Here is a 225,529-nt window from a genome sequence, read left to right on the forward strand (position 1 = left end):
AACCGCATTGTTTTTCCCCTTAGAAGAGCTGTCATTGTCCCGTATTTTGTCGAGATCCTTTAGGTCTAATGCCTAGGATTATCCCCGAGAAGCTCTAAAGAGCTGCAGAATGAGAAAAAAAGCTATGAAGCCTTAAATACTCGCCTTACGCGTTCTAGGTCATCTGGCGTATCAACCCCGGCAGGAGGGGTCTTAGCTGCGGTATGAACCGCAATTCGATAGCCATTCCACAGGGCGCGAAGTTGCTCTAGTGCTTCAGCCTGCTCCGGCGGTGCAGGGTCAAGACGGGTATAGGCCTGTAAAAATTCAGCCCGATAAGCATAGATACCTAAATGCCGTAAATGCTCGGTTTTGTCTTCGGCGCCAGCATCTCGAACAAAAGGAATGGATGCTCTTGAAAAATAGAGTGCCTCGCCAGAACGATTCAAAACCACTTTGACTACATTTGGGTTTTGAATCTCAGCAGCGTCATGGATTGGTACTGCCACTGTAGAAATTGCACACTCCACATGATCAGCCAAGGTTTGAGCAACTTGATTAATGAGTTCCGGTGGAATGAGGGGCTCATCTCCTTGCACATTGACTACCAAGGCATTGTCAGGGAGCTTAAGTAACTGCGCCACTTCCGCAAGACGATCGGTGCCTGTTGGGTGATTCTCGCGAGTTAGTAAACATTCGATACGATGCTCATCACATGCCGCTTGAATTTCTACTGAGTCTGTTGCCACCACCACGCTATGCGCTAAAGATTTTTTGGCTTGCTCAGCAACACGAACTACCATCGGTTTACCGCCAATATCTGCCAGCGGTTTTCGTGGCAAGCGAGTAGAGCCCAGTCTGGCTGGTATGACAACTAAAAAATCAGGAGCTTTAGATGCACTCATTTTGAATGACTTAAACTTCTTCAGCACTCAAGCTACGTGCTTCTTCAACGAGCATTACCGGCACATCATCGCGAATTGGGTAAGCTAGACGATCGGCTTTGCAAATAAGCTCATGTTTATCTGTATCTAAATGCAATTGGCTTTTGCACAAAGGGCAAACCAAGATATCGAGTAGGCGTTTGTCCATAATAATTTCAATAAAGGGTATGAGAAAATAGTGTAGCGCTTAAGTGCCTCAAATGCATCTATATGTCTTATAAGGTATAGCGCCGCGGATCTGGTCTTTGCAAAATCGATTGCAACCATTCCATGAGGTTGTCCGGCAGATGGAGTGACATCGGCACAACCCAAATGCGCTCATCTGAAATACCTGTGCACTTCACTGCATCTTTTTCCGTAATCAGGATGCATTGTGCTTTGATGGAAGCAAAAAATTCGGAGGTGTAAGCAACGTGGTCTGGTAGTGGGATCTGTTTTCCGGTAACAGCATGCCTTGCTAAATCATCAAAAAAGCGTTTTGGATTTCCAAGACCTGCAATCGCGGCAATGTTCTTTGGCAAGTATTGCTCAGTAATCTGCTCAAAAGATTGGGTATTTGAGGGATTGATTAGTTGGTATGGGGTGCCTAAGCAACTAGCCAAATTAAAAGATCTTCGTCCTAAAAAGTATTCATCTAAGATCCCACTTTTTTGATTCTTCGGGGTACCAGTGAATAGCGTGGCATCCCGCTCTGGTGTAGCTGGTTCACGAAGTGGTCCTGCAGGCAGTAAGAATCGATTTCCCTCGCCTCGATCATCGCGCACTACAAATTCCACATCGCGACCGCCTTCACGTGCAGGCCAGCGAATTAATCCGTGGTGTTGTAGACCATCATCACTAATGATGACGTTGACCTCAGGAAAATGTTTCAGCAAGGCCTTGATACTCTGCTGACGTTTTGGAAATACCCAGATCGGAAATTGATCGCTAGTGCGTTTTGCAATCAATACGGGCTCATCACCAACGATTGAAGGATCGGAGCTGCACTTTACTTGTACTGGAGCTATCTGCGACGATGCGCCATAACCTCTGCTAATAATCCCAGGCTTCCAGCCCAGTTGCGATAGTTGCTCTGCAAGGGCAATCACAATGGGTGTTTTACCGGTTCCGCCAACCCGAATATTGCCAATGATGATGATCGGTACTGGGGCTGGCTTTATTTTAGAAAGATCTAAATCATGAATCAGTCTGCGAATACGTAAGGCGATGCCATAGAGCCAAGACAGCGGCCACAGCACAAGACTAGTGGGGCCGCGTCTCTCCCAAAATTTTGGGGCTTTGCGAAAAATAGATAGCGCCATCGTTCTGATTACTTTTTCGTCTGACTGCTAAAAACAATATTGCTCAAATTGGCGTCACGCGCTGCTTCTAGGGCTGTCATGACAGATTGATGTGGCGCTCTAGCATCAGCATCAATATTGACTTGCAGATTGCTATCTTTGACGCCAAGTTGAGTTAATGAGTTGCTGAGTTGGGATGGATCGGTCACTTTGCCGTTGATTGCAAAGCGGCCATCGCGACTTACTGCAATATGGATTTGTTTGCTCTCTACTTGAGTTTCAGTTCCGCTTGCTGTCGGCAAAGTAATGGCCAATTCTTGATAGCGAGTGAAAGTAGTGGAGATCATCAAAAAGATCAACACTACTAACAACACATCAATAAAGGGAATGAGATTAATTTCTGGTTCCGCAGAAACCGATGTTGACCCTAAGGAAAATTGCTTTCCTGATTTTGAATGGGTGTCTAGCCAACTCATTATGCGGATTCGGTAGGGTATAGCTTTTTAAATAATTGGCGTGTGAATTCTTCGCACTCACGCTGACGTTGATTTGCAATGGCCCTTAGAGCACGCCACGCAGCGAGGGCTGGAATGGCAATTAATAATCCAAACGCAGTGTTGTATAGCGCTACAGAAATGCCATGCGCCAGTTGTTGAGGGCTGCCGGCACCATTAATCGCACCTTGACTACCAAAGATCTCAATCATGCCCACGACAGTGCCAAACAAACCCAGTAATGGAGCTACGGTAGCGATTGTTGCTAATGCGCCAAGATAGCGATCAAACTTGAGCCAAGTTGCTTGCGCAATCGCTTGAAGCTCTTCTAGTGCGGATTGAGCATTGTTGCCTGAGGATTTCTCACGCAGAACACAGGCAAGCAATGGGCTGGCTGGTGACAATTGAGTTAATTGTGTAATGTGCTCATTCGCCAGCGGTTTTTGACTAACTAACTGATTAGCATAGGTAAATGCGGTTTCCAGGCTGCCTTTAGGAAAAACGTGAATCTGGCGTAGATACCAGCTACGCTCGATAACAATGGCTAGGCCAATAATGGAAATGATCAAAAGAGGCCAAATGGGCCAGCCAGCGGATAGTAAGATGGAGTACATAAGCTCAGTACTTTAGCTGAATTATTGAGCCCCTTTCGGAAAGCTTGCCTGTGGATAACTCTGTGCAAAACTTTTTTGTGGGGATGCTCTAAGTCCTTGATTGATGGTCAGCAGGGTGAAATATGCCTAAAAAGGTCATTTGAGAAGAGGATAAATTCAGTATATAAATCATAGGCTTACGATATATGTGTAGTATTTATGAGACGTTTTGGGTCAGTAATCACTTACTTATGAGCATTAAACCAAGAGCCAATAGGCTTCTGTGGATATTTATTACCGTCTAAGCCTGAAGGTTTTGAGAGCAAAGAGAAAAAATGTCGGAAATATCAAGGGAAATTCTATCGGTCAGCGATCTTAACCGCGCCATTGCAGCCTCTTTGGAGGATCGTTTCGATACTGTTTGGGTTAGCGGGGAGATTTCTAACTTCAAAGCATATGACAGCGGGCACTGGTACTTCTCATTAAAAGATGAGGAGGGTCAAATTCGTTGTGTGATGTTCCGGGGTCGAAATGGTCAAGTTGGCTTTATGCCCCAGTCAGGTGATTTAGTTGAAGTCAGTGCCAATCTAGGAATGTATGTTCCCAGGGGTGATATTCAGCTCACGATTAAAACCTTACGCCGTGCTGGTATGGGTGGTTTATATGAAGCATTTTTAAAACTCAAAGCCAAGCTCGCAAAAGAAGGTTTGTTTGATGAAGAGCGCAAGCGTGAGATACCAACGCATCCACGTTCAATTGGTATTGTCACTTCACCACAAGCTGCAGCATTAAAGGATGTGCTCAGTACATTAGCTAGGCGAGCACCACACATTCCAATTGTGATTTATCCAACATTGGTGCAGGGGTCTGATGCTCCATCAGGAATTATTGCTGCACTCAAGGCTGCGGAAAAGGAGCAGGTAGTTGATGTGATATTGCTAGTTCGTGGCGGTGGCAGCATCGAAGATTTATGGGCATTTAATGATGAGCAATTAGCGTATGTAATTGCAAGCTCGCCAATTCCAGTAGTTAGTGGAGTTGGTCATGAAACAGATTTCACGATCGCAGACTTTGTTGCTGATCTAAGGGCGCCAACACCGACGGGCGCAGCAGAACTGGCGGCACCACGCAGAGATCAGATGCTGCAGGAGCTTGATGCCATCATGCAGGCACTGCTTCAACGGATTAACCAACGTGTTGAGCGCGAGGCGCAAACCTTGGACCAATTAGCCTTGAGATTAAGTCATGCATTACCTAACCCCGATCGTATGCGCGAACAAATTACCAACTGGCAGCAGCGCCTCAATCAAGCCTGGGCTGTGCGCATGGATAACTGGAAGCGAAATCAAGTGCACTATCAATCTCAGCTAGAGATGCTTAATCCCCAGAGAACTTTGGAGCGCGGTTATTCAGTGATTTTAAGTAGAGAAGACAATCAGTTGCGCGCAGTAAGGGGGCCAGGAGAACTGTCTACTGAAACAGTATTTCAGATTCAAATGGCTGATGGTGGGGCAGAAGTTCGATTAGCCGATATCAAAATAAGCCCTTAGCTCTGAATAGACATCATTTGACAAGACGTACGTTTTTACGTACTATTAATCAAAAGGAGCTAAATGATGACTACATTAACTGCGAGCGAAGCTAGGGCGGGTCTTTACCGTTTAATTGATCAGACGGCCGAGTCACATAAGCCCGTGGTCATTTCGGGGAAGCGTGCCAATGCTGTCTTAATCTCTGAAGAAGATTGGAGTGCTATTCAAGAGACTCTATATCTTATGTCAATACCAGGAATGCGCGAATCAATTAAAGATGCAATGGCTGAGCCATTAGCTAAAAGTAAAAAGGTATTGAAGTGGTAGTTTGGAATTTAGCTTATTCCAAATACTCCCTAAAGGATGCAAAAAAAATATCAGCCGCTGGATTGAGAGATAAAACTCAAGCTTTGCTTGATATTCTTCAGGCTGATCCTTTTCAAAATCCGCCGCCGTATGAGAAATTAGTGGGTGATTTCAAGGGAGCATATTCGCGGAGAATTAATATTCAACATCGGCTTGTATATGAGGTATTTCGTAAAGAGAAAACGGTTCGCATTCTGAGAATGTGGACGCATTACGAATAGAACTTCAGAGAATATTGGGTTCAATCTCCAAGCTCACACCAAATTCTTTTTTGACTTTATCTTGAATGCATTTAGCTAGACCCAAAATATCTTGGGCTGTACCGTTGCCATGGTTCACTAAGACAAGCGCTTGATTGTCATAAACGCCAACATTGCCCATGCGCTGACCCTTAAAGCCGCATTGATCAATTAACCAGCCAGCAGCAAGCTTGCGCTTACCTACAGCATCTGGGTATGAAACCAATTCTGGGTATTTATGAAGTAGGGTCTCGTACTGTTCATTTGGAACAATTGGGTTTTGAAAGAAGCTACCTGCATTACCAATCACCTTGGGGTCAGGCAACTTGTGTGTACGAATCTTACAAACTGCCAAAAAGATGTCTTCTGGGCTTGGGGACGAGTTTTCTGAAAACTGTTTTGCTAAATCTGCGTAATGAATACGCGCTTGCCATTGTTTGGGGATTTTAAAAACGACCTTTATCACAATATAGCGATGGGGATTTTTCTTGAAGTAGCTATCGCGATACGCAAACTGGCAGGCATCTTTTGTAAGCGTGACAAAGGCATGACTTTTAGAATCAAAAGCTTCAACAGAATCAATGTACTCGCCTATCTCAACACCATAAGCACCAATGTTCTGAATGGGTGCAGCGCCAACTGTGCCTGGAATGAGAGCCAAGTTTTCTAGTCCTGGAAAATGGTTGTCCAAAGTCCATGCAACAAATTCATGCCAGTTGACCCCACCGCCAACGGCTACCAAGGTTGCGTTGGGGTCAGAAGAAAGAATCTTCTGGCCGGTGATATTCATCAGCAGGGTTGCACCCGGCAAAACCTTGGGTAGGATGACATTGCTGCCACCGCCCAATACACGCCAGGGCAAACACTTCCCGGCAATTTCTGTGATCACTGCTGGAATTTGCTCTGCAGCAGATATTTCATAGGCAAGTTCTGCACTGGCATCAAACCCAAATGTATTGCGATCCCGAAGGTCGAGATTTAGGCTCGATTTTGCTTGGGAAGCTGCATTATGGCTGGAGTTCATGCCACAATCTTATTCGAATGTCTGACAAGAGCGCAGATAATTGCAATATTAGTATTTAGAAAATTAAAAATATTACGTAATTCAATAAATAAGGAGTAAAAAATGCCTTCATTTGACGTGGTTTGCGAGCCGGACATGGTTGAGCTTAAAAATGCGATTGAGCAATCGAATAAAGAGATTAGCAATCGCTTTGACTTTAAGGGTTCTGATAGTCGCGTAGAGCAAAAAGATGAAACTCTCATCTTATTTGGTGATGATGACTTTAAATTGGGTCAAGTACGGGATGTGCTCTTTGGCAAGATGGCTAAGCGTAACGTAGATGTACGTTATCTGAAAGATGATAAAAAAGAGACTATTGGTAGCGATAAGCGCAAGCAAACCATGAAGATTCAAAAAGGCATCACTTCAGAGCTTGCTAAAAAAGTAGTCCGTATTATTAAAGATAGCAAAATCAAAGTGCAAGCGAGTATTCAGGGTGATGCGGTTCGTGTCACTGGTGCAAAGCGAGATGATCTGCAAGCAACGATGGCTCTACTTAAAAAAGACGTGACCGAAGCGCCATTGGGCTTTAATAATTTCCGTGACTAACGCTAGGCTAGCGAGCCTCTAAAGACCATTTGCTTGTTAAGTGAATGTATATTATGATAATATACATTCAATGATAGATCTTCATCAAATAGCAGGGTTTCAGTGGGATGCAGGAAATGCTTATAAGAGCCAAGATAAGCATGGAGTTACTCAGGTTGAGGCTGAAGAAATATTTTTTAATCAGCCTTTATTAATTTCGGGTGATGAAAAGCATAGCGAGGAAGAGCGGCGATATCTTGCACTTGGAGTCACTAGCGCAAAAGTGCCGTTGTCTGTAGTGTTTACTTTGCGCAAAAAGGGAACCTTAATTAGAGTGGTTTCTGCAAGACCAATGAGCAAAAAAGAAAGGGCGTTTTATGAAAAAGCCTAATAAGATTATTCCTAAATTCAAGAACGAAAAAGAAGAGCGTGCTTTTTGGGAAAAAAATGATGCCTCAGATTATTTTGATCTGTCCAAGGCAACAAAAGTGACGATGCCAAATCTTAAGCCTTCAACAGCCTCAATTTCTTTGCGCCTATCCCAGAGCGTTCTAGAGAATATTAAATTACAGGCAAATAAGTTGGATGTGCCTTATCAGTCCCTGATGAAAGTTTGGCTAGCTGAAAAGTTGGAAGAGGCTGCTAAGTAATCGGGAGATGGCCCTTTGCATTTTGCCAAAAAATCTCATCTACTATGACCTCTAAAGGTCAAATGCACCCAGCAAGCGAAGAGGCGATCGAGCGTTTTTGTGATGCTTGCTGGCTAGAGGACGGTCTGGCAAAGAACAGTCTGTCTGCTTATCGAAGGGATTTGTTGTTACTGGCGCAATGGCTATATCGGCAATCTGGCGCTGATTTATATTCAGTTCAAGAAAAAGATCTCACTGCCTACATAGCGCATCGCAGAGCAGATAAGGCAACTACCGCCAATCGACGACTTACCGTATTCAAACGTTTTTATCGTCACGCTTTACGTATCAACTTAGTCAAGAGCGATCCGTGTATTGGATTGCGTGCTGCAAAGCAGGCTTTGCGTTTTCCTAAAACATTGAGCGAAGATCAGGTCACTGCTTTGCTCAATGCACCCGATATAGAAACTCCGCTGGGTTTGCGTGATCGTACGATGCTTGAACTCATGTATGCCTCTGGCTTACGTGTCTCAGAAATTGTTTCTCTTAAGACGGTTGCTTTGGGTTTGAATGAGGGCGTCGTACGTGTCGTCAATGGTAAAGGCGGTAAAGAACGTTTAGTGCCTTTTGGTGGCGAAGCGGGGCAGTGGTTAAGAAGATATCTTGCAGAAGCTCGTACACCACTTCTTGAGGGTAAAACGACTGATGCGGTGTTTGTGGGGCGCCATACTGGTACAGGCCTAACAAGACAAGCTTTTTGGGCTCTGATTAAGCGTTATGCAACTGTTGCCAATATCCCTGTTGCACTATCGCCGCACACTCTTCGGCATGCTTTTGCAACGCACCTACTCAATCATGGTGCTGACTTGAGGGTGGTGCAATTATTGCTGGGGCATGCAGACATTTCGACTACGCAGATTTATACCCACGTAGCTAGAGAGCGCCTTAAATCGATTCATCAGCAGCATCACCCACGTGGTTCATGATTGGAATGCTAAAAGTGTTTAAGATGGCGTTATGACTTTAACCCTAGACCTATTGTTGATTCCGCTTGCCTATCTGATCGGCTCTATTTCATTTGCCGTAGTAGTCAGTAAGTGCATGAACCTACCTGATCCACATTCTTATGGTTCTGGCAATCCGGGGGCTACTAATGTGCTACGAACAGGCAATAAGTTGGCGGCTGGTCTCACTTTTCTTGGTGATGCCCTTAAGGGTTATTTTGCGGTGATGTTGGCTCGACTTTTGTTGGGCGATCAATCACTCACTTCTTCCTTGGGTTCATGGGTGCTGTGTGGTGTAGTGCTTGCCGTTTTCTTGGGACATTTGTTTCCAATCTTTCATGGCTTTAAAGGTGGCAAAGGCGTTGCTACCGCATGCGGTATTTTGTTCGGCGTCAATGTGATTCTTGGTATCGCCACCCTTGGCACCTGGATCATCGTGGCTGTATTCATGCGCTACTCTTCTTTAGCCGCTTTGGCTGCTGCCGTATTTGGCCCTATTTATTTTGTATTTTTGTTTGGCTTCCAGCCAATGGGTATATCACTCTTAGTGGTGTGTCTACTTTTAATCTGGCGTCATCGAAGTAATATCCAAAATTTACTCAACGGCACAGAAAGCCGTATTGGTTCAAAAAAGAACAAAACCTAAAGAGCCCAACAGTAGATAAGGAGAAAAAATGACTATTGCATATGCTTGTGTCTTATTCATGGGTTTATTTCCCTATGTTGCTGCGGGCATTGCCAAAAAAGGGTTTGATCAATACGACAACAGCATGCCAAGGCAATGGCTCGCTAAGCAAACTGGTTTTAGGGCAAGAGCCAACGCAGCTCAAGCCAACCTTTTTGAATCTCTCCCCCTCTTTTTTGCGGCGGTGATCATCGCATCTATAAACAATGCGCCGCAAGCAAGAATCGATTTACTTGCGATTGGCTTTGTAATTGCTCGTATTGCATATTTAATTTGTTATATCGCCAATTGGCCCTCCACAAGATCAATCGTTTGGCTGTTGGGGTTAGTTTGTGTCGTCGCAATATTTTTCCAGATCTAAATAAGATAATCCTCAAGATGGCAACCAAAAAAACATCCAATTCAGTATCGGCTAAGAAGGTCACAAAGAAATCTGTGACTGCTAAATCGACAGATAAAAAATCTACTAGCAAGAAAGACGAGTCCGGTCTTCCGCTCTCAGTTGTGATCCGTCGCCGTATTGAGGCACAGAAAGCACGCTTTCATGCAAATGACAATATTGCAGCTTTTATTAAACCAGGCGAGCTAGAGCGTTTAGTTGATGAAGTTTCTGAAAAGATGCAGGCTGTGTTAGAGAGTCTGGTTATTGATACTAAAAATGATCACAACACCAGAAATACCAGCCAGCGCGTAGCCAAGATGTATGTGCAAGAAGTATTCAATGGCCGTTACGTTGAGCAACCCACCTTAACGAAATTTCCGAACGTGAGTCGCTTAAACGAGCTCATGATTATTGGTCCCATTACCGTACGAAGTGCATGCTCTCATCATCTGTGCCCCATCATGGGCCGCATTTGGATTGGTGTTCTACCTAGTAAGGAGTCTGCGTTAATTGGCTTATCCAAATACTCGCGATTAACTGAGTGGGTTATGTGTAGACCCCAGATTCAAGAAGAGGCTGTAGTGGAGTTGGCTGACATGCTCGAGAAAAAGATTAAACCAATCGGTGTTGCTGTGGTGATGGATGCTGATCACTTTTGCATGCAATGGCGTGGTGTCAAAGATCGTGACTCCAAGATGATTAATAGCGTGATGCGTGGGGCTTTCTTAAAAGACTCTAATCTACGCCGTGAATTTTTAGCATTAATTGATCGTAAGTAATCTAGCGTGCGCCTTATAAGCTTTTACATTGCTCTTATATTGTCGGCGGGTATGCTTGTAGCGTGTGCTTCTATCCCCGATAAAAATGTAGACCCCAGTAAAAATAATGTTGTTAATTTTCGTAAAGATCTTAAAGAATGCAGAGAGGATTATCCTGAGGTGGGCTCCGGGGCACATATCCGCCAATGGGAGGGCTGCATGAATTTAAAAGGTTGGCGCTAATCTGCGGGACAACTTATTTGGTGAGAATAATTCTCATCTATATTTGTATATAAATCAAGGAGTTATGTGCGCCCTAGCAAGTCCAAATCATCTCCACTATGATCGGTTCAGTTTTAGAGATTCTTACTGCTGATCGTTTTAATTTTTGGAGAACCCATGAAAAATAGTCGTCGCCAATTTATGATTTTGTCTGCTGCTGGTGCTTGCACTTTGGCATTGAACGGCAAAGTTCAAGCTCAAGCAATGGTTGCTGAATCTGATCCACAAGCCAAGGCTTTGAAGTATGTTGCAGTCTCTGACGTTGCTGGCAAGAATTGCGCTAATTGCGCTCTCTACCAAGGCAAACCAGATTCCGCCGCAGGTGGCTGTGCTTTGTTTGCTGGTAAGCAAGTGGCTGCTAAAGCCCATTGCAGTGCTTGGGCCAAGAAAGCTTAAGCTTGCTTAATAAATATATGAGGTGAATATTTACCTCATTTAAAAAGACTGCTGCGGCAGTCTTTTTTATTGCATTCAGAAAATCCCTGTATTTGCAGTAACGCTTTATGATGAGTTGTAATCGGTAATGCTAAAGACTTTAAGACAATTAAAAATGAACCGCACCATCAAGCATCTAATACAACGCTGCGCTTTTTATTTTGGGGGTGACCAGCCTTATGTGAGCTGGACCGAGCGTCTTCGATCAAGCGTAGGGGCGCTTCTGGGTTTGTTTTTGGTCTTCGCTGTTGCCAAATTACTGGGTGAGCTGACTGGCATTGATGAGTGGTTGATGGCTTCATTGGGGGCAAGTGCTTTGTTGGTTTTTTCCTTGCCTGGGAGTCCAATGGCTCAGCCATGGGCCGTGATTGCTGGCAATACTTTATCTGCTCTGATTGGCATTACTGCCGCTATTGTGATTCCGGATTCTGTATTGGCCATGCCGCTTGCAGCCAGCCTATCCATCTTGGGAATGTTTATCTTATGATGCCTGCATCCACCTGCAGCAGCCGTTGCTTTAATTGCAGTATTGGGGCACGTTACGCATTACCGTTATGCCTTCTTTCCAGTCATGGTTGATTCAGTGCTTTTAGTCATCGCCGCAGGAATGTATAGCAACCTGACTGGCAAAAAGTACCCAAATAGACCTTATTAATCTCTAAATAGGCCTATTTTTTATCTAAAAGCCACCCAATGAATTTATTTAACTCTAGTGGCGGCAATTGATGCGATGCAATCTTTAATACCGTAATTTTGGTATTTGCCCACATTTTCTTTTTTCAGTGACTGGGCACACTCATTTACAGAGTTACGAACGTTGATTTTTGGGATATTGCTACCGGTCATTTTGGCTCCTATTGGCTAATTGTTAATAACGTTTTTATTGCCCTTGCGCTATCTTGCGCTTTTACTGGGTTTAGCGCCTATTTTATAAAAGGTTTTGGCGCCCGATAAAGCGATAAAATCTACAGCTAATAGTTTAAATATCAGTTAATTGCAGAATATATTCAAAAGGTTAGCTATTTGCCCATGACGCAAGTTTTACCCGTAATTCTCTGTGGAGGGTCTGGAACTCGTCTCTGGCCGCTTTCTCGCTCAGGTTTTCCTAAGCAGTTTTTGGTTCTGTCTGGCAATGATGCTCAGCAAAGTCTTTTTCAAGAGGCTATTGGGCGTATTCATGCGGTAGAAGGCAAAAATATTTCCTTGGGTCAAACAGTCATTGTGACCAATGAAGAACATCGCTTTCTGGCGCTGGATCAATTGCGTGAGCTAAAGAATGTTTCTGCATCCTTATTACTTGAACCATCTGGCCGTAATACTGCCCCTGCATTAACGCTTGCCGCTTTGTATGCTGCAGAGCAGGGTAATGATCCTATTTTGGTGGTAACACCTGCAGATCAAACCGTCACTAACCCCACTGCATTTTCTGCGACATTAGCAAAAGCAATCGAGATTGCACAGAAGAGTGCCATCGCCATTCTGGGTATCACTCCTAAAACACCAGAGACTGGTTATGGCTACATTAAAGTTCAAGGCAACAAAAGTCATGATCAATCTACCGGATATACCGTTGAGCGCTTTGTCGAAAAGCCAGATGCGCAAACTGCTAAAAAGTATTTAGAAGAGGGCGGCTTCTTTTGGAATGGTGGCATGTTTGTTTTAAAGGCGAGTGTTTGGTTGGCTGCTTTAGAGGCTTATCGACCTGATATATTGGAAGCCACTCAAAAATCTTGGAGTACCAAAACAATAGATAGCTCTGGCGATACTGTCTTTATTCGCCCCGAAAAAGACCTGTTCAATGCGATCCCCAGCGAGTCTATTGACTATGCTGTAATTGAAAAATGTCCCAGCTCACATTTTCCTATTCAGATGGTTGAGCTAGATGCTGGCTGGAATGACTTAGGTGCATGGGATGCCGTATGGCAAGTTGGCAAGCAGGATTCAGATGGAAACGTCACTAGTGGCGATACGCTTCTTACGAATTCAAAAAACTCTTTAGTGCATGCAAGCAGTCGCCTAGTCAGTGTTGTCGGCATCGAAAATTTAATCATTGTTGAAACCGCCGATGCGGTTTTAGTGGCTGATCGCAAAAATAGTCAAGATGTTAAAAATATTGTTGGGCAACTAGAGGCTCAAAAGCGGGAAGAGAAAAACCTCCATCGCAAAGTGTCCCGCCCTTGGGGCTGGTATGACAGCGTTGATGAGGGCGATAGATTCAAGGTAAAAAGAATCCAGGTAAAGCCAGGAGCTAGCCTTTCTCTGCAAATGCATCACCACCGAGCTGAGCATTGGATTGTGGTTAAAGGGATTGCTGAAATCACGAACGGTGATCAAGTTCTCACGCTTACAGAAAATCAAAGTACCTATATTCCGCAGGGGCAGACCCATAGACTTGCCAATCCTGGTTCTGAGCCGCTAGAAATTATTGAAGTGCAGTCGGGTGGTTATTTGGGGGAGGACGATATAGTCCGCTTTGAAGATACCTATGGAAGAAGTTAATTTAAAAAATTAAAAAAGAGTAAATGTAATGAGTAAACAAAAAGTCGCATTAATTACAGGAATAACTGGCCAAGATGGCTCCTATCTTGCCGAGTTTCTTTTGGAAAAGGGCTATATTGTTCACGGAATCAAGCGGCGCGCTTCTTCTTTCAATACTGAGCGTATTGATCATATTTACCAAGATCCACATATCAATCACCCAGATTTGATCCTGCATTACGGTGATTTAACTGATACCAGCAATTTAGTACGCATTATTAAAGAATGTCAGCCAGACGAGATCTATAACTTAGGTGCCCAATCTCATGTGGCAGTTTCCTTTGAGTCTCCTGAATACACTGCCGATGTGGATGCAATAGGCCCATTGCGAATGTTGGAAGCAATTCGTATTTTAGGGCTTGAGCAAAAAACCCGTTTCTATCAAGCGTCAACTTCAGAGCTTTATGGATTGGTTCAAGAGATTCCGCAGAAAGAAACAACCCCTTTTTACCCAAGAAGTCCCTATGCAGTGGCAAAAATGTATGCCTATTGGATCACCGTAAATTATCGCGAAGCTTATGGCATTTATGCATGTAACGGAATTTTGTTTAATCATGAGTCTAAACGTCGTGGCGAAACTTTTGTAACGCGCAAGGTGACTCGTGGTTTAGCTAATATTGCCCAAGGCCTTGAAAAGTGTTTGTACATGGGCAATATCGATGCACTGCGGGATTGGGGCCATGCAAAAGATTATGTACGCATGCAGTGGTTGATGCTTCAACAAGATAAGCCAGAGGACTTTGTAATTGCTACTGGTGTGCAGTTTACCGTACGGGAATTTATTGCTCGTAGCGCCAAGCAGTTAGGTATCACTCTTCGCTTTGAGGGCTCTGCAGAGAATGAAAAAGCAATTGTTGCAGCCATTGATGGTGATAAAGCCCCTGCATTAAAAGTGGGTGATGTCATTGTTCAGATTGATCCACGCTACTACCGTCCTACTGAAGTGGAGACTCTTTTGGGCGATCCAACTAAGGCAAAAGAAAAATTGGGCTGGGTTCCAGAAATTACCTTAGATCAAATGATTGTCGAGATGGTGGCAAATGACTTAGAACAAGCCAAGCGGCACGCCCTCCTGCAAAAACATGGCTACTCAGTTGCTATTGGTAAGGAAAATTAAATGCGTAGAACTGCAGTTGGAGTGCTTCAATAATGACTACAGATCTCAATCAAAAGGTATATGTAGCTGGACATCGCGGCATGGTGGGCTCCGCCATTGTGCGCAATCTTCAGGAGAAGGGCTATGCCAATATTGTTACTCGCGCCCATAAAGAACTAGATCTTACTAATCAAGCAGCAGTGCAATCTTTTTTTGAACAAGAAAAGCCAGACCAAGTTTATTTAGCCGCTGCCAAGGTTGGCGGTATTCATGCGAATAACTCCTATCCTGCAGAATTTATTTATGACAACTTAATGGTGCAAAACAATGTTATCCATCAGGCATTTTTGAGTGGTGTTAAAAAATTACTCTTTTTGGGGTCAAGCTGTATTTATCCAAGACTAGCTCCCCAGCCAATGAGTGAGGATGCGCTATTAACGGGTGAGCTCGAGCCTACAAATGAGCCTTATGCGATTGCCAAAATTGCGGGCATCAAAATGTGTGAGAGTTATAACCGTCAGTATGGAAAATCCCACGGTGTCGATTACCGCTCGGTGATGCCAACCAATTTATATGGCCCGGGTGATAATTACCATCCTGAGAACAGCCACGTAATCCCAGCATTGATTAGAAGATTTCATGAGGCGAAGATGGTCAATGCACCCGAAGTAGTGATTTGGGGTACGGGTATGCCCAAGCGCGAATTTTTGTATGTGGATGATATGGCGGCCGCATCGGTATTTGTGATGGAATTAGACAAAGCAGCTTATGATGCACAAACACAGCCAATGCAAAGTCATCTCAATGTTGGCTTTGGTTCAGATGTCACAATTGCGGAATTAGCTAGCGCTATAGCCGCAGCAGTGAACTACCAAGGAAAAATTAGTTTTGATCCAAGTAAGCCTGATGGTACTCCACGTAAGTGGATGGATTCTGGTCGATTAAATAATCTAGGCTGGAATCCAAGCATTGATCTAGATCAGGGTCTTGTTCTAGCGTATACCGCTTTTTGCAATTCTAATAACTAAGTCATTTTTTTGAAGGAAGAAATAATTTGAATCACAATCCCAAAACCTTAACACCTATACATGAGGCGACTGTATTATTAGCTGGTACAGCAAGGGATGTGGCTCCATATATTGCCTCTGAGATGAAGCATCTTTTGGGCGCACTAAAAATATTTAAAAAAGTCTTTGTGCTGATTATTGAGAGTGATTCTTCGGACGATACTATCGAGGCGCTAGAAAAACTCAAAGGTAGCATATCCAATTTTGACTACATTTCAATGGGTAAATTGGTGGGGAAAATTCCAATTCGTACAGAGCGTTTAGCCTATTGTCGAAATCAGATCATTCAGGCTGTTTCCGAGAATTCAAAATATTCAGAGGTAGACTTTGTGATTCTCTCTGATTTAGATGGTCTGAATACACACCTTAATGGAAAATCGATAGCTGACTGTTGGGATACTAGTGTGCCTTGGGATGTCGTTACCGCTAATCAATTAGATTTTTATTACGATGTTTGGACTCTGCGTCACAAGTTCTGGTCTCCTGGCGACTGCATACTTCAACAGATCAATCTAGAGCCTATCCTCGGGTATGATCAATCAGTAAATTTGGCGGTATGGGCTAGGCAAGTTCGATTACCAATTACTGCGGGGTATATTGAGGTTGACGCCGCCTTCGGAGGTTTTGCTATCTACAAGAAGCAGGCATATATTGCTGGTAAATATGTTGGCAGCGCTGTTACTGATGGTGTTTGGCATGAGGCTTGCGAGCATGTTGCCCATTGTGGCGATATGCGTAAGAGAGGATATCGGATTTTTATCAATAGCGCTTTGATCAACTGTAAAAAACCAGCCGATCAAAATCCAAAAAAACCTAAGATATTTTCTCTTGCTGTCATTAAATCTATCCGCTCTATAGGCATAAGTATCTTTGGTAAAAAACGTTTTAAAAAATACCTTGATTTGCTGGCTGAATAATTAGTGCATCTATTAGACTTCTGTTGGATCTGAATAAAAAAATCAAAATGACTCTGCTATCTAATGAATTAAGTATTTTAGCTCCCGTGATTACAAAAGATCTAGAGCGAATTGGAAATAAAGGGGATGGCGGTTATGTCCTCCCATTATCTTCAGTAAAAGACGCTGATTTTTTAATATCGATGGGGGTCAATACAGATTGGTCTTTTGATGAACATTTTTTGGAGATCAATCCAAATATTTTCATTCATGCTTATGACCATACGATCTCTGAAAGGCAGTTTAGAAAAAATATTAAAAAACCACTCTTTAGGCTTCTTTACGGAAAGTCGAGCATCAAAGAAGTGCTTTCATACTACAGCCTGTATCGGAGTTATAAAAACTTTTTCAGAGACAAGGTGACCCATTTTCAGGAAAGAATTCATAATCGAATTGATCATCCGTACGATGCCACGCTTGACTTAGTGATGGAGCGTGCAAAAGCTTCTTCTATTGTTCTGAAGGTTGATATTGAGGGTAGTGAATACCGGGTTATAGATGAAATTTTGCGCTATTCAGCAATAATTAGCGCTCTTGTCATTGAGTTTCATCATACTGAGCCGTATAGAAATCTTTTTTTAGACTCAATAAGTAAGCTAAAAAAAGAATACGACATTGTTCATATACATGGCAATAATTATGATTTCGTTGCCACCGATGGATTGCCTGAGGTGCTTGAGATTACTTTTGTAAAAAGTGCTAAAAATAGTGGCTTTGAAAAAAGAAAAAATTTCCCAATTGATGGATTAGATTATCCCAATAATCCTGAGAAAGATGATTTTAAGTTTTCTTTTTCATAAAATTATCCCAAACTAATCACTGATAAACCTGACATTGCTTGTAGGCTTTTTGCTTAACCTGAGCATCATCGTTGGGGATCCAGACGGATAGATTGTAACTTTGAAAGGTGTGTGGAAAGGATATCGGAATTACAGATTCTTTCCGATATCCATAATTTTGGAGCTCACTTTCTTTAAATGCAATTGAAGCCCCATACATGAGTATCAAATCAAACTGATGCGTATAGAGTTGGTTAAGAATTTCGTTACAGTATTTTTCATTTGCATTTTGAATAACTTCATTCTTGTTTTGAAATAATTGTTCAAATCCGCTTGGTTTGTAAATCGAGGCCCAAGAACCTAGGGATAAGCCTGTGTCGTAAACTTTTTTGTTACCCTGAGCAAGAATGCCACTTACCGCTGCCGATCCATAGATATTTTGGGGCGTTTTAATTAGTTCCTGTACCCGTTCCCATCCCTTATTTTGAATGATAGCGCTTTGGGTGTTGAAATAAATGGCAAAAAAGAGGGTTGCGTTTAAAAGAAAAACTACTGCTCCAATTTGCCTGTAATTTCTATTGAATAGCAATGCAATTCTTATGAGTAAAAATGGACTAAGTAATTGATAGAAGTAGCACATCCAGCCGCCATCGTTTCTCCCCCAAATAAGGCAGAGCAGCCCAAAAGTAATTAATGAAGCAAAGCTAAGGTAGGAGAGTTGGAAATAAACCAGCGGTTTGTCTAGTGTTCTTAAATTCAGCAGTATAGTGGGGCTGAGTGAATATCTTTTTTCAAAAATTTTTCTCTTGTTTTTCGAAATTCTAATCGTAAGCATTAGCGCTAGAATGAAAACTAACAAATGGGACACAAAATAAAAATTTAATTGCAGTCTTAGTACTGCATTAGATAGGCTGGTTGCCTTTGCCATTGACCCTATTACCTGGTTTATATATACATCCGTGAAAAAGTAGCTGATGCTCAGCCATGTTGCAAAAACTACTGAAAATAAGAGTCCATATATCAAAGACTTTTTCTTTGAGATAAAAATGAATAAGTACAATAAGACTATAAAAAAAGCGGTTACAAAGTAGAGTTTAGTAAAGAATATTAAAAAAAGTATTCCACATGAAGCCAATAAACTTGGGTAGTTGAATTTTTTTAGGTATGGAATAAATACCGCACCTAAAAACAATAGCTCCCCCAGCGCATCCGGCCTAGCTAGTGGAGTTGATCCAAATAAGAGAGAGACATATATTAAGCTGATAGTCGTAAGTGATAGGGGAAGCCAGACTTCATTTTTGATTAATACCGTCAGAGCTATTAAAAGTGAGGCAATTAAAAAGACGCTGCTAAGTGCTCGATGAACTAAAAATGTTGATCCAAATGCCTTGACTGGATAGTAGCTGACGAGTTGGTAGAAGATGCCGTAGGGGTTTGTGTCCAATGGGACGCTGGCAAAGGAGTAAGGATAAATTCCTTGAGAAAAATCTTTAGATAGAATTAGCTGGGCGCCCTCACGATACTCTTGTTGAATTGGCGAGATAATTAGATTTAGATGGTAGCTAATAATCCACAAAAATACACCAGTGGTCACAAGATATATGACTTTATCTGAGCCCCTACTACTAAAAATTTCTAATTTCATTCTCAAGATTAATTGTTTCCTGGACTATGTAATGAGGTCTATTTTTGCTCTGTAAGAAAATTTTACTTACATATAGACCAATCATTCCCAGAAAGAAAGTGATAAGGCCGGTCTGAAAAAATAGTAGAACGGCAATGCTAGTCCAGCCTTCAATACTAACGCCGTACTCGTAATATCTGTAGATAAAAATTAGTCCAGTAACAACTGAAATGACTGATATACACAATCCAAAACCGATCATAATTTTGATTGGTTTTGTTGAGTGAGAAATAAAGTAGTTTAAGGCGAGTGCAAGTCTCTTCGAGAATGTATAGCTACTGTTACCGGACTCACGAAAGTTTTGTTCGATGTCAATATATTTTTTTGAGAAACCCACCATTTTTGCATAGTAGGCAAAGGATGGGTCATCTTCCTTAAACTGATTGATTGCGCGAATAACTTTTTGGGAATAAATGCCAAAGTTTCCTGTAGCGCCATCATATTTGATATCATCAATCAGAAAGTTATAAACACGATAATAGAGTGCAGACGTTAGTTTCGTAAATATTGAATCTTTTCTATTAATCCTTCTTCTGACCACAATATCTTTGGCATCATTAATCGCTGTCTCATAGAGGATCGTAATGTCTTCTGGTTGATCTTGAAGATCGCCATCCATCACAATGACCCACATCCCTTTGACCGAGGACAATCCTGCCAAAATAGCTGATTGTTGACCGTAATTTTGGCTAAAATTGATACCTTTTACTCGACAATCACTTGTGGCTAGCTCTTGAATTTTTAGCCAGGAATTATCTGGGCTACCATCGCATACATAAATAATCTCAAAATGGGGATTAATTTTGAGGAGAGTCTTGACCAACCTTTTATTAAGGGGGGTTAAGTGATCTGCATTCCTGTAAATGGGAATTACTATGGAAAGGTGGGGGTCAGTCAATTCTTAAGTACTCCTAATTGAGACTGTATACAATAGAGTCTTAATACAATACCTAGGTTTAATTATGACAGAACATTTAAAAAATACTTTAAATATTAAAGAGAAATTAAAGCAAAAAACTGTCCAAGACTACATTAAAGGTGTTGATTGGACCACTACCAGCGATGCCCCCTTCATTGTCGAATTTGACCCTACTTCAAACTGCAATTTAGCTTGCCCAGACTGTATCAGTGGGACTTTGCTTAACCAAGGGCAAATTGAGCGCAATCGCATTAAAGATTTAACCAATGAGATGGTGGAGGCGGGGGTTAGGGGGGTCATACTGATTGGTGGTGGTGAGCCTATGATGCATTTGGATATTGGATGGGTAATCCAAACGCTTGGTGATGCAGGCATTAAAATTGGTATCACAACCAACGGATTATATTTAAAGAAGCATTTAGACGTTACAGCAAAATTTGCTGATTGGGTTCGCGTATCTATGGACGCTGCTACTGATGAAACGTTTAATCGCATTCGACCATCTAAGACTGGGAAATCTCTTTTTGAATCTGCCATTAGCAATATGGAGGCATATGCCAAAGTAAAAAAGGGTAAGCTGGGTTATTCCTTTATGGTCTTCTCCGAGGGAAATTATGGTTTTAAGGGCATTGCGATTAATACCGATAAGGTGAAATCCCTTTCTCATATAAAGACAAATGCGCATGAGATTTATGCTGGCGCAAAATTGGCAAGGGATATTGGGTGTGATTATTTCGAAGTCAAGCCAATGTATGACGTCAATCACTTCTCGGTGATGCAAAAGCAAGCTGTTGCAGATATTGTTGAGGAACAGATTGACTATGCCAAAACTTTAGAGACTGATACATTCAAGGTCATTGAGGCTTTGAAGTTGCGCGCTACATTACGTGGCGAATCCAATCTTGAGCCAAAAGCATACAAGCGTTGCGCTGTTGCCCATATGCGCACCCTAGTGACTTCATCTGGCGTTTATGTTTGCCCCTATTTTAGAGGTGTAGAAAAAAAGAATATTGGTGATGTTAATGCGATGACATTTAGTGAGATGTGGCATGGACCACAGCGAGCTGAAGTTATGAAAAATCTTGACCCATCGCGCGACTGTCCAATGCACTGTATACGCAATGAATCTAATATTGCAATTGAGGATGCCTTAGCTAATGGTTTTGGTGCCCCGATTAATGATTACGACCTATTCATATAGGCTTTAGGTTATGGTTAAACCTGACTTGGCTAGTATCGAGGTGCGAAGTTTTGTGGGCGGCGTCTACCAAGAGGGTACTGGCGGGTTAATAGAAAAGGTCTCGCCAATTGATGGCGCTCAGCTACCTGGAATTAAGGCTTGTTCGATTGCGGATGTAAATTCAGCCGTGGTCTGTGCTCAGGAGAGTTTTCGGTCTGGCCTCTGGAGAACCCAATCAACTGAAGAGAGAAAAAAATGCCTCTTAAAGCTTGCCGATTTAATGGAGCAAGACAAAGAATATTTGGCATTTTTAGACACCATCGAGACTGGTCGTGCGTATAGTAATTTTTTAAATGATTCTATTCCCAAAGCAATTAAGACTCTTCGCTGGTTCTCGGAGTGTATCGATAAGTTGCAAGGCACATGTATTACGCCTGCGCAAGATCGGATTTGCCTAATTAATTCTGAACCTTTGGGCGTGGTTGCAGCCATCATTCCCTGGAACGATCCTTTGGTGGTTGCAGTTTGGAAACTAGCTCCGGCGCTTCTAATGGGGAATTCTTTAATTATGAAGCCAGCAGAGCAATCTTCATATTCGTTAATTCGACTGGGTCAACTGGCGATTAATGCTGGAATACCAAGAGGGGTATTAAATATACTTCCGGGTTATGGAGAGATTGCTGGAAAAGCTTTAGTCACGCATCCAGACATTCGAGGTGTTTTTTTTACTGGATCATCCTCTGTTGGAAAGCAGATATTGAGTGATGCGGGAATGTCCAATATGAAAAGAGTTGGACTGGAGTGTGGTGGTAAGAGTGCTTTTATCGTCACTGCTAATTGCTCTGATTTGTCATCGGCTGTTAAAACATTGGCCAAAAATATGTTTTATAACCAAGGTCAAATTTGTTCAGCACCGTCTAGATTGCTTATTGACAAGCAATTAGAAAGTGAATTTTTAGTAAGTCTTTTAGAGGAAATTAAACTTTATGAGCCATGCGATCCATGGGCGCCAGAAACTAGAGTTGGAGCGGTGTGCAGTGAGACTCAGTTCAAATCAATTCAAGGCTTCATTCGCAGAGCAGAGCAGGCTGGTATTAAAAAAATTACTCAAGATGCGCCAAAAATGCCCCATGAAAATGGTTTTTACATTTCTCCAACCATATTTGTGGATGTGCCTCTAGATGCTGAAATTGCTCAAAATGAAGTTTTTGGCCCAGTTTTAGTCGTACATTCTTTTAAAGCTGTCAAAGAGGCTATTGAAATAGCCAATAACACTAAATACGGATTAGCAGCAGCAATCTGGTCGGATGATCTAAATGAAGCTATGTTGTGTGCACGGGCTCTCGAGGCGGGAACTGTGCATGTAAATAGTTATGGTGAGGATGATGAATCAGCCCCATTTGGGGGTGTAAAGGAGTCTGGAATTGGAAAAGATAAATCACTCTTGGTGTTTGAGGAGTATGCAAATTTGAAGACCACTTGGATCCAACTCAAAAATACACATTGATAAGCTTTTGAAAAAAATATTAATCGCTGGTGGTTCACACAGTGATATTCCTCTAATAAAGGCAGCTCAAGAGTTGGGCTACTTTGTTACTACAACGGGAAACAAGCCTGAAGATCTTGGCCATCAATACTCCAATCAGTATGTTATGGCAGACTTTTCGGATAGGGATGCGATGTTGTCCTTGGCTAATGATTTAAAAATTGATGCTATTTGTTCTAGTAGCAATGATTTCTCAATCATTTCCTCTGCCTATGTTGCTGAGGTCTTATCACTTCCAGGCTTTGACGATTATTTAACTACTCTACGCTTGCATCATAAGGATCTGTTTAGGGGCTTGGCATTGGCGATTGGGCTTAAACGAACAAAATCACTTAGTTTTGATTTTGCGAAGGGCGATCTGATTAAGATAAAAGGTATGCAATTTCCCTTAATTGTGAAGCCTGTGGATCTCACCGGTGGAAAGGGGATTAGTAAGGTTAATGATCCTCATCAACTTGCTAAGGCAATAGATGATGCCTTAGCAATATCGAGATTGGGACGTATAGTCGTCGAAGAATTTTTTGAGGGCACCCTTCATAGTTACTCAACTTTTATTCAGCATGGAAAAGTAGTTTTTGAATATGCTGACAATGAATTCTCATTTTTAAATCCTTATTTGGTATCCACCTCTACTTCGCCCGCATTTGTTTCTGATGCTGTGCTTAAAAATATGCGGACCGAAACTGAAAAGTTAGCAAATGCACTAAGTTTGGTCAATGGAATTTTACATGCACAATTTTTGACTAATGGTGATGAATACAGAATTATTGAATATACAAGGAGAATGCCGGGTGACTTTTATAGTATTCCCGTAAAAATGAGCACTGGCTTTGACCAGGCTAATGCGGTGATAAACCAGTGTATCAACAAGCCATTAAATTTATTGGGGGACTGGCGCCAGAAGAGATTTGTCAGTCGCCATTGCTCCATGGCCAGTATGAATGGAACGTTTTCAGACATGATTATTTCTGGTGACATTGATAAAAAAATTGTCGATCGTTTTGAGTTGAAAAAAATTGGAGATAAAATCAACAACTATCTAATTGATAAGACTGCAATTTATTTCTTGGAGTATGAATCAGCTGACGAAATGCAAAGATTTAATAAGGGAATCAATCAATTGATTGAGGTTAAGATAAACTAGTTTGGCTGGAGAATATATGAGCGTGCACATTCCCTTCAATAAGCCTTATATGAGTGGTAAGGAGCTGTTTTACATAGCACAAGCTCATGCCAATGCAAAGTTGGCTGGCGATGGACCTTTTACGGAGAAATGCAAGAAGCAGATTGAGCTAATAACTGGGGTAAATTCTGCTTTGCTAACACATTCTTGTACAGCCGCACTTGAGATTGCAGCATTGCTTTTGGATATTGAGCCAGGCGATGAGATTATTATGCCTTCTTACACTTTTGTATCTACAGCAAACGCATTTGTATTAAGAGGCGGCGTGCCAGTATTTGTCGATATTCGTCCTGACACACTCAATATTAACGAGGCGCTGATAGAGGCGGTAATTACACCAAGGACTCGCGCAATTGCAGTGGTTCACTATGCAGGTGTTCCATGTGAAATGAATGAAATTTTGCGAATTGCGCAAAAATATCAATTGAAGGTTGTAGAAGATGCCGCTCAAGGCTTCATGTCTACCTATCATGGAGCCCCGCTAGGAGGTATCGGAGATTTAGGTGCCTTTAGTTTTCATGAAACCAAAAATATAATTTCTGGTGAAGGTGGTGCATTGTTAGTAAATGATTTCAGTCTAATTGAGCGTGCCGAAATTATTCGGGAGAAGGGTACAAATAGAAAGCAATTTTTCCGAGGCATTGTGGATAAATATACTTGGCAGGAAGTTGGTTCCTCTTATTTGCCGGGCGAGATTATCGCTGCTTTCTTATGGGCGCAGCTTGAAGAAGCCCGATCGATAACAGATAAGAGGTTGGCAATTTGGAATGTCTACCATCAATTGCTTGCTTCGTCTGAAGAAAGGGGGCTGCTTAGACGCCCTATCATTCTAGATGGATGTCAGCATAATGGACATATGTATTACGTGTTATTGCCCAAATCAGTCGATCGTCAAAGAGTAATAGATGCCCTTGCGCGAGTAATGATCAATACCGTCTTTCACTATGCACCACTGCATTCAGCTCCCGCAGGCCTCCAGTTAGGAAAAACATCTGGCCCAATGGATGTTACTAATGATGTTGCGGAGAGAATCTTAAGGTTGCCACTTTGGGTAGACATTACTCATGAAGAGCAAGAAAAGGTTTGCGGATCTTTGCTCCGAATTATTGAGAATATGACTTAAGTTTGTCACATAGCTTAATTTTATAAGCCAGGCAAAAATAATGGCGTCAAAAGATATTTTTTATCTTTTGACGTACCTGCTCTTAAGGTGATTCCGCAAAAGAGAGCAGTCATAAAATAACAGCTCTGTAAAATGACTGCCAGCAACCTCTATAGTTAGATATACAAATAATATAATCGGGATTGTCCAAGCGGTATTGTTACTCAGCTTTGCGCTCCAGCGCCTAACACTACGTTAGTGAATGCGATTTCCAGTGCTATATCCACTCCCGCAAGCTCTTCGGTACCAGTAAAGTCTGATCCTTTGTCTTGGGAGCCAGTGCTTAATCGATTGCTATCATTTTTCTCAAAAGCCTGTAATCGTTAGTGCGCTCTTTTGCTTTACTTCTGACTTCTTTAAGGGACTAAGCTCAAGAATAAGTATTCAAAAAAGATAATGAGGTGAACTACACCTTGGAGTAGGGTAGTTCTGCCAATAGCTAGTGTTAAGGCACCAATAAAAAAGGTGAGATACATCAGCGTCATATTCAGACTGCTGATACCTAAGCTAAGCGGTAGGTTAAAGTAAATTGCAATAGCGGCAATAGTAGGGATCGATAGCCCAATACTTGCCAGTGCTGAACCTAGGGCTAAGTTCAAACTGCTTTGTAAGCGATTGGCTTTAGCTGCTCTAACAGCTGCAAATCCCTCTGGCAAAAGGACTAACATTGCAATAGCGATACCCACAATTGTTTTGGGTGCTCCAGCTGCTTTAACGCCCGCTTCAATAGCAGGGCTTAATAGCTCAGCAAGGCCGACGACCACAATTAGCGAGAGAATGAGCAATACAACACTTACTGTAGTCTTCAGATTGCTAGGCTTAGGCGCATGAAAATTAATATCCGTTTTTTTCTCTTCTGTTTTGGGTAAGTAGTAGTCACGATGACTCACTGTTTGGAAAAATAAAAAAGCCCCATACAGAGCAAAACAGGCAATACCAGCAAAAGCTAGTTGACTCTTAGTAAAGTCCGGACCTGGTGTACTGGTAGTGACTATGGGCATTACTAAAATGAAAGTAGCCAGCGCAGTTAATACGGCCAACGCTGAGTTCATCCCCTCGTTACGAAACGACATTTCATGATGATGCAGGCCGCCAATAAAGATACACAAACCTATGACACCATTGATCACAATCATGACCGTGGCAAATACAGCATCGCGTGCAATATATTCTGAGCCATCGTGTCCTGAGAGCATCATCGAGATGATTAAGGAGACCTCGATAATAGTGACACTAATGGCTAGCACTAAAGCGCCGTAGGGCTCACCAGTTTTATGGGCTACTACCTCGGCATGATGCACAGCGGAGAGTACACCACCAATTAGGGCGACTGCCATCAGACCAATAAACCAAGTCTGGTTAGCTAGGGAGTGAAGCGTTTCCATGAAGAGATCTTATCTAATGGATGCAAACACACTTTTGTGAATTTGCGGTTAAGCTTATCGTTCAAGAGATGTTAATTTTGACAGCTTATGATGAGAGTTTATAGGTATTTATGAAGGCAATCATTCTTTTTGGGCATGGTGCTCGAGACGCTCGTTGGCGTGAGCCGTTTGATCGACTGGCAGAGCTCTGGAGAGCGCAGCATGCGGACGTACCTGTAGAGCTTGCATTTCTGGAGATGATGCAACCTTCTTTAGAAGAAGCAGTCGCTACCTTAGGTGCTAAAGGCGCCAAGGATATCACTGTCGTGCCAGTATTTTTTGGTCAAGGCGGTCATTTGCGCAATGACTTTCCGGTATTGCTAGATGCTTGCCGAGAAAAGTTTTCTCAGATCACTTTAAGCACGACGCCGGCTGTTGGCGAAAATGTGGCTGTCTTGCAAGCCATTATTGATTTTGGCGCTAGTGCTCTGTAATGGATCTCTTAAGGCTTCGCCAACCATAATCAGTGCGGGTGAGCTGCTGTCAAACCAAGTATCCGCTTTGCCGTCAGCTAATTCTTGCAGAGTGCTACTCCAAAAACGCTCGCGTGGTGTGCTGACTGCTTCCAAAATTTGCACGGGTGTATCTTGCTGGTGAGTACCGCCATATTGTCCTTGCTCAATTAAGCGCTGAGCAATCTTTGCCGCATCTTTGCGACCCATGTAATACACCAAGGTATCTGCACTAGGATTGGCAATCGGTTGTCCAGTAGTTAAGTTTTCAGTACCTTGAGCTAAGGTCACAAAAGCAACGCTTCTACTAACTCCTCGTAGAGTCAACGATTGCTGAATACTGGCTGCGCCAGCCAATGCTGCTGTAATTCCGGGCACCACTTTCACTACAATGCCCGCAGCCTTCAGCGTTTGAATTTCTTCATCGGCACGCCCAAACAGCATAGGGTCACCACCTTTAAGACGCACTACAGTCTGGTATTTCTGAGCAGCATCTACTAAGCGTTTATTAATAAACTGCTGCGCAGAAGAGAGCTTGCCACAGCGCTTGCCTACTGCTACTTGAACTGCTTGTGGGCAAAGATGGAGCATTTCTGGATCAACAAGTGCGTCATAAAAAACAATATCAGCTTGTTCTAGTAGTTTTGCGCCGCGCACCGTAATGAGATCGACTGCACCTGGACCAGCGCCAACTAAATATACTTTCCCCAATTGGCCAGAGAGGCTTGGGTATGGAGTGTTAATAGAGGTTGTACACATATTGAAATTAAGAATTTAGGCGATCAGAGTAGCGCGCTTACCACGCCAGCTATTCTGAGTAGTCACAGAGAACAAATCAAATTGCTTTAAAGCCACATCCGTTTTTTGATCAGGGCGTAATGCAAAGCTATCAAAGCCAACACGAGCACCTTGCAAGAGTTGATCGATGAGCACGTCACCAATAGCGCGGATTTCACCGGCCCAATTAAAGCGATCGCGTAGTAGCGCGGCAGTACTAAAGCTCCTGCCATCCCTAAAGATAGGGAAGTGGGCAGCAACAAGCGGCCATACTGCTTTGCCTTGTTTAATTAGGTCAGCATGCTTAAGGATATCTTCATCAGCCGCAAACCAAACACCAATCTGACCATTTTTGGCTTTAGCTTGAATGTCAGATTCATTGTGATGGGTGATCCACCAACCAAATGGTACGAGCACTTTCTTTTTGCCGTGGTCTAAATCCGGGAGTCTTGAATTCGTACCTGCATCTTCGTTTTTACTATTATTGCCGCGCCAAATAAGCCATTCATTGGGAGCTAGGCTCGGTTTTTGCCCTTTTGGAAAGTGCAAAATTTGCTCGTGAGCTGGGATCGTATTGATATTGCTCATGATGCATCCCCAACAGTCTCTAGCTTTTCTTTTTTCTTGGCATTTTTGTATGCTGCCTCTTTAAATGGAGCTACACCAAGACGACGGTAGGTTTCAATGAAAGGCTCGTCACCATTACGCTGAGCAACATAAGTATTGATGATGTTCGTTATTACATCTGGAATTTCATCGGCATAGAAAGATGGTCCGATCACTTTACCAATCGAGGCATCATTCCCTTGCTCGCCACCCAAGGTAATTTGATACCACTCTTCACCATCTTTATCGACACCTAAAACACCAATATTGCCCACATGGTGGTGGCCGCAAGAGTTAATACAACCAGAAATGTTTAGACTGATATCGCCTAAATCAAATAAGTAATCTAAATCATCAAAGCGTTCCTGAATGGCTTTAGCAATCGGGAGGGATTTAGCATTTGCTAAAGAGCAGAAATCCCCACCGGGGCAAGCAATGATGTCGGTCAGTAGGCCAATGTTAGGTAACGCTACTTTTTGTCTCTTGGCTTCTTGCCAAAGTTCATACAACTTGGCTTGCTCAACATCAGCAAGAACTAAGTTTTGTTCATGCGTTGCACGCAATTCACCAAAGCTGTATCGGTCTGATAAATCGGCAATAGCTAGCATCTGTACAGTTGTTGCATCACCAGGCGCAACAGAGCCGTGAGGCTTGAGTGACAAAATGACGCTGGCATAGCCAGGCACTTGATGTGGCTTTACATTACGCTCTAGCCATCTAGCAAAAGTAGTTTTTTCTGTTTCACTTGCCGCATTGATAATTTGCTCATCAGGTAGTTTTGGCAAGTTCTTGTAAGCAGGCTTAGTAAAGTGTTTTGCAACACGATCCCACTCAGCTTGCGTGAAATTGTCATCGCCATTTTTGATGTGTAGCCATTCACCTTCAACTTGACGTGCGAATTCTTCTGAACCTAAGGCTTTAACCAAAATCTTGATGCGAGCCTTGTAAAGATTGTCTCTTCTACCAAAACGGTTATACACACGCAGCAAAGCAGTGAGATAGCTTGGCAATAGCTGCCACGGTAATCCAGTCTTAATGGGTGAACCTAAGATTGGGGTACGACCCATGCCACCACCAGCGTAGATATCAGCTATCAGTTCATCATGTTCATTTTTCTTAAGCTCAATCCCCACATCGTGGCAAAGGAGAATCGTACGGTCTTCTTTGGCACCATTGATTGCAAATTTAAATTTACGGGGCAAGTGTGCAAACTCAGGATGTAATGTTGACCATTGACGGAGTAATTCACAGACGGGGCGTGGATCAACACATTCATCACCAGCAACACCAGCAAAGGCATCGCTCGTAATATTGCGAATGCAGTTGCCAGAAGTTTGAATGGCATGCATCTCCACCTTGGCAAGCTCAGCTAAGATATCCGGTGTGTCTTCTAAAGTGACCCAGTTGTACTGAATGTTTTGACGGGTTGTGAAGTGACCATAACCGCGGTCATATTTCTCAGCAATGAGCGCCATCGTGCGCAATTGTTTGGAATTAAATAATCCGTATGGAATCGCCACGCGCAACATGTAGGCATGGCGCTGGTGATAGAGCCCGTTTTGTAAGCGCAATGGACGGAATTCTTCTTCAGCAAGGCTGCCATCAAGGCGCCTGGCTACCTGGTCTTTAAATTGTGCAACCCGTTGATCTACAAGGGTTTGGTCAATATGGTCATATTTGTACATAGCCAACGATTGTCATGGATTTTCAATATTCCTCCAAATACTCAAAAATCCATCCTATATAACTTGAAGATATATAGGATGAAAAAGAAGTCTTCCTTTAAAAGTCTGCTTCAATAGCCTTGTGCGGTAATAACAGAGGGTTAAAAAAAGACCCAAAAACAAAACATGGAGACAAAATGAACAAATTACGGGCTTTTAGCCTAACCCTTGCCTTGAGTGGTGGATTGTTGGGCGGAACAACTTTGTATGCTGCCGATGCCCCCAAAGCACCATTACCAATGAGTAGCACCTCTGGCCAAGGATTTAGTCCAGAGGGTCTCAAGCAAATCGATGCCTTTTTTGCTGATCAGATTGCTAATAATCAATTGCCCGGGGCAGTGCTAGCAGTAGCAAAAAATGGCAAGTTAGTCATTTTTAAGCCATATGGTTATGCAGATAAGGCGAATAGCAAGCCCATGACTACAGATGCCATATTCAACTTGGCATCGATGACCAAAGTGATGGCATCCGTTGGTGCACTGACTTTTTATGAAGAGGGTAAGTTGCCACTCAATGCCCCAATCTCTAATTGGCTTCCGCAATTTAAAGATATGAAAGTCGGCAAGGTTGATTCCGATGGAAATCTCACAACTGTGCCTGCAAAAAATCCCATTACCGTTCAAGACCTGATGCGCCACACTAATGGCCTTACTTATGGTGGACGTGGCACAACTCCTGTCCATAAATTATTTCCTGCTGGTTCGGCACCAGCAGCAGTGCAATACACATCATCAGAATTTATTGATAAGTTGGCCAGTAATCCATTGCTTTACGAGCCTGGTACTACTTGGGATTACGGTTTTGGTATTGATGTGCTGGGCATCATTGAAGAAAAAATTGCTGGCAAGCCCTTAGGCGGTATATTGCAAGAGCGCGTGTGGAGCAAAGTTGGTATGCCTAATACCACTTTTCAGGTAGCAGAAAAGGATCGTGCTCGCTTGGCTCAACCACTACCAATTGATCCGCTCACGGGTAAGCCGCAGAAGGTTGACATTCTGAATCAAGCAGTAAAGTTTGACTGTGGTGGTTCGTGCGCATTCTCAACCGCGGGTGACTATGTGCGTTTTGGTCAGATGCTACTTAATGGTGGCAGCTTGGATGGCAAGAGGGTTCTTGGCCCGCAAACGGTAGCATTCATGACGTCAAATCATTTAAATAAAGACATCAAGAACAATGTTGGCGGTACCGAGCCAGGGCGCGTAGGTTATGGATTTGGTTTGGGTGTTGCAGTTCGTATGGAGCGTGGTCTTTCAGCCATCAACGGCAATGTTGGCGATTTCACTTGGAATGGCGCTAACGGCACTATCTTTTGGGTAGACCCCAAAGAGCAAATGGTTGTTGTCATGATGGCTGTAGCACCAGGAGAGATTCGTAAGGTGCACCGTGAGCAGCTCAACGCAGTCATTTATGGAGCGCTCGAAAAGTAATTTATTTGGCGAGTGGAGTAAGTCTTGTAATTAAAAGCCCCAATTAGTGATGAACTAAGCGGGGCTTTTTTTGGATTGAGCTTAAGCCGTCTTACAGGCCATATTCTCGATAATGCCTATATAGATTTGCAATCGATGCAAATCCTAAAGTCACAATCAACACTGCAAATAGGTATTCGGTGGTGAGGTAGTTAAAGACTTTGAGTTGTATGAGGATGGCTGTAGAAATAAAGAGGCCAATCGATCCAAAAGCCACCAGTTTGAAGTTGGGAATGAATGCGCCCAAGGTAATTGCAATAAATACCAAATAAAGATCAGAAACTAACTGATCTGCAGTAACGAAAATTGAATTGGTTAATTCAGGGTTCGTAAATCTACCTAGTACTGCAATGACTATGATGCTGGCTAGGATGACAAAGTTCAACTTTGCTTTTGTCAAAATGGCTCTCAGTTGATCGTTCATATTGCTTAAGCTAGTGCGGCGCCATTGCCATTGAAGACTAGGCTAATGCCAACCCATAATAAAATGAAGGCAACGAGTGCGGTAAAGCCGATTTTCTTTAGGAAGTATTCCAGACTATCCATGTAGGCTTGATCGTTGCGACCAAACCACTTGTCAAAGCGCTTCCAAACGAGACGCCCTACCACCAATGGAAGCAACATCGCAACAATGCCTAAGATAATAGTGAGGGTAGTATCCATTTAAAGTTCTTTCAACTGTATTTATTAATTCGGTGTCGGGAAGTCGTACAGAATACAGGGGTTATCAACCAGGATAGATTTTCTTAAGCCTGAGTCTGTAATCCATTCACCAAAGAGGTCGCATAGATCAGCATCATGAGGCATCTGCTTTTTAACCATCACATGGGGCCAATCACTTCCCCAAACCAGTCTTTCTGAATTAGCCTTAATAACCGCATCATTCAATGCTCGCATATCGGCATAAGGAAGATCGCTATCACAAATGCGATAGGGTCCCGTCATCTTGACCCAAGCTCGTTGGTTTTTGAGTAACTCTAATAGCCCCTGAAAACCTGCATCACTGATCCCATATTTTGCATGGCTATAGCCAAAATGCCCAAATACCAAATCTACCGGAAAGTTTTCAAACACTTTGGCTAAGTTGGGATATTCATTGACATGCATGAGGAGTTCGAGATGCCAGCCAAAAGGTTTGATACGTTCTGCTAAAGCTTTGAGATTTTGAATTGGCAGTCCAGCAGACTTATCTGTAACATCGACAATATTGCAACGAATGCCTCGTACTCCAGAATTATGGAGTTGTTCTAATTCTTTTTCGTTAATTTGATTGACATCATTAGAGATGACTGCAACACCGCGAAACTTTTCTGGTCGCGCTTTGAGTGCTGCCAACATCGCTTGATTATCGGTGCCGTACACACTAGGTTGTACTAATACTGCACGATCAACGCCAAGCATAGCGAGTAAAGACTCATAATTCTCTAGGGTAGCGTCAGGTGGTGTATAGATTCGCTCATGTGCATAGGGAAATTGAGTTGCTGGCCCGCAAATGTGTGCGTGACAATCTATAGCCCCAGCTGGAAATGCAATCTTTGGTGACCGAATTTCTGGATCTGGGGCTTGGCACAGTGGCGCTTGAGGATGAGGCATTAGGACTGCAGATTACTGCGGTTCAATGTTGGCTTCTTTAGCAATCTTTTGATACTTCGCCATTTCCTCGCGTACAAATTTGCTAAATTCTGATGGGCTCATCGGTGTCGCTTTGATGCCTTTAGTTTCATAAGCATTTTTCACTTCAGGATCTTGCATCGATTGATTGATATCAGTGTTAATTTTTTTCACCACTGCAGCAGGTGTTCCTGCGGGCGCCCAAACACCAAACCAAAGCCCAATTTCAAAATTCGGATAGCCTTGTTCAGCGACGCTAGCAATTTCAGGGACTGCCGCGTTTCGAGTCTTGCTAGTGACACCTAATGCACGTACCTTGCCACCTCTAAGTTGTCCAATAGCAGTATCAAGTGGCGCCATATAAAAAGCAGTGCGGCCAGACATGGTGTCTTGAATCGCTTCTGGTGAACCTTTGTAGGGAACGTGGATTAACTTAATGCCCATCATCTGGTTAAAGTACTCAGCAGCTAAGTGTGTAGAACTGCCAACACCCGCTGAAGCGAAGGTAATTTCACCGGGTTTGGATTTTGCGGCAATCACTAAATCACGAATCGTTTGATAGGGACCATCGGCGGCGGTAATCATCACATAAGGGGTTTGCCCAAGAATCGCAACATCAATCAAACTCTTGAGAGGGTCATAAGGCAATTTTTTATAGATAGCAGGATTGGCTGCATAAGATGCTGATTGCACAAGCAAGGTGTAACCATCTGGATCCGAGTTCACCACAACACCTGTCCCAATCAGTCCGCCAGCACCCGGACGGTTTTCAATAATGACGGGTTGCTTCCAGGTTTCGGTAAGGCTCTTGGCAACAACGCGACCGGCGATATCAGCTCCTGAACCAGTCGTTAAGGGTACGATCATTTTGACGGTGCGATTGGGGTAGCTTTGGGCAATTGCCAGGCTTGTCCCAAATACGAGGCTGAAGATGAGCATGAGTCTGCCCTGAATCTTTGATGTAAACATCACGTCTCCTATGCTTTTAATAAGCGTTTTTTATGGTTTTGTATGAATGCGTTATGCAGCGTTTCAATGGATAATCTAACACGGTCTTAAAAATAGATAAATAGAGGCCACTAGGTACATATAAGAAACAAGGCGGAGACAAATGACTCAATTACAAGATGCAAAAACTGTCAATGTGAATGGCGTTGATATTGCCCATCGATTTGATGGTCCCGAGGATGGTCCAGTACTTTTGGTAGCCAATAGTTTGATGGCGAATGGCAGTATGTGGGATTGGAATATACCTGCTTTTACTGACCGTTACCGCGTGCTCCGTTACGACAAGAGAGGACATGGTAAGTCGGGCGTTGCTCCAGGCCTCTATAGCATTGCTCAATTAGCAGACGATGCAGCTAGTTTATTAGATGCTCTCAAGATTAAGAAAGCCCATTTCATGGGGCTATCCATCGGTGGCATGATTGGTCAGCAATTAGGCGCTCGCTATCCGGAACGTATTCTGTCCCTCTCCCTTTGTAATACCGCTAGCGAAATGCCGCCACGGAGTTTGTGGGAAGATCGTTTTCAAACTGCCCGTACTAAAGGCCTTGTAGGATTAGTTGATGGCACGATTGCGCGTTGGTTTACTACACCATTTATTGAGCGAGCTCCACAAGATATTGAAAAAGTGCGTCAAATGATTCTGGCTACCAATGTTGATGGTTATATTGGATGCGGTAGTGCAGTGCGCGATATGGCGCAAAGTACGATGCTACTCAAGATTAAGGCGCCAACCTTAGTGTTATCTGGTCGCCATGATCCTGCATGCACCGTAGATCAGGGGATTGTGCTCAATCGCCTGATTGATGGCTCACAGATGGTTATTATTGAAGATGCTGCTCATTTATCCAATATTGAGCAGCCCGCACGATTTAATCAGGCGGTGCGAGAGTTTATTGATTCAGTAGATGATCGTTTGTAATGCAGTAGCAACGAAGTGGTTCCCATTTTTATAACTAGAGGGGTTTTATATGGCCGATTTATCTGTAGATCAAATTAAAGCAATTCGCGCTAATGTATTAGGTGCTGCTGCAAAAGTCCCGGGAGCTCTTATTGGCCTTGGCATCTTGTTCATCATTCTTGGAATGATTGGCGTTGCTGGTCAGGTTCTTTTCTCGCTAGTGTCAGTAAACGTTCTTGGTATCTTCTTGTTTGCGGGTGGCGTGCTTCAAGGTGCTCATGCTTTCAAATCAACCGGCTGGAAAAGCGTTACTGTTCAGCTCATCTTTGCGGTTTTATATATCGGTGCTGCCATCTACGTTTGGGCATTTCCGATTCCAGCGTTAGAGGCTATCACTTTATGGCTTGCGGCAATCTTCTTTATTACGGGTTTCTTGCGCTTGGTATCCGCATTTCAGCATCGCCATTTTGCTGAGTGGTTCTGGCTTGCCTTATCTGCTGCAATTTCTATCTTGATGGGCGTGCTCATCATGAATAACTTCCCATCATCAAGCTTATGGTTGCCAGGCTTATTGATCGCTATTGAATTGTTATTGCAGGGCTGGTCTTTATTGTTCTTAGGCTTTGCTGCCAAATCACTAACTAAATAAAAACCATACAAATAAAGAGCAATAGTCATGGCAATGAAAAAAACAGATCTCTATAAGAATTTGGCCTTGACTACTGCTCAGCGTATGAAGAATGCTGCCAAGACGCCTAAACCCGGTGTCGCTGAAGCGCATGCCAAAACCAAAAAAGAGCTTGCAGAGGCAAACCCGATGCTCGCTTCTTTGATGGGCAAAAGCAGACCTAAGAAAAAGTAAGCAATCAGAAGTAATGCAGGCAGTGCACCCTCAATAATGGTCATGTGTAAGAACCTGCGCAATGAGTGGCTACAACGGTTCGCTCATGCCTTAATCCCCTTATTTCTTCTGCTAACAGGCCACGCTTGGGCGCAAATTGCGCCGCCTCCGAATTACGATCAAAAACTAAACGATATGGTGGTGAATGCCACCCGCTCGGGAACGCCTCTAGATGAAATGTCACTCAATACGACAATTTTGACAAAAGAGGTATTGGAGTCCTCCCCTGATCAGACAATTGATCAGGTGCTCAAAAACGTACCAGGCGTATTTTTGAATGACGTACCTTACTATCAAAAAGATCCTACAGGTCAGAGTATTAACGTGCGTGGTTTGGGTTATGGCCGCACTTTAGTGCTGATTGATGGCTTGCCTGCCAACGATGCTTTTTACGGAACGGTGCAATGGAATTTGGTTCCCATGTCATCGATTGAATCAGTGGAGTTTGTGCGTGGTGGTGTTTCTAGCTTGTATGGCAACTATGGCATGGGCGGTGTGATTAATATCAATACCAAGACTCCTAAAAATAGTTCTCAAGATGTCTCTGCCAGCATAGGCTCATTTGGCACTGGTAATGTGGCAGCATCAAAAGACTTAATCGTTTCTGATGTAATGCAAATGCGACTTTCTGCTGACTACTTTTCAAGTGAAGGCTTTCAGAACTACGCCACGATTTATCCCGCATCACCAAGTAATACCAAGGGTATGACTACAGATGTTACGAAAAACTCTAATATTCGCCTACAAAACTATTTCAAGCCCACTCAAGATACCAATGCATTCTTGAGAATGGGTTACAGCACTATGGCTGACTTGAGTAATAACTTTGCTATTGCGCCTAATTTAATTCAAACAGCAGATGTGGCGGGCGGATCGACTACCAACTTGGATATAGATAAAAAAGTGCAGATCAATGCTTACTATCAGGCAACCAATTTTTATAAGCAAACGGCAAATAGTGCTGGCACTTATATCAATGCCAATTACACCGACCCTTATTCAACCATAGGAGCTTCTGCTCAATATACGCAAGATCTCAAGGCCGCTGGGATTGATCAATATATTGTGGGAGTTGATGCTAGAAATATCTCAGCTTCTAATACAACCAATAATTTATTGTCTAGTGGTGCAGTCAACTCTGTGAATTATGCACAGGGACAGCAAAACTTTTATGGGTTGTTGGGACAGATCAAATCCAATGCCAGTGCTATTCCTTTGGAGACAACTTTAGGTGCAAGAGTGGATGTGTGGAATAGTCAGACGCCAACCTTATATAACGCTGGGTCCAATGGCGCAAATCCGCTTTATCAGTCAATCCCAAATAAGAGTAAGACTCAGCTCAGCCCATCACTAGGCTTGGTTTATAAAGCAACGGATGATCTCAATTTGCGTACTGCGGCTTATCAAGCATTTCACGCGCCTAGCATGAACAATACTTTGCGTAGCTATGGAAACAATACTACTGGTTACTCTATTTCAAACCCAAATTTAACGCCGGAGACTATGACGGGTTATGAAATAGGGACAGATTATCGCTGGAAGAGTGGCTTTGCACAGCTAACGGCATTTAATAATTACATCCAGAACGCAATTACTAGCTACAAAATCACAAGTGCTAATTCTGCATTTGCATATGGTCTTTGTAGCGCCAGCGGTATTCCTATTTCTGCGCAGGGATGCTCCACTTCTGGCGGATTTACCAACGTCAGTTATTACACTAACCAACAAAACTTATTAAGCCGTGGTATTGAGTTGCAGTATCACCAAGATGTCAACGCTAATTGGGCTTTAGATGGCGGTTATGCATACACTCGTACCGTATTGACCTGGAGTGCAACTACAGATCCAACCAATACTCAGGTTGGTGGCGTTCCGATGAATATGGCTAATGCCGCAATTACTTATTACCCTGTGCCACAGGCAAGTCTGACCACTACAGTTCGCTATGTGGGGAATTCTTGGATGGCAACCGGATCTTTGCCGGTTCCCGCATATGCAGTGGTTGGCTTAAAGGCGAATTACCAAGTAACTCCGCAAGCTTCCGTCTTTGCTTCGGTGGTGAACTTATTTAATCGCCAATATGTCACATTTAATATTGCCTCTCAGGCAACCGCTTATCAAGCTGGCATGCCTCAGGCAATTACCGTGGGCGCGCGAGTGACTTTCTAGGATTTGGTGCAGTGCAGTAGTTCGGGTTTGGTGTGAATGTATTAAAAATGCTTTAGGATTTAACAAAATGCAGTTCATAGCAAATAAGAAGAAGCTATTAATAGCGCAATAAAAACAACACTGGGAGACGTATCCATGAAATTAAAAACAATTCATTCTTTAATGTTCGCTGCAGGTATGGCCGTTGCTACTTTGGCAAGCGCTCAAGCCCCTGCTCCGGCACCAGCTGCAGCGCCGGCAATTCCGCCAACCTGGGCGCAGGGTAGAACACCGGATGGTATGAATCCATCCTTGGCACCAAATCCTCCTGGTATTTCTGCGATGCCTGCAGATGAAATTCCTGTCAGCAAGTTAAAAGTGCCAGCTGGCTTCAAGATTGAGTTGTGGGCATCGGGTATGCCAAACGGTCGCTCTATGACTGAATCTCCAAACGGTACTGTGTTTGTCGGTACTCGTTTTACAGGTAATGTGTATGCGGTCATTACTAAAGACGGTAAGCGCGAAGTGAAAACGATTGCTAAAGGTTTGCATCGCCCAAATGGCGTTGCGTTCACCAATGGCTCGCTTTATGTTGCTGAACTCTCTCGCATCATTCGTTACGACAATATTGAGCAGAACTTAGATAACCCACCTGCACCGGTAGTAGTCTTTGATGCACTCCCTAAAGATGAGCCACATGGTTGGAAGTTTATGAAGCTCAGTCCTGATGGGCAGTATTTGTATTTTCAGATTGGTACACCAGCGAACATTGTTGTGCCACCATCAACTCATGCGACGATTGTTCGCTTGAACCTCAAAACCAATATTTTGGAAACTGTGGCAACCGGTGTTCGTAACAGTGTTGGCATGGACTTCCAGCCTGGCACAAAAGAACTGTGGTTCACCAATAATGGCCGTGACTGGGTTGCAGAAGATAAGCCAAGTGATACCTTGAATCGCTTGGTGCGTCCAAAAGGTATGAATTTTGGTTACCCTCATTGCCATCAAGGCGACTTCTTGGATCCTGAGTTTGGAAAAGGCCGTTCATGCGATGAGTTTGACAAGCCTGTTTACAACTTGGGCGCTCACGTTGCTGCATTGGGTATGCGCTTTTATAACGGCAAGCAATTCCCGGCTGAATACAAAGGCAACATCTTTATTGCTGAGCACGGTTCTTGGAATAAAACAAAACGTGTTGGCTATCAAGTGGTGCGCGTAGTGCTCGATTCCAATAACAAAGTCGTGAAAGCCGAGCCATTTGTTACTGGTTGGTTAGATGGCGAGAATTTCTGGGGTCGTCCAGTTGATGTACAAATGCTCAAAGATGGTTCTATGTTGGTTTCAGATGATGAGACTGGCGCTATCTTCCGCGTTTCTTACGGCAAATGAAATTGATCTCTAGCACTAAGGCCATCCTCAGGGTGGCCTTTTTTACTTCTCTCTTTCTGTCATGCAATAGTAATGCTGCTCCACCTGATGCAGTCGCAGGCAAAGCAAAAGCACAAACGTGTTTTACCTGTCATGGTGAAAACGGTATTGGCATTGCACCGGAGATCCCGAATCTTGCGGCGCAGCCAGCTTTGTCGATTACTTATCAATTGATTCAGTTCAGAGGACAACAGCGTAAGGGCGGTGCAATGGAAGCATTGGCAATGCCTCTGAGCGATCAGGACATGCGCGATATTGCTGCTTACTACGCTTTTCTGCCCCCGCCACCAGCAAAATCTGGTAATGCAGAAAAGATTGCAAAAGGTCAACAGATCTCAAGTGCCCAGTACTGCAATTCTTGTCATGGGGCACAGTTACAGGGCCAGAAGCACATTGCCCGCTTGGCTGGTCAGTCGTCTGAGTACATCGTGACGCAACTTAAAAATATTCGATCTGGTAGTCGCGTGGATATGGATGGCACAATGGGTAGCGCGGCGCGTGGTTTAAGTGACGAGGACATCGAGGCAATTGCTGCTTACGCCGCTTCATTAAACTAGCACTTAGTCATCCTTTGAACCCTTCAGTAAGTTGCCTCTTTGCAGTCAAAAAACCATTTCCTTCTCGTTGATTTTTTAAAGACTTTTGCCGCTTTAACAATCATTCTTCATCATTTTTCGAGCTACGGTCAGATTGCTGAAGATGCTCGAAATCTGTTGCCGGGGATCATGACCTGGCTGTTTGAGTATGGGCGTTATGCAGTACAGATCTTTTTGGTGATGGGTGGTTACTTAGCGGCTCAGTCTCTGACGCGCACTAGTGACTTAAAAAATCCCCAAACTGCTCTGAAAACGATTTTTAATCGCTACCTGCGATTGTTTGCCCCCTATGTTGTGGCTTTGCTAGTGACTATCGTTTGCGCTTGGGTGGCGCGCTTTTGGGTGCAAGATGAATTCATAGGTGAATCAGAAACCCTGAGTCAATTTTTAGCGCACTTGTTTTTCTTGCAAGGGATCTTAGGCCTAGATTCCATATCGGCTGGTGTGTGGTATGTGGCAATTGATTGGCAGCTCTATGCGATTCTGACAATCATGTTGAGCATGTTCCCAGGCCTTCGATCTCTCATCTGGATGATGCTAGTCCTCTGTGTTACATCCTTGCTGTATTTCAATCGAGATGGATCGTATGAGAACTATTTCATTTACTTTATCGGTGCTTATGGCTTGGGTATATTGGCTCAGCTCTGTAAAAACTATCCAGATCCTTCGGTTAACCGTTTTGCCAAAATATTGATGGTTATGATTGGTCTTGTGATAGTTGTATCAAGCTTCCATCAATTTTGGTTGCGAAACATCCTGGCTTATAGCGTTGCCATAGCTCTGATTTTTTTCGGAGATTGGGCTTATAAAGATCAGAAGCATCACAAGGCACATAAGTTAGTCAATGCAATCCTTTGGGGCAGTAGAAGATCGTATTGCGCTTTTTTAATTCACTTCTCGTTTATCTTGCTAGCCAACACTGTATATATTGCTTGGGGCATGAATCATCTTCACAATGGTGTGTTGGCAATTGCTTTGATGTTGGTGGCGATCGCGACTAGCTGGGTTGCAGCGACTTTGCTCTATCGCTGGGTTGAAGTACCTTCACGTAACTTGAAACTTTAAAGACCCATATCCTTTAAGACGCGAAAGATTTCTCGATAAGCCTTAGGCGGTTTGTTTTGCTCTTTTTCTTTACGCGCATTACGAATCAGTGTTCGCATATTCTGAATATCCATATCGGGATATTGCTCAATCATTTTGGTAAAGGCTTCATCATTAGCGATAAGCCGATCGCGATAACTCTCCAAGAAATGCAGCTTTGCAGTCTCCGCCTTGCTCACTCCTTGAATCGCATCCAAGCGTTTTTGGATTGCTTCGAGTTCTTCTTCGTCCAGAAAGCGCATCAGTTTTCCTAAGTACTGCTTATGGCGACGAATTGCTTCAAAACTCTTAATCTTATTGGTTTCTGAAATAGCAGTCTTGATAGCTTCATCAAGAGGAATAGTTTTGAGGGCGTCGCTACTCAAGGCCGCCAATACTTCCGCTAATTTCTGGCGTTCGGTCATTTGGCGCTTTAACTCAGACTTGCTTGGGCCTTCATCTTCTTCAGCAAGCTTGGGAGTGCGATTTTTCTCATTAATATGCATTGCACTATTTTAGACGGGTATTGAGCTTGAATTACCGAGATGATCAATTGTGGAGTTTGGTGAATAATAGAGCGATTGATGAATAAGACAGAAAACATTCCAAGGCAGCTCTTTTTATCTGATGCATAGACCATGAATCAAGCAAATACCTACGATTACATCATCATTGGTGCCGGTAGCGCCGGCTGTATGTTGGCTAAGCGTTTGACTGAAAATCCTCAAAAGAAGGTTTTGCTGATTGAGGCAGGCAAGAGCGATAACTACATTTGGATTCACATTCCGGTGGGGTATCTTTATTGCATTGATAACCCAAGGGCGGATTGGCGTTTTAAGACTGTTGCGGAAAAAGGCCTTAATGGCCGTTCACTGTTATATCCCCGTGGTCGTGTGCTTGGCGGATGCTCCTCTATTAACGGCATGATCTATATGCGTGGTCAAGCGGGCGACTATGAATCTTGGGTACAAGCCACTGGAGATGAAGCCTGGTCTTGGGAAAATGCACTCAAGCGTTACAAGTCTTTTGAGGACTATCACGGTGATGCCAACCAATGGCATGGCAAAGGTGGCGAGTGGACCGTATCGAAGCAACGCTTGCGTTGGCCCATCATGGATAAATTTAGGGATGCCGCAGTAGAGGCGGGCATTCCATCATCTGATGACTTTAATCGTGGTGACAATTTTGGCGTAGGTTACTTTGATGTGAGTCAGCGCAAGGGCTGGAGATTAAATACTTCAAAAGCATTCTTAAAAGATGCTGTTAAGCGAAGTAATTTGACCGTGCTCACAGAAGCAATGGTGACAAAACTCAAAATCGATCCAGTCACAAAAAATTGTTCTGGCGTTGTATACCGCCAGAATGGAATAAGTACTGAGGCGGTAATCGATTCAACGGGCGAGGTAATTCTGAGTGCTGGCGCAATTGGTAGTGTGCAAATTCTGGAGCGTTCTGGTATTGGTGCTGCAGCACATTTAAACAAGTTGGGCATTCCAGTGATCGCTGATTTACCAGGCGTTGGTGAGAACCTGCAAGATCATTTGCAATTGCGCATGATCTATAAAGTGAACGGCATTAAGACACTCAATACCAAAGCTAATTCTTTGTTTGGCAAGATGATGATTGGCTTGGAGTATCTATTAAAACGCTCTGGCCCGATGTCGATGGCACCTTCACAGCTAGGTGCATTTGCTTATAGCTCTCCCGATCAACAGAGTGCTAACGTGGAGTATCACGTACAGCCTCTGTCGCTAGAAAAATTTGGTGAAGATTTACATTCATTCAACGCATTTACTGCAAGCGTTTGTAACTTGCGTCCAACATCGCGTGGCAACGTACATATCACTTCAACTCATCCTGAGGCACCTCCTGCAATTAACCCAAATTATTTATCTACCGATGAAGATCGCAAAGTAGCGGCAGAGTCCTTACGCTTAACGCGCAATATTGTGAAGCAGTCCGCGCTTGCTCCATACATGCCTGAAGAATATAAACCCGGCATGCAATATCAAACTGATGAAGAGTTGGCTAAGGCAGCGGGAGATATTGGCACAACCATTTTTCATCCTGTAGGGACTTGCAAGATGGGACGCGATGATGATCCGATGGCGGTTCTTGATTCTCAATTGCGCGTGAGAGGCATTCATCACTTGCGCGTAGTCGATGCATCTGCCATGCCTACGATTACCTCGGGTAATACTGCAGCCCCCACCATGATGATCGCAGAGCGCGTAGCGGAATTGCTCACGCGTGAATAGTTCACTCAATCAAGAAAGTGGCTCAGCAAATAAGCAACTGAGTAAGCCGCTGAGTTACCAGCTACCAATCAGCCATTTGCTACTAGCACTGGCAATTGTGGCAGTGTGGGGTACTAATTTTGTTGTGATCAAAATCTCTTTAGATAGCTTTCCACCATTTTTGTTTGCTGGTTTACGTTACTTGTTCGCTTTTTTGCCTGCTGCATTGTTTTTATCAAGACCCAAAGTTTCATGGATCAATCTCTGTGTTTATGGTCTGGCCGTTGGGGTGGGGCAGTTCGGAGTGTTGTATTACGCAATTAATGGGAATATTTCTCCTGGCTTGGCTTCTCTAGTAATTCAGACCCAGGTGTTTTTCACGATCGGCTTTGCCATGCTCTTTGCTAAGGAAAGACTCAAGCTTTATCAAGCGATTGCAGTAATTATTGCCATGACTGGTCTTGGAATTATTGCAGTGCACACAGATACGACAACGACTTTTCTAGGTTTGGCCTTAGTGGTGTTTGCGGGCTTTTCTTGGGGAATAGCCAATACGACCAGTCGCCGTGCTGGTGCGATTAATATGCTCTCTTATGTGGTTTGGGCCAGCGTTTTTGCCATCCCCCCACTATTTGTAATCTCCTGGGTTTTTGAGGGCGGCTGGGGATCGATGGAGGCTTCCTTAACCTCTGCACCAATAGGGGCTTGGTTTGGGGTGCTTTGGCAGTCTTGGGGAAATACCATCTTTGGGTATGGTGCCTGGGCATGGTTACTTTCTAAGCATCCTGCAGCGGTAGTGGCTCCCGCACCCTTGTTGGTGCCTATTTTTGGCATGGCAGCCGCTGCTTATTTCCTTGGCGAACCACTGCCTCTATGGAAGATTTTGGCTGCAGGGTTAGTGATTACTGGCTTGGTAGTCAATTTATTTTGGCCAAGCATTGCTAAGCAGCTCAAACACCGTTTTTCTTGAGAAATTTCTGGTCCCCTAGAGCTAATGTAAAACCCTAATAGATGCCCCTTTTTTTGCCCCTGCATTAACAGTAAGATAGCTATTCGTTATCCGTAGTACCTATAAAAATATTTATTCAATAGCACTTTTAGTCATGGAGACTTTATGAAGATTCGTCATCACATTTTTGCAGTAGCTGCTGCTGCATTGCTCGCAACAGGCGCTAACGCTGCCGATATCAAAGTAGGTGTTGCAGGTCCGTTTACTGGCGGTTCATCCTCAATGGGTGTCAGTATGCGTGACGGTGTTCGCCTTGCTACAAAAGAAATCAATGCTGCTGGTGGTATCAACGGTAATAAGATTGTATTGATCGAGCGTGACGATGAAGCAAAAAATGAGCGTGGCGTGCAAATTGCACAAGAGTTGATCAACAATGAAAAAGTCGTTGCAACCCTCGGCTATATCAACACTGGTGTTGCATTGGCTTCACAACGTTTCTATCAAGATGCCAAGATTCCAGTATTGAATAACGTTGCAACCGGTTCCATCATTACCAAGCAATTTCCTAATGCACCAGAAAACTATGTTTTCCGTAATGCTGCGGCTGACAACATTCAAGCGCCAATGGTTGCTAAAGAAGCAGTTGAAAAGCGTGGCTTGAAGAAAGTAGCAATTTTGGCCGACTCTACAAACTACGGCCAATTGGGTCGTGAGGACTTAGAGAAGGCATTGAAGACCTATGGCGTAACCCCAGTGGCAACTGAAAAGTTCAACATTGGTGACGTTGATATGACTTCACAATTGCTCAAAGCAAAAAATGCTGGCGCTGATGTTGTATTGACTTATGCAATCGGACCTGAGTTGGCACAAATTGCCAACGGCATGGCTAAGTTGGGCTGGAAGAAGCCAATCATTGGTAGCTGGACATTGTCCATGGCTAGCTTTATTGATACTGCTGGTAAGAATGGTGACGGCGCAACAATGCCACAAACTTACATTCAGTCTCCCTCTACAACTTCTAAGCGTAAGGCCTTCCAAGATGCTTACGTAAAAGAGTTCAAGCCAAAAAATAACAATATTGCTTCACCAGTTTCTGCTGCTCAAGGTTACGATTCTGTATACCTCTTGGCTGCAGCGATCAAGCAAGCTAACAGCACTGAAGGACCAAAGATCTTGGCGGCATTGCAAGACCTTAAGGCTCCAGTTGATGGTGTTGTGATTACTTACAACAAGCCATTCTCAGCAACTGATCACGAAGCTATCAAAGCTAAAGATGTGGTGATGGGTGTAGTTGAGAACGGCCGTGTTGAGTTCTTGAACGCTGAGGACGCAACCCCTAAGAAGAAGTAATTCATTCTCAATCTGCAGGCAATAAATTATTTTGCACTGCAACAATTGATAAAGCAAAGCGCCGCCCAAAAAGCGGCGTTTTGCTTACAATGTCGGATTCGTTAATAAAACAGTTTTAAGTATATTTAGGCCAACAAAATGGACATGCTTGCACAAATCCTCTCAAGCGGTATCGCGGTGGGGATGATCTATGCGGTAATCGCTTTCGGTTTCCAACTCACTTTTGCTACCTCGGGCACACTGAACTTCGGACAGGGTGAGGCCCTCATGTTGGGTGCTCTAGTCGGTTTGACATGCGTGGATACCTTTGGAATGAACTACTGGGTCATGATTCCCGTGGTGTGTTTATTCGGCATGTTGCAGGGTAGCTTTGTTGAGTTGATTGGTGTGCGTCCTGCAATCAAAATTAAATCAGAGTTCGGTTGGATTATGTCCACCATCGCACTCGGCATTATTTTCAAGAACGCTGCTGAAAATATTTGGGGTCGTGATGCATTGCCATTTCCATCACCATTGCCAATGGAGCCAATGAGTTTCTTAGGTGCGAATATTCTCCCGATGGAAATCTTGGTGGTTGTAGGTGCATTGGTCATGATGTTGTTAGTTGAGTTCTTTAACCGCAAAACTATTTACGGTAAAGCGGTGGTAGCTACAGCAAACGATCGTGATGCTGCTGGCTTGATGGGTATCAATACCAGCGTTGTCATTACTTTCTCTTACGCATTGTCTTCATTAACAGCGGCATTTGCTGGTGTATTGATTGCACCATTGACACTGACTGGTGCAACCATGGGCGGCGCTCTAGGTTTGAAGGCTTTCGCTGTTGCGATTATTGGTGGCCTCTCTAGTGGTCTCGGAATTATTGTGGGTGGTTTGATTTTGGGTATTGTCGAAACAGCTACCGGTTTTTATATTTCTACTGGTTACAAAGATGTTCCAGGTTTGATCTTGTTATTGCTCGTGTTGGCATACAAACCATCTGGTCTCTTCGGCAAATCTGCAATTAAGAAAGTTTAATGATGAAATTGAAGTCTCTATTACCGATATTAATTGCGATTGCGGCGCTCTTTGCCCTGCCGTTGTTTATTCATAATCCGTATTACATTCACTTAGTTGAAACGATTCTGATCTACACCATCTTGTTATATGGTTTGGATATCGTGGTGGGTTATGTAGGTCAGGTCTCTTTGGGTCACGCAGCCCTTTTCGGGATTGGTTCATACACTGCTGGTGTCTTGTACTTCCATTTTGGCTGGACCATCTGGGGAACTATTCCTGCATCAATTGTCGTGACCTCGATCTTCGGCGGCATATTGGCCTTGCCTGCGCTCAAGGTCATCGGACCGTATTTGGCGATGGTGACATTAGCCTTCGGAACGATTGCTCAGATTCTCATTAATGAGATGACTTGGATGACTGAAGGTCCATTGGGTATCAAGATTCCAAAGCCAGAACTGATGGGCGTGCCAATGACCAAGGCGGAGTACTTCTGGATGGTGTCTGCCATCTTGATCCTGTCTTTGATCGTCGTTGATCGTTTCGTGAAGTCACAGATTGGCCGTGCATTCGAAGCCTTGCGTGATAGCCCGATTGCTTGTGACTGTATGGGTGTGTCGGTATATCGCTTTAAGGTGATCGCATTTGTGATCAGCGCAGCTTTTGCTGGTTTGGCTGGCTGCTTGTACGCATACTCAGAGCAATATATCTCCCCAAATACCTATAACAATGAGCTCGCAGTTTTATTCTTGCTCGGCATCATTATGGGCGGACGTAAGTCACGTTTAGGCGCAGTGATTGGTGCAGCCATTATTGTGTTGCTGCCAAAATTGTTGGACGACATTCATCTCTTCCGTATCGTTGCCTCAATCATTGCGATCGTCGTAGTGGTAGGTGCTGGTATGGCGCTATCCAAGAAAGTCACTACTCCAAGACGTGTAGCTATTCCGATTGCCGGTGTAGTGGGCTTGGCAGCATTCTCATTCTGGCTCAATAGCATCTCTGACTGGCGCTTAAGTATTTTCGGTTTTATGATTTTGTTGGTGGTGTACTACCTGCAAAACGGTATCGTTGGTTTTGCGAAGAGTTTCTATCAGTCAATTTTTGGTAAAGTAAAAACCACACGCGGTGGTGATGCTGAAGTGGTCGATGATTCAATTAGCTTCATTAGTGCTGTTGGAAATCAAAATGCTGGTTCAGAGCTCCTCAAAGTGGATTCCATCTTGATGCAATTCGGTGGTTTGAAAGCATTGAACAATGTAGATCTCAGCATTAAGCGCGGCACTATTCATGGTCTGATCGGTCCTAATGGTTCTGGTAAAAGCACCATGATGAACGTGTTGACAGGCATTTACACGCCGACCGCTGGTAACGTTCTCTATGCAGGCGAAAGTGTTGTTGGGAAGACTTCTTCTGACATTGCTCTATCTGGCATTGCGCGTACCTTCCAAAACGTACAGCTCTTCGGTGAAATGACGGCGATCCAAAACATTTTGGTTGGCCTGCACCACACCTTCAAATCCAATATGTTGGAGATTGCTCTGCATTTGCCACGCTACAAGAAAGAAGAAGCTGATGCATATGCTCGTGCAATGGCGTTGCTCAAGTTCGTAGGCTTAGATGATTTAGCTAACGAAGAGGCGCGTAACTTGCCATATGGTAAGCAACGTCTGTTGGAAATTGCTCGTGCCTTGGCGCTTGATCCAGAGTTGCTCCTCTTGGATGAGCCAGCTGCAGGTTTGACTGCTCCAGATATCAAAGAACTCTTGCGCATTATTCGTAAGATTCGCGATAACGGCATTACATTCATCCTGATTGAGCACCATATGGACGTGGTGATGTCAGTTTGCGATACCGTTTCTGTCTTGGACTTCGGTCAGAAGATTGCAGAAGGCAAGCCAGCTGAAGTTCAGGCAGACGAGAAGGTGATTCATGCCTACTTGGGTACTTAATCACTAGAACAATATTGAATCGGTAAATACCATGTTATCTATTAAGAATCTTGAAGCAGGCTACGGCAAAGTCAAAGTCCTCCACGGCATCAATATTGATGTTCCTAAGGGACAAGTAATTACGTTGATTGGCTCTAACGGCGCTGGCAAAACGACTACTATGCGTGCTATCACCGGCATGATCAAGCCAACCGCTGGTGAAGTGATCTTGGGTGGCGAAAAAATTGATGGTTACGACTCTCATAAGATCGCACGCTTGGGTTTGGCACACAGCCCTGAAGGACGCCGCGTGTTCACAACCATGTCGGTCACTGACAATCTATTGCTTGGCGCATTTCCACGTTTTACCGGAAGTCGTCCTAAGGGTGATATTAAGAATGACTTAGAAAAGTCTCTCGAAATGTTCCCGCGCTTAAAAGAGCGTCGCAATCAGTTGGCAGGTACCTTGTCCGGTGGTGAGCAACAGATGTTAGCAATGGCTCGTGCCGTAATGCTCAACCCCGAAATCATTCTTTTGGATGAGCCATCAATGGGTCTTGCACCAATTTTGGTTGAGGAAGTATTTAAGATTATTTCTAATCTCAAATCACAAGGCGTGACCATGTTGTTGGTGGAGCAGTTCGCTGCTGCAGCCTTGAACGTTGCTGACTATGGCTATGTTCTAGAGAATGGCAAGATCGCTACTCATGGCCCAGCTACAAAACTCAAAGATGATCCAGCTGTTAAGGCGGCATACTTGGGCGGTGCTGGCGGTCACTAAGCAATTACCGTTGGTGAATGAAAAAAGCCCTTTTTAAGGGCTTTTTCTTTTCTAGCAATGCATCCCTACTAGGATTCTGAAATCAGTTTGATCGCTTCTCGAATGAGTAGGGCGCGATAGCCCATATAAATACCTACTAAGGTAAATCCAAATAAGAACAGCTTCGGAATCAAAGCACCCTCGATGACGAGTTGGCTAATGAGCAAGCCTATCGCAACTGCAAAAAAGAAGATTGCGCCGAGAATCAGCACAATCCAATTCTCATGCTTGCTTACTTGTTGGGTTTGATTAGTGTATGCCAGCACCTGAAAAACATTGTCTTTTGGATAACCAGAAACAATAACGCTATCGCCATCAGCAATAATCATAGGCGTAGAAAATTTGGCCTCAATTGTTTTATCTCCTAAGTTAAATTGAGAAACAAAGAAGCGTTTGTAATACACCGAAGAATGATCGTGTGTTGGCTTCTCGGGGTTAACGTATTCCAAGAGTGACTTATTCAGATTGCTCACGGTGCCAGATACGGCACTGATTGAGGTGGATAAAAAAGTGCTTGGTTTAGTAACTGACATCAGCAGAACTCCCATAAGGCTTAATATAAGAATATAAAGAAGTGAGAGTAGCGGGCTTTTCATAGACCATTGAGACCTTTAATGGTGAGGCTGACTGCTACACCAAGCACCATGATTGCAAATACTTGTTGTAAGCGAGGCCCACTTAGCTTTTTGCTAATTGCTAGGCCTACGAGTAGCCCTGCCAATGCACCAAGAGAAAATGGTGCGGCTACTAAGAAATTAAATCCACCTGTTGCCGCAGAAAAGATTACGCTTCCTCCGGAGATCAGGGCCTGCACACCTAAGGAGGTCACAATGATCGACTGCGCAGTTAAATTGGTATAGCGTTTTAATGCAGGAATGATAATGAAGCCACCACCAACCCCTAGAAGTCCTGATAAGAAGCCAGCCAATCCGCCAGTAAGGGCAAGCGCTCTGGCACAGGGCACATTCCAATATAGCTTTCCAATTGAGGGATCTATTAAACAAGGGGGTGGTTTTCTTGGTGAATCAACAATTCCGAAAGATGTTTTTCGAGCCTGTCTATATTGATTGAATGCAGAGTAAAAGAGAGCTGCGCTAAAAATGAGTAGAAGAGGACCATTGGGAATCTGATTTGCCAACCAAAAACCAGCAGGAGCAAAAATCACTCCAAAGATTGCCATGAAGAAGGCAGCCTTGTATCGCAAAAGTTTATTTTTGAGTCCTATTAATGCACCAACACTGGCAGCAAGAGCAATTGCCGATAGAGAAATGGGGCTAGCATCCACCATTTTCATGTGAAGAGCAAAAACCAGAAGCGGAACAGACAAAATTCCGCCGCCTGCGCCAGTCAAACCCATCAGAATTCCGACGCAAATGCCTAAAGCGGGGCTGAGGAGTATTGAGCTATCCATTTCGAGTCATTTTATCTTGAGAGAGTATGCTCAAGATATAGTCATTTTTAGATCTATTTGGAGCTTTATATGAATATGACCCATTACATGCAGTTATTGGCCGATAACCAGCCCTGGAATCTCATGATCTTTATGGCTATTCCAATAGTGCTGGCTGAAACATTAGCCATCACTGAGCTTTACATACTATTTACTCGAAAATTTCAGGGGCCGATCTGGAACTTAAATCGCTTCTCTGGAACGGCAGTTGGGCTTTACTTCATCGGCATCATCGTCTACCTCATGACGACTGCGGTAATTCCGATTACCAAATCTGGTGAGTGGAGAACATTGATTGATGTCGTGGCAGTCGCTTCTTATTTAATTGGCGGGCTACCTCTGATTTGGATTGCCTTGCAAGAGTTTGGCTTGGTGAATAAGCAGCTCAATCCAGAAGGTAAATTAAAAATTCATGCGATTTGTGTTGCTCTATTTTTGGTATTCGGCCATATTGCAATGATTAGTGGCATGCTAGATCCAAGCTTGCTAGGCTATCAAAGCTCTCCTCATCAAATGACTACGCCTGCAGTTATGCCTGCTGATCACGGACATTGAATACATGTAGTAAAAAGATAGCAAAAAAGAGTAGGCCAACCATCCAGTGAATAGTGATTACGCTTTCTCTTATCGTTTCGGGGCCGTAATACAGTAACGCTCCGGTAATAATCAGAGCGCCCAAAAAACTCAACTGTCCTATGCCGCTAAGCCTTTTCCGTTTGGACTTTAGGCCGGCTTTGAGGTGAAAGGGCAGTACAGACCCTAGGGCAAGTATGGCTAGCATTGCTGCAACTCCATGTATGGCCAAAATATCGTGAGATCCCAAGAGGGATCGCTTAACCTGAAATTCATGGCCTACTAGGTAAATGCTTCCGCTTAGAGAGCAACTTAAAACACTAAACATCACAAACCATTTTTGCCAGTTGGGCATTTTTCCTAAGCGACTCATGCGGCAATCCGAATCGCTTGCGCTGAAAATTTTGCAAAGCAAGGGTGGTTTGCTTGTTTAGATAAAGCCAGTACCTTAGTAAGCGCATCAGCATACACACACTCCTTCGCTATGATGGAATAAGAATCCGAGGATTGAATATAGATATCTGACTCATCTTGACCAAAAGGATTAATGAGATGACTTTCTTGTTCATCTCTTTTTGAAAAATAAAGGCTACTAGTTGCTAGGGCCGCATTTTGAAGGCTGCCAATTTCAATTAACTCCGAATAGTTATTTGGGTTACGAATATGAATAGGGTAGACCTGATCACCAAAGACCCTTAAGTCGCCTCCTGCATTGACAACGCCAGAACTCACGCCTTCTGAGATCAGAATCTTCACTGCCATATCTACTGCAAATCCTTTCGCAATTCCTCCAAGATCCAAACAGAGTGGGCGCGAAGAGGTAATCAGTTCAGGCGTAAGAAAGCAAATATCCTCGATACCGCCAAGATTGTGATTGGTGAAGTCAATATGACGCGGTAGTAGCCCGGCAGCAACCAGGCGATGACCAATGCCACAGTTAAAGAGACCCCTAGAGTAACGGTTCACCTGTTTTGCAGTGCGAAGTACCTGCGCTGTCCAGGGATGAATATCTACTGCTTTGTGATGCGCATAGCGATTGATGTAATTGAGTTCGCTAGACGGATTATGAAAACCCATTAAGCCTTGAATTTGTTCAATCGCTTTAAAGGCGTAACCTATGGCAGTCTGTTGAGCTTCCTGATCAACAGAGATCTCAACAAAGGTTCCAAGCAAGGGCTTACAGCGGGTGATCATGCAGCGCTCATTTTGATTTGATGGGGGTGTTCTTGAGTGCCAAGTCATATAGAACAGTGACCCGCTTTACGCCATCGGTGAGATGCTTACAGGAAAGTGTTGCGCCACCAATATTTTGAATATCTTGATTCAGTTTGATAGGATCATTCACCGTCTTTCCAACAAACTGTTTGCGCCACTGCGGCTCACCCACTTCATAGCCATAAGATTCGACATACTCCAGAATCTCAATTCCCAAAATACTACCTTTAGCGTTCAAGGCAACGGCGTAGGTAATCATTTCGTGCTTACCTACGACCTCATCAATGACGAGCCAACCACCATCCGCCGATCTCCAAATGCGATCACCCTGGAAAGGATGGCGGATGCTAGATGCTGCCCGCATCCTTTCTTGTAAATCATCGCTAATGATGATGGGTGATTTACTCATTGCTTTGTTAGGAAAAAGAATTTGCTGCGCTTGTTCACTCGAGATATAAATTTTTGCTTGAGCAAAGATGGGCGCTGCGAGCATTGCGAGTCCTGCTACAGCATATGGATTTGGTTTCCAGTCGATCATCTTCTTTTCTTATCTCTTTAATTCAATGGAAAGCCAACTTTGAGAATGTATTCATTGACTGAGTGGCTATCCCATACACGGGCGTTTGAGCATTCAGCTTCCCCGCCACCCATGCAGGTTCCACCTGCAAGCTGATAGCGCCAAGCACCCGTCACCCACCAATCTTTAGCGGCATAGTGCAAATTTGGGCCAACAAAGGTTGCGCGTTGTACTTGATTGCGTAAATTGAGTTCTGAGTAGTCGTTGTGAAAGCGTGCTTCAACGCCAGCTGACCATTTAGGCGCAAATCGATAGCTTGCCCCAACCAAAATATCTAGCATGGATTCAGGGACGTTACCGTTCTCAATAAATTTGAGACGCTCATTTGCAACTACTACGTTACCTGCAAGTATGAGGCGATCGTCAATAAAGTTCGATTGCAGCAATAAACGGGCTTCAAGCTCATCTTTATTTCGACCCCAAGTCGGCTCTAGGTAAAGACCAACACCTACAGGTGAAGTCACTGGGTTGGTAATGCGGTAAATCGCTTCTAAGGAACCACCTTCAATACCACTCTTTCTGTAGGCGGTGGAGGGATCATGTGATGAGGGAACGCCGTAGCCTCCCGTGCAAGTTGGCGCGTCTCCGCAGGCTTCTGGGTTGGTGTAGTTTTGATTGGCATTCGTATAGTAAGAATTGATATAGCCGGCTACTTGTAAGTCATTGGTGAGGCCGTACTCGATTTCCGTTCTGGCAGTCCAAGCATCGTATGTACCGGCTGCTTGGGTTTGGTTTAGCTGAACGCGTTGCTCAAACTCCCACTTTCCTTTGGGTTGTAGGTCTAAGGTATAGATCCAGCCAAAGGCTCCTTCGCCCGCATGGGCTAGTGAGAGGTGCAATGTTGCGGCAAGGACAAGGCTAAAGGCAATCAGTTTTTGAATGGTCAATTTCATGGTTTTCTGAGAGAGGGTTGAGAAAGTTAAATGAGAATGGTTCTCAATATATCATCAAATGAGAATGATTCTCAAATAGGAAAAAGACCATATTTCAGTAAATGATTCAATTTGTAGGGTGATTTGAATTCCCTTGTAAGATTTCTCTTCAATGGATTCGCAAGCACTCGAAAAACTCGTTCTTATGAAGATGCCCTTTGGTAAACATGCTGGGCGAGCTTTAGCGGATCTGCCGGGAAATTATTTGGCGTGGTTTGCGCGCGAGGGATTTCCCAAAGGTGAGTTGGGCGAGTTGTTGGAGTTGATGCACACGCTAGATCACAATGGCTTGCGTGGACTATTGGCCCCTATTCAAAGAGCCCATGGCTTACAAGCCAAATCAAAACTACTTTGAGCGAACGATTACGGTTACGCGGTTGCGCTCATAAGTGACCCCAGGTGATTCTGGCGGACTACTTTGAGTTGGACTTACAAATAGCGGGGTTTGTGATTCAATCTGCTTCGCAATTCTTTTGGCAAGTTCACTATTGCGATCATATTGAATCTGAACACTGGATACCTTACCTTCTTGAATGCGTGCAATCAGAGCGTTGAGCTTGTCGGCTGAGTATTCATCAAAAAATAGGGGGTACCAGCCACCCATCAATCCCTGATTTGGTATGGCTTTAGTGGCAATAGTGGGTTTAAGCAGAGAGTGCTCAGTCTGAATGGGTAATTGAAAATCGATTCCTGTTTTAGCGAGCAATTCCGAATAAGAAATTGGTGGAGACATTTGCGCCTCATTGCTGTTTTCTACCCAATAAGCCCATGCATGATTCTTGTTGGGGTCATAAACCAATTTAAATAGATGACTGGGAATCGTGACACGACTTCTGCCAATGCTACCTTGATTTCCAATAGAGCCAGTAAAGACGTAAACATCTCCCGAAGCTCTTTTGGTATACAGCCGAGTAGGCTCTTCAACGTTTTTTGCCCAAATTCCCTGATTATTCTGCCTGGCCTGCGGCATCATATTTGCTAGGGAGAAAGACTGCGCCATTGCTCTTTCATTACCCATATCCCCAGCTGGAGCGTTATGGCCACGATCGTATCCGCTCCCACGGTAGTCAGAAAGCAGGGCCCGCTCCGCAAAAGGCAGTCTTGCTTCTTCGTAAAACTGATTTGTTCTACGAGGATGTGGTCCAAGCAATTGTTCGCGATTGAGTTTTTCTACTGTGTAGATTGGCTTTTTATCTTGCGGTGAGTAATACACCGCAAAGCTATCAAAGCAAAGGTCGCGACCTGCTTGTGGGGTTACTGGCACCTGTTGCTTTGGGAAAAGACCCTTACAATCCTCGAAGAGGGCAAAGGCTGAGATTGGGCTTAATAGTAAAGCCAGCAAGAGTAGGGGCGTGATTATTGTGCGGCTAAATTTCATCTGCTGTAAGTGTAGGGGGTGGGTGAGTTTTATTAATGATTTCCTGCTTCAGTTGACTTTGCGCTTAGCTCTTAAGTTAGTAAGAAGTCAGTGGCAATACTGATTTGTCCTCAAATATCAGAGCTAAAAGCATTAAAAAATAATGCCTTGCAGCATTTATGGGTCAGCACTACCGGTAGAAAATTGGGGCGACTGAAATACTAGATGTATGGTTTTTGGCGACAATTATTCATTCCAAATAGTAAAAAAGTCGAAATTTAGAAAATTTTTTACAAAATGAAATTAGTGCCTCTTAACATCCATAAGTTACTGATTTATATAAATTTTATATGAAATATTTGAGGCTTATTCGGGAACTCCCGTATTTCAAGATCTAAAAGTTATCGAAATATATTTCTTTATTCTTGACTTGATATAAGAACCTTTTTAGGATGACCCATGTTTTTTATATATTGCGATGCAACATAAACCGGTATCACGGTTTTGGGGTGTCGCAAAAAATTGAATGAGTAAATGTTTATTGAACAATTTGAGTGAGATGCAGGATGCACAACCAGCGATGTTGGCTGCTAAACAACTGCTAGCCCACGCCATGGCTCCGGTGTATCGAGTCATCAATGGCTTACTCGTTGTCACTGTATTCATGGTGGTAGGTCTATGGCTATCAGGTAATGGAACCAATGCCGGTGCTTTTGATTTAGCCCGCATCCTAGTGCCGGATGAGGCTCGCCATATTGTTTGGAGCAATGGCTTTAGTATGCTTGATCAATATAAGAGTGCCAACGAGGGCTCTAGCTTATCTGCTTCCAATTCGGATATCGCTAGTGTGATTTATCACAAGTCCACTTCTGCCAGCGCTGGTTTGGCTAGTGCTAAAAAACAAACTGTAGCCTTATTAATGCCTTCAGTTGCTCAGGTTCAGGTGAAGTCAATCTCCCATTTGGCAGATCGCATTCCAACCTCCAAGATCGATCCCCAAGCATTGGATAGTAATTTGATGGGGTCAATTCAGAATCAACGTGCTGTTGCTGACTTCTATGAAAAGAAATACAGCCTCGATCGCGCCAAGATTGAGGAGTACGTTTCTAGTACGATTTTGATCGCCAAAGAAGTCAATATCGATCCAGTGTTGTTATTGGCAGTGATCTCAGTTGAATCCAACTTCAATCCGAACACAAAGAGTCATGCTGGCGCAGAAGGTCTCATGCAGGTGATGACTTCAGTTCACCGTGAGAAATATGCTATATACGGCGGCACACAAGAAGCAATCAAGCCAGAAGTTAACATTCGGGTTGGTGCTTATATCTTGAAGTACCTCATTGCCACAGCAGGTTCGTTGCGCAATGGCTTGAAGTTCTATGTCGGCGCTGCCAATGCTGAAGATGATGGTGGTTATGCAGACAAAGTAATGGCGGAGCGTAATCGTTTAATTGGTCTTTGCCAGACTCGATCTACCAATCGATTAACACTTAATGGCAAAGATCTGCGTTCTTAATTCCAGATCTAGGTATTGAAAAGCCACCCTTGGGTGGCTTTTTATTTGAGTGCTAGACTCTTCTTAGTTGATGCCGTGTAATTCCACGTCAAAAACGAGTGTTGCATTAGGAGGGATAACACCGCCTGCGCCTCGGGCGCCATAGCCCATCTCCGATGGGATGATTAAGGTGCGCTTCCCACCAATCTTCATGCCAGCAACGCCTTGGTCCCAGCCTTTAATGACATGTCCAGCACCCAGTGGGAAGCTAAAGAGCTGTCCGCGATCGAGTGAGCTATCAAATTTCTGGCCCTTATGATCAGGGGCGCTCTCATCGTATAGCCAGCCGGTGTAATGGACGTCAACGTGATTGCCAGCAGCAGCTTCTTTGCCATCGCCAACAACAGTATCGATTTTTTTGAGTTCAGTCATGATGTTTTCCTATTGGGTGCAAATTGACTGGCTAGTATATTCTGAGCTCTAGATTATTACTTTAGGCATATCGAAAGCTTCGTGACATGATGAATTACTGGTCCAATTCCCCATATCAAACACTGCTACCCAGCCCTGACGGACAGTTGCTAGTAACGAATGACTTTTTGCGTACCTATTTGCATAGACCAGAACTGAATCTGGTGCCAGAATCTTGCGCAGCCGAACAGATGCTTCATCAGCGCTTGCTTGAGAATCCCCTTACTGAGATCGCTGACTCAGATATCAAGGCGATGGCAGATGAAGATATTCAAGAAAACTATCGCGTCTGGTTGCGCTATCGAGATCGATTGGTCGCTGCAAGCTCATTAGAAAATTTTTATATGAGCTTATTTAAAGGCGATGGCGTTGATGTGCCCCCTTTATTCGTCATGCAGTTAGCGCAGATTTTTGTGCGCCATATCCTAGGAGAGAATGCACATCCGCTGGAAGTGCGTATGGGTGAACTATTCTTTCGAGCTCAAAAAATCAGTGTGCTTGAAGACAGTATTGTGATGGGTGCAGATGAGGAAGTGATTGCACGCAATGCCCAGGCGGGCGAATCTGGAAACATCATGGATCTTTTGAAAGGCAAATCCATGCTGACCCGATCTGCAGATCTTGATGTTTTATATGAAGACAATGCTGGTGAATATTGGGCGCGCAATGAAGACTTTGATTTTGCTGTTCAGCTCAACTTTGGTCACGAGCCCATTAATCATTTTTGTCGTGTACTTGAAAAGTGGATCAAGCACTTTTTAGGTGTCGCAGTACGTATTACGCCAATGCAGCAAATTAGTGATCCGAAGTGGTCTTGGCATGTTGGTTTAGATGCCGCAGCGACGGAGATACTCAATAAGCTCTATCACAAGGAAACCCTCGATACTGATGAGCTTGAGAAAGTTATTTGCTTATTTCGGCTAGATTTTATTGATGAGGCTGCAGTCACTAAAGCTCAACAAGGCAAACCAGTCTACTTAGCGATTGCCATGAACGATCAGCAGCAATTAAAGCTCAAACCTCAAAACCTATTATTTAATTTACCGCTGACTAAAGCTTCTTAGGCGACAGCTTGCTTTTTATTTTGAGCGGCAAGCCAAAGCAACGCCAAGGCTGTAATGACTACCGGGATGAGCGAGCCCATGTTTAAGATGCTCCAGCCCTGAGAAGTGACGAGGGCACCTGAGCCAAAAGAGGTGAAGGCCATTGTGCCAAATACAAAAAAATTGATGGCTGCTTGCGCTTTATCCCGCTCATTAGGTTTATAGGCAGTCATTGCTAAAGAGGTGGAGCCAGTAAATAAGAAATTCCATCCAACACCAAGTAGGAAGAGGGCGATCAAGAATTGCTGGAGATCTACTCCCGTTAATGCAATCAGAATACAGAGAAAATTAAGGCACACTCCTACCCCCATAATTTTGAGGGCGCCAAAACGTTGAATGAGGGCGCCTGTGAAAAATCCAGGAGCAAACATGCCGATCACATGCCACTCCAATACCAGCGCCGTATCTGAAAACGGTAAACCGCAAATTTGCATAGCAAGGGGTGTGGCTGCCATAAGGAGATTCATAACGCCGTAACCCAGAGATGCGCCAATTACCGCAACCATAAATACGGGCTGCTGGAGGATGATCTTGAGCGAACGTCCATCTGAAAGTGCATGCTGGGTTTTGAATTCTTCAGGAAAGTGAATGAACTGCATAACGATGATGCCAATCAGAGCGGCAATCGACAGCGTGAGATAAGCACCCAAGAAGGCGGTGCTGAAGAAATCTCGCGTCCATGAAGCTAAATTGGGCCCAATCACTGCCCCCAGAATTCCACCAGCCAAAACCCAGGACACCGCCTTATCGCGCTGACTCGCTTCAGTCAGTTCTGCTGCTGCAAACCGGTAGAGTTGTCCGTTGGCGCTGTAGTAGCCCGCAATAAAGGTGCCGGCAACTAATAGCCAGAAGTTTTTACTGAGTGCGGCATAGGCGCACAAAAGGGCAGACAGCACAGCTACCAACAGCCCTAGCTGGAATGAAATCTTGCGACCAAAGCGATTTTGGGATTTGGCAACAATTGAGGTGGAGAAGGCCGCCCCAACTACATAGCCCATGACAGGAAGGGTGGCCATCCAGTTGACTGGCGCTAAGCTGAAACCTACTAGACCATTAATGGCGATGAAGGTGACGTTATTGGTCAGGAATAGTCCCTGGCACAAAATCAGCAAGACAAGGTTTTTATTGAGTAATGGGTGCTTACTGGTCATGGCTTGCAGTTTACGGGGAATTTAGCGCTTTAGCTGACTCGGTGGATTCCCTTAAATTGGGGTTTATATGTCGGTTTCAGGTGCAAAACCCCCATTTTTACCAACCCCAATGATTTAAAATTGAAGACTCGCCTCATTGGCAAAAGCCAGCTAAAAGCGGCTTCCAAAATGCGGAATATGAGAGTGGCAGGGTAAAAACCTGACTCTGTAAATTTATCAATATCGAGGAAAAGTTAATGGCTTCAGAGAAATCAAAGATTATTTACACGCTGACAGATGAAGCGCCACTTTTGGCGACCTGCGCATTTTTGCCGATCATCCGTACTTTTACAGCGCCTGCTGGAGTAGAAATTGTAAAAAGCGACATTTCTGTTGCTGCTCGTATCTTGGCTGAATTTTCTGATTGCTTAACTGCTGAACAAAAAGTGCCTGATAACTTGGCTGAGCTCGGCAAAATGACTTTGCTCCCAGATACCAATATCATCAAGCTGCCAAATATCAGTGCATCAGTTCCTCAATTACTTGCGGCGATTAAAGAACTGCAAAATAAAGGCTACAAGATCCCGAATTTCCCAGACGATCCTAAAACGGATGAAGAAAAAGCCACCCGCGCTCGTTATTCCAAATGCTTGGGCAGTTCAGTAAACCCAGTATTGCGTGAAGGTAACTCTGACCGTCGAGCTCCTCCCGCTGTTAAACGTTATGCCCGTAAGAATCCTCACTCAATGGGTGAGTGGAGTCAGGCATCGCGTACACACGTCTCCCATATGCATGGCGGCGACTTCTACTCTAGCGAGAAGTCAATGACCATGACTAAGGCCTGTGATGTAAAGATGGACTTAGTGACCAAGAGTGGCAAAACCATTGTTTTGAAACCAAAGGTCTCCTTATTGGCTGGCGAGATTATCGACAGCATGTACATGAGCAAAAAAGCATTGTGCGAGTTCTACGAAAAAGAAATCGAAGATGCTTATAAGACAGGCATGATGCTGTCCTTGCACGTTAAGGCAACCATGATGAAGGTTTCACATCCGATCGTGTTCGGTCACGCTGTGAAGATCTTCTACAAAGACGCTTTTGAAAAACATGCTAAGTTGTTTGAAGAGCTGGGTGTGAATGCCAACAACGGTATGAGCAGCCTCTACGACAAGATCAAAACCTTGCCAGAGTCTAAGCGTGAAGAAATCATTCAAGATTTGCACGCTTGCCACGAGCATCGTCCCGCTTTGGCGATGGTCGACTCCGCTAAAGGCATTACCAACTTGCATTCTCCAAGTGACGTGATCGTGGATGCTTCTATGCCTGCCATGATTCGTGTTGGTGGCAAGATGTGGGGTGCAGATGGTCGTTTGCATGACACCAAGGCTGTGATTCCAGAAAGTACCTTTGCTCGTATCTATCAAGAAATGATCAATTTCTGTAAGACGCATGGCAACTTTGACCCAACTACTATGGGTACAGTGCCTAACGTGGGCTTGATGGCTCAACAGGCAGAAGAGTATGGTTCACACGATAAGACTTTTGAGATTCCAGAGGCTGGTATAGCACGTATCGTCGCTGATGATGGCACTGTATTGCTTGAGCAGAATGTGGAAGAGGGTGACATCTGGCGTATGTGCCAATGTAAAGATGCGCCGATTCGTGACTGGGTCAAATTGGCAGTCAATCGTGCGCGTCTCTCCAATACTCCAGCAGTATTCTGGTTAGATGAGTACCGTCCACATGAGGCGGAGTTAATTAAGAAGGTTAAAACTTACCTCAAGGACTACGACCTCGAAGGCGTTGATATCCAGATCATGTCTCAGACCCGTGCAATGCGTTACACACTAGAGCGTGTGATTCGCGGCAAAGACACGATCTCTGTAACCGGCAACATCTTGCGTGACTACCTCACCGATTTGTTCCCAATCATGGAATTGGGAACCAGCGCTAAGATGCTTTCCATCGTACCTTTGATGGCTGGTGGAGGTCTTTTTGAGACTGGTGCTGGCGGTTCTGCTCCTAAGCACGTTCAACAACTTGTTGAAGAAAATCATTTGCGCTGGGATTCGCTGGGCGAGTTCTTGGCCTTAGCAGTTTCTCTTGAAGACATCGGTGATAAGACCGGAAATCCAAAAGTGAAGATCTTGGCGCGTACCTTGGACGAAGCGACTGGCAAGTTGTTAGATAACAATAAGTCACCTTCACCACGTACTGGCGAGCTAGATAACCGCGGAAGCCAGTTTTACCTAGCGATGTACTGGGCTGAGGCTTTGGCAGCGCAAACTGAAGATAAGGAGTTGCAAGCTTACTTTGCACCTTTGGCTAAAACTTTGATTGAAAATGAGAAGAAAATTACCGATGAGCTCAAAGCGGTTCAGGGTAAGCCAGCTGATATCGGTGGTTACTATGTTGCTGATCCTGAAAAATGCAAGGCTGTGATGCGCCCAAGCGCTACCTTCAATGCCGCGCTGAAGGCAGCAAGAGTCTAGTAGGTATAAGCGATAAGACCTAATTGAATCAATTGGGTTTAAGATGAAAAAGCAAACTCTCGGGTTTGCTTTTTTGTCGTTAGAGACCCCTTAAAAGCAATCATGCCAAAACCAAAAGACCTCGTTGAATTAACCTATCTGAGCGAAGCAGTCTCGGATATGTCTTTTCTGGGTTTGATGCGCTTGTTGGAGTCAGCTCGCGCTTTTAATCAGCAGCATGGCATTACTGGCATTCTGTTTTATGACAACCAGTAGTTTGGTCAGGTCATTGAGGGTGAGCGCGCCAACATCATGAAAGTCTGGAAACGTATTCAGGAAGATAAGCGTCATCACCGTATTGAGTTATTAGAAATTCGGGAGATCGACGAGCGGAGTTACCCAGAATGGTTACTCCGGTTTTACGGCGGAGAAACTCTGGTTAAAGACTATCCTGTTCTAGCTGGCATGGTCGGGGGAATGGATAAACATAGCCTAGCATTGTTGAATAAAATGCGTGAAGCGCAGCATTAATCAATAGAACGCACGTAAATCAAAACAGTAGCAAAATAGCTCTATTACTTAGATGGAGCCTTCCATGGTGTTTATCGATAAAACAATTGTTCCCAGTGACATCACACCAAAAGCGGTTTTTGAAAATCGCCGTACATTAATTAAGGCTGCCGCTGCTGGTAGCTTTGGAGCAGCCTTAGCGCCTTGGTTTTCGAGAGAGGCGTTAGCAGCTACTCCAGAAAAGTTGAGCGCAACGCTCAATTCGACCTACAGCACTAAAGATGAAGCAACGCCATATAAATATGTGACGAGCTATAACAACTTCTATGAGTTTGGCACTGATAAATCGGATCCAGCAGCTAATGCTGGAAGTTTGCAAACGAGGCCTTGGACTATCTCTATCGAAGGTTTAGTAAAAAAACCAGTGATACTTGATATTGATGCTTTACTAAAGTTGGCGTCCATGGAGGAGCGTATTTATCGGATGCGCTGTGTCGAGGGTTGGTCAATGATCATTCCTTGGGACGGATATTCGCTTTCCAAGTTGATTGATAAAGTAGAGCCATTGGGCTCGGCCAAGTATGTAGAATTTATTTCACTGGCAGATCGTAAACAAATGCCAGGAATCAGCAGCAACATCATTAATTGGCCTTATCGCGAAGGTTTGCGTATGGATGAGGCTATGAATCCCTTGACGCTTCTCACTTTTGGCCTATATGGCGAGGTTCTCCCCAAGCAAAATGGTGCTCCAGTGCGCATCGTGGTGCCCTGGAAATATGGATTTAAGAGCGCAAAATCGATTGTCAAAATTCGGTTTACAGAAGAGATGCCTAAAACCAGCTGGAATCAATTCGATGCGCGAGAGTATGGCTTTTACTCCAATGTAAACCCACAGGTTGATCATCCGCGTTGGAGTCAAGCGACAGAGCGTCGTATTGGCGATCCAAAAGGTATGTTTGCTCCGAAGATCAAAACGCAAATGTTTAATGGATATGCCGATCAAGTCGCCAGCATGTATGCTGGTATGGATTTGAAAAAATACTATTAAACAAATGAGCAAATTTTACTCGGCGGTAGTTGTTGCATTCCTTGGCGGCTTTCTTCTATTAATCAGCTTACCTGGCCATAGCCAAACTGCTGACGCTCCAGTTAAAACGATTGCATCGTTGGATGTTCCTCGCTACTTAGGAACCTGGTATGAGATTGCCAAGTTCCCGAATTGGTTTCAAAAAAAATGTGTCAGCAATACACAGGCAGCCTATTCGCTTAGACCTGATGGCAATCTCAAAGTACTCAACAGTTGTAAGCAGGCGGATGGAGAGATATCTCAGGCTGAAGGCTTGGCTCGGCAAATTGGCGCCAAGGATTCTCCAAAGCTTGAAGTGCGCTTTGCACCAGCATGGTTAGGATTTTTGCCCATGGTTTGGGGCGACTATTGGGTCATTGATTTAGACCCTCAGTATCAAGTCGCTGCTGTGAGCGATCCTAAGCGCGAGTATCTGTGGATTCTTTCCAGAACGCCGCAAATGGACAAAAAGACTTATGAAGAATTACTTTCTCGTTTGCAGGCCCAGCAATTTGATATTCGTAAACTAGAGCTCACTTCGCAAGCAGTGCAAAGCCAGAAGAACTAAATTGAGCATACTAACTTTGCCTCCAGGGATTGAGGTATTCGAGCGAGGCTGGTTATCCGCAAATAATATTTTTCATTTCGGCGACGATGACGTTTCTTTAGTCGATAGCGGCTACCATACTCATCAAGCCATGACCATTAATCTAGTGCGCAATGCGCTAGAAAAACATGGACTCAAGACCTTGAATAAGGTTGTTAATACACATCTACATTCGGATCATTGCGGAGGAAATGCTGACCTTGTTAAGACTTTTGCTTGCGAAATTGGTATTCCTGCTGCAGAAGCATTAGCAGTACAAGATTGGAATGAAGAATTATTAAGCTATCAAAACTTGGGTCAAGAATGTCCTCGCTTCAAGCATGATTATTTGCTGGTCCCGGGAAATGACATCGTGTTAGGGCGTTATACGTGGAAGATACTGTCAGCACCAGGTCATGATCCCCATTCAGTCATGCTCTATCAAGAACGACACGGTATTCTGATTTCTGCGGATGCCCTGTGGGAAGAGGGGTTTGGCGTTATTTTTCCTGAGCTCTGGGGTGAACCTGGCTTTGAAGAGGTAGCGCAGACCTTAGATCTTATTGACGATCTTGCTATCTCGCTAGTGATACCAGGGCATGGAAAAGTATTTACCGATGTCGCTAAATCAATCGCAGCAGCTCGCTCAAGATTGGATTACCTAGCATCGGATCCTGACCGTAATGCCCGCCATGGGGCGAAAGTGTTATTAAAGTACAAGTTGATCGAGTGGCAATCCAAAGGCCTTAATGAAGTCATTGATTGGATTGGACGAACTCCAGCGCTAAAGAGTGCAGCAAATCAGCTTAATATGGATGCACAGGAATTTTCCCAATGGTTGCCACAAGCTTTAGTGAAGTCTGGGGCAGCCATATTGGATGGCAAAAATTTAATCGATAAAGTTTAAAAAAAGAGGACATATGGAACATACTGTTTTAGTGACTGGCGCTACTGCTGGTTTTGGTGAAGCAACTGCGCGTCGATTTTTAGCACATGGCCACAAAGTGATTGCGGTTGGCAGAAGAACCGATCGTCTAGAGGCTCTCAAAACATCTTTGCCAGCAGACCAACAGAAAAAATTATTAACTCTCGCTATAGATGTTTGTGATAGCGCCAAAGTAGATGCATTAGCAAGTAACTTGCCTGCTGAATTTGCCAAAGTCACCGTTCTTGTGAATAACGCTGGTCTCGCTTTAGGTCTCGAGCCTGCACACAAGGCTTTCTTGAGCGACTGGGACAAAATGATCGATACCAACATTAAAGGTTTGGTTCATATGAGCCGTGCATTCTTGCCTGGTATGGTCGAGCGAAAGTGCGGCCATGTGATTAATTTGGGGTCAGTAGCGGCGAACTATCCATATCCTGGTGGCAATGTTTACGGTGGCACGAAAGCATTTGTAAAGCAGTTCAGCTTGAACTTGCGTGCTGATTTAATCGGGACCCCAGTGCGTGTGACATGTATTGAACCTGGTATGTGTGCGGGCACAGAGTTTTCAAATGTGCGCTTTAAGGGCGACGATGATAAAGCGAGTAAGGTTTATGACGGTGTAAAAGCTTTAAGTGCTGACGATGTTGCTGAAGCAATTTATTGGTCAGCTACTTTGCCAAGCCACATGAATATTAATGTTTTAGAACTTATGCCAGTTCAACAAGCATTTAATCCATTCAATATTCACCGCGGAGAGCTTTAAGACTTGTTGTCTTGATCTTTCCAGCGGTAAAACTGCGGATAGATACGCATCACCACGGGGCCATTGAAGTCCCACGATTTGCAGGTGCCTAAATAGAGGGGTGGCTTGCTTTCGTCGGGATCAAATAGCGCCCCTGGAATTGCCTGAAAGGCTGCGGTTGCAAGGCTATTGAGTAGTTCACGTAAGTGAGTGCAGCCGGCAATTCCGCCTAAATGGGTTTGGATGGTTTTGCGCCATCCTTTACCTAAGCGCTCACCAATCAACCCATCCATAGATGGAATGACATGAGGGCATTCAGGGTGGGGGTGGCCATCCATGGCTACTTCGATATCTTGAATAACCAATTCAGTATTTAAAGTAAGGCGTACCCACATATCATGGAAAGCCTCGCCAGGTTGCCAGGTTTTCGTACCAGTAATAAATGGCTTTGTCTTGAAATCCCTGAGATGACCTTCAATATCCCATAGGCTATCTTCCCTTTCAAAACCTTGAAAGGTAATTTCTCGGGTGTGTAGTAGTGATCGGGGTTTAGGAGTCGAGAGCATGAGGGAAGGGTGATTGAAGGGCTTAGTGTTTTGGTATTTCTAATGATAATGAATTGAAAAGGCATCTTTCTGATCTGCTGAAATTGAGCCCCTGTAGTATTCTCTGCAGCATATGGCCAAACCAATTTCCCTTGAAAAAATCTTATTTAGCCAAGGCTTTGGCACCAGGCGCTATTGCAGTGATTTGGTTTATGCCGATCTGGTGAAGGTCAATGGGGTTGTGGCTGAAGATCCTGAAGAGCGTATTCCAACTGAAGGTCTCATACTCAATGTTGAGGGCAAAGATTGGGAGTATCACGAAAAAGCCTATATTGCTTTTAATAAGCCGCCTAACTATGAGTGCTCTCATAAAACGACACACCATCCTAGTATTTACAGCTTATTACCAGCCCCTTTTGTAGAGCGCGGTTTGCAATGCGTAGGACGCTTGGACTATGACACCACAGGATTGTTGTTGATTTCTGATGATGGTCAATTCATTCATAAAATGACCACCCCTAAAAAGAATATTGGTAAGGTGTATGAGATCACGACCCCCGACCCCATTACGCAATACCAAATCGATCACCTGATGAATGGCGTTATATTGGATGATGATCCACGGCCATGCTATGCAACAGCCTGTAAACAAGTTTCAGAAAATGTCTTGGCAATGACTATCGTTGAGGGTCGCTATCACCAGGTAAAGCGAATGATGGCCGCAGTGGGCAATCATGTGGCTAAATTACACCGTACAGAAATTGGTGCTTATGTCATGCCGGCTGATTTAGCGGAAGGTCAGTGGCGCTGGCTTTATGAAGATGATTTAAAGCAGTTATCACAAAGTGTGGATGCAAAATGAGTAGACAACCCTTACCAAAAGACTATGACTTTCAAGCCTCTATTCCTTTGTGGAGACTAGAGGGTATTCAAATTTCTCGCGAGTTTATTTTTAAAGACTTCAAAGAGGCTTTTGCTTTTATGACGCTCTGCGCGCAATACGCTGAAGAAATTGATCATCACCCTGATTGGAGTAATTCTTGGAATAAGGTGGTGGTGCACTTGAGTACCCATTCAGCAAAAGCGCTTACCGAGTTGGATATTCAGATGGCAAAAGCAATGGATGCAATTGCCTTACAAGTCCTAACTTAGGGCTTAATGCTCTTCACCCTCGTGATCTTCCTCATTGAGGCTCATCAAAATGGTTGCTAAGAGGCCATAAACCACTTCAGTAGAAATCATGCCATCTTCATCAAGCTCATCAATTAAGTCATTCAAGCAATCTTCAGTTGGCTCATTGAGCAGGGTCATGGCACATTCGCACCCATAGTCAAAATCTTCGTCGTTTTGGGGTTGATTTTCGTTTGTCATAAATATCCTTAATTGAGGGGTTCAGAATAGCAAATTACCTTCCTCTGGGATAGCAATAATTCTTCGTATAGGCCTTCTGGGTCGGATTTATCTCTATTGATGTGCACCCGCAAAAATCTAATAATGATTTATAGTGATTCAAAAATAAAACAGAGGAGGCAGCATGCAGCTAAATATCAATGGGCAGACCCAGAATATCGACGTAGAGCCTAATATGCCCTTGTTATGGGCTATTCGAGAAGTAGTTGGATTAACGGGCACAAAATATGGTTGTGGAGTCGCTCAATGCGGCGCCTGTACGGTCTATATGAATGGTGAACCTGTGCGCTCCTGTTCGATCCCGGTATCCGCAGTAGGTGCTGCCAAGATCACCACGATCGAATCGCTTTCCAAAGACAACTCACACCCAGTTCAGCAAGCTTGGATTGCTTTAGATGTGCCTCAATGTGGCTACTGTCAGTCTGGTCAAGTGATGGCTGCTGCAGCTTTATTAAAGAGAATCCCAAAACCAACCGATGCAGATATTGATAACGCGATGTCCAACATTTGTCGTTGCGGTACTTATCAAAAAATTCGGGATGGCATTCATGTTGCCTCTGGTCAGAAAAAACTAGCAGAAGTGTTGGCGCAATACCAAGCTTCTCCTGCAACACGTGGTTAAGGGGAAGAATATGACTATCGAAAATATTTCACGTCGCGACTTCATTATTAAGGGCACCTTAGTTGGTGGCGGCCTCATGCTGGGAGTGGGCGCATTACCTGAATTTGCCTTTGCACAAGCTGGTCAATATGACCCAAATTCGCCCACGAAGGCTGGGGAGGCAGAGGTTAATGCTTGGGTCAGCATCAAGCCTGATGACACTGTTTACGTCAGAATTGCACGCTCAGAAATGGGTCAGGGTACTCGCACAGGTTTAGCTCAGTTAGTTACTGAAGAATTGGAGTGCAACTGGAAAAAAGTGAAGACTCAGTCAGCCACTCCAGGTCAAAGTTTGGCACGCAAGCGTGTTTGGGGTGAGCATGGTACTGGTGGTAGCCGTGGCATTCGCATATCAGAAGATTATGTTCGACGTGGTGCAGCAGCAGCTCGCATTATGTTGGTTCAAGCTGCTGCTAATCAATGGAATGTACCGGTCAGCGAATTAACTGTTAACAAAGGTGTCATTACCCATACCCCAACGGGCCGTAAAACGACCTACGGAAAAGTTGCCGAGCTTGCATCGACACTCACGCCTCCTGATCCAAAATCGATCACCCTAAGAGATCCTCGTGACTGGAAAGTTGCTGGCCAGCCCTATGCACGTTTAGACACTGCCAATAAGGTGAACGGCACAAAAGTCTATGGCGCAGATTTACAGATGCCAGGCATGTTGTGCGCCTCAGTAAAAGCTTGCCCGGTATTTGGTGGAAAGCTTGTGAGCTATGACGAAGCCAAGATTAAAAACTTACGTGGTGTTAAGGGTGTAGTCAAGATTGATGATAGTACTGTGGCGGTAGTTGCCGATACTTGGTGGCGCGCAAACACTGCTTTGAATGCTTTGCCAATTGTGTGGGATGAGGGGAAAGGCGCAGGCGTTTCTCAGGGTGACATTGATAAGATGTTGCGCGCTGGCTTGGATGAGCAAGGTGATTTTTGGCAGCGTAAGGTGGGTGATGCCCCAGAAGTGATTAATAGCTCCTCTAAAAAAGTGGAAGCTATCTATTACACGCCATTTCGTGCTCACGTCACAATGGAGCCTATGAACGCCACCGTTAAGATTAGTGGTGATCGTGCAGAAGCATGGGTGCCAACGCAAAATGGTGAGGGATCACTCGCAGCATTATCAGAGGCAACTGGTATTCCATTAGCTAATTGTGAGGTTTACAAACTGGATTCTGGTTGTGGATTAGGCCGTCGTGGCTCCACCCAAGACTTCACCACTTTTGCAGCTAAGGTTGCCATGCAATATCCTGGCGTACCCGTGAAGGTGCTCTGGAGTCGTGAAGAAGATATGACCCATGACTATTACCACCCGATTGCGATGGCTAAGATGTCTGCAGGGCTTGATGCTAGTGGCAATGTCACCGGTATGCATATTAAGGTTGCAGGTCAATCCATCAACGCAACACTTGCTCCAGCTGCAATTAAAGATGGCAAGGATGAGCGTCAATTACAAGGCTTTTATGAGAAGGGGCCTGATGCTCAACTGGGCTATACATTCCCAACTCTGTTGACCGAATATGTCATGAAGAACACGCATGTCCCAGTAGGGCCATGGCGAGGTGTCAATACCAATCAAAACGGCATCTTCATGGAATGCTTTATGGATGAATGCGCTAAAGCAGCTGGTAAAGATCCAGTGAAGTTTAGGCAGGCGGTCATGCAAAGTCATCCCAAGCATTTGGGTGTGCTTAATGCTGCTGCTCAAAAAGCGAATTGGGATAAGCCGCTTCCTGCGGGAACTTTCCGTGGGGTAGCGCAATTTATGGGCTATGCCAGTTACTCCGCATGCGTTGCTGAGGTTTCGGTAGATGGCAACATCGTTCATGTGAAGCGCTTAGTGTTCGCATTGAACTCTGGCCATGTTGTGAACCCTTATTTAACTCGTGAACAGATTGAAGGTTCTGTAGCAATGGCTTTGGGTGCAATCTTTAATCCCGAGATCACGGTTGAAAATGGCCGCATCAAGCAACAGAACTTAGACTCTTATCCGATGCTTAAGTTAGCCTCTACACCAAGAATCGAGACAGTCTTAGTGCCGACCTATGATTTCTGGGGTGGAGTTGGTGAGCCAACGATTTGCGTTGTTGGGCCGGCGGTTGCAAACGCAGTATCTGCAGCGATTGGCAGACCCGTGCGCAACTTCCCTCTTTATAAAGAAGGTTTGAGTTTGGCATAGCTTATTGAACGCAGGCAACATAAAACGACCTCATCAGAGAGATTTGATGGGGTCGTTTAACATTGACGAATGAAGTTTCTGAAAAGCATCCTCTTTCTTGCCTCGCTCATACCATTGGGGCGCTTGTTATGGTTAGGATATTTAGATAACTTAGGCGCCAATCCGATTGAATTGATTACACGCTCCACTGGTACTTGGGCACTAGTATTTCTCTGCATCACATTAGCAATGACTCCACTGCGATTAATCACAGGCTCGGGTATGTGGATTAGGATGCGTCGTATGTTTGGCCTGTTCTGTTTTTTCTATGCCAGTATTCATTTTTCAATTTGGCTATTACTCGATCAAAGTCTTGACCTACAGGCAATGGTCCATGATGTGCTCAAAAGGCCATTTATTACTATGGGATTCTTGAGTCTAGTCTTACTTATGCCGCTAGCAGTCACATCAAATGCTTGGGCGGTCAAAAAACTAGGGCGCCGCTGGAGTTTGTTACATAAATTGATTTATGTAATTGCGCTTACGGTGATCGCACATTATTGGTGGCATAAAGCTGGCAAGAATGATTTAGAAACAGTCTCAATTTATGCAGGCGTGATCAGTCTTTTGTTATTAGTGCGACTTCCATTTATCAAAGATAGACTCCGAATCACGTCCTAGGGGCTCTTATTAGGAGGGTAGGCTGAATCCTCTTACAATCAATTAATGAAGAAAATCTACTTTGGTATTAGAGTTACCCTTGTGACGATAAGTTTTTCAGCTTTAGGTCAAACTAACTCAAGCCAAGAGATGAAAACTTTTTTACCATACACCCCTGAACAGCTAAAGTCATTTAATAATCAAAAGATCTCTCCAGCAGAGGGCCCATTTGGACCAGTTAACTTAACTCAGCAGCAGCTCAACTTACAGCAAAAGCCAAATCTTGATTCCAAGTTCTTTAATGTCCCTGACGGTGAGCAAGAGGCTGAAGCTCTAGAAACAGAGTCTGCCGATCCATATCAACCGATGACGCCAGCAATCTCTTTTTAGGATCGCGGTAGATTTATTCAGAAAAAACCAGTTCGGGAATGGATTCAAGATTCAGCAGTGCTTGCGCAGTTTCGGGTGTTGCATTTAGCCAGTCATGAAATAACTCAGGCCGTAAGGGCACAACAGTGCGTTTCTCATCTTCGGGTTTATGACAGCGATTCATGACGGGGTGCTTGTTTGCCTCTATTGTCAGCATTGAAAAAGACACAATTAACTCACCAGTTTCTGGTTCGGTCCAGGTATCCCAAATCGAGGCAATCGCCATAGGCTCACGATTAGCTTGCGTAATTTTGGTGCGTACGGCTTTACCGGTTTCATAACAAGGCTCATAAAAAGCATCAGCCAATGCCAAAGCATAGTGACGCTTAGACCATGCATGTCTATAGGAAGGTTTTTCAGTAACGGTTTCAGATCTAGCGTTATACGTTTTCCTGCCAAATTCCTCATCTTTTGCCCAAGACGGTATTAGGCCAAAGCGCGCAGGACCAATAACAGTTCGCTGGGTGTTATGACTTTTTAAAATAATCGTTCCGGGGTACGTCGGGAATACATCGTGCGCAGTTGAAGCTGGCAGATCAAGATCAAAATGGGTCTTAACCCAATCGACATTAACGGTGGTGAGGTACTGAACGCACATGAGACCATTTTACCGTTGGCCTATGGCATTACCTCTGCTGTTAGTATTAGGGATATATTTTAGAAAGACCCATCCTCATGAAGCCTTTTATGTCTCAACTCAAACCAGTATCAGTTCGCCTTATTTCAGCTAGCCTTTTGACACTTGCTTTATGCGGCACTGCGTATGCTCAACAAAGTGGATTGCCCATTAATGCTGCCGCTTCAGTCAATGGCACCATCATCACTAACGATATGGTTGAGCAGGGTATTAAAGTAGCTCTTGCGCAAGGTCAAAAAGACTCTCCTGAATTGCGTAAAGCAGTGATCGAAAAATACATTGAAGTTTTATTGTTATCTCAACAGGCTGAAAAAGATGGCTTGGCAAATTCAGAAAAAGCCAATTCTCAGTTAACGATGATTCGCCAAAATTATTTAGCTGATCTTGAGCTCTCTACATTCATGGCGCAAAATCCGATTTCTGATGCTGACGTTCAGGCGGAGTACAACAAGCAAGTATCTTCACTGGGGCCGCAAGGCCTGATCGTGGAATACAAAATTAGTGATATCGCAGTTGCTTCAGAAGCTGATGCGCAAGCTGCCTTGAACCGTATTAAAAAGGGTGAGGCATTTGATAAGGTTGCTAAAAGCATTTCCTTAGCCCCCAATAAGGCACAGGGCGGTGCTGCTGGTTGGGTTCAACCTGGTCAAGTGCCACCCCAAATATCAGCAGTCTTAGTCAATCTTGGAAAAGGTCAAACATCGGCGCCAATTCAATTGCAGCAAGGCTGGTACTTGGTCAAGCTGGAAGATAAGAAGTCTACTAAACCACCTACTTTTGAGCAGGCTAAGCCAGCGATTCGTGCGGGCATAGCGCAGAGAAAACAATTTGAATTTATTTCTGGGATTGCGAAGAATTCAAAAATTGTGGTTCAGTAATCAATAAACTGATCAAATAAAAAGGACTCCTAGGAGTCCTTTTTATTTGCGCTCAAGCGTTATAAAGTTAAAGTGAATGCCGTTTTCTGATCCAGGTGTGCGTTCGACCTCTTTCCAATCTGATGGATTAGGAACTTCAAAGAAGGTATCGCCACCCTCAACATCCATATCAATCTCGGTGATAAAGAGGCGATCCGCTTTGTGAAATGCTTGTTTAAAGAGTTGCTCTCCACCAATGACAAAGACTCTTGGTGCTTCACTTAATTGATTCAAGGCTTCATCCAGAGAGCTGGCTAATTCTCCACCAGCCAACTCATAATTTGCATTACGACTAACCACAATATTGCGACGTCCTGGTAGAGGTCGGCCAATCGACTCCCAAGTCTTGCGACCCATGATCACTGGGTGACCCATGGTGACGCGTTTAAAAAACTGTAAATCAGCCGAGATTTTCCAAGGCATTTGATTGTCGCGACCAATCACGTGATTCCGTGAGCGGGCAACAATCATTGAGATAGCGGGTTGTGTCATATCGAGCGCTTCTTAGACAGCCACGGGAGCTTTGATGTGGGGATGGGATTCATAACCCAAAATCTCAAAATCTTCGAACTCATAATCAAAGATCGAAGCGGGTTTGCGCAAGATATTGAGTTTAGGTAGCGGGAAGAAATCTCTTGATAGCTGGAGCTCTACTTGTTCAAGATGATTGCTATACAAGTGGCAATCACCGCCAGTCCAAATAAAATCACCCACTTCTAGGTTACATTGCTGAGCCATCATGTGAGTCAGTAATGCATAGCTGGCGATATTAAATGGAACGCCTAAGAAGATATCTGCGCTGCGCTGATAAAGTTGGCATGACAACTTGCCATCAGCCACATAAAACTGAAAGAAGGCGTGGCAAGGTGCCAATGCCATGCGTGGAATGTCTGCAACGTTCCACGCTGAAACAATGATGCGACGTGAGTCAGGATTCTTTTTAATAGTCTCCACAACCTCGCTAATTTGGTCGATGTGCTGTCCATTGGGCGCAGGCCAAGAACGCCATTGATAACCATAGATTGGACCGAGATCGCCATCAGGTGCAGCCCATTCATTCCAAATGGATACACCACGTTCTTTCAACCAATTGTTATCTGTACTGCCTTTGAGGAACCACAGTAATTCATAGATGATGGATTTGAGATGAAGCTTCTTGGTAGTCACCATTGGGAAGCCATCAGCTAAGTTAAAACGCATCTGGTGGCCAAATACCGAGATCGTGCCAGTGCCAGTCCTATCGGACTTTTGAACGCCCTTAGCAAGGACTTCTTTCATTAGATCGTGATATTGGCGCATATAAATCAACTAAAAATGGATTAACGGATACCCGTAAGGATAGCCTATTCGAATGTGGCTGGCTTTACCCCAAGTGCCTTATGGAGCTTGGGGGAGGTGGTCGTATATTGCAGCTGAATTTGCTTCTCAGGGTTCAGGTATGCGGCTGCCGCAAATGCTGCTAAAGCAGCTTCATGAAAGCCAGATAAAATCAGCTTCTTTTTGCCTGGGTAGAGGTTGATATCCCCCACGGCATAAATTCCAGGAATGCTCGTCTGAAATTTTTCCGTATCAACCATCAGCTGCTTGCGATCAATGTCGAGACCCCATTGGGCAATCGGACCCAGTTTAGGAGAGAGTCCAAAAAAGATCAGGAGATCATCAAGGCTCACGATCTTAGTATTGCCGTCAATATCAGTGACGGTGATTTCAGTGAGTTGATCTTCTTGAGTCTTGTAGTCAGTAATTTGACCAATGAGTAATTGGATTTTTCCAGCAGCACAAAGCTCGCGCATTTTGGCAATGGATTGCGGTGCTCCTTTGAAATCATCGCGACGATGAATCAAGGTAACGCTTGCTGCTCTATCTGCAAAGTACAAAACCCAATCTAGAGCAGAATCCCCGCCACCGCAAATCACAATTCGCTTACCAATAAATCGCTCTGGATATTTAACGCGATAGAAAACTTGTTTATCAACGAAAGCCTCAATCCCCTCTAAATTGAGTAAACGAGGTTGAAAGGCGCCGACCCCAGCGGCAATAAAGACGGTCTTCGCCAGGAAATGTAGGTTTTGTGAGGTGCCGATGAGTATGCGACCATCCGCTTGTTTTTCTAGTTGAGTGACTTCTTGTCCTAAATGAAATTGAGGACTAAAGGGCTCAATCTGCTTGAGTAGATTATTTGTCAGTTCGCGACCAGTGCACACTGGTATCGCGGGAATATCGTAGATTGGCTTATCGGGATAGAGCTCGATACATTGACCGCCAACCACTGGCAAAGAATCAATGACATGCGCTTTAATTTCTAGGAGTCCAAGCTCAAATACTTGGAAGAGACCCACAGGGCCGGCGCCAATGATGACTGCATCAGCTTCTGTGGGTGAGTACAAATCGATTCTCGGGAAGTGAAAGTATTACTTTACTAATTGATCGAGTTTGTTTTTGACATCTTTCCACTCTTCCGCATCTGGAAGGGCAGCTTTTGATTTAGTAATTGATGTCCATGAAGGTGAGAGCTCGGCATTGAGCTTAATAAACGCTTGCTGATCACCGGGCACGTCATCTTCAGCATAAATCGCATTAACTGGGCACTCTGGAACGCAAACTGCACAGTCGATACACTCATCTGGATCGATGACTAAGAAATTAGGCCCTTCGCGGAAGCAGTCAACTGGGCAAACGTCAACGCAGTCGGTATATTTGCAACGGATGCAGGATTCGGTAACAACGTAGGTCATGGTGTTTGATCTAAAGAGCCCTAAATTGAGGGCTGGTAAGTTATAAAACATCAATTTTAGCCGAAATACCTCAATTTACTTGAGGTAAAGTTCCCCATATGAATACACAGACAAATACCCAAACTACCCCTGGAAACGCCTCCAAGAAGCCAAAAATACTGGTTGCAAGGGCGATATTCCCAGAGGCTTTAGCCAAATTAGAGGAATCCTACGAGGTTCGATCGAACCAGGAGGACCGCATCTTTACGCCAGAAGAGTTGCAAAAAGAACTTTCTAGCATAGTAGGGGCTTTAGTTGCTGGTAGCGAGCGAATCGATGCCAGTGCATTGGCGAATGCGAAAGATTTAAAAATTGTGGCCAACATTTCTGTGGGCTATAACAATTTTGATGTGCCTGCGATTAGTGCTGCTGGAGTGATGGCTACCAATACACCAGATGTTCTAACCGATACCACTGCTGATTTTGGTTTTGCATTATTGATGGGTACCGCAAGACGTATTACTGAGTCTGAGCATTGGATACGAGCCGGCCATTGGGATAAGTGGTCGATTGTGAATAATCCTCTTGGTATGGATTTGCATCACAGCACTGTTGGCATTATCGGTATGGGTCGCATCGGCCAAGGTATTGCAAAGCGTGCACTAGGTTTTGGGATGAATGTGATTTATCACAACCGTAGTCGCTTATCTGAAGCTGATGAAAAAGCTTGTAGTGCACGCTATGTTTCTAAGGAAGAGTTGCTACGCACTGCAGATCACGTTGTATTAGTCTTGCCTTACTCGGCAGAGAGTCACCACACTATTGGCGCTAAAGAGATCGCCCTCATGAAACCCACGGCAACCCTAATCAATATCGCCCGCGGCGGCATCGTTGATGACTTAGCGTTAGCGCAGGCACTAAAGGAAAAGAAGATCTTTGCCGCTGGTTTAGATGTGTTTGAGGGTGAGCCGAAAGTCAATCCCGAGCTACTAAAACTGAGCAACGTTGTGCTCGCTCCGCATATTGCTAGTGCAACTGAAAAAACCCGCAGAGCAATGGTTGATTTGGCAATTGATAACCTAAGAGCAGCGCTTGATGGCAAGAGACCACCAAGTTTAATTAATGCTGAGGTGTTTAAGGGTTAGGATTGTAGATCTTCACACAAATAAAAAGCCGAGACATTCTCGGCTTTTTATTTGGTCGCGCTAAAGTAAATTATTCAGCATCAACTTCTTCTGGAAGTTCGCGCAAGGCTAATTCAATACCGCCGAATTTCCCGGCGACCCAGTTATACACTTTACAAGCAACCCAAAGTAAACCAAAGCCGAGCAATGCATTGAGTATCAATGCAGATAGAACGGTAAATCCTGGAATGGCGCCATCACGAATAAAGGCTACAAACAAAGCCAACAAAACGATGGGCACTGAGAAGCAGAGATAAACCAATACAAGGGTTTTAGCGGTGTGTGTTGGGTCGAGAAAGGCGAGTTCTTTTTTGGTAAGTTTCATGATGGAGCAATCTTAAAGCAGTCCATCAAAAAGCGCTATATCCACCCAGTCACCAGCGGCAATATTTCCTTGGTCATGCATAAGAATGACAAAGCAGTTTGCCTCACTCATCGAGCGCAAAATTCCTGCTCCTTGGCTACCAGTGAGTCTGACAGTGGGCTTGCCTTCGCTGTTACGCCCCAAAATGGCGCGTTGAAATTCGGTGCGGCCTGGCTTCTTGCGTATAGCGGTTTCAGAAATTGCTTGCACGAGTGGCGGCTCAGTTTGCTGGGCGCCATTGAGCTGTAAAAGTGCGCTGCGGACAAATTGATAGAAAGTGACCATCACCGCTACAGGGTTGCCGGGTAGGCCAAAGAAGAGGGTCTTGCGTGCTGGAGATTTTCCAGGAACTGGCTTCAGGATGCCAAAAGCCATTGGTCGCCCTGGGCGCATCGCAATTTTCCAGAAACCAACATCACCCAACTCTTGCATGATTTGCTTGGTGAAATCTGCCTCACCAACTGAAACGCCACCGGAAGAAATCAATACATCAGCTTTACTAGCTGCTTCAATAAATGCTTGTTTCAAAACATGAGGATCATCGCGCACAATTCCGCAATCAATAATCTCTAAATCGAGACGATTGAGCAAGCCAGTGAGGCTATATCGGTTGCTGTCATAGATACTGCCAGCATCTAATGCTTGACCAAGTGAGCGCAACTCATCACCTGATGACAGAATTGCCACCTTCAATTTACGGCGCACTTTTAAGGTGGCTATACCGAGTGATGCGGCTAATCCTAAATCAGAGGGTCTCAATAGACGACCCGCAGAAATTGCCGCTTTCCCTTTTTGGAGATCTTCCCCGCGCAAGCGACGATTGTCTCCAGCCTTCAGTAGATCTGACTTAAAGCTAATCAATTCATCACTACTACTGGCGGTAAATTCTTGTGGAATGACAGTGTCACAATCTGCTGGCATGAGGGCGCCAGTCATGATCTTGAGACACTCTCCAACCCCAATCTTGCCCTCGAAGGGCTTGCCCGCTAGGGCAGTGCCGACAATTTTAAGTGTGACGTCTGGGTTATTGGTGGCGAGGCATTTGCCATCGAACGCATAACCATCCATTGCTGAGTTATCTGCCGCAGGGACATCAATTGGCGAGAGTAAATCCTTAGCAAGAATGCGATTGATTGCATGATCAAGTGAGACTGTTTCAAAATCAGCGGGATCATTGATTGCTTGAGACTCTTGCATGAGTTCGCTTACTAAATTTGCAATTGCTTTACGAGCTTCATCAACATGGAGTGATGCGGTCAGCAATATAGAGCTATTTGGTGAATGCTTCATACAGACGCCGCTTCTAATGATTTCAATTCTTCAGGCGTGTTGACGTTTGCAAAAGCATTGGCATCATCAAAAATCACCGTGCTACTTTTTAATTCCTTAAACCAGCGATCAATTTTGAGATCACCTTTCTTTAGAAAATCCTCCAAGGAGTCTTGTAAGTTGGCGCGCATCAAACAAAAGACCGGTTGGGCCCAAACTTTGCCATCCGATTCTTTGCTGGAGGCGTAAACCAATTGAAAGTCACCTTCCTCAAGTTCTGCGGCCATTCTGATGCCTAAATTTTCCGGAAGCAAGGGAGAATCACAGGGAGCAGTAAGTAGATATGGGGTCTTGCAAGCCTTAAGACCTGCTGAGAATCCAGCTAATGGCCCAGAGAAGTCTGGTGTTTCATCCATGATGACGGGGTAACCATAGGCGGCGTACTTAGTAACGTTGCGATTGGCGTTAATGAGAATAGTTCCAACTTGAGGCTTTAAGCGCGTCATTGTGAATTCAATTAACGGCTTTTGATGAAAAGGAATTAATCCTTTATCGATACCACCCATACGCTGAGCACGACCGCCAGCAAGAATGAGTCCCGTAATTTGTGCGCCAGAGATCATTAGCCACCGATGTAAGACATTTCGACCTTACGATTTCCGGCCGATTGGTTGACGGTATGAGAGCCTCGGATTTCAGAGTAGTGGTCAGTGCGTTGTGCCCAAGTATTCATGACGGCATTAGCAATCTCTAAATCACTTTTTCCTGAGCGCAGCATGGTTTTGAAATCAAAACCTTCGTTTGCAAAAAGGCAAAGGTACATTTGACCATCGGTCGAGATCCGAGCGCGGGTACATTCGTGGCAGAAGGTTTGCGTCACGCTAGAGATCACACCAATCTCACCAGTACCATCCGCATAGCGCCACCGTTGCGCTACTTCGCCAGCATAGTTAGGCTCCATAGACTCTAGTGGGTAGATTTCGTTGATGCGGGCAATCACGTCTTTGGAAGGAAGGACCTCTTGCATATTCCAACCGTTAGAGCTGCCGACATCCATAAATTCAATAAAGCGCAAGATGATGCCACTGCCCTTAAAGTGTTTTGCCATGCTGACGATCTCATGATCGTTAGTGCCTTTTTTCACAACCATATTGACCTTGATATTCTCAAAGCCGGCTTCTTGTGCTGCTGCGATGCCATCCAATACATCCGCTACTGGAAAATCAACATCATTCATTTTCCGAAAGATCTCATCATTTAATCCATCAAGGCTGACAGTGAGTCTTTGTAGTCCAGCAGCTTTCAGCGCAGCGGCTTTTTTGCGCAAGATGCTGCCGTTAGTGGTTAAGGTGAGATCTAAAGGTTTTCCAGAAGAGGTTCGCACCGAAGCCAACATCTCAATCAGAAGTACTAAATTCTTACGCAGCAGAGGCTCACCACCAGTTAATCGAATCTTCTCAACGCCAAGAGTTGAGAAGATAGTGGTGAGGCGTGTTATTTCTTCAAAGCTCAATAATTCTTTGTGAGCAAGGTAAGGATAGTTTTGATCGAAGACTTCTTTGGGCATGCAATAAGTGCAGCGGAAGTTACAGCGATCTGTGACCGAGATGCGAAGATCACGCAAAGTGCGACCACGGGTGTCTTGGGTACGATCATGAGGTGCATGCAATTCCTCGCCAATGGGTGGCGTAAGGCCTTTGCCTTCATCAATGCGGATGGGAATTACTTTGGAAATTGCTTTTTCAACCATATTCTGAATTATGGCTGTGAAACGGTCTTTCTGCCAAACCGCCCAATATCCTTTTGGGATAAAAGGCGGTCTGGAGAAAAAGCTGTATAGCCTTAGACTGTTTTTTCTTGGCCGCCGGTTTCAACTAAAACCATTGGACCTTCTGGGCGCGCTGCCGCAGGTTTCGGCGTTCTGCCTAAGTTCATTGGTTCAGGCTGAATTTGGCTCTGTGCTTCTGCATGCTTAGAGGCATCAGTAGCGACCCAAATCATTCCAGCGGATTGCACCACGCTATGCAATGGAGTTTCTTCAAGCGCCTGGAAGGCAACCTTTGGAAGCTCTGGTGCAGGCTTAGTAATGACTTCAACTGTGGCCGCAGCAGCTGCTACAACAATTGGTGCTGACGTTGGAGTTGCTACTGGAGCTGAGTTAGAAGTTTGAACAGGGCGATTCGATTGACGTGGAGGGCGTGGCGCTCTCTCGCTGCGCTCTTGTTTCTCAGCAGCAGGTCGATTACCAAAACTATTCACGATGTTTTGGATGGGCATAGAAGCGGATGCGCCAGCCATACCTACTGGAGGGCCTGCAAAAGGACTTGCTGAAGCTGCTGCAGTAGCTGCATCACCGTTCTCAGTGCGTTCGCCACGATCATTTCTGTTGCGACCACGACCACGACGATTGCGACCACGACCACGACGCTCTTCACCATCTGCGCTTGGTGTGGCTTCGCTACCAGGAGCTGCTTCAGTTGCAGGGGTTACTGCAGCTGGGTTTGCTTGACGCTCAGGCTTCTGACCATTTGGATTGCCTTGATGGCGATTGCCGTTGCGGTTATTACGATTGCCGTTGCGGTTGTTGTTGCCTTCAGTGCTTGCGCCATCGGCAGCATTTGCTGCTGGGCGCTCGGCGCGATCACCATTGCGATCATTACGCTCGCCACGACGATTGCGACCACGATTGCGATCGCCACCGTTGCGGCCTTGATTACGACCACGGTTATTGCTTGACGCTGGTTTCTCTTCAACCGCTGGAGAGGAAGAGAAGAGCTTTTTGATAAAGCCAAAGAAACCACCAGAGCTTTCAGCAGTTGCTTTTTCGGTACGAGTTGGGCGTGGTTGACTGATTGGTGCAGGTTGGGTTGGCGTAATACCTTTCACTGCCGCTTCTGGACGAACCTTCACGTCCGCATCTTTTTTGCTTACGGTTGTGTCAGTTTCCAACTCGCGAGCAGCTTCTTCAGCCATCACATAGCTTGCTTTTTGATCATCCAAACGAGGATCGTCGTGACGCAAGCGCTCTAACTTGTAATGCGGAGTTTCTAGATGCTTGTTTGGAATCATCAAGACGTTCACTTTGAAGCGAGTCTCAATCTTGATCACTTCAGCACGTTTTTCATTCAAGAGGAACGCAGCTACTTCGACTGGTACCTGTGTATGAATCGCTGCTGTGTTTTCTTTCATTGCCTCTTCTTGAATAATGCGCAGAACTTGCAATGCAGAAGACTCGGTATCACGGATATGGCCTGTGCCGTTACAACGCGGGCAAGTAACGTGGCTACCCTCAGACAAAGCTGGGCGCAAACGTTGGCGCGACATTTCCATCAGGCCAAACTTGGAGATCTTGCCCATTTGAACGCGGGCGCGATCATGGCGCAGAGCGTCGCGCAAGCGATTCTCAACATCCTTCTGGGCCTTGCTCGATTCCATATCAATGAAGTCGATCACGATCAAACCACCCAAGTCACGTAAACGTGCTTGGCGAGCGATTTCATCGGCAGCTTCTAAGTTAGTTCGGGTTGCGGTCTCTTCAATATCAGAGCCACGGGTAGCACGTGCAGAGTTCACGTCCACAGAAACCAAAGCTTCAGTGTGGTCGATCACAATGGCGCCGCCAGATGGCAATGGCACTGTGCGTGAGTACGCAGTTTCAATTTGATGCTCAATTTGGAAACGAGAGAACAAAGGCACATCGTCTTGATAGCGCTTTACTCGCGGTAAATTGTCCGGCATCACCACGGACATAAATGCCGCAGCTTGCTCATAGATGTCATCGGTATCGATGAGGATCTCGCCGATATCTGGCTGGAAGTAGTCGCGGATTGCGCGGATCACCAAGCTAGATTCGAGGTAAATCAACAACGGCGCTGAATTGCCTTTAGCGGCTTCATCAATTGCTTTCCACAATTGCAGGAGGTAACTTAAGTCCCACTGCAATTCAGTCGCATCACGACCAATGCCGGCAGTACGAGCAATGATGCTCATGCCATCTGGCACCTCTAATTGAGACATTGCTTCACGCAACTCTTGGCGGTCTTCACCTTCAATACGACGAGAAACGCCGCCTCCACGTGGGTTATTTGGCATCAAGACCAAATAACGGCCTGCTAGGGAGATAAAGGAGGTAAGGGCGGCACCTTTTTGGCCACGCTCTTCTTTTTCTACCTGAACAATGATTTCTTGACCTTCGCGCAGCGCATCCTTGATGGAGGCATTGCGGACGTCGATACCTTCTTTGAAATAAGCTCTGGCAACTTCTTTGAATGGTAAGAAGCCATGACGCTCTTCACCGTAGTTAACAAAACAAGCTTCCAGGGAAGGCTCAATACGGGTAATAACACCTTTGTAGATATTGCCTTTACGTTGTTCACGACCGGCAGCTTCAATATCAATATCAATGAGTTTTTGACCATCAACGATGGCAACTCGCAACTCTTCTTGTTGAGTTGCATTAAACAACATGCGTTTCATAACACTCTCCTATGGGGGAGGATGAAGTAAGCGCGCTGCGTTAGGGGACAAGTTAGATGCCGCAAAGGACTAAGCCTAAGGCGGTATATGAGTGTGGTTCATGCAAATCTAGACACTTTTTGCCTAGTTCACCCAGTTAACTGTTGGTTAATTCGGTGCCACACTTGACGATCGCCGCAGAGACCTCCTTTAGGTCATCAATGCAGGCGCGCGCCTGAAAACTGTCTTCTAATCGCGGGTCGCGGCATACGGCACACCAACCCTGCGCCTCATTACAACGGGGGAGGGGCAACCCCGGGAGTCTTTTAAAGGGCGACTCCAAGCTCCACGATTCAAGCCTGACTTCAGGATGGGATCGGGCCAATAAATTGGCTAGAGCGTTGATTATACGGCACAAGTTGAATGACAATGGGGTATTGTTGAGTCCCTTGTCGTCCCAGACCGAGGCGATAAGAGAGATAAATCATGAAATCCGACCTAGTATCCAAGCCTCCAAAGGCAAAAACGTCCATGCCGCCCGCAGTCCACTTGCAGACCATTGGTCCGGAAGAGGCTGGCCAGCGTTTGGACAATTATTTGCTGCGCTGGGCCAAGGGAGTACCCAAAAGCCACGTTTATCGGATTATTCGCTCAGGCGAGGTTCGGGTGAATAAAAAGCGAGCTGAGCCAACCACCCGCTTAATTGAGGGCGACGTTGTGCGAGTTCCCCCCGTTCGCATTGCTGAGCCTGCTCAAATGGCTGCGGTCAATACTGCCCAGACTAAATCTCGGGCGCATGGTTATTCCGACAAAATGCCGATTTTGTTCGAGGATGAGGCACTCTTAATAGTCGATAAGCCTTCGGGATTGGCTGTGCATGGCGGATCCGGAATTGCGTTGGGTGTTATCGAGACATTGCGCATCACCCGGCCGGAGTTGAAATTTTTAGAATTAGTCCATCGTTTAGATCGCGATACCTCGGGAGTGTTGCTCTTGGCGAAGAAGCGGAGTGCTCTTGTTGAGTTGCATCGCCAGATCCGCGAAGGTCAAACCGATAAACGTTATTACTTACTGGCACATGGTGAAATCGAGCAAGGTACTCAAGTCATGCAACTGAAGTACCCGCTACATAAATATTTATTGGCTAATGGTGAGCGCCGCGTGCGCGTTGATCCTGAGGGTTTACCAAGCCATACTGCTTTGCGCGTGATAAAAACCATGAAGCGTGATGATGTTGCTATTACTCTAGCTGAGGCCCAGCTCAAGACAGGACGCACCCACCAGATCCGTGTTCATCTACAAAAGTTAGGGCATGCCATTTTGGGCGACGATAAATATGGTTTTGAGGACCTAGATAAGGTCATTAAATCTAAGAGACTCTATTTGCACGCTCATTTGGCGGGTTTTACCCATCCACGTACAGGAGAAAAGATGCGGATTGAATCGCCGTTGCCATCAGAGTTTGCTGCCATGATGAAAAGTTTTGAACAGCAATAATCAGCACAAGAAGATGCCACAAGAACAAAAGTCCGATCGTCGTTACGACCTCATTGTGTGGGATTGGGATGGAACCATCATGGACTCCACGCCTACGATAGTGCATTGCATTCAACAAGCTTGTCGTGATTTGGGTTTTAAAGAGCCGGATGACGCATTAGCAAGTTCGGTGATTGGTTTGGGTATTCAGGATTCATTGCGCCGTGCGGTACCTTGGATTGAGCCGGTGAACTTTCCAAAATTGACAGATCGTTTTCGTTTTCACTATTTAGCTAAAGATCATGAGCTCGATTTATTCGTGGGGATACGTGAACTGCTTGAGAATCTGCGAGCAGATAAGTATCTCTTGGGTGTTGCTACTGGTAAATCTCGTGTTGGCCTAGACCGCTCACTTAAGCATCACCAAATTGGACATCTTTTTCATGAGACCAGAACAGCTGATGAATCTTTCTCAAAGCCACATCCTGGCATGCTCTTGGAGCTGTCCGACGTCACTCAGGTTCCCACTCGTCGCATGTTGATGATTGGTGACACCACACATGATTTAGATATGGCATCGAATGCTGGAGTAGATGCGGTAGCGGTTACTTATGGTGCCCACCCATCAGATACCCTGAAAACATCGCAGTCTTTAGCGCATGTAGATGATGTACCGCAGCTAGCACAATGGCTCAAAGAGAATTTATAAACCTTATTTAAAATTTTATTAGTAACTTCATAAGCAACTTAGTAAGCAATACAGAGGAATCAAGATGGAAAGTAATCCAAACCCAAACTGGGAACGCCAAGCGCTTGAGCACTTACTCCTGGAGAATTTAAAAGAGACCCGCAAAGCACGTCGCTGGAAAGCAGTATTACGCGTTCTCACTTTATTAGTGATCGTTAGTGTGGTTTTGTCGGTATTTGATTTTCATCTGCCAGGGCGCGGTATGAGTACTGAAAAACATACTGCTATGGTGACATTAGATGGTGAAATCTCATCAAGCTCGATGGCCAATGCCATGGATATCAACTCATCATTAGTTTCTGCGTTTGAGAATGAGCATAGTGCTGGTGTCGTTTTGCGTATCAATAGTCCTGGAGGATCACCAGTTCAGGCTGGAATGATTAACGATGAAATTCATCGTTTGCGCAAGCTGTATCCAAGCAAACCTTTTTATGTGGTGGTAGAGGATATTTGCGCCTCTGGTGGTTACTACGTTGCAGTGGCAGCAGATCAAATCTTGGTAGATAAGGCCAGCTTAGTAGGCTCTATCGGTGTCATTATGGAAGGCTTTGGCTTTACTGGTTTGATGGATAAATTAGGTGTGACACGTCGCATGATTACTGCTGGCTCAAATAAAGGGATGCTCGATCCCTTTAGCAAGGAAGAGCCTAAGCAAGTTGAGATGGTCAAGAAGATGATTGATGAGATTCATCAACAATTTATTCAGGTAGTAAAAGAGGGTCGTGGAGACCGCTTAAAAGACACCCCAGATTTATTCTCTGGCCGTATTTGGAATGGCGAACAGGCTGTGAAGCTTGGTTTGGTGGATGGTTATGGCACAGTTGATTCAGTAGCGCGCGATATCTTCAAGGCGCCAGATGTCCTTGACTACACCATGAAAGAAAACTTTGCAGAGCGTGTTGCTAAACGCTTTGGTGCAGAAGCTGGCGCTGCCGCTGGTAAGGCTTTGGTGAAGGCGCCAGATCTAAAGTAAAAAAATTGCAAGCATGGCGCACTCAATTAAGAGTGAGCCCACTTAGGCCAATAATAGAAATATTGTTGGCCTATTTTGTAATGAGGCACATGCTGCTTCGTTAGGGTAGCGCTTGCGCCAATCCTCGATCGACAGCGTAGTGACCGTTTCAGATTTGAGGCTGAGATCCATGCCAAGGCATAGTAATGTCTGTGGTGCTAATGAGTGGATACATGCCATCAACATGGCGGTGTTGCGATAAGGAGTCTCAATCCAAATTTGGGTTTGTTGTAACTTTCGAGATTCTGCTTCTAATTGTTTGAGTTTGGCGCTCCGCTCATGCGTGTCATGCGGCAGGTAGCCCTGAAATGCAAAACGCTGACCGTTTAAGCCGCTAGCCATGAGGCCTAGCAAAATAGAACTAGGGCCAACCAAAGGCTTTACTTGAGCGCCGAGTTTGTGTGCTGCTAGAACGAGTTCAGCGCCGGGATCAGCAACACCTGGTACGCCTGCTTCAGACATCAGCCCCATGTCATTACCAGCGAGCAATGGTTTTAATAAGTCGGCAGGCTTTACTGAATCCCCATACTTTGCATTACGCGCAGCACCACGCCACTCACTCATTTGCATTTCTTGAATGGTGCAGGCCAGTTGTGACATGCTATCAACGGCTTTTAAGAATGCACGTGCTGTTTTGGCATCTTCCACAACCCAATGTTTTAGTTTGGCTGTGCAAGCAATGGTTTCGCTTGGTAAGACCCAGGGCAATTGCTCGGCGCGAGCATCATCGCCCAAAGTATTTGGAACTAAGTAAAGGGTGCCGAGCTTTGCCATGAAGGTATTGATTGTTTTCTTCGTTAGTTATTTTTTATTTCTTCGCTGGAATCACGAAACCAGCATCACGCAATAATCCCGTCAACGCAATGAGGGGCAAGCCGATGAGGGCGCTAGGGTCGTCGCTCTTGATTGCTTCTAGAAGGGCGATACCTAGGCCTTCAGACTTAGCGCTACCTGCGCAGTCATAAGGTTCTTCAGCAAGTAAATAGTTCTCCAAAACATCATCTGAGAGTTTGCGAAAAGTCACCTCAGTCGGAACACTCAAAGTAGTTTGCGTTTCACCCTTCATCAAACAAAGCGCTGTATGAAAGGTCACAGTTTGACCGCGCATGAGTTGGAGTTGAGCCATTGCTCTTTCAAAATTACCGGGCTTGCCAATCGCGGCACCACAAAGATCTGCAACTTGATCAGAGCCAATCACCCATGCATCAGGATGTTGTTTGGAAACTGCCGTCGCTTTTGCATGTGCAAGACGCAGTGCTAAGTCGAGTGTGCTTTCGCCAGTGAGAGGTGTTTCATCTACTTTGGGGGAAACTACTTCAAACGGAATACGTAGGCGCTCTAAAAGTTCACGGCGATACACTGATGTGGATGCCAAGATTAATGTTGGGTTTTGGGGCGAATTTTTTGAGTTGCTCATTGCTACCGACTTTCGAGAGTGCCTTGATTTAGACTGATGCCATGAATCGTAATCAAGTTTTACCTCAAGTCCAGTTATCCGTAGATCCCGGTGTTTTGAAGCGAGTGGATTTCTGTGCCCCGCAATCTTATAAGGGTGCCGGTTTTTTAAGCATCTCTGACCTTCCAAGGTTGGCAGAGGAAGCATCCTCCGTTATTTCAGGGGATGGCTTTCATTGGGAGGTGGAGACCCATTTTGAGGATTCTCCAGGTAGTGACCCTCGTCAAATACTGGAATTGGGCCTAAAAGGGCGCATACATCTTATTTGTCAGCGCTGTTTGCAGGATTGCGCTGTGGATTTAGATGAAAAGCGTCGATTTGTCCTGGTGAATTCAGAGGCTGAGGCCGATGACTACCCCTTGGAGGATGAGCAGCAGGAGCCTTTGGTGGCAAGTCAGCAATTTAACCTTCTGGAAACCATTGAGGATGAGGTTTTGCTCTCTATCCCCTTGATTCCAAAGCATCCAGAGGGATTTTGTGAGCCCCATGCCTCAGTTTTTGGGGATGAGGGGGGCGATGAGGCGTCAGACGAGCGAGAAAACCCCTTTAACATACTGAAAAATATGAAGAAAAACTGAAAATGGCGCCATCTGAAGACCTGTTGTTTTCAGTGTGTCCCATAGATAAATCAAGCGTTTAGACGCTTTTCCATGCTAGAATGTTGCCTTGCTTAGGAGTTCAATATGGCCGTTCAACAAAACAAAAAATCACCTTCCAAACGTGGCATGCACCGTGCGCACGACTTTTTGACCGCACCTGCTACGGCTGTTGAAGCCACAACTGGTGAGGCTCATTTGCGCCACCACATTTCACCAAACGGCTACTATCGTGGTCGTAAAGTTGTTAAAACTAAAAACGACTAATTTTTTAGTCTAAACAGATAGAAGCGGCTCAAGTTAAGGCCGCTTTTTTCTTGGATAAATCACTTGCAACACTCAATGTGTCTATGAGCGTTACTCTTGCTATTGATGCCATGGGCGGAGATCATGGGGTCGTCGTGACGGTTCCCGCTGCCTGCGATTTTCTAGAAAAACATGTTGATGTCAAGATTGCCTTAGTGGGTGATCCGGAATTGATCAAGCAAGTCTTGAGCAAATCTCCCAAAGCGCCAATGGAGCGCATTCATATTATTTCTGCAAGTGAAGTTGTTTTGATGGATGACCCCATTGAAGTTGCTTTGCGTCGCAAAAAAGATTCATCGATGCGCGTTGCGATCGAGCAAGTGAAAGAAGGCGCTGCTGATGCGGTGATTTCTTCTGGCAACACTGGTGCATTGATGGCAATCTCACGCTATATCTTAAAAACCCTTGAGGGCGTTGATCGTCCTGCCATTGCTACGGCTATTCCTAATGAATTAGGGCGCGGCACAACGATGTTGGATCTTGGCGCTAATGCTGACTGTGAGCCGATACACTTGGTTCAGTTTGCTCAGATGGCTAACGTGATGGTTCAGGTCGTTGATGGCAAACAAAACCCTTCTATCGGTCTTCTCAATATTGGCGAAGAAGTGATTAAGGGTAATGAAGTCGTGAAGCAAACTAGTGAGTTGCTGAGACAGACTAATTTAAACTTTTACGGCAACGTAGAAGGTAACGATATTTTTAAAGGCACTACTGATATCGTCGTATGCGATGGATTTGTGGGCAACGTAGTGCTGAAAGCTAGCGAAGGCTTGGCAAAAATGATGAGCGGTATGATCCGTGAAGAATTTAATCGCTCTTGGCTAACAAAGTTGATGGCGATTTGCGCTATGGTGCCGCTACTTCGTGTTCGTAAGCGCGTTGATCATCGTCGCTATAACGGTGCTGTATTGTTAGGTCTGCGGGGTTGTGTAATTAAGAGTCATGGTTCTGCGGATCGCTTTGCGTTTGGCTTTGCTTTGGATCGCGCCTATGAGGCAGCCAAAAATCGCATGGTCGAACGTATTGCCGCAGCCTTTGTGGCGGAGACAAAAGTATGAGTATTTTTGCAAGAGTCGCTGGTACCGGAAGCTATCTTCCTGCACAGCGTCTAACCAATCAAGATTTAGTGGAACTTTTGGCGAAGTCTGGTTTAGAAACCAGCGATGAGTGGATTACTACTCGTAGCGGTATTTCGGCACGTCATTTTGCCGCCGAGAATGAACTTACTAGCGATCTCGCAGTCAAAGCAGCCCAAGCAGCACTAGCTAGTGCGGGCATTACTTCAGAAGATTTAGACCTCATCATTTTGGCAACCTCTACTCCAGATCATTTGGGTGGATTTCCAAGTACTGCTTGTGTAGTGCAAGACAAATTGGTTGCGCATACCGATTGCGCTGCATTTGATGTGCAAGCTGTTTGTGCTGGTTTTATGTATGCAATGGCAACTGCAGATGCTTTTATCCGCTCGGGCTCTTATAAAAAGGTCCTAGTGATTGGCGCCGAAACCTTTTCTCGTATTTTGGATTTTCAAGACCGCGGGACTTGCGTTTTGTTTGGTGATGGTGCGGGCGCAGTAGTGCTTGAGGCTTCAAGTGAGCCGGGTATTCTATCTACAGCGCTACATGCTGATGGTAGCCAGCGCGATATTTTATGTGTGCCTGGACGCGCTGGTAATGGCTCTGTTCACGGTTCTCCATTTATGACCATGGATGGTCAAGCGGTATTTAAATTGGCAGTCAAAGTATTGGAGCAAGTGGCGCATGAGGTTTTAGAAAAAGGAAATCTCAAGCCAGAGCAAATTGATTGGTTGGTGCCTCACCAAGCAAACATCCGCATCATGGAAGGCACAGCCAAAAAGATGGGCATGTCCATGGATAAAGTGATTGTGACTGTGCATGAGCATGGCAATACATCTGCAGCATCAATTCCTTTGGCCTTGGATGCTGGTGTACGTTCTGGTCAAATTAAGCGCGGTCAACATCTCTTGTTAGAGGGTGTGGGTGGCGGTTTCGCTTGGGGCGCAGTTGCTCTGAAGTATTGATCCCGTTAATGCGCGTTAATCCGTATTCATTCTATTTTGATCATTCAGTAAATTAATCCCATGACATTTGCATTCGTATTCCCCGGACAAGGTTCTCAATCGGTTGGCATGCTCAATTCCATTTCTGAGCGTCCTGAAGTGCGCGCAACATTGCAAGAAGCTTCCGAAGCTTTAGGTGAAGACGTTGCAAAGCTGATTGCAGAAGGTCCTGCGGAAGCGCTGTCATTAACTACGAATACTCAACCGGTGATGTTGACCGCGGCGGTGGCTTTCTACCGCGCCTGGTTGGCCGCTGGTGGTCAGGCCCCTAAGGTAATGGCAGGCCATAGTCTTGGCGAGTACTCTGCTTTGGTTGCTGCTGGCGTGATCTCATTTAAGGACGCAGTGCCTTTGGTGCGTTTTCGTGCCGAAGCAATGCAAACCGCTGTACCAGTAGGTACCGGTGGTATGGCCGCTATTCTAGGTTTAGATGATGCAACTGTGATCAAAGTTTGTGCCGAAGCAAGTACTGCGTCTGGTGGCGTAGTTGAGGCAGTCAATTTCAATGCACCTGGCCAAGTAGTAATCGCTGGCGCAAGTGATGCGGTAACAAAAGCATGCGAATTATTAAAAGCAGCTGGTGCTAAACGTGCGTTGCCATTGCCGGTATCCGCACCATTCCATTCTTCTTTATTGCAACCAGCCTCAGAAAAGCTCAAAGGCTATTTAGCTGATATCGAATTTAAATCACCAACGATTGCCGTCATTAACAACGTTGATGTTGAAATTTTGAATGATCCAGCTGCCATTAAAGATGCACTAGTTCGTCAAGCTGCTAAACCAGTGCGTTGGCAAGAAACGATTCAAGTAATGGCTGCGCAAGGCATTACTCAAGTAGTAGAGTGCGGCCCTGGCAAGGTATTGGCTGGGCTTACTAAGCGCATTAATGATCAAGTGATGGGCGTGCCAGTATTTGATGAGGCTAGTCTGAATGAAGTCTTGGCAAGCTTGAAATAAACGGTAAAAGATTAAAAACAGCAATTAAAAGAAAAAGCGGAAGACAAATATGAATCTCGACTTAAACGGACAAATTGCCTTAGTAACTGGTGCCTCGCGTGGCATTGGCCAAGCAATTGCGGATGAGTTGGTCAAGTGTGGTGCGAAGGTGATTGGTACTGCTACTTCAGAGAGTGGTGCAAAAGCAATCGATGAGCGCTTAAAGGCTTCTGGTGGTGCTGGCTTGGTATTGAATGTCACTGCATCAAATGCGTGTGAAGAAATCATTGATCGCATTGTGAAAGATTTTGGCGGTATCAATATTTTGGTGAACAACGCTGGTATTACTCGCGATAACTTAGCAATGCGCATGAAGTCTGAAGAATGGACTGATGTGATTGATACCAACTTAAGTTCAGTCTTCCGTTTATCCCAAGCTGTTTTGCGCCCTATGATGAAAGCACGGGGTGGTCGCATTATCAATATCACCTCTATCGTGGGACATATGGGTAACGCTGGTCAGGCAAATTATGCTGCTGCAAAAGCAGGCGTTTCTGGCATGACTCGTGCCTTGGCTCGTGAAATTGGCAGTCGTAACATTACCGTCAATTGTGTAGCGCCTGGATTTATTGATACTGATATGACGCGCGCTTTGAGCGAAGAGCAGCAAAATGCCCTAAAAGTGAACATTCCACTGGCTCGTTTGGGTAGTCCAGAAGATGTTGCTCAGGCAGTGGCATTTTTAGCCTCTCCGGCAGCCGCTTATATCACGGGAAATACCCTCCACGTCAACGGCGGACTCTATTTAGCCTAACGGCAAAGCATGAATTTGGTCATTTTTGGGCGAATTTGCTAATCTAGCCCACCAAACTGATAAAATCCTTTTCATCGTTTTTTACAACCCCTGGGGAAATTAATGGACAACATCGAACAACGCGTTAAGAAAATCGTCGCTGAGCAATTAGGCGTCGCTGAAGGAGATATCAAAAATGAATCTTCTTTCGTGAACGACTTGGGCGCTGACTCTCTTGACACTGTTGAGCTAGTTATGGCTTTGGAAGATGAATTCGGCATCGAAATTCCTGATGAGGAAGCTGAAAAGATCACCACAGTTCAGCTCGCGATCGACTTCGCTAAATCAAAAGCTCAGGGTTAATTCCCGAGCCTAGGTATTACTGTGTCAGCATCAAATGGCCGACGCCGGGTAGTAGTCACCGGCCTTGGTCTCATTTCACCTGTTGGTAATTCAGTTGACGTAGCTTGGACTAATTTGCTGGAAGGCAAATCAGGTATTGCTACGATCACTAAATTTGACCACGCCCCACTTAGCGTTCACTTTGCAGGTGAGGTGAAAGATTTCAATGTCGAAGAATATGTTTCTGCCAAAGAGGCGCGCCACATGGATACCTTTATCCATTACGGCATCGCTGCTGGTACGCAAGCCATTCGCGACAGCGGTCTAGAGATCACAGAGCAAAATGCCGAGCGCGTAGGCGTGATGGTGGGTTCTGGCATCGGCGGCCTGCCCATGATTGAAGAGACTGGCGCTGAGCTTCTGGCTCGCGGTCCTCGTCGCATCTCACCATTCTTTGTTCCAGGCTCCATTATTAATATGATTTCTGGGCACCTCAGTATTTTGTTTGGCCTCAAGGGTCCAAACGTTGCTGCGGTAACAGCGTGCACAACTGGTTTGCACAGTATAGGTTTGGCTGCACGTTTAATTCAGTACGGTGATGCAGATGTAATGGTTGCTGGTGGTTCTGAGTCCACCATTTCTGCATTAGGTGTTGGCGGTTTTGCTTCTGCAAGAGCGCTCTCTACTCGTAATGATGATCCTGCCACTGCTTCACGACCTTGGGATAAAGACCGCGATGGTTTTGTTCTCGGCGAAGGTGCTGGTGTTGTTGTGCTTGAAGAGTATGAACACGCTAAAGCACGCGGCGCAAAAATTTATTGCGAACTACTTGGATTTGGTATGAGCGGTGACGCTTATCACATGACTGCGCCAAATATGGACGGCCCACGTCGCTGCATGGTGAACGCGATGCGCGACGCTGGTTTAAATCCAGATCAAATACAGTATTTGAACGCTCACGGTACCTCTACGCCTTTGGGTGATAAGAATGAAACCGAGGCAATCAAAGCGGCATTGGGCGACCATGCTAAGAAGGCTTTAATTAACTCTACTAAGTCGATGACTGGTCACCTTTTGGGTGGTGCGGGTGGTTTGGAGTCTGTTTTCACAATTTTGGCCCTTCATAACCAGAAATCTCCACCAACCATCAATATCTTCAACCAAGATCCTGAGTGTGATTTGGACTACTGCGCCAATACTGCCAGGGATGTGAAGATTGAGCATGCAGTCAAAAACAACTTTGGCTTTGGTGGTACTAACGGCACCTTGATTTTTGGTAAGCTGACCTAATATTCTCTTTATCTTCAATTTTTGGTTTTTACCAAGTAGGTCATAGCATTATGAAAAAGCACTTTATTGCGCTCTTGGCTATTTTGAGTCTGGGGCAGATGTCGTTTATTGCGCCTGCAATCGCTCAAAATCCTCGAGTCACTATTCCGGATTTTGCCGACTTGGTTGAGCGTGCAAGTCCTGCAGTTGTTAATATTCGTACGACTGAAAAAATTATGGTTCAACAGAATCAAGGTGGCATTCCAGGAATGCCTGAAGATCAAGCCGAGTTCTTCCGTCGTTTCTTTGGCGTTCCGATTCCAGGTATTCCGAATGGACCTAAACAAGCGCAGCCAAATCTAGGTAAGCCACAAGAAGCAGACCGTGGTGTTGGGTCTGGTTTCATTATTGAATCTAATGGTTTGATTCTGACAAACGCACACGTGGTTGAGGGCGCCACGACGATCTATGTGACGCTGACAGATAAACGTGAGTTCAAAGCAAAGCTATTGGGTATGGATAAGCGTACCGATGTAGCAGTCGTCAAAATTGAAGCGCGTGATTTACCGAAACTCCCTTTAGGTGACTCATCAAAGGTACGAGTTGGTGAGTGGGTCTTGGCAATTGGTTCACCGTTTGGACTCGAGAATACTGTGACTGCAGGCATTGTTTCTGCAAAGAGCCGTGATACAGGCGACTACCTGCCCTTTATCCAGACTGACGTTGCGGTCAACCCAGGTAACTCTGGTGGCCCATTGCTCAATACTGCAGGTCAAGTGATTGGTATCAACTCTCAGATCTTTAGTCGCTCTGGTGGCTATATGGGAATCTCTTTTGCCATTCCGATTGATGAAGCCATGCGGGTAGCCGATCAGTTGCGCACCAACGGAAAAATGACGCGCGGTCGCATTGGCGTTGCTTTGGGTGAAATGACAAAAGAGGTTGCAGAGAGTTTAGGTTTAGGTAAACCACGCGGCGCATATGTGCGTAACGTTGAGCCAGGTGGTCCTGCCGCTGCCGGCGGGATTGAAGCAGGCGATGTCATCTTGAGTTTTAATGGTCGTGAGATTGCAAAATCCACTGACTTACCAAGAGTAGTTGGTGATACCAAGCCAGGCACTTCTGTGCCCGTGCAAGTTTGGCGTAAAGGTGCAACACGCGAACTCAATGTCACCGTGACAGATACTGAATCTGCGCAAGTTGCCAAGAAGTCGGATGCACCTGCTGCAAATGGCAATAGTGCAAATACCTTGGGTGTGACAGTGACTGATTTGTCAGACGCTAAAAAGAAGGATCTGAATATCAAGGGTGGGGTAGAGGTGACCGGTTTGGGCGATGGCCCCCTAGCTAGAGCGGGGGTTCGTCCTGGTGATGTGATTATTCGGGTGGCTGATGCCGACATTTCAGGGGTAAAGCAGTTTGAGACCCTGGTTAAAGGCCTCGATGCTAATAAGGCTGTTCCGGTCTTTATACGCCGTGCTGACAGTACTTTAGTCATCCCTGTCAGGCCAAAATAAGCCCTTTTTAGACCAAAAAATGGGGTTCGGCGCCTTTTGGGCGCCACCCATTACAATCCCTTTAAGACGACTTTTTGCAGCGCATCATTGTGGTGCGTTCTGACAAGGCGTTTTTCGAATCACTAAATAAGACGCTATGGATTTAATCCGCAATTTTTCTATCATCGCCCATATTGATCACGGCAAATCTACGCTTGCGGATCGCATTATTCAACTGTGTGGCGGTCTCTCCGATCGCGAAATGGAAGCCCAGGTTCTCGATTCAATGGATATTGAGCGTGAGCGGGGTATCACCATTAAGGCTCAAACTGCAGCCCTCAATTACAAAGCTAAAGATGGCAAGATTTACAACCTCAATCTGATTGATACCCCAGGGCACGTCGACTTTTCTTATGAGGTAAGCCGTTCTTTATCTGCTTGTGAGGGTGCTTTATTGGTGGTTGATGCTAGTCAAGGCGTTGAGGCGCAAACCGTTGCCAACTGTTACATGGCTCTTGAGTTGGGTGTTGAGGTTGTTCCAGTTCTCAATAAGATTGACTTACCGCAAGCTGATCCTGATCGCGCTAAAAAAGAAATCGAAGACGTGATTGGTATTGATGCATCAGAAGCGGTTACTTGCTCGGCCAAAACAGGCATGGGGGTTGCAGACGTCATTGAAGAAATGATTGCAAAGGTCCCGCCACCAAAAGGCAATGCGGCGGATCCATTGCAGGCATTGATCATTGATTCTTGGTTTGACAACTATGTTGGTGTTGTCATGTTGATCCGTGTTGTGAACGGCACCTTAAAACCAAAAGAAAAAATTACCTTAATGGCTAATGGCTCCAGCCATTTAGTCGAGCATGTTGGCGTGTTTAGTCCAAAGTCTGTAGATCGCCCAGAGTTATCTGCAGGTCAAGTAGGTTTTGTGATTGCTGGCATTAAAGAATTGAAAGCAGCTAAAGTTGGCGACACGGTGACGCATTCTCCTGGGCAGCAAGGTAGAGTTCCTGCAGGCCAACCACTGCCTGGATTTAAAGAAGTCAAACCTCAAGTGTTTGCCGGTTTGTATCCAGTTGAAGCAAGCGAATACGATCAATTGCGTGAGTCACTTGAAAAGCTCAAGCTGAATGATGCCTCTCTCTTGTATGAGCCAGAAGTTTCTCAGGCTTTAGGTTTTGGATTCCGTTGCGGCTTCTTGGGTTTACTCCATATGGAGATCGTGCAAGAGCGCTTAGAGCGCCAGTATGGCATGAACTTGATTACAACCGCGCCAACCGTGGTGTATCAAGTGCAGCAATCGGATGGCACGATCTTGATGGTGGATAACCCATCAAAGATGCCTGAGACGAGTAAGGTTGACACCATCATGGAGCCGATAGTGACGGTTAATCTCTACATGCCACAAGAGTATGTGGGGTCGGTCATTACCTTGTGCGTCGGTAAGCGTGGTATTCAGACGGGTATGAACTATTTGGGTCGCCAAGTGCAGCTCACTTACGAGTTACCTATGGCTGAAATTGTCTTGGACTTTTTCGATCGCCTTAAGTCGATCTCTCGCGGTTATGCCTCGATGGATTATGAATTCAAAGAATATCGTCCAGCAGATGTGGTCAAGGTCGATATTCTGATTAATGGTGATCGTGTTGATGCGCTGTCGGTGATTGTGCATAGAAGCAATAGTCAGCACCGTGGCCGCGAAGTGGTTTCCAAAATGCGTGGCATTATTCCGCGTCAAATGTTTGATGTCGCGATTCAGGCTGCAATTGGTAGCAACATTGTTGCTCGTGAAAACGTCAAGGCTTTGCTTAAAAACGTTTTGGCCAAGTGTTACGGTGGTGACATCTCTCGTAAGCGTAAGTTATTAGAGAAGCAAAAAGAAGGTAAGAAACGCATGAAGCAAGTGGGCAACGTAGAGATTCCACAAGAAGCCTTCTTGGCTATTTTGCAGGTAGAAGATTAATGAACTTCGCTCTGATTCTCTTCATCTTAGTAATTGTGTCTGGCATCGCTTGGATTGCGGACAAGATGTACTTCGCACCTCAAAGAAAAGTTGCTGGTATAGATCGCATGCCATTGTGGTTGGAATACACAGCCGGTTTCTTTCCAGTCATTTGCGCTGTATTTGTATTGCGCTCTTTCATCGTTGAGCCCTTCAAGATCCCTTCGGGATCCATGATTCCAACATTGCAGATTGGTGACTTCATTTTGGTGAATAAATTTACTTATGGCATTCGTTTGCCGGTAATCAATCAGAAGGTCGTTGATCTGGGATCCCCTAAGCGTGGTGATGTGATTGTGTTCCGCTATCCACGCGATGAGTCTGTTGATTACATTAAACGCGTCGTTGCTTTGCCGGGTGATGTAATCACTTATGAAGATAAGCGTTTAACGATTAATGGCCAACCTTTGCAATATAGCGGTGGTGAGTCTTATCTCGACCCCGAAAATATGCGTTACGCCAAGCGTTTCACAGAAACGTTCCCAGCCGATTTGGGCGGGAATCGCCATGAGATTTTGAATGATCCTGATCGTCCAGCAACTGTGTTTCCAACTGAGCGCTTTCCAGGCGCAGAGTTTTGTCAGTACCAACCATCCGGTTTAACTTGTAAAGTACCTGCAGGTCATTACTTTGCAATGGGTGATAACCGAGATAACAGTGCAGACTCTCGTTACTGGGGTTTTGTTCCTGATAAGAATATCGTTGGTAGAGCATTCTTTGTATGGCTTAACCTAGGTAATCTAGGTCGTATCGGTGGTTTTGAGTAAGCAATCATGAACGCGCGCGCCGTCATCGAAACCGCACCGCTGCAAGAGCGCCTAGGTTATACCTTTAAAAAGCCTGAGCTTTTAAATCAAGCACTGACTCACCGCAGTCATAGCAAGAAAAACAATGAGCGCTTAGAGTTTTTAGGCGATTCGATTCTCAATTGCGTAGTTGCTGATTTACTTTACGAGCGTTACTCCGATTTAGATGAGGGTGATCTCTCTCGTGTACGCGCTAATTTAGTCAAGCAACAAGCTTTGTATGAGATTGCTCAAACATTATCTTTATCTGACTACCTGCGCTTAGGTGAGGGTGAGCTGAAGAGTGGTGGCTTTCGTCGCCCATCTATTTTGGCTGACACTTTAGAGGCAGTTACAGGCGCGATCTTTTTGGATGGCGGCTTTGATGCTGCCAAATCCTGTTTACGTAAGTTGTACTCTGTGATCCTGGCGCAGGTTGATCCAAAGACATTGGGGAAAGATGACAAGACCTTGTTGCAAGAATGTTTGCAAAGTTACCAATTGCCATTACCAACCTATAACGTGACCGGTACGACTGGTGCTGCACACAACCAACAATTTGAAGTGGAGTGCTTGATTCCAAGCTTGAAGGTGGCTGTAAAGGGTGAGGGCGCATCGCGCCGTGCTGCTGAGCAGTCTGCCGCTAAGACTGCATTGCTTGCTGTACTCAAAGCTCTGCCACAAGAATCTCGCAAACCTAAGAAAACTCGGTCTGCTAAGAAAAAAGCAGCAAAGAAGGAAGCGACCGAAGAGCAATTAAATCTTAAGCTGAAGGGCTAATCGTGTTTAGATGCGGTACTATCGCCATTGTTGGGCGTCCCAATATGGGCAAATCAACACTTCTCAATGCACTGGTTGGTCAAAAGATCAGCATTACTTCACGTAAAGCACAAACAACCCGTCATCGTATATTGGGTATTCAGAATCGCGAAGAAGCGCAGTTTATCTTTATTGATACGCCAGGTTTCCAGACGCGCTTGATGAATACACTCAATAAAGCCTTGAACCGTACTGTCACAACTGCTTTGCAAGATGTGAACGTGGCCTGCTTTGTGGTGGAGGCGGGTTACTTTGGTGAAGACGATAAAAAAGTATTGAAGCTATTGCCAGGTGATTTACCGGTAGTGCTCGTATTAAATAAACTGGATTTGTTTAATAGCCGTTTTCAGGCGCCATCTGAGCGCGACCAAGCTTTGCTCAACTTCATGAAAGAGATGTCGAAACCTTGGTCTGAATTAGGTGGTCATGAAGATCAAAAGTGTGAGTTCGCTGAAATCGTACCGATGAGTGCTAAGAGTCCCGGTGACATCGAACGCTTGTTAGATGTGCTTGAGGGATATTTACCTGAAGCGCCAGCAGTCTACGATGGTGACACCATTACCGATCGTAGTGAGCGCTTTCTGGCTGCTGAGATTTTGCGTGAAAAAGTTTTCCGCTTCACTGGAGAAGAGTTACCTTACACCTCTACGGTGGTGATTGATCAATTTAAAATGGATGGCAAGATGCGCCGCATCGCCGCAACCATCTTGGTAGACCGCGATAGCCATAAAGCCATGATCATTGGTCAGAAGGGTGAGCGTCTAAAGAAGATCTCTACTGATGCCCGTATCGATATGGAGAAGCTCTTTGATGGCAAAGTCTTTTTAGAGACTTGGGTCAAAGTGAAGCGTGGCTGGGCTGATGATCGCGCTGAATTACGGGCGCAGGGCCTGGAATAAGTATCCATGGCCTCGATTCGTGTTGCTGACGAGCCTGCTTTTGTATTGCACAGCATTCCCTATAAAGAGACCAGCTTAATTCTCGATGTTTTCACAAGACAGTATGGCCGTATGGCGCTCATTGCTAAAGGGGCTAAACGACCCCATTCAGTATTGCGTCCTGTATTGCAGCGCTTTCAGCCGCTTTTAGTTTCTTGGAGTGGTAAGTCTGAGTTGCGTACCTTAACAAAGTCAGAGTGGGTTGGTGGCATGCCTTCTTTGGTGGGTGATGCGCTTCTCTGTGGTTTCTATCTTAATGAATTGCTCGTCAAGTTTCTGGCGCGTGAAGATGAATATGAAAAACTCTATGATCGTTACGCAGAAACCATCAATGCCTTATCGAACCTCGAATTTCAATCCAAGGGATTAGAAGAGATACTGAGGCCATTTGAGCTATCCTTATTGCAAGAGACTGGTTATGCAGCAGCCTTAGATCGGTGTGTGGAAACTAATGATTTGCCCGATGCGCAGACGCAGTATGTTTATCAGCCAGAGCGGGGAGTGCGCCCAGCCCAAGGTGATGATCCTGGCCATTGGCCAGTCCTCAGGGGGCAATCATTGCTGGCGATTGCAGCAGGAGATTTTTCTGATCCAGAGACTCTATCTGAGAGTAAACAGCTGATGCGCTTCCTCTTGAGTTTACATTTGCAGGATCAGGTATTGACGACTCGTCAAATTTTGATTGATTTGAAGAAAATCTAGTAATCTACTGTGATGACAACTCTAGAACTCGGCATCAATATTGATCACGTTGCCACACTTCGCAATGCGCGTGGCACAGTGTATCCCGACCCTCTTAAGGCTGCGCAATTGGCTGAAGAAGCTGGTGCCGATTTAATCACTCTCCATCTGCGAGAAGATCGTCGTCATATTAAAGATGCGGATTTGCTAGCATTGCGTCCGCTGATTAAGACTCGCATGAATCTCGAGTGCGCTGTAACCCCAGAAATGCTCGACATCGCCTGCAGGGTAAACCCACATGATGTGTGTTTGGTGCCTGAGAAGCGGGAAGAGGTGACCACGGAAGGTGGTTTGGATATTTTAGGAAAGTTTGAGGCAGTCAAGTCGGCTACCAAACAACTAAAAGACGCTGGCATACGCGTTTCCTTATTTATTGATCCAGAAGAAAAACAAATTCAGGCGGCAAAAGATGTTGGTGCCACCGTAGTGGAGCTGCATACCGGTCGTTATGCCGATTTATCTGGCATCGAACAAGGCAAGGAATTAGAGCGTATTCGTAAAGCAGCTCAGTTTGCTAAGCGTATTGGACTCAGAGTGAATGCTGGTCATGGTTTGCATGAAGGTAATGTGATGCCTATAGCAGCTATTGAAGAATTATCTGAGCTCAACATTGGTCATGCGATTGTGGCTGAGGCTTTATTTAAAGGTTGGCAAAATGCCATTGAGGATATGAAAGCCTTGATGGTTCGCGGTCGACACAAAGATCACATTCACCCTCTTTAATTATTAAAAACGTAATGATCATTGGTATCGGCACAGATATTTTGCAGATTGAACGCTTGCAGGCTGCTTACGATCGTACTAATGGCCGCCTGGCTGAAAAAATTCTAGGGCCAGATGAGATGTTGGTCTTTAAGTATCGTTTAGCTAGAAATCATAAGCGTGGCATTGCATTCTTAGCGACACGTTTTGCTGCGAAGGAGGCCTTCTCAAAAGCAATTGGTTTGGGAATGAGAATGCCTATGACATGGCGTTCCCTACAAACCTTAAATGAGCCCAGTGGAAAGCCGGTAACGAGTTACCTAGGCGCACTTGCGCAGTTTATGCAAGAGAATAATTGGGAAGCTCACGTCACTGTGAGTGACGAACAAGATATGGCCATTGCGCACGTAATCGTCACCCAGAAATAAAGAAATTAAGAAGAGGAATCCATGAGTAAAGCGACAATGAATCCCGGCCCTATTACTTTGGACGTAGTGGGACAGGTATTAAATGCCGAGGATCGTCGTCGTATCTTGCATCCTCTGACCGGTGGCGTCATCTTGTTTGGCAGAAATTTTGCCAATCGCAAGCAGTTAACTAAACTTACCGCAGATATTAAGAAGCTTCGTCCTGATGTTTTGATTTCGATTGACCATGAAGGTGGTCGAGTACAGCGTGCCAAGACCGATGGCTTTACCCATCTTCCCGCAATGCGGAGGTTAGGTGAGCTTTGGGGTGCGAAAAGTAAATCGACTCACGCTGCTGAATCTGCCGCGTTAGCAATGGCAGCAGCAACTGCGTGTGGCTATATATTGGCTACTGAACTGCGTGCTTGTGGTGTGGACTTTAGTTTTACACCCGTTTTGGATTTAGATTTTGGTCGAAGTGGCGTGATTGGTGATCGTTCATTTAGTCGCGACCCACAAATTGTGTTCGCATTGGCCAAGAGTTTGAATGAAGGCTTGCGTCTCGGTGGCATGGCGAACTGTGGCAAACACTTTCCTGGTCATGGTTGGGCAGAAGCGGATTCGCATGTCGCGATTCCGGTAGATGAGCGCTCATTGGCTGAAATTCTCAATGATGATGCTAAGCCTTACGAGTGGTTAGATTTAAGTTTGGTAGCAGTTATGCCAGCTCATGTAATTTACCCAAAGGTGGATAAGAACCCGGCAGGCTTTTCCAAGATTTGGCTGCACTCCATCTTGCGCCAAGAGTTGGGATTTGAGGGCGTTATCTTTAGCGACGACCTCTCTATGGAAGGGGCGAGTGTTGCTGGCTCAGTAGTGAAGGGCGCTGAAATGGCCCTCGATGCAGGCTGTGATGCGGTATTGATCTGCAATCGCCCTGATTTAGCGGATCAGTTGCTCGGTCAATTGAAAGTATCAAAGACTAAGCAAGCTGAGTCTGCTACGCGTTTAAACCGCTTAATGCCACGTTCTATTTCTTTGGCTTGGGATGAGCTTCAAAAAGAAGCTGAGTACCAGCATGCTAAAGGTTTACTCAAGCAGTTCAATTTGATTGCTTAATCTTTTAATTCCATAACAAGTAAGCAATAAAAAAGCCCGGCACGCCGGGCTTTTTGCTTTTGTAGTCTGCTTGATTAGTTAGCGCGGCTACGATATTCACCAGTGCGGGTATCGATTTCGATCTTGTCGCCAGTATTGCAGAACAAAGGCACTTGCAATTCATAGCCAGTAGCCAATTTTGCAGTCTTCAATACTTTGCCTGAGCTGGTGTCACCCTTTACTGCGGGCTCGGTGTAAACGATTTCACGAACGAGTGAGTTAGGCATTGCAACTGAGAGCGCCTTACCTTCGTAGAACACGACTTCACAAGGCATGCTTTCTTCGAGGTAGTTCAATGCATCACCCATAAACTCAGCTTCAACTTCGTACTGGTTGTAATCACCATCCATAAACACATACATTGGATCTGCGAAATAAGAGTAGGTGCAATCTTTCTTTTCGAGAATCACAACATCAAACTTGTCATCCGCTTTGTAAACACCTTCGTTTGGCGCGCCGGTTAACAAGTTCTTAAATTTCATTTTCACAACTGAAGAGTTGCGGCCTGAGCGGCTGTATTCGGCCTTTAAAACGACCTGAGCATCGGAGCCAATCATGACTACGTTACCAACGCGGAGTTCTTGTGCTGTTTTCATCTTGCTATTCCTGGGTGCAGAGTGATTTTTCTGCGGTTTTTATCAAAAACAAGATTGTAACCGCCCGCAAGCCTTTATTGCTTGGTCTTAGGCTACAAACCTTAATAGACGGGCTGCCAAGCCACCATCTTCTTGGTTTTTGAGTAATTGCATGCGCCAGGCCTTGGAATGAGTGCTCCAAAGATCGAGGGCCTTGAACCACTGGCTAGGCATAGCCCAGGTCATTGCCGCGATGGTTGCCAGTCTTAATTCTTGATTAGCCTCTTCGAGGTAGAGGTCCAGAAAGGCGGCTAATTTCACTTCGTGAGCCCGATCTTCTTGCGGATAAATATGCCAAATAAATGGCTTACCAGCTAATTGCGCGCGTACAAAAGAATCTTCACCGCGCACGATGTTGAAATCGCATTGCGATAAGACCCAATCTAAATCATCTTGCGAAACGAAGGGTAGAGATAGTAATTGCAAATTGCTTGGCAGTTGAATGGGTTGCTCTCCATACAAATTGAGAAGTTCAGCGTGACCATGCGTTAGCAAAATATCAACATCTTCACCAAGGGCGCCTAGATCCTCTAGCCACTTTCGTAGAGGTGCACCTGGGTAGCAGAAGATGCTGATACGTTTTGCGCCGCTGCGCAGCTTAGCCCAAACTGCTTTCAAGTCATAAGGGATTTGCTTTGCCACCTTCTCCCCCTCTGGTGGAATGGGGTCAACCAAGATACCACCAACCTCTTTCTGAAATCCTGGGAAAAAGAAATACTTCGATATGCCATGAGATTGTGGAGATGCCTTTGCATGAAAGTCCACAATCCAAGGTTCTGCACTAAGGTACTCTAGATTAATGATGAGAGGCTTAATAGGGGCAATAAATAGGCCGGCAAGATAGCGCTCTGGCAATTCACATCCAAAAGCCTCGATCACCACATCTGGAGTTTGAACGGGATGCCTTGCATTGTTGTAGCATGCCTCCCAAGGTTGAATATCAATCTTGTCTTTAATTGCGGGGTCTACACCAGAAGCGAGTAAATTGAGGGTTGGCAGATCGTCGCAGAAAATGCGCACCTCTTGGCCATGAAGACTTGATAAGCTTCGGGCTAGACGCCAGCAAACACCGGCATCACCATAGTTATCTACGATTTGGCAGAAAATATCCCAACGCATGAGTAATTCGCTTTTTGAAACCCTTCAGCAGGACGTTAAACGGCTACCCGGATTGCCGGGGGTATATCGCTTCTTTGATGAGGCGGGGAACATTCTGTATGTTGGCAAAGCTCGTAACCTTAAAAAGCGTGTATCCAGTTATTTTCAAAGCAAGCAGCTATCACCACGAATAGCGCTGATGGTCGGCAAAATTGCTCGCTATGAAACAACAGTAACACGGACTGAAACGGAAGCCCTCATTCTAGAGAACAATCTCATTAAAGAGTTGGCCCCACCATTCAATATCTTGTTCCGTGACGATAAGTCTTACCCATATGTGATGTTAACGGGGCACCAGTTCCCACGTTTGGCTTCTTATCGTGGCAAAGTCGATAAACGCAATCATTACTTTGGACCGTTTCCTAATAGCTGGGCTGTGCGCAATAGTGTGCAGATTTTGCAAAAAGTATTTCGTCTTCGCACCTGTGAGGACTCAGTCTTTAAGAATCGCAGTCGTCCCTGCTTATTGCACCAAATTCATCGTTGTAGTGCTCCTTGCGTTGGCAGGTTAAGTGTGGAGCAATATCAGCAAGACGTGGCACAGGCAACGCGCTTCTTAGAGGGCGATCATAGTCGCGTGCTCTCAGAGCTCGAAAAGGAAATGCATGCACATAGCGATGCCATGGATTTTGAAATGGCTGCTGTGCTGCGCGATCGTATTGCAGATCTTTCCAGTGTTCTTCAGCAGCAAGCGATGGATACAGTTGCCGATGGTGAGGGTGATGTTGACATCATTGCAGTGGCACTGATGGAAGGCATGGTTTGTGTAAACCTGGCCATGGTACGAGGCGGTCGTCACTTAGGTGACAGGGCTTATTTCCCCAAGGGTTTGCGTACCGCATCTGGTGAGCTTCCACCGCCTGCAGAAATCCTAGAAGCTTTTATTGCGCAACACTATTTGCAGGATGCAAATGATCAAGAAGGATCAACAGCCAATTTAATTCCACCAGTGTTGGTTTTAAATCATTCATTACATTCTGTCGGTGATGATGTCAACGAATCTACTGAAGCGCCGCCAGAAGATCTACATGATTTATTAAACGCACAAGCCGGTAAAAAAATAACCTTCTTGCATCAACCTCAAGGTCAACGCCGTCATTGGCTTGCGATGGCGGAAGGTAATGCCAAGATTGCATTAACTAAGCGTTTGGTTGAAACCGGTGGGCAACTGGCCCGTGCCCGTGCCTTGGTCGATGTTTTGGGTTTAGATCTTGAGGGCTTGGAGCACTTGCGAATTGAGTGTTTTGATATTAGCCATACCTCTGGTGAAGCTACACAAGCATCCTGCGTGGTGTATGCCAAGAATGCAATGCAATCGGGTGAGTATCGTCGCTTTAATATCAACGACATCACACCTGGTGATGACTATGCAGCAATGCGCCAAGTACTGCAAAGACGTTATGCGAACTTCCAAGAGCTCCCACCAGAAAAGATGCCGCAAGTCATTTTGATTGATGGTGGTAAAGGCCAGGTGGAGATGGCAAGACAAGTACTTTCTGAATTTGGTATGGATATAGGTTTGATTGTTGGTGTTGCTAAAGGCGAAGGTCGTAAGGTTGGCTTAGAAACACTAATTTTTGCCGACGGTCGCGAACCTCTGGAGCTTGGTATTGATAGTGCGGCACTATTGCTGGTTGCGCAAATTCGGGATGAGGCGCATCGCTTTGCGATCACCGGTATGCGCGCTAAGCGCGCTAAGGCAAGAACGGTTTCTCGTCTGGAAGAGATTGAGGGCATTGGCGCCAAGCGTCGCCAGAAACTGTTGGCACGCTTTGGTGGGCTGAAGGGGGTGGCTAATGCCAGCATTGAAGAGATTGCCAGTGTAGAGGGGGTATCGCTTACTTTGGCAGAACAAATCTACCGTCAACTGCACTAATAGCGATCCATCATATTTAGGTTATGCTTATCTAATGCCATTCAATCTGCCAATCGCCTTAACTTGGTTGCGTGTTGCAGCAATTCCATTGCTGGTGGCGATCTTCTATCTACCAAATTCTTGGTTTAGTCCATTTGAGAAGAATTTAATTGCAGCTATTATTTTTATTTCTGCAGCTATCACCGATTGGCTCGATGGTTTTTTGGCGCGTCGCTTAAAACAAGAATCGGCTTTTGGTCAGTTCTTAGATCCGGTTGCTGATAAGTTGATTGTTGCCGCAGCATTGTTGGTGCTACTCAATATGGACCGCGTTCAGGTCTGGGTCGCCTTAGTCATTATTGGTCGAGAAATTACGATCTCTGCTTTAAGAGAGTGGATGGCATTACTTGGCGCAGGTAAAAGTGTCGCAGTGCACATGGTAGGTAAGTTAAAAACCACCGCTCAGTTAGCAGCCATTCCATTTCTGCTGCTAAATGAAACTTTGTTTGGCTGGTTAGATTGCGCCAAGATTGGTACTTGGCTAATTTGGGTGGCTGCATTCTTAACCCTGTGGTCGATGTTTTATTACCTGAAAAAAGCCCTGCCTCAGTTGGCTGGCAAAATCGACTAATTCCTTTTTCTCTATAGCCGGCAAGGCTTAAAAGGCTGCTTAAACTCAGAGAACTTTCCCTTTGCCCAGAAATAATGCTTTCTTTTCGATTGTTTGTTAAACTATCGCCCTGTTATGCGGGAATAGCTCAGCTGGTAGAGCGATACCTTGCCAAGGTATAGGTCGGGAGTTCGAACCTCCTTTCCCGCTCCAAGTTCGATGGGAAGCCCTAAAAAGCTTCCCATTTTTGATTCAGGGATATGGCGCGTTGGCCGAGTGGTTAGGCAGGAGCCTGCAAAGCTTCGTACGGGGGTTCGATTCCCTCACGCGCCTCCAGTAATTTCGCTTGACTGGAAAGGTCTAGCACCTAAAATACTTTCAGTATGTATTGAAAGTTGCATTAATTCATTAAAGCGAAAAATGATCAAGACCAAAACTTTAAAACTTAGCGCTCTTGCATTGTTCCTAACTGTATTTTTAGGCGCATGCGCAAGCTCTGGCGATTCACCAACGGGCACATCGCAAGAAGTGCAAGAGGTTCAGCAGCAACTCTTAGGTGATATGCCTTTGCCTGCTGCTTCAAAAATTATTGGTGCAGAATCATTAATCATCGGGCGTGGAGATAACTGGGTAGGTCGCGTTGTTCTATCTGGCGTGCAAACACCAACTGATATTTATGCTTTCTTTCAATCTGAGTATCCACGTGCAGGTTGGACAACTGTAAGCGCCGTGAAAACAAAAACCAGTATTTTAGTATTCACTAAAGGTGACCGTACAGCCACAGTGGAATTAAATGAAGGTCCATTAACGGGACCTAAAACATTAATCACCATTACGTCTTCGCCAAAGAATGCAAACGTAGTAGCACCAAGTAAGAAGTAATAGTAGAAACTCCATTGCCCTTCATGAGGGCAAATAAAAAAGCCTCCACTGGAGGCCTTTGTTTTGTTGGCTACCCGGCCTACAGACCTTCAGCCCTGATGAGGCCAACGGCTTGGCCTTCAATTGCAAAGTTAGGTTGACGTCCATCAACCACAATATTTTTGAAGTCTGGATTTTCAGCTTGTAATTCAATCACCATGCCGTTAGCGGTTTTCTTTTGCTGCCAACGTTTAACAGTGACTTCATCATCTAAGCGCGCAACAACGATATCGCCGTTATGTACTTCAGTAGTTTTTCTAACAGCCAAATAATCGCCATCCAAAATTCCGGCGTCACGCATACTCATGCCTTTTACTTTTAATAAGTAATCAGCGCCTTTGCTAAATAAGCTCGGATCAATCGGTACTTGTTTCTCAATATGCTCGACGGCCATAATTGGTGAGCCAGCAGCAACGCGACCGATTAATGGAAGTGTTAGTTGTTGTAGTGCACCTGATGGCAATGACAACTGACGATATTTATTGGGATGTTGTGTTTGATTGAATCGTTGTGGAATACGAATGCCGCGAGAAGTGCCCGGCGTTAATTCGATATAGCCTTTTTTCGCGAGTGCACGTAAATGTTCTTCAGCAGCATTTGCAGAAGCAAATCCGAGTTGCGTTGCAATCTCTGCGCGAGTGGGCGGTAAACCGCTCTCATCGATAGCTTTTGTAATGAGATCCAAAATCTCACTCTGGCGGGCAGTGAGTTTAGGGAGGGTAGTCAGCTCCTCTTGAAAATCGACTGTATTGATGTCCATACTGGGATTGTATACAGCACTTTTTGATAATTCAAGCAATTTAAAGGTGATAATGGGGTATGAGCTCAATTCAAACGAAAGCCGAAAATAATCCTCATATCTTGGTTTTGGGTATGGGTGGCACTATTGCTGGTATTGCTTCCAATCCTGAAGATAGCCCCCTTAAATATGAAGCTGGGCAGATAGCAGTCGGTTCTTTGCTTGCCCATATTCGGTCCGCAATTCCAGAGGGAATTGCTTTGGTTTCCCATCAAGTTGCCAATATCAACAGTCGCAATCTTTCTGAGCCCTTATTAAGTCTTTTGGGTGAGACCGTGAGGCAAGCCCTTGATAATCCAATGGTCAAAGGGGTAGTGCTCACTCACGGAACCGACACGATGGAGGAAACTGGCGTCTTCTTACAGTTGACCTGCGGTAGAAGTGCTCAAGATTTAGGCAAAAGAGTCATCATTACTGGAGCTATGTTGCCGTCAAATGCATCTAAGGCTGATGGCCCTTCAAATTTACTAGATGCTATTCGTTGGGCATCCACTCCGCTGGAGAATTGTCCAGGCGGTATTTATGCTGTTATGGATGGTAGGGGGTGCTTGGCTATGGATCTGGCAAAGCGGCATGCCACTGATTTAAATGCCCCAATTCAAGCATCACCGAGCAGCTCTGTAGGGCTGATTAATCCCTCATGGCTATCTGGCGTAAAGGCTGTAGAGGCGGCTTGGCTTGAGGATTTGCCTATTCCTGCGGGTAATGAGTGGCCTTGGGTTGAAATATTGACAAGCCATGCCGGCGCGAGGGCTGAAACGGTCAGCCATTGGCTCGATACACGGGTTCAGGGCTTGGTCATTGCTGGCTCAGGAATGGGTGGCTTTCATGATGAGTGGGCTAAGCCATTGGCAGGCGCTACCAAGCGCGGTATCGCCTTGGTCAGAACTACGAGAACGGGCGCGGGCACAACTAAGCAGGATATTCCCGAGATGGACTTAGCTGGTTGCATGGCTTCAGGTACTCTTTCAGCTCCTAGGGCCAGAATTGCTCTACAGCTGGCCCTGAATGCTGAAAAACAGGCCAAATTAGCTGGTAAATCCCTGACTTGGCAGGATTTTTTTGCTAGAATAGCGCTCTTGCCTGAGTTTAGGGTAAGGGTTTAAAAAGTGTTGTGAGCAGTACCTACAATTTGTTACTACCTTGTCACACTGGCGCTAATTTCAAAACCATCAGAAATTAGCAAGACGCCCAGGTGACTTCATCCTTAAGGAGTGTTTGATGCGTCATTATGAAATCGTCTTTATCGTCCACCCGGACCAAAGCGAGCAAGTGCCAGCGATGATCGATCGCTACAAAGCTACATTAGCAGCTGCGGGCGGCAAAATTCATCGTATTGAAGATTGGGGTCGTCGTCAGATGGCTTACATGATCGACAAGCTTGCTAAAGCCCACTACGTTTGCATGAACATTGAGTGCGACCAGAAAACTCTGGAAGAGCTTGAGCATGCGTTCAAATTTAACGATGCTGTTTTGCGTCACCTCATCATCAAGACTAAGAAAGCTGAAACAGAGCCTTCCATCATGATGAAGGAAGTGCAACGTGAAGAAGCGCGCAAATCAGCTCAATCCGAAGCTCCTGTAGCAGCGGAATAAGTTAGAAATTTGAAGAGGAATACACAGACTAGAAAACGTATCAGAGAAGCGGAGCGGCGTTGAATCATTTCACCCTCACTGCAATCTTGGTATCTAAAGACGCGATTCGATTTACACCTGCAGGAATACCAGTGATGCATTGCCAGCTAGAACATAGCGGCGAAGCAAACGAGGTAGGAGTAGCAAGGAAAATTCAGATGAGCGTTGAAGCCATGGCAATCGGTCCGATACAAAAGGATCTGGAGCGAATGGATTTAGGAGCCGAGGCGGTGTTCGAAGGATTCTTAGCACCGAAGACTCTACGTAATCAAAGACTTGTTTTCCATATTACCCATATTCAATTGAAAAATTAAAAAGAGGAAATCATCATGGCGTTTGGAAAGAAACCCGATTTCAAAAAGAAACCAGCTCAGAACCCATTGTTCAAGCGTAAGCGTTATTGCCGTTTCACTGTTGCTGGCGTAGAACAGATCGACTACAAAGATGTAGACACATTGAAGGACTTTATTGGCGAAAACGCCAAGATTACTCCTGCTCGTTTGACAGGCACAAAAGCAAAATATCAGCGTCAGTTAGACACTGCTATCAAGCGTGCTCGTTTCTTGGCTTTGTTGCCATTCTCCGATCAACATAGAAAATAATTGGGAGCCCTCAATGCAAATCATTCTTTTAGAAAAAGTAACAAACTTGGGCAACCTCGGTGACGTAGTTCGCGTTAAAGACGGTTTCGCTCGTAACTTCTTAATCCCACAACGTAAAGCTCGTCGTGCAACTGAAGCGGCTATCGCTGACTTTGCAACACGTCGTGCTGAGTTGGAGAAATTGGCTGCTGAGAAATTGGCTGCTGCTGAAGCGGTTGGCGCAAAGCTTAAAGACTTGGTTCTCGAAATCGGTCAAAAAGCTGGTGTTGACGGTCGCTTATTTGGTTCTGTAACCAACCACGACATCGCTGATGCTTTGAAAGCTAAAGGTTTCACGATTGAGAAAGCTTCAATCCGTATGCCTACTGGCCCATTGAAGATGGTTGGTGATCACCCTGTAGCGGTTGCTGTTCATACCGATGTAGTGGTTGATATCACTATCCGTGTAGTTGGCGAGCAAGCTTAAGTTTAAGAGCTGTAAACTAGCCTCATGGCTGAATCCCGTTCACGTTCCGTAACGCTGAATCCCGGCATGTCGGGACCTGGGGATGCAGTCGTGCAGGCTTTAAAAGTTCCCCCCCATTCTGTAGAAGCCGAGCAATCTTTGCTCGGCGGTCTACTGATCGACAACTCCTCTTGGGACAACCTTGGCGGAGTATTAAACGACAAAGATTTCTATCGCCCTGAACATGCTTTGATCTACAAGGTCATTGCGCGTTTAGTTGGTGACAACCATCCTGCAGACGTAATTACTGTTCATGATGCAATCAAGTCTGAGCAGGGCGGTGATTTGGTGAGTATTGATTACCTGAATTCATTAGCGCAAAACACGCCAAGTGCGGCCAACATTAAAGGCTATGCCGACATTGTTCGCGACCGCAGTATTTTGCGTCGCCTGATTGAAGTATCAGACAGCATTGTTAACTCAGCATTTGTGCCAGAAGGCCGGACTGTTCGCACTCTGCTGGATGAGGCTGAGTCACGCATCTTGCAGATTGGTGAAGAGGGTAGCCGCAAAGCTGATTACCTCGAGATTGAACCATTATTACGTTCAGTTGTTGCCAGAATTGATGAGCTCTATAACCGTCAAGGTGGTAGCGATATCACTGGTATCGCTACAGGCTTTATCGATTTAGATAAGCAAACTAGCGGTTTGCAAAAAGGTGACTTGGTGATTGTGGCTGGTCGTCCTTCTATGGGTAAAGCACAGCCATTAGATGCAAAAGTAAAGACTGTTAATGGTTGGAAGTTTATGGGAGATCTAAAGTTTGGTGATCGCCTCGCTTCTGTTGATGGCCAGTACTCAATGGTCACAGGCATTTACCCACAAGGTGCGAAGCAGATATACAAAGTCACGTTTTCTGATGGCCGTCAATCTGAATGTTGCGATGAACATCTCTGGAGGGTGATGTATCGCGATTGGTCTGAGCCGCGTGTTATCAACACCACTCGCTTGATGGAAATGCTGCAGTGTGTACGATATAAGAATAGGTTATGGATTGATCCTGTCACAGGTGATTTTGGCCACTCGAATACATTGCCAATTCACCCGTGGGTTTTAGGTGCGTTGCTAGGTGATGGCACTCTAGCTCTATCTCATAGATCAGTCATGTTTTCAACTAAGTCACCTGAGCTTGTAGAGCGCATGAATTTGCTTGCGAAGTATGAGATGGAGTTAGTGCATGCTAATGCATATGACTGGAGATTGGCTTCGAAAGAAAGAATTGCTGCTAATGGTCAAAGAGCGGCTATAAAGACAAATTATTTTAGAGCTGCTTTAGATGAATTAGGTGTTTTAGGTTGCAGGAGTTTTGATAAATATATTCCGGCTACTTATCTTGAGGCCAATAAGAATTCTCGTCTTGCATTGTTCCAAGGTTTGATGGATACCGATGGATGGATTGAGAAGTGGGGCTCTATTCGTTTTTGTACAGTAAGTAAGCAATTATCTGAAGATGTTACAACTTTAGCTAGGTCATTAGGAGGCTTTTGCTCAATAGGGCAAAAGCAAACTAGCTATACCTACAAGGGTGAAAAGAAGCAAGGTCGATTATCTTATGTTTTAAATATGAGTTTTGGTCCTGGTTTTCAGGCGTTTACCCTGCCCGAAAAGGCCGAAAGATTAAGAGCAAAATGGGATCGCCAACGTAGAATTTCATTTCAAAGTATTGAGCCTTCCAGGATGTCTGAGGCGCAATGTATTTCAGTTAGCCACCCACAAAGAACTTATGTAACGAATGATTATGTCGTAACTCACAACACTGCATTTGCCTTGAATATTGCAGAGAACGTTGCCTTAGCTGAAGGCTTGCCAGTTGTAGTCTTCTCGATGGAGATGTCGGGTGAGCAATTAGCTGCTCGTTTGCTAGGTTCAGTAGGGCGCGTTGACCAAGGTCGTATGCGTACTGGTAAATTACAAGACGATGAGTGGCCACGTGTAACAGATGCAATTGCTCGATTAAGTAATACCCAAATTTTGATCGATGAGACTGGTTCTCTATCAAGTCTTGAATTGCGTGCACGTGCACGTCGTATTGCTAGAAACTTTGGCGGTACCTTAGGTTTAGTGGTGATTGACTATTTACAGTTGATGAGTGGCTCTGGTTCTGAAAACCGTGCAACTGAGATTTCTGAAATTTCACGCTCACTTAAATCCCTCGCAAAAGAATTGCAGTGCCCAGTCGTTGCTCTCTCACAGTTAAATCGTGGTCTTGAGCAACGTCCCAACAAACGCCCAATCATGTCTGACTTACGTGAGTCTGGCGCTATCGAGCAAGATGCCGACTTAATCATGTTCATCTATCGTGATGAGGTGTATCACCCAGATACCACCACCGACAAAGGTGTTGCAGAGATCATCATTGGTAAGCAGCGTAACGGCCCAATCGGAACGGTGCGCTTAAGCTGGCAAGGTCCGTATACCAAGTTCGATAACTTGGCGATGGGGTCCATTGGTTATTCTTCTGGTGGATACGAGCCGTTCTAAAAATAGATAACCAAATAAATTGATAAATTAAAAGCCTCGCATTGCGAGGCTTTTTTACTGAAGTAGTTAAGTAAGATTTAGAAGAATAATTTTATTTTCCGCCTTCACATTTCTTTATTGACGCAGTTTTAGCGGCGCCATACAAAGGCTTGCCATCCTTGCTGACTGCTTTAGCTTCGCAATCGTTGGGCTTTGCATCGCCCATACATTTTTTGATGGATGCATCTTTGGCTGCTCCGTATAACGGCTTACCATCTTTACTCACAGCTTTTGCTTCACAGGCAGCCTGATCGGCAAATGCGTAAGAAGGTAGCGCAAAGCTCAGTGCGATACTTAAGGTAATGATGATTTTCTTCATGGCAACTCCTCTAGTGTTTACTTCATTAAATAGACTGCTGATTAGCCACTCTAATCAAAATGAAGGGATAAGGGAATATAGGGAAAGCGCTATTAACCCTGTAAAATCATAATATTAGGGGGCAATACGTCTTGCCTCAGTAAACTTTGCCGCCCAATAGGGTGAGGTAATGTAATCTAGGCGCACGGTGCCACCTGCACTAGGAGCATGTACAAATCTGCCTTGCCCAACATAGATGCCGGCATGTGAGTATTTTTCACCCGTAGTGTTAAAGAAAACAAGGTCTCCAGGTGCTGGGGGTTGATTCTCAACACTTCTTCCTTTGGTGCTCATCTGTTGGATAGTACGAGGTAATTTAATGCCAGCCGCTTTGTTGTACACATAGACAATAAGACCACTACAGTCAAAGCCACCTTTGGGTGTATTGCCGCCATAGCGATAGGGAACATCTACTAAGCCAACCGCTGCAATCGATATATCTTCCGTACCGACGCTAGTATCTTGCTTAAACTGCGCTACTTTCGCTGGGTTTGATTTACTTCCAAGCATACTGCATCCCGATACTACTAGGATCGTACAAATAAAAATGCCGCACCCGATTAGAGTGCGGCATGAGAAGGATTGCTTAGAGTGCGTCGGCAGCATGATCCGCAAGACGTGAACGCTCACCGCGCGCAAGAGTGACATGGCCACCGTGCCGCCAACCTTTGAAGCGGTCAACAACATAGGTAAGGCCCGATGATCCTTCTGTGAGGTAAGGAGTATCAATCTGAGCAATATTGCCTAAGCAAACAATCTTCGTTCCAGGGCCTGCACGGGTTACCAAAGTTTTCATTTGCTTTGGTGTTAAGTTTTGTGCTTCATCGATGATCACAAACTTACTTACAAAGGTTCTGCCGCGCATAAAGTTCATACTCTTGACTTTAATGCGTGAGCGAATCAGTTCTTGAGTGGCGGCACGACCCCATTCACCAGCATCGTCGTTACGTTGAAGTACCTCAAGGTTGTCATCAAAGGCACCCATCCAAGGCTGCATTTTTTCTTCTTCAGTGCCTGGTAGAAAGCCAATGTCTTCGCCTACGGGGACGGTGGCACGGGTGATGATGATTTCGTTATAGCGCTTACTATCCAAGACTTGCTCAAGTCCGGCAGCTAATGCCAATAAAGTTTTACCAGTGCCAGCCTGCCCTAACAGGGTTACAAAGTCCACATCTGGGTTCATGAGTAGGTTCATTGCAAAGTTCTGCTCACGATTGCGTGCAGTAACACCCCAAACATTATTTTTCTGGTGGGAGAAGTCTCTGAGCGTTTGCAAGAGGGCGGTCTTGCCGTTGATTTCTCTAACGTGTGCATAGAACGGTGTGGAACCGTCAGGATTTTCTTGATAAACAAACTGATTGACCAGCATGCTGGGTACAGCTGGGCCGGTAACTCTATAGAACATGGTTCCGGATTTGGAGTCTGCCCAGCTTTCCATATCTTTCCCATGCTTTGGCCAAAAGTCTGCTGATAAGGCCATGACCCCGGAGTACATCAAGTCACGATCTTCTAAAACTTGGTCGTTGAAATAGTCTTCAGCAGGTAAGCCTAAAGCACGCGCCTTAATGCGCATATTGATATCTTTAGATACCAATACAACCTCTTGACCCTTACGTGTTTTTTGTAACTCGCTAACAACTGCCAAAATCATGTTGTCGCCTTTACCTTCAGGCAAGCCCTCTGGTAGAGCCTGGGTAGACAACTTGGTTTGGAAAAAGAGCCGACCCGAAACATCTTGATTGCCAAGTTTGTCTAGAGGGATGCCATCATCCAAAGTGCCGCTAGTACCGGCGATTAACTGATCTAAAGAGCGGCTGACGGTACGGGCATTACGGGCTACTTCAGTCATACCCTTTTTGTGATTATCCAGCTCCTCAAGAGTAGTCATCGGCAAGAATAGATCATGCTCAGAGAAGCGGAACAAAGAGCTTGGATCATGCATCAACACATTGGTGTCGAGTACGAATAAAGAAGGAGGCCCTGTGCGAATCACACGTTTTGGTTTGGCTGGAGCTGTAGCCTTGCTGTCGTTACGAATTGGGCTACGATCTGCCTTGATCTTTTCAAGAGCAACTTCTGCTGCAGATAAGTCCTCTTCCATATCGTTTGTCCAATCGGAACTTTCTACCACCACTGGTTTTGCTGGAGCTGGGCGTTTCTTCAAGTCGGGAGTGTCTTTATGACTGAGCTTCACTTGATCAGCAATTTGAGTTGGGATGGGTGGCAATGGCATGCAGGCTCTCCTAAAAGAAAAAACCGCCAAGCGGAGTGCGTTGACGGTTTATTACGAAACTGGTTGCGACATCTAAAAAACGGAGGGGGTTGTTCCCCGAACCTGCTCTGAGATATTCAGGTTTCTGATTCAAACGGATTGTCAGACTTTCCCGTCGTTTACGGTGCATATGAATCACTTTACCCCAAATTTTGGGGTTTGCAAGCACCCTAGAACAAATTGTTGTAAAAATTACTTTGCAGCTTTAGCCGCCTGTAATACCTCTGTCACATGGCCCGGAACTTTAAGGCCGCGCCACTCTTGAACCAGCTTGCCAGAGGAATCAAACAAGAAGGTGCTGCGCTCAATACCGCGGACCTGTTTGCCATACATATTCTTCATTTTGATGACGCCAAAAAGTTGGCAGAGCTTTTCTTCAGTATCGGCAACTAGCTCAAACGGCAGTTCTAGTTTGCTACGAAAATTGTCATGGGATTTGAGGCTATCGCGTGAAACGCCAACGATCAAAGTATTGGCCTTAGTAAATGCCTCAATATTGTCACGAAACTCGCCTGACTCAGCAGTGCAACCAGGAGTCATATCCTTAGGATAAAAGTACAGAACCAGTTTTTTCCCCTTAGCGGATGCTGGAGAAAAAGTGAGGCCTGATGTCGCTGGGATAGCGCATGCTGGGATAGGTTGGCCGATAGCTACTGTCATGATGGTCCTTTGCTTTGTCTCTGAATTGATAATTACTTATTTAGTTGCTTTGAATAATCAGTTCACCGCTACGATTTGGGATTTCACCCCAAGTCAGTGGTAATACGGCTATTTTATCTAGTTGATTGGTGGCTTTCCAAGATTGGTGTAGCTCGCCCATGGTAACGAGGTCGTGGCCTTGATTTAGCCATCCAGCTAGTAGCTGTTCAAACGCAGGTAATAGCTTCTGACCCTCTAGTTCTGCGTGCAGAGTGAAGACTTGGTCATTAGGATTACTTTGGGTTATCTCCAGAAGCTTTTTAACAGAGCCAAATTCATCTGCGCCATCAATGCCAATTAGTTCATCAAAAGTCGGTAGTGTGGTTGGGTACTGTACATGCTTTGTTTTACCTGATGGCAATGCCAAGCGATAGGGTATGAGATTGGGTTCGGCTCTACCATCAGAGGAATAGGCTATTCCCCATTGATCGAGTTGCTCAAATGCAGCCTCATTCATTTGCCAACCAGCTGCACCATAGGTCACTGGTACATGACCAAAGATTTCAACAAAGCGATCCCAACTTTTTTGCATCATCGCTTTGGTCCATATTGAGTCTTGATTGCGAACAGCGTCTTGCCAAGCAACGTGGTCCCAAGTATGAATGCCAGTCTCATGACCGGCTTTATCAATTGCGCGCATTTCTGCAGCAGCCTTTTTGCCAATATCTGGGCCTGGAATTAGAACGCCATATAAGAGAGTTTTGATACCGTAGTGTTCAACGACAGAAGTGCGACTAACTTTTTTTAGAAAGCCAGGACGAAAGACTCTTTTTAAGGCCCAGCCAGTATGGTCTGGACCAAGGCTAAATAGGAAGGTGGCTTTTAAGTCAAATCGCTCAAGGGTTCGAGCTAGATTAGGGACGCCTTCTTTGGTGCCGCGTAAGGTATCAACGTCAACCTTGAGTGCAATCTTAGCCATGAATCCTTGAGTATGTTTCTTTCGTGTCGCTACTTATTCTGTATCAACTAAAGAACGGGCTTTTTCAACATCTTGACGGTAGGCTTCGAAAATATTCTTCAGAGCGTCTGCCATCGTTGTGGTTGGTTTCCAACCTAGTTCGCTCATAGTGTTATCAATTGCAGGAACGCGGTTCTGAACATCTTGATAGCCTTCACCGTAATATGCGCCAGAAGTAGTTTCCACAATCTTCACAGCATTCGCTGTTTTGGCGTACTCAGGAATACTTCGTGCGATATCTAACATTTGATTTGCCAACTCACGAACAGAGTGGTTGTTCTTCGGATTGCCGATGTTATAGATTTTGCCATTAGCAACACCATTTTTGTTGTCGATGATGCGCATGAGAGCATCGATACCATCATCCACATAAGTGAAGGCGCGCTTCTGTGCGCCACCATCGACTAAGTTAATGGGTTCGCCACGAACGATATGACCTAGGAACTGGGTCACTACCCGGGATGAACCTTCTTTTGGTGTGTAGATGCTATCTAAGCCAGGGCCAATCCAGTTAAATGGGCGGAAGAGGGTAAAGCGCAAGCCTTCCATGCCGTAACCCCAGATCACGCGATCCATCAATTGCTTAGAGCAAGCGTAAATCCAGCGTGGTTTATTGATCGGGCCATAAACCATATTCGATTTAGATGGATCAAATTCGCTGTCTTCGCACATGCCATAAACCTCAGAGGTTGATGGAAATACCAAATGTTTTTTGTACTTCACTGCCGAACGTACGATTGGAAGGTTGGCTTCGAAGTCGAGCTCAAATACTTTGAGTGGTTGCTGTACATAAGTGGCTGGTGTAGCAATCGCAACCAAAGGTAAGATGACATCGCATTTACGAATGTGATATTCAACCCATTCTTTATTGATGGTGATGTCACCCTCAAAGAAATGCATGCGGGAATGATTGATCAAATCACCCAAGCGATCATTCTGCATATCCATACCGTAGACATCCCAATCGGTTGTCTCGAGAATGCGTTTGGAAAGGTGGTGGCCAATAAAACCGTTCACACCAAGAATGAGTACTTTTTTCATCTTTACTGCCTCGTTTTAATCTAATTTGTATTTAATGCTTATTTGCTTGCCGGAAACCATTCCAAGATTTCAACTGCTTCGTGGTCACCGCATATGCCAAATACCCGATTATCAACCACTTGGATGCCTCTAGTCCCTAGATTCAGGTTAGCGGGAAAAGGCCCTTTTAGGCTCGTTTTAGCCACAATCATGGTTTGACCCATGTGTTCGGTAAAGGCGCCTGGGTATGGGGGTGCAACAGCCCTGGCTAGGTTGTGTACTTGTAGAGCTGTTTGATTCCAATGAATTTGCCCGTCTGCTGGCTTTCTACCGCCAAAATAACTCCCTTTTTGCAGGTCATTAGGCTTGCGAGGCACTATGCCTTGGATCAACTCAGGAAGGGCTTGGTTAATGACCTCTTCCGCAGCGCTACTGACTTTTCCAAAGACATCTGTAGCAGTTTCATCCGGGCCAATGCTGACTGCAACCTGCCCAACGATATCTCCTGCATCGGGTTTAACTTCCATAACATGCAGGGTGGCACCAGTTTCAGTCTCGCCGTGCAAGATGGCCCAATTGACTGGCGCTCTTCCGCGAAACTTGGGTAAGAGTGAGCCATGCATATTGAGCGCAGCAATCTTGGCGCAAGCTAATATTTTTGCCGGAATCATATGGCGGAAATAGAAAGAGAAAATGTAATCCGGTGATAGCGCTTCAAGTTTCGGAATTAAATCATGTAACTCGCTAGCGCTTGGCGTGATGTAGGGAATGTTTTTCTTTTGGCAGAGTTTGGCAACGCTACCAAACCAAACATTTTCGTTTGGATCATCCTGATGAGTAACTACAAGATCAACTTGAATGCCTGCATTAAGTAGTGCTTTGAGGCAGTTCACGCCAACATCGTGATATGCGAATACGACTGCGTGCAATTATTTTTTCTCTAAAACAGTTTGCACAACGTAACGTGGGCGATTGCGGATTTGCTGATAGATCCGACCGATGTATTCGCCCAAGAGACCAAGGCCAAAGAGCATCACGCCAATCAAGAAGAAGGTGAGTGCGAAGAGAGTAAAGACTCCCTCAACCTCAGCACCCAGAACAAAGCGGCGTACCAAGAGGTATACAAACAGACTGCCCGCAGCGAGTGATAACAGCATGCCCAGAATCGAGAAGATCTGCAAAGGCATGATTGAAAAGCCTGTTACCAAATCAAAGTTCAAGCGAATGAGTTGATAGAGGCTGTATTTAGACTCGCCAGCAAAACGCTCTTCGTGTTTAACAGTTATTTCAATGGGGTTTGCGGCAAATGTATAAGCCAGCGCAGGAATAAAAGTATTGTTTTCATCACATTGGCGAACTAGGTCAACGATACGGCGACTATAACCACGCAACATACAGCCTTGATCTGTCATTGTGATACGGGTGATGTTTTCACGCAAACGATTCATGGCACGTGAAGCAAATTTTCTGAAAAAGCTATCACGACGATCTGCACGAATAGTGCCAACGTAATCATGACCTTTTAATAGCTGCTCAGTCAGGGCATCAATTTCTTCAGGGGGATTTTGTAAGTCTGCATCTAAGGTAATGATGTATTCGCCTTTGGCATATTCAAAGCCAGCCATAATGGCCATGTGCTGACCAAAGTTACTATGAAATAAAACTGCGCGGGTTACATCCGGACGTAAATCAACTTGTTTAGCTAGAATTCCAGCGGAGCGATCTTTGCTGCCGTCATTAACAAAAACGATTTCATAAGCGATATTGCGTTTGGCAGCAATAGAATCTAATGCGGGGTAGAGGCGATCAAATAAAGCCTGGAGACCATCTTCCTCGTTATATACGGGAATAACGATACTGAGCTTTGGATTAGCAACTAAGTTTGCAGTCATGCTGCAATTTTGCCTGATTCTGGGGATCTAACCCAACAAGACTAGTTTTTGCGGTGTTTTTTGAGGATTCCAACGAATCCGCTGGCTATACGGCCAATATCCTCATCAGTCATGCCTGGGAATAGGGGAAGCGTGAGGATGGAGCGTCCAATACGTTCTGCGATCGGAGTATCGCTAGTTTTGTAACCTTGTTCTTTGTACAAGGTAAAGCCTGTGATTGCTGGATAGTGCACGCCAGTGCCGATGCCGAGATCTTTTAGTTCGGTCATGACTTGAGCGCGATCACATTTCAGTTGATCAAGTGGAAGTACTACCTGAAACATGTGCCAATTACTTTCGCTAAAGTTTTCAACCGGCAGCTGTAATTTGAGATTTTCTAATCCAGCAGATGCGAGTTCGCTACGGATCACATCAAAGTATTGACGAGCCAATGCAGCGCGACGTGTTTGATAGGCTGGTAATTGTTTGAGTTGTTGCAAACCAATCACTGCATTCACGTCAGTCAAATTATCTTTTCCGCCAAGAACATCCACATCCATGCCGTCCATGCCTTGACGAGTTAAACCTTGCAGACGGAATTTCTCAGCCAGTTTAGCTTCATCTGCGTTGTTAAGGACGAGGCAACCGCCTTCAACTGTAGTGAGATTCTTATTGGCTTGAAAACTAAAGCTCACTAGATCACCAAAGCTACCAATCTTCTTGCCCTTCCATTGCGAACCAAAAGCTTGTGCTGCATCTTCAATCACGCGGAGCTTGTGTTGCTTTGCTAAGTTATAGAGCTGATTCATATCTACTGGCAGACCTGCTAGATACACTGGCATGATGGCGCGAGTCTTTGGGGTGATGGCTACCGCTACTTTGTTAAGATCAATATTGCGAGTGATAGGATCGATATCAACAAAGATGGGTTTGGCGCCAACACTCAAGATGACGTTTGCTGTTGCAACCCAAGAAATTGGTGTTGTGATAACTTCATCGCCTTCGCCTATGCCGGCAACTTGTAAAGCAATTTTCATGGTTGCTGTACCGTTAGCAAAACAGCGCACATGACGGCCGCTAAAGTATTCGCTTAGCGTTGCTTCAAACTCCGCTAATTTTGGTCCTGAGGTAACCCATCCAGAGCGCAATACCTCTCCAACAGCGTCAATGGTTTCTTGATTAAAGCTAGGGCGCGTAAAGGGGATAAAGGGAGGGGTGGAATTAGACATATGGGTCTTATATTACTGCGTCGTGTTTGCGTTGTCTGGATGTTTCACGATCACTCTACGAGAGTCACGATCCACCTCTTGCATCGGCAGGTTTGTACCCTGAAGTGCGACATACTGCTCAGGAACCATGATGGCGTAAGCAGTTTGATCTTCTTTCCAGCGAGCAATAAAGGCATCTAAGGTCGGTAGCCATATTTCTGGCTGTTGATTGACGCCAAACAAGAGTTCATCTGGGTCTTCAACCATGATCATAGTTCTACCTAAATAGAAAGGCATGGTGTGATCGAGTAAGCGGACAGAATAGAAATTGACGTTCCCCGGGATGCTTGCCTTCACTCGGTTAGCAAGATCGATACCAGATACTGCGCGCCCTAAGGTTTCGTGACCGGTGCCAGCGATGATGGCGCATAAGAAAAAACCACTTGCAAAACTGACGATACTTTGCAAGCCATTACGTTTCGATTGCAGCGCTGCAAACGCACTAAAGCTAATGAGAGCAATTAATGCTGCGATAACCCAGTAGGTATATTGCGCATATGCTTCTATTTCATCAGGTCTTGCTTGTTTACCAATGGCATCTAAGAAGAAAAATCCAAAAATTCCTAGTAGTGCAAATCCAAGTGTTTGTAACTTCCATGGCAATGCCATAGAGTTAGTACTTCCAAGTAGGTGATCTAAACGATTACCAATGAGCAAGGCTAGGGCTGGAAAAATGGGGATGATATAGCCTGGCAATTTCGAGTGCGACACACTAAAGAATGCAAAGATGATTGCAAACCAGCACACCAATAACCATCCACTAGAAAACTCTCGCCTACGCTCTTGCCATGCTTGTGTAATGGCACCTGGGATCTGCAATATCCAGGGTAGAGCGCCGATGAGAAGTAGTGGCACAAAGTAAGAAATGGGGCCAGTTCTACTGTGCGCATCTTGGGTAAAGCGTTGAAAGTGTTCGTGGATGAAGAAAAATTCCAAGAACTCTGGATTACGCTGTGCAACCATTACAAACCATGGGCTTGTAATGAGTAAGTAAATAATAGTTCCGCTAAATAATCTTAAGCGAGTCCAAATTTTCCAATCCCACACGCTAATAGAGTAAGCAATAAAAACCATGGCAGGGATTGCGGCACCAATCAATCCTTTTGATAAGGTTGCAAGCGCCATGAACACCCAACAAGACCACATCCAATTACGACTACTTGCTTTGTTGTGAGAAGTTTGTGCTAACAAAAGACTGCACAAAGCTGCCACTAAAAATGCTGACAGACCCATGTCAAGAGAATTAAAGTGGCCGCTAATGACCCACATCGGACTGGACGCCAAAACAACTGCAGCTAACCATCCTGCTCGCGCGCTATAGATGCGTGTGCCTGTATAAGCAGTTGCCAGTATGGTTAAAAACCCAGTGAGCGCTGTCCAAAGCCTAGCTTGCCACTCACCAATGCCAAAGACTTGGAATGTTGCAGCGTTTGCCCAAACTTGTAACGGTGGTTTTTCAAAATACTTGTAGCCGTTATAGCGAGGGGTAACCCAATCGCCAGTGACCAACATCTCTCTGGCCATCTCAGCATAGCGTCCCTCATCAGATGGGATGAGATGGCGATAGTTCAGTGTGCCAAACCATAACAAGGCATAAATGATGAGCAAGAGCAAAATCTTGCTGGGATCTAGAGGGGAAGATTGGCGAATCTGCCCTAATTGCATTAAGTTGGCTCCACAATCAGGGCTAGCAGAACTTGACGTCCTTCACCTACCAGAATGTTGTAGGTACGACAGGCCGCTTGAGAATCCATGATTTCAAAGCCGATTTTGGCATCGATGAGGGGTTTTAAGAGCTCCGGCTTGGGGAAGCGCTGACGACTTCCAGTGCCAATAAGGATCAATTCAGGCTTCAGATTGACCATTTGAGCAAAATGGCTTGTCTCTAGATTATCGAAGGCCTTAGCTGGCCACTGCGAAATAGCGCCATCCGAGCTCAATAAGACCGCATGGGCATATGAGACTTGGTTGATCTCAACGTAGCCATCCCCATAGCCAGTGATTGTATTGGCTCCGGAATGGGGGTCAGATTGAAGCTTCAAGTGGACTCTCTGTCATAATTATGTGGATTATAGCTAGCTGTTTTTTCCAAGATTTCAAGAACTTACCCTTTAATTTATTGTGAAACCTATCCTAAAGTCCCAAAAACTCGATAACGTCTGTTACGACATTCGTGGACCTGTGCTCGAGCTTGCTCAGCGCATGGAAGAAGAGGGTCACAAAATCATCAAATTAAACATCGGAAACGTAGGAGTTTTCGGTTTCGATCCTCCTGAAGAAATTCAGTTGGACATGATTCGCAATTTGAGCAATGCATCTGCCTATTCTGATTCAAAGGGTATTTTTGCAGCTCGGAAAGCCATCATGCAGTACTGCCAAGAAAAAGGTATTCAGGGCGTAACTTTAGATGACGTATATACCGGTAACGGCGTATCTGAACTCATCGTGCTATCGATGAATGCACTCTTAAATGATGGCGATGAAGTCTTGGTGCCGACGCCTGACTATCCGCTGTGGACTGCCGCCGTCAGTTTATCGAGTGGTACGCCTGTACATTATCTCTGTGATGAATCGAAAGAGTGGGCGCCAGATTTAAATGATCTGCGCAAAAAAATTACGTCCCGTACAAAAGCGATTGTCGTGATTAACCCAAACAATCCAACTGGTGCGATTTACTCTAAAGAAGTCTTGCTTGAGCTCACACAAATTGCTCGTGAACATGGTTTGATTTTGTTTGCTGATGAAATTTACGACAAGATGTTGTACGACGGTGAGAAGCATATTTCTCTGGCTTCCTTGTCAAGTGACGTTGTCGTCATTACCTTCAACGGTTTATCCAAGAATTACCGCTCATGCGGCTACCGAGCAGGCTGGATGGTGGTTTCAGGGGATAAAGAGATGGTACGCGACTATATCGAGGGCCTCAATATGTTGGCCTCGATGCGCTTGTGCGCAAACGTTCCTGGTCAATATGCGATTCAAACTGCATTGGGTGGTTATCAAAGTATTAATGATTTGGTAGGCGAGGGCGGTCGTCTTGCAAAGCAGCGTGACCTTGCCTGGAAACTCATTACTGATATTCCTGGCGTGACTTGTATTAAACCAAAATCTGCTTTGTATTTATTTCCAAAATTAGACCCAGATGTTTATCCAATTGAAGATGATCAGCAGTTTGTTGCCGATCTTCTAAAAGAAGAAAAAGTATTGTTAGTGCAGGGTTCCGGTTTTAACTGGGGCAAGCCTGATCACTTCCGCGTAGTGTTCTTACCCCATGAGGATGTGCTTAAAGAGGCGATTGGTCGCTTGGCACGTTTTCTTGAGCGTTATCGTAATAAGCATGCCCGTAAGGCATCTTCAACCGCAGCAAAGGCATCATGAAACCGATTCAAGTAGGTCTATTGGGTATTGGCACCGTTGGTGGTGGCGTATTTACTGTTCTCGAGCGTAACCAAGATGAGATTACCCGTCGTGCGGGCCGTGGCATTCGCATTAATACCGTTGCCGATTTAAATGTAGAGCGCGCTAAAGAGCTCGTTAAAGATCGTGCGCAGGTTGTTAATGACGCACGTGCGGTGATTAATAATCCTGAAATTGATATCGTTGTTGAGCTTATTGGCGGCTACGGAATTGCTAAAGACTTGGTTCTAGAGGCGATTGCGGCTGGTAAACATGTCGTTACGGCCAATAAGGCCTTAATTGCAGTTCATGGTAATGAAATTTTTAAAGCAGCTCATGCTAAAGGCGTGATGGTAGCTTTTGAGGCAGCGGTCGCTGGAGGGATTCCGATCATTAAAGCTTTGCGTGAAGGCTTAACTGCCAACCGAATTGAGTGGATTGCCGGCATCATCAACGGCACAACCAATTTCATTCTCTCTGAGATGCGTGACAAAGGCTTGGACTTTGAAACCGTTCTCAAAGAGGCGCAACGTTTAGGTTACGCAGAAGCAGACCCAACTTTCGACATCGAAGGGGTTGATGCGGCGCATAAAGCAACCATCATGAGTGCGATTGCCTTTGGTATTCCAATGCAGTTTGAAAAAGCGCACGTAGAAGGCATTACTAAATTAGCGGCAATTGATATTCGTTATGCGGAGCAATTGGGTTATCGCATTAAGTTGCTTGGCATTGCGAAGAAAACACCAACAGGCGTTGAGCTACGCGTACACCCAACCTTAATTCCTTCTAAGCGATTAATTGCAAACGTTGAAGGTGCCATGAATGCAGTACAAGTATTCGGTGACGCTGTCGGTACAACCCTGTACTACGGAAAAGGCGCTGGTTCAGAGCCAACCGCTTCTGCAGTCATCGCCGACTTGGTAGATATCACTCGCTTGCTAAGTGCTGATGCTGAGCACCGCGTTCCTTACCTGGCTTTCCAGCCAGATGCAGTTCAAGATACTCCAGTTCTACCAATTGGCGAGATCACCACAAGTTACTACTTGCGTATGCGTGTTGCTGACCAAGCTGGCGTTTTGGCTGATATCACCAAGATCTTGGCTTCACACGGCGTATCAATCGATGCGCTCTTGCAAAAAGAGGCTGATGAGGGTGAAAGTCAAACTGACTTAGTTGCTTTGACACACGAAACCAAAGAGAAGAACATGCTTGCCGCAATTAAAGAGATTCAGAATCTCAAGACAGTTGCTGGTGAAGTGGTGAAGATTCGTTTAGAAAATCTGTCTTAAGTAAATCCATGCGTTACCAATCTACTCGTGGCAATAGCCCACAACAATCATTCTTAGAAATTTTGTTGGGTGGATTGGCGCCTGATGGCGGTCTGTATTTGCCAACGCAATATCCTCAAGTGACTCCCGCTCAGCTAGATTCTTGGCGCGGTTTGTCTTATGCCGACTTAGCATATGAAGTGTTGAGTTTGTATTGTGATGACATTCCAGAGGCAGATCTACGTGCGCTCATACGCAAGACCTATACAGAGCAAGTCTATTGCAACGGTCGCTCACAAGATAATGCAAAAGATATTACCCCTTTGCATTGGCTGGGTGAAGAGGGGGGTACACGTATTGGTTTATTAAGTCTTTCTAACGGCCCAACCCTAGCCTTTAAAGACATGGCGATGCAGTTGCTGGGCAATCTTTTTGAATATGCATTAAAGCGTGCGGGTCAGAAGCTCAATATTTTGGGTGCGACTTCTGGTGATACCGGTAGTGCTGCTGAATATGCAATGCGCGGTAAAGAGGGTGTTAGGGTATTCATGCTTTCACCACGCGGCAAGATGAGTGCATTCCAATCTGCCCAGATGTATTCCTTGCAAGATCCAAATATTTTCAATTTGGCGGTAGCGGGTGTATTTGATGATTGCCAAGACATTGTGAAAGCGGTGAGCAATGACCACACTTTCAAAGCTAAAAATCAAATCGGTACTGTGAACTCCATTAACTGGGGTCGCGTAGTCGCTCAAGTGGTGTACTACTTCCAAGGTTATCTACTAGCGACCAAGTCTAGCTCTGAGAAGGTCTCTTTCACTGTTCCTTCAGGTAACTTCGGTAATGTATGCGCAGGACATATTGCTCGTATGATGGGTTTACCGATTGCGCATTTGGTTGTAGCAACCAATGAGAACGATGTGCTCGATGAGTTCTTCCGTACTGGTGTCTATCGTGCACGCAAGGCTGCTGAGACTCTACACACTACAAGTCCCTCCATGGACATCTCCAAAGCAAGTAACTTTGAGCGCTTTGTCTTTGACTTCATGGGTCAAGACGGCAATGCCACAGCTGCGATGTTTAAGCAAGTTGATAGCGCTGGTGGCTTTGATATCTCAAACGATGCCGTCTTCAAGGATCTTGGTAAATATGGCTTCCAATCTGGACGAAGTACCCACAATAATCGATTAGAAACCATTCGTGATATCGATCAAAAATATGGCGTCATGATCGATACGCATACTGCTGATGGCGTTAAAGTGGCGCGTGAACATCTGCAGGCTGGCATTCCGATGTTGGTGCTTGAGACCGCCTTGCCAATTAAGTTTGAAGAGACGATTCAAGAGGCCTTAGGCCGTCCTGCTGAGTGTCCTCCTGCATTTAAAGATATTAAATCTAAGCCGCAACGTGTCGAAAATATTGATGCGGATATAAATCAAGTTAAAGATTTTATTACCACGCACGTCAGTTAAATTTTCAATCCAATACCGAAGCAACAATTAAATTGCTATGACTAAGCCACCGATGTTGACTGCACAGCAGGCTTTAGAGCACTTGCTCTCTCATGCAAAGCCGGTTGAGCAAAGCGAAAGCGTTCCTATGCAGGCAGCACTGGGTCGCGTACTCGCAGAAGATGTTAATAGTTTGGTGGATGTGCCTCCCCTTGATAACACCTCAATGGATGGTTATGCAGTCAGAACTGCCGATACATCAAGCGCAGGACAAGTGCTTAAAGTTGCACAGCGTATTCCGGCGGGCTCAGTGGGTACTCAATTAGAGCCTAGTACAGCGGCTCGTATTTTTACAGGCGCACCGGTACCGCTAGGGGCTGATGCCGTTGTGATGCAAGAAGATTGTGTAATTCCTGAAGGCGCTACCGATAAGGTGCAGGTCAATGTTGCGCCGATATTAGGCCAATGGATCCGTCGTCGTGGCGAAGATTTAACTGCTGGCAAAACGGCACTCAATGCGGGAACATTTTTACGCCCTCAAGAGCTAGGCGTCGCAGCATCTGCAGGATTAACGCATCTCAATGTGAAGCGACGCGTGAATGTGGCAGCCTTCTTTACTGGCGATGAATTAGCTTTACCGGGTGAGCCACTCAAACCAGGCGGGATTTACAACTCCAATCGCGATACCTTATTGGCTTGCCTGAAGTCTTTGGGCTGCGATGCAACCGATTTAGGTATTGTTCCTGATCGTTTGGATGCTACTCGTGCGGCATTACGTAAAGCGAGCAAAGATCACGACCTCATTATTACTTCTGGTGGTGTATCGGTTGGCGAAGAAGATCATATCAAGCCAGCAGTAAGTGCTGAAGGTAGATTAGATCTTTGGCAAATTGCGATTAAGCCTGGCAAGCCATTAGCATTTGGAGCAGTGCGCAAATCTGATGAGCCCAAAGATGGTGAAGCATGGTTTATTGGATTACCTGGTAACCCGGTATCGAGCTTTGTGACCTTCTTATTATTTGTGCGCCCATTCATTCTGAAATTACAGGGTCGGGAGACGAAGACTCCTCACTCTTACTTAGTACGTGCCGACTTTGACTGGCTTAAAGCAGATCGACGTAATGAATTTTTGCGTGTGAAATTTAATGCGAAAGGCGGCCTAGATTTATTCCCCAATCAAAGCTCTGGAGTGCTAACGAGCGCCTCATGGGGTGATGGTTTGGTCGACTGTCCACCGGGGCAGGCTATTCAAAAGGGTGATTTAGTGAAGTACACCCCTTTTGATGCATTGCTGAAATAATCGGATTACGATTGCCTAATGAAACTTGAATTACGATTTTTTGCCTCTTTACGTGAAGCTCTTGAAACTTCGCAAGAGAGTATTGATGTGCCATCCTCAATTAAGACTATTTCTGACTTGAGATCTTTCCTCGTGCAAAGGGGTGGTATTTGGGCTCAAGCTCTGGCTGAGGGCAAAGCTTTGCGCTGCGCACTGAATCAGCATATGGTTGATTTCAATACAGTTTTACAAGAAGGCGCTGAAGTAGCCTTTTTCCCTCCAGTCACTGGTGGTTAGTATGCCAATCAAAATTCAAGAAAATGATTTTGATGTGAGTGCCGAGATTGCAGCGCTTCGCAAGGGTGATCCTAGGGTGGGCGCGGTAGTGACGTTCCTGGGTACCGTGCGCGATATGAATGATGGTAGTCAGGTTAAGGGCATGTCTTTAGAGCATTACCCAGGCATGACAGAAAAGGCTTTAGAAGAAATCATCGCCCAAGCAAAGTCACGCTGGGACATTTACAACACCCTTATCATTCATCGTGTTGGACCATTATTGCCTGAAGATCAAATCGTTTTAGTTGCTGTCACCAGTGCTCATAGAGGCGAGGCCTTCGCTGCATGTGAATTTATCATGGATTACCTCAAGACTGCAGCCCCTTTTTGGAAAAAGGAAGATACACCCGAAGGCGCGCGCTGGGTTGACGCTCGTGTGACTGACGATATTGCAATGGCTCGTTGGAATAAAAAATAATTCATTCTTTAACAACAATTAATTCTTATTTAGACCAAAATGATTTCATTAAAAAAACTACTCACCATAACCTCCTTCGCATTATTGTCGACCACTGCTTTTGCTGAGGGCGCAATTAATCCTATTCCTGTTATCGGAAATGATTGGCGTTTTTCAGGCACGATTAGTGGCTGGGCACCTGCAAGTTGGACGACCGCATCTGCAAGTCGCCTTTCTAAAACAGCTGACTCATCTATTAGTGATAACTTAAATAGTGCATCCGTTTTTGCGTTTCTTACGGCTGAGGCTCATAAAGGTGACTGGGGTCTGATGGCTGATCTCGTTTACTCCCAAATGGGTGGTAGCGGTAGTACCACTAAGTACATTCCCAATAAGGATGACTTGCCAAATTCCTTATATGCTGGTCAAAATACCAAGATTAAGGAAACGGTTCTGACATTTGCTGGTACTTATACGGCTTATAGATCAGGCAATATTTATCTTGATGCCCTAGCTGGCATTCGATATATCAGTCTCACGACATCGTTAGATGCAAATGCAAAGTTAACTGTTGATGGCAGCACCTATCCCATCTCTCCATCATTAAACAAAAGCTTTACCAATCAAACTACTGATGCAATCATTGGTTTCAAAGGGCGCGCACGTATCGCTGATAGTTCTTGGTTTATTCCTTACTATGCTGATATTGGTAAAGGTCCTGGTAGCAACACTACTACTTGGCAAACTTTAGTGGGTGTTGGCAATGCTTACTCTTGGGGTGACGTGACTTTGTCATATCGCGCTATGTACTTTGGCCTAGACTCACGAGTTGCTGCGATCAAGTCGCTAACTGCTGGTCCGCAAATCTCTGCAACATTTAACTTCTAAGAAGTTATTGACGGAAATGTAAGCCACTCTGCGGGGTGGCTTTTCTTTTGATGAGCGGCTTAATTCTTGAAGAACCCCAGCTTTTGGTTCTTGGGCAAACGTTTTAATTTCGCCTCGGCCTTGGAGGCCTCTGATCTGTCTGGGTGCTCTTGTGTAGCCAAAAGGACAACCGGTCTGCGTGATCTTGTATAGCGGGCGCCTTGCCCTGAATTATGGGCTTCCAAACGATGTTCTAGGCGGTTAGTAATGCCAGCGTAATAGCTGCCATCGGAACACTCTAGAAGGTAAACAAGCCAGCTCAAATTGGGTCAGATTAGGGTTAAAAAGGGCTCAGAAAGCCTTGAAATTGGCAATATTGCCCTTATATTCTATAGATAGAAATACATGGAATGCATGAGGCATAAAAATGAGAATAGATAAATTAACAACCAAGTTTCAAGAGGCTTTAAGTGAAGCCCAGAGTATCGCTTTAGCTAAAGATAACCAATATATAGAGTCAGCCCATGTTTTGCTGGCGATGTTGCGTGATTCGGATGGTGCTGCCAAGAGTTTGCTGACGCGAGCTGGCGTCAATGTCCCGGGTTTAGAAAAAGGTGTGGAGAAAATCATCTCCAATTTGCCCGAAGTGCAGGGCACTAGCGGTGAAGTTCAAGTTGGTCGTGATCTGAGTAATTGGCTGAATCTATGCGAGAAAGAGGCAAACAAGCGCAATGATCAATTTATCGCTGGCGAGTTATTTCTGCTGGTGGTAGCGGACGACAAGGGCGAGCTAGGTAAGGTTGCTCGTGAAAATGGTTTAAATCGGAAATCGTTAGAGGCGGCTATTGATTTAGTGCGCGGAGGAGAATCAGTGAATAGTGCGGATGCCGAAGGTCAACGTGAGGCCTTAAAGAAATACACCGTCGACTTAACAGAACGTGCCCGCATGGGTAAGCTCGATCCTGTGATTGGTCGTGATGATGAGATTCGTCGCACCATTCAGATCTTGCAGCGTCGCGGTAAGAACAACCCAGTACTGATTGGTGAGCCTGGTGTAGGTAAGACTGCTATTGTTGAAGGCTTAGCCCAACGCATTGTGAATGGTGAAGTGCCTGAAACCCTCAAAGATAAGCGCGTCTTAGTTTTGGATATGGCCTTACTCTTGGCTGGTGCAAAGTATCGCGGCGAATTTGAGGAGCGTCTCAAAGCGGTTTTGAGTGATGTTGCTAAAGATGAAGGTCAAACTATTATCTTTATTGATGAGATTCATACGATGGTTGGCGCAGGTAAAGGTGATGGCGCAATGGATGCTGGCAATATGCTCAAGCCTGCATTGGCACGTGGCGAATTGCATTGTATTGGCGCAACCACTTTAGATGAGTACCGCAAGTACATCGAGAAAGATCCTGCGCTTGAGCGCCGTTTTCAAAAAGTGATGGTTGAAGAGCCTAGTGTTGAGGCAACCATTGCAATCTTGCGTGGCTTGCAAGAGCGCTATGAGCTCCATCACGGTATTGAGATCACCGATCCAGCAATTGTGGCGGCAGCTGAGTTGTCACACCGCTACATTACTGACCGTTTCTTACCAGATAAGGCTATTGACCTCATTGACGAGGCAGGTTCACGCATCAGAATGGAGATCGACTCTAAGCCAGAGGTAATGGATAAGCTTGATCGCCGTTTAATTCAGCTCAAGATTGAGCGTGAGGCTGTAAAGAAGGAAAAAGATGAAGCATCTCAGAAGCGTCTTGCCCTCATCGAGGATGAAATTAAGCGACTCGGTGCTGAATACGCTGATTTAGAGGAGATCTGGAAGGCGGAGAAGGGTGCTGTCCTGGGTGCTGCCAATCTAAAAGAAGAGATTGAGAAGGTGCGCGGAGAGATTGCCAAGTTACAGCGTGAAGGCAAGCTTGAGAAAGTTGCTGAGTTGCAATACGGCAAGCTGCCTGAGCTCGAAGCTAAGCTCAAGTCTGCAACTGCTGCAGAAGCGAAGGGCGATAAAGATGGCGTTGTGAAGAACAAACTCTTGCGCACTCAAGTAGGCGCAGAAGAAATCGCTGAAGTTGTTTCTCGTGCGACTGGTATTCCAGTGTCGAAGATGATGCAAGGTGAGCGCGATAAGTTACTGAAGATGGAGGAGTTATTGCACAAGCGCGTGGTTGGTCAAGAAGAGGCGATTCGTGCTGTATCAGATGCAATCCGTCGTTCCCGTGCAGGTTTGGCTGAAGAGAATCGTCCTTATGGCTCATTCTTATTCTTAGGCCCTACTGGTGTTGGTAAGACAGAGCTTTGTAAAGCGCTGGCTGGCTTCCTATTTGACAGCGAAGACCATTTAATTCGTATCGACATGAGTGAGTTCATGGAGAAACATAGCGTTGCTCGTCTGATTGGCGCGCCTCCCGGTTATGTTGGTTACGAAGAGGGTGGTTACCTAACCGAGCAAGTGCGTCGTCATCCATACAGCGTCATCTTGTTTGACGAAATTGAAAAGGCACATCCAGATGTCTTTAACGTGCTCTTACAGGTGCTTGATGACGGTCGCTTAACAGATGGTCAAGGCCGCACCGTGGACTTTAAGAACACCGTAATTGTGATGACCAGTAATATCGGCTCACAGTTGATTCAGTCAATGACCGATAAGAAGCAGTCAGAAATCAAAGAAGCTGTTTTTGAAGAGTTAAAGAATCATTTCCGTCCTGAGTTCTTAAACCGGATTGATGAGATTGTGGTCTTCCATGGTTTAGATAAAGGCAATATCGCTAATATTGCGAAGATCTTGCTTAAAAACTTGTCCGATCGTTTAGCAAAAGTAGATATGCAGCTTGAGGTGAGTGATGCAGCCCTAAGCAAGATCGCAGAAGTTGGATTTGATCCTGTATTTGGAGCAAGACCACTCAAGCGTGCAATCCAGCAGCATATTGAGAACCCTGTTTCCAAGATGATCCTTGAAGGCAAGTTTGGCCCAAAAGATGTAGTACCCGTCGATGTTGATAAGAAGGGTGACTTTAGCTTTACTCGTCAGGTTCACTGATACCTCAGTAGTTTTTGCAGGAATCTTCCTGCGCCAGTAAACTCGGTACATGACTGTAGCGCTTAGTAGGCGTGCCAGTGATGTCCGGGTTATTGGTCTCATTAGCCTAGCTCACGGCAGCTCCCATTTCTTTCATTTAGTGCTTCCTCCCATGTTCCCATGGTTGCGGGATGCTTTTGCTCTAAGTTACGCCGAGCTTGGTCTGCTCATGTCGATTTTCTTTGTGGTTTCTTGTATTGCTCAAGCCTCCTCAGGATTTTTAGTTGATCGCATTGGTGCAAGACCGGTCTTATTTGCTGGAGTGATATTGCTCGCACTTGCTGGACTCATCTACTCTCAAAGCAATGGCTATCTAATGTTTGCGCTGGGTGCAGTCGTTGCAGGTTGTGGGAATGGCATCTTTCACCCGGTCGACTACACCTTGATTAACCACAAAATTTCTCCGCCCAATTTGCCTTATGCCTATTCGATCCACGGTGTTACGGGATATTTGGGGTGGGCTGCTGCGCCTGTCTTTATGGTTGGAATTGCACGGTTTTCTGACTGGCGTATTGCATTTTTATCTGCGGCCTCATTGGAAATTTTGATCCTAATAATTCTTTGGCTTAATAGAAGTTACTTGATTGATAACGTTAAAGAGCGCCATGAGAATAGCCATGCGGATGCGCAAGCGATCAATCCGGGAGGGGATCCAGAGAGTACCTTTGCATTTTTGAAGTTAAAAGCAGTGTGGCTTTGTTGGGTTTTCTTTTTCTTTAGTATGGCGTCTACCTCGAGCTTGCAATCATTTTCACCAAGTGCATTATTTAAAATCTATGGGCTACCAGTAGATGTTGGAAATTACTATTTAACTTTATTGGCTTTGGGTAGTGCGGTTGGTGTTTTGGTGGGGGGTTATCTAGCAGCTAAGTTTTACACCCCAGAACGCATCGTCACCTCTTTTTTGTCGATCACTATCGCCATTTGTCTTTTGTTTGCAACTGGTTCTATTTCGCTTGAGATCATCCCGATTGTTTTTTGTGCGCTTGGATTTGGGTATGGGGTTGTAGCGCCCTCGAGGGATTTGCTAGTAAAGCAAGCAACCCCAAAAGGGGTGGCCGGACGGGTCTATGGAATTGTTTATTCCGGCATTGATCTTGGGGCTGCAGTTGGCCCATTCATTTTTGGCTTTTTTATGGATGCTGGACTACCCAAGGCGTTATTTATTGGTATCGCCTTATTCCAGTTGATGATCATTCCAACGGTCTTTAAGGTATCTTCCAATACCCAGCGTCCCGCCTAAGATAAGGCCGCTTTAATTTTTTTAGCAAATTCTACCGCATGCGGGTTATCGCCATGGATGCATAAAGTATCCGCTTGTATTTTGATCTCACTACCATCGATCGCTACGACTTTGCCATCTTTAGACATGCTCATTACCTGTTCGAGCGCCTCAGACTCATCTGAGATTACAGCGCCCGCTTGAGTGCGTGGCACCAGAAATCCTTCCTTGGTGTATTTGCGATCGGCAAAGACTTCTTGCCATACCGGTACATTCAATTCTTTTGCCGCATCTATTAGGTAACTGCCTGCTAAGCCATATAAAATAATGTCGCCACCTAAGTCTCTCACCGCTCTAGCAATACCTCTTGCGAGCTTAATATCTTTGGCTGCTTGGTTGTATAGAGCACCATGGGGTTTAACGTGATGCAATGTTTTACCTGCTGCATTGACAAATGCTTGTAGCGCCCCTGCTTGATAGAGAACATAGTTGTAAGCATCTTGCTCAGAGATGGCCATCTCGCGTCGTCCAAAGCCAACCAAATCAGGTAAGCCGGGATGTGCGCCAATATGCACTTTCTTTGCTGTGGCAAGCTCGACCAGTTTTTTCATCCGGGCTGGATCGCCAGCATGCCATCCACAGGCAATATTGGTGGAGGTGATGTAGTCAAGCAATAAGGCATCGTTGCCCATGTCCCAGGCGCCGAAGCCTTCTCCCATATCGCTATTAATATCCATTACGCATTTCCATTGGGTTGAATCATTGTTTGAATTGAATTAATAGTTGATTCTTGTAACTTTACAGCTTCTGCATTTAGTTGATCTGCCTCTTCAAGGGTAACGGGTATTAACTGTATTACATTACCCGGTTTCACTTGCGCTAATTTAGTGAGGTCGGCATGAATCACCTCAGCGAGACGAGGATATCCACCAGTAGTTTGGTGCTCCGCTAGCATCACAATTGGCTCATGTGATGGTGGAAACTGTACGGTTCCAAAAGCAATTGCTTGCGAGGGAATATTAGGTAAATCTTTTTTGAGCTTAAAGTCGCCCTCGAGACGCACGCCCATACGATTGCTTTGCTTGCTTACTTTCCAAATCGTAGACCAAAACAATTCTCGCTCTTTAACCGAGAGGAAGGAAAGGTGAGCTCCCGCTAAACAATGCACCGAAGTAATCGCACTCATGGGCACAAAGGGTGATCGGACATGCCATTTGGGGAAACACGGCAGCGCATCCTCTTTGAATAAGCTTTTTAAGAAAGAGGATCTGAGCGGCGCCTTGGGATCTTTTAACTGCAAGAAATCCCCTTTTTCTAGACGCTTAGGTCCGATGTCTGCGCTGATATGAGAGCCCGCTCTACCTAAAATATTTGGAAGATTGAATCCACCGCCAATCGCAAGTACCGCACGAAATCCTGGGTTTAATGAAGAGAACTTTAGAGTGGTACCCTTATTTAACCATATAGGGCGATTGCCTGGAATGCGTTCTCCCTCTACGATGCCATCGCATCCAGCCCCAACCCATGCTAAGCAAGCCGTTTCATGAAAGAGTAGGCTGGGTCCACTTGAAGTCATTTCAATCGCAGCAGTATCTAATGGGTTGCCGACCAAAGCATTTGCAAGGTGAAGTGATGATAAGTCACAGGCTCCACCAGGGCCAACGGCCCAATGCGATAGGCCAGAGCGAGGATCATCCTGGATGCTACTGAATGTTCCGGGCTGTATGACCTCAATACTTGCTTTGTTTTTATCTAAGGTGCGAATAATTTCTTTAGGTTGATTTTTTTGTTCAAACTTCTGTAGTGCATCGAGTGAAATTTCTTCGATTTGCATTTGATCTCCAGCCATAAACAAGCCCGGCGGATTTTGTTCTATGTCAAATAGGATATTTGGCGATCTACCAATAATGTTCCAACCGCCTGGGGTGGTGCGGGGATAAATCGCAGTTTGTAGTTCAGCAATCGCTACGCTACCTTTAGGAACTGCAGGACGAGGTGAGGCAAGACGTGGTAACTGGAGTTTAGGATTGAGTCCACTGAAATACGCAAAACCTGGCATGAATCCCAAAATATCTACTGTGTATGTGCTGCTTTTGTGTAAATTTACAACTTGTTCGGGGGGTAGCTTACAGGCTTGAGCGATTGCCATTAAATCTAGCGCAACATCTGGGTGGTAGCAAACATGAATACGATGAATCTTAGTCGGATAAGTTTTACCTTTCTTTTGCTTCTCTAATTGTTTACCAATTTTTTCCAAATCTGTAAAAGCAGTTTGGCGAATTTGTTTGGGATCATTCAGTTCATATTTCAGCTGTACGACTAGTGAATCTAAGCCGGGAACAATTTCGGTGGCCCACGATGGCTTATTTGCAAACAGTAGCTTGCTAAGCTCATGAATATCTTTCAGGGCTTGATTGGATTTTGAAAAATCAATTAAAACACTGTGATCGCCGATTAGTGTGCAATGCATCATGAAAAGGGGTTAGGGGTTTTCTCTAGTTTGCCCTGTGGGCAGAATATTTGGGTTATAAAGATGCTACTCATTCATTAATTTAAAGCCTAAAAATAAAAGGAGACAAAGTGAGTCAACAAACAGATACCAGTCTGACCGGTTTTTATAAGGTCATGAATCCCAAAGAGAAGAAAACCTTTTGGGGTTGCTTCTTAGGTTGGGCATTGGATGGCATGGACTTCATGATCTATCCTTTAGTGATCGGAACCATTATTGCAGTATGGCAGGTTGATCGAGGTATGGCTGGACTTGCGGTAACTGGCACACTTTTGGCTTCTGCTTTCGGTGGCTGGTTTGCTGGCTACTTAGCTGATCGTATCGGTCGCGTTCGTACTTTGCAATTCACCATTCTGTGGTTTTCTACATTCAGTTTGATTTGTGCGTTCACGCAAGACTTTAATCAATTGATGGTTGCTCGTGCACTCTTAGGTTTTGGTTTCGGTGGTGAGTGGGCAGCAGGTGCAGTGTTGATGGGTGAAACCATTCGTGCTGAATATCGTGGCCGTGCCGTGGGTAGCGTACAGTCAGCATGGGCTGTAGGTTGGGGCGCTGCGGTACTTTTGCAAGCCATTATGTTTAGCCTGTTACCACCAGATATGGCTTGGCGCGCAATGTTTGTAGTGGGTTTCTTCCCTGCTTTACTCTTGCTCTATATTCGCCGTCATGTGGAGGAGCCAGAGATTGCAAAAGTTGCTCGTGAAAAAGTAGTTGCTGCAGGTGATTCACCATCCATCCTAGAAATCTTCAAGCCTGGTATTTTGAAAACTACTATCTTGGCTTCATTGCTCACAATGGGTGCACAAGGTGGTTACTACGCAATTACTACTTGGGTACCAACTTTCTTGAAAGCAGAACGTAAGTTAACCGTAGTTGGTTCTACTGGTTACTTGGCATTTTTGATTGTCGGTAGTTTTGTTGGATATTTGTTTGGTGCATGGATGGCTGACCGTTTCGGACGTCGTAAGTTGTTTATGACTTTCTCACTTGGCGCAATCGTTCTGGTGCTGGCTTATACCCAACTAGAAATTACGAATGAGATGATGATGTGGCTTGGTTTCCCATTAGGATTCTTTGCTAGCGGTTACTTCTCTGGGATGGGTGCATTCCTGACTGAGTTGTTCCCAACTCGCTTGCGTGGATCTGGCCAGGGCTTTTGCTATAACTTTGGTCGTGGTATTGGCGCATTGTTCCCGGCTTTAGTTGGTTACTTCTCCGCTCAATATGGTTTGGCCATGGCAATTGCGATCTTTGCTGTGATTGCTTATGGAGTCTTCTTCATTGCCGCAGTGATCCTCCCAGAAACTCGAGGACGAGAATTGCAAGCAAACTGATGGGGATTTCGTGTCAGCAGTAGATATTCCGTTTTGCCCGGGACCGCCTGAACATCAGAGCGGTCCTTTTCCTTTTAAAGTTCCTGTAGGTGCGGTGGATACGCATGCGCATGTGATTAGCGCTGCAAGCTTTGTTCCTGATCGCTCATATACCTCCCCAGAAGCAACTGAAGATCAATACATTCGCATGCTGGATGAAGTCGGCATGACCTATGGTGTGTTGATCCAGGTAAGCGTTAATGGGCAAGATAATGAGCCAATGCTTAACGTGCTCGAGCGTCATCCTCAACGTCTGCGTGGGGTTGCTGTTCCATTGCTAAATCAGCCTGATGCGTACTATCAAAGAATGAAAGATGCGGGTGTTGTTGGTATTCGGATGAACTTGATGTTTTCAGGGGGTGGTTTAGATATCTCTAAGTTGGAAGAGTGCGATGCCTTGGCAAAAGACTGGGACTGGCATATTCAATTTTTGTTAGATGCAAATGATTTACCAACATTGATGCCCCGTATGCAAAAGTTGCAGTCCACATTAGTCATCGATCACATGGGATATCTGCGCACATCTGTTGGCTTGCAGTCGCCTGGTTTTCAAGCCTTGCGTGAGCTTGTGAAAGAGAGGGCGTGGGTAAAAGTATCTGGAGCTTATCGATTAACGGATGAGCCTCCACCTTATGAAGATGTGGTTCCTTATGCCAAGGCGTTAATTGCAGCCGCTCCAGATCGATGTATTTGGGGTTCTGATTGGCCTCATGTCGCCAATTGGGGAATCATGCCTAGGGTTGCGCAGATGCTGGAAAGCTTGACTTTATATGCACCGGACGAGGCGGTACGCAATCAAATCCTTTGCGCCAATCCACAGCGCTTATATTTTTCATAATATGAAACAGCATTACACTGCGTAAAATGCGGTGCAACAACTAGCCGCTGGAATTATTTCGCGAAATGAATATTCATTTCATATTGCAAAATATTAACCATAAGTAAATGAATTTAATCAGTTAAATATTTTTACAAAAGATGGATATTTCGCTTGCTCAGCTTTTTTAACTCTCTAAACTCTTATATAAGACATAAGACTTAAAAAAGTCTTAAAGGTCCTCAAATTTGAAGTACTTGTTTAACTTAGGGAGAAAAACATGGCAGATCGCAAAGCAGAAATCGCAGCACTACAAAAAGACTGGGATACCAATCCACGCTGGAAAGGTATTACTCGTGGCTATACAGCTGAGGACGTAGTACGTCTTCGTGGCTCACTGAAGATTGAGCACACATTGGCTAAACATGGTGCAGAGCGTCTTTGGGAGTTGGTCAATAACGAAGCTTACGTTAACTGTTTGGGTGCTTTGACTGGTGGTCAAGCAATGCAACAAGTTAAAGCGGGTATCCAAGCAATTTACTTATCCGGCTGGCAAGTTGCTGCTGATGGTAACTCTTACGCTGCAATGTACCCAGACCAATCTTTGTATCCAGTGGATTCAGTGCCTAAGATGGTTGAGCGCATTAATAACTCATTCCAACGTGCTGATGAAATTCAAACTGCTAAAGGTATCAACAAAGGCGATCCTGGTTATATCGAGTACTTTGCTCCAATCGTTGCAGATGCTGAAGCAGGTTTCGGTGGTGTATTGAATGCATTTGAATTGAGCAAAGCATTAATCAAGCAAGGCGCTGCTGGCGTTCACTTTGAAGACCAATTGTCTTCTGTGAAGAAGTGCGGTCACTTGGGTGGCAAAGTATTGTTGCCAACAACTGAGTCTGTACAGAAATTGATCTCTGCCCGTTTGGCTGCTGACGTAATGGGCGTTCCAACGATCATCTTGGCTCGTACTGACGCTGAAGCTGCTGACTTGTTAACTTCTGACTACGATGAGAACGACAAGCCATTCTTGACTGGCGAACGTACTCCAGAAGGCTTCTATAAAACACGTAAGGGCTTGGATCAAGCGATCTCACGTGGTTTGGCATACGCTGCTTACGCTGATATGGTTTGGTGTGAGACTGGTACTCCTGATCTTGAGTTTGCTCGTCAGTTTGCTGAAGCAATTCGTGCGAAGTTCCCAGGCAAGATGTTGGCCTACAACTGCTCACCCTCTTTCAACTGGAAGAAAAACTTGGATGATGCAACGATTGCGAAATTCCAACGTGAGTTGGGTGCGATGGGTTACAAATATCAATTTATTACTCTCGCTGGTATCCACTCCATGTGGTACAACATGTACGACTTGGCGCAAGACTACTCTAAGCGTGGCATGACTGCTTACGTTGAGAAAGTACAAGAGCCAGAATTTGCTGCACGTGATCGTGGTTACACCTTCGTTTCACATCAGCAAGAAGTTGGTACAGGCTACTTTGATGATGTAACAACCGTAATCCAAGGTGGTAAGTCTTCTGTTACTGCGTTGACCGGTTCTACTGAAGAAGAGCAGTTCCACTAAGAATCCCTAAGTAGTCTTGTAGTAGCAGTAATATCCATACTGCCGCGGCATCTAAATTACCCCACAAGGGTGACTTAGATGCCGTTTTCGTATACATTCTTCCCATGACTAATTGCGTGCTCTGTAAAGAAGATCTCAGGCCTGAAGAGGGTGAACTTATTTGGCGCGGGGATTACTGTCGAGTCATTTTGATCAATGATCCTGATCTTCCTGGATTTTGCCGTGTTATCTGGAATCCACATGTCTCAGAGATGTCTGATCTAACTTATGGAGAGCGAGATCACATCCTGTCCCTCGTATTTGCCGTTGAAGAAGCCATTCGTCAGGTAATGGATCCGGATAAGATCAATTTAGCCGCACTCGGCAATATGGTTCCACATATTCATTGGCACGTGATCCCACGATTTAAGGACGATGCTTTCTTTCCGGGATCAGCATGGTCGGCGAGAGCCCAAGAGGCCTCCAAATCCGTTTTGGAGGCAAGAAGGACTCTTGCTAAAGAGCTCCCTGCAGCAATTCGGTCTGCTATTTCTCAAATGCATTAAATTAGTAGAAATACAGCAAAAAGCTGAAAAGCAGTACCCATAATAAAAAATAGATGGAGACAGGTAGTGATAGATAAGATCATTCCTAGCGTGGCGAGTGCCGTGCAGGACATTGGTGATGGCTCGACCATTTTAGTTTCTGGTTTCGGTGGTGCAGGCCTACCTATTTATTTATTAGATGCACTTGCCGAGCAGGGCGCAAAGAACCTCACCATCATTAGTAATAACGCGGGTAATTCGGGAATTGGCATTGCTAAATTGATTGGCAATGGCCAAGTCAAAAAAGTAGTATGTTCATTCCCGCGTCAACCGGAGTCTGGCGCATTTGACGATCTTTATCGCGCTGGAAAAATTGAATTAGAGTTAGTGCCACAAGGCACTCTCGCAGAGCGCATTCGCGCTGGTGGCGCAGGTATAGGCGGCTTTTATACACCTACTGGTTATGGAACTGAGTTAGCCATCGGTAAAGACACTAGAGTGATTGATGGTGTGAATCATATTTTTGAAACTGCGATTAAAACGGACTATGCCTTGATTAAGGCGGACAAAGGTGATCGCTGGGGTAATCTCACATATCATCGCACTGGCCGAAACTTTGGCCCCATTATGGCTACTGCAGCACGTTGCACGATTGCCCAAGTAAACCAAGTTGTAGAGCTCGGAGCTTTGGATCCAGAAACCATTGTGACACCCGGCATTTTCGTAAAACGCGTAGTGCTCGTTGGAGGTAAATCATGATTGATCACTCTAAAGTACAAAAGCGTACTACTGCTGATATTGCCAAGCGCATTGTGCAAGACATTCCTGATGGCGCTCATGTGAACTTGGGTATTGGTCAGCCTATGACGATCTGCAACTATCTACCTGCAGATAAAGAAATCTTGATGCATTCTGAAAATGGTTTGCTGGGTATGGGGCCATTGGCTAAAGAGCATGAGATTGATGAAGAATTAGTCAACGCAGGAAAGCAGCCCGTAACTATGTTACCAGGCGCTTCGCTTTGCCACCATGCCGATTCTTTCGTGATGATTCGTGGCGGGCATATTGATATTTGTGTCTTAGGCGCTTTCCAGGTTTCGGTTAAAGGCGATATTGCTAATTGGCGCACAGGCGATCCTAAAGCTATTCCTGCGGTTGGTGGTGCCATGGATCTTGCTTTGGGTGCGAAGAAGCTCTTTGTGATGATGGAACATCTTACGAAGTCCGGAGAATCGAAGTTGGTGATGGAATGCACTTATCCACTCACTGCACTGGCAGCAGTCGATTGCATTTATACAGATTTAGCAACGATTGCTGTTATGCCCGAGGGTTTAGTAGCGATTGATTGGGTAGATGGCCTGAGTTTTGAAGAGTTGCAAGAACTTAGTGGCGTGCCAATGCGCAAATTAGGTAAATAAAATTGCGCATCAAAATTTTCCTGTTATTTCTATCGTGTTCATTCAGCATTGGCTCAAGCTTTGCTGATACTAAGACCGCTTACCCCAATAAACCGATTCATTTAATCGTGGGCTTTTCCCCAGGTGGCTCGGCTGATACGGTAGGTCGTGCTTTAGCAGAAGGCTTGTCTACTCGACTAGGTCAACCAGTGATTGTTGAGAATAAAGCAGGTGCTAATGGCAATATTGCTGCCGAGTTAGTAGCACGCTCCGCTCCAGACGGATACACCTTGTATTTCCCATCGATTGGCCATGCAGTAAATGCATCGCTATATAAAAATCTGCCATACGATCCGATTAAAGATTTCACAGCTGTTGGTGGTGTGTTTTCAGCACCCAACATCTTAGTAGTGCCTGTCAATTCGTCCTATAAATCTGTTCCTGAATTGATTGCTGCAGCAAAGGCTAACCCTGGCAAGCTCACTTTTGCTTCTAGTGGCAGCGGCACATCGGTGCATCTGTCCGCGGTGCTATTTGAGAAGATGGCTAAGATTGACATGATTCATATTCCATACAAAGGGACTGGTAGCGCAATGCCGGATGTGATTTCTGGTCAAGTCGATATGAGTTTCCCAAACTTACCGAGTGGGTGGCCTCAAGTGAAAGCGGGTAACTTACGGGCTTTAGGTGTTACTACAGCAAAACGTTCAGCTGCTGCCCCAAGCGTTCCAACCATTGCAGAATCTGGTTTGCCTGGTTATGACATGGCAACTTGGTACGGTGTTGTAGCGCCTGCAAACTTACCTATAGATATTCGTAACCGCTTAAATAAAGAATTGCAAAGCATTTTGGCCGATCCTAAATTTAAAGATAAGTTGATTGCGCAAGGCGCTGATCCGATGCCAGGAACACCCGAACAATTTTCGGCGTTAATTAAGAGCGAAACAGAAAAGTGGCGCAAGTTGATTGCGCAGTCAAATATTACCGTTGATTAAATATTCGTTTAAGAATTTAGTATTCCAAAAATTTCAAAGGAAGATTCATGTCATTTGCATCCAATGCCTGTATAGCCGGAATATATGAGCATCCTTTAAGGGTGGCGCCTGATCACACGGTTGCACAATTACATGCCGAAGTGGCACGCGGTGCTTTGTTGGACGCTGGCCTCACGCTAGATGATGTCGATGGTTATTTCTGTGCGGGTGATGCCCCTGGAATGGGTCCAGTATCGATGGCCGATTACTTGGGGCTAAAAAAACTCAAGTATCTCGACTCTACTGATACTGGTGGCTCTTCCTATTTAACTCATGTAAACCATGCTGCTCGTGCGATTGCAACTGGTCAATGTAAGGTGGCCTTGATTACTTTGGCTGGTCGTCCAAAATCTGAAGGCTCTAGTGGAACGCAAGTGCGGAGCCAGTGGGCTAGCGCCCCTGACTTTGCTTTCGAGAAACCATATTCTCCAGCGCCTTTAAATACTTACGCAATGTGCGCCATGCGTCACATGTATGAGTTTGGCACCACTAGCGAGCAGCTCGCTTGGATTAAGGTAGCTGCATCACATCATGCGCAACATAATCCCAATGCTGCACTTAAAGATGTGCTCACTGTCGAAGATGTTCTGAACTCGCCGATGATTGCTGATCCATTGCATCGTGCAGATTGCTGTGTAGTGACTGATAGCGGCGGTGCATTGGTAGTGGTTCATCCTGATATTGCAAAGACTTTGAAAAAGCCAGTTGTGACGATGATGGGTGCAGGTGAAACTACTAAAGGGCAGATGGGTGGCAAAGTGGATCTGACTTACTCAGGTTTAGCCTGGGCTGCACCATTGGCTTTTAAAGAAGCGAAGTTAACGCCTGAGCAAATTCGGTATGCCTCTATTTACGATAGCTTCACTATTACTGTGTTGATTCAGTTGGAGGATCTTGGATTCTGTAAGAAGGGTGAGGGCGGCAAATTTGTAGAGGGCGGTCAATTGATTTCGGGTAAAGGTAAGTTGGCATTTAATACCGATGGTGGAGGCTTGTGTAACAACCATCCTGCAAACCGCGGCGGTATGACTAAAGTGATTGAGGCGGTGAGACAGTTGCGTGGAGAGGGTCACCCAGCAGTACAGGTTCCTAATCTAGAGTTTGCGCTTGCCTCAGGGATTGGTGGTGCGCTTGGCACTCGTCATGGCGCGGCTGTATTAATTTTAGGGAGACTGTAATGAGCCAATTGAATAAAGAGCATCGTTTACCCAGCCCGATTGCAAACCCTGAAAACAAAGCTTTCTTAGAGGCTGCGCAAAATGATCAGTTGGTTTTAAAACATTGCAACGCTTGCAATCAGGCGCATTACTATCCGCGTACGATTTGTCCACATTGCGGCAGTAACGATACAAGTTGGATTAAGTCTGAGGGTCTCGGAGAGATTTATTCCTACACTGTGATGAGGCGTGGTGTTGAAGTGCCGTTTGCGATGGCCTATGTTCGCTTAAACGAGGGCATCTCCATCCTTACCCATCTGACAAATTGCGATTTCGATGCGATTCGTGTTGGGCAAAAAGTGAAAGTGGTGTTTCAGGAAACACAAGATGGGCAAAAAACCCACCTCTTTGAGCCAGTCTAATGAGTAATAGCTAAACTAACTTCTTAAGAGCCTCGAGATAGTTCTCGGGGTTTAGTGGCCTGCCTTCGCGCTGTGCTTCCCACATTACTTGACCAAGACATTCCATCATGAGGTGTTGAGCTTCATGCTCAGAACCTAATTTCTTACTCAGTTTTTCTGCAAGCTCTTTAATACCAGGCGGTTGATTGATAGAGATCTGTTCGCTAATGGATAAATGCATGGATAAATGCAGGAACGGATTAGTTTCGCCACGCTCTGGCGTGTAGTCCTGTCCTAAAGCGCCCTCCGGGTCGGCTAGTAGTGCATGGTATTCCGGATGCTCCGCCATCCAATCGCCAGCAATCGTTTCCATGGGATCCAGAATATGATTTTCAGTCTTCTTTTTCCAGGTGTCACAGAAAAAGCGTCGTACTTCTTCACGGGTTGGATTAAATATCGCCACGAACTTTTCCTTTGCTGGTCTTTTGCTTAAAGCCGCATAGTGGCTCTACGATGCATTGCGCGCATTCAGGGTTGCGTGCCTTGCAAGTGTATCTACCATGAAGAATGAGCCAATGATGAGCATCTAATAGATATTCTTTGGGTACTCGTTTTAGTAGTTGTTGCTCTACCTTCAGGACGTCTTTACCTGGAGCTAATCCCGTGCGGTTTGAAACGCGAAAGATATGGGTATCAACTGCAATCGTCGCTTGGCCAAAGGCAGTATTGAGAATAACGTTGGCTGTTTTTCTACCTACACCTGGTAGCGCTTCAAGTTCCTCGCGTGTTTCAGGTACTTTACCTCCATGTTTTTCCAAGAGAAGTTGGCAGGTCTCTTGAATGTGCTTGCCTTTGGAATTAAATAAACCAATGTGTTGAATGTAGGGGCGCACGCCTTCTTCGCCAAGATCCAAAAGAGCCTGAGGAGTATTGGCGATCTTAAATAGTTTCTTTGTACCCTTATTGACCGACACATCAGTTGCTTGCGCTGATAAGAGCACGGCAATCAAGAGTTCAAAAGGGGTGCTGTACTCTAACTCGGTAGTGGGCTTAGGATTGTTCGCTTTGAGTTGCTCAAAAAAAGCACGTCGCTTTTCAGGATTCATCATTTCTTTTGCTGAGCCCTAGCAATCGCAGCAGCAATGATGGCGCGTTTACGCTCTTTTTCTTTCTCCTCATCTGCTGAGGCGGGATGCCCTGCATTGACCGCTGCTAATTTAGCCTCAGCCTTTTTGGCTAAGCGTTCATCATTATCTTTTTGTTCACGCTTAAGACGTTGCTCCCGATCGTGATAACGCTTGCGTGAGATATCCGCCAAGTCTTGAGACCAAGCATCCCAGCCTGTTTTATTTTCTGTGATATCAATCATGCTGATGCAATCTACTGGACATGGAGGTATACACAGGTCACAACCCGTACACCACTCAGTCAGGACTACGTGCATTTGTTTGGATGCACCAACAATCGCATCAACTGGACATGCCTGAATACAAAGAGTGCAGCCAATACATTTTTGCGGATCAATGAAAGCGACAGGCCTTGGACGCTCTATGCCACACTTGGGATCGATAGTGGGGTGTAAATCAAAAGCATCTTGTGGATAAATTGGGCTTAGGATTTGACTAAGTCGATGAATGCCCTCGACACCTCCTGGTGGACAGCGATTTGGCAAAGCCTCTCCACTCGCTAAAGCTTCTGCATAGCCCCTGCAATCTGGGTAGCCACATTTTGTGCATTGAGTTTGAGGAAGAAGATCCTCCAGGCGATCAGTGAGTTCGTTCACCTGCTTAATATTCATTACAAGACTAGTTCCTAAGTAAATGAGAGACGCTGTGGTCTCTCATTTTATGGGTTTACTTTGCGTCTAGCTTAGGTAAACGCGCTTTAGTCTTTCTTTGCGCGGGTTGATGATCGCGAATAAAGGATTTGATCTTTGGATAGACCTTTTCGCGCCAACGACGTCCAGCAAAGATGCCATAGTGACCCGCGCCAGAAACTTCGTAGTGATCTTTGTGCTCTTTCGGGATGCCAGCACATAGGCCATGTGCTGAACGAGTCTGTCCGCTTCCGGAAATATCGTCCAACTCGCCTTCAACTGTGAGAAGAGCAGTGTTTTGAATATCTTGTGGCTTTACTAATTTGCCTGCAACTTCCCATGTGCCATTGGGCAGTGAGTAGTCCTGGAAGACTGTCTTGATCGTATCGAGATAGAACTTCGCATCCAAATCTAATACGGCGTTGTACTCGTCATAGAAGCGAATATGTGATTCAGCATCCTGCTCATCACCTTTAACCAGGTTCTGGAAATAATCCCAGTGAGATTGCAGATGGTTTTGTGGGTTCATGGCAATAAAGCCAGTGTGCTGCAAGAAGCCTGGGTAAACGCGACGACCCGCGCCTGGATAGGTTGGCGGTACTTTGTAGATCACATGACTCTCAAACCAATCGTGTGACTTTTGTTCTGCCAAGTTATTTACGGCAGTTGGTGATTTGCGAGCATCAATTGGGCCGCCCATCATAATCATGGAGGCGGGAGTAGCTTCACCTGCAGATGCCATTAATGAAATAGCGCCTAAGGTTGGAACGGTAGGTTGGCAAACCGAGATCACATGCAAATCTTCGGCGCCAATCGAGCGAATGAATTCTTGTATGTAATGAACATAGTCATCAAGACCAAATTCACCTTCGCTCACTGGCACATTACGTGCATCAATCCAGTCGGTAATGTAAACCTTGTGATCTTGCAAAAGGGTGCGTACTGTGTCGCGCAATAAAGTGGAGTGATGTCCAGATAGAGGTGCTACCACCAATACTGCAGGATCTTCTTTCAGTTTTTTGATGGTTTCTACATCGTCAGAGAAACGCTTGAAGCGCACCAAATTGCAAAAAGGCTTGGCTACAGTGGTTCTTTCGTGGATAGCGACTTCACTTCCATGGGCAATTACTGAGCGAATACCAAATTCTGGCTTTTTATAGTTCTTACCTAAGCGGTAAAGGAGTTCATAGCTAGCAGCTAAACGCTCTGATCCTGGAACCTTGGAGGCTGGATTAGAGGCATTAATAAAAGCCTCAGACGCAGCGCGTGCCCATGAGCTCATGGGTTGAAGTAAGGCTTTTTGGAACTCGTGTAACTGATAAAGCATGGTACCCCCTGTAAATCTAAATAGCCGCTTATTTACGCTTGTTTAAGCCAATACGCGGGCGATTGCTTTGGCAACTTTATCAATATTTTTAGTATTGAGCGCCGCCACACAAATGCGTCCAGTAGAGAGGGCATAAATGCCATCTTCTTTCTGTAAGCGATCTACTTGCTCAGCAGTTAGGCCTGAGTAAGAAAACATTCCACGCTGCTTTTCAATAAAAGCAAAATCTTGCTTCACACCAGCAGCCGCCAATTTTTCAACCAAACCATGACGCATGGCTTTAATGCGATCACGCATCTCTGCTAATTCATCTTCCCAGAGCTGACGTAACTCAGGAGAATTCAAAACCGCTGCTGCGATGGCAGCACCATGAGTTGGTGGATTGGAATAGTTGGTACGAATCACGCGCTTTAATTGTGAGAGCACGCGAGTAGATTCATCTTTACTTTGGGTCACGATAGATAATGCGCCTACACGCTCACCATAGAGCGAGAATGACTTGGAGAAAGAGCTCGATACGAAGAAGGACATGCCAGATTGCGCAAAGAGGCGCACAGCAATACCGTCTTGCTCAATCCCAGCCGCAAAGCCCTGGTAAGCCATATCCAAGAAAGGAATTAAACCTTTGTTCTTGCAAATATCAATCACTTGGCGCCATTGCGCTTCAGTAATGTCTGCGCCGGTTGGGTTATGACAGCATGCGTGCAAGAGCACAGTAGTGTTCTTTGGGAATGACTCCAAAGACTTCACCATGCCATCAAAATCAACACCACGAGTCTTGCCATCAAAGTAGGTGTACTCAACGACTTCAAAGCCAGCGGATTCAAAAATACCGCGATGGTTTTCCCAAGTCGGGTTACTAATTGCACATGGCGCATTTAAATTGAGACGCTTAATGAAGTCAGCGCCAACACGCAATGCACCGGTGCCACCCAAACATTCAGCGGTAACTACACGACCATCTTTAATGAGGGTAGAGTCAGCGCCAAACAATAAATTTTGTACTGCGCTGTTATAGGGGTTTGGGCCTTCAATAGGAATGTAGCTACGTGGTGAGTGTTTAGCCACGATTGCTTCTTCTGCTTTAATCACGGCTTTTAAGAGAGGCACCTTGCCTTCATCTGTGTAATACACACCAACACCAAGGTTAACTTTGTCAGAACGCTGATCGGCAACGTAGGCTTCTGTAAGGCCAAAAATAGGATCTTTAGGGGCTAGTTGAACTGAGGCAAACAGGGTCATTTGAGGTCGGAAGTGATGGTTTAAGGTTAGTTTTGCTGGTGATTGACGTTTAATTGAACCTAATTGACTGTTTTTGAGATCAGAATCAACTATTTCCTAATAAAAACGGCAAAATCATTGTTTGTACAAAATTCGCTGTGAAGAAAACTCACAGGTGAAATGATAGCCGAGATGCCCCCTAAGTTGCCCAAAAATGGTTCAAAACCGGAAGTAAAAGAAGTGCAGAAAACCCCTGTTGCTGACCCCTTGGGTGAGGTTGGACACGACCTCGATCCAGCCAAGTTTGTCAGCTTCCCTGACTCCCCATATCAGCTATACCAGCCTTTCCCGCCTGCAGGAGACCAGCCAGGTGCGATTGATGCCTTGGTGGAGGGGGTGGAGGATGGCCTGACCTTCCAGACCTTATTGGGCGTCACAGGCTCTGGAAAGACCTTCACGATGGCCAATGTCATCGCTAGAACAGGGCGCCCAGCCATCATTTTTGCCCCAAATAAGACTTTGGCAGCCCAGCTCTATAGCGAATTTAGGGAGTTTTTCCCTAAAAACGCGGTTGAGTACTTTGTGAGTTACTACGACTACTACCAGCCTGAGGCTTATGTGCCTCAGCGCGATCTCTTTATTGAGAAGGATTCGTCTATAAACGAACACATTGAGCAGATGCGTTTGTCGGCCACCAAGAGTTTGTTAGAGCGTCGTGACGTCATCATTGTTGCAACCGTGTCTGCGATTTACGGCATCGGTAATCCTGGCGATTACCACAGCATGGTGATGACATTGCGCCCTGGCGACAAGATGAGTCAGCGCGATATTTTGACAAGACTCATTGCGATGCAGTATGACCGTAATGAAACTGACTTTAAGCGTGGCGTATTCCGAGTACGTGGTGACACGATTGATATCTTCCCTGCCGAACATAATGAATTGGCAGTACGTGTTGAATTGTTTGATGATGTGGTGGAAAGTTTGCAATTCTTTGACCCGCTGACTGGAAAAATTCGGCAAAAGATTCCGCGCTTCACTGTTTATCCAAGCTCACACTATGTCACTCCGCGTGAAACGGTTCTCAAGGCGATTGAAACAATCAAAGAAGAATTGCGTACGCGCCTAGATGAGTTCGTAAAAGATGGTAAGTTGGTTGAAGCGCAGCGTTTAGAACAACGAACTCGGTTTGATTTAGAGATGCTCAACGAATTGGGTTTTTGTAAGGGAATCGAGAACTACTCCCGCCATCTGTCAGGCGCAGCCCCAGGCGAGGCGCCACCTACGCTAGTGGACTATTTGCCCAATGATGCATTGATGTTCTTGGATGAGAGCCATGTGTTAATTGGTCAGCTCAATGCGATGTACAACGGCGATAAATCTCGCAAACATACCTTAGTGGAATTTGGTTTCCGTTTACCTTCTGCGATGGATAACCGCCCACTCAAATTTACTGAGTTCGAAACCAAAATGCGTCAAACCATTTTTGTTTCCGCAACACCGGCTGATTATGAGAAAGAACATCAAGGTCAAGTTGTCGAGCAAGTAGCGCGACCTACTGGTTTGGTTGACCCAGAAATTGAGGTGCTACCAGCAAGCACTCAGGTTGATGATTTACTCAGTCAAATTCATGAGCGTGTCAAAGTGGGCGAGCGAGTATTAGTGACGGTGCTGACTAAACGCATGGCTGAACAACTAACAGATTACCTCTCCGATAATGGCGTGAAGGTGCGTTACGTTCACTCCGATATTGATACTGTTGAGCGCGTTGAAATTTTGCGTGACTTGCGTTTGGGTGTCTTCGATGTACTCGTGGGGATTAACTTATTACGCGAAGGTTTGGATATCCCAGAGGTTTCCTTGGTAGCTATTTTGGATGCAGATAAAGAAGGCTTCCTACGCTCTGAGCGATCTTTGATTCAGACCATTGGGCGCGCCGCTCGAAATGTTCGTGGTAAGGCGATTCTTTATGCCGATAAGGTTACTAATTCCATGAGGCTAGCGATGGGCGAGACTGAACGACGTCGGACCAAGCAAATTGCCTTTAATAAGCTGCATGGCATTGAACCTAAAGGGGTTCAAAAACGCATTAAAGACATTATTGATGGCGTTTATGACGTCAAAGAGAAGCGCCAAGAGATGCAGGTGGAGCAAGAGCGGGCTCGCTACGAGGATATGACTGAGAAAGATTTATCCAACGAAATCAAACGCTTAGAGAAGCAGATGAATGCTGAAGCCAAAAATCTAGAGTTTGAAAAGGCTGCCAGTACACGTGATCGACTTAGTAAGGTCAAAGAAATGGCATTTGGCGCCAGGTCTAGAGACTCCGTCTAAAGACCCCCTAATTCCTGGAATCTATAGGGGATTTTTGGGATAATTCCCGAGCAGTTTGCTGGGTCTTATGGTAAAGTTGAGTGGAATGGTCAGGTATTACCCACCTGGCCATGAGCTGTCCATAACAATCCATTACCAAGGTGACATATGAGACTTACAACTAAAGGTCGTTTTGCAGTAACCGCAATGATTGATTTAGCCCTGCGTGAAACGCATGGTCCTGTAACTTTGGCTGGTATTAGCCAAAGACAAAAGATTTCCCTTTCTTACCTCGAGCAGTTGTTCGGCAAATTGCGCCGTTTCAATATCGTGAAGAGCACACGTGGACCTGGCGGTGGTTACACCTTAGCGCGCCCATCCACTGAAATTAGCGTAGCCGACATCATCGTGGCGGTAGATGAGCCATTGGATGCCACCCAATGTGGCGGTAAAGGTAACTGTCACACTGAAGAAGAAGGTCATGGCCGTTGCATGACTCACGATCTTTGGAGCAATCTCAATTCCAAAATGGTTGAGTACCTCAGCTCGGTAAGCCTAAAAGATTTAGTTCAGCAGCAAGAAGGTCGTGGCATGGTTATTCAAGACATGCGCCAGAAGAAAATTAAAGTTGAAAGTACTAAAGCTGAAAAAGCAGCCCCAGCACTTGCAGCGAAAAAAGAAGTTGCTCCTAAAGCGCCTTTAGTCAATTCCGTATTTAATTTGGCGCGGCAAAGTTAAACAGCAGTAATACCTACGTAGAAATAAACCATGAACGCACCACAAGACCTTCCTCAGCAACCGGTTCCGATGTTTAGTCCTAAGCACTTTCCGGTGTATATGGACTATTCAGCAACAACACCGATTGATCCTCGTGTGGTTGACAAGATGTTGCCTTACTTGCGTGAGCAATTCGGCAATGCTGCTTCCCGTAGCCATGCTTATGGTTGGGCGGCAGAAGAGGCTGTTGAGTGGGCGCGTTCAGAGGTGGCTCAATTAGTGCATGCTGATCCAAGAGAGATCGTATTTACTAGTGGTGCTACTGAAAGTATTAACTTAGCCCTTAAGGGTGCTGCACATTTCTACAAAGAACGCGGTAATCACATCATTACCGTAAAGACTGAACATAAGGCAACTTTAGATACCTGCCGCGAATTAGAGCGCGAAGGTTTTGAGGTGACCTACTTAGATGTATTGCCAAACGGCTTGATTGATTTTGCGCAATTAGAAACAGCAATGAAGCCAGGCACAATTTTGGCTTCTGTGATGTACGTCAACAATGAGATCGGTGTAGTACAAGATATTCCAGCAATTGGTGAGTTGTGCCGCTCACGTAACGTGATCTTTCATGTGGATGCAGCTCAGGCTACCGGTAAGGTTGAAATCAATTTAGAAAAGATTAAGGTCGATTTGATGAGCTTTTCTGCTCACAAGACCTATGGTCCAAAAGGCATTGGCGCATTGTTTGTGCGTCGTAAGCCTCGTATTCGTATTGAAGCGCAGATTCATGGTGGTGGTCATGAGCGCGGTATGCGTTCTGGCACCCTGGCGGTTCATCAAATCGTTGGTATGGGTGAGGCATTCCGCATTGCCCGTATCGAGATGACCGAAGAAAATAAACGTATCCGCGGATTGCGTGATCGCTTGTTAGCCGGTTTAAAAGACATTGAAGAAGTTTATGTAAACGGCGATATGGATCACCGTGTTCCGCATAACCTCAACATCAGCTTTAACTATGTCGAGGGCGAGTCTATGTTGATGGCGCTTAAAGACTTGGCGATCTCTTCTGGCTCTGCTTGTACTTCTGCCTCGCTAGAGCCTTCTTATGTATTGCGCGCACTAGGCCGTAATGATGAGTTGGCGCATAGCTCGATTCGTTTCACTTTGGGTCGTTTTACAACTGAACAAGAAGTTGATTTCACAATTAAGTTAGTAAAAGAAAAGATTGCGAAGTTGCGTGAGCTCTCCCCATTATGGGAAATGTATAAAGACGGAATCGACTTGAGCACGATTCAGTGGGCTGCACACTAAAAAATATCTAGATAAAGAAATTAAAGAGGAAATACCATGGCATATAGCGAAAAGGTCATTGACCATTATGAAAATCCCCGCAACGTTGGCTCTTTTGAAAAGGGTGACAATAGCGTAGGTACTGGCATGGTTGGCGCACCAGCTTGTGGCGACGTCATGAAGTTGCAGATTCGCGTGAATGATCAAGGTGTAATCGAAGATGCGAAGTTCAAGACTTATGGCTGTGGTTCTGCCATTGCCTCTTCTTCATTAGTGACTGAGTGGGTTAAGGGCAAGACATTGGATCAAGCCTTAGAGATTAAGAATTCGTTGATTGCTGAAGAGTTGGCATTGCCACCAGTGAAGATTCACTGTTCCATCTTGGCTGAAGATGCGATTAAGGCTGCAGTTGCTGACTACAAAGAAAAGCATCCAGCGAAATAAGCATTAGAAATTCGAGAAAACTATGGCAATTACCTTAACTGAAAAAGCTGCAAAGCACGTCAACCGCAATCTAGAGAAGCGCGGTAAAGGGTGCGGTCTGCGTTTGGGTGTTCGCACTACTGGTTGCTCTGGCTTGGCTTATCAGTTGGAGTATGTCGATGAGCCAGCGGCCGAAGATCAGGTATTTGAGTCCAATGGCGTGAAAGTATTTGTTGATCCAAAGAGCTTAGCTTATTTGGATGGTACAGAATTGGATTTCGTACGTGAGGGTTTGAACGAGGGATTTAAGTTTCAAAATCCAAACGTAAAAGATGAGTGTGGTTGTGGCGAATCTTTCCGCGTCTGACGATTACTTCCGTTTCTTTGGTTTAAATCAGCAATTCAATATCGACTTGCCTGCGCTAGATCAGGCTTACTTGGCGATTCAGAAAGAGGTTCACCCTGATCGCCATGCTCGAGGTAGTGAGTCTGAACAACGCCTTGCAATGCAAATGGCCACATTAGCCAATACTGCATTTCAGACTCTTAAAAATCCGATTCAACGCGGCCTTTATCTGTGCCAGTTACATGGGGTGGATGCCAAACTTGAAACCAATACTGCTATGCCAGCTGCTTTCTTGATGAAGCAGATGGAATGGCGTGAGAATCTAGATGAGCAGGCCGAAGATTTGTCCGCCCTTGAAGCCATGATGGCAGAAGTTGAACAATCGAAAGCCGAGACTCTTGCTGAGATTACCCAAGCCATTGACGGCGCCAAAAACTATCAACGCGCAGCAGAACTTCTGCGTGGTTTACTCTTTATTGATAAGTTCGCGGTTGAGCTTGACGACACTATTGCTGAATTAATCTAAGCTATACAAGCTAAACTCTATTTTCTATGGCCTTATTACAAATCTCTGAACCCGGTAAATCGCTTGCGCCACACCAGCGCCGTATTGCCGTGGGTATTGATTTGGGTACCACCAATTCTTTAGTTGCAATTGTCAAAGATGCGCTCCCTAAGGTCCTTCCCGATGAACAAGGGCGCGAGCTGCTTCCTTCTGTAGTTCGCTACTTGCCTAATGGCCGCACCCAAGCTGGATTTGAGGCGCTTGAAAGCATTGTTATTGATCCAAAGAACACGATTGTTTCGGTAAAGCGTTTCATGGGCCGCGGCTTAACGGATGTTGAGCATATTGAGAGCGCTCCCTATGATTTTGTTGATCAGCCTGGCATGCTCAAACTCAGAACCGTTGCCGGCGATAAAAGCCCTATTGAAGTTTCTGCAGAAATTCTTGCGCGCTTGCGCCAGCTGGCTGAAGATTCAGTGAATGATGACATCGTTGGTGCTGTCATTACTGTGCCAGCCTATTTTGATGATGCACAGCGCCAAGCAACCAAAGATGCCGCTAAGTTAGCTGGTATTGAAGTTTTGCGTTTACTTAATGAGCCAACTGCTGCTGCGATTGCTTATGGTTTAGATAATGCTTCAGAAGGTATCTACGCAGTCTATGACCTTGGCGGCGGAACCTTTGATATCTCTATTCTGCGAATGAGTAGAGGTGTGTTTGAGGTGCTCTCTACTGGCGGAGATTCCGCTTTGGGTGGTGATGACTTTGACCACCGCTTGTATTGCTGGGTGATTGAACAGGCTAAGTTGCCACCTTTATCGATCTATGATCACCGCACTCTGCTACAAGCCTGTAAACATGCCAAAGAACAGCTTAGTCATAACCCTCTTGCCCGTGTGCATGAGACGCTTGCAGATGGCACAGTCGTCAATGTGGGCGTCAGCCAAGCCCAGTTCTTTGAGATTACTCAGAACCTGGTTGCTAAAACTTTAATGTCTTGCAAGAAAGCCTTGCGCGATGCTGGCTTAAAAGCTGAAGATGTTAAAGGTGTTGTGATGGTAGGTGGTTCAACCCGGATGCCCAATGTTCAGCGTGCTGTTGGCGAGTTATTTGGTAGCAAGCCCTTAAATAATTTAAACCCTGATCAAGTAGTTGCGCTAGGCGCAGCAATGCAAGCAGATTTATTGGCGGGTAATCAAAGTAAAGATGATGAGTGGCTCTTATTGGATGTCATTCCGCTTTCTTTAGGCATTGAGACGATGGGTGGCTTAGTTGAAAAAATCATTCCACGCAATACACCAATTCCTGTGGCTAGAGCGCAAGACTTCACCACTTTTAAAGATGGTCAGACTGCCTTAGCGATTCAGGTAGTGCAGGGTGAACGTGAGTTGGCACAAGACTGCCGCTCACTTGGTCGTTTTGAGTTACGCGGCATACCCGCAATGGCTGCAGGGGCTGCACGTATTCGAGTCACTTTCCAGGTGGATGCAGATGGATTGTTATCCGTAAGCGCTATGGAGCAAGGCTCTGGAGTTCAAGCCTCAATTGATATCAAACCTTCCTATGGTTTAACAGATGCGGAAATTACCCGCATGTTGCAAGATGGATTTGCATCTGCCAAAGAGGATTTGCTTTCTAGATCCTTGCGTGAAGAGCAGGTAAATGCACAACGCTTGTTAGATGCGGTACAAACCGCATTAGCAAGCGATCGAAATCTTCTGAGTGCCGATGAGCAAGCAGCTATTGATCAAGAGATGGCTGTGCTACAAAAGATTTTGAATGAAGAAACCGATAGTGCTGTGGTTCGCAAAGCAGTTGATCATGCTGCGAAAGCTACCGATGAGTTCGCGCAGATGCGCATGAATCATAGTATTCAAAAAGCGCTATCAGGTAAGAATGTTGCTGAGATTTAAACAATACAAAGATCAATACAAACCAAATAAAAACTATGACCCAAATCGTTGTTCTTCCCCATAGTGAATATTGCCCAGAAGGTGCAGTGGTTGAAGTCGCGCCTGGCACTTCAATTTGTGAAGCGCTACTTGAGAATGACATTCCCATCGAGCATGCTTGCGATATGGTCTGTGCTTGCACAACCTGTCATGTGATTGTGAAAGAGGGCTTTAGTAGTCTTAATCCTCCTGATGAGAACGAGGAGGATATGTTGGATCGTGCTTGGGGCCTTAACCCTCAGTCCCGTTTATCTTGCCAAGCCATCGTGGCAAGGCAGGACTTGGTGATTGAAATCCCCAAGTACTCGATTAATCACGCTAAAGAGAACCACTAAAACAGATCAATTCCTGCACTAAAACAGGGCATTTGGTTCAAATCCATGCATTTGGCTCAAAAGACCAAACTACAGATCGCTAATATGGAGTTGTTCATTCTGTAGTTTGATTTATGCAATACCTCCATAGATTTCTTTTAAGCCATCCTTCGGGGTGGCTTTTTCTTTGTGATTTATTTTTTAGCGCCAATTAAAAATTGTTGCTTAATCATTTGTGTGACATTTTGGCGAGTGTGTTTCTTGCGCTCAAGTAAGCCTACTTTTCTAAAAATCGTTTTTCCTTCAAGCTCATGAATGCTCAGTTGTCGATCAGAAGACCAAGTAATATTGGCTAGTTTTGGAACGATCGAATAGCCAAGGCCTTGTCGTACTAATTCAATAATGGCTTCCACAGAGTTGAGCTCCATACCTTCCTGAATAGAGAGCTTATTCGCTTTGATGGTTTGATCTACCAGGTGACCTGTCCAGGTATTCCGTTCAAAACGAATAAAGGGTAGGTTCGATCCAATTGGAGAGACGCTTTCTTTGTGCTTTGACTTTGATGCTGGGGTGATTAGAATCATTGGCTCCTTATAGAGCTCAGTCCACTGTACGTTCTGAGGTAGAGCATAGGGTGACTCGGTCACAATTGCAGCGTCAATACTGCCTTCTAGTACTTGATCTAGAAAATCACTTGATAGGCCAGCAATCAGTTTGACTTCTAGGCTTGGAAAGTTTTGTTTTAATTCGTTTAACGTTTTTCCGAATGCGCCCATAAGGGTAGAAACCAGCGCACCTAAAACAATCGTACCGCTAAGGTCGGATTTCAAGTGAGAGCCAAGTGCCTCATAACGCGCCACAATTTCTTGTATAGGCTCAATGAGTGATCTTCCGTGCGCATTTAATGATAAGGAGCGCTTCGTGCGATCAAATAATTCAAGCCCAATTTCTTTTTCCAGCTGTTGTAATTGCTGACCAGCTGCGGCTGCTGTGAGGCCAATTTCTCTGGCGGCAGCTGCAACACTCTTATACCTAGTGATTGCAAGGAAGTTTTTGAGGGTTCTGATGCTGGACATGATTTTGATTATAAGGAAGGGTTTTATCTGATAGAAAGTAATTTTTAATCCAGAAAATAATATTTAGCCGTCTAATAATTGATGGTAAGGTGTTAACAAGATTTTGAACCTCAGTGAAGCTATTGGAGACGAGCTATATATGAGTAGCAAGAAAGACGTATCTGTGCGACGCAACTTTTTGAAAAAAACTCTCATTGCTGGGTCGGTTGTTGGTGGAGCGGTCACCTCGAAAATTGCACTTGCTCAAAATAGCGAATCCAATTTTTTAGTTGTTGATCCTTGGACTAAGACTCAAGGATCAGGATTTATAAATCCTCCCTATGGATTGCCTTCAAAGTATGAAAAGAATGTGGTGAGAGTTCTTCCCAATCCTGTGCCCACCTTCCCAACAGGATCGAGAACACCATTGCAAAGTTTGCACGGCATCATTACTCCCAATGGCCTTGTATTTGAGCGCCATCATGCGGGTATTCCTGACATCAATCCTGATCAGCACCGCCTGGTTATTCATGGAATGGTAGATCGTCCGATGATTTTCACTATGGAAGATATTGTTCGCTTTCCATCTGAATCACGAATCTATTTCTTGGAATGTTCTGGCAATAGCGCAGCCGAATTAAAAAAAGCCACCGGAAAGACTGCTCAAGAAATACATGGCTTGCTTTCCTGTTGTGAATGGACTGGTGTTCGTCTCTCTACAATTTTGCAAGAATGCGGCGTTCAGAGTTCTGCTAAGTGGGCTTTGGCAGAGGGGGCTGATGGCGCCGCAATGACGCGTAGTATCCCCATGAGCAAAATGATGGATGATGCCCTATTGGTATATGCCCAAAATGGTGAGATGTTGCGGGCAGAGCAGGGTTACCCATTGCGACTATTTTTACCGGGTTTTGAGGGAAACATGAGCATTAAGTGGCTACGCCGAATTAAATTAGGCGATGCACCTTGGCAGACGCGCGAAGAAACTTCGGCATACACAGATCTTCTGCCCGATGGGAAAGCCGAGCAATTTACATTTGCGATGGATGTGAAGTCAGTGATCACGCAGCCATCAGGAATGATGAAGCTCAAATTAAAGGGCTTCTATGAGATTTCAGGGGTTGCATGGTCTGGCAACGGCAAAATTAGATCTGTTGAGGTTTCAACTGATGGCGGTAAATTCTGGTCTCAAGCAATTCTTCAGGAGCCTGTGATGGATAAGTCCTTAGTTCGGTTCCGTTTTCCATGGGTTTGGGATGGCGCACCAGCGGTATTGATGAGTCGTGCTGTTGATGCCAGCGGCGATGTTCAGCCCACAATGGATGCCCTATTGAAAGCAAAGGGCGCCAATATTTTTTATCACAACAATGCTATTCAGCCATGGCGTGTAGCGGCAAATGGTGAGATCACAAATGATCGATAAATTCATTTGGAATAAAGTTTTACTTAGTGCCACCTTATTTGGGCTAATCACTGCTTGCTCTTCTGGCTATCAGGTTAAGGGATCTACAGGTCTTGGTAAGCCCATTACTGAAGATCAACTTCAGGCGTGGAATATAGATGTCAATGGAGCTGGCGTGGGTTTACCAGTGGGCTCAGGTTCAGTTGCTGCGGGCGAGGTAGTATTCCAACAGCAATGCGCTTCTTGCCATGGCGCTCAAGGTCAAGGTGGTGTAGCCAATCGATTGGTGGGTGGAGGGGGTCTGAATACGGCAAGTCCAATAAAGACGGTTGGTAGTTATTGGCCGTACGCTACAACTATCTTCGATTACACCCGCCGAGCAATGCCTCATAATGCGCCCCAATCATTGAGTAACGATCAGGTTTATGCTGTCACAGCTTATATTTTGTATTTGAATCAGATCGTCCCAAAAGATTCTGTGATGAATGCGCAAACATTGCCATTAGTAAAGATGCCCAATCGGAATGGTTTTATACCTATAGAGCGTTAAGGCACCCCTCAAAATCCCCTATCTTTGAGATAAATAAATACTTTATCTCAAAGAAAAATTAATTCGATTTATTTTTTACTATCCATCAATATAATGAGGATATGTCAAATACTGATCTCAAAGTAAGGGTATGGCGCGGCTCCCAAGAGGGGGAGTTTGTAGAGTACTTGGTGCCACGTAACCCAAATCAAACGGTTTTGGATGTCGTTACCTACATTCAGAGAAAGCTCGATCCTACTTTGAGTTATCGCTTTGCTTGCCGAGTGGGTATGTGTGGTTCTTGTGCAATGACTGTAAATGGCGTTGCACGCTGGACATGTCGTACTCATGTATCTCAAATTCTTCAAGGCGATTCATTAGAAATTGCCCCCTTAAACAACTTGCCTGTCATTAAAGACCTCGCAACGGATATGCGAGAGTTTTTTAATAAATGGAAGGGTGCGGTTGGATTCTTCAAAGGTAGCCAAACTCGCCATGATGATTTTGCAAAAGTTGAGCCAGATTCTAAAGAGCGTCAATTAGCCAATGCCGGAATTGAATGTATTGGGTGTGGAGTTTGCTATGCATCTTGTGAGGTAGTTGAGTCTAGGCCCAATTATCTTGGACCTGCTGCACTCAATCGGGCTTGGACATTAACGAATGATGTGAGGGATGTTCAGCAGCTGGAACGTATGCGTGCGGTCGCTGGCGACGCTGGTTGCCATGCCTGTCATACGCAAGGCTCTTGTACCGAGCGTTGCCCCAAGGCTATTGAGCCAACGGCCAGTATTGCAGGCTTGAAGAAACTGATTGCTAAGGCTGCCGTACGCGGAAGTAAATGGGGTAAGTTATGAGTACCGGAGTATTGCAAGCTAAGCTTTGGTATGCACAAAGAATCAGCGCAATGGTGCTAGGTCTTTGCGTGGCAATTCATTTGGTGATTATTTTCTATGCCATCAGAGGTGGCTTAAGTGCGCAAGAGATATTAGGCCGCACTCAAGGCAACATATTATTTGCCATTTTTTATGAAGTATTTGTCTTGGCATGTTTTGTACATGCGCCAATTGGCGTTGCAAATATTTTGCAAGAGACTTTACCTAAAAGTGGGTTATCTAAGCCTCTAGCTTGGATCTTAGCTTTCCTGATATTGGTTCTTGGTACGACTGCAGTGATTGGTGTATTTACGGGTGGTCAGATATGAGCTCTAGACCAAAGTTAGACTACCGCGCTAAAAGCCATCTATCGTATTTCGCCTACGCATGCCATCGTTTTTCTGGCTTGCTCTTGGCTTGCTTTATTCCTTTGCACTTTCTGATGCTATCCCAATCGCTGCGAGGTGCACAGGGCTTCGAGAAATCACTGGCTTTAACTGATTTTTGGGTCTTTAAGTTCGGAGAGTGGGCTTTAGTGATCTTATTGTCAGTGCATTTAGCTGGCGGGATTCGCTTGCTCATGATTGAGTTTGGTCCATGGAGGGGATTACGTAAGAGCTGGATTCAGGCTTCCATTTTGTTCGCTATTGCTTGCGGACTTTTGTTTTTATATTTTGCTAATTGATTAGGTTGATATGCAATTACAGATGAATTTAGTTGAAGAGGCTTGTAAAGAGCTCTACATTCGAGCCCTCAAGGTTTTGCCTGATGATATTAAGGCGGGGATTGATCGCCTGGATAAGGCAGAAACAGATTCACGTGCTCAAGTTGTTTTAAAGACCATGATTACGAATATTTCAGTAGCAGAGCGCGAAGACAATCTCCTTTGCCAAGATACGGGCCTACCGATCTACAACGTCAAGATTGGCCGTAATGTGCAATTTGATGGCATGGAATTAAAGGCCGCTATTCGCAAGGGCTGTGAGCGTGCTACTAAAGAGTACCCATTGCGCTCATCGGTTATTCATCCTATTACACGTAAAAATAATCACACCTCTTGCGGCATTGATATGCCAGCCATTCATATTGATTTTTTTGATACGTCTGAGTCGGTAGAAATTGAAATGGTCCCCAAGGGAAGCGGTTCAGAAAATAACTCCTTTCTAAAAATGGCAATCCCTGCAGAGGGTATTCAGGGTGTTAAAGCATTTGTGATTGAAAGTGTAGTTTCTGCTGGTGGCAAGACCTGCCCGCCAACTATTGTGGGGGTTGGTATTGGCGGAACCTCAGATCAGTGTGTGGCAATGGCTAAACGCGCGGCAACTCGTGAGTTAGGCAGTGTATGCAGTGATGAAGAGGGCGCGAAGCTGGAGAAGGAGCTCAGCGCCGCTGTAAATCAACTGGGCATTGGGCCTCAAGGTTTAGGTGGTGACGGGACGGCTTTTGCGGTTCAAGTAGAGTTGGCTCATACGCACATTACTTTAAATCCTGTAGCAGTCAATATGCAGTGTCACTCAGCACGTAGAGCACGTGCAACCTTTACGCCCAATGGCGTGACTTACGGATTCTAGGAAGGCGGCAGATGGCACATTACAACCTTGCTACACCAGTGAGCGAAGAGGATATTCGTAAGCTACGTATTAACGATACCGTTACCTTACAAAATACCTTGTTTGGTATTCGTGATGCGACTCAGATACATATGTTTGATCATGATCGTAAGACACGATTTGATTTAAATGGTCATGCAGTGATTCATACGGCACCGAATGTTCGTAAGGTACCAGTAAGTACCCAGTTCCCTGCGGGGTATGAGCCTATTTGCATTGGTACAACTACCTCAGATCGTATGGAGCGATTCACGCGTCCATTGATGACACAAAACGGTGTGCGTATGATTGTGGGTAAAGGTGGCATGCGTGAGGGTTCTGCAGATGCATTCAAAGAGATAGGCGGCGTTTATCTGGCTATTATTGGCGGTACTGCAGCCCTTGAAACCACCTGGATCGAGCAGATTGAAGATGTCGATATGGATGATCTCAATCCAGAATCTTTATGGCGCTTCAAGATTAAAGATTTTGGCCCACTGTTAGTAGCAATGGATAGTCATGGCGGTAGCATCTATCAAGAAGTGAAAAGTGACGTTGCTAGTAAAAAAGAGGCGGTACTAAAAAGCCTTGGGATCACTTCATGAGTTCGACTCCAACAATACCAACAATCGATACTGATATCTTGATATTGGGCTCTGGAGGTGCGGGGCTTTTTGCTGCCTTACATGCCCATCAAGCAAGTCCAAATTTAAATATCACGATCGCTGTCAAAGGATTGCTAGGCAAATGTGGCTGTACGCGCATGGTGCAGGGCGGTTACAACGTCGCACTTGCAGAAGGTGATTCTGTCGAGCGCCATTTTATGGATACGATTGAAGGAGGCAAGTGGCTCTCCGATCAAGATTTGGCATGGACGCTTGTCAGTAAAGCGGTTGAGCGTATTCATGAATTGGAAAATGAATTAGGCTGCTTTTTTGATCGCAATCCTGACGGTACAGTTCATCAAAAAGCATTTGCTGGTCAAACATTTGACCGCACCGTTCACAAAGGCGACCTAACGGGCATTGAGATTATTAATCGCCTGGCCGAGCAAGTATGGTCAAGGGGTATTAATCGACTTGAAGAACATCGTGCAATTGAATTAATTCATAGCAAGGATGGTAAATCGCTTGCGGGTGTTTTGATGCTCAACATGCAGACGGGGCAATTTGTTTTGGTCCGAGCTAAGGCTGTCTTGCTCGCTACTGGTGGTGGTCCCACTATGTACAAATACCATACCCCATCTGGTGATAAGAGCTGTGATGGCTTAGCAATGGCATTACGTGCAGGACTCACCCTGCGGGATATGGAAATGGTGCAGTTTCATCCCACTGGCTTATTGGCGGGTCCTGGAACTCGTATGACCGGTACGGTGCTGGAAGAGGGTTTACGTGGAGCTGGCGGATATTTGCTCAACGGTAATAAAGAGCGCTTTATGGGTAATTATGACCCACGCAATGAGCGCGCTACCAGAGACATCGTTTCTCGCTCGATTAACTCTGAAATTCGTGCGGGGCGTGCAACTCCTAATGGTGGTGTCTATATCCAAATGAGTCATTTAGGTCCAGAGAATGTACGTAAGCAATTCAAGGGAATGGTTGAGCGTTGCGCTGACAGCGGGTTTGATTTAGCAAATGATTTAGTGGAAGTGGTGCCAACTGCGCACTACATGATGGGCGGTCTTGTATTTAAAAAGGATTGCAGTACCGAGCTTCCTGGATTGTTTGCGGCTGGCGAAGACACTGGTGGGGTACATGGCGCCAATCGTTTGGGTGGTAATGGCGTTGCCAACTCAACTGTATTTGGTGGCATTGCAGGTGACGCAATGGCCCATTGGGTTGCCACTCAGCAGTTAAGTGAATGCAATATGGATGAGGTGATGGCAAGCATTCAAGAGCATGAAGCACCATTAAAACAGTTGCCTGGCGATATTGAATCTATACGAGATGCTTTGGCGGAGTGTATGTGGGATGACGTGGGCATCTCTAGAACTCGCGAAAGTCTATTGCGTGCAAGCCAAACTTTAAAGCAGTTGGGCTCCCAATTGAAGCAAATGGGGGTAGGTGATATTCAGCGTGAATACAGTAACACTTGGCAAGATTGGATGAATTTACAAAACCTCATTCTGGTAAGTCAGGCTGTGACTCAAGCAGCGATTGCCCGCGAGAATTCGAGGGGCGCTCATTATCGTGATGATTTCCCTGAGCCGGGCTCGCTTGAGGATTCTTATTACACCGCTGTCAATTTCAATAATGAAGAGTTAAAGATTGAAAATCGTCCCGTGCAATTTACGATGATCAAGCCTGGGCAAACTATCTTAGTTGAGGCTTATCATTTTTGATCTGATTGAGCCTATCCAGTTTGCTTTGGCGATGCTGGTCATCTTTGTTGCCTATTTTATTTTTGGTATCTCAGGGTTTGGATCATCCATCATTTCCGTACCTTTGCTAGTACAGATGTATCCGTTGAAGTCGGTGGTACCGATGATGGTTATTGTTGACATCTGCGCCTCTTTATATGTCGGCAGAAAATCCTCAAAAGATGCCAATTTCAAAGAGTTAAAGTGGCTTTTTCCATTTAGCTTGATTGGCATGATCCTGGGTATTTATTTACTAGTAAAGGCGCCAAGCGAGCCTTTGCTGATTACCTTGGGTTGCTTTGCTGCGATCAATGGTGTTCGAGTCCTTTGGCAGAGAAATACAGAAATGCGCGAACCCATTAGTAAGTGGTGGGCAGCGCCATTTGGATTCTTTGGAGGAACCTTTACGGCACTTTTTGCTACGGGTGGGCCGATTTACGTCTCCTACCTCGGTTTGCGCATCAATGATCCAAAGGCATTGCGCGCCACAATGGCGTTTGCAATATTCTCTTTGACCTTTTTGCGCCTGACCTTAATGTTGGTTACTGGTTTGATCCTCAGTTGGCCAGTCATTGGTCTGGCAATTTGCTTGATGCCCGCAACCTTTTTAGGAATTTGGTTGGGTACTCATGTCCATACCAAATTAAGTAATGCCGCTATGCGAGTGGCATATGGTTCGATTCTGGTTTTTGCTGGAACAATGCTATTGATTCGGCAGCTCTAAAAAACAAGGGGCGAAATCTTCGCCCCTTGAAATTGATCTGAGTGCTGGTATTAAATTACTGAGCGCTAATATTTCTACCCTTAATGACTTTCTCCCAAACAACGGATTCAGCCTTCACTTGAGATTCAAAATCTTTTTGATTGTTGACTACTGCTGTCAGACCATTTAAATCTAAGCTTGCACGTAATGCCTCAGAATTGACTGCTTTAACAGTGGCGGCATAGATCTTGTCAGTAATTGCCTTAGGCGTGTTGGCTGGTGCCACCAAACCAAACCAACCAGTAGATTCAAATCCGGGGATTCCTGACTCAGCAACAGTCGGAACATCTGGCAATTGTTTGGAGCGCTTAAGGCTTGTAACTGCTAATGGTTTGATTTGCCCAGCCTTAGCAAAACCAGTAGCTGCGGTGAGGTTACCCACCATAAAGTCAATTTGTCCAGCTACCAAGTCGTTAAGTGCTGCAGATTCCCCTTTATAGGGTACGTGTGTTGCTGGTATGCCGGCGGTATAGGTAAAGTTTTCTTCAGCCATATGAACCTGGCTGCCAATACCGGCAGAGCCAAAATTCAGATCTTTGGTTTTGGCGTAAGCGATAAATTCAGCTACATTTTTAACCGGTATCTTGTTGCTTACTGATAAAAGCATTGGGCCGCTAGCTACATTAGTAATGTAAACAAAATCCTTGGCATAGTTAACGGGTAATTTTTTATATAAATTAGGATTTACTGTGAGCATGCTGCCAGAGGCAAGCATGATGGTGTAGCCGTCAGCAGCGGACTGTGCAACATACTCTGCTGCAATATTGCCACCAGCGCCAGGCTTATTTTCTACAATCACGTTTTGACCTAGGTCTTTAGATAATTGTTGGGCTAATAATCTCCCCAATATATCTGTGGTTCCGCCAGCAGCAAAGGGGATAACCAGCTTGATGGGTTTGGTAGGCCAATTTTGCGCCATCGCTACTGATGAAGCTAGTAACAATGAGCCTGCAATTAATAGAATACTTTTGCCTAGCTTGCCGATATGTTGCTTAAACATACTTACTATCTCCGATGGTAATTTGATCTAAATATCTTATCTGCATTTGCAGCAAAAAATTCATTCAGTCTCTATTTGTTAGTTATAAGCTTATGTGTTGCTAGTGTCTCCTCCAGCCATCGGTTGGTGCGATTTCGTTTGAAATTGCGCTAACCAATAATTGGGGTATTGCAAGATATCTAAATCATCTATATGATCTAGATATGTCATCCATTTTGATCTCTGAGTTCATCACAAGTCAAGCCCTAGAAACCCTGCGTTCTAAGCATGCGGTGGTTTATGAGCCTGAGCTATATAAAGATCGACCAGCACTAATTGCTGCGTTGCAAAAAATTGATGCGCTCATTGTGCGTAATCTCACTCAGGTGAATGAAGAGATATTGCTTGGTGCTCCAAATTTAAGAGTGGTTGGTAGGCTTGGAGTTGGCCTAGAGAATATTGAATTGCCTGCATGCGCAAAACGCAATATCAAAGTTATTCCAGCAACCGGTGCAAATGCAGAGTCTGTTGCTGAGTATGTTGTTGGCGCTGCAGTTGCATTAACTAGGGGATTCATTCCCGCAACGATTTCAACCTTGAAGGGCGAATGGCCTCGCCCCCGTTTTTCTTCATACCATGAGTTTTTGGGTAAATCCCTTGGCATTGTTGGTTTTGGAAGTATCGGAAGAGTGGTGGCTAAAAAGGGAAATGCTTTTGGTTTGCAATGCATTGCATATGATCCAATGCTATCTGGTGGTTCTGTGGAGCTGGATGGTTTTTCAGTGCCTTTGCTACCTTTAAATGAACTGCTCGCACAAAGTGATGCTGTCACTTTGCACCTTCCTTTCTTGCCTGAGACAAAAAATCTATTTAATGCTTCCACTCTCGATCAAATGAAGCATGGCGCTTGCCTTGTGAATACTGCTCGTGGCGGTATTGTTGATGAGAGAGCGTTGGCAGAGCGTTTGCGCTCTGGTCGTTTAGGTGGTGCCGCTATGGATGTATTCGAAAGTGAGCCAGCAAAGGACTTAAGTCATTTTGTTGGCATCGAAAATCTTATTTTGACTCCGCATGTAGCGGGTGTAACGCATGAAAGTAATGAGCGCGTCAGTCAAATGATTGCCGATGAAGTCAATCTATTTTTGGGGGTCTAGGGTGAATCTGTCTTATCAAGAAATGCTTGAGTTGGCTTCATCTGGATTAAGGGCGGCCGGCATTGGAGAAAAAGCAGCATATGAGACTGCGCAATTTTTGGCATTGGCTGAGCTTGATGGACTAGCTTCTCATGGATTAGCCCGCGTATCTCAATATGCTGGACATGCCAAAAATGGTCGTATTGAGTTATCACCAAAAATTAAGGCGCGTCCATTCAAGACCTCAGCCGCATTGGTTGATGCCTGTGATGGGCTTGCATTTCCTGCGCTGCGTTTTGCAACTGATCTATCTGTTAATTTAGCGTCCAAAACTGGAGTTGGTCTAGTTGCCGTTACCAATAGTCATCACTTTGGTGTTGCGGGGCATTTTGCTGAAGCTGCAGCTCGTGCTGGCTACATCTCTTTATTGTTTGGTAATACACCGGCAGCTATGCCGATGGTGGGCGGCAGTAAAGCATTGTTTGGTACCAATCCTTTAGCTGCTGCATTTCCAGTTGCTAATCAAGATCCACTCGTGATTGATATGTCTCTTTCTGCGGTAGCCCGTGGCAAGTTATTGGTAGCAGCTAAAAAGGGTGAGTCTATCCCTGAGGGTTGGGCATTGACTGCTGATGGTAAGCCAACTACCGATCCTAACGAAGGACTCAAGGGATTAATGGTGCCTCTTGGCGGGGATAAGGGTGCCTTACTTGCCCTCATTATTGAGTTGTTAGTTGTAGGTTTGTCTGGAAGCCGTTTTTCATATGAGGCAGATTCTTTTTTTGATGCCAAAGGTAACCGCCCTCGCATCGGACAGCTCTTATTAACAATTGATCCGGGTTTAGCGGGTGGTCAAGTATTTGCAAGCAAGATGCAGGAGTTTTTGAAGACTTTAGCATCCGATGCGGGAACTCGAGTTCCAGGGCAAAGACGTTTTAAACAGCGTGCATCAGGCTTTAAAGATGGCATCAATGTTTCTGATGTAGTTGTAGAAGAAATTCGGGCTGGCATTCGTCAGTCATGGAAATAGCAGTCATTTAATGGGATTAAAGAGGAGAAGATCATGATCCATTTTGTCGTGCATGAGCCAGGAGATGGCGTAGGTGTTGTGGTGGTTGAAGGCGTGAAAGCTGGAGACGACTTGATTGGTTGGGTAATGGATGGTGATTTAACACTCAATATGAAGTCTGAGAGTGATATTCCAATCGGTCACAAAATTTCTTTGAATGACTTCAAGCCAGGCGATACGGTGATGAAGTATGGCGTTGATATTGGAAAAGTAGTTGCCCCGATTAAAAAGGGTGAGCATCTGCATGTTCAAAACGTTAAAACTAAGCGCTGGTAATCCAGGCCCTTATTCACCTATTCATTGAGAAAGAAAAAAATGATTAATTTGAAAGACGCGACCTTTATGGGTTACCGCCGTGAAAACGGCCGCATGGGCATTCGTAACCATGTATTAATTTTGCCTTTGGATGACTTGTCTAATGCAGCTTGCGAAGCGGTTGCAAACAACATTAAGGGAACTCAGGCTATTCCTCACTCCTATGGCCGTTTGCAGTTTGGCGCTGACTTGGATCTACACTTCCGTACTTTGATCGGAACTGGTGCTAATCCAAACGTTGCTGCTGTAGTGGTGATTGGTATTGAGCCACAGTGGACCAAAATCGTGGTTGATGGCATCAAAGCTTCTGGCAAGCCAGTAGAAGGTTTCTGGATTGAGGGCAATGGGGATACTGCAACGATTGCTGCGGCAAGTAAGGCTGCTTACAAAATGATGAAGCATGCATCCAAGCAACAACGCGTTAAAGCACCATTGTCCGAGCTATGGGTATCTACAAAGTGTGGTGAGTCTGATACCACTTCAGGTTGCGGCGCAAATCCTACAGTTGGCGATGCATTTGACAAGCTCTACGGCATTGGCTCAACCTTGGTATTTGGTGAGACTACTGAGTTAACCGGTGGCGAGCATTTGGTAGAGGCACGTTGCCGCACTCCAGAAGTGAAGAAAAAGTTCCGCGAAATGTTTGATCGCTATCAAGATGTGATCGAGCGTCATAAAACTAGCGACTTATCTGACTCACAGCCAACTAAGGGCAATATCGCCGGTGGTTTAACTACGATTGAAGAAAAAGCCTTAGGAAATATTCAGAAAATCGGTAAGAAATGTATCGTTGATAGTGTCTTAGATAAGGGTGAGGAGCCAAAGATCTCTGGCTTGCACTTTATGGATTCCTCATCAGCTGCTGCTGAGATGGTGACTTTGTGTGCTGCTGCTGGATTTGCCGCTCACTTCTTCCCAACAGGCCAAGGCAACGTCATCGGTAACGCAATTCTTCCGGTCATTAAGATTTGTGCCAATCCAAAAACAGTTCGTACGATGGGTGAGCACATTGACGTTGATGTGTCAGGCCTTTTGCGTCGTGAAGAGAATATGGATCAGGCAGGTGATAAGTTATTGGAGTGCCTATTGCGCACTGCTGATGGCGAATTGACTGCCTCTGAGATTCTCGGTCACCGTGAATTTGTATTGACGCGTTTATACGAATCAGCGTAAGTCTTACAGCATGAAATCCCTGACCGCTTATCAAGAAGTAAAGCAGAAGATCACCGAAGATCTGGTCAGGGGTCGTTATCCCATGGGGCAGGCATTGCCTGCCGAAAAGGATTTATCAAAAGAGTTAGATGTATCTATAGGAACCCTGCGCAAAGCGGTAGATGAGTTGGTTGCTGAAGGCATTGTGGTTCGTCGCCAAGGCAGGGGTACCTATGTTGCTGAGCATGACCTCAAGCGTTTGCTCTATTACTTTTTCCACGTTGTCAAACATGATGCCGACAAAAAAATTAACCCAAGGGTTGAGCTGGTTTCGTTGACCAGTGCCGTTGCAAACAAGGAAGAGGCTAGTAAGCTCGAGATTAAAGAAGGTGCCGCAGTATGGCGCCTCGTCAACTGCCTTTATCTAGACGATAAATGCGTCATGATTGATCAGATTACGCTTGATAAAAGGCGTTTTCAAAAACTGAACCGAGCTGATTACATTAATCGCGAGGGCAGCATTTACCAGTTGTACCAAATGAAATATGGCCAGACTGTTGTTCGTAGTAGTGAGCGCTTAAGAGCAGGGCTTGCAAGCAAGCAGCATGCTGAGTGGCTTGGTATTAAGCCCAATGCTCCTGTATTGTTTATACGAAGAGTAGCTCTTGGTATCCAGGATGATCCTATTGAGTGGCGTGTATCCACATTAAATACAGATCAACATGAGTATTTTAGTGAATTGATTGCTTAAGTTTTCGACATCAAAGTAATGCAATTTATCAAAAATATTCCGGGAATACTGTTTTCAACAGTAGTTGCCTTGGTGGCTATCGAGATGTCTGGTAGATACCCAGCTTTGGGCAAAAGCGGTTTAAGTATTTTGACCCTAGCTATTTTGATTGGCATTGCAATAGGCAATATGCCAATTTATAAATTTTTGATTTCTTATTGTGGTGCTGGAATTAATTTCTCCAAGCAAAAAGTCTTGCGCCTCGGAATTATTTTGTATGGTTTCCGATTAACTTTTCAAGATATTGGCGAGGTAGGCTTTAGTGGAATTGTGATTGACGCCTTTATGTTGACATCAACTTTCGTTTTGGCGGTATATCTAGGTATGAAGTATTTCAAATTAGATCGAGATACTTCAGTCTTAATTGGCGCGGGAAGTTCCATCTGTGGTGCTGCTGCAATTCTTGCCACTGAGCCTATCTTAAAGGCCTCAAATGAGCGAGTTGCTGTAGCGATTTCGACGATCGTGATATTTGGTACGCTATCTATTTTTATTTACCCAGTGATTTACTCATATTGTTTATTCAATTACGCAGAATATTGCGGCCCAGAGAAATTTGGAATTTATATTGGCTCAACTATCCATGAGGTAGCACAGGTGGTGGCGACGGCTGATGCGATTGGCGAGGATGTTACCAATACTGCAGTCATTGCAAAAATGGTTCGTGTCATGATGTTGGCACCGTTTTTAATTGCGGTATCTGCCCTAGTTTCTTTTTGGGAAAAATCGAAGAATGTGCCAGGATCTGGTGATATTGAGGCTAATGCCAAGAAAAATTCCTTTGGACAATTTTTCCCCGTATTTGCTATCTTCTTTTTAATTGCGATTGGCATTAATTCAACAGGCTATATCAGCTCATCGATGCGTACCAATTTAATTTATTTAGATAACTTCCTGTTAGCTTTAGCTATGGGTGCGCTTGGTCTCACCACGCATCTTTCGGCAGTAGCGAAGGCAGGAATTAAACCCTTGCAGTTAGCTGCAGTTTTATTTGTGTGGCTAGTGATTGGTGGCGCAGTGATCAATACTGCGGCAGGCAGATTTCTATAAACCGGTTGGTTTATTGTGAAACTGCCTCACGAATCATCCCGGCAGCAACCGTATGATTAGTTGCCTCATCAATCAAGATGAAAGCGCCAGTGCGTTGAGACTGATCAAACAAGTCGGCAACGATTGGTTTTTGCAGAATGAAATCCACACGGCCAATTTCATTAGTCGAGAGTGCATGAATATCACTTGCATTCGAAAGCGTTTGAACATCTAGAACTTGTTGAATATTCTTCACTTTTGCGCCAACAGTATTGGTAGTGTGACGTAAAGCATATTTACGGCTTAACGAGAGAGGTTCGCTATCTAACCAGCACAAATCAGCTGAAAGTTGCTTACTCAATACTGGTGGTTTGCTGTCATCAGCGCTAATGAATAGAGAGCCACGGGAGATATCAATATCTTCTGCTAGTTGAATCGCAACGGCTTGTCCAGTTTCGGCTGAATCTACAGCGTTGCTTCCATTGGTTTGCTTGCTGCTTGAGCGATTACCCAAATAGATCTCGGCAACGGTCGCTTCGGAGCCACCTGGTAACACCTTGATTTTCTGGCCTTTGTGAATACTGCCCGATTCAATTTCACCCAGGTAACCACGGAAGTCATCAGAAGCGCTGCCATCTTGACGGGCCACATATTGCACCGGGAAACGTAAGGCGAGTTTTTCAGATTCAGGGCTGGTGTCCAAACTTTCTAACCATGCAAGCAAAGTAGGTCCTTTATACCAAGGTGTATACTTACTGGCAGTAACCACATTAGCGCCCAATAGAGCAGAAATCGGAATCAAAGTAGGCTTTGGCAAACCAATTTTCTGAGCGAGATCTTCAATAGAAGTTTTAATGGTGTTGTAGATCTTCTCATCAAATTCAAATAAATCCATCTTATTAATAGCAAACACCACATGACGCAATCCCAATAAATGCACAATGGCCGCATGACGTTTGGTTTGTGCCAATAAAGTCGCTGGTGTAGTGCTTAGATCAACACGAGTTGCATCAACCAAAATCACAGCTACATCAGATTGTGATGCGCCAGTAACCAGGTTGCGAGTATATTGCTCATGACCAGGAGCATCAGCCACAATGAACTTGCGCTTCGGTGTTGAGAAATACCGATACGCCACATCAATCGTGATGCCTTGCTCACGTTCGGCCTCAAGGCCATCGGTCAAGAGGGCTAAGTCAACTCCAGCGTCAGATGAGGTGACACGAGCATGCTTAGTTTTTGAAAGAGACTCTAGTTGGTCTACCAAAATAGACTTAGTGTCATATAGTAGGCGACCAATAAGTGTGCTCTTACCATCATCGACGCTACCAGCGGTAATGAAGCGCACAACGTTTTGATTTTGATTGGTAGTCATTAGAAGTAACCTTCTTTCTTACGGCGCTCCATTGAGGCCTCATTGGTTTGATCATCCATGCGAGTTGCACCTCGTTCGGTGATTTCAGTAATTGCTGTCTCGGCAATGATCTCTAGTGGGTTGGCGGCAGTACTCAAAACTGGGCAGGTGCAGCTGATGTCGCCAACGGTACGGAAGCGGACGCTGAGAATTTCACTAATGTCACCAGGTGCCTTTGGTGTCACATCGGTCACAGGTACCAAAAGATTGTTCTTCTTTACTACTTCACGTTGATGGGTGTAGTAGATACTCGGTAAAGCGAGGTTTTCACGGGCGATGTATTGCCAGATATCGAGCTCAGTCCAATTAGAGATTGGGAACACGCGCATGTTTTCGCCTTTGGCGATGCGGGCGTTATAGAGATTCCAGAGCTCGGGGCGCTGTGCCTTAGGATCCCATTGGCCAAATTCATCGCGGAAAGAGAAGATGCGCTCTTTAGCGCGAGCCTTTTCTTCATCACGGCGTGCGCCACCCATGAGGGCATCAAATTCGTACTCAGCGATGGTTTCAAGCAGGGTTACAGCTTGTGCAGCATTGCGTGAATCGGTTTCTTTGCGAAGGCGCACAGTCCCTTTTTTGATGGAGTCCTCAACGTGACCAACGATGAGTTTCACACCAGTATTTTTGACAACATCATCACGATACTGAATCACTTCAGGATAGTTATGTCCTGTATCGATATGCAAAATGGGGAATGGTAGCTTTACAGGGCGATCACCAAATTGGAAGGCTTTACGAGCTAAATGAAACATCACAATCGAATCCTTACCACCCGAGAAGAGCATTGCTGGATTTGAGCATTGCGCAACCACTTCTCGAATGATGTAAATCGATTCGGCTTCTAGCCAATCTAAGTGATCATCAAGTAATTTTTGTTCTGACATGCTGTAAGTTATTTCTACTAAGTTTTAATGAATAAGTTATTTATTAACGTGCAAGCCGCACTCTTTGCTATCGCTTTGTAGCCACCACCAGCGGCCAGCCCGAATATCCTCGCCCTTCTTTACCTGGCGGGTGCAGGGCTCACAGCCAATGCTAGGGTAGCCTTTGAGATGTAGCGGGTGGATTGGGACGTTCTCTTGTTTAATGTAAGCCCAGACATCGGCTTCACTCCAATCAAACAAAGGATTGAACTTGGCAATACCTCTTACATCATCTAGTTCTTCTAAATTGAGTTCTGTGCGAGTAGTAGATTGCTCACGACGTTGACCGGTTATCCAGGCATCGGCACCAAGCAATGCTGCATTCAGTGGTTTGATTTTGCGTGCACCACAGCATGCTTTTTTGGGTTCTTCACCCTCATAAAAACCATTCATGCCATATTGATCGATAAAAGCCTGTACATCACTTTCTTGTGGATACACTTTTTCAATAGCTAGGCCGTAATGATCTTCAGTCGTTTTGACCATATCAACGGTTTCTTGATGCAGACGACCAGTAGCTAAAGTAAATAACTTAATCTTTGCATTGGCTTTGCTAATCGCATCTGTTACCACCATATCTTCTGCAGCCAAGCTCGTTGCAAAACGAACATCAGAAAAGCGCTGAGAAATATCGCTTAAGCGCTGCTTTAAAGTGGCAGACTTTTGTGCAAGTTCCGCTGGCGATAAGACGCTTGGTGGAATGGACCAAAAGGTGGGTTTTTCGAGAGAATTTTGTAGGTTTTGCTGGGTCATTTACTTGCTCCGAGAGGGAAGCAAATAGGCGCTTCCAACTCTGACACAGCAGTTTATTGGCTATTCTTATTACTTACAAATATATATAAGTCATCTTTTTATACTCAAAAGTAATGGAAAAAGAGGGTTTTGAAGCCCCATAACCGCTTTTTAGTCTAAGTCGATGTCAGATTCGGGTTTGAGGGCTGCCTTGACCTTGGCTTCATCGAGCTTGGGTGAGCATAACTCTATGAATTCATAGGCAAAACCTCGCAAGAAGTAGCCTTTTCTCAGGGCAATACGGGTGGTGTTGTCTTCAAAGAGATTGCCCACATCCAAGAGGCTGAGCTTGGTATCACGATCCGATTGATAAGCCATGGAAGCGATGATGCCAATTCCAAGGCCTAACTCTACGTAGGTTTTGATCACGTCAGCATCGAGTGCAGACATCACGATGTCTGGAGTAATGCCAGCTTTAGAAAAAGTTTCATCAACCGATTTTCTACCAGTAAATCCTTCGTGATAGGTCACGATGGGATATTCTGCAATTTCTTCTAAAGATAAATTCTTTTTACCTTCGAGTGGATGGCCTTTTGGAACGACTACTGTGTGATGCCAAGAGTAATAAGGGAAGGTGACCAATTCTGGAATGCCTTCTAAAGCTTCAGTAGCAATGCCGATGTCCGCGCGACCCTCAAGCAATAACTCAACAATTTCTTGTGGACTGCCTTGATGAAGTGCAAGGTGTACATTCGGAAATTTTTTCTTAAACTGACTAACTACATTTGGCAATGCATAACGCGCTTGCGTGTGGGTTGTAGCGATTGTCAGCTGCCCTTTATCGGCCTGGCTAAACTGCGCTCCCAACTGCTTAATATTTTTGGTATCGAGCAAGATGCGTTCAACGATCGTTAGTAGCTCTTTGCCAGGCTCTGTAAGGCCTAGGAGGCGCTTGCCTTTGCGAACAAAAAGCTCTACTCCCAATTCATCCTCTAAATCCAGAATATGTTTGCTAACGCCAGACTGTGAGGTAGCCAGAGCGTTACCAACCTCAGTCAGGTTGAAATTACGACGGACAGTTTCGCGAATGATACGCAGTTGTTGAAAGTTCATGGCGACCTATTGTCTTAATTCTTGGATAGTTTTTCGAAAACGCGTAATTGTGATGGAACAATTCTAACTTGCTGACCTTCAACCAGACCACGTTTTACTACTTCGATCTTAGGAAGCTCTACTTCATAGAATTGCTGAGCATATTCGCCACCGCTTGATGCTGCGGAGAGTTCAATACGAGAATTCAATCCAAAAGAGAGAATGCGATCTATTTTGGCTGGTACCCCATCACTTCGACTATTGTCGGCAACAATATCGAGTTCATGTGGGCGTGCAAACGCCATCACCGATGCGCCTTGAGAAATACTGCTGGAGTAGTTGTGCTCGAGCTTGTCATTTCCTACTTGAATGCCTTCGCCCTCCACACGACCATGAAATAAATTCACATTGCCCAAGAACCCATATACAAAAGGAGTGGCAGGATGTTCATAGACTTCATCTGGACTGCCGATTTGCTCGACATTGCCTTGGTTCATGAGCACTACACGATCAGCTACTTCGAGCGCTTCCTCCTGATCGTGGGTTACGAAAATTGAGGTGATATGGAGTTCATCATGTAATTGACGTAACCAGCGACGCAACTCTTTACGCACTTTGGCATCTAGTGCACCAAAGGGTTCATCTAATAGTAATACTTTAGGTTGCACGGCCAAAGCTCGAGCCAAAGCAATGCGTTGACGTTGACCGCCAGATAGTTGTGCGGGGAAGCGATCATGTAGCCAATCTAGTTGAACGAGCTTTAATAGCTCATGAACTTTGTGCGCGATCTCATCTTTGCTTGGGCGCTCTTTACGATTCTTCACTTGCAAGCCAAAAGCAACGTTATCAAAAACAGTCATATGCTTAAACAGGGCATAGTGTTGAAATACAAATCCCACTTGACGATCGCGCACGGGGGTGGCTGAAGTATCGGCACCATCTAAAATAATATTGCCACTATCGGGGGTCTCAAGACCGGCAATGATGCGCAAAAGCGTAGTCTTTCCACAGCCAGATGGGCCTAAAAGGGCAACTAGCTCGCCCGATGGAAATTCGAGAGAAACATTATTTAAGGCAACAAAGTCACCAAATTTTTTATTAACGTTTTGAACAACAATACTCATAATGGACCTTCGATTGCGGGTGCTGCGTTTGTTTCGGATTCAAGGCGCCATTCCACATAGGTTTTGGCAGCCAGAGTTAATAGTGCTAAGAGAGCCAGTAGGGATGCCACTGCAAATGCAGCAACATAGTTGTATTCGTTGTAGAGAATTTCTACTTGCAGTGGAATGGTATTTGTATAGCCGCGAATGTGACCAGAGACAACTGAAACAGCTCCAAATTCTCCCATTGCACGAGCATTACAAAGAATGACTCCGTATAGCAAGCCCCATTTGATGTTGGGGAGGGTGACATACCAAAAGGTTTGCCAACCATTAGCACCTAAAACGGTTGCAGCCTCTTCCTCTTCGCGACCCTGTGCCTCCATTAATGGGATTAGTTCACGTGCGACAAATGGAAAGGTGACAAAAATAGTAGCCAAAATAATTCCAGGCACGGCAAAAATGATCTTGATGTCATGGTCGGAAAGCCAGCTGCCGAACCAACCTTGGGCACCAAATACCAGTACGAAAATTAAGCCTGCGATGACGGGAGAAACGGAAAAGGGGATGTCAATTAGTGTGATCAGAAGGTGTTTTCCCCTGAAATCAAACTTAGCGATAGCCCATGAAGCTGCAACTCCGAAGATAAGATTCAAAGGAACTGCAATACCTGCTGCGAGCAAGGTTAATTTAATGGCTGACCAAGTATCAGGCTCCGTTAAGGCATTGAAGTAATAGACCCAGCCTTTATGTAGCGCTTCTGCAAACACTGAAAAAAGTGGGAGCAGCAGAAAGATACCAAAGAAGCTTAAGGACAGAAATAAAACAATCGTTTTTACGATTGCAGAGTCTCGTGTTGCGCTACTACGTTCAAAACGCGTCGTACTCATTAGCGAGTCCTCCCCGTTCTTTTCGCAGTCCAGGCTTGCAAGCCATTAATTGCAAGAAGCAAAATCATTGAGATAACGAGCATCACAGAGGCGATCGCCGTTGCGCCAGCGTAGTCGTACTGTTCCAGCTTGGTAATGATCATCAGTGGAGTGATTTCCGAGACCATTGGAATATTGCCAGCAATAAAGATGACAGAGCCGTACTCACCAACAGCACGTGCGAAAGCAAGTGCAAATCCAGTAAGTAAGGCAGGCAAAAGAATGGGTAACACCACCCGTCTAAAGGTTTGCCAACGACTAGCGCCAAGGCTTGCAGAGGCCTCTTCTAACTCTATTTCAATTTCTTCGAGAATGGGCTGTACTGTTCTGACAACAAAGGGAAGTCCAATAAATATCAGGGCAACAAGAACGCCCCATGGGGTAAAAGCAATCTTGATTCCAAGTGGTTCAAGGTATTGACCGATCCAACCATTTTTTGAGTAGAGAGCAGCTAATGCAATACCAGTTACGGCGGTGGGTAATGCGAATGGAAGATCTACTAGAGCATCAACTAAATTTTTACCAATAAAGGTGTAGCGCACAAGAGACCATGCTAGTAAAAGACCAAAGATTGAGTTGATGAATCCGGCTAATAGGGCCATACCAAAGCTAAGTCGATACGATGCCATTACCCTAGGAGAAGTAACTTCAGTAATGAACTCGCTAAAAGTGAGGCTAGTGGTCTTAAAAATGACTGCAGAGAGTGGAATTAAGACGATGATCGACAAATAGGTAATGGTGTAACCAAGCGATAAACCAAAACCAGGGAAGATGCTATTTTTCTTTGCTGAAGACATCCCATCAGTCTAGGGTTTTGCTCCATTAAAGGGAAACAAGAAAAGATCATTAACTTATATGCAAAATGCATATAAGAGGCATGTATCAAGAAAAACAGCCCAGAGAGTGTCGTCTGGGCTGTTTAGGGTTAATTCATATAACTACTAGCGGTGATCATTTAACAATGATTTCATCAAATATACCTCCATCATTGAAGTGGGTCTTTTGAGCTTTCTGCCAGCCACCGAATACTTGATCAATCGTGACAAGCTTCACTTTAGCGAATTGATTTGCGTACTTAGCAGCTACCTTAGGGTCACGTGGGCGATAGTAGTTTTGGGCGGCAATCTCTTGACCCTCTGGGGTGTATAGACCTTGTAGGTAAGCTGTTGCCACCTTACGAGTGCCTTTCTTATCAACTACTTTATCTACTACTGCTACAGGTGGTTCAGCAAGAATGGAAATTGATGGGGTGACGATGTCAAATTTTTCTGGACCTAACTCTTTAACTGCCAAGTAAGCTTCGTTTTCCCAGGCAATCAAAACATCACCAATACCGCGTTCAGTAAAGGTTGTAGTTGCACCACGTGCACCTGAATCTAGAACTTTCACATTGGCATAGAGTTTTTTAACAAAAGCTTTTGCTGAAGCATCATTGCCGCCAGGTTGTTTAAGTGCATATGCCCATGCTGCTAAGTAGTTCCAGCGAGCGCCACCTGAAGTTTTCGGATTTGGTGTAATCACCTCGATACCAGGTTTTGTTAGATCATTCCAATCTTTGATGCCCTTTGGGTTGCCTTTACGTACCAAGAAAACAATCGTTGAGGTGTACGGGGAAGAATTGTCTTTGAATTTCTTCTGCCAGTCTTTGGCTACTAGACCTTTCTCCGCCAGGATATCGATGTCATAAGCTAGGGCGAGGGTTACAACATCCGCATCTAATCCATCCAAAACAGCACGTGCTTGTTTCCCAGAGCCGCCATGAGATTGTTTAATTGAGATATCTTGCCCGGCCGATTTCTTCCAGTCAGCCGTGAAGACTTTGTCGTAGTCCTGATAGAGCTCACGAGTAGGATCGTAAGACACATTCAAAATACTTTGTTGAGCAAAGCTTATAGAGATTAGGCCTATACCCAAGAAGAGTGCGGCTGCAAATTTTGATAAACCAATACGTTTCATTGCAATTCCTTTCAGTAGATGGAAAGAATTTAGAGAAAAACCCTTAAGCAGGGAAGCAAGAAAAAGTGGATTGGTTATCGTTAAATGGAATTAAAGCCGAATTATCTTTAAAAACAGAGGCTTGGGATGATTTATAAGTATGGGCATAGCCTTTGAAATGATAAAAAAGCTTGAGACCATCGGGCCAAGGCCCAAACCCAGAGGCAGTATTAATATGCCCAGCCTCTTTCAATGTAAAAGTGCGGCTACCCCAGCACTCACCCCATAGCCTAGCCTTCGATGCTTGCATCCATGGATCGTTATCACTTGCAATGAGAAGACTTGGTACGGGTAGGGCATGTGCTGGAATTTGTGCGCGAATACTTTCTGATGCGCCAATTCCATGCCAACGCTTAACTCCATTTTGATCAAATCGCTCTGGATCGGCTGGTGCAACAAGCATTAAACCGGCAACTTTCTCTGGATTTTCAATTGCAGCCAGTATGGATGCCAGGCAGCCAAAGCTATGTGCAATAAGCCATGCAGGGGATGTCAGATCAGTTAGGGTGCGACCAATATTAGTTGCCCAGTTGGAGAGGGCGGGCTGTTCCCAGTTCTGGTGAATTCGCTTTGACCCAGGAATTTGGCTCTCCATCCAGCTTTGCCAATGAGCATCCTCGCTACCGCGATATCCTGGAATGATGAGGGTATTTGTATTAGTCATAGTGAATTAGGTCCTCACTGTAATGAGATTGTTCAAAACTTGGAATCAAGAAATTCTGATATCGATATTTAGGAATGCTTATACATAATTCTTAGTTCTGTTATTTCACTTTTAGTCATAAATTTCATTTGTTTATTCATTGCACAAATGTTTTATGTCTAGTCATCATCAGGTTCCTGCCTCATTTCAACTTTCGCGAGTTGTCGCAGATCTTCGCCATTCTCGCGAAGAGACTCATAAGATTCGACACTTAGGAAGGGTGCGTGAACTGCCTTCAAGGGAGGCGCTTGAAGAAGTTTTAAAAGGACTGTTCGCTGCTTTATTTCCTACGCATTACGGCCGGTCTGACTTAACAGATGAGTCTATTGATTTTTTTGTTGGGAGCGTCTTAAGCGTCGCCCTAAATACGCTATCAGAGCAAATTCGTCGGGGTTTGTATTTTTCGTCAAATAGCAATCTAGAGGCAGAGGCCACATTTGATGCTTTAGCGGAAAAACTAACAACGCAATTTGCATCTGAGCTTCCTGCAATACGAGCATTAATAGTGAGTGATATCCGTGCTGCGATGAGTGGGGACCCTGCAGCAACGAGTATTTCTGAAATTCTCTTGTGCTACCCAGGTGTAAGCGCGGCGATTCATTATCGAATTGCCCATGCGCTTTATGAGTTAGGCGCTCCATTGCTGGCAAGGTTTATCTCAGAGATTGCCCACTCCAAAACTGGTGTAGATATACATCCAGGGGCAAAGATTGGTGAAGGCTTCTTTATTGATCATGGGACCGGCGTGGTGATTGGGCAAACTGCCATATTAGGCAAAAACGTACGCCTATATCAAGCGGTAACTTTGGGCGCTAAGCGGTTTCCAGAGGATGACGAAGGCAATCTCATTAAAGGCGCAGAACGTCATCCCATTCTTGAGGATGATGTCGTCATTTATGCCGGCGCTACGGTATTAGGGCGTATCACGATTGGTGCTAGATCAACTATAGGTGGAAATGTGTGGTTAACGAGAAGTGTTCCACCAGATAGCAATATTTCTCAGGCTCAAACCCTTGGGCACTAGCAACCTAACAAGATTTTTTCAATCATTCTTTAAACAAGTAAAAAGGAGTAGTTATGGCAGAAGTTATTCAAAGTCCAACCGCATTAGGTGACTTAGCAGCTCGGCAATTAGCCAATGCAACTAAGACGGTTCCTCAGTTATCTACAATTTCACCTCGTTGGTTAACTCAGTTATTGGGTTGGGTTCCGGTAGAGGCGGGTATTTATCGTTTAAATAGAGTTATCAATCCATCTGAGGTATTGACAGACTGTTCTAGTCGTGACGATGAGCGGGTATTACCGCAGACATTTGTGGACTATGATGCAAACCCACGCGAGTACTTCTTAAGTGCTGTAAATACAGTGTTAGACGTTCATACACGTATCTCTGACTTGTACAGCAGTCCATACAATCAAATTAGCGAACAATTGCGACTAACAATTGAAACTGTAAAAGAGCGTCAAGAAGGTGAGTTAATTAACAATGCTGAGTACGGTTTATTAGCAAGCGTTGCTCCTGATCAGCGTATTAAAACTCGTACTGGAGCGCCGACACCAGATGATTTAGATGAGTTATTAACTAAGGTATGGAAAGAGCCTGGATTCTTTTTGGCTCATCCAAAAACGATTGCAGCTTTTGGTCGTGAATGTACCCGTCGCGGTGTTCCTCCTCCAACTACAGGTTTATTTGGCAGTCAATTTTTGACATGGCGTGGCGTTCCATTGATTCCATCGGATAAGGTGAAGATTCAAGATGGTAAGTCATCTATTTTGTTGATTCGCTCTGGCGAGAAGAAACAGGGTGTCGTAGGTTTATATCAACCAAATTTACCAGGCGAACAAAGTCCAGGCTTATCTGTTCGCTTCATGGGTATTAACAACAAAGCAATTGCTTCTTATTTGGTTTCTTTATATTGCTCTTTGGCTGTGTTGACTGATGATGCGCTTGCAGTTCTTGATGGCGTTGAGGTTGGTAAATATCATGAGTACAAGTAATCAAACCCATCCAGGTCTTTTAGATCCAAAGGTATTGGCTGACTTGGCTAACCAGAACTTCTCCGACTATCAGCCGCAGTCTAATTCTGCAGGTGATCCACGTGGAGTTTTGCCAAGCGGAGCCGCTAGCCATTCATTTCAACCGAATGCATCTTTAGATTTGGCGACAATTGCACAACAGGTTCTTGCCTCTTTGCAGCAAAAGGTTGCTCATAATTCAGGGGATCAGGATCTAAATTCATTGAGTCTTGGTGATCCACGCGGTAATTTACCAAGTGAGGTAGCGAGCCATTCGATTCAGCCACCAGACTCACTAGATATTAAGGGAATCCCGCAACAGGCATTGGGCGGTACGAAGCAGCAAGCTAGTCATGATGCGCTCTCGCAAAATCCAAGCCTGTTATCTCAAGGAGGAAGCTTCGGCGCTGAGCAATTTATTCCAAACTCCTTATTGATTGGGTTGGCAAATCCCATAAATGAGCAATTAGTTAATCAGATATTTTTGAATGAAGCTCCTACAGCTAAAAATCAACATGCTGGATTTGATCCATTATTGGTTCGCAAGGACTTTCCAATTCTTTCTGAGCGAGTAAATGGTCGACAGTTAATTTGGTTTGATAATGCAGCAACAACCCAAAAGCCTCAGTCGGTAATAGATCGCATTAGCTACTTCTATGAGCATGAGAACTCCAATATTCATCGTGCTGCTCATGAATTAGCTGCCCGTGCAACTGATGCCTATGAGAGTGCTCGTGAGAAGGTTCGCGCCTTCCTAAACGCAAAATCTGTTAACGAGATTGTCTTTGTGCGTGGAACTACTGAAGCAATTAACTTGGTATCTCAGAGTTGGGGACGTCAAAATCTCAAAGAGGGTGATGAAATCATTCTGAGTAACTTAGAGCATCATGCCAATATTGTTCCATGGCAGTTATTAGCTAAAGAAAAGGGTTTGCGTCTCCGCGTGATTCCAGTAAACGATGATGGAGAGCTATTGTTAGATGAGTATCAAAAGCTCTTTAATGCTCGCACTAAGTTAGTGAGTTTTACTCATGTTTCGAACGCTCTAGGTACGATTACCCCGGCGAAGAAGATTATTGAGATTGCTCACGCAGCTGGGGTGAGGGTGTTGCTAGATGGGGCTCAATCGATTTCCCATATGAGGGTCGACTTGCAAGACCTGAATCCAGACTGGTTTGTGTTTTCTGGACATAAGGTCTTCGGCCCTACTGGTATTGGCGTGCTTTATGGAAAAGAAGACTTGCTCAATGCCACTCAGCCTTGGCAGGGTGGCGGCAACATGATCAAGGATGTAACCTTCGACCATACCCAATTTCATGATGCTCCAGGTCGCTTTGAAGCAGGTACTGGCAATATTGCTGATGCCGTTGGGCTTGGTGCTGCAATCGATTATGTCAATTCAATTGGCATTGATGTAATTGACCAATACGAGCATCAACTTTTACTTTATGCAACTCGTCTCTTAAAAGATGTGCCTGGTATTCGCTTAATTGGAACGGCAAAGGAAAAGGCTAGTGTTTTATCTTTTGTGATGCCAGGTATAAAAACTGAAGATATTGGTGCTGCCTTAAATAAAGAGGGGATAGCAGTTCGTTCTGGTCACCATTGCGCTCAGCCTATCTTGCGCCGTATGGGGGTCGAAACTACTGTGCGACCGTCTCTAGCCTTTTATAACACGTGCCAAGAGGTGGACAAGATGGTTGCTGTATTGCATCGAATCCGATCGCAGCATTAAGTTAGAAAGATTGAGGTAACTGCAGCAATAAAAAAGGCCACTTGAAAGTGGCCTTTTTTTGATACTTTTTAATTAAGCAAAAGAATCTTCAAATTCTGCAAACTTGATGGTATTCATCAGAAACAGAATGCGACGTTGGAAGCTTTTACGCTCTTCAACTTTGTCATGTGGGAGTTGGTCATGCTCGCGTAGCAACTTGGTAATTGCTGGGTTATAGAGTTCTCTAACGGGTGACATAACGATTCCTAAATTCCTTTAATTAACGCTTTGAATTAATGTACACCCCCTAATTAATGCTCGCAAGCAATCTTTAGTGCTATCGATATGCCTAAATCGAATATGGAAAGCCAAACCCCTATCCAAGACCAGTTGTTTATTTATTAGTTTTTCTTGGTTCCCCTAGGGGCCCTGGGAGCCTAAGATCTTCATATCAATTTGGAGGATTTATGGGTGAAAAGACGAGTTTTTCTACAAAAGAACACCGATTTTTTGGTTCTTTATTGAGCGCCTTAGGTGGCGTTGGCCTGATTGGTTTATCGGTTCATTTCGGGGCCAAGAATGATTTTCTGGCCACTTTATTTATTAAAGGGGGAGACTTTGTAGACTATCTACTGGGCATTGGGGTAATCAGCAGTTTTATATTGGGAGTTGTATTAGTTGCCAGACATGTTGCTAAAGAAGGGGTTGCTGAACACTTTTACGAACACACCCCTTACTAGTCAGATCTATGCCAAGACGAGTTTGATTCCAACCAATAACAAAGTAACCGCTAACGCAGTGCGGGTAAATTTCTCGGGCAAAGTGCTAGATAGTTTGGCTCCAAGCCAAATGGCAGGAACAGAGCCAAGCAAAAGACCAAATAAGAGGCTGAAATCCACGTTTCCTAACCACCAGTGTCCAAATCCAGCGACAGCTGTCAATGGAACTGCATAAGCGATGTCGGTACCAGCCACCTCAGAGGTTTTGAGGTGTGGATAAAGCATCAAAATTAAAGTGGCCCCAATCGCGCCAGCCCCGATAGAGGAAATGGTTACAAGGACGCCAATGGCACCACCAATTAAGACCGTTGCAATTTTTAATCCAACTCCATGTGGCATCTTTGTTGGATTTTTCTTTACCCATTCTAAAATTTTTCCTCTAACTGTAAGTGAGAGGGCGGTTAATAGTACCGATATACCAATGGAGAAGGTAATGAGGTGGACCCACTCCTTTGAAATCGGGCCAATTTGCTTTAAAACTAGGATTGAGGCAATCGCAGTTGTTAGGCTGCCTGCACAAAGTAGGCCAACAATATCCCATTTCACGTTTCCATGAAGACGATGTGCTGCAGTACCAAATCCTTTGGTAAGAGCTGCAAATGCCAAGTCTGTACCTACTGCAGTGGTGGGTGCAACGCCAAAAATCAGTGTCAAGATGGGCGTCATTAAAGAGCCACCACCTACACCAGTAAGCCCAACCAGTAGGCCAACCAATGCACCAGAGAAAATATAGTGCAAAGAGCTTTGCAAAAAATCAATCATATTGTCAACTTACTTCTCTACGAACGCACGTTCAAAGACGTAATCGCCCATTTGGCCAAGGCTTGGTGAGACTTTAAAGCCCTTGGCATCTAACATCTCTGAAGTTTCCTTAAGCATCGATGGGCTGCCACAAATCATGGCGCGGTCAACAGCAGGATCAAGCGGTGGTAAGCCAATATCTTTAAAGAGTTGACCAGATTCAATGGCAGTAGTGAGGCGGCCAGTGTGTTTGAATGCCTCACGAGTCACAGTTGGGTAATAGATTAGCTTTTCACGAATGAGTTCACCAAGATACTCGTCTTGGGTGAGTTCATCTCTAATGTAGTCGGCATAAGCCAATTCGCTAACCAAGCGTACGCCATGAATCAACACCACTTTTTCAAACTTCTCATAGGTCTCTGGATCACGAATGATGCTCATGAATGGCGCTAAGCCAGTACCGGTGCTAAATAGGTAGAGATGCTTGCCGGGATTTAAGTCATCCAACACCAATGTGCCAACAGACTTTTCGCTTACCAAAATAGGATCGCCAACTTGAATCTTTTGCAGGCGTGATGTTAGTGGACCATCTTGAACCTTAATACTCAAGAATTCCAAATGCTCTTCGTAGTTTGGGCTAGCAACGCTATAGGCGCGCACTAGAGGTTTGCCTTCAACCTCAAGACCAATCATCAAGAAGTGGCCACTGCGAAAACGCAATCCTTTATTGCGAGTAGTCGTGAAGCTAAAAAGAGTGTCGTTCCAGTGGTGAACGGTAAGAACAGTTTCGGTGTTATATGCGGCCATAAATGCGTATTTGTTAAAAGAAGCAAAACGTTGATTATCCCATTCTTGAGGCTCGATTTCAGCGGTAATCCACTGAAAAATAGGACTCTGTAGTGATATAGATCGGACTTTTGGTAATAAAGACCTCAATTTAAGGCTCTCAACATAGAGCCCGCTATCATTTGAATATGACCCGATCCCAATACCTTTGCCTCTCTCTATTTAGCTTCGGACTGGTCGCCTTTGCAGTGATTCTGCAGCAGACCGGCTATCAGGGCGTCAGTTTTTTGCCTTGCCCCTTATGTATTTTGCAGAGGGTTGGCTATCTTGGAGTGGGTATTTTCTGTTTGCTGGCTATTGGCATTGCTCCTCTGAGGAAGTTCTTCCATGGCATGGCTATCTTAGTGGCAGGGTATGGGGTGGCGATCGCAGGGCACCATGTTTGGCTTTTATCCCATCCCGGCGATTCTTGCGGCATTGATCCGCTCGAGCTGTGGATCAATCAATTTCAGTTGGTTCAAGACTTGCCTTGGCTATTTAAAGCGGATGGATTATGTGCTGCAAAACTGCCGGCCATTCTAGGTTTGCAAATGCCAGAATGGTCTTTGCTTTGGTTTGGAGTGTTATTGCTTGTATTGCTAATGACGTTCTTTAGAAAATCTCGTGCTTAGCTAATAACAATCCCATCTTTTACAAGATTCGTTTTAACCCATAAGATCTACACATACTTATCGCATTGAGGAATATTGATGACTTACTTTACTGATAACTCCCAAACCATTGGTCGTACACCTTTGGTTCGTCTGAACCGCGTGACCGATGGCGCTAACGCTACTGTGCTTGCCAAGATTGAAGGTCGCAACCCTGCGTATTCAGTTAAATGCCGCATTGGTGTGGCGATGATTAATGACGCCCAAGAGAAGGGTCTACTTGGACCAGGTAAAGAACTCGTTGAGCCAACTTCTGGCAATACGGGGATCGCATTGGCTTTCGTGGCTGCAGCACGGGGTATTCCACTGACGCTAACTATGCCTGAAACAATGAGTATTGAACGCCGCAAGTTGCTTACTGCTTTAGGTGCCAAGATTGTCTTGACTGAAGGCCCTAAAGGTATGAATGGTGCCGTTGCTAAGGCGAAAGAGATTGCCGAGTCTGACTCTAAGTATGTATTGCTCCAGCAATTTAGCAATCCATCCAATCCTGCAATTCATGAAAAGACTACTGGTCCAGAAATCTGGGAAGATACCGATGGCAAGATCGATGTGTTTGTAGCGGGTGTTGGAACAGGTGGCACCATCTCCGGTGTTGGTCGCTACATCAAAAATGTGAAGAAAAAGAATATTGAAGTAGTGGCAGTCGAGCCAACTACTAGTCCAGTCATCACGCAAAAGCTTAATGGTGAAGAAATCAAGCCTGCTCCACATAAGATTCAAGGTATTGGCGCTGGCTTTATTCCGGATAACCTCGATTTGTCTGTCGTGGATAAAGTGGAGCAAGTTTCTAATGAAGAGGCAATTGAGTTTGCTCGTCGTATTGCTAAAGAAGAGGGTATTTTGGTCGGCATTTCCTGTGGTGCTGCCGCGGCAGTAGCGGTGCGCTTGGCTAAGAAGCCTGAGTATGCTGGCAAAACGATTGTGGTGGTATTGCCTGATGCTGCAGAGCGTTACTTGAGCTCTGCATTGTTTGAAGGCGTGTTCGATGAAAAAGGTTTGCCAGCATAAGAACTATTGGCTTTAATGAATGTGGCAATAAAAAAGGCACCCTCGGGTGCCTTTTGTTTATTTTGGGAAAGATTACTCTTCTTCGCGACGCAAATGCGGAAAGAGAATCACATCTCGAATGTTTGGCGCATCGGTCAGTAGCATTACGAGGCGATCGATACCGATACCGCAGCCGCCAGTTGGAGGCATGCCGTACTCAAGAGCGCGGATAAAGTCATGATCAAAGTACATTGCTTCTTCATCACCAGCTTCTTTTTGCTCTACTTGTTTACGGAAGCGATTGGCTTGATCCTCCGCATCGTTGAGTTCAGAGAAGCCGTTGGCAATTTCACGACCGGTGATGAATAACTCAAAGCGCTCAGTAATGCCTGGGCGGGTATCGGATTCTCTGGCGAGCGGGCTTACCTCGATTGGGTAATCAATGATGTAAGTTGGCTCCCAAAGGTGTTCTTCAGCAACCAATTCAAATAAGGCTAATTGCAAAGCGCCTATGCCGGCATTCTTGAGGGTTGGTGCGTCCGGGTTCTCGCCACCTTTTTTCAATTCGGCGCGGATGAAATTGGCGTCATCTAATTGAGCCGCTTCGTAGTTCTTGCCGGACTGGCCACAATATTTGAGAATTGCTTCATTAATCGTGAGGCGCTGGAATGGCTTGCTCAAATCCAGTTCACGACCTTGGTGGGTCAAGACTGCGGTACCTTGAGCATCAATCGCAGCAGCACGAATCAAACCTTCTGTGAAATCCATCAACCAACGGTAGTCGGTATAGGCCGCATAGAACTCCATCATTGTGAATTCTGGATTGTGACGTGGGCTCACACCTTCGTTACGGAAGTTGCGGTTGATTTCAAATACACGCTCAAAGCCACCAACTACTAAACGCTTGAGATAAAGCTCGGGCGCAATACGCAAGAACATCTGCATATCGAGTGCATTGTGGTGAGTAATAAATGGTTTTGCTGCTGCGCCACCAGGAATCGGGTGGAGCATAGGGGTTTCAACTTCCATGAAGTCAGCATCAAGCATATGGCGACGTAGTGATGCAATCGCATTACTACGTGCTTTAAATGTGTTGCGACTTTCTGGGTTAACGATCAGGTCAACATAGCGCTGACGATATTTCGTCTCGAGATCTGAGAGACCGTGGAACTTATCAGGCAATGGGCGCAAAGACTTGCTCAATAGGCGTAAGTTGCTGCACTCAACTGAAAGTTCACCTTTATTGGTTTTGAACAGATTGCCCTCGGCAGAGATAAAGTCACCCATATCCCAGTGCTTAAAGGCGCCATGGATATCTGCACCAGTCAACTCATCATTAATATAGAACTGAATTTGTCCACTACGATCTTGAATCGTTGCAAAGCTTGCTTTACCCATCACGCGCTTGAGGATCATACGACCAGCAACCTTTACATGGATCTTTTTCTGAGCTAACTCCTCTTTAGTGAGGCTATCGTAGTGAGCATGTAAGTCAGCGGATAAATGGGTTGGAACAAAGTCATTCGGAAAGGCGACTCCATTCTCACGAAGCTTGGCAAGCTTTTCACGACGCTCCGCAATGATGTGATTCTCATCAACAACTTCAGTGGCGGGTGCTGATGTATTGGTTGAGTTGGTTTTATCGTTCATATTCGTAAGTAATTAAACGCCTTGCTTCAGGCTAGCTTCAATAAAGGCATCGAGATCCCCATCCAATACTTTTTGAGTATTGGAGATCTCAACGTTAGTACGTAAATCTTTAATGCGGCTTTGATCCAAGACATAAGAGCGGATCTGGTGACCCCAGCCCACATCGGTCTTGCTGGCCTCCAGCTTATCTTGCTCTGCGCGACGCTTTTGCATCTCATGTTCGTACAGGCGGGACTTCAGCATACTCATCGCTTCAGCGCGGTTGCGGTGCTGGCTACGGTCGTTCTGACACTGCACCACAATCCCGGTAGGAATATGGGTTAGGCGGACGGCGGAGTCAGTTTTGTTGATATGCTGACCTCCTGCACCAGAAGCGCGGTAGGTATCAGTCCGAATATCGGCAGGATTGACTTCAATCTCAATCGAATCATCAATCTCTGGATAAACATAAATGGATGCAAATGAGGTGTGACGTCCATTTGAGGAATCAAATGGAGATTTACGTACTAAGCGATGTACACCAGTTTCTGAGCGCAGATGTCCGTAAGCATATTCACCATCGACTTTGATGGTTGCGCTCTTAATGCCGGCAACGTCACCATCAGACTCTTCCAAGATTTCAGTTTTGTAACCTTTGCGTTCGCAATACTTGAGATATTGGCGGTAGAGCATGCTGGCCCAATCGCAAGCCTCAGTACCGCCAGCGCCTGCCTGAATATCAATAAAGCAATTACAAGAATCCATCTCGTTGTGGAACATACGGCGGAATTCAAGATCATTGATGACTTTGCTATAGCTTTCAACATCTTGCTCAATCGCAGCAATCGTCTCAAAATCACTTTCTTCTTTAGCCATATCGAAGAGTTCGATGGCTCCAGTGATATTGGAATTTAAATCGGTGAGGGTAGCAACAACGCCGTCGAGCAATTTTTTCTCTTTGCCCAGTGCTTGTGCTTTCTTTTGGTCATCCCAAATCGTGGGGTCTTCCAGAATCGAATTAACTTCAGTAAGGCGGCGTGACTTTACTTCGAAGTCAAAGATACCCCCGAAGTGCTTGCTCACGGGTGAGCAGATCGGACAAGGTATTTGAAATAGTATTTAGTTGTTCAGCTTCCATCCCCTAATTATAAGGGGGTTATTACATTCAACTCTCAGGTCGCAGGGGTCTCGTCATGAGCCTCAATCATCAATTGCACACGGGCTTGACCCTGATACCGATCCGTGACTAGGCGATAGGCAAGCCTGGCTTTAGCAGGCAGGCTTTGGGTGCGGTTAAACCAGACAGCTGTCAACTGCTTAGCCGCTAATGTACTTTCTGATGCATCAGATCCTAGAGGGCGGACCATCAGGCGTAGATGTTTCTCTTTCATGAGGCTTTGCTGAGTAATCTCAAAGTCTCCATAGAAAACGGGTTGTGGAAATCCTTGGCCCCAGATTTCTTCTGCAAGCAGGTCACCAATCTCAGACGTAAATTCAGAAGGTTGAAGGGCGCCATCGTGAGGATGGCGACGCTCGAGGATCTCATCGGTCAATAAGCTATTCGCCACTTCCTGAAAACAGGCATCAAACTTTTCAAAGTCATTTTTGCGAATCGTCAGGCCTGCTGCCATTGCATGGCCACCAAATTTCAGAATGAGTCCAGGCTCTCGCTTGGAAACAATATCGAGTGCATCTCGCAAATGAAATCCCGTCAACGATCTTCCCGAGCCACGTAACTCTTCTCCAGTATTGCCATCAGGAGCAAAAACAATGGCAGGGCGATTAAAACGCTCTTTGAGACGCGAAGCCACAATGCCAACGACACCTTGATGCCATTCAGGATTCCACAGGCAAATGCTCGTGCGTTGTGCCATTGTTCCTGCCAACTGATCTTCTGAAAGATGAGCAAGCGCCGTTTCCTGCATTCCAGTCTCGATTACACGGCGTTCGCGATTGATGCGATCTAGCTCTTGCGCAAGCGTCATCGCTTCATCTGCATTGTCGGTTAACAGTAGGCGTATGCCCAAAGTCATATCGGCTAGGCGTCCGGCAGCGTTGAGTCTTGGGCCAATAGCAAAACCTAAATCAAAAGTATTGGCTTTGCGAGGATCGCGGCCTGCTGCTTGGAATAACGCTTGTATACCAGGCTGAGAGATGCCGGCACGAATGCGTTTCAAGCCATTCGAGACTAAGACGCGATTATTGCGATCGAGTTGCGCAACATCAGCAACTGTTCCTAGTGCAACAAGGTCTAAGAGGTTCTCAATTTTAGGTTGAGTCTCATTAGTAAATTTACCGCGCTTACGCAGTTCTGCACGCAGTGCTACTAATACATAGAACATCACCCCTACACCAGCAAGCGCTTTACTAGAGAAAGTACAGCCCGGTTGATTGGGATTCACAATTGCCGTAGCTTTTGGTAGTCGATCACCAGGTAAATGATGGTCGGTGACAATCACTTCCATACCAAGTTCTCGGGCACGATCGACTCCCGCTTCACTCGCAATACCGTTATCAACAGTGATGAGGTATTTAGGTTTTGGATGTTGTTGTGCTGCGAGCTCAACTACTTCAGGGGTTAAGCCATAGCCCATCGTAAAGCGGTTGGGCACGAGAAACTGAATCGGGGTATCCGCTCCACCTAGCATCCGCAGGCCACGAAGACCTACCGCGCAAGCAGTAGCGCCGTCGCAGTCATAGTCCGCAACGATGAGCATAGACTCTTGTTTCTCTAGGATGTCTGCAAGCAGGCTTGCAGTAGAGAGGCAATTCTTGAGTTCTGCTGGAGAAAGTAGATTTTTGAGTTCTAGTGACAGCTCTTCAGGAGACTCCAAGCCACGCGCGGCATATAAACGTGCCAATAGTGGATGAAGTCCACTTTGTTGTAGCCAAGTGGCAGTGCGCTCAGAAAAGGGGCGTTGAGAAAAGAGGCTCATGAAGCGATGATTTCTTTCCAAGTGAGCGGTTCTGCTTTTTTCCAAAATGCCCAAGATTTTTTGTAAAGATCTTTTGCGGTAAAGATGCGCTCACGTATTTTTCCATTTGGAAAATCAATGAGGAGTAATTCATCTAGCTGTTTACTACTCAAAGCCTTGCTTAGCTGAGGCCATACGGCCTCTGGCTGAGTTAGCCATGCAAATATGCCTGCAAGGTCATCAGTCTTCATTTCTGGGCTATAAGGTATTTGTAAGTACTTGGCTAGGCCTGCCAACAAAGGGTGTTCGCCATAGATCTTTTGTGAGCCTGCGATTGCTTGGGGAGCGTGAACATCATTTAGTTTGCCAATGCCACTAATCCATAAAGAATTAATGCTGGGTAAGCCACGTTGTTCGCGTGCTTCATTAATTGGATCGATATGCCATAGCATCTGAATTTCATTCTGTAATTTACGCCAACGTTTTGCGATTCCTTCTTCTTGGGTATCGCGTGGCATCCACCAATCAATATTGCGACCATGTGCTTGATCCACGCTATAGCTTTCCAAACTTGCAAATGGACCTGCTGGAATAAACCAGTAGTGTTTGTCATGGAATAAAAGAGGACTTTTAAAATCTTCTTCAATAAATGGCAGCGCAGACTTCAGAAGTTCTGATGATTCACTTTCGGTCAGATCAATCTGATTCTGACTCATCAAAATGAGGTGGTCACGAGTGGCGTGCAGATGAATTGGCTGTAGGCAGGCAATATTTTGGCTTGCATTAAATGTCAAAGTCGATTGACCCAGGAGCAAAATGGGGGCGATTGGAACCAAATTTCCTAATAAGAAGCGCTCATGGGGAAGTCCTTTGAGTGGCTGATCCCCTGCGCCCTGAATGTCCAAAGCATCCTCCCCCGATAGCATCAGGGTAAAGCGCCGAAGGGTGCCTTGATGGGGGTTCGTGTTTACAGTCATTCCCCTGATTTTAGGTGGCATTTAGATATTCCATCGCTTTGCCTGTGCAATTGTCTAAACTGTGGCTATGTTGAGACTTCCCATTGAGCTAGAAATTGGCTTGCGCTATACCCGCTCCAAGCGTCGTAAGACGGTTGGAAAGCGTGATGGCTTCCTTTCCTTTATTTCCGGAATTTCTACTGCTGGTATTGCTTTGGGCGTGGCTTCCCTGATTGTTGTTCTATCTGTAATGAATGGCTTTCAAAAAGAAGTGCGCGATCGCATGCTCTCCGTTTTATCCCATGTAGAAATCACATCCCCAGATGGCTTGGGAAATTGGGAGTCGCTCGCTCTGAAGGTCGCAGCACAGCCTCATGTAGTCGGCGTTGCTCCGATGGTGAGCTCTCAAGGTTTGCTTACTCGCGACAATGTGATGCGAGGTGTGGCTATTCGCGGAATCTTACCAAGTGAAGAGGGTAAGGTCTCAGAATTACCAAAACAATTTATTGCCGGCAGTATTGACGATTTGAAGCCAGGCACGTTTGGTGTTGCTTTAGGTGCTCAACTTGCTTCCTTAGTAGGCGCTCATGTCGGTGATCGAATTAACCTCATTGTTCCTGAGAGTGATTTAACTCCTGCGGGTGCAATGCCACGCATGCGCACACTACAGGTAGTAGGCATTGTAGATAGCGGCCATTATGAATACGATAGTTCTCTTGCGATCATGCATTGGAAAGATGCGGCAGCCTTGCTGCGCTTGCATGATCCATCAGGCCTGCGGATTAAAGTGGATGATATGCAGCGAGCCCCAGAAGTTGCCAATGAGCTGGCTGCAGTCGTATCTCAGGCGCTTTGGGTTACTGACTGGTCTCGCTCAAATCGCAATTGGTTCGCAGCGGTTCAAACAGAAAAGAAGATGATGTTCATCATTCTGACTTTGATTATTGCGGTAGCTGCATTTAACTTAGTCTCTACGCTAGTCATGACGGTGAATGAGAAACAAGCGGATATTGCTATCTTGAGAACAATGGGTGCGAGCCCAGGGTTGATTCAAAGAATTTTCTTGGTGCAAGGTTTAGCAATTGGTTTGCTAGGATCTCTAGCTGGCGTTGGTCTTGGTTTGCTGATTGCGCTCAATATAGATGTCATCGTTCCTGCAATCGAAGCCATCTTTCGCGTGCGTTTCTTACCGCGCGAGGTTTACCTCATTAGTGAACTGCCCTCTGATGTCCGCTTAGGAGATGTGGTGACCGTTGGCTTGATGGCATTTGGCCTTTCCGTTTTAGCGACTTTATATCCAAGTCGTCGTGCCGCCAAAGTACAACCAGCAGAGGCCTTGAGATATGAATAAGGTATTGATTGCCAAGGGCTTGGCCAAGACCTACGGTCAAGGTCCTACTGCTGTAGAGGTACTTAAGTCTGTTGATTTAGAGGTAGCGCCTTCCGAGAAGGTCGCCATTGTGGGTTCCTCAGGCTCGGGTAAGAGCACCTTATTGCATTTGTTGGGTGGTCTTGATACTCCTAGTGCAGGTTCGGTCTTGCTAGATGGAGCCGACATTAATCAGCTATCTACTGCCAAATTAGATCGTCTGCGCAATCAGAGCCTAGGCTTTATTTATCAGTTCCATCATCTTTTGGATGAGTTCAGCGCTGTCGAGAACGTTGCATTGCTTTTACGTATTCGTGGTTTGAGTAATGATGAGTCGATGGAGCGTGCAAGCAAGATGCTTAAAGCGGTTGGCTTAGCCAATCGAGAATTACACACCCCAGGCGAGCTCTCTGGCGGTGAGCGTCAACGCGTTGCAGTAGCTAGAGCCTTGGTGGGTAATCCTGCTTGTGTATTGGCAGATGAGCCAACCGGAAACTTAGATACTGAAACTGCAGATGGGGTATTTGATTTAATGTTGGATATCGCGCGTGAGCAAGGTACGGCTTTTGTGATTGTGACGCATGATCCTATACGCGCTAAACGCTGCGATCGTATTTTGCATTTAGAGCGCGGAGTATTAAAGACATTCGCGCAGTGATGACAAGAGCAAGACATCCTATGTGGATCGATACTCACTGTCACTTAGATGCACCAGAGTTCTCAAACTCTTTGGCATCAATTGTTTCTGCGGCAAAAGAAAAGAACGTTCAAGCCATTTTGTTGCCTGCAGTAAAAGCAGTAGATTTCCCCCAAGTTAAAAAGCTTGCGGCTCAATATGGGAATGAAATTCCTGGCCTTGTGTACACACTAGGCATCCATCCCCTCTATACCAATCAGGCTCATGAAGAAGACATACCTTATCTTGAAGAGCAGATTATTCAGTCACTTTCTGATCCAAGGTTTGTAGGCATTGGCGAGGTCGGTCTTGATTATTTTGTGGAGGGCTTAGATCCTCATAAGCAGGAATCTTTTTTTCATGCTCAATTAGATCTCGCTCAAAAATATCACTTACCAGTCATTTTGCATGTGCGTCGCTCGCAAGATGCTATTTTAAAGGCGTTAAGACGTCGCAAGATTGCTGGTGGAATTGCCCATGCATTCAATGGTAGCTTTCAGCAGGCAGAACAGTTTATTGAATTGGGTTTTAAATTGGGCTTTGGTGGTGCAGCAACTTATGAGCGAGCGCTTCAGATTCGTAGGCTGTTAATTGAGCTCCCTCTTGATACCATTGTTACTGAAACGGATTCTCCTGATATTCCGCCTGCTTGGTTGAGGGAGGAGGGAATCAAGTTTAATGAGCCTGCGTTTGTGTCTAGGATCGCCAAAGAGTTAGCTGCTATTCGTGGTATCAATGACGTTGAATTTGCTTCAGCAGTTTGGCGTAATGCTATGCAGGCATTGCCGCGTTGGTCAGTTCTCAGTGCTGACAATCCTCATTTAACTCTCGCTTCTTAAATTCTTGCGCTTAGCAATTACGGCGTTCATCGCCGGGGGATCACTCCTTTTCTTTTTGCCACAAGTCCCGTCCGTATGGCTAGTAGTCTGCTTATTGATTGGGTTCCTATCTTTATTGGTTTTATATCTAAGCCCAAGAGTCAAATGGCTTCGCAAAATTTCTATTTGCATCTTGTTATTTACCGTTGGCTTTGCCTGGAATGCGCACTATGCAGAAAGTCGTTTAAAAAATATCCTTGCCGAAGAATTGGAGGGCAAAGAATTTAGTATTGAAGGAAGAATTATTGCTCTTCCGCAAAGCAGTTCAGCGGGCGCTAAGTTTGCATTTGAGATTGATCATCTTTCGTTTGGGAAAGAGCAAGTCAGTACCTTTCCTGAAAGGATTTATCTCAGTTGGCAGCCAGCTTGGCGAAGTCATCAAGAGATTCCTCAAATTATTCCTGGCCAACGCTGGAGACTCAAAGCAAAACTCAAAAGACCCTATGGGAGTTTAAATCCCTACACCTTTGACTTTGAGCGTTGGTCTTTTCATCAGAACTTTGGTGCCAGCGGTTCTGTAAAGTCTGGCGAACTCTTAATGGCTCAAGACATTGGCTTTACTGAATTTGAACTTCGTATGGAGTTGGCGCGCTGGAAGTTACGTGAGAAGATTCGTTCACTTTTACCAAGAGATGCTCGCTATGCTGGAGTCATCATTGCGTTAGTCATGGGTGATCAGAATGCGATTGAGCAGGATGATTGGCAAGTTTTTAATGCAACAGGCATAGGACATCTCATTTCTATTTCTGGATTGCATGTAACTATGTTAGCGGGGCTTGGTGCATCTTTTGCTGCATTCCTCTGGCGCCGCCGTCTTTGGCCACTCATTATTCCGGTAAGTAAGGTTGCAGCAGCTGCAGGATTTGTTACCGCTTTTTTCTATGCTTGGCTAGCAGGCTTTCAGATACCAGCACAAAGAACGATGTATATGGTTGGCGTTGTGGCTTATGCCTTATGGACTGGCAGAAATCCAAGGTCGTTTGATATCTGGTGGTGGGCACTTGCATTTGTCTTGCTCATCGATCCGATGGCACCCTATACACCAGGATTTTGGCTTTCATTTGGGGCGGTTGCAGCCATTCTATTTGCCATGAAGGATTCTTCCGGTTTATTGGGAATACCTACAGGGAAAGAGCTTGATGTTCATTGGTCAAATCGAGCTTTGCAGGCTCTAAGGGAGGCTTGCAGAGTACAAGCAGTAGTAACAATTGCCTTGCTACCTTTTACTTTGCATTGGTTTTATCAATTTTCGCTTGTTTCACCAATTGCTAATGCTGTAGCTATTCCCTTAGTGAGTTATGTTGTGACGCCGTTAGCAATTGCTGGAGCGCTACTACCGGAATTTATTGGGCGCTGGCTGTTGCTGCCAGCGCATACGTCCATGGAATATCTTGCTGCATTACTGGAGTGGATGGCGAGCTGGAGTTGGGCGGTTGTGTGGTCGAGGCAACCAGACAGCTGGCTATTATTAATCTCAGGCATAGGAATTATTTATGCAATCCGTCCAGGAGCATTGAAGGATTCATGGAGGCCAAGAGTATTTGCGCTGCTTCCAGCTTGCCTCCTTTTTATGCCAGCAGTGGGCTTGATTAATGAATCTATTAAGCCAGGAGAGTTCAGAGCGACAGTCTTGGATATTGGTCAGGGTACCGCTGTATTGATTGAGACGGCTAAAAAGAAACTGCTTTATGACACCGGACCGATTCAAGGGAAAAGAGATGATGCTGGTCAACGTGTGATCTTGCCGTATTTGCGTGGCAGGGGAATTGATCGAATTGATCGCATGGTTATTAGTCATAGCGACAGCGATCATGTAGGTGGCGCAGCCTCGGTACTTAAGCAGATTGCATTTGACTCGATGATGGGTTCGTTACCAAATAACAATGCGCTGTTATTGAACTTGCAGTCAAGAAAAATACCGAGCATTCCATGTCGTTATGGCCAGCATTGGACTTGGGATGAAGTGGACTTTTTGATTTGGCATCCTCACGAAGAAACACTTTTTCAAAATCAATACTCAATGAAACCGAATGAAATGAGTTGTGTACTAGAGGTGCGCAATAAAAATAGTTCTTTTTGGTTGACTGGAGATGTTGAGAAGCGGGGTGAAGAAGAAATCTCGGACCGCTTGGATCAAAGCGCCTTGAATGCGATAGGAGAACGAGAATTAATTTTCATGGCACCACACCACGGTAGCAAAACTTCCTCATCGATTGAGCTGTTAACAAAATTAAGTCCTAGCGTTGCCTTTGCTCAAAATGGCTACCGTAATCGTTATGGACATCCGCACCCAACCATTACTGCTCGCTATGAGAGTTTGGGCATCCCTTTTCTTCAAACGCCCAAGACAGGTGCTCAAATTTGGAATTTTGGGCGGCATCCAGGGGCTTTAGTAAGCTTTCTGAGGTGGGATACCAAGCGTTTATGGCACCGAAATGCAGGTCACCTTGGGGTTCCACCCAGATTATTGGAGGGCAAAAAAGCAAAAAGCCCTTAAAAATTAAGGGCTTAGTACGTAATTCTTGGTTGCGGGGGCAGGATTTGAACCTACGACCTTCGGGTTATGAGCCCGAATAAAATGGGGTTTACCCGTATTTCTCTATATTCCCACTTAAACCATAAAACCCTTTATTTACATGGTTTTGCGGACAATCCCATAATTTAAGTGTTGCGATGTATTCCCATATATTGCTATTATAAGGTTACATGGCGGTTACATGAAAACCTTCGGGATATAAACGGGATGGCTAAAAAAGAGAATTTCACGGCTGGCAGGGTTGAGGCTTTCAAGTGCGAGACTGGTAAAGGTCAATCAATCCTATGGGATGGCAAGTCTGCTGGATTGGGCTTAAGGGCTACTGCCGCAGGGGCCAAGTCTTATATCTTTCAAACCAAGTTACACGGTAAGACTCTGAGGCTCACTATTGGCGATGTGCGCACCTACACAATCAGCAAGGCCCAAGCTGAGGCTAACCGACTGAAGGCATTAACCGACCAAGGTATTGACCCTAGAGAGCTGGCCAAAGCCAAAGAGGAGCAAGCGCAGGCCAAAGTCGCTGAAGAAAAAAGCAAAGAGCTGTTAGTAAGCGAGGCGTGGAATGAATACCTCGAATACCAAAAAGACAAGATGACGCGCCCGCATATTGAGCGCGGCAAGAAGTGGGGAGCTAGGCACTTAAAAGACCATGAGAATTTATCTCAGGCTGGCGGTGAAGATAGAAAGCGCAGTAAGGAGAAAACTAAGGCGGGCGTTTTATATCCGCTTATGGGCAAGCGTATGGCTGACATTTCAGCCGACACCCTCAAGGACTGGCAAAAGGTGGAAGCCTCAACAAGGGCGAACAATGCCCGCCAAGGTTTTGAAATGTTTAGAGCCTTTTGGCGTTGGTGCTCAATCAGGCCTGAGTATTTAAAAATTATTGATGTGAACGCAGTAGAAAGTAAAGAGCTACGCGATGAAGTGCCAAGTCGCAAGACTAAGCGCTTTGATGTATTGGACCGCGCCCAATTAAAGCCATGGTTTAAAGCGGTCACATCTCTTAATAGTCCGGTAGCTAAAGCCTATCTGCAAGCCTTAATCTTGACGGGCGCGAGGCGTGAAGAAATGGCAAACCTTCAGTGGGCTGATGTGGATTTTCAATGGAATGTCTTATGGCTCAAAGACAAGGTGGAAGAGCAAGGTAGAAAAATTCCTTTAACGCCTTACCTTAGAAGTCTCATTGAACCTTTGCCAAGACGCAATGAATGGGTGTTTAGTAGCCCCAGCTCAAAAGAGGGTAGATATATCGACCCCAGCGTTTCTCATCATCGTGTTTTAAGCCTGGCTCAATTGCCGCCAGTAACTATTCATGGATTGCGCCGTACCTTTGCTTCACTTGCTGAATGGGTAGAGATGCCCGTGGGGATTGTTGCTGAAATCATGGGCCACAAGCCAAGCGCAACCGCTGAGAAACACTATAAATCACGCCCCCTTGAGTTGCTGGGGATTTGGCATACCAAGTATGAGGCATGGATTTTGGAGCAAGCAGGGATTGAATTTAAGCCGCAAGAGGGCGCGCAACTACTTAAGGTGGTTGGTGGTACAAATTAGTTGGCAGTATTCCAAAAGATACTATAATGAAACTCAAGATATACACCGATACGCAAGGCAATGCACCTTTTGAAGATTGGCTTCATGGCTTAAAGGACATTCAAGCAAGGGCAAAGATTCGCGCCCGACTAGCTAGAGTGGAAGCCGGAAACCGCGGGGACTGCAAAGCGTTGCGCGCAGGGGTTCAAGAATTGAAACTTGATTACGGCCCAGGATACCGGGTGTATTTAAGTAGGCAAGGTGATGAGATTGTTTTATTGCTATGCGGTAGCGATAAGAGTGACCAAGACCGAGCCATTAAGCGGGCCATTGAGTATTTGGATGATTGGAAAAAACGAGGTAAGCCATGAGTAAACGAGATAAAAGCTACGAGGACAGTTTAGCCCTATCGCTAACAGACCCAAAAGAGGCGGTAGCGTATTTAGATGCTGTTATGGAGCTAGAAGACCAAGGGGCGCTTTTGGTGGCATTGCGACAAGTTGCCAAGGCTCACGGCATGGCAGAGGTAGCCCGTTGCGCATCACTAGGTGAGAAGACATTGTTTAAGTCATTGGCTGAGGGTGGTAATCCAACACTAGACACCATGAATAGAATTTTGCATTCCGTTGGTTTAAGACTGAGCGTGGCAGAGCTTCATGCGTAACCCAGCCCATCCTAGCGAAGTATTGCGGGAATGGATGCCCGAGAATTTAACGGTAACGGATGCGGCTGAGCAATTAAAGGTCTCGCGCCCAACCTTTTCCAAAATATTGAATGGGAAAGCTGGAATTTCTGCAGACATGGCATTAAGGCTATCGGCTTGGCTTGGCACTTCGCCAGACCTATGGCTAGGTATGCAGGTGCAATGGGATTTATGGCAAGCAAAGAAGAATCGCATTCCAAAGATTAAGCGTTTGGTAGTGAGCAGTAAGGGAGCCTGACCCTAACAGGCAAAAGCGATGGTGGAGAGCTGTTCAGAGCAAACCACCATCTAACCACAATGCATCACTTAAAGGAGGCCTGCATCATGGCTAAGATTGATTTTAAAGAGAATGGTAGTAAAGGTGTAGAAAGAAGCAAAGACGGCGCTCAGGAGGCGAAAGAGCCCATCATTATTGGGGCATTCTCCCCAGCAAAGGCATTGCTTCAGATGGTGGATAAATTTGGAGACCAGCTATCAGCAAGTGATTTGCGTGCGCTAGATTCGGACCAATGGTATGTCAGCAGTTTGGCAGAGCAATGGTCTGAGGTAACTAGCAACCTCTCGGTATTTATATCTGACGACCATCATAAGGCCAAAAATGGGAAATCATCCATTGGGCTTTATGCAACTTGCAGTCAATCGACCCCCAATCTACTTTTATTAATTAGTCGTGGTTTTGAAGAGATTGATTGCTTGATAAGACTCAATGAAATTACTCAAGAGTGTTTGAATGATTTGAAGGGAGAGTCAGCATGAGCCGCGCAAATAGCAAAGCCTCAGCAGAGCAATCAAACCCAGCTAATTTTTTCGAGGGTGTGTCAATCCGTCCGCTAGACCGATTGGCTCACCTCATACATGAGCACGGCGATACCTTTAGCGATAAAGATTTAAGTGGCTTCAATACTATCCTTGAGTGTGAGGCACATGGCACTAAAGAGCTTATCTCAATGATTTGTGGAGCACTTGAAGAAGTGCCAAATATTGATGGCGATAAGGTGTCATTCAGCGACCTTTATTTAACGGTTCAACGCTTAGTTTCAGCCCTATCCGTTGCCAATAACAAATTAAGCGAGTTATCAGACTTAGCCTTAGTTTGCTCTTACGCCAACAGCAAAATAGAAATGCGCCTCCACACATTGAAGGGGGAGCGGTCATGAACAATCAATTCAATCTCTCATTCGTAGTCAAAGGCAATGCCTTAGCTCCCAGATTGCGTGATGGTGAGCGCGTTATCGTTGATACACGCTTAAAGCCTGATACAGATGATGACGTTGTATTAGTCGCTAAGGATGGCTCTACTAATGTTTTTTGCTTAGAGGGTATCGCTCTTAATGGTACGTCTTACTTTCAATCTTTGCAAGGTGATAAACCTTTTCATTTAAAGCCTAAAGACATTAAGGCCATGTATGTAGTTGTTGCCGTTCAATTCGTAAAAGAGCGGGCACGTTGTGACCATTAACCCTAAACCCTTCAAAGTTCGATGCATTAAAGCCTTACTGCTTGACCGAGACCACAAGGGCGCGTTTCTATTAAAGCGCTTCAAAAGTGGGCGGTATTTGCTGGTCCCGATACAGGAGCAGGCGGGTTAGTTGTTGGTGATTTATCGGTCTTTGCGACACCTTGAAACGGCGCGCTCGCATTGAGATAATTGGCTTTAACGCGTGGCTAGGGTAGCTCCCGAAAGTCGGACACTTTCATTCGATGAAGCCACGCGCCCCCAATGAAAGATTGCGCTAGAAAGGGTGCAGGTTATGAGTAATCAAAGAAATTTTTTATACCTTGATGAGGTAGCCAAGCGATTGGAAAGTGATGAGCGCCGCGTAATTGACCTAATTCTTGACGGCTCTTTAACGCTATCTGCTGAATTAGCTGGCGCAATCCCTTATGAGCGTGGCACAACCTTAAGCAATGATGTTCCTGAGAATTTTGGGTCTCAACATGAATTTATAGACGGGCGTTTTATTGAATTTGATGAGACCTTAAGAATGGTTTCCAATTGCAATCCTGATTTTGTCCTGGAGAGTGGCAACTTAGTCCAGGTATTAAAGGTAATGCGTTCACAACTGTCGACCAATAAGGTCTCGAGCGTTGAAACTTCTCTAGTCAATACCATTCTGATTGACTCCGAAGGTACATATATCAGGATGGTTGAGTTGATTAGTGGTGAGTGGCACCCATCATTTCATGTGCCTAATGATGTTTCCTTGGTAATTAAAAAAGAAAACCTAGATGCATTTATGGCTAAGGTGCAAGGTTCTAAAGTGATTGATAGAGGCGAAGCTCTCAAGCCTATGGATAGTAAAAAATATATCCCCAAGGGACATAGCAAATTTAGGGATGCAATTACACCCGTAATTATTGACGCATATAACGAGTGTCTTATTAGGGCTGATGTTGTTGGCAATGCAGACGTACACAGTATGCTTGCATCTTGGGCCGGCAACATAGAAAAAAAATCTCAATATCCGACCTTAATCGGAGAAGCTGAGGGTGAGATTAAATGGCAAGGCTCATCCAATACCGAATTTCTTAACATTAAGAAACTTGGGGATAGACTTAGAAGATTAAAGCAGTAATTTAGCGCTTAACGGCGATGCTTGGCGATGGTTGGCGATGGTTGGCGCTCTAGCATTGGCATACCTAAACATGATGAATATTGTCTACACATACCGAGCAATCGGGTTATGTATAGGAGATTTAAACATCATGGAATTACAAAAAGTTTTAACCACTCAAGAGTTTGCCGATACTCTTAAATGCTCGCCAAAAACGGTACGCAAAAACTACTGTATTACCGGAGTCTGCTACGGCATCAAGCCTTTAAAGGTCGGTGCCCGTCTGTTATGGCCCACCTCTGAGGTTGCCAAGCTTTTAAATGGTGAGGTGGTCGCATGAAAAAGCAGGCAAGAAAAAACCCAAAAGCTCTTGCAGGGGCTAATGGGTCGAATGAACAAAAGCAATTAAATCTCTTCAAGACAAATATTAACCCAAAATCAATTTATTTTTTGGGTACTGACAATCCTCGTCATATTCGAGTCTTGAAGGCGCTCGCAAAATTCAAAGAAATCTCACGCACCTCAATTGATGAAATTGCCGGAGCCTCAAACGGTCCTGAGCTCTTAGCTGAATTGCGTCGCCGTGGATTGGGTGAGATGCACCTTAAATGCGAGCGCAGGGAGCGTCTTGATAGGGATGGGCGACCATGCAGGCCCGGCTATTACTCATTGAGCCCAGAAGGAAAAAAATGCATTGGACGATGGTTATTTAAAAATGGTCATGCGAAAGGCGGTCAGCATGGCGGATAAGAAACGTAAAGCCCCAGCCTATCAAGAATACGCAAGCGACATATTGGCTAATCGCACCTATCGCTTGATGACACTCCAGGAGAAGGGTTTGTTTGACCTTCTCCGGCGCGAGTGCTGGGTTAATGCAAGTGTGCCCTCAGACCCTCCAAAGCTGGCCCGTTATTTGGGATTGCCAGCCGACGAGGTGGATGGTGCGCTCAGCCAGTCGGTTCTCTCTTTCTTTGAGATTAACGATGGTGAGTTGAGAAGCCCTGATTTAGACCAATACAGACAAATTCTCAATGAGCGCAATAAAAAGCAATCCGATGGTGGTTCAAACGGGGGAAAAATTACCCAATTAAAGCGTAAAGGAAGCCTTGAAGCCAACCTTCAAGCTACCCCTAAAGCTTCATTAAAGCTCCTGAGTAGAGATGAGATGAGTAGAGATGAGATGAGTAAAGACGAGCTTGTATTAAAAGAAGTTAACTCTCTTTCAAATAATTCATTAGATACAGAACTACAAGAGTGGCTTGATGACTATGAGCAATCTCCTTTATGCCAATTAAATTAAGAAAGAAAAAAATGAACGAACAATTAACGCAGATTTATGACATGGCTTATGCCGTGTTGAATGATGAGGTTCGCATTGAGCAAAAAAATTGCGGGGAGACTGATTTGGTCATCCTTCATCGAATCCATGTAAAGCTACTCGCCGAGGAAATGGGGCTCACGGCACCGGACAATACCGCCCACATGAGCGAAGTGGTCGAGGCAGAAATATCAGAGCTCTTTTGGGGTCTTGAGGACCACTTGCAAAGTGTCTGCAATGATAAGCACATGGACCCTGACCACATGGTCGAAGCCAGGAACCTTTACAACAAACTCTATTCAATTTGCCGTCTCATTGGACTAGACCCCGCCTCATTGAGTAATCTTAAAAACAATAAGGCAGAGGCCACACCAACAAGCAAGCCTCCAGCACCGAAGGCCAAGCAAGCTGAGCAAGGGGTTTTGGTATGAAGCAAATACACCCAAACCAAACCAAAACAATCGCTACGGGGCGCGAGACCAATCTTGCACTCAATGTCATGTCCACAGAAAACAAACTCGCTGGGAGCCATTTAGCGCCCTTTAGTAACCCAACAAATAATTTAAAAGGATTAAAAATGTCTACAAAAATCACCATCGCCGACCAAGAATTTACTTTGTCATCCATTCCGCTAGTTGGGATGGTAAAGATAATTAATCATATTGACAAAGTAGGTCAAGAATTTAACGCCGACACAGTAGATGCTTTGATTGATGGCCTTTATTTTGGAGTGAAACGCAATCACCCCGAAGTCAATCGTGAACTTTTTGAATGGAATATAGATGCCTCTAATATCGGGGTGCTGCTTAAGGCCTTTCAAGAAGTCAACGCATCTACTTTTGGTAAAAAACAGGCCATAGTTAAGGGGAAAAAATAATGAACCTCTTTTCTAAATTAAAAACCCAAATATTGAGTGGGGTAAAAAGAGTTCACCTCAGGGCTAAAGAATATGGGCTTTCCCTAGCATTAGGTGAGCGTTATGTCGGAATCATTTATGACAAGAACGGCAAACCTCTGCATCACCTTGTTCTCTTGCAAGAGCCAGTCAATGAGATGACATGGCTGGGAGCCGCTCGATGGGCCAAGTCTATCGGCGGCTTGTTGCCAACAATTCAAGAGCTAATCCTGATTTTCAATAATCATGAATCTAGTCTTGATGCTCAGTGGTATTGGTCATCCGAAATCCACCCTCAAAACGAGAAAAGCGTTTTTATTGTTCACCTGGGCAGCGGTGAGCAAACAGTGACCTACAAGATTGACGAACTTGCCACTATCGCAATTCGAAGAATTCCAATTTTTAGCAACCAAAATCCATCCATCGTTCATTAAAGGAGAGCAAATATGGCAAATGACGCACAAATTATTATCGGGGCAGATACCTCGGAGCTAGTAGCGGCAATGAAAGAGGCCCAAGCCTCGGTTTCCTCCGCAATCGGCGATATGAAGGGTTCCCTTGGAGGTCTGGGTGATTCATTCAAAGTGCTGCAAGGCGCTATGGTTGAAGTCGCTGCGGTTCTCGCAGGTGGAAAATTGTTTAAGGAAGCAGTAGATGCTTCACTTGAAGAAGTTGCAGCAGTTAAGCAGCTTATTCAGGTCATGGGAATGACTACGGATGAAGCCGCCAAGCTCAATATTCAATTGGGTCTTGTTGGAATCTCTACCGAAGATTACACAAGCATGGCGATGAAGCTGGATAAGCAACTTCGCACCAATGAACAAGGACTTAATCGATTAGGTGTTCAAACCAGAGATTCAAAAGGCGAATTGCTTGACCAAAAGACCATCATGGCTAATGCCGTAGCAACCATGAACGAATACAAGGCCGGAACCGATAGAAACGTAGTAGCACAGCAATTTTTTGGTAGGGCCGCCCAAGAAGCTAACCAGCTTAGCAAGATGACTTTGGAATCTGAGGCAGAAGCCAATAAATTACGCGCCGCCGGAATTGGACCAACCAAGGAAAGCATGGAGGCCGCCAAGCAATACAAACTGGCCATGAATGAAGCCAAGGAGGTTACAGGCTACTTTGCTAAGAACATGGGTGAGTCCGTTATCCCTGCACTTACCGATGTAGCCAAGGGCGTATCAGAAATGGTCATTGCCGCCATGCCATTGATTAAAGGATTCTTTGAAGCCTTTGGTGAGGCTGCCTCTGCCGCTGGCGCCGTAGTCAAGGAAGCATTTATCGTGATTGGTGAGGTAATCAAAGGGGCGTTAAGCATTATTGATACCTTTGTCTCCGTGATGACGGGCGGTTTATACAGCGCAGGCAGCGCCGTTACGGCCTTCATGATTACTTTTGAATTCTTAAAGCTCGGAATCCTGACGGTTTCGGAGGCAATCAAGACTTCAATTCAATCTCTAGTTACCCTAATTCAATCTTTGGGAGTTGTGATTGTCAAAGCTCTTAACTTTGATTTTGCTGGAGCCGCTACTGCCTGGGATAAAGGCATGGCTGAAATTAAAGGAGCGGCAGCTAAGCACTTAAAAGCGCTGCGTGACGATGTTAAGGACACGGGAAAATCACTCCATAAAATTATGTCTATTACGAAAGATGCACCTGAGAAGCCGCCCGCTGGAACTAAATCAGCCCCAGCCTCCGGTAAAGAATCAAAAATGGGTGAGTGGGAATCTAAGCTCGCAGAAGCTAAGGTTTACTACCAGCAAGAAAATGATTTGCGCGAAATGTCCAAAGAGCAGGAAAAGGCGTACTGGGCAAATATTCTAGCGACTCAAAGAATGACAGCCCAAGAAAAGACGGCCGTCACTAAGAAGATTGCTGAGGCGGACTTAGAAATTTTAAAGAAAGCCGCTAAAGACCGCAAGGGATTGACCGAGCTTGAGATTAGCGACTCTGAAAAATCAGCATTAGACTCGCTCAAGATGGAAGAGGAGCTCAACAAGCGCAAGTTTGAAACAGGTCAAATCACTGCCGCTCAGTCTTTAGCAGTTGCGCAAGACTTTGAAAGTCGTAAGTTTGAAATCATGCAAGCGGCTCAACAAGCTCGCATAGAAGCGCAAAAGCTCGACCCGACTCAAGACCCAGTTGCGCTGCAGGCGCAAAAAAACAAGCTACTAGAGATTGAGCGCCAGCACGCGCTACAGGTTGAGCAAATCAATACCCAAATGGCTAAGCAAGCGAAGGATGATTGGTCAAAAATGTTTGAGCCAGTCACTAGCGCAATTAGTCAGTCTATAAACGGCATGATTGCCGGTACGCTGACATTGAAAAAAGCCATTAGCAATCTATTGCAATCCATCATTGCCGAATTTGTAAATGCTGGCGTGAAGATGGTCGCAAATTGGGCGGCTACTGAATTGGCTAAAACAGGGCTATCTAAAGCGGGCTCAATAATTAGGTCTGCCTTAGGAATGACCGAGGATATTTCGATAGCAGAGGCAAAGAGGGTTGAGGGTAATGCCGTGGTTGATGTCAATACGGCAGAGATGGCAACGGGTGCCGCGGCTGCGCTTGCTTCTATTCCTATCATTGGCCCCGAGTTAGCGGTTGCTGCCTATGAATCGATGATGGCTTTAGGTCAGGGCTCTAAGGCGCTATTCTCTGCCTCGGGTGGCTTTGATATTCCAGCCGGAGCAAACCCATTGACTCAATTGCACGCAAGCGAAATGGTATTACCAGCGCACATTGCCAACCCATTGAGAGACTCATTATCTGGTGGCGGTATGGGCGGAGATACGCATTTACACGTTCATGCAGTTGATTCTCAATCAGTAGAGCGCCTGTTTAGAGATAACGGCCACTTACTAGCCCGTGAAATGCGCCGTCAAGCGCGAAACTTTGCGCCAACGAAAGCCTAAGCGGGTTTGTATCAGGGTGGGGCTATTGCCCCACAAAACCCTTATTTAAAAAAATAATAGCTTTTATCAAGCTGTTTTGGCGGGCTCTATTTTTTGAGTGCCCACTTGAATATCCAAAACAATGTCGGAGTGCTCAATCATTGAGTGCTTAACCATTTGCCCAAGAGGAACCAAGTAAAGCTCCGCACCTTCTCGCCTTGCAAATTTCATGGCGGGTACAAAATCACTATCTCCAGTCACAAGGACTATCACGCTTGCAATCTTTTTTAAAGTAAGGGCTGCAATATCCATCCCAATGCGCATATCAACCCCCTTTTGAATAATGTTTGGCACTAAATCATCGGATGTAATACTGGGGTTCTTGCCGGAAGATTTTTTAAGTTTTTTTGAGTTAATGGACCAACCCCTGAAAGCCAGCTCACCTAGACGAAGGGCTAAATGCTCTTGATGTGCTAGTTGCTCAAAGAGCTGCTTTGATTGACTTACCAATCCAGACTCTCCAAATTTAACCAAGCCACCCTCTAGAGGTTTTTCATGAATTGTTTCTAGTGGCACTGAATCATAGTAATAAACTCTATGAAGGCGCATTGGGGATAAAAGCGACGAATCTTTGATTGCCTCAATTAAAAGGCGAAAGGAGTCTGCTGTTGCTGGTGATTTTTGTGTGCCAAGTCTTCTTTTGGCAAACCCACCATCGATTAGGACCGCATAACTTTGCATATTTTGTGGGTTTGGCCGCCAAACGGGTCGAAAGTCTAGCTCTCTGTTATATGTCACCCGTAAGGTAGCCGTCTCTTTATTGAGGACTCAAGTTTACACCCTTAAGAAGAGCTTAAGCCTAGGGCTTTCACTATCTCTATCCAAAGGGATAAATTACGTTGCCTTGATACAACATTAAAACACTCTTTAAGAGTGCGAATAATTATTTATAGCACCAAATAACTATGTTCTAATATGACAAACCTATATTCTATATGGCTTAGCGGGCGATTGATGCTTGCGTATAACTGGCGTTATGTCAAACAAGAGTGCTATTTAATATAATAAGCACTCAATTAGAGTGATTAGAATATAATGCGAGGTATCGCATTACTTTAGAGGGATGGCAATGGATTACCAAGAGTTCAGTGAGAAGGTCAAAAGCCTAGGCATGAAGCGCACCGAGTTTGTGCGCTACCTAGGCATGAGCAAGAACGCCTATACCAAGTGGTCAATGGATAACAGGGTGCCGCACCTTGTAGGGCTGCACCTAGACCTATTGTGTAAGGTGGCTACCTTATTGCCAGACCTAGACCAATACAAGGCCAATAGCGAGGGCTCGGGTGATGAATAGAGCTAAGCACCCTGTCGAAACTAAAAAGGTACTTCCTAGCGAGTTAGCCCGGGGCGCTGAAAGACCCCGAAATTTCTGTTCTCTCAAAATTCACTAGGGGGGTTGACGACATGACTAGTCTCCAGCAAATTGCCAGCCATTTAGGCATCACTAAAGCCGCTGCCTCAGAGCAAGTGAAAAAGCTAGGAATCGATTACAAAACCATGAGCCTAGACGAGATTGCAAGGGCTTACATGGCACGTCAAAGAGCGATTGCAAGTGGTCATACTGCTGCCATTGGTGTGGAAGGTGAAGATTTAGATTTGATGCAAGAGCGAGCCAAGAAAGAGCGCTGCGAGCGAGAACTATTACAGATGAAACTCGATAAACGCGCCCTAGAGGTCATCAACTTGAAATCATGGGAATTTAAGTGGCCTCACTTTACGGCGACTATAAAAAAGCACTTCTTGCTCGCAGAGAAAGAAATCATCAAGCAAACCAAGAAGCGCTATGGCATTAAGTTAGATATTGCCCTTATCCATAGTTTTGCCAATCAAGCACTTGTTCATTTAGAACATTCAACTAAACCATAAAGGAAGCCATCATGACAGTAGATAACCCCATCACTTACGAGCAGGCAAAAGAGGAGCTTCAGGCATTGCGTGGAAATCTGAAAGCGGAATTAGCCCAGTTCTCTGAAAAGCATTTAACGGCAACGGATACCAAGGCTCGAAGTGATATAAACCTTATTACCGCTTTAGTCGATGAGTTCGCAGAAGCCTCATTAGTGCGCATGGTAAAGCTCATCATGCAGGCATTGCATGAAGAAAAGCCCAAGTCCAGCCAGGAGCACGTAGATTTAGTCATCCAAAAAGCAATGAAGCAATTTGGCGCCCAATGAAGAAAGCCAAGACCGCTACTGGTGAGGTTATTGACCTCACCTATGAGCGCACTCTCAAAGAAAAACTACAACGGCAATTATTGGAGATTGAGATTGCGCTCGAGCGTGGCGAGTTGGAATTGATGGAGCCAGTAGAGGCAAGGTATGCAAACAAGGTCATGACTTGCAAGGCGGAGTTTCTCGCTATGCCGGAGAAAATTAGGCACTTGCTTCACGCTGACTATGGCACGACCATAGACATTGAATATCTCAATGAGATTATTTATAAAACGCTCACTATGCTCTCAGAGTGCAAAGGTGAGGACTTGCCTAGGTGCGACCCCAACTAAAAGACCCCGGCTGCATAAATCGGGTTTTGGGTATGCCTTACCCCATTTTGAAATTGGGAAATTTTTAGGGGTGGGGGTGACAATTTGTCAGGGGTGCAACTCTTGCAGAGGTTCAATGGTTGCAGGGGTGAGGGCGGCTCGCACCATGAGCCACGTTAAAGGGGTATGCTTTAAATCTCTAACGTGCTGGGGATTAAAAAATGGGCTTTCGCTTTCAAAAACGAATATCAATATCTAAATATTTGAGGCTCAATTTCTCAAAGACGGGCGCGAGCATATCCATTGGCAAGCGTGGCCTAGACTTGAATATCAAGGGTGACCAAGTGATGGGTAATATTGGCTTGCCTGGTACCGGACTCAGCTACAGAGAAAAGCTGACCCCAAAAGCTGGTGAACCTTCAACACCAAGCGAGCAAACCATTACGCAAGAGCCGAACCGGCCTAATCGCGCACTTATTCTTATAGTCTGTTTTATCTTGTTTGCGTTATTTTATGGTTTCCTGAAGATGGCAGGTGAATAGCATTTTCAGGTATGGTTTATTCAATGGCATGGAAATAGACATGATGCGGCGGGAAACGAGGTTATACCGGCCCAGCTAGTTTCCATACGTAATTAAAGCCAGCCTATGATTGGTTTTAATTTGTCAAAAGGAGTCAGGCTATGAAAATTACTCTCCACCATTTCGAAGATGCTCATGGCGTAAAACATCCATATGTCAGGATTTTGCGCGTTAACTGTAACAGGATAGTCCAGCAATCCATTTCTTTAAATAGATATTTGGCTTGTAAATGGGGCGGTATCCATGGACCTGATTATTGTTGACCCCAAAATAAATGCGGCAAGTCTCGTATGATGGTGCTATGAATTGAAGCGCTTATACAAAACGCTTGACTGCTTCGATACTGCGGGCCTTGTGAGTGCCCTCCCACTTCTACGCCATAAAACGACATTCGCCATACTGTTAATTGAGGGCATTCAATAGCTTGCACACCTTCATATTGGAAAACGCCATTGCCAAAATTTCCAAATACTCGATTTGTAGCGTTCATCGCCAATAGGCGTTGAAAAAATGGAACCCCTTCATTAATGAAAAATCCAGCTCTAACAACATAATCCTCATTAATTAGGAGTCTCCAATGATGCCAGGCCAAGCCCCTAGCTATGAGCTCGTAAAGTCTAGTCAATGAGCTCCCGTCAAATGGAATTGTTGATGATTTTTGCCTGCCACGATTGGGATTAATGACCGCTCCAGCTATAAGGGCGTTGTAAAGCTTCAAATTTCTTTTTAAGCGATTTGGTACAAGCGTGCTTAACATGGTACTTGACGAGGCATGGGTTCCGCCAAATGGTAATACGGTAGTTAGATAGTGCTCAAGCTGAGATTTTTCATTATTGCAATCCTTGCAGGCCGGGACTTTTGGGAGCTTGTCTCTTTGCTCTGCTAGAAAAAATTGGCGCGCAATGACATGGTCCCCATCTATAGATTGGCGTTTTAAACAATACACGCATGCTTTATTTTTATAAGCTTTGCTCATCCTCTGAGCCTGCTGGTTTTCAGGGTTTATATCTTAATGGTTGATAAGGGAAGCTTGTTTGGCGGCCAAAGCTGGTTGGTATCATGGTAAATTATTTAATGCTAGCGCTTTGTATTTCTGCGATTTCATTGCTACCAAATATTTTGAATGTATGGCTCTTGTCTTGCGATGGAAATGAAATTGCCAAAAAATCACTGTCAATATGAGTTACCAATCTCCAAATTTTATCAGGAGAGGGGGTTTTTAGCTCGATGATGGGTGCGGAGGAAAACTTGGTTTCTATATCGAGTAATGCTTGTGATTGTCCCAATGCATTAGGAGCTTGATAAATTCCAAAGGAGATAACAAAAAAATAAATGAGCATTAACTCATGCCCTTCCCACTTCAAACCCTTCTTTGCTAGGCGCGCTATTACCTCTCCAATCGTTAGTCCCGCTGAAATTGCAATACACCCCGCACCTAAATTAAGAAATAGATGTTGTGTTTTCGGCTCAAACCAATCAAAGGGGTAAGTGCCAAGGAAGAAAAGGGCGGCAGACAAACCTAGAAATACAACTGAGCCATAAATCAGGCCCTTGTACGTGATTTGTCTTTGAGCTAAAAATACAATAGAAATAAAGATTGAAAATCCAAACGCGCATAGTAGTCCGGCACTTTTAGCTATAAATCTACCCGGGGACATCATTGATATTACCCAGGGAGCCCCCAAATTAGAGTAGTAGCTGGACACCTCCCTCCATCCCATAAGAAGCCCGATTGCTGTAAGTCCCCCTACGAGCCCAGCAATTTTGGGAAGTAGCCCAAGGACTGACGAAGTGGCTTCAAGTGTTTTATCTGTAGACAATCTAAGCTCCAAGTTTATATTTATTGACCAATATTATTAGTTGAAAATAATCCACTCTACCTCCGCTCATTTAAAGTGGAAATCAAATTAATAAGAGCTCAAGCCTAAGTTCTAGAATTTAATTCACTACGCTGCTCTACCACCTTCATGTTGAAAAAAACTTTAAATAAGTTGTTAAATAGCTCATGGGGAATGAGCTTAGCAATTCTTTATGCCATAGAAAAGTAATAACGAGCAATGGCGCCCAACAAGGAAACCTGTAATTGACTCCAACCGGGGAAAATATTGAATATCTTAAAAGGGTATTAAGAAGTATTTGAAGAGATTTCCATGCACTCCATTGGGCGGTAATATAACCTCCTTCGGGGCAGCCATTAGGACTCATCACCTCATATTGGGCTCTATATGACCAATTTGTATTGGTGATTCCTCCCATATCTTCAGAAAGCTCAACCTCCTGATGAAAGTCAAACTTTGGGTTTGATGGCGAGAATGAAATGCCATTGCCATCCAAAAGAGAATAGTCCTCATGCGGCCCATCGAAATAACGTCTCTTCATGACGGCAGCATTTAATAACTCTTTTTGAATTTCTCTATATCGAGCCGATATTTCAGAGCGCTTTGCAATGGATTCGGGGGCATAAAAATATCTTGCGAGTAGATATAGCAGAATGCCAGTGGCAATTAGCTTAATTTTCCATGGGGGTATTTCTATTGGACTGCTTGATGACGGCAGCAATGATGCCAAATATTCAACTACATGAATTCCGGTAAAGGCCCATATAAATATCAGAGTCAATGCAACCACAAGATTTCTTCGTATTTTTTCATATGAGTCTTCTTCAAATATAATCATGCTTTGCCTAGTTGCTTTGAGTGGTGATGCGATGGTTGAGTTTAGCTTGGGAACATGGGCCGTAAACGCGGGTAGCTGGGGCAGTGAATACTAAAGTTGGAAGTAGTAATTTAGTGGAGTGAAAATAAAAACCCCGCCTGGGCGGGATTTAAGGGCTAACTTTTAAACATCTTTTATTAGGTCAGAATAAAGTTCTTTTGGATATGCCGCATCAATCAAGGCAATTTCTTTGGCTGCCTCAATATTTCCGCAACCGACTGAGCCTCGCAACTTAATTGAGCCTGATTCAATGCCTGCTTTGATTACACCAATTGCTTCATTTGCATTAAATGCCATGATAAGTCCCATTTAGGTAAGTAATGTTAAAGATTAGCACTATTGGGCGGAAATTTTAGTAAAAACACTTAGGGTTGGGGTAATCATCTAGCCCCAATAATCCTTTGGTGGGTTATAAATACTAAAACTTGTAAGTATTTTTAACTCTGGAGTAATGATGGCCACCAAAAGACGTCTCAATGAACAAGCCTCAAGGCGAATTGCGGGCTATCAAGAGCGCAAAAAGTTATTTATACAAATAGAGAAAGAGCGAAAATCTAAAGTCATTTCTTATGTAACTGGCGATAGAAGGGGGTTGGAAACGCAAATATCACCAGAAGTAATTGATATTTTTGTTGAACACCTTGATGCTATTGGCCCAACAAAAAAGATTTCACTACTTTTGCATACTAATGGTGGAAATACTGCTGCGGCTTGGCGTTTAGTAAATTTAATTCAGACCTTTTGCGATGAGTTGGAGGTGATAGTCGCAGCAAAGGCCTTAAGCGCTGGTACGCTCATTTCCCTCGGTGCAAATCGGATAGTAATGACTAAACAGGCCGCATTAGGGCCAATTGACCCAAGTTTGAACCATCCGCTAAATCCACCCATGCCAGCTATGCCCAATATAAATATTCCAGTAAGCGTAGAGGCCGTAAAAGGGTACCTAGATGCAACAAAAGATTTTGGCATAAATGGAGAGGCTTGCCGAACCCAGGTAATTATTGATTTAGCAAATAAGGTGCACCCACTAGTACTGGGTCAAATATTTAGAACTAGCTCCCAAATAAGGTTTTTAGCTAGGAAATTATTGGGAAGGCAGGTCAATGACCAGGTAAAGATGGACCAGATTATTGATTTTTTATGTGCCGAATCTGGAAGTCATGATTACACAATTAATCGGCGAGAAGCAAGGGAGCTTGGGCTGAATATTGAAACTCCATCTGTAAATTTTTACGACATTATTAAGTCTATCCACTCTAGTTATGTGAAGGAGCTTCAGTTGCTCGAGCCTTACGACCCAAATCAGCTTATGGGTGCTCAAGACTCTGTAAACTATTTACTTCCTCGTGCCGTGATAGAGAGTTCAAAAATTGGCTCCCATCAATACGTTAATGAGGGAACGCTATCAAAAAATAATCCAGGCCAAACGGGTATAATGGGCATCTCTGATTTAAGATGTTTTGAGGGCTGGAGAAAAATCAAATGACTATGCAATTTTTTAAAGAAACGGCTGATTCAAGTCAATTGTTTAAGCAGGGGCCATCTGTTGGTACCGACAATATTTCTAGCACTAGTGTGCCGGGTAATCTTTCGGATATTCTCCGTTCAACACCAGCTGTACAGTCAACCCATTTGGTGGTCAATATCATTCGCGACCAAGTTGCGGTAAAAGGCGTTTAGAGACTCTTCAAGAATTTGGTGGCCCTGCCTCAAAAAGGCAATAAGGCAGTTAGAGTACTTCAAGTGCGAATTTTGTAAGACTAGATATTGGAAGCTGGTTGAGTAGGTGGTAAGAGCCCCGCTCAAGCATATTGCCCGCCCGCCTTTATTGGGAGTTCGATTAAAAAAGCTTTTTTAAAGCTTAATTAGTGAAAGCTATCCGGTAAATTATTTTTTGGCAATGATGCATTGTTATAAAGTTATGCCATGACTGACGAAAGCACATCCGAACAATATTCATTATTTAATCCCCCTGAGGGGGTAAATAATGGCAAATACACCCCATTAAGAGATGTCAAATATAGCGATTACATAGTCTATGTTGATGAAAGCGGGGACCATGGCATGCAGACCTTGGACCCAGAGTACCCAGTGTTCGTGCTGGCTTGCTGTGTTTTTCATAAAAGACACTATGCCGAAGTGGTTGCCCCCTCAGTGCAGGGCTTTAAATTCAAAAATTTTGGGCATGATTTAGTTGTGCTCCATGAGCATGAAATTCGAAAGGAGAAAAAACCTTTTAAATTCCAAAATAAAAAGCATAAAAATGGATTTATAGAGGAATTAACAACCATCATCGGTGATGCAAACTTTGTCTTAATTACTTGCGTCATAAATAAGGATGGATTGCGCGCAACACCATCTAGCTCAACCAATCCCTATCATCTTGCCCTTGGATTTTGCCTGGAAACTCTGTTTGAGTTTATGCAAGAGAAGTCGCAAGATGGGCTATTAACTCATGTGCTTGTTGAGCAGAGAGGCAAGAAGGAGGATGGAGAGCTGGAGCTTGAGTTCAGGCGTATTTGCGATGGCCAAAACAAATACTCAAAAACTCTTCCATTCGATGTTTATTTTGCTGATAAAAAAGTAAATTCTTCCGGGCTCCAGTTTGCAGACTTGATTGCCCGGCCTGTTGGTTTAAGTATTTTGAGGCCGCAGCAAAGCAATAGGGCCTTTGATGTTCTTCGCTCAAAATTCTATTGTGCTGGAGGGCGCAAAGAGGTTGGTAAGGACTTTATTGGGTGGGGGCTGAAGGTATTTCCTGGACCCTAAAAAGCGAAAAACCCCGATGAAGCTCACCGAGGTTTAGACGCCGACCGGGTTCTCCCAATCCACTTGCATTTATTATAGTATTTTTCGTTAACTGGTCAAACAATCGGTTGCAACCTGTTTGCGTTAAGTGGGCTTTACACAAGCCATATTTTCTTACATGGTGGTTACATGACTCCAAAAGACTAAAAAGGCTTTCAAGCCGATTGACCTGAAAGCCTTATATATACTGGTTGCGGGGGCAGGATTTGAACCTACGACCTTCGGGTTATGAGCCCGACGAGCTGCCAGACTGCTCCACCCCGCGTCTGAAGCTGAAATTCTACCATTTTTTGGACCCCTCTGTCGAGGTAAACCTTTAAAAGATGCATAAATAAGCGGTTTTTTGCCCTAAATTCCAAATTTGACGACTCTATAGAAGGAGTAACATATTGCCACGCAACAACACGCTAGGAACAGTTCATGTCGCTGAGTAATCCAGAGTTTTCTGAATCATCCCTATTAAGACCTGTTGAGATCTCTCGTGAGAGCCACCCTCATAAAAAAGGTGCATCGATTGCTTTAATGTTTGCAGCAATTGGCGTTGTGTTCGGTGATATTGGTACCAGCCCTTTATATGCGTTGAAAGAATGTTTTAGTCCTGAGCATGGCATTCCCTTTTCGGCTGATGCTGTGTATGGCGTCATATCCATGGTTTTTTGGGCTTTTGCAATCGTCGTTTCACTCAAGTATGTGTTGTTTGTGATGCGTGCAAATAATCATGGTGAAGGCGGCATCTTAGCGCTCATGGCGTTAGCCCTGAGAACTGCGCCATCAGGCTCCAAGCGATCTTTGTTAATCATTATGGCCGGTGTTTTTGGCGCCTGCATGTTTTATGGTGATGCGATTATTACTCCCGCAATCTCAGTGCTTTCTGCCGTTGAGGGTCTTGAAGTTATATCTCCTGACCTCACGCGTTTTATTTTGCCCATTACTGTTTTAATTCTCGTCATCTTGTTTGTTATTCAAAAAACGGGAACCGATGTTGTTGGAAAACTATTTGGCCCAATTATGGTGATGTGGTTTGTGGTCATAGGATTGATGGGCTTGTACCAGGTGGTGCAGCACCCAGCGATCTTTTCTGCAATTAATCCAATGTATGCCATTCACTTTATGGATGAACATGCGTTGCAAGGTTTTATTGTGTTGGGTGCAGTGTTCTTGGTGCTAACTGGTGCTGAAGCACTGTATGCAGATATGGGTCACTTCGGTATTAAACCTATTCGCATGGGTTGGTTCTTTATTGTGATGCCAAGCTTACTCTTAAATTACTTTGGGCAAGGCGCAATGTTTTTGGATAACCCCGAAACAATCAGTAATCCATTTTTCTTGATGGTGCCAGAGAGTTTTGTTTTCCCATTAGTATTGCTTGCAACTGCAGCTACGGTCATTGCATCGCAAGCTGTGATCTCTGGTGCATTTTCAATGACCAGCCAAGCAATCCTCTTAGGATTTGTGCCGCGTATGAAAGTACGCCATACATCCGATCGTGAAATTGGTCAGATTTATATGCCTTTTGTAAATTGGGCTTTATTAATTTTAGTTGTTGCGGTGGTGTTAGCTTTCAAAAAATCTGAAAATCTAGCTGCTGCTTACGGTATTGCTGTAACGACTACCATGATTGTTACTACTTTCCTGGCCGCTATAGTGATGCGCGTTGTATGGCGCTGGAACACGATCTTGGTTACTCTGGTCATTGGATCATTCTTGGTAGTTGATCTTGCTTTCTTGACTGCTAACTTATTAAAAATTATGGAAGGGGGTTGGTTTCCACTTCTCTTGGGCGCAGTTTGTTTTTTATTCCTGATGACTTGGTATCAAGGTCGCAAAATCTTGCGTCAAAATGCGATGAATAATGGCATTGAACTAAAGAGTTTTATTGAATCTTTGATGATGCACCCACCGCATCGTGTTGAGGGTACTGCTATCTTCTTGACTGCCCACGTGGATTATTTGCCAGTCTCTTTCCTGCACAATCTTAAACATAATCATGTACTTCACGAGAGAGTTTTTTTCCTCAAGGTCAGTATTTGGGATGTGCCTTATGTGAAGGATGGAGAGCGTATTACCTTGCGAGATCTTGGTAATGGCATATATGTAGTTCGTGCTGTCTATGGATTTAATGAGACGCCGGATATGGGTCAAATTATCGAATTAATTGAAAAATCATCTGATCTGAAGTTTGACATGATGAATACCTCATTCTTCCTCTCGCGCGACACTATTGTGTCTACTGAAATTCCAGGGATGGCGATGTGGCGTGAACGCTTGTTCTGCTGGATGTATCAAAATGCAGGCCGCCAATCCGACTTCTTCAAAATTCCTGCGAACCGCTTGGTTGAGTTGGGCGCGAAGGTGGAAATTTGAGAAAACACTTTTCTCTAAAATCCAAAATATTCATTGGAATATTTTTATTAGTTAGCTCTATTAGTGGCCTGGCTTTGGCTACTCCTGCCGAAGAGACTGAGCTAGCGAAGTTGGATAAGATCGAGGCTGAACTTGAGCTGCAAAGAGATTGGGCTAAGTACCGCTGGAATAAAGCCTCTACTGATTGTTATCAAAACTACTGGGTGAACTATTGCTTACGAAGTGCTAGAGCAGATTACCGCAAAGAGATCGATCCAATTAGCGAGCAAGAGCGTGCTTTGCATGAAGTCCAGCGCAATCTACGTAAAAGTATTAAGGATCAAGAAGATCAAAAACGTGCTGCTGAGCGTGCCGCTCCAGAAAAGGCTGCTGAGCGTGCTGATAACCAGCGTGAATTTGAGGACAAGCAAAAAGCAGCAGCAGCTAGGGCGGCTGACTTAGAGCAGCGTCGTAAAGATGCCCCTAAGCGTGCTCAGGAAAATAAAGCGGGCACTCAGCTCGATTAATTTCTTCTCCATATCAATTTAATTTATTAGGCAACTCTTGGCTAAAGTCAAAACGGTTTATATCTGCCAATCTTGTGGCGGTACTTCTGCAAAATGGCAAGGACAATGTCCTTCATGTCAGGCTTGGAACACCATGGAAGAAGGATTGCCTGAGACAAGTTCTAACTCACGGTTTCAGGGCTTAGCGCAATCATTGCCAAGACAAAAGCTTTCTGCGATTGCCGCTGAAGATTTGCCACGCTTTAGTACAGGTGTTGAGGAGTTTGATCGCGTGTTGGGTGGCGGTTTGGTTCCCGGTGGTGTGGTTCTATTGGGTGGTGATCCGGGTATCGGTAAGTCCACACTGTTATTGCAAGCATTAGCGGAGATGAGCTCTGCTGGTATGAATGTTCTCTATAGTAGTGGTGAAGAATCGGCGGCACAAATTGCATTGCGTGCAAAACGAATTGCTCTAAATGCTCCACAACTTGAAGTCTTGGCAGAAATTCAATTGGAAAAACTCATTTCCATTATGGATACCGTGAAGCCACAAGTGTTGGTCGTGGATTCTATTCAGACTCTGTACTCTGAAGTACTAAGTTCTGCACCAGGATCCGTGGCGCAAGTTCGAGAGTGCGCCGCTCAATTGACTAGAGCGGCAAAATCTAGTGGTATCTGTGTATTGATGGTGGGTCACGTTACTAAAGACGGGCACTTGGCTGGCCCACGGGTCTTAGAGCATATCGTCGATACCGTGCTGTATTTTGAGGGCGATACCCATTCATCATTCCGCTTAGTGCGCTCAATTAAAAATCGTTTTGGCGCTGTGAATGAGCTCGGTGTATTTGCGATGACTGAAAAGGGTCTGCGGGGTGTCACTAATCCGTCGGCCATTTTCTTGTCGCAACATGAGCAAATGGTTCCAGGCGCTTGCGTATTGGTTACTCAGGAGGGTAGTAGACCGCTCTTGGTAGAAATTCAGGCGCTGGTTGATACTGCGCATGTACCAAATCCACGCCGTCTAGCGGTTGGCTTAGAGCAAGCTCGTCTTGCAATGCTTCTAGCGGTATTGCATCGCCATGCGGGTGTTGCTTGCTTTGATCAGGATGTTTTCTTAAATGCAGTTGGCGGTGTGAAGATTTCAGAGCCAGCTGCTGACTTGGCAGTGTTGTTGGCAATTCAGTCATCGATTCGTAATCGGGCATTGCCTAAAGAGTTGATCGTATTTGGTGAAGTTGGTTTAGCGGGAGAGATTCGTCCATGCCCGCGTGGTCAAGAGCGACTTAAGGAGGCTGCCAAGCTTGGTTTTACGGTAGCCATTATTCCAAAAGCAAATATGCCAAAGACCAAGATTCCGGGATTAAAAGTGATTCCAGTAGAGCGAATTGATCAGGCAATCGCAGCGGCTGCAGAACTGAGTTAAAACCTTCCATTCATTAACGTAGATCTTCTGCTTGTATTAAGAGCACTTGCTCTTCGCCTGCAGAAACTTCCATCCAAATCGCTGGAATTTGTGGGAAGGCTCTTTTAAAGTTCTCATACTCATTGCCAATTTCAATCAGAATGGCGCCGCGCTCTGAAAGATAATCTGGAGCTTGAGCAACAATTCTACGAATGAGATCCATGCCGTCATCACCACCCGCAAGCGCAAGTTCTGGCTCGGCATGATATTCAGCAGGCAGCGCACTCATTGAAGTGGCATTTACATAGGGCGGATTACAGATGATCAGATCAAAAAGATT

246 protein-coding genes, 3 tRNA genes and 2 pseudogenes (2 of these 251 running past the window's edge) are annotated in these 225,529 nt (G+C 45.1%); 162 read left to right on the plus strand and 89 right to left on the minus strand.

Annotation, left to right across the window (positions count from 1 at the left end; all coding sequences use genetic code 11):
* The 6 genes from adk to A8O14_RS01540 all read right to left on the minus strand — a co-directional run.
* Positions 1-8, minus strand: partial view of an adenylate kinase gene (gene adk / locus A8O14_RS01515; RefSeq protein WP_068947894.1) — the beginning only. 658 nt of this gene lie to the left of the window's left edge; only the first 8 of its 666 coding nucleotides appear in the window; its start codon is at positions 6-8; its stop codon lies beyond the left edge, outside the window.
* Between the two features lie 114 nt (positions 9-122).
* Positions 123-884, minus strand: coding sequence for a 3-deoxy-manno-octulosonate cytidylyltransferase (kdsB, locus tag A8O14_RS01520; RefSeq protein WP_068947895.1), 762 nt, complete (start codon positions 882-884; stop codon positions 123-125).
* Between the two features lie 10 nt (positions 885-894).
* Positions 895-1,071 (minus strand): Trm112 family protein, encoded by a 177-nt coding sequence (locus A8O14_RS01525; RefSeq protein ID WP_068947896.1) that lies wholly within the window; start codon positions 1,069-1,071, stop codon positions 895-897.
* 67 nt (positions 1,072-1,138) lie between these two features.
* Positions 1,139-2,224, minus strand: a complete 1,086-nt coding sequence (gene lpxK, locus A8O14_RS01530) for a tetraacyldisaccharide 4'-kinase (RefSeq protein ID WP_068947897.1) — start codon at positions 2,222-2,224, stop codon at positions 1,139-1,141.
* 8 nt (positions 2,225-2,232) lie between these two features.
* Positions 2,233-2,679: an ExbD/TolR family protein gene (locus A8O14_RS01535; RefSeq protein WP_082913067.1), complete on the minus strand. Its 447-nt coding sequence runs from the start codon at positions 2,677-2,679 to the stop codon at positions 2,233-2,235.
* On the minus strand, positions 2,679-3,311 hold the full coding sequence (locus A8O14_RS01540; protein ID WP_068947898.1) for a MotA/TolQ/ExbB proton channel family protein: 633 nt from the start codon (positions 3,309-3,311) through the stop codon (positions 2,679-2,681). Before A8O14_RS01540 ends, A8O14_RS01535 begins: the two co-directional genes overlap by 1 nt.
* A 314-nt stretch (positions 3,312-3,625) precedes the next feature.
* Here A8O14_RS01540 and xseA point away from each other — a divergent pair, with 314 nt between their 5' ends.
* The 3 genes from xseA to A8O14_RS01555 all read left to right on the plus strand — a co-directional run bounded on the left by xseA (position 3,626) and on the right by A8O14_RS01555 (position 5,409).
* Complete coding sequence (gene xseA / locus A8O14_RS01545; RefSeq protein ID WP_068947899.1) at positions 3,626-4,840, plus strand: exodeoxyribonuclease VII large subunit; 1,215 nt, start codon at positions 3,626-3,628, stop codon at positions 4,838-4,840.
* 66 nt (positions 4,841-4,906) lie between these two features.
* Complete coding sequence (locus A8O14_RS01550; protein ID WP_068947900.1) at positions 4,907-5,149, plus strand: type II toxin-antitoxin system Phd/YefM family antitoxin; 243 nt, start codon at positions 4,907-4,909, stop codon at positions 5,147-5,149.
* Positions 5,143-5,409: a Txe/YoeB family addiction module toxin gene (locus A8O14_RS01555; protein WP_068947901.1), complete on the plus strand. Its 267-nt coding sequence runs from the start codon at positions 5,143-5,145 to the stop codon at positions 5,407-5,409. Before A8O14_RS01550 ends, A8O14_RS01555 begins: the two co-directional genes overlap by 7 nt.
* 4 nt (positions 5,410-5,413) lie before the next feature.
* Here A8O14_RS01555 and murB read toward each other — a convergent pair whose 3' ends face one another.
* Positions 5,414-6,451 (minus strand): UDP-N-acetylmuramate dehydrogenase, encoded by a 1,038-nt coding sequence (murB, locus tag A8O14_RS01560; RefSeq protein ID WP_068947902.1) that lies wholly within the window; start codon positions 6,449-6,451, stop codon positions 5,414-5,416.
* Positions 6,452-6,553: 102 nt separating this feature from the next.
* Between murB and A8O14_RS01565 the strand changes: the two genes are divergently transcribed.
* The 9 genes and pseudogenes from A8O14_RS01565 to A8O14_RS01605 all read left to right on the plus strand — a co-directional run bounded on the left by A8O14_RS01565 (position 6,554) and on the right by A8O14_RS01605 (position 11,848).
* On the plus strand, positions 6,554-7,039 hold the full coding sequence (locus tag A8O14_RS01565; RefSeq protein ID WP_068947903.1) for a YajQ family cyclic di-GMP-binding protein: 486 nt from the start codon (positions 6,554-6,556) through the stop codon (positions 7,037-7,039).
* A gap of 40 nt (positions 7,040-7,079) precedes the next feature.
* Positions 7,080-7,409 carry a BrnT family toxin gene (locus A8O14_RS01570; RefSeq protein WP_228385091.1) on the plus strand — a complete coding sequence of 110 codons (330 nt, stop codon included), beginning with the start codon at positions 7,080-7,082 and terminating at the stop codon, positions 7,407-7,409.
* Positions 7,396-7,668 carry a type II toxin-antitoxin system BrnA family antitoxin gene (gene brnA, locus A8O14_RS01575; protein ID WP_068947905.1) on the plus strand — a complete coding sequence of 91 codons (273 nt, stop codon included), beginning with the start codon at positions 7,396-7,398 and terminating at the stop codon, positions 7,666-7,668. The genes A8O14_RS01570 and brnA overlap by 14 nt, the downstream gene beginning before the upstream one ends.
* Positions 7,669-7,712: 44 nt before the next feature.
* Entirely contained in the window at positions 7,713-8,633 is a 921-nt protein-coding gene (xerD, locus tag A8O14_RS01580; RefSeq protein WP_068947906.1) for a site-specific tyrosine recombinase XerD, read from the plus strand.
* Positions 8,634-8,664: 31 nt separating this feature from the next.
* The gene (gene plsY / locus A8O14_RS01585) at positions 8,665-9,297 is read left to right on the plus strand and encodes a glycerol-3-phosphate 1-O-acyltransferase PlsY (RefSeq protein WP_068947907.1); all 633 of its coding nucleotides are present in this window, start codon (positions 8,665-8,667) and stop codon (positions 9,295-9,297) included.
* Positions 9,298-9,325: 28 nt separating this feature from the next.
* Positions 9,326-9,697 (plus strand): MAPEG family protein, encoded by a 372-nt coding sequence (locus tag A8O14_RS01590; protein ID WP_068947908.1) that lies wholly within the window; start codon positions 9,326-9,328, stop codon positions 9,695-9,697.
* A gap of 17 nt (positions 9,698-9,714) precedes the next feature.
* Positions 9,715-10,497, plus strand: coding sequence for a GTP cyclohydrolase I (gene folE, locus A8O14_RS01595; protein ID WP_082913068.1), 783 nt, complete (start codon positions 9,715-9,717; stop codon positions 10,495-10,497).
* 378 nt (positions 10,498-10,875) lie between these two features.
* On the plus strand, positions 10,876-11,154 hold the full coding sequence (locus A8O14_RS01600; RefSeq protein ID WP_068947909.1) for a high-potential iron-sulfur protein: 279 nt from the start codon (positions 10,876-10,878) through the stop codon (positions 11,152-11,154).
* Positions 11,155-11,308: 154 nt separating this feature from the next.
* Positions 11,309-11,848, plus strand: a pseudogene (locus A8O14_RS01605) (HPP family protein).
* Between the two features lie 44 nt (positions 11,849-11,892).
* On the opposite strand, the gene A8O14_RS11730 reads toward A8O14_RS01605, so the two are convergent.
* Positions 11,893-12,039, minus strand: a complete 147-nt coding sequence (locus A8O14_RS11730) for a hypothetical protein (RefSeq protein WP_161484802.1) — start codon at positions 12,037-12,039, stop codon at positions 11,893-11,895.
* Positions 12,040-12,222: 183 nt separating this feature from the next.
* Between A8O14_RS11730 and A8O14_RS01610 the strand changes: the two genes are divergently transcribed.
* Genes A8O14_RS01610 through A8O14_RS01630 form a run of 5 tightly spaced genes read left to right on the plus strand, consistent with a single transcriptional unit; the run spans position 12,223 to position 17,650 of the window.
* Complete coding sequence (locus A8O14_RS01610; RefSeq protein WP_068947910.1) at positions 12,223-13,692, plus strand: mannose-1-phosphate guanylyltransferase/mannose-6-phosphate isomerase; 1,470 nt, start codon at positions 12,223-12,225, stop codon at positions 13,690-13,692.
* 28 nt (positions 13,693-13,720) lie between these two features.
* Complete coding sequence (gmd, locus tag A8O14_RS01615) at positions 13,721-14,848, plus strand: GDP-mannose 4,6-dehydratase (RefSeq protein WP_068947911.1); 1,128 nt, start codon at positions 13,721-13,723, stop codon at positions 14,846-14,848.
* Between the two features lie 32 nt (positions 14,849-14,880).
* Complete coding sequence (gene fcl, locus A8O14_RS01620; RefSeq protein ID WP_068947912.1) at positions 14,881-15,855, plus strand: GDP-L-fucose synthase; 975 nt, start codon at positions 14,881-14,883, stop codon at positions 15,853-15,855.
* Positions 15,856-15,881: 26 nt separating this feature from the next.
* Positions 15,882-16,811: a hypothetical protein gene (locus tag A8O14_RS01625; RefSeq protein ID WP_068947913.1), complete on the plus strand. Its 930-nt coding sequence runs from the start codon at positions 15,882-15,884 to the stop codon at positions 16,809-16,811.
* Between the two features lie 47 nt (positions 16,812-16,858).
* Entirely contained in the window at positions 16,859-17,650 is a 792-nt protein-coding gene (locus tag A8O14_RS01630) for a class I SAM-dependent methyltransferase (RefSeq protein ID WP_145915327.1), read from the plus strand.
* Between the two features lie 16 nt (positions 17,651-17,666).
* On the opposite strand, the gene A8O14_RS01635 is transcribed toward A8O14_RS01630, so the two are convergent.
* Entirely contained in the window at positions 17,667-19,274 is a 1,608-nt protein-coding gene (locus A8O14_RS01635) for a hypothetical protein (protein ID WP_068947915.1), read from the minus strand.
* Positions 19,255-20,211 carry a glycosyltransferase family 2 protein gene (locus A8O14_RS01640; protein WP_068947916.1) on the minus strand — a complete coding sequence of 319 codons (957 nt, stop codon included), beginning with the start codon at positions 20,209-20,211 and terminating at the stop codon, positions 19,255-19,257. The genes A8O14_RS01635 and A8O14_RS01640 overlap by 20 nt, the downstream gene beginning before the upstream one ends.
* Before the next feature lie 64 nt (positions 20,212-20,275).
* Between A8O14_RS01640 and A8O14_RS01645 the strand changes: the two genes are divergently transcribed.
* The 4 genes from A8O14_RS01645 to rffA are packed head-to-tail and all read left to right on the plus strand — an operon-like array spanning position 20,276 to position 25,264.
* Positions 20,276-21,433 carry a radical SAM protein gene (locus A8O14_RS01645; protein WP_068947917.1) on the plus strand — a complete coding sequence of 386 codons (1,158 nt, stop codon included), beginning with the start codon at positions 20,276-20,278 and terminating at the stop codon, positions 21,431-21,433.
* A 10-nt stretch (positions 21,434-21,443) separates the two neighbouring features.
* On the plus strand, positions 21,444-22,919 hold the full coding sequence (locus tag A8O14_RS01650; RefSeq protein WP_068947918.1) for an aldehyde dehydrogenase family protein: 1,476 nt from the start codon (positions 21,444-21,446) through the stop codon (positions 22,917-22,919).
* A 7-nt stretch (positions 22,920-22,926) separates the two neighbouring features.
* Entirely contained in the window at positions 22,927-24,102 is a 1,176-nt protein-coding gene (locus A8O14_RS01655) for an ATP-grasp domain-containing protein (RefSeq protein ID WP_082913069.1), read from the plus strand.
* A gap of 16 nt (positions 24,103-24,118) precedes the next feature.
* The gene (rffA, locus tag A8O14_RS01660; RefSeq protein ID WP_082913070.1) at positions 24,119-25,264 is read left to right on the plus strand and encodes a dTDP-4-amino-4,6-dideoxygalactose transaminase; all 1,146 of its coding nucleotides are present in this window, start codon (positions 24,119-24,121) and stop codon (positions 25,262-25,264) included.
* Between the two features lie 395 nt (positions 25,265-25,659).
* Here rffA and A8O14_RS01665 read toward each other — a convergent pair whose 3' ends face one another.
* Positions 25,660-26,688, minus strand: a complete 1,029-nt coding sequence (locus A8O14_RS01665; protein WP_068947920.1) for a calcium:proton antiporter — start codon at positions 26,686-26,688, stop codon at positions 25,660-25,662.
* A gap of 110 nt (positions 26,689-26,798) precedes the next feature.
* Here A8O14_RS01665 and A8O14_RS01670 point away from each other — a divergent pair, with 110 nt between their 5' ends.
* On the plus strand, positions 26,799-27,161 hold the full coding sequence (locus tag A8O14_RS01670) for a sirohydrochlorin chelatase (protein WP_068947921.1): 363 nt from the start codon (positions 26,799-26,801) through the stop codon (positions 27,159-27,161).
* Here the strand turns inward: A8O14_RS01670 and cobA are convergent.
* The 3 genes from cobA to A8O14_RS01685 all read right to left on the minus strand — a co-directional run bounded on the left by cobA (position 27,084) and on the right by A8O14_RS01685 (position 30,247).
* Positions 27,084-27,890 carry a uroporphyrinogen-III C-methyltransferase gene (gene cobA, locus A8O14_RS01675; protein ID WP_068949664.1) on the minus strand — a complete coding sequence of 269 codons (807 nt, stop codon included), beginning with the start codon at positions 27,888-27,890 and terminating at the stop codon, positions 27,084-27,086. The two genes, A8O14_RS01670 and cobA, sit on opposite strands and share 78 nt — an antisense overlap.
* Positions 27,891-27,953: 63 nt before the next feature.
* The gene (locus A8O14_RS01680; protein WP_068947922.1) at positions 27,954-28,544 is read right to left on the minus strand and encodes a DUF934 domain-containing protein; all 591 of its coding nucleotides are present in this window, start codon (positions 28,542-28,544) and stop codon (positions 27,954-27,956) included.
* Complete coding sequence (locus tag A8O14_RS01685; protein WP_068947923.1) at positions 28,541-30,247, minus strand: nitrite/sulfite reductase; 1,707 nt, start codon at positions 30,245-30,247, stop codon at positions 28,541-28,543. The genes A8O14_RS01680 and A8O14_RS01685 overlap by 4 nt, the downstream gene beginning before the upstream one ends.
* Before the next feature lie 176 nt (positions 30,248-30,423).
* On the opposite strand from A8O14_RS01685, the gene A8O14_RS01690 reads away from it, so the two are divergent.
* A complete protein-coding gene (locus A8O14_RS01690; protein WP_068947924.1) occupies positions 30,424-31,713 on the plus strand; it encodes a serine hydrolase domain-containing protein in 1,290 nt (429 codons plus the stop codon).
* Positions 31,714-31,804: 91 nt separating this feature from the next.
* On the opposite strand, the gene A8O14_RS01695 is transcribed toward A8O14_RS01690, so the two are convergent.
* From A8O14_RS01695 to A8O14_RS01710, 4 genes are read right to left on the minus strand one after another with little or no spacing between them, the layout of a single operon-like run.
* Positions 31,805-32,176, minus strand: coding sequence for a hypothetical protein (locus A8O14_RS01695; protein ID WP_068947925.1), 372 nt, complete (start codon positions 32,174-32,176; stop codon positions 31,805-31,807).
* A gap of 5 nt (positions 32,177-32,181) precedes the next feature.
* Positions 32,182-32,415, minus strand: coding sequence for a hypothetical protein (locus A8O14_RS01700; protein ID WP_068947926.1), 234 nt, complete (start codon positions 32,413-32,415; stop codon positions 32,182-32,184).
* 24 nt (positions 32,416-32,439) lie between these two features.
* Complete coding sequence (locus A8O14_RS01705; protein ID WP_068947927.1) at positions 32,440-33,345, minus strand: amidohydrolase family protein; 906 nt, start codon at positions 33,343-33,345, stop codon at positions 32,440-32,442.
* A 12-nt stretch (positions 33,346-33,357) separates the two neighbouring features.
* Positions 33,358-34,332 (minus strand): Bug family tripartite tricarboxylate transporter substrate binding protein, encoded by a 975-nt coding sequence (locus tag A8O14_RS01710; RefSeq protein WP_068947928.1) that lies wholly within the window; start codon positions 34,330-34,332, stop codon positions 33,358-33,360.
* Positions 34,333-34,474: 142 nt separating this feature from the next.
* On the opposite strand from A8O14_RS01710, the gene pcaD reads away from it, so the two are divergent.
* The 7 genes from pcaD (at position 34,475) to A8O14_RS01745 (ending at position 41,407) form a co-directional block, all read left to right on the plus strand.
* The gene (pcaD, locus tag A8O14_RS01715; protein WP_068947929.1) at positions 34,475-35,290 is read left to right on the plus strand and encodes a 3-oxoadipate enol-lactonase; all 816 of its coding nucleotides are present in this window, start codon (positions 34,475-34,477) and stop codon (positions 35,288-35,290) included.
* Positions 35,291-35,339: 49 nt separating this feature from the next.
* Positions 35,340-35,918, plus strand: coding sequence for an HdeD family acid-resistance protein (locus A8O14_RS01720; RefSeq protein WP_068947930.1), 579 nt, complete (start codon positions 35,340-35,342; stop codon positions 35,916-35,918).
* 27 nt (positions 35,919-35,945) lie between these two features.
* Positions 35,946-36,131 carry a hypothetical protein gene (locus A8O14_RS01725; protein WP_068947931.1) on the plus strand — a complete coding sequence of 62 codons (186 nt, stop codon included), beginning with the start codon at positions 35,946-35,948 and terminating at the stop codon, positions 36,129-36,131.
* A 42-nt stretch (positions 36,132-36,173) separates the two neighbouring features.
* Positions 36,174-38,339, plus strand: coding sequence for a TonB-dependent receptor (locus A8O14_RS01730; RefSeq protein ID WP_161484803.1), 2,166 nt, complete (start codon positions 36,174-36,176; stop codon positions 38,337-38,339).
* A gap of 135 nt (positions 38,340-38,474) precedes the next feature.
* Positions 38,475-39,707 carry a PQQ-dependent sugar dehydrogenase gene (locus tag A8O14_RS01735; protein ID WP_082913071.1) on the plus strand — a complete coding sequence of 411 codons (1,233 nt, stop codon included), beginning with the start codon at positions 38,475-38,477 and terminating at the stop codon, positions 39,705-39,707.
* Entirely contained in the window at positions 39,704-40,303 is a 600-nt protein-coding gene (locus A8O14_RS01740) for a c-type cytochrome (RefSeq protein ID WP_068947933.1), read from the plus strand. The genes A8O14_RS01735 and A8O14_RS01740 overlap by 4 nt, the downstream gene beginning before the upstream one ends.
* Before the next feature lie 39 nt (positions 40,304-40,342).
* Positions 40,343-41,407, plus strand: a complete 1,065-nt coding sequence (locus A8O14_RS01745) for an acyltransferase family protein (RefSeq protein ID WP_068947934.1) — start codon at positions 40,343-40,345, stop codon at positions 41,405-41,407.
* Here the strand turns inward: A8O14_RS01745 and yjgA are convergent.
* Complete coding sequence (gene yjgA / locus A8O14_RS01750; protein ID WP_068947935.1) at positions 41,404-41,931, minus strand: ribosome biogenesis factor YjgA; 528 nt, start codon at positions 41,929-41,931, stop codon at positions 41,404-41,406. The genes A8O14_RS01745 and yjgA overlap by 4 nt on opposite strands.
* 132 nt (positions 41,932-42,063) lie before the next feature.
* Between yjgA and A8O14_RS01755 the strand changes: the two genes are divergently transcribed.
* The 6 genes from A8O14_RS01755 to A8O14_RS01780 all read left to right on the plus strand — a co-directional run bounded on the left by A8O14_RS01755 (position 42,064) and on the right by A8O14_RS01780 (position 49,669).
* Positions 42,064-43,683, plus strand: coding sequence for a GMC family oxidoreductase (locus A8O14_RS01755; protein ID WP_068947936.1), 1,620 nt, complete (start codon positions 42,064-42,066; stop codon positions 43,681-43,683).
* A gap of 49 nt (positions 43,684-43,732) precedes the next feature.
* A complete protein-coding gene (locus A8O14_RS01760; protein ID WP_099092323.1) occupies positions 43,733-44,632 on the plus strand; it encodes an EamA family transporter in 900 nt (299 codons plus the stop codon).
* Positions 44,633-44,776: 144 nt separating this feature from the next.
* Positions 44,777-45,961, plus strand: a complete 1,185-nt coding sequence (locus A8O14_RS01765) for an ABC transporter substrate-binding protein (RefSeq protein ID WP_068947937.1) — start codon at positions 44,777-44,779, stop codon at positions 45,959-45,961.
* Positions 45,962-46,099: 138 nt separating this feature from the next.
* Entirely contained in the window at positions 46,100-46,978 is an 879-nt protein-coding gene (locus A8O14_RS01770) for a branched-chain amino acid ABC transporter permease (protein WP_068947938.1), read from the plus strand.
* Between the two features lie 2 nt (positions 46,979-46,980).
* Positions 46,981-48,909, plus strand: a complete 1,929-nt coding sequence (locus A8O14_RS01775; RefSeq protein WP_068949667.1) for a branched-chain amino acid ABC transporter ATP-binding protein/permease — start codon at positions 46,981-46,983, stop codon at positions 48,907-48,909.
* Positions 48,910-48,940: 31 nt separating this feature from the next.
* A complete protein-coding gene (locus A8O14_RS01780; protein WP_068947939.1) occupies positions 48,941-49,669 on the plus strand; it encodes an ABC transporter ATP-binding protein in 729 nt (242 codons plus the stop codon).
* Positions 49,670-49,737: 68 nt separating this feature from the next.
* Here A8O14_RS01780 and A8O14_RS01785 read toward each other — a convergent pair whose 3' ends face one another.
* Together A8O14_RS01785 and A8O14_RS01790 are read right to left on the minus strand one after the other, a co-directional pair.
* On the minus strand, positions 49,738-50,241 hold the full coding sequence (locus A8O14_RS01785; protein WP_068947940.1) for a hypothetical protein: 504 nt from the start codon (positions 50,239-50,241) through the stop codon (positions 49,738-49,740).
* A 59-nt stretch (positions 50,242-50,300) separates the two neighbouring features.
* Positions 50,301-51,119 (minus strand): sulfite exporter TauE/SafE family protein, encoded by an 819-nt coding sequence (locus A8O14_RS01790; protein WP_068947941.1) that lies wholly within the window; start codon positions 51,117-51,119, stop codon positions 50,301-50,303.
* Between the two features lie 69 nt (positions 51,120-51,188).
* Between A8O14_RS01790 and A8O14_RS01795 the strand changes: the two genes are divergently transcribed.
* Positions 51,189-51,713, plus strand: a complete 525-nt coding sequence (locus tag A8O14_RS01795) for a DUF6803 family protein (RefSeq protein ID WP_068947942.1) — start codon at positions 51,189-51,191, stop codon at positions 51,711-51,713.
* Here A8O14_RS01795 and A8O14_RS01800 read toward each other — a convergent pair.
* Genes A8O14_RS01800 through A8O14_RS01815 form a run of 4 tightly spaced genes read right to left on the minus strand, consistent with a single transcriptional unit; the run spans position 51,688 to position 54,416 of the window.
* A complete protein-coding gene (locus A8O14_RS01800) occupies positions 51,688-52,104 on the minus strand; it encodes a hypothetical protein (RefSeq protein ID WP_068947943.1) in 417 nt (138 codons plus the stop codon). The two genes, A8O14_RS01795 and A8O14_RS01800, sit on opposite strands and share 26 nt — an antisense overlap.
* The gene (locus A8O14_RS01805) at positions 52,101-52,925 is read right to left on the minus strand and encodes an FAD:protein FMN transferase (RefSeq protein ID WP_216861596.1); all 825 of its coding nucleotides are present in this window, start codon (positions 52,923-52,925) and stop codon (positions 52,101-52,103) included. Before A8O14_RS01805 ends, A8O14_RS01800 begins: the two co-directional genes overlap by 4 nt.
* Positions 52,926-52,932: 7 nt before the next feature.
* Complete coding sequence (locus A8O14_RS01810) at positions 52,933-53,484, minus strand: FMN-binding protein (protein ID WP_068947944.1); 552 nt, start codon at positions 53,482-53,484, stop codon at positions 52,933-52,935.
* A 17-nt stretch (positions 53,485-53,501) separates the two neighbouring features.
* Entirely contained in the window at positions 53,502-54,416 is a 915-nt protein-coding gene (locus A8O14_RS01815; protein ID WP_082913072.1) for a DUF6662 family protein, read from the minus strand.
* 151 nt (positions 54,417-54,567) lie between these two features.
* On the opposite strand from A8O14_RS01815, the gene A8O14_RS01820 reads away from it, so the two are divergent.
* Positions 54,568-54,810 carry a DUF3820 family protein gene (locus A8O14_RS01820; RefSeq protein WP_068947945.1) on the plus strand — a complete coding sequence of 81 codons (243 nt, stop codon included), beginning with the start codon at positions 54,568-54,570 and terminating at the stop codon, positions 54,808-54,810.
* Here the strand turns inward: A8O14_RS01820 and A8O14_RS01825 are convergent.
* A complete protein-coding gene (locus A8O14_RS01825) occupies positions 54,802-55,719 on the minus strand; it encodes a DNA/RNA non-specific endonuclease (RefSeq protein WP_228385092.1) in 918 nt (305 codons plus the stop codon). The genes A8O14_RS01820 and A8O14_RS01825 overlap by 9 nt on opposite strands.
* Positions 55,720-56,338: 619 nt before the next feature.
* Between A8O14_RS01825 and A8O14_RS01830 the strand changes: the two genes are divergently transcribed.
* Positions 56,339-57,328 (plus strand): transglycosylase SLT domain-containing protein, encoded by a 990-nt coding sequence (locus A8O14_RS01830; RefSeq protein ID WP_068947947.1) that lies wholly within the window; start codon positions 56,339-56,341, stop codon positions 57,326-57,328.
* 63 nt (positions 57,329-57,391) lie between these two features.
* Here the strand turns inward: A8O14_RS01830 and A8O14_RS01835 are convergent, their stop codons facing one another.
* Complete coding sequence (locus A8O14_RS01835; protein ID WP_068947948.1) at positions 57,392-57,739, minus strand: FKBP-type peptidyl-prolyl cis-trans isomerase; 348 nt, start codon at positions 57,737-57,739, stop codon at positions 57,392-57,394.
* Positions 57,740-57,825: 86 nt separating this feature from the next.
* On the opposite strand from A8O14_RS01835, the gene A8O14_RS01840 reads away from it, so the two are divergent.
* Positions 57,826-58,842: a DUF6352 family protein gene (locus tag A8O14_RS01840; protein ID WP_068947949.1), complete on the plus strand. Its 1,017-nt coding sequence runs from the start codon at positions 57,826-57,828 to the stop codon at positions 58,840-58,842.
* Here the strand turns inward: A8O14_RS01840 and A8O14_RS01845 are convergent.
* On the minus strand, positions 58,839-60,032 hold the full coding sequence (locus A8O14_RS01845) for an MFS transporter (protein WP_068947950.1): 1,194 nt from the start codon (positions 60,030-60,032) through the stop codon (positions 58,839-58,841). The genes A8O14_RS01840 and A8O14_RS01845 overlap by 4 nt on opposite strands.
* Before the next feature lie 236 nt (positions 60,033-60,268).
* Here A8O14_RS01845 and A8O14_RS01850 point away from each other — a divergent pair, with 236 nt between their 5' ends.
* The 6 genes and pseudogenes from A8O14_RS01850 (at position 60,269) to A8O14_RS01875 (ending at position 66,335) form a co-directional block, all read left to right on the plus strand.
* Positions 60,269-62,503 carry an NADP-dependent isocitrate dehydrogenase gene (locus tag A8O14_RS01850; protein ID WP_068947951.1) on the plus strand — a complete coding sequence of 745 codons (2,235 nt, stop codon included), beginning with the start codon at positions 60,269-60,271 and terminating at the stop codon, positions 62,501-62,503.
* 102 nt (positions 62,504-62,605) lie between these two features.
* Positions 62,606-63,013: pseudogene (locus A8O14_RS01855) on the plus strand (BLUF domain-containing protein).
* A 64-nt stretch (positions 63,014-63,077) separates the two neighbouring features.
* On the plus strand, positions 63,078-64,040 hold the full coding sequence (gene msrP, locus A8O14_RS01860) for a protein-methionine-sulfoxide reductase catalytic subunit MsrP (RefSeq protein ID WP_068947952.1): 963 nt from the start codon (positions 63,078-63,080) through the stop codon (positions 64,038-64,040).
* Between the two features lie 4 nt (positions 64,041-64,044).
* Positions 64,045-64,626 carry a lipocalin family protein gene (locus tag A8O14_RS01865; RefSeq protein WP_068947953.1) on the plus strand — a complete coding sequence of 194 codons (582 nt, stop codon included), beginning with the start codon at positions 64,045-64,047 and terminating at the stop codon, positions 64,624-64,626.
* A 1-nt stretch (position 64,627) separates the two neighbouring features.
* Entirely contained in the window at positions 64,628-65,551 is a 924-nt protein-coding gene (locus A8O14_RS01870) for an MBL fold metallo-hydrolase (protein WP_068947954.1), read from the plus strand.
* 13 nt (positions 65,552-65,564) lie between these two features.
* Positions 65,565-66,335, plus strand: a complete 771-nt coding sequence (locus A8O14_RS01875; RefSeq protein WP_068947955.1) for an SDR family NAD(P)-dependent oxidoreductase — start codon at positions 65,565-65,567, stop codon at positions 66,333-66,335.
* On the opposite strand, the gene A8O14_RS01880 is transcribed toward A8O14_RS01875, so the two are convergent.
* Entirely contained in the window at positions 66,332-66,880 is a 549-nt protein-coding gene (locus A8O14_RS01880) for a DUF2889 domain-containing protein (protein ID WP_068947956.1), read from the minus strand. The two genes, A8O14_RS01875 and A8O14_RS01880, sit on opposite strands and share 4 nt — an antisense overlap.
* Before the next feature lie 112 nt (positions 66,881-66,992).
* On the opposite strand from A8O14_RS01880, the gene A8O14_RS01885 reads away from it, so the two are divergent.
* Together A8O14_RS01885 and A8O14_RS01890 are read left to right on the plus strand one after the other, a co-directional pair.
* A complete protein-coding gene (locus A8O14_RS01885; RefSeq protein ID WP_068947957.1) occupies positions 66,993-67,721 on the plus strand; it encodes a pseudouridine synthase in 729 nt (242 codons plus the stop codon).
* Entirely contained in the window at positions 67,718-68,011 is a 294-nt protein-coding gene (locus tag A8O14_RS01890; protein WP_068947958.1) for a 4a-hydroxytetrahydrobiopterin dehydratase, read from the plus strand. The genes A8O14_RS01885 and A8O14_RS01890 overlap by 4 nt, the downstream gene beginning before the upstream one ends.
* 3 nt (positions 68,012-68,014) lie before the next feature.
* Here the strand turns inward: A8O14_RS01890 and A8O14_RS01895 are convergent, their stop codons facing one another.
* Positions 68,015-68,230, minus strand: coding sequence for a hypothetical protein (locus A8O14_RS01895; RefSeq protein WP_068947959.1), 216 nt, complete (start codon positions 68,228-68,230; stop codon positions 68,015-68,017).
* Positions 68,231-68,393: 163 nt separating this feature from the next.
* Here A8O14_RS01895 and A8O14_RS01900 point away from each other — a divergent pair, with 163 nt between their 5' ends.
* The 4 genes from A8O14_RS01900 (at position 68,394) to A8O14_RS01915 (ending at position 72,138) form a co-directional block, all read left to right on the plus strand.
* Positions 68,394-68,891: a (2Fe-2S)-binding protein gene (locus A8O14_RS01900; protein ID WP_068947960.1), complete on the plus strand. Its 498-nt coding sequence runs from the start codon at positions 68,394-68,396 to the stop codon at positions 68,889-68,891.
* 10 nt (positions 68,892-68,901) lie between these two features.
* On the plus strand, positions 68,902-71,109 hold the full coding sequence (locus tag A8O14_RS01905; RefSeq protein WP_068947961.1) for a xanthine dehydrogenase family protein molybdopterin-binding subunit: 2,208 nt from the start codon (positions 68,902-68,904) through the stop codon (positions 71,107-71,109).
* Positions 71,110-71,178: 69 nt separating this feature from the next.
* Entirely contained in the window at positions 71,179-71,769 is a 591-nt protein-coding gene (locus A8O14_RS01910; RefSeq protein ID WP_068947962.1) for a protein-methionine-sulfoxide reductase heme-binding subunit MsrQ, read from the plus strand.
* Positions 71,770-71,814: 45 nt separating this feature from the next.
* On the plus strand, positions 71,815-72,138 hold the full coding sequence (locus tag A8O14_RS01915) for a hypothetical protein (protein ID WP_228385093.1): 324 nt from the start codon (positions 71,815-71,817) through the stop codon (positions 72,136-72,138).
* 13 nt (positions 72,139-72,151) lie between these two features.
* Here the strand turns inward: A8O14_RS01915 and A8O14_RS01920 are convergent, their stop codons facing one another.
* A complete protein-coding gene (locus A8O14_RS01920) occupies positions 72,152-72,775 on the minus strand; it encodes an SOS response-associated peptidase (RefSeq protein ID WP_068947963.1) in 624 nt (207 codons plus the stop codon).
* Positions 72,776-72,864: 89 nt separating this feature from the next.
* Here A8O14_RS01920 and A8O14_RS01925 point away from each other — a divergent pair, with 89 nt between their 5' ends.
* Positions 72,865-73,692 carry a foldase protein PrsA gene (locus tag A8O14_RS01925; RefSeq protein ID WP_228385094.1) on the plus strand — a complete coding sequence of 276 codons (828 nt, stop codon included), beginning with the start codon at positions 72,865-72,867 and terminating at the stop codon, positions 73,690-73,692.
* Between the two features lie 42 nt (positions 73,693-73,734).
* On the opposite strand, the gene A8O14_RS01930 is transcribed toward A8O14_RS01925, so the two are convergent.
* From A8O14_RS01930 to fdxA, 4 genes are read right to left on the minus strand one after another with little or no spacing between them, the layout of a single operon-like run.
* Positions 73,735-74,223, minus strand: a complete 489-nt coding sequence (locus tag A8O14_RS01930) for a dihydrofolate reductase (protein ID WP_068947965.1) — start codon at positions 74,221-74,223, stop codon at positions 73,735-73,737.
* A 12-nt stretch (positions 74,224-74,235) separates the two neighbouring features.
* Positions 74,236-75,030 carry a thymidylate synthase gene (locus A8O14_RS01935; RefSeq protein ID WP_068947966.1) on the minus strand — a complete coding sequence of 265 codons (795 nt, stop codon included), beginning with the start codon at positions 75,028-75,030 and terminating at the stop codon, positions 74,236-74,238.
* A 44-nt stretch (positions 75,031-75,074) separates the two neighbouring features.
* The gene (locus A8O14_RS01940; protein ID WP_068947967.1) at positions 75,075-76,124 is read right to left on the minus strand and encodes an NAD(P)/FAD-dependent oxidoreductase; all 1,050 of its coding nucleotides are present in this window, start codon (positions 76,122-76,124) and stop codon (positions 75,075-75,077) included.
* 18 nt (positions 76,125-76,142) lie between these two features.
* Positions 76,143-76,466: a ferredoxin FdxA gene (fdxA, locus tag A8O14_RS01945; RefSeq protein WP_068322070.1), complete on the minus strand. Its 324-nt coding sequence runs from the start codon at positions 76,464-76,466 to the stop codon at positions 76,143-76,145.
* Between the two features lie 98 nt (positions 76,467-76,564).
* Between fdxA and A8O14_RS01950 the strand changes: the two genes are divergently transcribed.
* Positions 76,565-77,590, plus strand: coding sequence for a 2-hydroxyacid dehydrogenase (locus A8O14_RS01950; protein ID WP_068947968.1), 1,026 nt, complete (start codon positions 76,565-76,567; stop codon positions 77,588-77,590).
* 70 nt (positions 77,591-77,660) lie between these two features.
* Here the strand turns inward: A8O14_RS01950 and A8O14_RS01955 are convergent, their stop codons facing one another.
* The 5 genes from A8O14_RS01955 to A8O14_RS01975 all read right to left on the minus strand — a co-directional run bounded on the left by A8O14_RS01955 (position 77,661) and on the right by A8O14_RS01975 (position 83,738).
* A complete protein-coding gene (locus tag A8O14_RS01955; RefSeq protein WP_068947969.1) occupies positions 77,661-77,954 on the minus strand; it encodes a hypothetical protein in 294 nt (97 codons plus the stop codon).
* A gap of 12 nt (positions 77,955-77,966) precedes the next feature.
* Positions 77,967-79,283: a molybdopterin molybdotransferase MoeA gene (moeA, locus tag A8O14_RS01960; RefSeq protein ID WP_068947970.1), complete on the minus strand. Its 1,317-nt coding sequence runs from the start codon at positions 79,281-79,283 to the stop codon at positions 77,967-77,969.
* The gene (mobA, locus tag A8O14_RS01965; protein ID WP_068947971.1) at positions 79,280-79,885 is read right to left on the minus strand and encodes a molybdenum cofactor guanylyltransferase MobA; all 606 of its coding nucleotides are present in this window, start codon (positions 79,883-79,885) and stop codon (positions 79,280-79,282) included. Before mobA ends, moeA begins: the two co-directional genes overlap by 4 nt.
* Positions 79,885-81,012, minus strand: a complete 1,128-nt coding sequence (gene moaA, locus A8O14_RS01970; RefSeq protein ID WP_068947972.1) for a GTP 3',8-cyclase MoaA — start codon at positions 81,010-81,012, stop codon at positions 79,885-79,887. The genes mobA and moaA overlap by 1 nt, the downstream gene beginning before the upstream one ends.
* A gap of 92 nt (positions 81,013-81,104) precedes the next feature.
* On the minus strand, positions 81,105-83,738 hold the full coding sequence (locus A8O14_RS01975; protein WP_068947973.1) for an Rne/Rng family ribonuclease: 2,634 nt from the start codon (positions 83,736-83,738) through the stop codon (positions 81,105-81,107).
* A 465-nt stretch (positions 83,739-84,203) separates the two neighbouring features.
* Here A8O14_RS01975 and A8O14_RS01980 point away from each other — a divergent pair, with 465 nt between their 5' ends.
* The 3 genes from A8O14_RS01980 to sppA all read left to right on the plus strand — a co-directional run bounded on the left by A8O14_RS01980 (position 84,204) and on the right by sppA (position 86,914).
* Entirely contained in the window at positions 84,204-85,214 is a 1,011-nt protein-coding gene (locus tag A8O14_RS01980) for an RluA family pseudouridine synthase (protein WP_068947974.1), read from the plus strand.
* Between the two features lie 13 nt (positions 85,215-85,227).
* Complete coding sequence (locus A8O14_RS01985) at positions 85,228-85,902, plus strand: HAD-IA family hydrolase (protein WP_068947975.1); 675 nt, start codon at positions 85,228-85,230, stop codon at positions 85,900-85,902.
* Positions 85,903-85,966: 64 nt separating this feature from the next.
* A complete protein-coding gene (gene sppA / locus A8O14_RS01990) occupies positions 85,967-86,914 on the plus strand; it encodes a signal peptide peptidase SppA (RefSeq protein ID WP_068947976.1) in 948 nt (315 codons plus the stop codon).
* Between the two features lie 42 nt (positions 86,915-86,956).
* Here sppA and A8O14_RS01995 read toward each other — a convergent pair whose 3' ends face one another.
* Entirely contained in the window at positions 86,957-87,727 is a 771-nt protein-coding gene (locus A8O14_RS01995) for an SAM-dependent methyltransferase (RefSeq protein WP_068947977.1), read from the minus strand.
* 34 nt (positions 87,728-87,761) lie between these two features.
* The gene (locus tag A8O14_RS02000) at positions 87,762-88,370 is read right to left on the minus strand and encodes a Maf family nucleotide pyrophosphatase (protein ID WP_068947978.1); all 609 of its coding nucleotides are present in this window, start codon (positions 88,368-88,370) and stop codon (positions 87,762-87,764) included.
* Between the two features lie 41 nt (positions 88,371-88,411).
* Here A8O14_RS02000 and A8O14_RS02005 point away from each other — a divergent pair, with 41 nt between their 5' ends.
* The 17 genes from A8O14_RS02005 to nagZ all read left to right on the plus strand — a co-directional run bounded on the left by A8O14_RS02005 (position 88,412) and on the right by nagZ (position 103,740).
* Complete coding sequence (locus tag A8O14_RS02005; protein ID WP_068947979.1) at positions 88,412-88,987, plus strand: YceD family protein; 576 nt, start codon at positions 88,412-88,414, stop codon at positions 88,985-88,987.
* Between the two features lie 105 nt (positions 88,988-89,092).
* Positions 89,093-89,272, plus strand: a complete 180-nt coding sequence (gene rpmF, locus A8O14_RS02010) for a 50S ribosomal protein L32 (protein ID WP_011902241.1) — start codon at positions 89,093-89,095, stop codon at positions 89,270-89,272.
* Positions 89,273-89,355: 83 nt separating this feature from the next.
* Complete coding sequence (plsX, locus tag A8O14_RS02015) at positions 89,356-90,369, plus strand: phosphate acyltransferase PlsX (protein WP_068947980.1); 1,014 nt, start codon at positions 89,356-89,358, stop codon at positions 90,367-90,369.
* The gene (locus A8O14_RS02020; protein ID WP_068947981.1) at positions 90,366-91,352 is read left to right on the plus strand and encodes a beta-ketoacyl-ACP synthase III; all 987 of its coding nucleotides are present in this window, start codon (positions 90,366-90,368) and stop codon (positions 91,350-91,352) included. The genes plsX and A8O14_RS02020 overlap by 4 nt, the downstream gene beginning before the upstream one ends.
* A 60-nt stretch (positions 91,353-91,412) precedes the next feature.
* Positions 91,413-92,348: an ACP S-malonyltransferase gene (gene fabD, locus A8O14_RS02025; protein WP_068947982.1), complete on the plus strand. Its 936-nt coding sequence runs from the start codon at positions 91,413-91,415 to the stop codon at positions 92,346-92,348.
* 49 nt (positions 92,349-92,397) lie between these two features.
* Positions 92,398-93,141 carry a 3-oxoacyl-ACP reductase FabG gene (gene fabG, locus A8O14_RS02030; RefSeq protein WP_068947983.1) on the plus strand — a complete coding sequence of 248 codons (744 nt, stop codon included), beginning with the start codon at positions 92,398-92,400 and terminating at the stop codon, positions 93,139-93,141.
* Positions 93,142-93,243: 102 nt separating this feature from the next.
* Entirely contained in the window at positions 93,244-93,483 is a 240-nt protein-coding gene (gene acpP / locus A8O14_RS02035; protein ID WP_028819177.1) for an acyl carrier protein, read from the plus strand.
* Positions 93,484-93,504: 21 nt separating this feature from the next.
* A complete protein-coding gene (gene fabF / locus A8O14_RS02040; protein WP_068947984.1) occupies positions 93,505-94,752 on the plus strand; it encodes a beta-ketoacyl-ACP synthase II in 1,248 nt (415 codons plus the stop codon).
* 50 nt (positions 94,753-94,802) lie between these two features.
* The gene (locus A8O14_RS02045) at positions 94,803-96,248 is read left to right on the plus strand and encodes a DegQ family serine endoprotease (RefSeq protein WP_068947985.1); all 1,446 of its coding nucleotides are present in this window, start codon (positions 94,803-94,805) and stop codon (positions 96,246-96,248) included.
* Positions 96,249-96,384: 136 nt separating this feature from the next.
* The gene (lepA, locus tag A8O14_RS02050) at positions 96,385-98,190 is read left to right on the plus strand and encodes a translation elongation factor 4 (protein WP_068947986.1); all 1,806 of its coding nucleotides are present in this window, start codon (positions 96,385-96,387) and stop codon (positions 98,188-98,190) included.
* On the plus strand, positions 98,190-98,996 hold the full coding sequence (gene lepB / locus A8O14_RS02055; RefSeq protein ID WP_068947987.1) for a signal peptidase I: 807 nt from the start codon (positions 98,190-98,192) through the stop codon (positions 98,994-98,996). Before lepA ends, lepB begins: the two co-directional genes overlap by 1 nt.
* Before the next feature lie 6 nt (positions 98,997-99,002).
* Positions 99,003-99,794: a ribonuclease III gene (gene rnc / locus A8O14_RS02060; RefSeq protein ID WP_068947988.1), complete on the plus strand. Its 792-nt coding sequence runs from the start codon at positions 99,003-99,005 to the stop codon at positions 99,792-99,794.
* Between the two features lie 44 nt (positions 99,795-99,838).
* Positions 99,839-100,732 carry a GTPase Era gene (gene era, locus A8O14_RS02065; RefSeq protein WP_216861562.1) on the plus strand — a complete coding sequence of 298 codons (894 nt, stop codon included), beginning with the start codon at positions 99,839-99,841 and terminating at the stop codon, positions 100,730-100,732.
* A gap of 6 nt (positions 100,733-100,738) precedes the next feature.
* Positions 100,739-101,473 carry a DNA repair protein RecO gene (gene recO, locus A8O14_RS02070; RefSeq protein ID WP_068947990.1) on the plus strand — a complete coding sequence of 245 codons (735 nt, stop codon included), beginning with the start codon at positions 100,739-100,741 and terminating at the stop codon, positions 101,471-101,473.
* Positions 101,474-101,485: 12 nt separating this feature from the next.
* Positions 101,486-102,235: a pyridoxine 5'-phosphate synthase gene (gene pdxJ / locus A8O14_RS02075; RefSeq protein WP_068947991.1), complete on the plus strand. Its 750-nt coding sequence runs from the start codon at positions 101,486-101,488 to the stop codon at positions 102,233-102,235.
* A 14-nt stretch (positions 102,236-102,249) separates the two neighbouring features.
* The gene (gene acpS, locus A8O14_RS02080) at positions 102,250-102,642 is read left to right on the plus strand and encodes a holo-ACP synthase (RefSeq protein ID WP_068947992.1); all 393 of its coding nucleotides are present in this window, start codon (positions 102,250-102,252) and stop codon (positions 102,640-102,642) included.
* Between the two features lie 21 nt (positions 102,643-102,663).
* Entirely contained in the window at positions 102,664-103,740 is a 1,077-nt protein-coding gene (nagZ, locus tag A8O14_RS02085; RefSeq protein ID WP_068947993.1) for a beta-N-acetylhexosaminidase, read from the plus strand.
* Between the two features lie 74 nt (positions 103,741-103,814).
* Here nagZ and efp read toward each other — a convergent pair whose 3' ends face one another.
* Positions 103,815-104,375: an elongation factor P gene (gene efp / locus A8O14_RS02090; protein WP_068947994.1), complete on the minus strand. Its 561-nt coding sequence runs from the start codon at positions 104,373-104,375 to the stop codon at positions 103,815-103,817.
* A gap of 87 nt (positions 104,376-104,462) precedes the next feature.
* Positions 104,463-105,533, minus strand: a complete 1,071-nt coding sequence (gene earP, locus A8O14_RS02095) for an elongation factor P maturation arginine rhamnosyltransferase EarP (RefSeq protein WP_068947995.1) — start codon at positions 105,531-105,533, stop codon at positions 104,463-104,465.
* Here earP and uvrC point away from each other — a divergent pair.
* The 5 genes from uvrC (at position 105,532) to A8O14_RS02120 (ending at position 108,919) form a co-directional block, all read left to right on the plus strand.
* Positions 105,532-107,448 carry an excinuclease ABC subunit UvrC gene (uvrC, locus tag A8O14_RS02100; RefSeq protein WP_068947996.1) on the plus strand — a complete coding sequence of 639 codons (1,917 nt, stop codon included), beginning with the start codon at positions 105,532-105,534 and terminating at the stop codon, positions 107,446-107,448. The two genes, earP and uvrC, sit on opposite strands and share 2 nt — an antisense overlap.
* Positions 107,449-107,482: 34 nt before the next feature.
* Positions 107,483-108,058 (plus strand): CDP-diacylglycerol--glycerol-3-phosphate 3-phosphatidyltransferase, encoded by a 576-nt coding sequence (pgsA, locus tag A8O14_RS02105; protein ID WP_068947997.1) that lies wholly within the window; start codon positions 107,483-107,485, stop codon positions 108,056-108,058.
* A gap of 116 nt (positions 108,059-108,174) precedes the next feature.
* Positions 108,175-108,250: transfer RNA gene (locus A8O14_RS02110), tRNA-Gly, on the plus strand.
* A gap of 49 nt (positions 108,251-108,299) precedes the next feature.
* Positions 108,300-108,373: transfer RNA gene (locus A8O14_RS02115), tRNA-Cys, on the plus strand.
* Between the two features lie 84 nt (positions 108,374-108,457).
* Positions 108,458-108,919: a hypothetical protein gene (locus A8O14_RS02120; RefSeq protein WP_068947998.1), complete on the plus strand. Its 462-nt coding sequence runs from the start codon at positions 108,458-108,460 to the stop codon at positions 108,917-108,919.
* Positions 108,920-108,998: 79 nt separating this feature from the next.
* On the opposite strand, the gene lexA is transcribed toward A8O14_RS02120, so the two are convergent.
* A complete protein-coding gene (gene lexA / locus A8O14_RS02125) occupies positions 108,999-109,718 on the minus strand; it encodes a transcriptional repressor LexA (RefSeq protein WP_068949671.1) in 720 nt (239 codons plus the stop codon).
* A 59-nt stretch (positions 109,719-109,777) separates the two neighbouring features.
* Here lexA and A8O14_RS02130 point away from each other — a divergent pair, with 59 nt between their 5' ends.
* The 6 genes from A8O14_RS02130 to dnaB all read left to right on the plus strand — a co-directional run bounded on the left by A8O14_RS02130 (position 109,778) and on the right by dnaB (position 114,980).
* Positions 109,778-110,863: an asparaginase domain-containing protein gene (locus tag A8O14_RS02130; protein WP_068947999.1), complete on the plus strand. Its 1,086-nt coding sequence runs from the start codon at positions 109,778-109,780 to the stop codon at positions 110,861-110,863.
* A 115-nt stretch (positions 110,864-110,978) separates the two neighbouring features.
* Complete coding sequence (gene rpsF / locus A8O14_RS02135; protein ID WP_068948000.1) at positions 110,979-111,353, plus strand: 30S ribosomal protein S6; 375 nt, start codon at positions 110,979-110,981, stop codon at positions 111,351-111,353.
* A 59-nt stretch (positions 111,354-111,412) separates the two neighbouring features.
* The gene (gene priB / locus A8O14_RS02140) at positions 111,413-111,706 is read left to right on the plus strand and encodes a primosomal replication protein N (protein ID WP_068948001.1); all 294 of its coding nucleotides are present in this window, start codon (positions 111,413-111,415) and stop codon (positions 111,704-111,706) included.
* Positions 111,707-111,721: 15 nt separating this feature from the next.
* The gene (rpsR, locus tag A8O14_RS02145) at positions 111,722-111,994 is read left to right on the plus strand and encodes a 30S ribosomal protein S18 (protein ID WP_068948002.1); all 273 of its coding nucleotides are present in this window, start codon (positions 111,722-111,724) and stop codon (positions 111,992-111,994) included.
* 13 nt (positions 111,995-112,007) lie between these two features.
* The gene (rplI, locus tag A8O14_RS02150; protein WP_068948003.1) at positions 112,008-112,460 is read left to right on the plus strand and encodes a 50S ribosomal protein L9; all 453 of its coding nucleotides are present in this window, start codon (positions 112,008-112,010) and stop codon (positions 112,458-112,460) included.
* A gap of 66 nt (positions 112,461-112,526) precedes the next feature.
* The gene (gene dnaB / locus A8O14_RS02155) at positions 112,527-114,980 is read left to right on the plus strand and encodes a replicative DNA helicase (RefSeq protein WP_216217815.1); all 2,454 of its coding nucleotides are present in this window, start codon (positions 112,527-112,529) and stop codon (positions 114,978-114,980) included.
* Between the two features lie 91 nt (positions 114,981-115,071).
* On the opposite strand, the gene A8O14_RS02160 is transcribed toward dnaB, so the two are convergent.
* The 11 genes from A8O14_RS02160 to A8O14_RS02210 form a co-directional block, all read right to left on the minus strand.
* Entirely contained in the window at positions 115,072-115,338 is a 267-nt protein-coding gene (locus tag A8O14_RS02160) for a hypothetical protein (RefSeq protein WP_068948005.1), read from the minus strand.
* A gap of 114 nt (positions 115,339-115,452) precedes the next feature.
* Positions 115,453-115,887, minus strand: a complete 435-nt coding sequence (locus tag A8O14_RS02165) for a C40 family peptidase (protein ID WP_370623026.1) — start codon at positions 115,885-115,887, stop codon at positions 115,453-115,455.
* A 76-nt stretch (positions 115,888-115,963) separates the two neighbouring features.
* Positions 115,964-117,610: a PhoH family protein gene (locus A8O14_RS02170; protein ID WP_068948007.1), complete on the minus strand. Its 1,647-nt coding sequence runs from the start codon at positions 117,608-117,610 to the stop codon at positions 115,964-115,966.
* A 231-nt stretch (positions 117,611-117,841) separates the two neighbouring features.
* Positions 117,842-118,309: a peroxiredoxin gene (locus tag A8O14_RS02175; RefSeq protein ID WP_068948008.1), complete on the minus strand. Its 468-nt coding sequence runs from the start codon at positions 118,307-118,309 to the stop codon at positions 117,842-117,844.
* A gap of 40 nt (positions 118,310-118,349) precedes the next feature.
* The gene (locus A8O14_RS02180) at positions 118,350-119,267 is read right to left on the minus strand and encodes a polysaccharide deacetylase family protein (protein ID WP_068948009.1); all 918 of its coding nucleotides are present in this window, start codon (positions 119,265-119,267) and stop codon (positions 118,350-118,352) included.
* Between the two features lie 33 nt (positions 119,268-119,300).
* Complete coding sequence (locus tag A8O14_RS11590) at positions 119,301-120,347, minus strand: bifunctional UDP-4-keto-pentose/UDP-xylose synthase (protein ID WP_068948010.1); 1,047 nt, start codon at positions 120,345-120,347, stop codon at positions 119,301-119,303.
* Positions 120,348-120,385: 38 nt separating this feature from the next.
* Positions 120,386-121,255: a formyltransferase gene (locus tag A8O14_RS11595; RefSeq protein ID WP_068948011.1), complete on the minus strand. Its 870-nt coding sequence runs from the start codon at positions 121,253-121,255 to the stop codon at positions 120,386-120,388.
* On the minus strand, positions 121,256-122,218 hold the full coding sequence (locus A8O14_RS02195; RefSeq protein ID WP_068948012.1) for a glycosyltransferase: 963 nt from the start codon (positions 122,216-122,218) through the stop codon (positions 121,256-121,258).
* Positions 122,219-122,259: 41 nt separating this feature from the next.
* Complete coding sequence (locus A8O14_RS02200; RefSeq protein WP_068948013.1) at positions 122,260-123,426, minus strand: DegT/DnrJ/EryC1/StrS family aminotransferase; 1,167 nt, start codon at positions 123,424-123,426, stop codon at positions 122,260-122,262.
* Between the two features lie 12 nt (positions 123,427-123,438).
* Positions 123,439-125,130 carry an ArnT family glycosyltransferase gene (locus tag A8O14_RS02205; protein ID WP_068948014.1) on the minus strand — a complete coding sequence of 564 codons (1,692 nt, stop codon included), beginning with the start codon at positions 125,128-125,130 and terminating at the stop codon, positions 123,439-123,441.
* Complete coding sequence (locus A8O14_RS02210) at positions 125,130-125,507, minus strand: Mth938-like domain-containing protein (RefSeq protein WP_068948015.1); 378 nt, start codon at positions 125,505-125,507, stop codon at positions 125,130-125,132. The genes A8O14_RS02205 and A8O14_RS02210 overlap by 1 nt, the downstream gene beginning before the upstream one ends.
* A 79-nt stretch (positions 125,508-125,586) precedes the next feature.
* Between A8O14_RS02210 and A8O14_RS02215 the strand changes: the two genes are divergently transcribed.
* From A8O14_RS02215 to A8O14_RS02245, 7 genes are read left to right on the plus strand one after another with little or no spacing between them, the layout of a single operon-like run.
* Positions 125,587-126,843, plus strand: a complete 1,257-nt coding sequence (locus A8O14_RS02215; RefSeq protein WP_068948016.1) for a pyridoxal phosphate-dependent aminotransferase — start codon at positions 125,587-125,589, stop codon at positions 126,841-126,843.
* Complete coding sequence (locus A8O14_RS02220) at positions 126,840-128,150, plus strand: homoserine dehydrogenase (protein WP_068948017.1); 1,311 nt, start codon at positions 126,840-126,842, stop codon at positions 128,148-128,150. The genes A8O14_RS02215 and A8O14_RS02220 overlap by 4 nt, the downstream gene beginning before the upstream one ends.
* Positions 128,151-128,158: 8 nt before the next feature.
* On the plus strand, positions 128,159-129,601 hold the full coding sequence (gene thrC, locus A8O14_RS02225; protein ID WP_068948018.1) for a threonine synthase: 1,443 nt from the start codon (positions 128,159-128,161) through the stop codon (positions 129,599-129,601).
* 52 nt (positions 129,602-129,653) lie between these two features.
* A complete protein-coding gene (locus A8O14_RS02230; protein WP_068948019.1) occupies positions 129,654-130,880 on the plus strand; it encodes a molybdopterin molybdotransferase MoeA in 1,227 nt (408 codons plus the stop codon).
* Positions 130,881-130,898: 18 nt separating this feature from the next.
* Positions 130,899-131,156: a molybdopterin converting factor subunit 1 gene (gene moaD / locus A8O14_RS02235; protein WP_068948020.1), complete on the plus strand. Its 258-nt coding sequence runs from the start codon at positions 130,899-130,901 to the stop codon at positions 131,154-131,156.
* A 1-nt stretch (position 131,157) separates the two neighbouring features.
* Complete coding sequence (moaE, locus tag A8O14_RS02240; protein ID WP_068948021.1) at positions 131,158-131,613, plus strand: molybdopterin synthase catalytic subunit MoaE; 456 nt, start codon at positions 131,158-131,160, stop codon at positions 131,611-131,613.
* A 39-nt stretch (positions 131,614-131,652) separates the two neighbouring features.
* Positions 131,653-132,480 (plus strand): hypothetical protein, encoded by an 828-nt coding sequence (locus tag A8O14_RS02245; protein WP_068948022.1) that lies wholly within the window; start codon positions 131,653-131,655, stop codon positions 132,478-132,480.
* Between the two features lie 59 nt (positions 132,481-132,539).
* Here the strand turns inward: A8O14_RS02245 and A8O14_RS11490 are convergent, their stop codons facing one another.
* Positions 132,540-132,782, minus strand: coding sequence for a GIY-YIG nuclease family protein (locus A8O14_RS11490; protein ID WP_071608665.1), 243 nt, complete (start codon positions 132,780-132,782; stop codon positions 132,540-132,542).
* A 104-nt stretch (positions 132,783-132,886) separates the two neighbouring features.
* Between A8O14_RS11490 and clpB the strand changes: the two genes are divergently transcribed.
* Positions 132,887-135,490 (plus strand): ATP-dependent chaperone ClpB, encoded by a 2,604-nt coding sequence (gene clpB / locus A8O14_RS02250; protein WP_068948023.1) that lies wholly within the window; start codon positions 132,887-132,889, stop codon positions 135,488-135,490.
* Between the two features lie 49 nt (positions 135,491-135,539).
* Positions 135,540-136,772: an MFS transporter gene (locus A8O14_RS02255; protein ID WP_068948024.1), complete on the plus strand. Its 1,233-nt coding sequence runs from the start codon at positions 135,540-135,542 to the stop codon at positions 136,770-136,772.
* Here A8O14_RS02255 and A8O14_RS02260 read toward each other — a convergent pair.
* The gene (locus A8O14_RS02260; protein ID WP_068948025.1) at positions 136,769-137,488 is read right to left on the minus strand and encodes a 5-oxoprolinase subunit PxpA; all 720 of its coding nucleotides are present in this window, start codon (positions 137,486-137,488) and stop codon (positions 136,769-136,771) included. The genes A8O14_RS02255 and A8O14_RS02260 overlap by 4 nt on opposite strands.
* Positions 137,488-139,224: a 5-oxoprolinase subunit B/C family protein gene (locus A8O14_RS02265; RefSeq protein ID WP_068948026.1), complete on the minus strand. Its 1,737-nt coding sequence runs from the start codon at positions 139,222-139,224 to the stop codon at positions 137,488-137,490. The genes A8O14_RS02260 and A8O14_RS02265 overlap by 1 nt, the downstream gene beginning before the upstream one ends.
* Positions 139,225-139,376: 152 nt before the next feature.
* Here A8O14_RS02265 and A8O14_RS02270 point away from each other — a divergent pair, with 152 nt between their 5' ends.
* The 9 genes from A8O14_RS02270 to A8O14_RS02310 all read left to right on the plus strand — a co-directional run bounded on the left by A8O14_RS02270 (position 139,377) and on the right by A8O14_RS02310 (position 147,563).
* Positions 139,377-140,594, plus strand: coding sequence for an MFS transporter (locus tag A8O14_RS02270; protein ID WP_082913187.1), 1,218 nt, complete (start codon positions 139,377-139,379; stop codon positions 140,592-140,594).
* 10 nt (positions 140,595-140,604) lie between these two features.
* The gene (locus A8O14_RS02275; RefSeq protein WP_068948028.1) at positions 140,605-141,471 is read left to right on the plus strand and encodes an amidohydrolase family protein; all 867 of its coding nucleotides are present in this window, start codon (positions 140,605-140,607) and stop codon (positions 141,469-141,471) included.
* Positions 141,472-141,730: 259 nt separating this feature from the next.
* On the plus strand, positions 141,731-143,029 hold the full coding sequence (gene aceA / locus A8O14_RS02280; RefSeq protein ID WP_068948029.1) for an isocitrate lyase: 1,299 nt from the start codon (positions 141,731-141,733) through the stop codon (positions 143,027-143,029).
* A 104-nt stretch (positions 143,030-143,133) separates the two neighbouring features.
* Positions 143,134-143,574: an HIT family protein gene (locus A8O14_RS02285; protein WP_068948030.1), complete on the plus strand. Its 441-nt coding sequence runs from the start codon at positions 143,134-143,136 to the stop codon at positions 143,572-143,574.
* Positions 143,575-143,640: 66 nt separating this feature from the next.
* Positions 143,641-144,312: a 3-oxoacid CoA-transferase subunit A gene (locus A8O14_RS02290; protein ID WP_068948031.1), complete on the plus strand. Its 672-nt coding sequence runs from the start codon at positions 143,641-143,643 to the stop codon at positions 144,310-144,312.
* Positions 144,309-144,971, plus strand: a complete 663-nt coding sequence (locus A8O14_RS02295; protein WP_068948032.1) for a 3-oxoacid CoA-transferase subunit B — start codon at positions 144,309-144,311, stop codon at positions 144,969-144,971. The genes A8O14_RS02290 and A8O14_RS02295 overlap by 4 nt, the downstream gene beginning before the upstream one ends.
* 107 nt (positions 144,972-145,078) lie before the next feature.
* A complete protein-coding gene (locus tag A8O14_RS02300; RefSeq protein WP_228385096.1) occupies positions 145,079-145,945 on the plus strand; it encodes a tripartite tricarboxylate transporter substrate binding protein in 867 nt (288 codons plus the stop codon).
* Positions 145,946-145,992: 47 nt separating this feature from the next.
* Positions 145,993-147,162: a thiolase domain-containing protein gene (locus tag A8O14_RS02305; protein ID WP_068948033.1), complete on the plus strand. Its 1,170-nt coding sequence runs from the start codon at positions 145,993-145,995 to the stop codon at positions 147,160-147,162.
* Positions 147,162-147,563, plus strand: coding sequence for a Zn-ribbon domain-containing OB-fold protein (locus A8O14_RS02310; protein ID WP_082913074.1), 402 nt, complete (start codon positions 147,162-147,164; stop codon positions 147,561-147,563). The genes A8O14_RS02305 and A8O14_RS02310 overlap by 1 nt, the downstream gene beginning before the upstream one ends.
* A gap of 10 nt (positions 147,564-147,573) precedes the next feature.
* Here the strand turns inward: A8O14_RS02310 and A8O14_RS02315 are convergent, their stop codons facing one another.
* The 5 genes from A8O14_RS02315 to A8O14_RS02335 are packed head-to-tail and all read right to left on the minus strand — an operon-like array spanning position 147,574 to position 151,927.
* Positions 147,574-147,999 (minus strand): DUF1841 family protein, encoded by a 426-nt coding sequence (locus tag A8O14_RS02315; RefSeq protein ID WP_068949674.1) that lies wholly within the window; start codon positions 147,997-147,999, stop codon positions 147,574-147,576.
* Entirely contained in the window at positions 147,992-148,648 is a 657-nt protein-coding gene (gene nth, locus A8O14_RS02320; protein WP_068948034.1) for an endonuclease III, read from the minus strand. The genes A8O14_RS02315 and nth overlap by 8 nt, the downstream gene beginning before the upstream one ends.
* Positions 148,648-149,364: an electron transport complex subunit RsxB gene (gene rsxB / locus A8O14_RS02325; protein ID WP_228385122.1), complete on the minus strand. Its 717-nt coding sequence runs from the start codon at positions 149,362-149,364 to the stop codon at positions 148,648-148,650. Before rsxB ends, nth begins: the two co-directional genes overlap by 1 nt.
* Before the next feature lie 31 nt (positions 149,365-149,395).
* Positions 149,396-150,685 (minus strand): polyhydroxyalkanoate depolymerase, encoded by a 1,290-nt coding sequence (locus A8O14_RS02330; RefSeq protein ID WP_068948036.1) that lies wholly within the window; start codon positions 150,683-150,685, stop codon positions 149,396-149,398.
* Positions 150,686-150,727: 42 nt separating this feature from the next.
* Complete coding sequence (locus A8O14_RS02335; RefSeq protein WP_068948037.1) at positions 150,728-151,927, minus strand: amino acid aminotransferase; 1,200 nt, start codon at positions 151,925-151,927, stop codon at positions 150,728-150,730.
* Positions 151,928-152,086: 159 nt separating this feature from the next.
* Between A8O14_RS02335 and uvrB the strand changes: the two genes are divergently transcribed.
* From uvrB to fdx, 8 genes are all read left to right on the plus strand, one after another.
* On the plus strand, positions 152,087-154,240 hold the full coding sequence (gene uvrB / locus A8O14_RS02340; RefSeq protein ID WP_228385097.1) for an excinuclease ABC subunit UvrB: 2,154 nt from the start codon (positions 152,087-152,089) through the stop codon (positions 154,238-154,240).
* Positions 154,241-154,387: 147 nt separating this feature from the next.
* Positions 154,388-154,957 (plus strand): Fe-S cluster assembly transcription factor, encoded by a 570-nt coding sequence (locus A8O14_RS02345; protein ID WP_068948038.1) that lies wholly within the window; start codon positions 154,388-154,390, stop codon positions 154,955-154,957.
* Positions 154,958-154,987: 30 nt separating this feature from the next.
* A complete protein-coding gene (locus tag A8O14_RS02350) occupies positions 154,988-156,247 on the plus strand; it encodes an IscS subfamily cysteine desulfurase (RefSeq protein WP_068948039.1) in 1,260 nt (419 codons plus the stop codon).
* 36 nt (positions 156,248-156,283) lie between these two features.
* Positions 156,284-156,670 carry a Fe-S cluster assembly scaffold IscU gene (gene iscU / locus A8O14_RS02355; protein ID WP_068948040.1) on the plus strand — a complete coding sequence of 129 codons (387 nt, stop codon included), beginning with the start codon at positions 156,284-156,286 and terminating at the stop codon, positions 156,668-156,670.
* A 22-nt stretch (positions 156,671-156,692) separates the two neighbouring features.
* On the plus strand, positions 156,693-157,016 hold the full coding sequence (iscA, locus tag A8O14_RS02360; protein WP_068948041.1) for an iron-sulfur cluster assembly protein IscA: 324 nt from the start codon (positions 156,693-156,695) through the stop codon (positions 157,014-157,016).
* Positions 156,982-157,521: a Fe-S protein assembly co-chaperone HscB gene (hscB, locus tag A8O14_RS02365; RefSeq protein WP_068948042.1), complete on the plus strand. Its 540-nt coding sequence runs from the start codon at positions 156,982-156,984 to the stop codon at positions 157,519-157,521. Before iscA ends, hscB begins: the two co-directional genes overlap by 35 nt.
* A 26-nt stretch (positions 157,522-157,547) precedes the next feature.
* On the plus strand, positions 157,548-159,413 hold the full coding sequence (gene hscA / locus A8O14_RS02370; protein WP_068948043.1) for a Fe-S protein assembly chaperone HscA: 1,866 nt from the start codon (positions 157,548-157,550) through the stop codon (positions 159,411-159,413).
* A gap of 35 nt (positions 159,414-159,448) precedes the next feature.
* Positions 159,449-159,787 (plus strand): ISC system 2Fe-2S type ferredoxin, encoded by a 339-nt coding sequence (fdx, locus tag A8O14_RS02375; RefSeq protein ID WP_068948044.1) that lies wholly within the window; start codon positions 159,449-159,451, stop codon positions 159,785-159,787.
* A 173-nt stretch (positions 159,788-159,960) separates the two neighbouring features.
* Here fdx and A8O14_RS02380 read toward each other — a convergent pair whose 3' ends face one another.
* Positions 159,961-160,842: a LysR family transcriptional regulator gene (locus A8O14_RS02380; RefSeq protein ID WP_068948045.1), complete on the minus strand. Its 882-nt coding sequence runs from the start codon at positions 160,840-160,842 to the stop codon at positions 159,961-159,963.
* A 139-nt stretch (positions 160,843-160,981) separates the two neighbouring features.
* On the opposite strand from A8O14_RS02380, the gene soxC reads away from it, so the two are divergent.
* The 9 genes from soxC (at position 160,982) to A8O14_RS02425 (ending at position 168,293) form a co-directional block, all read left to right on the plus strand.
* The gene (gene soxC, locus A8O14_RS02385; protein WP_068948046.1) at positions 160,982-162,241 is read left to right on the plus strand and encodes a sulfite dehydrogenase; all 1,260 of its coding nucleotides are present in this window, start codon (positions 160,982-160,984) and stop codon (positions 162,239-162,241) included.
* The gene (locus A8O14_RS02390) at positions 162,231-162,770 is read left to right on the plus strand and encodes a c-type cytochrome (RefSeq protein ID WP_068948047.1); all 540 of its coding nucleotides are present in this window, start codon (positions 162,231-162,233) and stop codon (positions 162,768-162,770) included. The genes soxC and A8O14_RS02390 overlap by 11 nt, the downstream gene beginning before the upstream one ends.
* Before the next feature lie 101 nt (positions 162,771-162,871).
* A complete protein-coding gene (locus tag A8O14_RS02395) occupies positions 162,872-163,603 on the plus strand; it encodes a succinate dehydrogenase/fumarate reductase iron-sulfur subunit (RefSeq protein WP_068948048.1) in 732 nt (243 codons plus the stop codon).
* Positions 163,600-163,950 (plus strand): succinate dehydrogenase, encoded by a 351-nt coding sequence (locus A8O14_RS02400; protein WP_068948049.1) that lies wholly within the window; start codon positions 163,600-163,602, stop codon positions 163,948-163,950. The genes A8O14_RS02395 and A8O14_RS02400 overlap by 4 nt, the downstream gene beginning before the upstream one ends.
* Positions 163,947-164,306, plus strand: a complete 360-nt coding sequence (sdhC, locus tag A8O14_RS02405; RefSeq protein ID WP_068948050.1) for a succinate dehydrogenase, cytochrome b556 subunit — start codon at positions 163,947-163,949, stop codon at positions 164,304-164,306. The genes A8O14_RS02400 and sdhC overlap by 4 nt, the downstream gene beginning before the upstream one ends.
* A 10-nt stretch (positions 164,307-164,316) precedes the next feature.
* The gene (locus A8O14_RS02410; protein ID WP_068948051.1) at positions 164,317-165,192 is read left to right on the plus strand and encodes a fumarate hydratase; all 876 of its coding nucleotides are present in this window, start codon (positions 164,317-164,319) and stop codon (positions 165,190-165,192) included.
* Between the two features lie 11 nt (positions 165,193-165,203).
* Complete coding sequence (locus A8O14_RS02415; protein ID WP_068948052.1) at positions 165,204-165,815, plus strand: fumarate hydratase C-terminal domain-containing protein; 612 nt, start codon at positions 165,204-165,206, stop codon at positions 165,813-165,815.
* A complete protein-coding gene (locus A8O14_RS02420; protein WP_068948053.1) occupies positions 165,812-167,551 on the plus strand; it encodes an L-aspartate oxidase in 1,740 nt (579 codons plus the stop codon). Before A8O14_RS02415 ends, A8O14_RS02420 begins: the two co-directional genes overlap by 4 nt.
* Before the next feature lie 31 nt (positions 167,552-167,582).
* Positions 167,583-168,293 carry a sulfite exporter TauE/SafE family protein gene (locus A8O14_RS02425; RefSeq protein ID WP_216234259.1) on the plus strand — a complete coding sequence of 237 codons (711 nt, stop codon included), beginning with the start codon at positions 167,583-167,585 and terminating at the stop codon, positions 168,291-168,293.
* A gap of 55 nt (positions 168,294-168,348) precedes the next feature.
* Here A8O14_RS02425 and A8O14_RS02430 read toward each other — a convergent pair whose 3' ends face one another.
* Positions 168,349-169,332, minus strand: coding sequence for a Bug family tripartite tricarboxylate transporter substrate binding protein (locus tag A8O14_RS02430; protein WP_068948054.1), 984 nt, complete (start codon positions 169,330-169,332; stop codon positions 168,349-168,351).
* Positions 169,333-169,535: 203 nt separating this feature from the next.
* Between A8O14_RS02430 and A8O14_RS02435 the strand changes: the two genes are divergently transcribed.
* From A8O14_RS02435 to A8O14_RS02460, 6 genes are read left to right on the plus strand one after another with little or no spacing between them, the layout of a single operon-like run.
* Positions 169,536-170,465 (plus strand): hydroxyacid dehydrogenase, encoded by a 930-nt coding sequence (locus A8O14_RS02435; RefSeq protein WP_068948055.1) that lies wholly within the window; start codon positions 169,536-169,538, stop codon positions 170,463-170,465.
* Positions 170,437-171,474: an Ldh family oxidoreductase gene (locus tag A8O14_RS02440; RefSeq protein WP_068948056.1), complete on the plus strand. Its 1,038-nt coding sequence runs from the start codon at positions 170,437-170,439 to the stop codon at positions 171,472-171,474. The genes A8O14_RS02435 and A8O14_RS02440 overlap by 29 nt, the downstream gene beginning before the upstream one ends.
* 33 nt (positions 171,475-171,507) lie before the next feature.
* Entirely contained in the window at positions 171,508-171,789 is a 282-nt protein-coding gene (locus A8O14_RS02445; protein ID WP_216861540.1) for a flagellar biosynthesis protein FlgA, read from the plus strand.
* Positions 171,790-171,828: 39 nt separating this feature from the next.
* Positions 171,829-173,001 carry a UxaA family hydrolase gene (locus tag A8O14_RS02450; RefSeq protein ID WP_068948058.1) on the plus strand — a complete coding sequence of 391 codons (1,173 nt, stop codon included), beginning with the start codon at positions 171,829-171,831 and terminating at the stop codon, positions 172,999-173,001.
* 10 nt (positions 173,002-173,011) lie between these two features.
* A complete protein-coding gene (locus A8O14_RS02455; protein WP_068948059.1) occupies positions 173,012-173,731 on the plus strand; it encodes a GntR family transcriptional regulator in 720 nt (239 codons plus the stop codon).
* 18 nt (positions 173,732-173,749) lie between these two features.
* Positions 173,750-174,820 carry a YeiH family protein gene (locus tag A8O14_RS02460; RefSeq protein WP_068948060.1) on the plus strand — a complete coding sequence of 357 codons (1,071 nt, stop codon included), beginning with the start codon at positions 173,750-173,752 and terminating at the stop codon, positions 174,818-174,820.
* 10 nt (positions 174,821-174,830) lie between these two features.
* Here the strand turns inward: A8O14_RS02460 and A8O14_RS02465 are convergent, their stop codons facing one another.
* The 9 genes from A8O14_RS02465 to A8O14_RS02505 form a co-directional block, all read right to left on the minus strand.
* Positions 174,831-176,174, minus strand: coding sequence for a sulfate adenylyltransferase subunit 1 (locus tag A8O14_RS02465; protein WP_068948061.1), 1,344 nt, complete (start codon positions 176,172-176,174; stop codon positions 174,831-174,833).
* Positions 176,174-177,097, minus strand: coding sequence for a sulfate adenylyltransferase subunit CysD (cysD, locus tag A8O14_RS02470; RefSeq protein ID WP_068948062.1), 924 nt, complete (start codon positions 177,095-177,097; stop codon positions 176,174-176,176). Before cysD ends, A8O14_RS02465 begins: the two co-directional genes overlap by 1 nt.
* Before the next feature lie 36 nt (positions 177,098-177,133).
* Positions 177,134-177,889 carry a phosphoadenylyl-sulfate reductase gene (locus A8O14_RS02475; RefSeq protein ID WP_068948063.1) on the minus strand — a complete coding sequence of 252 codons (756 nt, stop codon included), beginning with the start codon at positions 177,887-177,889 and terminating at the stop codon, positions 177,134-177,136.
* Between the two features lie 150 nt (positions 177,890-178,039).
* Complete coding sequence (locus tag A8O14_RS02480) at positions 178,040-178,981, minus strand: CysB family HTH-type transcriptional regulator (protein WP_068948064.1); 942 nt, start codon at positions 178,979-178,981, stop codon at positions 178,040-178,042.
* 14 nt (positions 178,982-178,995) lie between these two features.
* Positions 178,996-180,084: a sulfate/molybdate ABC transporter ATP-binding protein gene (locus A8O14_RS02485; protein ID WP_068948065.1), complete on the minus strand. Its 1,089-nt coding sequence runs from the start codon at positions 180,082-180,084 to the stop codon at positions 178,996-178,998.
* Positions 180,081-180,953 carry a sulfate ABC transporter permease subunit CysW gene (gene cysW / locus A8O14_RS02490; protein WP_068948066.1) on the minus strand — a complete coding sequence of 291 codons (873 nt, stop codon included), beginning with the start codon at positions 180,951-180,953 and terminating at the stop codon, positions 180,081-180,083. Before cysW ends, A8O14_RS02485 begins: the two co-directional genes overlap by 4 nt.
* Positions 180,953-181,789, minus strand: coding sequence for a sulfate ABC transporter permease subunit CysT (gene cysT / locus A8O14_RS02495; protein WP_068948067.1), 837 nt, complete (start codon positions 181,787-181,789; stop codon positions 180,953-180,955). Before cysT ends, cysW begins: the two co-directional genes overlap by 1 nt.
* Before the next feature lie 154 nt (positions 181,790-181,943).
* Positions 181,944-182,948, minus strand: a complete 1,005-nt coding sequence (locus tag A8O14_RS02500) for a sulfate ABC transporter substrate-binding protein (protein WP_068948068.1) — start codon at positions 182,946-182,948, stop codon at positions 181,944-181,946.
* A 43-nt stretch (positions 182,949-182,991) separates the two neighbouring features.
* The gene (locus tag A8O14_RS02505; RefSeq protein WP_068948069.1) at positions 182,992-183,651 is read right to left on the minus strand and encodes an RBBP9/YdeN family alpha/beta hydrolase; all 660 of its coding nucleotides are present in this window, start codon (positions 183,649-183,651) and stop codon (positions 182,992-182,994) included.
* 154 nt (positions 183,652-183,805) lie between these two features.
* Between A8O14_RS02505 and epsC the strand changes: the two genes are divergently transcribed.
* The 3 genes from epsC to A8O14_RS02520 are packed head-to-tail and all read left to right on the plus strand — an operon-like array spanning position 183,806 to position 187,441.
* Complete coding sequence (gene epsC, locus A8O14_RS02510) at positions 183,806-184,714, plus strand: serine O-acetyltransferase EpsC (protein WP_068948070.1); 909 nt, start codon at positions 183,806-183,808, stop codon at positions 184,712-184,714.
* Between the two features lie 53 nt (positions 184,715-184,767).
* Positions 184,768-185,688: a family 2A encapsulin nanocompartment shell protein gene (locus A8O14_RS02515; RefSeq protein ID WP_068948071.1), complete on the plus strand. Its 921-nt coding sequence runs from the start codon at positions 184,768-184,770 to the stop codon at positions 185,686-185,688.
* Complete coding sequence (locus A8O14_RS02520) at positions 185,675-187,441, plus strand: family 2A encapsulin nanocompartment cargo protein cysteine desulfurase (RefSeq protein WP_068948072.1); 1,767 nt, start codon at positions 185,675-185,677, stop codon at positions 187,439-187,441. Before A8O14_RS02515 ends, A8O14_RS02520 begins: the two co-directional genes overlap by 14 nt.
* A 72-nt stretch (positions 187,442-187,513) precedes the next feature.
* On the opposite strand, the gene A8O14_RS11835 is transcribed toward A8O14_RS02520, so the two are convergent.
* Positions 187,514-187,678: a hypothetical protein gene (locus A8O14_RS11835; RefSeq protein WP_191904665.1), complete on the minus strand. Its 165-nt coding sequence runs from the start codon at positions 187,676-187,678 to the stop codon at positions 187,514-187,516.
* Between the two features lie 209 nt (positions 187,679-187,887).
* On the opposite strand from A8O14_RS11835, the gene A8O14_RS02525 reads away from it, so the two are divergent.
* Positions 187,888-188,160, plus strand: a complete 273-nt coding sequence (locus tag A8O14_RS02525) for a hypothetical protein (RefSeq protein ID WP_068948073.1) — start codon at positions 187,888-187,890, stop codon at positions 188,158-188,160.
* Positions 188,161-188,166: 6 nt separating this feature from the next.
* On the opposite strand, the gene A8O14_RS02530 is transcribed toward A8O14_RS02525, so the two are convergent.
* Together A8O14_RS02530 and A8O14_RS02535 are read right to left on the minus strand one after the other, a co-directional pair.
* On the minus strand, positions 188,167-188,961 hold the full coding sequence (locus A8O14_RS02530; protein ID WP_068948074.1) for a sulfite exporter TauE/SafE family protein: 795 nt from the start codon (positions 188,959-188,961) through the stop codon (positions 188,167-188,169).
* Positions 188,962-188,970: 9 nt separating this feature from the next.
* Positions 188,971-189,747: a ferredoxin--NADP reductase gene (locus tag A8O14_RS02535; RefSeq protein ID WP_068949677.1), complete on the minus strand. Its 777-nt coding sequence runs from the start codon at positions 189,745-189,747 to the stop codon at positions 188,971-188,973.
* Between the two features lie 167 nt (positions 189,748-189,914).
* Between A8O14_RS02535 and A8O14_RS02540 the strand changes: the two genes are divergently transcribed.
* Positions 189,915-190,397 carry a disulfide bond formation protein B gene (locus tag A8O14_RS02540; RefSeq protein WP_068948075.1) on the plus strand — a complete coding sequence of 161 codons (483 nt, stop codon included), beginning with the start codon at positions 189,915-189,917 and terminating at the stop codon, positions 190,395-190,397.
* A gap of 78 nt (positions 190,398-190,475) precedes the next feature.
* Positions 190,476-191,447: a cysteine synthase A gene (gene cysK / locus A8O14_RS02545; RefSeq protein WP_068948076.1), complete on the plus strand. Its 972-nt coding sequence runs from the start codon at positions 190,476-190,478 to the stop codon at positions 191,445-191,447.
* A gap of 72 nt (positions 191,448-191,519) precedes the next feature.
* On the opposite strand, the gene lysS is transcribed toward cysK, so the two are convergent.
* The 4 genes from lysS to A8O14_RS02565 form a co-directional block, all read right to left on the minus strand.
* Positions 191,520-193,076: a lysine--tRNA ligase gene (gene lysS, locus A8O14_RS02550; protein WP_068948077.1), complete on the minus strand. Its 1,557-nt coding sequence runs from the start codon at positions 193,074-193,076 to the stop codon at positions 191,520-191,522.
* 12 nt (positions 193,077-193,088) lie between these two features.
* Positions 193,089-194,193, minus strand: a protein-coding gene (gene prfB / locus A8O14_RS02555) for a peptide chain release factor 2 (protein ID WP_191904666.1) whose coding sequence is annotated in 2 segments (ribosomal slippage) — positions 193,089-194,120 and positions 194,122-194,193 — 1,104 coding nt in all. Because the reading frame shifts where the segments join, the coding sequence is not laid out codon by codon here.
* A gap of 34 nt (positions 194,194-194,227) precedes the next feature.
* Positions 194,228-195,991: a single-stranded-DNA-specific exonuclease RecJ gene (gene recJ, locus A8O14_RS02560; RefSeq protein ID WP_068948078.1), complete on the minus strand. Its 1,764-nt coding sequence runs from the start codon at positions 195,989-195,991 to the stop codon at positions 194,228-194,230.
* Complete coding sequence (locus A8O14_RS02565; protein WP_228385098.1) at positions 195,988-196,947, minus strand: hypothetical protein; 960 nt, start codon at positions 196,945-196,947, stop codon at positions 195,988-195,990. Before A8O14_RS02565 ends, recJ begins: the two co-directional genes overlap by 4 nt.
* Positions 196,948-197,014: 67 nt before the next feature.
* Here A8O14_RS02565 and A8O14_RS02570 point away from each other — a divergent pair, with 67 nt between their 5' ends.
* From A8O14_RS02570 to A8O14_RS02665, 19 genes are all read left to right on the plus strand, one after another.
* Positions 197,015-198,277 (plus strand): lipoprotein-releasing ABC transporter permease subunit, encoded by a 1,263-nt coding sequence (locus A8O14_RS02570; RefSeq protein ID WP_068948080.1) that lies wholly within the window; start codon positions 197,015-197,017, stop codon positions 198,275-198,277.
* Positions 198,270-198,953 (plus strand): ABC transporter ATP-binding protein, encoded by a 684-nt coding sequence (locus A8O14_RS02575; protein WP_068948081.1) that lies wholly within the window; start codon positions 198,270-198,272, stop codon positions 198,951-198,953. Before A8O14_RS02570 ends, A8O14_RS02575 begins: the two co-directional genes overlap by 8 nt.
* A gap of 20 nt (positions 198,954-198,973) precedes the next feature.
* Positions 198,974-199,810 carry a TatD family hydrolase gene (locus A8O14_RS02580; RefSeq protein WP_068949679.1) on the plus strand — a complete coding sequence of 279 codons (837 nt, stop codon included), beginning with the start codon at positions 198,974-198,976 and terminating at the stop codon, positions 199,808-199,810.
* A gap of 115 nt (positions 199,811-199,925) precedes the next feature.
* The gene (locus A8O14_RS02585; RefSeq protein WP_407675304.1) at positions 199,926-202,346 is read left to right on the plus strand and encodes a DNA internalization-related competence protein ComEC/Rec2; all 2,421 of its coding nucleotides are present in this window, start codon (positions 199,926-199,928) and stop codon (positions 202,344-202,346) included.
* 246 nt (positions 202,347-202,592) lie between these two features.
* Positions 202,593-203,939, plus strand: coding sequence for a tyrosine-type recombinase/integrase (locus A8O14_RS02595; RefSeq protein ID WP_068948082.1), 1,347 nt, complete (start codon positions 202,593-202,595; stop codon positions 203,937-203,939).
* Between the two features lie 26 nt (positions 203,940-203,965).
* The gene (locus A8O14_RS02600; protein ID WP_068948083.1) at positions 203,966-204,289 is read left to right on the plus strand and encodes a type II toxin-antitoxin system RelE/ParE family toxin; all 324 of its coding nucleotides are present in this window, start codon (positions 203,966-203,968) and stop codon (positions 204,287-204,289) included.
* Positions 204,286-204,582, plus strand: coding sequence for an addiction module antidote protein (locus A8O14_RS02605; protein ID WP_068948084.1), 297 nt, complete (start codon positions 204,286-204,288; stop codon positions 204,580-204,582). Before A8O14_RS02600 ends, A8O14_RS02605 begins: the two co-directional genes overlap by 4 nt.
* Complete coding sequence (locus tag A8O14_RS02610) at positions 204,575-204,859, plus strand: HigA family addiction module antitoxin (protein ID WP_068948085.1); 285 nt, start codon at positions 204,575-204,577, stop codon at positions 204,857-204,859. Before A8O14_RS02605 ends, A8O14_RS02610 begins: the two co-directional genes overlap by 8 nt.
* An 86-nt stretch (positions 204,860-204,945) precedes the next feature.
* Positions 204,946-205,377, plus strand: coding sequence for a hypothetical protein (locus A8O14_RS02615; protein WP_068948086.1), 432 nt, complete (start codon positions 204,946-204,948; stop codon positions 205,375-205,377).
* The gene (locus A8O14_RS02620; protein WP_068948087.1) at positions 205,374-205,778 is read left to right on the plus strand and encodes a hypothetical protein; all 405 of its coding nucleotides are present in this window, start codon (positions 205,374-205,376) and stop codon (positions 205,776-205,778) included. The genes A8O14_RS02615 and A8O14_RS02620 overlap by 4 nt, the downstream gene beginning before the upstream one ends.
* A complete protein-coding gene (locus A8O14_RS02625) occupies positions 205,775-206,080 on the plus strand; it encodes a S24/S26 family peptidase (protein WP_068948088.1) in 306 nt (101 codons plus the stop codon). Before A8O14_RS02620 ends, A8O14_RS02625 begins: the two co-directional genes overlap by 4 nt.
* Before the next feature lie 292 nt (positions 206,081-206,372).
* Positions 206,373-207,197 (plus strand): hypothetical protein, encoded by an 825-nt coding sequence (locus A8O14_RS02630; RefSeq protein WP_068948089.1) that lies wholly within the window; start codon positions 206,373-206,375, stop codon positions 207,195-207,197.
* Positions 207,198-207,327: 130 nt separating this feature from the next.
* Positions 207,328-207,516 (plus strand): helix-turn-helix domain-containing protein, encoded by a 189-nt coding sequence (locus tag A8O14_RS02635; protein WP_068948090.1) that lies wholly within the window; start codon positions 207,328-207,330, stop codon positions 207,514-207,516.
* The gene (locus A8O14_RS02640) at positions 207,513-207,926 is read left to right on the plus strand and encodes a hypothetical protein (RefSeq protein WP_228385099.1); all 414 of its coding nucleotides are present in this window, start codon (positions 207,513-207,515) and stop codon (positions 207,924-207,926) included. Before A8O14_RS02635 ends, A8O14_RS02640 begins: the two co-directional genes overlap by 4 nt.
* Positions 207,916-208,476, plus strand: coding sequence for a hypothetical protein (locus tag A8O14_RS02645; protein ID WP_068948091.1), 561 nt, complete (start codon positions 207,916-207,918; stop codon positions 208,474-208,476). The genes A8O14_RS02640 and A8O14_RS02645 overlap by 11 nt, the downstream gene beginning before the upstream one ends.
* Before the next feature lie 11 nt (positions 208,477-208,487).
* Positions 208,488-208,925, plus strand: coding sequence for a hypothetical protein (locus A8O14_RS02650; protein ID WP_145915328.1), 438 nt, complete (start codon positions 208,488-208,490; stop codon positions 208,923-208,925).
* Complete coding sequence (locus tag A8O14_RS02655; protein WP_068948093.1) at positions 208,922-209,371, plus strand: hypothetical protein; 450 nt, start codon at positions 208,922-208,924, stop codon at positions 209,369-209,371. The genes A8O14_RS02650 and A8O14_RS02655 overlap by 4 nt, the downstream gene beginning before the upstream one ends.
* Entirely contained in the window at positions 209,371-209,823 is a 453-nt protein-coding gene (locus tag A8O14_RS02660) for a DUF1566 domain-containing protein (protein ID WP_068948094.1), read from the plus strand. Before A8O14_RS02655 ends, A8O14_RS02660 begins: the two co-directional genes overlap by 1 nt.
* 12 nt (positions 209,824-209,835) lie before the next feature.
* Positions 209,836-212,313: a phage tail tape measure protein gene (locus A8O14_RS02665; protein WP_068948095.1), complete on the plus strand. Its 2,478-nt coding sequence runs from the start codon at positions 209,836-209,838 to the stop codon at positions 212,311-212,313.
* Positions 212,314-212,379: 66 nt separating this feature from the next.
* Here the strand turns inward: A8O14_RS02665 and A8O14_RS02670 are convergent, their stop codons facing one another.
* A complete protein-coding gene (locus A8O14_RS02670; protein ID WP_082913078.1) occupies positions 212,380-213,033 on the minus strand; it encodes an NYN domain-containing protein in 654 nt (217 codons plus the stop codon).
* 382 nt (positions 213,034-213,415) lie between these two features.
* On the opposite strand from A8O14_RS02670, the gene A8O14_RS02675 reads away from it, so the two are divergent.
* The 5 genes from A8O14_RS02675 to A8O14_RS02695 all read left to right on the plus strand — a co-directional run bounded on the left by A8O14_RS02675 (position 213,416) and on the right by A8O14_RS02695 (position 215,376).
* Positions 213,416-213,646, plus strand: coding sequence for a hypothetical protein (locus tag A8O14_RS02675; protein WP_228385100.1), 231 nt, complete (start codon positions 213,416-213,418; stop codon positions 213,644-213,646).
* Positions 213,647-213,756: 110 nt separating this feature from the next.
* Positions 213,757-214,218: a hypothetical protein gene (locus A8O14_RS02680; RefSeq protein WP_068948097.1), complete on the plus strand. Its 462-nt coding sequence runs from the start codon at positions 213,757-213,759 to the stop codon at positions 214,216-214,218.
* Between the two features lie 11 nt (positions 214,219-214,229).
* A complete protein-coding gene (locus tag A8O14_RS02685; protein WP_068948098.1) occupies positions 214,230-214,526 on the plus strand; it encodes a hypothetical protein in 297 nt (98 codons plus the stop codon).
* A complete protein-coding gene (locus tag A8O14_RS02690) occupies positions 214,523-214,855 on the plus strand; it encodes a hypothetical protein (protein WP_068948099.1) in 333 nt (110 codons plus the stop codon). The genes A8O14_RS02685 and A8O14_RS02690 overlap by 4 nt, the downstream gene beginning before the upstream one ends.
* Before the next feature lie 200 nt (positions 214,856-215,055).
* Positions 215,056-215,376 carry a DUF4236 domain-containing protein gene (locus tag A8O14_RS02695; RefSeq protein WP_068948100.1) on the plus strand — a complete coding sequence of 107 codons (321 nt, stop codon included), beginning with the start codon at positions 215,056-215,058 and terminating at the stop codon, positions 215,374-215,376.
* 292 nt (positions 215,377-215,668) lie between these two features.
* On the opposite strand, the gene A8O14_RS02700 is transcribed toward A8O14_RS02695, so the two are convergent.
* The 4 genes from A8O14_RS02700 to A8O14_RS11735 all read right to left on the minus strand — a co-directional run bounded on the left by A8O14_RS02700 (position 215,669) and on the right by A8O14_RS11735 (position 218,427).
* Positions 215,669-216,391, minus strand: a complete 723-nt coding sequence (locus A8O14_RS02700; protein ID WP_068948101.1) for a hypothetical protein — start codon at positions 216,389-216,391, stop codon at positions 215,669-215,671.
* A 91-nt stretch (positions 216,392-216,482) separates the two neighbouring features.
* On the minus strand, positions 216,483-217,235 hold the full coding sequence (locus tag A8O14_RS02705) for a ubiquitin family protein (RefSeq protein WP_068948102.1): 753 nt from the start codon (positions 217,233-217,235) through the stop codon (positions 216,483-216,485).
* A gap of 145 nt (positions 217,236-217,380) precedes the next feature.
* The gene (locus A8O14_RS02710; RefSeq protein WP_068948103.1) at positions 217,381-218,091 is read right to left on the minus strand and encodes a hypothetical protein; all 711 of its coding nucleotides are present in this window, start codon (positions 218,089-218,091) and stop codon (positions 217,381-217,383) included.
* A gap of 162 nt (positions 218,092-218,253) precedes the next feature.
* Positions 218,254-218,427, minus strand: a complete 174-nt coding sequence (locus tag A8O14_RS11735; RefSeq protein WP_161484805.1) for a hypothetical protein — start codon at positions 218,425-218,427, stop codon at positions 218,254-218,256.
* Positions 218,428-218,584: 157 nt separating this feature from the next.
* On the opposite strand from A8O14_RS11735, the gene A8O14_RS02715 reads away from it, so the two are divergent.
* The 3 genes from A8O14_RS02715 (at position 218,585) to A8O14_RS02725 (ending at position 220,899) form a co-directional block, all read left to right on the plus strand.
* A complete protein-coding gene (locus A8O14_RS02715; protein WP_068948104.1) occupies positions 218,585-219,616 on the plus strand; it encodes an SDH family Clp fold serine proteinase in 1,032 nt (343 codons plus the stop codon).
* Positions 219,613-219,810 (plus strand): hypothetical protein, encoded by a 198-nt coding sequence (locus tag A8O14_RS02720; protein WP_068948105.1) that lies wholly within the window; start codon positions 219,613-219,615, stop codon positions 219,808-219,810. Before A8O14_RS02715 ends, A8O14_RS02720 begins: the two co-directional genes overlap by 4 nt.
* Before the next feature lie 246 nt (positions 219,811-220,056).
* Positions 220,057-220,899, plus strand: coding sequence for a DUF3800 domain-containing protein (locus A8O14_RS02725; RefSeq protein WP_082913079.1), 843 nt, complete (start codon positions 220,057-220,059; stop codon positions 220,897-220,899).
* A gap of 227 nt (positions 220,900-221,126) precedes the next feature.
* Here A8O14_RS02725 and A8O14_RS02730 read toward each other — a convergent pair.
* Positions 221,127-221,203, minus strand: a tRNA-Met gene (locus A8O14_RS02730).
* 257 nt (positions 221,204-221,460) lie between these two features.
* Between A8O14_RS02730 and A8O14_RS02735 the strand changes: the two genes are divergently transcribed.
* Genes A8O14_RS02735 through radA form a run of 3 tightly spaced genes read left to right on the plus strand, consistent with a single transcriptional unit; the run spans position 221,461 to position 225,210 of the window.
* Positions 221,461-223,302, plus strand: a complete 1,842-nt coding sequence (locus A8O14_RS02735) for a potassium transporter Kup (RefSeq protein ID WP_216217813.1) — start codon at positions 221,461-221,463, stop codon at positions 223,300-223,302.
* On the plus strand, positions 223,299-223,808 hold the full coding sequence (locus A8O14_RS02740) for a hypothetical protein (RefSeq protein WP_068948107.1): 510 nt from the start codon (positions 223,299-223,301) through the stop codon (positions 223,806-223,808). Before A8O14_RS02735 ends, A8O14_RS02740 begins: the two co-directional genes overlap by 4 nt.
* A gap of 37 nt (positions 223,809-223,845) precedes the next feature.
* Positions 223,846-225,210 (plus strand): DNA repair protein RadA, encoded by a 1,365-nt coding sequence (gene radA, locus A8O14_RS02745; RefSeq protein ID WP_068948108.1) that lies wholly within the window; start codon positions 223,846-223,848, stop codon positions 225,208-225,210.
* 13 nt (positions 225,211-225,223) lie between these two features.
* On the opposite strand, the gene prmB is transcribed toward radA, so the two are convergent.
* Positions 225,224-225,529: the end of a 50S ribosomal protein L3 N(5)-glutamine methyltransferase gene (prmB, locus tag A8O14_RS02750; RefSeq protein WP_068948109.1), read on the minus strand. Its footprint extends 591 nt past the window's final position; the window shows 306 of its 897 coding nt (coding positions 592-897); the start codon falls outside the window, past its right edge; the stop codon is at positions 225,224-225,226.

It is taken from the genome of Polynucleobacter wuianus, from assembly GCF_001659725.1.
Taxonomy (GTDB): Bacteria; Pseudomonadota; Gammaproteobacteria; order Burkholderiales; family Burkholderiaceae; genus Polynucleobacter; species Polynucleobacter wuianus.

Bases quoted from the DNA above. Each gene is read 5' to 3' on its own strand.
- kdsB (WP_068947895.1), bottom strand. From the start codon at position 884: ATGAGTGCATCTAAAGCTCCTGATTTTTTAGTTGTCATACCAGCCAGA.
- A8O14_RS01525 (WP_068947896.1), bottom strand. From the start codon at position 1,071: ATGGACAAACGCCTACTCGATATCTTGGTTTGCCCTTTGTGCAAAAGC.
- lpxK (WP_068947897.1), bottom strand. From the start codon at position 2,224: ATGGCGCTATCTATTTTTCGCAAAGCCCCAAAATTTTGGGAGAGACGC.
- A8O14_RS01535 (WP_082913067.1), bottom strand. From the start codon at position 2,679: ATGAGTTGGCTAGACACCCATTCAAAATCAGGAAAGCAATTTTCCTTA.
- A8O14_RS01540 (WP_068947898.1), bottom strand. From the start codon at position 3,311: ATGTACTCCATCTTACTATCCGCTGGCTGGCCCATTTGGCCTCTTTTG.
- xseA (WP_068947899.1), top strand. From the start codon at position 3,626: ATGTCGGAAATATCAAGGGAAATTCTATCGGTCAGCGATCTTAACCGC.
- A8O14_RS01550 (WP_068947900.1), top strand. From the start codon at position 4,907: ATGACTACATTAACTGCGAGCGAAGCTAGGGCGGGTCTTTACCGTTTA.
- murB (WP_068947902.1), bottom strand. From the start codon at position 6,451: ATGAACTCCAGCCATAATGCAGCTTCCCAAGCAAAATCGAGCCTAAAT.
- A8O14_RS01565 (WP_068947903.1), top strand. From the start codon at position 6,554: ATGCCTTCATTTGACGTGGTTTGCGAGCCGGACATGGTTGAGCTTAAA.
- brnA (WP_068947905.1), top strand. From the start codon at position 7,396: ATGAAAAAGCCTAATAAGATTATTCCTAAATTCAAGAACGAAAAAGAA.
- xerD (WP_068947906.1), top strand. From the start codon at position 7,713: ATGACCTCTAAAGGTCAAATGCACCCAGCAAGCGAAGAGGCGATCGAG.
- plsY (WP_068947907.1), top strand. From the start codon at position 8,665: ATGACTTTAACCCTAGACCTATTGTTGATTCCGCTTGCCTATCTGATC.
- A8O14_RS01590 (WP_068947908.1), top strand. From the start codon at position 9,326: ATGACTATTGCATATGCTTGTGTCTTATTCATGGGTTTATTTCCCTAT.
- folE (WP_082913068.1), top strand. From the start codon at position 9,715: ATGGCAACCAAAAAAACATCCAATTCAGTATCGGCTAAGAAGGTCACA.
- A8O14_RS01600 (WP_068947909.1), top strand. From the start codon at position 10,876: ATGAAAAATAGTCGTCGCCAATTTATGATTTTGTCTGCTGCTGGTGCT.
- A8O14_RS11730 (WP_161484802.1), bottom strand. From the start codon at position 12,039: ATGACCGGTAGCAATATCCCAAAAATCAACGTTCGTAACTCTGTAAAT.
- A8O14_RS01610 (WP_068947910.1), top strand. From the start codon at position 12,223: ATGACGCAAGTTTTACCCGTAATTCTCTGTGGAGGGTCTGGAACTCGT.
- gmd (WP_068947911.1), top strand. From the start codon at position 13,721: ATGAGTAAACAAAAAGTCGCATTAATTACAGGAATAACTGGCCAAGAT.
- fcl (WP_068947912.1), top strand. From the start codon at position 14,881: ATGACTACAGATCTCAATCAAAAGGTATATGTAGCTGGACATCGCGGC.
- A8O14_RS01630 (WP_145915327.1), top strand. From the start codon at position 16,859: ATGACTCTGCTATCTAATGAATTAAGTATTTTAGCTCCCGTGATTACA.
- A8O14_RS01635 (WP_068947915.1), bottom strand. From the start codon at position 19,274: ATGAAATTAGAAATTTTTAGTAGTAGGGGCTCAGATAAAGTCATATAT.
- A8O14_RS01645 (WP_068947917.1), top strand. From the start codon at position 20,276: ATGACAGAACATTTAAAAAATACTTTAAATATTAAAGAGAAATTAAAG.
- A8O14_RS01650 (WP_068947918.1), top strand. From the start codon at position 21,444: ATGGTTAAACCTGACTTGGCTAGTATCGAGGTGCGAAGTTTTGTGGGC.
- rffA (WP_082913070.1), top strand. From the start codon at position 24,119: ATGAGCGTGCACATTCCCTTCAATAAGCCTTATATGAGTGGTAAGGAG.
- A8O14_RS01665 (WP_068947920.1), bottom strand. From the start codon at position 26,688: ATGGAAACGCTTCACTCCCTAGCTAACCAGACTTGGTTTATTGGTCTG.
- A8O14_RS01670 (WP_068947921.1), top strand. From the start codon at position 26,799: ATGAAGGCAATCATTCTTTTTGGGCATGGTGCTCGAGACGCTCGTTGG.
- A8O14_RS01680 (WP_068947922.1), bottom strand. From the start codon at position 28,544: ATGAGCAATATCAATACGATCCCAGCTCACGAGCAAATTTTGCACTTT.
- A8O14_RS01685 (WP_068947923.1), bottom strand. From the start codon at position 30,247: ATGTACAAATATGACCATATTGACCAAACCCTTGTAGATCAACGGGTT.
- A8O14_RS01690 (WP_068947924.1), top strand. From the start codon at position 30,424: ATGAACAAATTACGGGCTTTTAGCCTAACCCTTGCCTTGAGTGGTGGA.
- A8O14_RS01695 (WP_068947925.1), bottom strand. From the start codon at position 32,176: ATGAACGATCAACTGAGAGCCATTTTGACAAAAGCAAAGTTGAACTTT.
- A8O14_RS01700 (WP_068947926.1), bottom strand. From the start codon at position 32,415: ATGGATACTACCCTCACTATTATCTTAGGCATTGTTGCGATGTTGCTT.
- A8O14_RS01705 (WP_068947927.1), bottom strand. From the start codon at position 33,345: ATGCCTCATCCTCAAGCGCCACTGTGCCAAGCCCCAGATCCAGAAATT.
- A8O14_RS01710 (WP_068947928.1), bottom strand. From the start codon at position 34,332: ATGTTTACATCAAAGATTCAGGGCAGACTCATGCTCATCTTCAGCCTC.
- pcaD (WP_068947929.1), top strand. From the start codon at position 34,475: ATGACTCAATTACAAGATGCAAAAACTGTCAATGTGAATGGCGTTGAT.
- A8O14_RS01720 (WP_068947930.1), top strand. From the start codon at position 35,340: ATGGCCGATTTATCTGTAGATCAAATTAAAGCAATTCGCGCTAATGTA.
- A8O14_RS01725 (WP_068947931.1), top strand. From the start codon at position 35,946: ATGGCAATGAAAAAAACAGATCTCTATAAGAATTTGGCCTTGACTACT.
- A8O14_RS01730 (WP_161484803.1), top strand. From the start codon at position 36,174: ATGTGTAAGAACCTGCGCAATGAGTGGCTACAACGGTTCGCTCATGCC.
- A8O14_RS01735 (WP_082913071.1), top strand. From the start codon at position 38,475: ATGAAATTAAAAACAATTCATTCTTTAATGTTCGCTGCAGGTATGGCC.
- A8O14_RS01740 (WP_068947933.1), top strand. From the start codon at position 39,704: ATGAAATTGATCTCTAGCACTAAGGCCATCCTCAGGGTGGCCTTTTTT.
- yjgA (WP_068947935.1), bottom strand. From the start codon at position 41,931: ATGCATATTAATGAGAAAAATCGCACTCCCAAGCTTGCTGAAGAAGAT.
- A8O14_RS01755 (WP_068947936.1), top strand. From the start codon at position 42,064: ATGAATCAAGCAAATACCTACGATTACATCATCATTGGTGCCGGTAGC.
- A8O14_RS01765 (WP_068947937.1), top strand. From the start codon at position 44,777: ATGAAGATTCGTCATCACATTTTTGCAGTAGCTGCTGCTGCATTGCTC.
- A8O14_RS01770 (WP_068947938.1), top strand. From the start codon at position 46,100: ATGGACATGCTTGCACAAATCCTCTCAAGCGGTATCGCGGTGGGGATG.
- A8O14_RS01775 (WP_068949667.1), top strand. From the start codon at position 46,981: ATGAAATTGAAGTCTCTATTACCGATATTAATTGCGATTGCGGCGCTC.
- A8O14_RS01780 (WP_068947939.1), top strand. From the start codon at position 48,941: ATGTTATCTATTAAGAATCTTGAAGCAGGCTACGGCAAAGTCAAAGTC.
- A8O14_RS01785 (WP_068947940.1), bottom strand. From the start codon at position 50,241: ATGTCAGTTACTAAACCAAGCACTTTTTTATCCACCTCAATCAGTGCC.
- A8O14_RS01790 (WP_068947941.1), bottom strand. From the start codon at position 51,119: ATGGATAGCTCAATACTCCTCAGCCCCGCTTTAGGCATTTGCGTCGGA.
- A8O14_RS01795 (WP_068947942.1), top strand. From the start codon at position 51,189: ATGAATATGACCCATTACATGCAGTTATTGGCCGATAACCAGCCCTGG.
- A8O14_RS01800 (WP_068947943.1), bottom strand. From the start codon at position 52,104: ATGAGTCGCTTAGGAAAAATGCCCAACTGGCAAAAATGGTTTGTGATG.
- A8O14_RS01805 (WP_216861596.1), bottom strand. From the start codon at position 52,925: ATGATCACCCGCTGTAAGCCCTTGCTTGGAACCTTTGTTGAGATCTCT.
- A8O14_RS01810 (WP_068947944.1), bottom strand. From the start codon at position 53,484: ATGATCGACTGGAAACCAAATCCATATGCTGTAGCAGGACTCGCAATG.
- A8O14_RS01815 (WP_082913072.1), bottom strand. From the start codon at position 54,416: ATGAAATTGACCATTCAAAAACTGATTGCCTTTAGCCTTGTCCTTGCC.
- A8O14_RS01820 (WP_068947945.1), top strand. From the start codon at position 54,568: ATGGATTCGCAAGCACTCGAAAAACTCGTTCTTATGAAGATGCCCTTT.
- A8O14_RS01830 (WP_068947947.1), top strand. From the start codon at position 56,339: ATGAGTAAATGTTTATTGAACAATTTGAGTGAGATGCAGGATGCACAA.
- A8O14_RS01835 (WP_068947948.1), bottom strand. From the start codon at position 57,739: ATGACTGAACTCAAAAAAATCGATACTGTTGTTGGCGATGGCAAAGAA.
- A8O14_RS01840 (WP_068947949.1), top strand. From the start codon at position 57,826: ATGATGAATTACTGGTCCAATTCCCCATATCAAACACTGCTACCCAGC.
- A8O14_RS01845 (WP_068947950.1), bottom strand. From the start codon at position 60,032: ATGACCAGTAAGCACCCATTACTCAATAAAAACCTTGTCTTGCTGATT.
- A8O14_RS01850 (WP_068947951.1), top strand. From the start codon at position 60,269: ATGGCTTCAGAGAAATCAAAGATTATTTACACGCTGACAGATGAAGCG.
- msrP (WP_068947952.1), top strand. From the start codon at position 63,078: ATGGTGTTTATCGATAAAACAATTGTTCCCAGTGACATCACACCAAAA.
- A8O14_RS01865 (WP_068947953.1), top strand. From the start codon at position 64,045: ATGAGCAAATTTTACTCGGCGGTAGTTGTTGCATTCCTTGGCGGCTTT.
- A8O14_RS01875 (WP_068947955.1), top strand. From the start codon at position 65,565: ATGGAACATACTGTTTTAGTGACTGGCGCTACTGCTGGTTTTGGTGAA.
- A8O14_RS01880 (WP_068947956.1), bottom strand. From the start codon at position 66,880: ATGCTCTCGACTCCTAAACCCCGATCACTACTACACACCCGAGAAATT.
- A8O14_RS01885 (WP_068947957.1), top strand. From the start codon at position 66,993: ATGGCCAAACCAATTTCCCTTGAAAAAATCTTATTTAGCCAAGGCTTT.
- A8O14_RS01890 (WP_068947958.1), top strand. From the start codon at position 67,718: ATGAGTAGACAACCCTTACCAAAAGACTATGACTTTCAAGCCTCTATT.
- A8O14_RS01895 (WP_068947959.1), bottom strand. From the start codon at position 68,230: ATGACAAACGAAAATCAACCCCAAAACGACGAAGATTTTGACTATGGG.
- A8O14_RS01900 (WP_068947960.1), top strand. From the start codon at position 68,394: ATGCAGCTAAATATCAATGGGCAGACCCAGAATATCGACGTAGAGCCT.
- A8O14_RS01905 (WP_068947961.1), top strand. From the start codon at position 68,902: ATGACTATCGAAAATATTTCACGTCGCGACTTCATTATTAAGGGCACC.
- A8O14_RS01910 (WP_068947962.1), top strand. From the start codon at position 71,179: ATGAAGTTTCTGAAAAGCATCCTCTTTCTTGCCTCGCTCATACCATTG.
- A8O14_RS01915 (WP_228385093.1), top strand. From the start codon at position 71,815: ATGAAGAAAATCTACTTTGGTATTAGAGTTACCCTTGTGACGATAAGT.
- A8O14_RS01920 (WP_068947963.1), bottom strand. From the start codon at position 72,775: ATGTGCGTTCAGTACCTCACCACCGTTAATGTCGATTGGGTTAAGACC.
- A8O14_RS01925 (WP_228385094.1), top strand. From the start codon at position 72,865: ATGTCTCAACTCAAACCAGTATCAGTTCGCCTTATTTCAGCTAGCCTT.
- A8O14_RS01930 (WP_068947965.1), bottom strand. From the start codon at position 74,223: ATGACACAACCCGCTATCTCAATGATTGTTGCCCGCTCACGGAATCAC.
- A8O14_RS01935 (WP_068947966.1), bottom strand. From the start codon at position 75,030: ATGCGCCAATATCACGATCTAATGAAAGAAGTCCTTGCTAAGGGCGTT.
- fdxA (WP_068322070.1), bottom strand. From the start codon at position 76,466: ATGACCTACGTTGTTACCGAATCCTGCATCCGTTGCAAATATACCGAC.
- A8O14_RS01950 (WP_068947968.1), top strand. From the start codon at position 76,565: ATGAATACACAGACAAATACCCAAACTACCCCTGGAAACGCCTCCAAG.
- A8O14_RS01955 (WP_068947969.1), bottom strand. From the start codon at position 77,954: ATGAAACTTACCAAAAAAGAACTCGCCTTTCTCGACCCAACACACACC.
- moeA (WP_068947970.1), bottom strand. From the start codon at position 79,283: ATGAAGCATTCACCAAATAGCTCTATATTGCTGACCGCATCACTCCAT.
- mobA (WP_068947971.1), bottom strand. From the start codon at position 79,885: ATGATCTCTGGCGCACAAATTACGGGACTCATTCTTGCTGGCGGTCGT.
- moaA (WP_068947972.1), bottom strand. From the start codon at position 81,012: ATGGTTGAAAAAGCAATTTCCAAAGTAATTCCCATCCGCATTGATGAA.
- A8O14_RS01975 (WP_068947973.1), bottom strand. From the start codon at position 83,738: ATGAAACGCATGTTGTTTAATGCAACTCAACAAGAAGAGTTGCGAGTT.
- A8O14_RS01980 (WP_068947974.1), top strand. From the start codon at position 84,204: ATGAAATCCGACCTAGTATCCAAGCCTCCAAAGGCAAAAACGTCCATG.
- A8O14_RS01985 (WP_068947975.1), top strand. From the start codon at position 85,228: ATGCCACAAGAACAAAAGTCCGATCGTCGTTACGACCTCATTGTGTGG.
- sppA (WP_068947976.1), top strand. From the start codon at position 85,967: ATGGAAAGTAATCCAAACCCAAACTGGGAACGCCAAGCGCTTGAGCAC.
- A8O14_RS01995 (WP_068947977.1), bottom strand. From the start codon at position 87,727: ATGGCAAAGCTCGGCACCCTTTACTTAGTTCCAAATACTTTGGGCGAT.
- A8O14_RS02000 (WP_068947978.1), bottom strand. From the start codon at position 88,370: ATGAGCAACTCAAAAAATTCGCCCCAAAACCCAACATTAATCTTGGCA.
- A8O14_RS02005 (WP_068947979.1), top strand. From the start codon at position 88,412: ATGAATCGTAATCAAGTTTTACCTCAAGTCCAGTTATCCGTAGATCCC.
- rpmF (WP_011902241.1), top strand. From the start codon at position 89,093: ATGGCCGTTCAACAAAACAAAAAATCACCTTCCAAACGTGGCATGCAC.
- plsX (WP_068947980.1), top strand. From the start codon at position 89,356: ATGAGCGTTACTCTTGCTATTGATGCCATGGGCGGAGATCATGGGGTC.
- A8O14_RS02020 (WP_068947981.1), top strand. From the start codon at position 90,366: ATGAGTATTTTTGCAAGAGTCGCTGGTACCGGAAGCTATCTTCCTGCA.
- fabD (WP_068947982.1), top strand. From the start codon at position 91,413: ATGACATTTGCATTCGTATTCCCCGGACAAGGTTCTCAATCGGTTGGC.
- fabG (WP_068947983.1), top strand. From the start codon at position 92,398: ATGAATCTCGACTTAAACGGACAAATTGCCTTAGTAACTGGTGCCTCG.
- acpP (WP_028819177.1), top strand. From the start codon at position 93,244: ATGGACAACATCGAACAACGCGTTAAGAAAATCGTCGCTGAGCAATTA.
- A8O14_RS02045 (WP_068947985.1), top strand. From the start codon at position 94,803: ATGAAAAAGCACTTTATTGCGCTCTTGGCTATTTTGAGTCTGGGGCAG.
- lepA (WP_068947986.1), top strand. From the start codon at position 96,385: ATGGATTTAATCCGCAATTTTTCTATCATCGCCCATATTGATCACGGC.
- lepB (WP_068947987.1), top strand. From the start codon at position 98,190: ATGAACTTCGCTCTGATTCTCTTCATCTTAGTAATTGTGTCTGGCATC.
- rnc (WP_068947988.1), top strand. From the start codon at position 99,003: ATGAACGCGCGCGCCGTCATCGAAACCGCACCGCTGCAAGAGCGCCTA.
- era (WP_216861562.1), top strand. From the start codon at position 99,839: ATGGGCAAATCAACACTTCTCAATGCACTGGTTGGTCAAAAGATCAGC.
- recO (WP_068947990.1), top strand. From the start codon at position 100,739: ATGGCCTCGATTCGTGTTGCTGACGAGCCTGCTTTTGTATTGCACAGC.
- pdxJ (WP_068947991.1), top strand. From the start codon at position 101,486: ATGACAACTCTAGAACTCGGCATCAATATTGATCACGTTGCCACACTT.
- acpS (WP_068947992.1), top strand. From the start codon at position 102,250: ATGATCATTGGTATCGGCACAGATATTTTGCAGATTGAACGCTTGCAG.
- nagZ (WP_068947993.1), top strand. From the start codon at position 102,664: ATGAGTAAAGCGACAATGAATCCCGGCCCTATTACTTTGGACGTAGTG.
- efp (WP_068947994.1), bottom strand. From the start codon at position 104,375: ATGAAAACAGCACAAGAACTCCGCGTTGGTAACGTAGTCATGATTGGC.
- uvrC (WP_068947996.1), top strand. From the start codon at position 105,532: ATGAGTAATTCGCTTTTTGAAACCCTTCAGCAGGACGTTAAACGGCTA.
- earP (WP_068947995.1), bottom strand. From the start codon at position 105,533: ATGCGTTGGGATATTTTCTGCCAAATCGTAGATAACTATGGTGATGCC.
- pgsA (WP_068947997.1), top strand. From the start codon at position 107,483: ATGCCATTCAATCTGCCAATCGCCTTAACTTGGTTGCGTGTTGCAGCA.
- A8O14_RS02120 (WP_068947998.1), top strand. From the start codon at position 108,458: ATGATCAAGACCAAAACTTTAAAACTTAGCGCTCTTGCATTGTTCCTA.
- lexA (WP_068949671.1), bottom strand. From the start codon at position 109,718: ATGGACATCAATACAGTCGATTTTCAAGAGGAGCTGACTACCCTCCCT.
- A8O14_RS02130 (WP_068947999.1), top strand. From the start codon at position 109,778: ATGAGCTCAATTCAAACGAAAGCCGAAAATAATCCTCATATCTTGGTT.
- rpsF (WP_068948000.1), top strand. From the start codon at position 110,979: ATGCGTCATTATGAAATCGTCTTTATCGTCCACCCGGACCAAAGCGAG.
- rpsR (WP_068948002.1), top strand. From the start codon at position 111,722: ATGGCGTTTGGAAAGAAACCCGATTTCAAAAAGAAACCAGCTCAGAAC.
- rplI (WP_068948003.1), top strand. From the start codon at position 112,008: ATGCAAATCATTCTTTTAGAAAAAGTAACAAACTTGGGCAACCTCGGT.
- dnaB (WP_216217815.1), top strand. From the start codon at position 112,527: ATGTCGGGACCTGGGGATGCAGTCGTGCAGGCTTTAAAAGTTCCCCCC.
- A8O14_RS02160 (WP_068948005.1), bottom strand. From the start codon at position 115,338: ATGAAGAAAATCATCATTACCTTAAGTATCGCACTGAGCTTTGCGCTA.
- A8O14_RS02165 (WP_370623026.1), bottom strand. From the start codon at position 115,887: ATGCTTGGAAGTAAATCAAACCCAGCGAAAGTAGCGCAGTTTAAGCAA.
- A8O14_RS02170 (WP_068948007.1), bottom strand. From the start codon at position 117,610: ATGCCATTGCCACCCATCCCAACTCAAATTGCTGATCAAGTGAAGCTC.
- A8O14_RS02175 (WP_068948008.1), bottom strand. From the start codon at position 118,309: ATGACAGTAGCTATCGGCCAACCTATCCCAGCATGCGCTATCCCAGCG.
- A8O14_RS02180 (WP_068948009.1), bottom strand. From the start codon at position 119,267: ATGGCTAAGATTGCACTCAAGGTTGACGTTGATACCTTACGCGGCACC.
- A8O14_RS11590 (WP_068948010.1), bottom strand. From the start codon at position 120,347: ATGAAAAAAGTACTCATTCTTGGTGTGAACGGTTTTATTGGCCACCAC.
- A8O14_RS02195 (WP_068948012.1), bottom strand. From the start codon at position 122,218: ATGACTGCAAACTTAGTTGCTAATCCAAAGCTCAGTATCGTTATTCCC.
- A8O14_RS02200 (WP_068948013.1), bottom strand. From the start codon at position 123,426: ATGTCTAATTCCACCCCTCCCTTTATCCCCTTTACGCGCCCTAGCTTT.
- A8O14_RS02205 (WP_068948014.1), bottom strand. From the start codon at position 125,130: ATGCAATTAGGGCAGATTCGCCAATCTTCCCCTCTAGATCCCAGCAAG.
- A8O14_RS02220 (WP_068948017.1), top strand. From the start codon at position 126,840: ATGAAACCGATTCAAGTAGGTCTATTGGGTATTGGCACCGTTGGTGGT.
- thrC (WP_068948018.1), top strand. From the start codon at position 128,159: ATGCGTTACCAATCTACTCGTGGCAATAGCCCACAACAATCATTCTTA.
- A8O14_RS02230 (WP_068948019.1), top strand. From the start codon at position 129,654: ATGTTGACTGCACAGCAGGCTTTAGAGCACTTGCTCTCTCATGCAAAG.
- moaD (WP_068948020.1), top strand. From the start codon at position 130,899: ATGAAACTTGAATTACGATTTTTTGCCTCTTTACGTGAAGCTCTTGAA.
- moaE (WP_068948021.1), top strand. From the start codon at position 131,158: ATGCCAATCAAAATTCAAGAAAATGATTTTGATGTGAGTGCCGAGATT.
- A8O14_RS02245 (WP_068948022.1), top strand. From the start codon at position 131,653: ATGATTTCATTAAAAAAACTACTCACCATAACCTCCTTCGCATTATTG.
- clpB (WP_068948023.1), top strand. From the start codon at position 132,887: ATGAGAATAGATAAATTAACAACCAAGTTTCAAGAGGCTTTAAGTGAA.
- A8O14_RS02255 (WP_068948024.1), top strand. From the start codon at position 135,540: ATGACTGTAGCGCTTAGTAGGCGTGCCAGTGATGTCCGGGTTATTGGT.
- A8O14_RS02260 (WP_068948025.1), bottom strand. From the start codon at position 137,488: ATGGATATTAATAGCGATATGGGAGAAGGCTTCGGCGCCTGGGACATG.
- A8O14_RS02265 (WP_068948026.1), bottom strand. From the start codon at position 139,224: ATGATGCATTGCACACTAATCGGCGATCACAGTGTTTTAATTGATTTT.
- A8O14_RS02270 (WP_082913187.1), top strand. From the start codon at position 139,377: ATGAATCCCAAAGAGAAGAAAACCTTTTGGGGTTGCTTCTTAGGTTGG.
- aceA (WP_068948029.1), top strand. From the start codon at position 141,731: ATGGCAGATCGCAAAGCAGAAATCGCAGCACTACAAAAAGACTGGGAT.
- A8O14_RS02285 (WP_068948030.1), top strand. From the start codon at position 143,134: ATGACTAATTGCGTGCTCTGTAAAGAAGATCTCAGGCCTGAAGAGGGT.
- A8O14_RS02295 (WP_068948032.1), top strand. From the start codon at position 144,309: ATGATTGATCACTCTAAAGTACAAAAGCGTACTACTGCTGATATTGCC.
- A8O14_RS02305 (WP_068948033.1), top strand. From the start codon at position 145,993: ATGTCATTTGCATCCAATGCCTGTATAGCCGGAATATATGAGCATCCT.
- A8O14_RS02310 (WP_082913074.1), top strand. From the start codon at position 147,162: ATGAGCCAATTGAATAAAGAGCATCGTTTACCCAGCCCGATTGCAAAC.
- nth (WP_068948034.1), bottom strand. From the start codon at position 148,648: ATGAATCCTGAAAAGCGACGTGCTTTTTTTGAGCAACTCAAAGCGAAC.
- A8O14_RS02330 (WP_068948036.1), bottom strand. From the start codon at position 150,685: ATGCTTTATCAGTTACACGAGTTCCAAAAAGCCTTACTTCAACCCATG.
- A8O14_RS02335 (WP_068948037.1), bottom strand. From the start codon at position 151,927: ATGACCCTGTTTGCCTCAGTTCAACTAGCCCCTAAAGATCCTATTTTT.
- uvrB (WP_228385097.1), top strand. From the start codon at position 152,087: ATGATAGCCGAGATGCCCCCTAAGTTGCCCAAAAATGGTTCAAAACCG.
- A8O14_RS02345 (WP_068948038.1), top strand. From the start codon at position 154,388: ATGAGACTTACAACTAAAGGTCGTTTTGCAGTAACCGCAATGATTGAT.
- A8O14_RS02350 (WP_068948039.1), top strand. From the start codon at position 154,988: ATGAACGCACCACAAGACCTTCCTCAGCAACCGGTTCCGATGTTTAGT.
- iscU (WP_068948040.1), top strand. From the start codon at position 156,284: ATGGCATATAGCGAAAAGGTCATTGACCATTATGAAAATCCCCGCAAC.
- iscA (WP_068948041.1), top strand. From the start codon at position 156,693: ATGGCAATTACCTTAACTGAAAAAGCTGCAAAGCACGTCAACCGCAAT.
- hscB (WP_068948042.1), top strand. From the start codon at position 156,982: ATGAGTGTGGTTGTGGCGAATCTTTCCGCGTCTGACGATTACTTCCGT.
- hscA (WP_068948043.1), top strand. From the start codon at position 157,548: ATGGCCTTATTACAAATCTCTGAACCCGGTAAATCGCTTGCGCCACAC.
- fdx (WP_068948044.1), top strand. From the start codon at position 159,449: ATGACCCAAATCGTTGTTCTTCCCCATAGTGAATATTGCCCAGAAGGT.
- A8O14_RS02380 (WP_068948045.1), bottom strand. From the start codon at position 160,842: ATGTCCAGCATCAGAACCCTCAAAAACTTCCTTGCAATCACTAGGTAT.
- soxC (WP_068948046.1), top strand. From the start codon at position 160,982: ATGAGTAGCAAGAAAGACGTATCTGTGCGACGCAACTTTTTGAAAAAA.
- A8O14_RS02390 (WP_068948047.1), top strand. From the start codon at position 162,231: ATGATCGATAAATTCATTTGGAATAAAGTTTTACTTAGTGCCACCTTA.
- A8O14_RS02395 (WP_068948048.1), top strand. From the start codon at position 162,872: ATGTCAAATACTGATCTCAAAGTAAGGGTATGGCGCGGCTCCCAAGAG.
- A8O14_RS02400 (WP_068948049.1), top strand. From the start codon at position 163,600: ATGAGTACCGGAGTATTGCAAGCTAAGCTTTGGTATGCACAAAGAATC.
- sdhC (WP_068948050.1), top strand. From the start codon at position 163,947: ATGAGCTCTAGACCAAAGTTAGACTACCGCGCTAAAAGCCATCTATCG.
- A8O14_RS02410 (WP_068948051.1), top strand. From the start codon at position 164,317: ATGCAATTACAGATGAATTTAGTTGAAGAGGCTTGTAAAGAGCTCTAC.
- A8O14_RS02415 (WP_068948052.1), top strand. From the start codon at position 165,204: ATGGCACATTACAACCTTGCTACACCAGTGAGCGAAGAGGATATTCGT.
- A8O14_RS02420 (WP_068948053.1), top strand. From the start codon at position 165,812: ATGAGTTCGACTCCAACAATACCAACAATCGATACTGATATCTTGATA.
- A8O14_RS02425 (WP_216234259.1), top strand. From the start codon at position 167,583: ATGCTGGTCATCTTTGTTGCCTATTTTATTTTTGGTATCTCAGGGTTT.
- A8O14_RS02430 (WP_068948054.1), bottom strand. From the start codon at position 169,332: ATGTTTAAGCAACATATCGGCAAGCTAGGCAAAAGTATTCTATTAATT.
- A8O14_RS02435 (WP_068948055.1), top strand. From the start codon at position 169,536: ATGTCATCCATTTTGATCTCTGAGTTCATCACAAGTCAAGCCCTAGAA.
- A8O14_RS02440 (WP_068948056.1), top strand. From the start codon at position 170,437: ATGAAGTCAATCTATTTTTGGGGGTCTAGGGTGAATCTGTCTTATCAA.
- A8O14_RS02445 (WP_216861540.1), top strand. From the start codon at position 171,508: ATGATCCATTTTGTCGTGCATGAGCCAGGAGATGGCGTAGGTGTTGTG.
- A8O14_RS02450 (WP_068948058.1), top strand. From the start codon at position 171,829: ATGATTAATTTGAAAGACGCGACCTTTATGGGTTACCGCCGTGAAAAC.
- A8O14_RS02455 (WP_068948059.1), top strand. From the start codon at position 173,012: ATGAAATCCCTGACCGCTTATCAAGAAGTAAAGCAGAAGATCACCGAA.
- A8O14_RS02460 (WP_068948060.1), top strand. From the start codon at position 173,750: ATGCAATTTATCAAAAATATTCCGGGAATACTGTTTTCAACAGTAGTT.
- A8O14_RS02465 (WP_068948061.1), bottom strand. From the start codon at position 176,174: ATGACTACCAATCAAAATCAAAACGTTGTGCGCTTCATTACCGCTGGT.
- cysD (WP_068948062.1), bottom strand. From the start codon at position 177,097: ATGTCAGAACAAAAATTACTTGATGATCACTTAGATTGGCTAGAAGCC.
- A8O14_RS02475 (WP_068948063.1), bottom strand. From the start codon at position 177,889: ATGACCCAGCAAAACCTACAAAATTCTCTCGAAAAACCCACCTTTTGG.
- A8O14_RS02480 (WP_068948064.1), bottom strand. From the start codon at position 178,981: ATGAACTTTCAACAACTGCGTATCATTCGCGAAACTGTCCGTCGTAAT.
- A8O14_RS02485 (WP_068948065.1), bottom strand. From the start codon at position 180,084: ATGAGTATTGTTGTTCAAAACGTTAATAAAAAATTTGGTGACTTTGTT.
- cysW (WP_068948066.1), bottom strand. From the start codon at position 180,953: ATGAGTACGACGCGTTTTGAACGTAGTAGCGCAACACGAGACTCTGCA.
- cysT (WP_068948067.1), bottom strand. From the start codon at position 181,789: ATGTCTTCAGCAAAGAAAAATAGCATCTTCCCTGGTTTTGGTTTATCG.
- A8O14_RS02500 (WP_068948068.1), bottom strand. From the start codon at position 182,948: ATGAAACGTATTGGTTTATCAAAATTTGCAGCCGCACTCTTCTTGGGT.
- A8O14_RS02505 (WP_068948069.1), bottom strand. From the start codon at position 183,651: ATGACTAATACAAATACCCTCATCATTCCAGGATATCGCGGTAGCGAG.
- epsC (WP_068948070.1), top strand. From the start codon at position 183,806: ATGTCTAGTCATCATCAGGTTCCTGCCTCATTTCAACTTTCGCGAGTT.
- A8O14_RS02515 (WP_068948071.1), top strand. From the start codon at position 184,768: ATGGCAGAAGTTATTCAAAGTCCAACCGCATTAGGTGACTTAGCAGCT.
- A8O14_RS02520 (WP_068948072.1), top strand. From the start codon at position 185,675: ATGAGTACAAGTAATCAAACCCATCCAGGTCTTTTAGATCCAAAGGTA.
- A8O14_RS11835 (WP_191904665.1), bottom strand. From the start codon at position 187,678: ATGTCACCCGTTAGAGAACTCTATAACCCAGCAATTACCAAGTTGCTA.
- A8O14_RS02525 (WP_068948073.1), top strand. From the start codon at position 187,888: ATGGGTGAAAAGACGAGTTTTTCTACAAAAGAACACCGATTTTTTGGT.
- A8O14_RS02530 (WP_068948074.1), bottom strand. From the start codon at position 188,961: ATGATTGATTTTTTGCAAAGCTCTTTGCACTATATTTTCTCTGGTGCA.
- A8O14_RS02535 (WP_068949677.1), bottom strand. From the start codon at position 189,747: ATGGCCGCATATAACACCGAAACTGTTCTTACCGTTCACCACTGGAAC.
- A8O14_RS02540 (WP_068948075.1), top strand. From the start codon at position 189,915: ATGACCCGATCCCAATACCTTTGCCTCTCTCTATTTAGCTTCGGACTG.
- cysK (WP_068948076.1), top strand. From the start codon at position 190,476: ATGACTTACTTTACTGATAACTCCCAAACCATTGGTCGTACACCTTTG.
- lysS (WP_068948077.1), bottom strand. From the start codon at position 193,076: ATGAACGATAAAACCAACTCAACCAATACATCAGCACCCGCCACTGAA.
- recJ (WP_068948078.1), bottom strand. From the start codon at position 195,991: ATGAGCCTCTTTTCTCAACGCCCCTTTTCTGAGCGCACTGCCACTTGG.
- A8O14_RS02565 (WP_228385098.1), bottom strand. From the start codon at position 196,947: ATGACTGTAAACACGAACCCCCATCAAGGCACCCTTCGGCGCTTTACC.
- A8O14_RS02570 (WP_068948080.1), top strand. From the start codon at position 197,015: ATGTTGAGACTTCCCATTGAGCTAGAAATTGGCTTGCGCTATACCCGC.
- A8O14_RS02575 (WP_068948081.1), top strand. From the start codon at position 198,270: ATGAATAAGGTATTGATTGCCAAGGGCTTGGCCAAGACCTACGGTCAA.
- A8O14_RS02580 (WP_068949679.1), top strand. From the start codon at position 198,974: ATGTGGATCGATACTCACTGTCACTTAGATGCACCAGAGTTCTCAAAC.
- A8O14_RS02595 (WP_068948082.1), top strand. From the start codon at position 202,593: ATGGCTAAAAAAGAGAATTTCACGGCTGGCAGGGTTGAGGCTTTCAAG.
- A8O14_RS02600 (WP_068948083.1), top strand. From the start codon at position 203,966: ATGAAACTCAAGATATACACCGATACGCAAGGCAATGCACCTTTTGAA.
- A8O14_RS02605 (WP_068948084.1), top strand. From the start codon at position 204,286: ATGAGTAAACGAGATAAAAGCTACGAGGACAGTTTAGCCCTATCGCTA.
- A8O14_RS02610 (WP_068948085.1), top strand. From the start codon at position 204,575: ATGCGTAACCCAGCCCATCCTAGCGAAGTATTGCGGGAATGGATGCCC.
- A8O14_RS02615 (WP_068948086.1), top strand. From the start codon at position 204,946: ATGGCTAAGATTGATTTTAAAGAGAATGGTAGTAAAGGTGTAGAAAGA.
- A8O14_RS02620 (WP_068948087.1), top strand. From the start codon at position 205,374: ATGAGCCGCGCAAATAGCAAAGCCTCAGCAGAGCAATCAAACCCAGCT.
- A8O14_RS02625 (WP_068948088.1), top strand. From the start codon at position 205,775: ATGAACAATCAATTCAATCTCTCATTCGTAGTCAAAGGCAATGCCTTA.
- A8O14_RS02630 (WP_068948089.1), top strand. From the start codon at position 206,373: ATGAGTAATCAAAGAAATTTTTTATACCTTGATGAGGTAGCCAAGCGA.
- A8O14_RS02635 (WP_068948090.1), top strand. From the start codon at position 207,328: ATGGAATTACAAAAAGTTTTAACCACTCAAGAGTTTGCCGATACTCTT.
- A8O14_RS02640 (WP_228385099.1), top strand. From the start codon at position 207,513: ATGAAAAAGCAGGCAAGAAAAAACCCAAAAGCTCTTGCAGGGGCTAAT.
- A8O14_RS02645 (WP_068948091.1), top strand. From the start codon at position 207,916: ATGGCGGATAAGAAACGTAAAGCCCCAGCCTATCAAGAATACGCAAGC.
- A8O14_RS02650 (WP_145915328.1), top strand. From the start codon at position 208,488: ATGAACGAACAATTAACGCAGATTTATGACATGGCTTATGCCGTGTTG.
- A8O14_RS02655 (WP_068948093.1), top strand. From the start codon at position 208,922: ATGAAGCAAATACACCCAAACCAAACCAAAACAATCGCTACGGGGCGC.
- A8O14_RS02660 (WP_068948094.1), top strand. From the start codon at position 209,371: ATGAACCTCTTTTCTAAATTAAAAACCCAAATATTGAGTGGGGTAAAA.
- A8O14_RS02665 (WP_068948095.1), top strand. From the start codon at position 209,836: ATGGCAAATGACGCACAAATTATTATCGGGGCAGATACCTCGGAGCTA.
- A8O14_RS02670 (WP_082913078.1), bottom strand. From the start codon at position 213,033: ATGCAAAGTTATGCGGTCCTAATCGATGGTGGGTTTGCCAAAAGAAGA.
- A8O14_RS02675 (WP_228385100.1), top strand. From the start codon at position 213,416: ATGGCAATGGATTACCAAGAGTTCAGTGAGAAGGTCAAAAGCCTAGGC.
- A8O14_RS02680 (WP_068948097.1), top strand. From the start codon at position 213,757: ATGACTAGTCTCCAGCAAATTGCCAGCCATTTAGGCATCACTAAAGCC.
- A8O14_RS02685 (WP_068948098.1), top strand. From the start codon at position 214,230: ATGACAGTAGATAACCCCATCACTTACGAGCAGGCAAAAGAGGAGCTT.
- A8O14_RS02690 (WP_068948099.1), top strand. From the start codon at position 214,523: ATGAAGAAAGCCAAGACCGCTACTGGTGAGGTTATTGACCTCACCTAT.
- A8O14_RS02695 (WP_068948100.1), top strand. From the start codon at position 215,056: ATGGGCTTTCGCTTTCAAAAACGAATATCAATATCTAAATATTTGAGG.
- A8O14_RS02700 (WP_068948101.1), bottom strand. From the start codon at position 216,391: ATGAGCAAAGCTTATAAAAATAAAGCATGCGTGTATTGTTTAAAACGC.
- A8O14_RS02710 (WP_068948103.1), bottom strand. From the start codon at position 218,091: ATGATTATATTTGAAGAAGACTCATATGAAAAAATACGAAGAAATCTT.
- A8O14_RS11735 (WP_161484805.1), bottom strand. From the start codon at position 218,427: ATGGCATTTAATGCAAATGAAGCAATTGGTGTAATCAAAGCAGGCATT.
- A8O14_RS02715 (WP_068948104.1), top strand. From the start codon at position 218,585: ATGGCCACCAAAAGACGTCTCAATGAACAAGCCTCAAGGCGAATTGCG.
- A8O14_RS02720 (WP_068948105.1), top strand. From the start codon at position 219,613: ATGACTATGCAATTTTTTAAAGAAACGGCTGATTCAAGTCAATTGTTT.
- A8O14_RS02725 (WP_082913079.1), top strand. From the start codon at position 220,057: ATGACTGACGAAAGCACATCCGAACAATATTCATTATTTAATCCCCCT.
- A8O14_RS02735 (WP_216217813.1), top strand. From the start codon at position 221,461: ATGTTTGCAGCAATTGGCGTTGTGTTCGGTGATATTGGTACCAGCCCT.